The 227,195-nt window shown below is 64.0% G+C and carries 215 protein-coding genes, 1 tRNA gene, 1 other RNA gene and 1 pseudogene (2 of these 218 running past the window's edge); 89 read left to right on the top strand and 129 right to left on the bottom strand.

The genetic code is table 11. The features are described 5' to 3' along the window. The 5 genes in view from trpS to lptD are tightly spaced (at most 51 nt apart) and all read right to left on the bottom strand, a layout consistent with a single transcriptional unit that may run on beyond the window. A protein-coding gene (gene trpS / locus GA566_RS02385) for a tryptophan--tRNA ligase (RefSeq protein ID WP_160471473.1) crosses the window boundary here: on the bottom strand, positions 1 to 506 show its beginning. The gene continues 523 nt to the left of window position 1, outside the view; only the first 506 of its 1,029 coding nucleotides appear in the window; it begins with the start codon at positions 504 to 506; its stop codon lies off the left edge, out of view. 51 nt (positions 507 to 557) lie between these two features. Further along, on the bottom strand, positions 558 to 1,400 hold the full coding sequence (gene rsmA, locus GA566_RS02380; protein WP_160471471.1) for a 16S rRNA (adenine(1518)-N(6)/adenine(1519)-N(6))-dimethyltransferase RsmA: 843 nt from the start codon (positions 1,398 to 1,400) through the stop codon (positions 558 to 560). Positions 1,401 to 1,403: 3 nt separating this feature from the next. Beyond that, positions 1,404 to 2,486 (bottom strand): 4-hydroxythreonine-4-phosphate dehydrogenase PdxA, encoded by a 1,083-nt coding sequence (gene pdxA, locus GA566_RS02375; protein WP_137924954.1) that lies wholly within the window; start codon positions 2,484 to 2,486, stop codon positions 1,404 to 1,406. A gap of 16 nt (positions 2,487 to 2,502) precedes the next feature. Then, positions 2,503 to 3,990: a peptidylprolyl isomerase gene (locus GA566_RS02370; protein ID WP_137924953.1), complete on the bottom strand. Its 1,488-nt coding sequence runs from the start codon at positions 3,988 to 3,990 to the stop codon at positions 2,503 to 2,505. A 9-nt stretch (positions 3,991 to 3,999) separates the two neighbouring features. Further along, on the bottom strand, positions 4,000 to 6,474 hold the full coding sequence (lptD, locus tag GA566_RS02365) for an LPS-assembly protein LptD (protein ID WP_160471469.1): 2,475 nt from the start codon (positions 6,472 to 6,474) through the stop codon (positions 4,000 to 4,002). Positions 6,475 to 6,653: 179 nt separating this feature from the next. Between lptD and GA566_RS02360 the strand changes: the two genes are divergently transcribed. From GA566_RS02360 to GA566_RS02280, 17 genes are all read left to right on the top strand, one after another. Beyond that, positions 6,654 to 7,712, top strand: a complete 1,059-nt coding sequence (locus tag GA566_RS02360; RefSeq protein WP_137924951.1) for an aminoglycoside phosphotransferase family protein — start codon at positions 6,654 to 6,656, stop codon at positions 7,710 to 7,712. Between the two features lie 87 nt (positions 7,713 to 7,799). Next, positions 7,800 to 8,483: an AzlC family ABC transporter permease gene (locus GA566_RS02355; RefSeq protein ID WP_202126727.1), complete on the top strand. Its 684-nt coding sequence runs from the start codon at positions 7,800 to 7,802 to the stop codon at positions 8,481 to 8,483. Then, entirely contained in the window at positions 8,480 to 8,803 is a 324-nt protein-coding gene (locus tag GA566_RS02350) for an AzlD domain-containing protein (protein ID WP_160471465.1), read from the top strand. The genes GA566_RS02355 and GA566_RS02350 overlap by 4 nt, the downstream gene beginning before the upstream one ends. After that, complete coding sequence (gene murU, locus GA566_RS02345; RefSeq protein WP_160471463.1) at positions 8,800 to 9,516, top strand: N-acetylmuramate alpha-1-phosphate uridylyltransferase MurU; 717 nt, start codon at positions 8,800 to 8,802, stop codon at positions 9,514 to 9,516. Before GA566_RS02350 ends, murU begins: the two co-directional genes overlap by 4 nt. A gap of 114 nt (positions 9,517 to 9,630) precedes the next feature. Continuing rightward, a complete protein-coding gene (locus tag GA566_RS02340) occupies positions 9,631 to 11,049 on the top strand; it encodes an aminopeptidase P N-terminal domain-containing protein (RefSeq protein WP_137924947.1) in 1,419 nt (472 codons plus the stop codon). Then, positions 11,046 to 11,519 carry a hypothetical protein gene (locus GA566_RS02335; protein WP_160471461.1) on the top strand — a complete coding sequence of 158 codons (474 nt, stop codon included), beginning with the start codon at positions 11,046 to 11,048 and terminating at the stop codon, positions 11,517 to 11,519. The genes GA566_RS02340 and GA566_RS02335 overlap by 4 nt, the downstream gene beginning before the upstream one ends. Beyond that, positions 11,497 to 12,747, top strand: a complete 1,251-nt coding sequence (locus tag GA566_RS02330) for a UbiH/UbiF/VisC/COQ6 family ubiquinone biosynthesis hydroxylase (protein ID WP_160471460.1) — start codon at positions 11,497 to 11,499, stop codon at positions 12,745 to 12,747. Before GA566_RS02335 ends, GA566_RS02330 begins: the two co-directional genes overlap by 23 nt. Positions 12,748 to 12,936: 189 nt before the next feature. Further along, on the top strand, positions 12,937 to 14,019 hold the full coding sequence (dusB, locus tag GA566_RS02325; protein WP_160471458.1) for a tRNA dihydrouridine synthase DusB: 1,083 nt from the start codon (positions 12,937 to 12,939) through the stop codon (positions 14,017 to 14,019). Further along, on the top strand, positions 14,016 to 14,249 hold the full coding sequence (locus tag GA566_RS02320) for a Fis family transcriptional regulator (protein ID WP_066739474.1): 234 nt from the start codon (positions 14,016 to 14,018) through the stop codon (positions 14,247 to 14,249). The genes dusB and GA566_RS02320 overlap by 4 nt, the downstream gene beginning before the upstream one ends. A gap of 16 nt (positions 14,250 to 14,265) precedes the next feature. Next, entirely contained in the window at positions 14,266 to 15,840 is a 1,575-nt protein-coding gene (gene purH, locus GA566_RS02315) for a bifunctional phosphoribosylaminoimidazolecarboxamide formyltransferase/IMP cyclohydrolase (protein WP_137924943.1), read from the top strand. Positions 15,841 to 15,998: 158 nt separating this feature from the next. After that, the gene (ruvC, locus tag GA566_RS02310; RefSeq protein WP_160471456.1) at positions 15,999 to 16,544 is read left to right on the top strand and encodes a crossover junction endodeoxyribonuclease RuvC; all 546 of its coding nucleotides are present in this window, start codon (positions 15,999 to 16,001) and stop codon (positions 16,542 to 16,544) included. A gap of 62 nt (positions 16,545 to 16,606) precedes the next feature. After that, complete coding sequence (locus GA566_RS02305) at positions 16,607 to 17,779, top strand: glycerophosphodiester phosphodiesterase (protein ID WP_160471455.1); 1,173 nt, start codon at positions 16,607 to 16,609, stop codon at positions 17,777 to 17,779. 63 nt (positions 17,780 to 17,842) lie between these two features. Next, complete coding sequence (ruvA, locus tag GA566_RS02300) at positions 17,843 to 18,424, top strand: Holliday junction branch migration protein RuvA (protein ID WP_160471453.1); 582 nt, start codon at positions 17,843 to 17,845, stop codon at positions 18,422 to 18,424. Positions 18,425 to 18,482: 58 nt separating this feature from the next. Next, positions 18,483 to 19,550: a Holliday junction branch migration DNA helicase RuvB gene (gene ruvB / locus GA566_RS02295; protein ID WP_137924939.1), complete on the top strand. Its 1,068-nt coding sequence runs from the start codon at positions 18,483 to 18,485 to the stop codon at positions 19,548 to 19,550. A 181-nt stretch (positions 19,551 to 19,731) separates the two neighbouring features. Beyond that, a complete protein-coding gene (locus GA566_RS02290) occupies positions 19,732 to 20,334 on the top strand; it encodes a hypothetical protein (protein WP_137924938.1) in 603 nt (200 codons plus the stop codon). Positions 20,335 to 20,398: 64 nt separating this feature from the next. Then, complete coding sequence (locus GA566_RS02285) at positions 20,399 to 20,986, top strand: YSC84-related protein (RefSeq protein ID WP_137924937.1); 588 nt, start codon at positions 20,399 to 20,401, stop codon at positions 20,984 to 20,986. A gap of 150 nt (positions 20,987 to 21,136) precedes the next feature. Beyond that, on the top strand, positions 21,137 to 21,883 hold the full coding sequence (locus GA566_RS02280; RefSeq protein ID WP_160471451.1) for a queuosine precursor transporter: 747 nt from the start codon (positions 21,137 to 21,139) through the stop codon (positions 21,881 to 21,883). Between the two features lie 19 nt (positions 21,884 to 21,902). Here the strand turns inward: GA566_RS02280 and GA566_RS02275 are convergent, their stop codons facing one another. The 4 genes from GA566_RS02275 to tyrS all read right to left on the bottom strand — a co-directional run bounded on the left by GA566_RS02275 (position 21,903) and on the right by tyrS (position 25,065). Beyond that, positions 21,903 to 22,577 (bottom strand): histidine phosphatase family protein, encoded by a 675-nt coding sequence (locus GA566_RS02275; protein WP_137924141.1) that lies wholly within the window; start codon positions 22,575 to 22,577, stop codon positions 21,903 to 21,905. A 39-nt stretch (positions 22,578 to 22,616) separates the two neighbouring features. After that, positions 22,617 to 23,264 carry a YbhB/YbcL family Raf kinase inhibitor-like protein gene (locus tag GA566_RS02270; protein WP_137924140.1) on the bottom strand — a complete coding sequence of 216 codons (648 nt, stop codon included), beginning with the start codon at positions 23,262 to 23,264 and terminating at the stop codon, positions 22,617 to 22,619. Positions 23,265 to 23,344: 80 nt separating this feature from the next. Next, positions 23,345 to 23,815 (bottom strand): D-aminoacyl-tRNA deacylase, encoded by a 471-nt coding sequence (gene dtd, locus GA566_RS02265; RefSeq protein WP_160471449.1) that lies wholly within the window; start codon positions 23,813 to 23,815, stop codon positions 23,345 to 23,347. Positions 23,816 to 23,823: 8 nt separating this feature from the next. After that, positions 23,824 to 25,065, bottom strand: a complete 1,242-nt coding sequence (tyrS, locus tag GA566_RS02260; protein ID WP_160471448.1) for a tyrosine--tRNA ligase — start codon at positions 25,063 to 25,065, stop codon at positions 23,824 to 23,826. 211 nt (positions 25,066 to 25,276) lie between these two features. Here tyrS and GA566_RS02255 point away from each other — a divergent pair, with 211 nt between their 5' ends. After that, the gene (locus tag GA566_RS02255; RefSeq protein ID WP_137924137.1) at positions 25,277 to 26,671 is read left to right on the top strand and encodes a M23 family metallopeptidase; all 1,395 of its coding nucleotides are present in this window, start codon (positions 25,277 to 25,279) and stop codon (positions 26,669 to 26,671) included. Positions 26,672 to 26,693: 22 nt separating this feature from the next. Then, positions 26,694 to 27,827: an anhydro-N-acetylmuramic acid kinase gene (locus tag GA566_RS02250; RefSeq protein ID WP_160471446.1), complete on the top strand. Its 1,134-nt coding sequence runs from the start codon at positions 26,694 to 26,696 to the stop codon at positions 27,825 to 27,827. Positions 27,828 to 27,900: 73 nt separating this feature from the next. Here GA566_RS02250 and erpA read toward each other — a convergent pair whose 3' ends face one another. From erpA to rplM, 4 genes are all read right to left on the bottom strand, one after another. After that, a complete protein-coding gene (gene erpA, locus GA566_RS02245) occupies positions 27,901 to 28,269 on the bottom strand; it encodes an iron-sulfur cluster insertion protein ErpA (RefSeq protein ID WP_137924135.1) in 369 nt (122 codons plus the stop codon). Positions 28,270 to 28,374: 105 nt separating this feature from the next. After that, positions 28,375 to 28,893 carry a polymer-forming cytoskeletal protein gene (locus GA566_RS02240; protein ID WP_137924134.1) on the bottom strand — a complete coding sequence of 173 codons (519 nt, stop codon included), beginning with the start codon at positions 28,891 to 28,893 and terminating at the stop codon, positions 28,375 to 28,377. A gap of 221 nt (positions 28,894 to 29,114) precedes the next feature. Beyond that, on the bottom strand, positions 29,115 to 29,507 hold the full coding sequence (rpsI, locus tag GA566_RS02235; RefSeq protein ID WP_137924133.1) for a 30S ribosomal protein S9: 393 nt from the start codon (positions 29,505 to 29,507) through the stop codon (positions 29,115 to 29,117). 11 nt (positions 29,508 to 29,518) lie between these two features. Further along, the gene (rplM, locus tag GA566_RS02230) at positions 29,519 to 29,947 is read right to left on the bottom strand and encodes a 50S ribosomal protein L13 (protein ID WP_008646003.1); all 429 of its coding nucleotides are present in this window, start codon (positions 29,945 to 29,947) and stop codon (positions 29,519 to 29,521) included. Positions 29,948 to 30,691: 744 nt separating this feature from the next. Here rplM and GA566_RS02225 point away from each other — a divergent pair. After that, positions 30,692 to 31,114, top strand: coding sequence for an OsmC family protein (locus GA566_RS02225; RefSeq protein ID WP_137924132.1), 423 nt, complete (start codon positions 30,692 to 30,694; stop codon positions 31,112 to 31,114). A 68-nt stretch (positions 31,115 to 31,182) separates the two neighbouring features. Here the strand turns inward: GA566_RS02225 and rnpB are convergent. From rnpB to GA566_RS02205, 4 genes are all read right to left on the bottom strand, one after another. Then, an RNA gene (gene rnpB, locus GA566_RS02220) (RNase P RNA component class A) lies at positions 31,183 to 31,526 on the bottom strand. Between the two features lie 15 nt (positions 31,527 to 31,541). Beyond that, positions 31,542 to 32,324, bottom strand: a complete 783-nt coding sequence (locus tag GA566_RS02215; RefSeq protein WP_160471444.1) for a DUF3025 domain-containing protein — start codon at positions 32,322 to 32,324, stop codon at positions 31,542 to 31,544. Further along, the gene (pyrC, locus tag GA566_RS02210) at positions 32,325 to 33,359 is read right to left on the bottom strand and encodes a dihydroorotase (protein ID WP_137924130.1); all 1,035 of its coding nucleotides are present in this window, start codon (positions 33,357 to 33,359) and stop codon (positions 32,325 to 32,327) included. 15 nt (positions 33,360 to 33,374) lie between these two features. Further along, the gene (locus GA566_RS02205; protein ID WP_160471443.1) at positions 33,375 to 34,670 is read right to left on the bottom strand and encodes a glycerate kinase; all 1,296 of its coding nucleotides are present in this window, start codon (positions 34,668 to 34,670) and stop codon (positions 33,375 to 33,377) included. Between the two features lie 196 nt (positions 34,671 to 34,866). Here GA566_RS02205 and GA566_RS02200 point away from each other — a divergent pair, with 196 nt between their 5' ends. Next, positions 34,867 to 35,697 carry a class II glutamine amidotransferase gene (locus tag GA566_RS02200; protein WP_137924128.1) on the top strand — a complete coding sequence of 277 codons (831 nt, stop codon included), beginning with the start codon at positions 34,867 to 34,869 and terminating at the stop codon, positions 35,695 to 35,697. Between the two features lie 118 nt (positions 35,698 to 35,815). On the opposite strand, the gene GA566_RS02195 is transcribed toward GA566_RS02200, so the two are convergent. The 6 genes from GA566_RS02195 to GA566_RS02170 form a co-directional block, all read right to left on the bottom strand. Then, entirely contained in the window at positions 35,816 to 36,550 is a 735-nt protein-coding gene (locus tag GA566_RS02195) for an amino acid ABC transporter ATP-binding protein (RefSeq protein ID WP_137924127.1), read from the bottom strand. Further along, positions 36,547 to 37,230: a glutamate/aspartate ABC transporter permease GltK gene (gene gltK, locus GA566_RS02190; RefSeq protein WP_137924126.1), complete on the bottom strand. Its 684-nt coding sequence runs from the start codon at positions 37,228 to 37,230 to the stop codon at positions 36,547 to 36,549. The genes GA566_RS02195 and gltK overlap by 4 nt, the downstream gene beginning before the upstream one ends. Positions 37,231 to 37,241: 11 nt before the next feature. Further along, positions 37,242 to 37,970 (bottom strand): amino acid ABC transporter permease, encoded by a 729-nt coding sequence (locus GA566_RS02185; protein WP_137924125.1) that lies wholly within the window; start codon positions 37,968 to 37,970, stop codon positions 37,242 to 37,244. Positions 37,971 to 38,035: 65 nt separating this feature from the next. Continuing rightward, positions 38,036 to 38,935, bottom strand: coding sequence for a glutamate/aspartate ABC transporter substrate-binding protein (locus GA566_RS02180; protein WP_137924124.1), 900 nt, complete (start codon positions 38,933 to 38,935; stop codon positions 38,036 to 38,038). A 312-nt stretch (positions 38,936 to 39,247) separates the two neighbouring features. Continuing rightward, positions 39,248 to 40,564, bottom strand: a complete 1,317-nt coding sequence (locus tag GA566_RS02175; protein ID WP_137924123.1) for a Glu/Leu/Phe/Val dehydrogenase — start codon at positions 40,562 to 40,564, stop codon at positions 39,248 to 39,250. A gap of 137 nt (positions 40,565 to 40,701) precedes the next feature. Further along, a complete protein-coding gene (locus GA566_RS02170) occupies positions 40,702 to 41,661 on the bottom strand; it encodes a LysR substrate-binding domain-containing protein (protein ID WP_137924122.1) in 960 nt (319 codons plus the stop codon). A gap of 145 nt (positions 41,662 to 41,806) precedes the next feature. On the opposite strand from GA566_RS02170, the gene GA566_RS02165 reads away from it, so the two are divergent. Then, positions 41,807 to 42,265, top strand: a complete 459-nt coding sequence (locus tag GA566_RS02165; RefSeq protein WP_137924121.1) for an Lrp/AsnC family transcriptional regulator — start codon at positions 41,807 to 41,809, stop codon at positions 42,263 to 42,265. A 10-nt stretch (positions 42,266 to 42,275) separates the two neighbouring features. On the opposite strand, the gene GA566_RS02160 is transcribed toward GA566_RS02165, so the two are convergent. The 4 genes from GA566_RS02160 to GA566_RS02145 all read right to left on the bottom strand — a co-directional run bounded on the left by GA566_RS02160 (position 42,276) and on the right by GA566_RS02145 (position 47,052). Further along, positions 42,276 to 43,049, bottom strand: coding sequence for an ABC transporter permease (locus GA566_RS02160; RefSeq protein WP_137924120.1), 774 nt, complete (start codon positions 43,047 to 43,049; stop codon positions 42,276 to 42,278). A 2-nt stretch (positions 43,050 to 43,051) separates the two neighbouring features. Then, positions 43,052 to 43,909, bottom strand: coding sequence for an ABC transporter ATP-binding protein (locus GA566_RS02155; protein ID WP_137924119.1), 858 nt, complete (start codon positions 43,907 to 43,909; stop codon positions 43,052 to 43,054). Beyond that, the gene (locus GA566_RS02150) at positions 43,906 to 44,964 is read right to left on the bottom strand and encodes an ABC transporter substrate-binding protein (RefSeq protein ID WP_137924118.1); all 1,059 of its coding nucleotides are present in this window, start codon (positions 44,962 to 44,964) and stop codon (positions 43,906 to 43,908) included. The genes GA566_RS02155 and GA566_RS02150 overlap by 4 nt, the downstream gene beginning before the upstream one ends. A 195-nt stretch (positions 44,965 to 45,159) precedes the next feature. Further along, positions 45,160 to 47,052, bottom strand: coding sequence for an ABC transporter ATP-binding protein/permease (locus GA566_RS02145; RefSeq protein WP_160471441.1), 1,893 nt, complete (start codon positions 47,050 to 47,052; stop codon positions 45,160 to 45,162). A 111-nt stretch (positions 47,053 to 47,163) separates the two neighbouring features. On the opposite strand from GA566_RS02145, the gene GA566_RS02140 reads away from it, so the two are divergent. Then, positions 47,164 to 47,568: an acyl-CoA thioesterase gene (locus GA566_RS02140; protein ID WP_160473200.1), complete on the top strand. Its 405-nt coding sequence runs from the start codon at positions 47,164 to 47,166 to the stop codon at positions 47,566 to 47,568. 73 nt (positions 47,569 to 47,641) lie between these two features. On the opposite strand, the gene GA566_RS02135 is transcribed toward GA566_RS02140, so the two are convergent. The 7 genes from GA566_RS02135 to clsB form a co-directional block, all read right to left on the bottom strand. Next, a complete protein-coding gene (locus GA566_RS02135; RefSeq protein ID WP_160471439.1) occupies positions 47,642 to 48,418 on the bottom strand; it encodes an enoyl-CoA hydratase in 777 nt (258 codons plus the stop codon). A 35-nt stretch (positions 48,419 to 48,453) separates the two neighbouring features. After that, positions 48,454 to 49,410, bottom strand: coding sequence for a DegV family protein (locus tag GA566_RS02130; protein ID WP_160471437.1), 957 nt, complete (start codon positions 49,408 to 49,410; stop codon positions 48,454 to 48,456). A gap of 124 nt (positions 49,411 to 49,534) precedes the next feature. Beyond that, the gene (locus tag GA566_RS02125) at positions 49,535 to 50,734 is read right to left on the bottom strand and encodes an acetyl-CoA C-acyltransferase (protein ID WP_137924147.1); all 1,200 of its coding nucleotides are present in this window, start codon (positions 50,732 to 50,734) and stop codon (positions 49,535 to 49,537) included. Between the two features lie 20 nt (positions 50,735 to 50,754). Continuing rightward, positions 50,755 to 53,181: a 3-hydroxyacyl-CoA dehydrogenase/enoyl-CoA hydratase family protein gene (locus GA566_RS02120; RefSeq protein WP_160471435.1), complete on the bottom strand. Its 2,427-nt coding sequence runs from the start codon at positions 53,179 to 53,181 to the stop codon at positions 50,755 to 50,757. A 102-nt stretch (positions 53,182 to 53,283) separates the two neighbouring features. After that, a complete protein-coding gene (locus GA566_RS02115; protein WP_160471433.1) occupies positions 53,284 to 55,071 on the bottom strand; it encodes an acyl-CoA dehydrogenase C-terminal domain-containing protein in 1,788 nt (595 codons plus the stop codon). Between the two features lie 89 nt (positions 55,072 to 55,160). Beyond that, the gene (locus tag GA566_RS02110; RefSeq protein ID WP_130391262.1) at positions 55,161 to 55,751 is read right to left on the bottom strand and encodes a TetR/AcrR family transcriptional regulator; all 591 of its coding nucleotides are present in this window, start codon (positions 55,749 to 55,751) and stop codon (positions 55,161 to 55,163) included. Between the two features lie 366 nt (positions 55,752 to 56,117). After that, positions 56,118 to 57,488 (bottom strand): cardiolipin synthase ClsB, encoded by a 1,371-nt coding sequence (gene clsB, locus GA566_RS02105; protein WP_160471431.1) that lies wholly within the window; start codon positions 57,486 to 57,488, stop codon positions 56,118 to 56,120. Between the two features lie 93 nt (positions 57,489 to 57,581). Here clsB and mobB point away from each other — a divergent pair, with 93 nt between their 5' ends. Beyond that, positions 57,582 to 58,094: a molybdopterin-guanine dinucleotide biosynthesis protein B gene (gene mobB, locus GA566_RS02100; RefSeq protein ID WP_160471430.1), complete on the top strand. Its 513-nt coding sequence runs from the start codon at positions 57,582 to 57,584 to the stop codon at positions 58,092 to 58,094. Positions 58,095 to 58,123: 29 nt separating this feature from the next. On the opposite strand, the gene GA566_RS02095 is transcribed toward mobB, so the two are convergent. The 16 genes from GA566_RS02095 to GA566_RS02020 all read right to left on the bottom strand — a co-directional run bounded on the left by GA566_RS02095 (position 58,124) and on the right by GA566_RS02020 (position 77,533). Continuing rightward, positions 58,124 to 58,879, bottom strand: a complete 756-nt coding sequence (locus GA566_RS02095; protein WP_160471428.1) for an endonuclease/exonuclease/phosphatase family protein — start codon at positions 58,877 to 58,879, stop codon at positions 58,124 to 58,126. Next, positions 58,876 to 59,361: a dihydroneopterin triphosphate diphosphatase gene (gene nudB, locus GA566_RS02090; RefSeq protein WP_160471427.1), complete on the bottom strand. Its 486-nt coding sequence runs from the start codon at positions 59,359 to 59,361 to the stop codon at positions 58,876 to 58,878. Before nudB ends, GA566_RS02095 begins: the two co-directional genes overlap by 4 nt. A 107-nt stretch (positions 59,362 to 59,468) precedes the next feature. Next, positions 59,469 to 60,434, bottom strand: coding sequence for a hypothetical protein (locus GA566_RS02085; protein ID WP_160471425.1), 966 nt, complete (start codon positions 60,432 to 60,434; stop codon positions 59,469 to 59,471). A 200-nt stretch (positions 60,435 to 60,634) separates the two neighbouring features. Continuing rightward, the gene (gene aspS, locus GA566_RS02080; protein ID WP_160471423.1) at positions 60,635 to 62,443 is read right to left on the bottom strand and encodes an aspartate--tRNA ligase; all 1,809 of its coding nucleotides are present in this window, start codon (positions 62,441 to 62,443) and stop codon (positions 60,635 to 60,637) included. A gap of 49 nt (positions 62,444 to 62,492) precedes the next feature. Next, entirely contained in the window at positions 62,493 to 63,188 is a 696-nt protein-coding gene (locus GA566_RS02075) for a DUF502 domain-containing protein (protein ID WP_137924106.1), read from the bottom strand. A gap of 13 nt (positions 63,189 to 63,201) precedes the next feature. Continuing rightward, a complete protein-coding gene (locus tag GA566_RS02070) occupies positions 63,202 to 63,522 on the bottom strand; it encodes an FmdB family zinc ribbon protein (RefSeq protein ID WP_137924105.1) in 321 nt (106 codons plus the stop codon). Positions 63,523 to 63,733: 211 nt separating this feature from the next. Continuing rightward, the gene (locus tag GA566_RS02065; RefSeq protein ID WP_137924104.1) at positions 63,734 to 65,170 is read right to left on the bottom strand and encodes a sodium:solute symporter family protein; all 1,437 of its coding nucleotides are present in this window, start codon (positions 65,168 to 65,170) and stop codon (positions 63,734 to 63,736) included. A gap of 284 nt (positions 65,171 to 65,454) precedes the next feature. Beyond that, complete coding sequence (gene ubiB / locus GA566_RS02060; protein ID WP_137924103.1) at positions 65,455 to 67,032, bottom strand: ubiquinone biosynthesis regulatory protein kinase UbiB; 1,578 nt, start codon at positions 67,030 to 67,032, stop codon at positions 65,455 to 65,457. A 71-nt stretch (positions 67,033 to 67,103) separates the two neighbouring features. After that, positions 67,104 to 67,775 (bottom strand): SCP2 domain-containing protein, encoded by a 672-nt coding sequence (locus tag GA566_RS02055; protein WP_137924102.1) that lies wholly within the window; start codon positions 67,773 to 67,775, stop codon positions 67,104 to 67,106. Positions 67,776 to 67,892: 117 nt separating this feature from the next. Next, positions 67,893 to 68,897: a Tim44 domain-containing protein gene (locus tag GA566_RS02050; protein WP_160471422.1), complete on the bottom strand. Its 1,005-nt coding sequence runs from the start codon at positions 68,895 to 68,897 to the stop codon at positions 67,893 to 67,895. 50 nt (positions 68,898 to 68,947) lie between these two features. Then, entirely contained in the window at positions 68,948 to 69,679 is a 732-nt protein-coding gene (gene ubiE / locus GA566_RS02045) for a bifunctional demethylmenaquinone methyltransferase/2-methoxy-6-polyprenyl-1,4-benzoquinol methylase UbiE (RefSeq protein WP_137924100.1), read from the bottom strand. Between the two features lie 22 nt (positions 69,680 to 69,701). Then, the gene (locus tag GA566_RS02040; protein ID WP_160471420.1) at positions 69,702 to 70,118 is read right to left on the bottom strand and encodes a gamma-butyrobetaine hydroxylase-like domain-containing protein; all 417 of its coding nucleotides are present in this window, start codon (positions 70,116 to 70,118) and stop codon (positions 69,702 to 69,704) included. A gap of 21 nt (positions 70,119 to 70,139) precedes the next feature. Next, complete coding sequence (locus GA566_RS02035) at positions 70,140 to 72,029, bottom strand: ABC transporter ATP-binding protein/permease (protein WP_160471419.1); 1,890 nt, start codon at positions 72,027 to 72,029, stop codon at positions 70,140 to 70,142. Between the two features lie 160 nt (positions 72,030 to 72,189). Continuing rightward, positions 72,190 to 72,624, bottom strand: a complete 435-nt coding sequence (locus tag GA566_RS02030; protein WP_160471417.1) for an HIT family protein — start codon at positions 72,622 to 72,624, stop codon at positions 72,190 to 72,192. 179 nt (positions 72,625 to 72,803) lie between these two features. Beyond that, on the bottom strand, positions 72,804 to 76,778 hold the full coding sequence (locus tag GA566_RS02025; RefSeq protein ID WP_160471415.1) for an FAD/FMN-binding oxidoreductase: 3,975 nt from the start codon (positions 76,776 to 76,778) through the stop codon (positions 72,804 to 72,806). A 176-nt stretch (positions 76,779 to 76,954) separates the two neighbouring features. Next, positions 76,955 to 77,533 (bottom strand): YqaA family protein, encoded by a 579-nt coding sequence (locus GA566_RS02020; RefSeq protein WP_137924095.1) that lies wholly within the window; start codon positions 77,531 to 77,533, stop codon positions 76,955 to 76,957. A 255-nt stretch (positions 77,534 to 77,788) separates the two neighbouring features. Between GA566_RS02020 and GA566_RS02015 the strand changes: the two genes are divergently transcribed. The 8 genes from GA566_RS02015 (at position 77,789) to GA566_RS01980 (ending at position 85,940) form a co-directional block, all read left to right on the top strand. Beyond that, complete coding sequence (locus GA566_RS02015; protein WP_137924094.1) at positions 77,789 to 78,283, top strand: (2Fe-2S)-binding protein; 495 nt, start codon at positions 77,789 to 77,791, stop codon at positions 78,281 to 78,283. Positions 78,284 to 78,293: 10 nt separating this feature from the next. Continuing rightward, entirely contained in the window at positions 78,294 to 80,678 is a 2,385-nt protein-coding gene (locus GA566_RS02010; RefSeq protein ID WP_160471413.1) for a xanthine dehydrogenase family protein molybdopterin-binding subunit, read from the top strand. 11 nt (positions 80,679 to 80,689) lie between these two features. After that, entirely contained in the window at positions 80,690 to 81,490 is an 801-nt protein-coding gene (locus GA566_RS02005; protein ID WP_160471411.1) for a xanthine dehydrogenase family protein subunit M, read from the top strand. Between the two features lie 169 nt (positions 81,491 to 81,659). Further along, positions 81,660 to 82,553: a MoxR family ATPase gene (locus tag GA566_RS02000; RefSeq protein ID WP_160471409.1), complete on the top strand. Its 894-nt coding sequence runs from the start codon at positions 81,660 to 81,662 to the stop codon at positions 82,551 to 82,553. 1 nt (position 82,554) lies between these two features. Further along, on the top strand, positions 82,555 to 83,829 hold the full coding sequence (locus GA566_RS01995) for a VWA domain-containing protein (protein ID WP_160471408.1): 1,275 nt from the start codon (positions 82,555 to 82,557) through the stop codon (positions 83,827 to 83,829). Then, the gene (locus GA566_RS01990) at positions 83,759 to 84,310 is read left to right on the top strand and encodes a CoxG family protein (protein ID WP_160471406.1); all 552 of its coding nucleotides are present in this window, start codon (positions 83,759 to 83,761) and stop codon (positions 84,308 to 84,310) included. Before GA566_RS01995 ends, GA566_RS01990 begins: the two co-directional genes overlap by 71 nt. Next, positions 84,283 to 85,338, top strand: coding sequence for an XdhC family protein (locus GA566_RS01985; RefSeq protein ID WP_160471404.1), 1,056 nt, complete (start codon positions 84,283 to 84,285; stop codon positions 85,336 to 85,338). The genes GA566_RS01990 and GA566_RS01985 overlap by 28 nt, the downstream gene beginning before the upstream one ends. Next, complete coding sequence (locus GA566_RS01980; RefSeq protein ID WP_160471402.1) at positions 85,335 to 85,940, top strand: NTP transferase domain-containing protein; 606 nt, start codon at positions 85,335 to 85,337, stop codon at positions 85,938 to 85,940. The genes GA566_RS01985 and GA566_RS01980 overlap by 4 nt, the downstream gene beginning before the upstream one ends. Positions 85,941 to 86,110: 170 nt before the next feature. Here GA566_RS01980 and otsA read toward each other — a convergent pair whose 3' ends face one another. The 3 genes from otsA to otsB all read right to left on the bottom strand — a co-directional run bounded on the left by otsA (position 86,111) and on the right by otsB (position 90,199). Continuing rightward, positions 86,111 to 87,505 (bottom strand): alpha,alpha-trehalose-phosphate synthase (UDP-forming), encoded by a 1,395-nt coding sequence (gene otsA / locus GA566_RS01975; RefSeq protein ID WP_160471400.1) that lies wholly within the window; start codon positions 87,503 to 87,505, stop codon positions 86,111 to 86,113. Positions 87,506 to 87,536: 31 nt separating this feature from the next. Next, entirely contained in the window at positions 87,537 to 89,294 is a 1,758-nt protein-coding gene (locus GA566_RS01970) for a glycoside hydrolase family 15 protein (RefSeq protein WP_137924146.1), read from the bottom strand. 113 nt (positions 89,295 to 89,407) lie between these two features. Then, a complete protein-coding gene (gene otsB / locus GA566_RS01965) occupies positions 89,408 to 90,199 on the bottom strand; it encodes a trehalose-phosphatase (protein ID WP_137924085.1) in 792 nt (263 codons plus the stop codon). A 187-nt stretch (positions 90,200 to 90,386) separates the two neighbouring features. Here otsB and ilvA point away from each other — a divergent pair, with 187 nt between their 5' ends. Both ilvA and queF read left to right on the top strand, forming a co-directional pair. Continuing rightward, positions 90,387 to 91,922 (top strand): threonine ammonia-lyase, biosynthetic, encoded by a 1,536-nt coding sequence (ilvA, locus tag GA566_RS01960; RefSeq protein ID WP_160471399.1) that lies wholly within the window; start codon positions 90,387 to 90,389, stop codon positions 91,920 to 91,922. 8 nt (positions 91,923 to 91,930) lie between these two features. Further along, a complete protein-coding gene (gene queF, locus GA566_RS01955; RefSeq protein ID WP_137924083.1) occupies positions 91,931 to 92,764 on the top strand; it encodes an NADPH-dependent 7-cyano-7-deazaguanine reductase QueF in 834 nt (277 codons plus the stop codon). A gap of 154 nt (positions 92,765 to 92,918) precedes the next feature. Here the strand turns inward: queF and GA566_RS01950 are convergent, their stop codons facing one another. Next, complete coding sequence (locus GA566_RS01950; RefSeq protein ID WP_370459257.1) at positions 92,919 to 94,220, bottom strand: carbohydrate porin; 1,302 nt, start codon at positions 94,218 to 94,220, stop codon at positions 92,919 to 92,921. A gap of 310 nt (positions 94,221 to 94,530) precedes the next feature. Here GA566_RS01950 and GA566_RS01945 point away from each other — a divergent pair, with 310 nt between their 5' ends. From GA566_RS01945 to GA566_RS01925, 5 genes are read left to right on the top strand one after another with little or no spacing between them, the layout of a single operon-like run. Further along, positions 94,531 to 95,214: a TetR/AcrR family transcriptional regulator gene (locus tag GA566_RS01945; RefSeq protein ID WP_160471395.1), complete on the top strand. Its 684-nt coding sequence runs from the start codon at positions 94,531 to 94,533 to the stop codon at positions 95,212 to 95,214. Between the two features lie 14 nt (positions 95,215 to 95,228). Next, a complete protein-coding gene (locus GA566_RS01940) occupies positions 95,229 to 96,191 on the top strand; it encodes an HlyD family secretion protein (RefSeq protein ID WP_160471393.1) in 963 nt (320 codons plus the stop codon). Beyond that, complete coding sequence (locus tag GA566_RS01935) at positions 96,188 to 97,171, top strand: ABC transporter ATP-binding protein (protein ID WP_137924079.1); 984 nt, start codon at positions 96,188 to 96,190, stop codon at positions 97,169 to 97,171. The genes GA566_RS01940 and GA566_RS01935 overlap by 4 nt, the downstream gene beginning before the upstream one ends. Then, positions 97,168 to 98,331: an ABC transporter permease gene (locus GA566_RS01930; RefSeq protein WP_202126646.1), complete on the top strand. Its 1,164-nt coding sequence runs from the start codon at positions 97,168 to 97,170 to the stop codon at positions 98,329 to 98,331. The genes GA566_RS01935 and GA566_RS01930 overlap by 4 nt, the downstream gene beginning before the upstream one ends. A 13-nt stretch (positions 98,332 to 98,344) precedes the next feature. After that, a complete protein-coding gene (locus GA566_RS01925) occupies positions 98,345 to 99,802 on the top strand; it encodes an efflux transporter outer membrane subunit (protein WP_160471391.1) in 1,458 nt (485 codons plus the stop codon). 14 nt (positions 99,803 to 99,816) lie between these two features. Here GA566_RS01925 and GA566_RS01920 read toward each other — a convergent pair whose 3' ends face one another. Further along, complete coding sequence (locus tag GA566_RS01920) at positions 99,817 to 100,647, bottom strand: 3-keto-5-aminohexanoate cleavage protein (RefSeq protein WP_160473199.1); 831 nt, start codon at positions 100,645 to 100,647, stop codon at positions 99,817 to 99,819. 26 nt (positions 100,648 to 100,673) lie between these two features. Next, positions 100,674 to 101,999 carry an aspartate aminotransferase family protein gene (locus GA566_RS01915; protein WP_160471389.1) on the bottom strand — a complete coding sequence of 442 codons (1,326 nt, stop codon included), beginning with the start codon at positions 101,997 to 101,999 and terminating at the stop codon, positions 100,674 to 100,676. 198 nt (positions 102,000 to 102,197) lie between these two features. Between GA566_RS01915 and GA566_RS01910 the strand changes: the two genes are divergently transcribed. Further along, positions 102,198 to 103,103 (top strand): MurR/RpiR family transcriptional regulator, encoded by a 906-nt coding sequence (locus GA566_RS01910; protein WP_137924075.1) that lies wholly within the window; start codon positions 102,198 to 102,200, stop codon positions 103,101 to 103,103. Positions 103,104 to 103,118: 15 nt separating this feature from the next. On the opposite strand, the gene GA566_RS01905 is transcribed toward GA566_RS01910, so the two are convergent. From GA566_RS01905 to GA566_RS01890, 4 genes are all read right to left on the bottom strand, one after another. After that, entirely contained in the window at positions 103,119 to 103,991 is an 873-nt protein-coding gene (locus tag GA566_RS01905; protein WP_237380246.1) for a glutamate/aspartate ABC transporter substrate-binding protein, read from the bottom strand. Positions 103,992 to 104,201: 210 nt separating this feature from the next. Further along, positions 104,202 to 104,447: a DUF2783 domain-containing protein gene (locus GA566_RS01900; RefSeq protein WP_160471385.1), complete on the bottom strand. Its 246-nt coding sequence runs from the start codon at positions 104,445 to 104,447 to the stop codon at positions 104,202 to 104,204. Between the two features lie 22 nt (positions 104,448 to 104,469). After that, positions 104,470 to 106,206: an FAD-dependent oxidoreductase gene (locus GA566_RS01895; RefSeq protein ID WP_160471383.1), complete on the bottom strand. Its 1,737-nt coding sequence runs from the start codon at positions 106,204 to 106,206 to the stop codon at positions 104,470 to 104,472. Between the two features lie 190 nt (positions 106,207 to 106,396). Further along, positions 106,397 to 107,356 (bottom strand): MBL fold metallo-hydrolase, encoded by a 960-nt coding sequence (locus GA566_RS01890; protein WP_137924071.1) that lies wholly within the window; start codon positions 107,354 to 107,356, stop codon positions 106,397 to 106,399. Between the two features lie 208 nt (positions 107,357 to 107,564). Here GA566_RS01890 and GA566_RS01885 point away from each other — a divergent pair, with 208 nt between their 5' ends. Then, entirely contained in the window at positions 107,565 to 108,344 is a 780-nt protein-coding gene (locus tag GA566_RS01885) for an IclR family transcriptional regulator (RefSeq protein ID WP_160471381.1), read from the top strand. After that, on the top strand, positions 108,341 to 109,147 hold the full coding sequence (locus tag GA566_RS01880) for an IclR family transcriptional regulator (RefSeq protein ID WP_160471380.1): 807 nt from the start codon (positions 108,341 to 108,343) through the stop codon (positions 109,145 to 109,147). The genes GA566_RS01885 and GA566_RS01880 overlap by 4 nt, the downstream gene beginning before the upstream one ends. Here the strand turns inward: GA566_RS01880 and GA566_RS01875 are convergent. Beyond that, entirely contained in the window at positions 109,111 to 110,844 is a 1,734-nt protein-coding gene (locus tag GA566_RS01875) for a SulP family inorganic anion transporter (protein WP_137924068.1), read from the bottom strand. The two genes, GA566_RS01880 and GA566_RS01875, sit on opposite strands and share 37 nt — an antisense overlap. Positions 110,845 to 111,039: 195 nt before the next feature. Here GA566_RS01875 and fliD (GA566_RS01870) point away from each other — a divergent pair, with 195 nt between their 5' ends. The 3 genes from fliD (GA566_RS01870) (at position 111,040) to GA566_RS01860 (ending at position 114,432) form a co-directional block, all read left to right on the top strand. Further along, on the top strand, positions 111,040 to 111,825 hold the full coding sequence (fliD, locus tag GA566_RS01870) for a flagellar filament capping protein FliD (protein ID WP_160471378.1): 786 nt from the start codon (positions 111,040 to 111,042) through the stop codon (positions 111,823 to 111,825). A 33-nt stretch (positions 111,826 to 111,858) separates the two neighbouring features. Then, a complete protein-coding gene (gene fliD, locus GA566_RS01865; protein ID WP_160471376.1) occupies positions 111,859 to 113,274 on the top strand; it encodes a flagellar filament capping protein FliD in 1,416 nt (471 codons plus the stop codon). Positions 113,275 to 113,364: 90 nt separating this feature from the next. Further along, positions 113,365 to 114,432 carry a LysR family transcriptional regulator gene (locus GA566_RS01860; protein ID WP_160471374.1) on the top strand — a complete coding sequence of 356 codons (1,068 nt, stop codon included), beginning with the start codon at positions 113,365 to 113,367 and terminating at the stop codon, positions 114,430 to 114,432. A 73-nt stretch (positions 114,433 to 114,505) separates the two neighbouring features. Here GA566_RS01860 and GA566_RS01855 read toward each other — a convergent pair whose 3' ends face one another. Next, entirely contained in the window at positions 114,506 to 115,072 is a 567-nt protein-coding gene (locus tag GA566_RS01855; RefSeq protein WP_137924064.1) for a single-stranded DNA-binding protein, read from the bottom strand. A 218-nt stretch (positions 115,073 to 115,290) separates the two neighbouring features. Beyond that, a complete protein-coding gene (locus tag GA566_RS01850; RefSeq protein ID WP_160471372.1) occupies positions 115,291 to 116,568 on the bottom strand; it encodes an MFS transporter in 1,278 nt (425 codons plus the stop codon). A gap of 313 nt (positions 116,569 to 116,881) precedes the next feature. On the opposite strand from GA566_RS01850, the gene uvrA reads away from it, so the two are divergent. Continuing rightward, a complete protein-coding gene (uvrA, locus tag GA566_RS01845) occupies positions 116,882 to 119,746 on the top strand; it encodes an excinuclease ABC subunit UvrA (RefSeq protein ID WP_137924062.1) in 2,865 nt (954 codons plus the stop codon). A gap of 95 nt (positions 119,747 to 119,841) precedes the next feature. On the opposite strand, the gene GA566_RS01840 is transcribed toward uvrA, so the two are convergent. The 3 genes from GA566_RS01840 to GA566_RS01830 form a co-directional block, all read right to left on the bottom strand. Further along, a complete protein-coding gene (locus GA566_RS01840; RefSeq protein WP_160471371.1) occupies positions 119,842 to 121,518 on the bottom strand; it encodes a Na/Pi cotransporter family protein in 1,677 nt (558 codons plus the stop codon). A 163-nt stretch (positions 121,519 to 121,681) separates the two neighbouring features. Beyond that, positions 121,682 to 122,254, bottom strand: a complete 573-nt coding sequence (locus tag GA566_RS01835) for an adenine phosphoribosyltransferase (RefSeq protein WP_137924060.1) — start codon at positions 122,252 to 122,254, stop codon at positions 121,682 to 121,684. A gap of 149 nt (positions 122,255 to 122,403) precedes the next feature. Next, the gene (locus GA566_RS01830; protein ID WP_137924059.1) at positions 122,404 to 124,383 is read right to left on the bottom strand and encodes a monovalent cation:proton antiporter family protein; all 1,980 of its coding nucleotides are present in this window, start codon (positions 124,381 to 124,383) and stop codon (positions 122,404 to 122,406) included. A 167-nt stretch (positions 124,384 to 124,550) separates the two neighbouring features. Between GA566_RS01830 and GA566_RS01825 the strand changes: the two genes are divergently transcribed. The 11 genes from GA566_RS01825 (at position 124,551) to GA566_RS01775 (ending at position 134,050) form a co-directional block, all read left to right on the top strand. Continuing rightward, complete coding sequence (locus GA566_RS01825; RefSeq protein ID WP_160471369.1) at positions 124,551 to 125,534, top strand: SIS domain-containing protein; 984 nt, start codon at positions 124,551 to 124,553, stop codon at positions 125,532 to 125,534. A gap of 2 nt (positions 125,535 to 125,536) precedes the next feature. Then, on the top strand, positions 125,537 to 126,166 hold the full coding sequence (lptC, locus tag GA566_RS01820) for an LPS export ABC transporter periplasmic protein LptC (RefSeq protein WP_137924057.1): 630 nt from the start codon (positions 125,537 to 125,539) through the stop codon (positions 126,164 to 126,166). Between the two features lie 67 nt (positions 126,167 to 126,233). Continuing rightward, positions 126,234 to 126,893 carry a lipopolysaccharide transport periplasmic protein LptA gene (gene lptA / locus GA566_RS01815; protein ID WP_137924056.1) on the top strand — a complete coding sequence of 220 codons (660 nt, stop codon included), beginning with the start codon at positions 126,234 to 126,236 and terminating at the stop codon, positions 126,891 to 126,893. Between the two features lie 31 nt (positions 126,894 to 126,924). Further along, positions 126,925 to 127,725 carry an LPS export ABC transporter ATP-binding protein gene (lptB, locus tag GA566_RS01810; RefSeq protein ID WP_137924055.1) on the top strand — a complete coding sequence of 267 codons (801 nt, stop codon included), beginning with the start codon at positions 126,925 to 126,927 and terminating at the stop codon, positions 127,723 to 127,725. A gap of 133 nt (positions 127,726 to 127,858) precedes the next feature. After that, positions 127,859 to 129,340 (top strand): RNA polymerase factor sigma-54, encoded by a 1,482-nt coding sequence (locus tag GA566_RS01805; RefSeq protein WP_137924054.1) that lies wholly within the window; start codon positions 127,859 to 127,861, stop codon positions 129,338 to 129,340. 50 nt (positions 129,341 to 129,390) lie between these two features. After that, complete coding sequence (gene hpf / locus GA566_RS01800; protein ID WP_066739680.1) at positions 129,391 to 129,744, top strand: ribosome hibernation-promoting factor, HPF/YfiA family; 354 nt, start codon at positions 129,391 to 129,393, stop codon at positions 129,742 to 129,744. A 480-nt stretch (positions 129,745 to 130,224) separates the two neighbouring features. After that, entirely contained in the window at positions 130,225 to 130,680 is a 456-nt protein-coding gene (gene ptsN, locus GA566_RS01795; protein WP_130392199.1) for a PTS IIA-like nitrogen regulatory protein PtsN, read from the top strand. 59 nt (positions 130,681 to 130,739) lie between these two features. After that, positions 130,740 to 131,711, top strand: coding sequence for an HPr(Ser) kinase/phosphatase (gene hprK / locus GA566_RS01790; RefSeq protein WP_130392198.1), 972 nt, complete (start codon positions 130,740 to 130,742; stop codon positions 131,709 to 131,711). 181 nt (positions 131,712 to 131,892) lie between these two features. Beyond that, positions 131,893 to 132,228: a PsiF family protein gene (locus GA566_RS01785; protein ID WP_137924052.1), complete on the top strand. Its 336-nt coding sequence runs from the start codon at positions 131,893 to 131,895 to the stop codon at positions 132,226 to 132,228. A gap of 165 nt (positions 132,229 to 132,393) precedes the next feature. Continuing rightward, positions 132,394 to 133,314, top strand: coding sequence for an RNase adapter RapZ (gene rapZ / locus GA566_RS01780; protein WP_160471368.1), 921 nt, complete (start codon positions 132,394 to 132,396; stop codon positions 133,312 to 133,314). Between the two features lie 82 nt (positions 133,315 to 133,396). Beyond that, positions 133,397 to 134,050, top strand: coding sequence for an LON peptidase substrate-binding domain-containing protein (locus tag GA566_RS01775; RefSeq protein WP_137924050.1), 654 nt, complete (start codon positions 133,397 to 133,399; stop codon positions 134,048 to 134,050). A 15-nt stretch (positions 134,051 to 134,065) separates the two neighbouring features. Here GA566_RS01775 and mutY read toward each other — a convergent pair whose 3' ends face one another. Then, complete coding sequence (gene mutY, locus GA566_RS01770; RefSeq protein WP_160471366.1) at positions 134,066 to 135,238, bottom strand: A/G-specific adenine glycosylase; 1,173 nt, start codon at positions 135,236 to 135,238, stop codon at positions 134,066 to 134,068. A 95-nt stretch (positions 135,239 to 135,333) separates the two neighbouring features. Further along, entirely contained in the window at positions 135,334 to 137,277 is a 1,944-nt protein-coding gene (locus GA566_RS01765; protein ID WP_137924048.1) for a dynamin family protein, read from the bottom strand. Between GA566_RS01765 and GA566_RS32845 the strand changes: the two genes are divergently transcribed. After that, positions 137,248 to 137,583, top strand: a complete 336-nt coding sequence (locus GA566_RS32845) for a hypothetical protein (RefSeq protein ID WP_171020335.1) — start codon at positions 137,248 to 137,250, stop codon at positions 137,581 to 137,583. The genes GA566_RS01765 and GA566_RS32845 overlap by 30 nt on opposite strands. On the opposite strand, the gene mutM is transcribed toward GA566_RS32845, so the two are convergent. Continuing rightward, on the bottom strand, positions 137,559 to 138,455 hold the full coding sequence (gene mutM / locus GA566_RS01760) for a bifunctional DNA-formamidopyrimidine glycosylase/DNA-(apurinic or apyrimidinic site) lyase (protein ID WP_160471364.1): 897 nt from the start codon (positions 138,453 to 138,455) through the stop codon (positions 137,559 to 137,561). The genes GA566_RS32845 and mutM overlap by 25 nt on opposite strands. A 232-nt stretch (positions 138,456 to 138,687) precedes the next feature. On the opposite strand from mutM, the gene GA566_RS01755 reads away from it, so the two are divergent. From GA566_RS01755 to pth, 7 genes are all read left to right on the top strand, one after another. Continuing rightward, positions 138,688 to 140,589 (top strand): tetratricopeptide repeat protein, encoded by a 1,902-nt coding sequence (locus GA566_RS01755; RefSeq protein ID WP_137924046.1) that lies wholly within the window; start codon positions 138,688 to 138,690, stop codon positions 140,587 to 140,589. Between the two features lie 104 nt (positions 140,590 to 140,693). Next, positions 140,694 to 141,290: a lipoprotein insertase outer membrane protein LolB gene (gene lolB / locus GA566_RS01750; RefSeq protein ID WP_137924143.1), complete on the top strand. Its 597-nt coding sequence runs from the start codon at positions 140,694 to 140,696 to the stop codon at positions 141,288 to 141,290. Further along, a complete protein-coding gene (gene ispE / locus GA566_RS01745; RefSeq protein WP_160471362.1) occupies positions 141,287 to 142,168 on the top strand; it encodes a 4-(cytidine 5'-diphospho)-2-C-methyl-D-erythritol kinase in 882 nt (293 codons plus the stop codon). Before lolB ends, ispE begins: the two co-directional genes overlap by 4 nt. A 64-nt stretch (positions 142,169 to 142,232) precedes the next feature. After that, positions 142,233 to 142,309: transfer RNA gene (locus tag GA566_RS01740), tRNA-Gln, on the top strand. A gap of 92 nt (positions 142,310 to 142,401) precedes the next feature. Then, a complete protein-coding gene (locus GA566_RS01735) occupies positions 142,402 to 143,355 on the top strand; it encodes a ribose-phosphate pyrophosphokinase (protein ID WP_160471359.1) in 954 nt (317 codons plus the stop codon). A gap of 177 nt (positions 143,356 to 143,532) precedes the next feature. Continuing rightward, positions 143,533 to 144,147, top strand: a complete 615-nt coding sequence (locus GA566_RS01730; RefSeq protein ID WP_137924043.1) for a 50S ribosomal protein L25/general stress protein Ctc — start codon at positions 143,533 to 143,535, stop codon at positions 144,145 to 144,147. 102 nt (positions 144,148 to 144,249) lie between these two features. After that, the gene (gene pth, locus GA566_RS01725; protein ID WP_160471357.1) at positions 144,250 to 144,846 is read left to right on the top strand and encodes an aminoacyl-tRNA hydrolase; all 597 of its coding nucleotides are present in this window, start codon (positions 144,250 to 144,252) and stop codon (positions 144,844 to 144,846) included. Between the two features lie 120 nt (positions 144,847 to 144,966). On the opposite strand, the gene GA566_RS01720 is transcribed toward pth, so the two are convergent. From GA566_RS01720 to GA566_RS01700, 5 genes are all read right to left on the bottom strand, one after another. Continuing rightward, positions 144,967 to 145,227 (bottom strand): YfhL family 4Fe-4S dicluster ferredoxin, encoded by a 261-nt coding sequence (locus tag GA566_RS01720; RefSeq protein ID WP_137924041.1) that lies wholly within the window; start codon positions 145,225 to 145,227, stop codon positions 144,967 to 144,969. Positions 145,228 to 145,293: 66 nt separating this feature from the next. Beyond that, a complete protein-coding gene (coaD, locus tag GA566_RS01715) occupies positions 145,294 to 145,779 on the bottom strand; it encodes a pantetheine-phosphate adenylyltransferase (RefSeq protein ID WP_130392185.1) in 486 nt (161 codons plus the stop codon). Between the two features lie 219 nt (positions 145,780 to 145,998). Then, a complete protein-coding gene (rsmD, locus tag GA566_RS01710) occupies positions 145,999 to 146,640 on the bottom strand; it encodes a 16S rRNA (guanine(966)-N(2))-methyltransferase RsmD (RefSeq protein WP_171020336.1) in 642 nt (213 codons plus the stop codon). Positions 146,641 to 146,702: 62 nt separating this feature from the next. Then, the gene (locus tag GA566_RS01705; protein WP_160473198.1) at positions 146,703 to 148,067 is read right to left on the bottom strand and encodes a pitrilysin family protein; all 1,365 of its coding nucleotides are present in this window, start codon (positions 148,065 to 148,067) and stop codon (positions 146,703 to 146,705) included. Positions 148,068 to 148,082: 15 nt separating this feature from the next. Then, positions 148,083 to 149,633, bottom strand: coding sequence for a pitrilysin family protein (locus GA566_RS01700; RefSeq protein ID WP_137924039.1), 1,551 nt, complete (start codon positions 149,631 to 149,633; stop codon positions 148,083 to 148,085). 60 nt (positions 149,634 to 149,693) lie between these two features. Here GA566_RS01700 and ftsY point away from each other — a divergent pair, with 60 nt between their 5' ends. Beyond that, the gene (ftsY, locus tag GA566_RS01695; protein WP_160471355.1) at positions 149,694 to 150,974 is read left to right on the top strand and encodes a signal recognition particle-docking protein FtsY; all 1,281 of its coding nucleotides are present in this window, start codon (positions 149,694 to 149,696) and stop codon (positions 150,972 to 150,974) included. A 260-nt stretch (positions 150,975 to 151,234) separates the two neighbouring features. Here ftsY and GA566_RS01690 read toward each other — a convergent pair whose 3' ends face one another. The 3 genes from GA566_RS01690 to GA566_RS01680 form a co-directional block, all read right to left on the bottom strand. Then, complete coding sequence (locus tag GA566_RS01690) at positions 151,235 to 151,717, bottom strand: hypothetical protein (RefSeq protein ID WP_160471352.1); 483 nt, start codon at positions 151,715 to 151,717, stop codon at positions 151,235 to 151,237. Between the two features lie 158 nt (positions 151,718 to 151,875). Next, complete coding sequence (gene maiA / locus GA566_RS01685; protein WP_160471350.1) at positions 151,876 to 152,523, bottom strand: maleylacetoacetate isomerase; 648 nt, start codon at positions 152,521 to 152,523, stop codon at positions 151,876 to 151,878. A gap of 4 nt (positions 152,524 to 152,527) precedes the next feature. Further along, positions 152,528 to 153,229, bottom strand: a complete 702-nt coding sequence (locus GA566_RS01680; protein WP_137925983.1) for a fumarylacetoacetate hydrolase family protein — start codon at positions 153,227 to 153,229, stop codon at positions 152,528 to 152,530. 497 nt (positions 153,230 to 153,726) lie between these two features. On the opposite strand from GA566_RS01680, the gene GA566_RS01675 reads away from it, so the two are divergent. The 4 genes from GA566_RS01675 (at position 153,727) to ybiB (ending at position 157,807) form a co-directional block, all read left to right on the top strand. Further along, entirely contained in the window at positions 153,727 to 155,019 is a 1,293-nt protein-coding gene (locus GA566_RS01675; RefSeq protein WP_160471348.1) for a CmpA/NrtA family ABC transporter substrate-binding protein, read from the top strand. Between the two features lie 67 nt (positions 155,020 to 155,086). Beyond that, the gene (gene ntrB, locus GA566_RS01670; RefSeq protein ID WP_202126724.1) at positions 155,087 to 155,929 is read left to right on the top strand and encodes a nitrate ABC transporter permease; all 843 of its coding nucleotides are present in this window, start codon (positions 155,087 to 155,089) and stop codon (positions 155,927 to 155,929) included. A 10-nt stretch (positions 155,930 to 155,939) separates the two neighbouring features. Further along, the gene (locus GA566_RS01665; RefSeq protein WP_160471345.1) at positions 155,940 to 156,743 is read left to right on the top strand and encodes an ABC transporter ATP-binding protein; all 804 of its coding nucleotides are present in this window, start codon (positions 155,940 to 155,942) and stop codon (positions 156,741 to 156,743) included. Between the two features lie 80 nt (positions 156,744 to 156,823). After that, entirely contained in the window at positions 156,824 to 157,807 is a 984-nt protein-coding gene (gene ybiB / locus GA566_RS01660; protein ID WP_160471343.1) for a DNA-binding protein YbiB, read from the top strand. 18 nt (positions 157,808 to 157,825) lie between these two features. Here ybiB and GA566_RS01655 read toward each other — a convergent pair whose 3' ends face one another. Further along, a complete protein-coding gene (locus GA566_RS01655; RefSeq protein WP_137925979.1) occupies positions 157,826 to 158,698 on the bottom strand; it encodes a pirin family protein in 873 nt (290 codons plus the stop codon). 341 nt (positions 158,699 to 159,039) lie between these two features. Here GA566_RS01655 and rpoH point away from each other — a divergent pair, with 341 nt between their 5' ends. Continuing rightward, positions 159,040 to 159,975: an RNA polymerase sigma factor RpoH gene (rpoH, locus tag GA566_RS01650; protein WP_137925978.1), complete on the top strand. Its 936-nt coding sequence runs from the start codon at positions 159,040 to 159,042 to the stop codon at positions 159,973 to 159,975. Positions 159,976 to 160,046: 71 nt separating this feature from the next. Here the strand turns inward: rpoH and GA566_RS01645 are convergent, their stop codons facing one another. The 5 genes from GA566_RS01645 to GA566_RS01625 all read right to left on the bottom strand — a co-directional run bounded on the left by GA566_RS01645 (position 160,047) and on the right by GA566_RS01625 (position 164,299). Beyond that, positions 160,047 to 160,661: an SCO family protein gene (locus GA566_RS01645; RefSeq protein ID WP_137925977.1), complete on the bottom strand. Its 615-nt coding sequence runs from the start codon at positions 160,659 to 160,661 to the stop codon at positions 160,047 to 160,049. Positions 160,662 to 160,756: 95 nt separating this feature from the next. Next, positions 160,757 to 161,701: a heme o synthase gene (gene cyoE / locus GA566_RS01640; protein WP_171020434.1), complete on the bottom strand. Its 945-nt coding sequence runs from the start codon at positions 161,699 to 161,701 to the stop codon at positions 160,757 to 160,759. Further along, positions 161,698 to 162,801, bottom strand: a complete 1,104-nt coding sequence (locus tag GA566_RS01635; RefSeq protein WP_137925976.1) for a heme A synthase — start codon at positions 162,799 to 162,801, stop codon at positions 161,698 to 161,700. Before GA566_RS01635 ends, cyoE begins: the two co-directional genes overlap by 4 nt. Before the next feature lie 44 nt (positions 162,802 to 162,845). Then, positions 162,846 to 163,514, bottom strand: a complete 669-nt coding sequence (locus GA566_RS01630) for a cytochrome C oxidase subunit I (RefSeq protein WP_137925975.1) — start codon at positions 163,512 to 163,514, stop codon at positions 162,846 to 162,848. Next, a complete protein-coding gene (locus GA566_RS01625; protein WP_137925974.1) occupies positions 163,511 to 164,299 on the bottom strand; it encodes an SURF1 family protein in 789 nt (262 codons plus the stop codon). The genes GA566_RS01630 and GA566_RS01625 overlap by 4 nt, the downstream gene beginning before the upstream one ends. 57 nt (positions 164,300 to 164,356) lie before the next feature. Between GA566_RS01625 and GA566_RS01620 the strand changes: the two genes are divergently transcribed. Further along, positions 164,357 to 164,566 (top strand): twin transmembrane helix small protein, encoded by a 210-nt coding sequence (locus GA566_RS01620; RefSeq protein ID WP_160471341.1) that lies wholly within the window; start codon positions 164,357 to 164,359, stop codon positions 164,564 to 164,566. 105 nt (positions 164,567 to 164,671) lie between these two features. Here GA566_RS01620 and GA566_RS01615 read toward each other — a convergent pair whose 3' ends face one another. The 8 genes from GA566_RS01615 to GA566_RS01585 form a co-directional block, all read right to left on the bottom strand. Next, positions 164,672 to 165,532 (bottom strand): cytochrome c oxidase subunit 3, encoded by an 861-nt coding sequence (locus GA566_RS01615; RefSeq protein ID WP_137925973.1) that lies wholly within the window; start codon positions 165,530 to 165,532, stop codon positions 164,672 to 164,674. Positions 165,533 to 165,630: 98 nt separating this feature from the next. Then, entirely contained in the window at positions 165,631 to 165,846 is a 216-nt protein-coding gene (locus GA566_RS01610; protein ID WP_137925972.1) for a DUF2970 domain-containing protein, read from the bottom strand. Between the two features lies 1 nt (position 165,847). Continuing rightward, positions 165,848 to 166,441 carry a cytochrome c oxidase assembly protein gene (locus GA566_RS01605; RefSeq protein ID WP_137925971.1) on the bottom strand — a complete coding sequence of 198 codons (594 nt, stop codon included), beginning with the start codon at positions 166,439 to 166,441 and terminating at the stop codon, positions 165,848 to 165,850. Between the two features lie 36 nt (positions 166,442 to 166,477). After that, positions 166,478 to 166,624: a cytochrome oxidase small assembly protein gene (locus tag GA566_RS32840; RefSeq protein WP_171020433.1), complete on the bottom strand. Its 147-nt coding sequence runs from the start codon at positions 166,622 to 166,624 to the stop codon at positions 166,478 to 166,480. 64 nt (positions 166,625 to 166,688) lie between these two features. Further along, positions 166,689 to 168,329, bottom strand: coding sequence for a cytochrome c oxidase subunit I (gene ctaD / locus GA566_RS01600; protein ID WP_137925970.1), 1,641 nt, complete (start codon positions 168,327 to 168,329; stop codon positions 166,689 to 166,691). A gap of 39 nt (positions 168,330 to 168,368) precedes the next feature. Continuing rightward, positions 168,369 to 169,637, bottom strand: coding sequence for a cytochrome c oxidase subunit II (coxB, locus tag GA566_RS01595; RefSeq protein ID WP_137925969.1), 1,269 nt, complete (start codon positions 169,635 to 169,637; stop codon positions 168,369 to 168,371). A gap of 11 nt (positions 169,638 to 169,648) precedes the next feature. Then, the gene (locus tag GA566_RS01590; RefSeq protein WP_160471338.1) at positions 169,649 to 170,212 is read right to left on the bottom strand and encodes a DUF2244 domain-containing protein; all 564 of its coding nucleotides are present in this window, start codon (positions 170,210 to 170,212) and stop codon (positions 169,649 to 169,651) included. Between the two features lie 265 nt (positions 170,213 to 170,477). Beyond that, positions 170,478 to 171,416: a methyltransferase domain-containing protein gene (locus tag GA566_RS01585; RefSeq protein ID WP_160471335.1), complete on the bottom strand. Its 939-nt coding sequence runs from the start codon at positions 171,414 to 171,416 to the stop codon at positions 170,478 to 170,480. 42 nt (positions 171,417 to 171,458) lie between these two features. On the opposite strand from GA566_RS01585, the gene GA566_RS01580 reads away from it, so the two are divergent. Both GA566_RS01580 and trmL read left to right on the top strand, forming a co-directional pair. Then, a complete protein-coding gene (locus tag GA566_RS01580; RefSeq protein ID WP_237380016.1) occupies positions 171,459 to 172,238 on the top strand; it encodes a ComF family protein in 780 nt (259 codons plus the stop codon). Positions 172,239 to 172,288: 50 nt separating this feature from the next. Further along, complete coding sequence (gene trmL, locus GA566_RS01575) at positions 172,289 to 172,759, top strand: tRNA (uridine(34)/cytosine(34)/5-carboxymethylaminomethyluridine(34)-2'-O)-methyltransferase TrmL (protein ID WP_137925965.1); 471 nt, start codon at positions 172,289 to 172,291, stop codon at positions 172,757 to 172,759. Here trmL and GA566_RS01570 read toward each other — a convergent pair whose 3' ends face one another. From GA566_RS01570 to GA566_RS01545, 6 genes are all read right to left on the bottom strand, one after another. Further along, the gene (locus tag GA566_RS01570; protein ID WP_160471330.1) at positions 172,760 to 173,740 is read right to left on the bottom strand and encodes a tripartite tricarboxylate transporter substrate binding protein; all 981 of its coding nucleotides are present in this window, start codon (positions 173,738 to 173,740) and stop codon (positions 172,760 to 172,762) included. A 167-nt stretch (positions 173,741 to 173,907) separates the two neighbouring features. Beyond that, a complete protein-coding gene (locus tag GA566_RS01565) occupies positions 173,908 to 174,933 on the bottom strand; it encodes an NAD(P)H-dependent glycerol-3-phosphate dehydrogenase (RefSeq protein WP_160471328.1) in 1,026 nt (341 codons plus the stop codon). A gap of 151 nt (positions 174,934 to 175,084) precedes the next feature. Next, positions 175,085 to 175,603 carry a protein-export chaperone SecB gene (secB, locus tag GA566_RS01560; RefSeq protein WP_137925962.1) on the bottom strand — a complete coding sequence of 173 codons (519 nt, stop codon included), beginning with the start codon at positions 175,601 to 175,603 and terminating at the stop codon, positions 175,085 to 175,087. Between the two features lie 159 nt (positions 175,604 to 175,762). Continuing rightward, complete coding sequence (gene ltrA / locus GA566_RS01555; RefSeq protein ID WP_160471326.1) at positions 175,763 to 177,478, bottom strand: group II intron reverse transcriptase/maturase; 1,716 nt, start codon at positions 177,476 to 177,478, stop codon at positions 175,763 to 175,765. 1,254 nt (positions 177,479 to 178,732) lie between these two features. After that, positions 178,733 to 178,990, bottom strand: coding sequence for a glutaredoxin 3 (gene grxC / locus GA566_RS01550; protein WP_137925960.1), 258 nt, complete (start codon positions 178,988 to 178,990; stop codon positions 178,733 to 178,735). Between the two features lie 104 nt (positions 178,991 to 179,094). Continuing rightward, a complete protein-coding gene (locus tag GA566_RS01545) occupies positions 179,095 to 179,508 on the bottom strand; it encodes a rhodanese-like domain-containing protein (protein WP_137925959.1) in 414 nt (137 codons plus the stop codon). A gap of 163 nt (positions 179,509 to 179,671) precedes the next feature. Here GA566_RS01545 and gpmA point away from each other — a divergent pair, with 163 nt between their 5' ends. The 3 genes from gpmA (at position 179,672) to GA566_RS01530 (ending at position 183,081) form a co-directional block, all read left to right on the top strand. Then, positions 179,672 to 180,418, top strand: coding sequence for a 2,3-diphosphoglycerate-dependent phosphoglycerate mutase (gene gpmA / locus GA566_RS01540; protein WP_137925958.1), 747 nt, complete (start codon positions 179,672 to 179,674; stop codon positions 180,416 to 180,418). A gap of 202 nt (positions 180,419 to 180,620) precedes the next feature. Continuing rightward, positions 180,621 to 182,228, top strand: a complete 1,608-nt coding sequence (locus GA566_RS01535; RefSeq protein ID WP_137925957.1) for a S41 family peptidase — start codon at positions 180,621 to 180,623, stop codon at positions 182,226 to 182,228. Positions 182,229 to 182,319: 91 nt separating this feature from the next. Next, positions 182,320 to 183,081 carry a molybdopterin-synthase adenylyltransferase MoeB gene (locus GA566_RS01530; protein ID WP_160471324.1) on the top strand — a complete coding sequence of 254 codons (762 nt, stop codon included), beginning with the start codon at positions 182,320 to 182,322 and terminating at the stop codon, positions 183,079 to 183,081. A 225-nt stretch (positions 183,082 to 183,306) separates the two neighbouring features. Here GA566_RS01530 and bfr read toward each other — a convergent pair whose 3' ends face one another. The 16 genes from bfr to GA566_RS01450 form a co-directional block, all read right to left on the bottom strand. Then, a complete protein-coding gene (gene bfr / locus GA566_RS01525; protein WP_137925955.1) occupies positions 183,307 to 183,786 on the bottom strand; it encodes a bacterioferritin in 480 nt (159 codons plus the stop codon). Between the two features lie 179 nt (positions 183,787 to 183,965). Next, positions 183,966 to 184,208, bottom strand: a complete 243-nt coding sequence (locus GA566_RS33645) for a bacterioferritin-associated ferredoxin (protein WP_370459255.1) — start codon at positions 184,206 to 184,208, stop codon at positions 183,966 to 183,968. A gap of 305 nt (positions 184,209 to 184,513) precedes the next feature. Further along, a complete protein-coding gene (gene ptsP, locus GA566_RS01515; RefSeq protein WP_137925954.1) occupies positions 184,514 to 186,271 on the bottom strand; it encodes a phosphoenolpyruvate--protein phosphotransferase in 1,758 nt (585 codons plus the stop codon). A gap of 47 nt (positions 186,272 to 186,318) precedes the next feature. Beyond that, entirely contained in the window at positions 186,319 to 186,588 is a 270-nt protein-coding gene (locus tag GA566_RS01510) for an HPr family phosphocarrier protein (protein WP_137925953.1), read from the bottom strand. Beyond that, positions 186,557 to 187,012 (bottom strand): PTS sugar transporter subunit IIA, encoded by a 456-nt coding sequence (locus GA566_RS01505; protein WP_137925952.1) that lies wholly within the window; start codon positions 187,010 to 187,012, stop codon positions 186,557 to 186,559. Before GA566_RS01505 ends, GA566_RS01510 begins: the two co-directional genes overlap by 32 nt. A 121-nt stretch (positions 187,013 to 187,133) precedes the next feature. Further along, positions 187,134 to 188,087, bottom strand: a complete 954-nt coding sequence (gshB, locus tag GA566_RS01500; RefSeq protein WP_137925951.1) for a glutathione synthase — start codon at positions 188,085 to 188,087, stop codon at positions 187,134 to 187,136. Between the two features lie 102 nt (positions 188,088 to 188,189). After that, positions 188,190 to 189,485 (bottom strand): glutamate--cysteine ligase, encoded by a 1,296-nt coding sequence (gene gshA / locus GA566_RS01495; protein WP_137925989.1) that lies wholly within the window; start codon positions 189,483 to 189,485, stop codon positions 188,190 to 188,192. A gap of 359 nt (positions 189,486 to 189,844) precedes the next feature. Continuing rightward, positions 189,845 to 190,810: a carbamate kinase gene (gene arcC, locus GA566_RS01490; protein WP_160471322.1), complete on the bottom strand. Its 966-nt coding sequence runs from the start codon at positions 190,808 to 190,810 to the stop codon at positions 189,845 to 189,847. A gap of 10 nt (positions 190,811 to 190,820) precedes the next feature. Continuing rightward, on the bottom strand, positions 190,821 to 192,233 hold the full coding sequence (locus tag GA566_RS01485; RefSeq protein ID WP_137925949.1) for a DUF1116 domain-containing protein: 1,413 nt from the start codon (positions 192,231 to 192,233) through the stop codon (positions 190,821 to 190,823). Then, entirely contained in the window at positions 192,230 to 193,819 is a 1,590-nt protein-coding gene (fdrA, locus tag GA566_RS01480; RefSeq protein WP_160471321.1) for an acyl-CoA synthetase FdrA, read from the bottom strand. Before fdrA ends, GA566_RS01485 begins: the two co-directional genes overlap by 4 nt. After that, complete coding sequence (locus GA566_RS01475; RefSeq protein ID WP_160471319.1) at positions 193,816 to 194,862, bottom strand: isochorismatase family cysteine hydrolase; 1,047 nt, start codon at positions 194,860 to 194,862, stop codon at positions 193,816 to 193,818. The genes fdrA and GA566_RS01475 overlap by 4 nt, the downstream gene beginning before the upstream one ends. A gap of 17 nt (positions 194,863 to 194,879) precedes the next feature. Beyond that, positions 194,880 to 196,508, bottom strand: coding sequence for a hypothetical protein (locus GA566_RS01470; protein WP_202126643.1), 1,629 nt, complete (start codon positions 196,506 to 196,508; stop codon positions 194,880 to 194,882). Between the two features lie 171 nt (positions 196,509 to 196,679). Then, the gene (locus GA566_RS01465) at positions 196,680 to 196,925 is read right to left on the bottom strand and encodes a hypothetical protein (RefSeq protein WP_160471317.1); all 246 of its coding nucleotides are present in this window, start codon (positions 196,923 to 196,925) and stop codon (positions 196,680 to 196,682) included. A 32-nt stretch (positions 196,926 to 196,957) separates the two neighbouring features. Then, positions 196,958 to 198,493: an ammonium transporter gene (locus GA566_RS01460; RefSeq protein ID WP_160471315.1), complete on the bottom strand. Its 1,536-nt coding sequence runs from the start codon at positions 198,491 to 198,493 to the stop codon at positions 196,958 to 196,960. A gap of 32 nt (positions 198,494 to 198,525) precedes the next feature. Then, the gene (locus GA566_RS01455) at positions 198,526 to 198,864 is read right to left on the bottom strand and encodes a P-II family nitrogen regulator (protein ID WP_137925945.1); all 339 of its coding nucleotides are present in this window, start codon (positions 198,862 to 198,864) and stop codon (positions 198,526 to 198,528) included. 57 nt (positions 198,865 to 198,921) lie between these two features. Further along, positions 198,922 to 199,722 (bottom strand): TorF family putative porin, encoded by an 801-nt coding sequence (locus GA566_RS01450; RefSeq protein ID WP_137925944.1) that lies wholly within the window; start codon positions 199,720 to 199,722, stop codon positions 198,922 to 198,924. Positions 199,723 to 200,243: 521 nt separating this feature from the next. Here GA566_RS01450 and GA566_RS01445 point away from each other — a divergent pair. Further along, positions 200,244 to 200,507, top strand: a complete 264-nt coding sequence (locus tag GA566_RS01445; protein WP_137925943.1) for an accessory factor UbiK family protein — start codon at positions 200,244 to 200,246, stop codon at positions 200,505 to 200,507. Positions 200,508 to 200,601: 94 nt separating this feature from the next. Next, positions 200,602 to 202,140 carry a YifB family Mg chelatase-like AAA ATPase gene (locus tag GA566_RS01440; protein WP_160471313.1) on the top strand — a complete coding sequence of 513 codons (1,539 nt, stop codon included), beginning with the start codon at positions 200,602 to 200,604 and terminating at the stop codon, positions 202,138 to 202,140. Positions 202,141 to 202,183: 43 nt separating this feature from the next. Here the strand turns inward: GA566_RS01440 and GA566_RS01435 are convergent, their stop codons facing one another. From GA566_RS01435 to GA566_RS01425, 3 genes are all read right to left on the bottom strand, one after another. Beyond that, entirely contained in the window at positions 202,184 to 202,333 is a 150-nt protein-coding gene (locus GA566_RS01435) for a hypothetical protein (protein ID WP_160471311.1), read from the bottom strand. 79 nt (positions 202,334 to 202,412) lie between these two features. Continuing rightward, a complete protein-coding gene (locus GA566_RS01430; protein WP_137925941.1) occupies positions 202,413 to 203,054 on the bottom strand; it encodes a LysE family transporter in 642 nt (213 codons plus the stop codon). A gap of 36 nt (positions 203,055 to 203,090) precedes the next feature. After that, on the bottom strand, positions 203,091 to 203,681 hold the full coding sequence (locus tag GA566_RS01425; protein ID WP_237380013.1) for a hypothetical protein: 591 nt from the start codon (positions 203,679 to 203,681) through the stop codon (positions 203,091 to 203,093). 136 nt (positions 203,682 to 203,817) lie between these two features. On the opposite strand from GA566_RS01425, the gene GA566_RS01420 reads away from it, so the two are divergent. The 3 genes from GA566_RS01420 to GA566_RS01410 all read left to right on the top strand — a co-directional run bounded on the left by GA566_RS01420 (position 203,818) and on the right by GA566_RS01410 (position 207,455). Then, positions 203,818 to 204,273, top strand: coding sequence for a thioredoxin fold domain-containing protein (locus GA566_RS01420; RefSeq protein ID WP_171020432.1), 456 nt, complete (start codon positions 203,818 to 203,820; stop codon positions 204,271 to 204,273). Positions 204,274 to 204,383: 110 nt separating this feature from the next. After that, a complete protein-coding gene (locus GA566_RS01415) occupies positions 204,384 to 204,911 on the top strand; it encodes a TlpA disulfide reductase family protein (protein ID WP_137925939.1) in 528 nt (175 codons plus the stop codon). 447 nt (positions 204,912 to 205,358) lie between these two features. Beyond that, the gene (locus GA566_RS01410; protein ID WP_137925938.1) at positions 205,359 to 207,455 is read left to right on the top strand and encodes an ATP-dependent helicase; all 2,097 of its coding nucleotides are present in this window, start codon (positions 205,359 to 205,361) and stop codon (positions 207,453 to 207,455) included. 14 nt (positions 207,456 to 207,469) lie between these two features. On the opposite strand, the gene GA566_RS01405 is transcribed toward GA566_RS01410, so the two are convergent. From GA566_RS01405 to GA566_RS01380, 6 genes and pseudogenes are all read right to left on the bottom strand, one after another. Further along, positions 207,470 to 207,931, bottom strand: a complete 462-nt coding sequence (locus GA566_RS01405) for a type VI secretion system amidase immunity protein Tai4 (RefSeq protein ID WP_160471309.1) — start codon at positions 207,929 to 207,931, stop codon at positions 207,470 to 207,472. Next, a complete protein-coding gene (locus tag GA566_RS01400; protein ID WP_160471308.1) occupies positions 207,928 to 208,428 on the bottom strand; it encodes a type VI secretion system amidase effector protein Tae4 in 501 nt (166 codons plus the stop codon). The genes GA566_RS01405 and GA566_RS01400 overlap by 4 nt, the downstream gene beginning before the upstream one ends. A gap of 119 nt (positions 208,429 to 208,547) precedes the next feature. Further along, positions 208,548 to 208,730, bottom strand: a pseudogene (locus GA566_RS01395) (aromatic amino acid lyase); the annotation flags it as partial. A gap of 30 nt (positions 208,731 to 208,760) precedes the next feature. Next, a complete protein-coding gene (locus tag GA566_RS01390; protein WP_160473194.1) occupies positions 208,761 to 210,083 on the bottom strand; it encodes a sigma-54 dependent transcriptional regulator in 1,323 nt (440 codons plus the stop codon). A 39-nt stretch (positions 210,084 to 210,122) separates the two neighbouring features. Then, the gene (locus GA566_RS01385; protein WP_160471306.1) at positions 210,123 to 212,126 is read right to left on the bottom strand and encodes a sensor histidine kinase; all 2,004 of its coding nucleotides are present in this window, start codon (positions 212,124 to 212,126) and stop codon (positions 210,123 to 210,125) included. A gap of 121 nt (positions 212,127 to 212,247) precedes the next feature. Further along, entirely contained in the window at positions 212,248 to 213,534 is a 1,287-nt protein-coding gene (locus GA566_RS01380; RefSeq protein WP_160471304.1) for a dicarboxylate/amino acid:cation symporter, read from the bottom strand. Between the two features lie 457 nt (positions 213,535 to 213,991). On the opposite strand from GA566_RS01380, the gene GA566_RS01375 reads away from it, so the two are divergent. The 7 genes from GA566_RS01375 (at position 213,992) to GA566_RS01345 (ending at position 219,617) form a co-directional block, all read left to right on the top strand. Then, on the top strand, positions 213,992 to 214,312 hold the full coding sequence (locus tag GA566_RS01375) for a ferredoxin (RefSeq protein WP_137925935.1): 321 nt from the start codon (positions 213,992 to 213,994) through the stop codon (positions 214,310 to 214,312). 103 nt (positions 214,313 to 214,415) lie between these two features. Further along, positions 214,416 to 215,060: an alpha/beta hydrolase gene (locus tag GA566_RS01370; RefSeq protein WP_160471303.1), complete on the top strand. Its 645-nt coding sequence runs from the start codon at positions 214,416 to 214,418 to the stop codon at positions 215,058 to 215,060. Positions 215,061 to 215,106: 46 nt separating this feature from the next. Then, complete coding sequence (locus tag GA566_RS01365; RefSeq protein ID WP_160471300.1) at positions 215,107 to 216,312, top strand: D-alanyl-D-alanine carboxypeptidase family protein; 1,206 nt, start codon at positions 215,107 to 215,109, stop codon at positions 216,310 to 216,312. An 11-nt stretch (positions 216,313 to 216,323) separates the two neighbouring features. Continuing rightward, entirely contained in the window at positions 216,324 to 216,632 is a 309-nt protein-coding gene (locus GA566_RS01360) for a YbeD family protein (protein ID WP_137925932.1), read from the top strand. Between the two features lie 4 nt (positions 216,633 to 216,636). Beyond that, positions 216,637 to 217,830, top strand: a complete 1,194-nt coding sequence (locus GA566_RS01355; protein ID WP_160471299.1) for a class I SAM-dependent rRNA methyltransferase — start codon at positions 216,637 to 216,639, stop codon at positions 217,828 to 217,830. Between the two features lie 278 nt (positions 217,831 to 218,108). Then, positions 218,109 to 219,086, top strand: coding sequence for a nitronate monooxygenase family protein (locus tag GA566_RS01350; protein WP_137926954.1), 978 nt, complete (start codon positions 218,109 to 218,111; stop codon positions 219,084 to 219,086). A 36-nt stretch (positions 219,087 to 219,122) separates the two neighbouring features. Continuing rightward, complete coding sequence (locus GA566_RS01345; RefSeq protein ID WP_237380011.1) at positions 219,123 to 219,617, top strand: YbaN family protein; 495 nt, start codon at positions 219,123 to 219,125, stop codon at positions 219,615 to 219,617. Here the strand turns inward: GA566_RS01345 and GA566_RS01340 are convergent. From GA566_RS01340 to GA566_RS01310, 7 genes are all read right to left on the bottom strand, one after another. Further along, positions 219,608 to 220,858 carry a phenylacetate--CoA ligase family protein gene (locus GA566_RS01340; RefSeq protein ID WP_202126642.1) on the bottom strand — a complete coding sequence of 417 codons (1,251 nt, stop codon included), beginning with the start codon at positions 220,856 to 220,858 and terminating at the stop codon, positions 219,608 to 219,610. The two genes, GA566_RS01345 and GA566_RS01340, sit on opposite strands and share 10 nt — an antisense overlap. Before the next feature lie 47 nt (positions 220,859 to 220,905). Further along, positions 220,906 to 221,721, bottom strand: a complete 816-nt coding sequence (locus tag GA566_RS01335) for an ABC transporter ATP-binding protein (protein WP_160471295.1) — start codon at positions 221,719 to 221,721, stop codon at positions 220,906 to 220,908. A 155-nt stretch (positions 221,722 to 221,876) separates the two neighbouring features. Next, positions 221,877 to 223,211: an ABC transporter substrate-binding protein gene (locus GA566_RS01330; RefSeq protein WP_160471293.1), complete on the bottom strand. Its 1,335-nt coding sequence runs from the start codon at positions 223,209 to 223,211 to the stop codon at positions 221,877 to 221,879. 52 nt (positions 223,212 to 223,263) lie between these two features. Then, positions 223,264 to 224,340: a branched-chain amino acid ABC transporter permease gene (locus GA566_RS01325; RefSeq protein WP_137926958.1), complete on the bottom strand. Its 1,077-nt coding sequence runs from the start codon at positions 224,338 to 224,340 to the stop codon at positions 223,264 to 223,266. Between the two features lie 12 nt (positions 224,341 to 224,352). Continuing rightward, positions 224,353 to 225,267: a branched-chain amino acid ABC transporter permease gene (locus tag GA566_RS01320; RefSeq protein ID WP_160471291.1), complete on the bottom strand. Its 915-nt coding sequence runs from the start codon at positions 225,265 to 225,267 to the stop codon at positions 224,353 to 224,355. Between the two features lie 31 nt (positions 225,268 to 225,298). Continuing rightward, the gene (locus GA566_RS01315) at positions 225,299 to 226,246 is read right to left on the bottom strand and encodes an ABC transporter ATP-binding protein (RefSeq protein ID WP_160471290.1); all 948 of its coding nucleotides are present in this window, start codon (positions 226,244 to 226,246) and stop codon (positions 225,299 to 225,301) included. 16 nt (positions 226,247 to 226,262) lie between these two features. Beyond that, positions 226,263 to 227,195, bottom strand: the 3' portion of a protein-coding gene (locus GA566_RS01310) for a long-chain fatty acid--CoA ligase (protein WP_137926961.1). The gene runs 1,032 nt beyond the window's last position; only the last 933 of its 1,965 coding nucleotides appear in the window; the start codon falls outside the window, past its right edge; its stop codon occupies positions 226,263 to 226,265.

Below are 227,195 nucleotides of genomic sequence, written 5' to 3'. Positions count from 1 at the left end.
TCGTTGGTCTGCTCGATCAACGGGGCCTGGTCTTCACCCACCGGCACCAGCACGGCCTTGAAACCCGTGATGTCCGCAGCCTGCGACGCCGGGTAGCACAGGAAACCCGCCGGGATGTCACGGCCAAAGCCGCGCGCCTGGATCTCTTCCTTGATCGTCGGATTGCGTTCGAGACGCGAGACCGTGACGAAGTTGAGATACATCAGGGTCAGTTCGGCCAGTGCCGGCAGGTGCGACTGCACCGTGATCGTGGTCTTGGCCGGGTCGATGCCCACGGCCAGATAATCGAGCGCGACTTCCAGCACGTTGCGGCGCACCTTCTCCGGATCGTGCGCGTTGTCGGTCATCGCCTGCGTGTCGGCCAGCAGCACGTACTGCTTGTGCGTTTCCTGCAACTGCACGCGGCTCTTCAGGGACCCTACGAAGTGACCCAGGTGAAGCGGGCCGGTGGGGCGGTCGCCGGTCAGGATGACGGGACGCGTATCGGTCTTGGTCTGTTCGGTCATGGAGCGTCGCTCAAACTTCAAATTTAGGAAAACGAAAGACGTGGTCCGGCATCAAGCCGTGCCGCTTGCGCGCGGCGCGGCGCCATTGCCGACGATGCGCGCCAGTTCCACATACTCGGATACGGCAACTTCCTCGGCACGGCGGGTCAGGTCGAAGCCCAGCGCGTCGAAGTCCACCTGGTCACGCAGGAAAGACAGCGTGTTACGCAGCACCTTGCGGCGCTGCGAGAAGGCCGCGGTCACCACATCGCCCAGCACGTTGGCGTCGCAGGCCGGATACGGCGAGCGCAGCGTGCCATCCTCGCCGCGTGGCCACGGGATCATGCGCACCACGGCCGAATCGACCTTGGGCGGCGGGTTGAACGATGCCGGCGGCACGTCCAGCACGTGTTCCATGTGGTAGCGCACCTGCAGCATGATCGACAACCGCCCGAACACCTTGCTGCCGGGCTCTGCAACCATGCGCTCGACCACTTCCTTCTGGAGCATGAAATGCTGATCGCGCACGTGATCGGCGAAATCCATCAGGTGGAACAGCAGCGGACTCGAAATGTTGTACGGCAGGTTGCCGACGATACGCAGCGCACGGCCCGGTTCCTGCAGCTTGCCGAAGTCGAAGGCCAGCGCATCGCCGGCATGCACCGTCAGGCGGTCTTCGTAGCGGCGACGGAGCCGTTCCACGAGATCACGATCCAGCTCGACGACCTGCATCGCAGGCAGACGTTCGAGCAGCGGGTCGGTCAGCGCGCCGAGGCCCGGCCCGATCTCGACGACGATGTCGTCCGGTTGCGGATCGATCGCGTTGACGATGCCGTAGATGATGCCGTCGTCGACCAGAAAATTCTGGCCGAACCGTTTGCGGGCCACATGGCCCTGATGCACGTTTGAACGCATAGGTCAGTGCCGGCCGCTGCCGGCGGACGCGCCGTTGCCGTGGCGTCCGCTGGCGTGGCCAGCCATGTTGATGGCACATCGGATGGCTTCGATCATGCTGCCGTGCTCGGCCCGGCCGCTACCGGCCAGGTCGAGTGCGGTGCCATGGTCCACCGAGGTGCGGATGAATGGCAGGCCCAGCGTGACATTGACGCCGTGGCCGAACGTGCCGTATTTCAGGGGCGCAAGGCCCTGGTCGTGGTACATCGCCAGCACGCAGTCGGCATCGCGCAGATGGCGCGGCTGGAACAGCGTGTCGGCGGGATAGGGGCCGCGTGCATCGATATCGGCATCGGCCGCCAGCTGCAGCGCAGGCACGATGACATCGATTTCCTCGCGCCCCATATGGCCCGATTCGCCCGCATGCGGATTCAGGCCCGTCACCAGGATGCGCGGCCGGGCGATGCCGAAATGGCGGCGCAGGTCGTGGTCGACGATGCGCAGCGTATCGATCAGCATCGGCACCGTCAGCGCATCGGGCACGGCGCGCAGCGGCAGGTGGGTAGTGGCGAGCGCTACGCGCAGCATGGCGTTGTCATGCGCCGGCTGCGGACCCGCCAGCATCATCACCACGCGCGGTACGCCCGCCTGCTCGGCCAGGTATTCGGTATGGCCGGTGAACGGCACACCGGCATCGTTGATCGTACTTTTCTGAACAGGCGCCGTGATCATGGCCGCATAGCGGCCGTCGCGCAGTCCGTCGATGGCGGCATCGAGCAGCGCCAGCACGTAGCGTCCGTTGCGCGCATCGAGGTGACCCGGTTCGCAGGCCACGCCAAGCGCGATGTCCTCCACCACGACATGGCCCTCGGCGAGGCGTCGCTGCCAGGCATGGGCCACGCCCAGAGCTTCTGCACGCGCCATGAGCAGGCGTGCATCTCCAAGCACATGAAAGCGGAGGCTGCCTCCGTTGCCGCTCCCCGCCCCGTGACCGTTCCCGGCCAGCTGCAGCAGGGCACCGATGGTGATATCGGGGCCGATGCCGGCGGGCTCGCCGGTGGTGATCGCCAGGGCAGGCGTTGCGGTCAGAGAGGCAGGGTCGGGCATGGCAGGGGCCGGCGCATCAGCGCTGGCGGTTGATCCGGTATTCGACGTAGGCGGCGCTGCGCAGTTGGCGCACCCAGTCATCATAGGCGGCGCGCAGCTTCTGCTCGCGAACTTCCGCACGGGCGAAGTCGCGCTGCTTCTCCGACGATACTTCGGTCTCGCGACGGTTTTCCACCTGAATCAGGTGAACGCCAAACTGCGACACGACCGGCTCGGAAATCTCGCCCGGACGCAGCCGGTTCATCGCTTGCTCGAACTCCGGCACCAGCTCGCCAGGAGAAATCCAGCCCAGTTCGCCGCCCTGCTGGGCCGAGCCATCCTGTGAATAGCGGCGCGCCGCATCGGCAAAGTCGCCGCCGTGCGTGATCCGGTCGCGGATGGTGGACATCTGGCGCTTGGCCTCTGCCTCGGGCATGTTCGGGCCAGTGCGGATCAGGATGTGGCGCACCTGCGTCTGGGTGATGCGGTCGGCCGCGGCCTGCTGCGGCGCCGCGCCCATGCGCTTGGACGCCAGCTTCAGCACATGGAAGCCGTTGGCCGATTCCACTACCTCCGGCACTACGCTGCCCGGTTGCAGGTCGACCACGGCATTCGCGAATTGCGCCGGCAGGCGTCCAATTTCGCGGAAGCCCATCGAGCCGCCCTGCGCCGCTTCCGGCGCGTCCGAGTTGGCGCGGGCCAGCGCCGCGAAGTCGGCATTGCTGGCCTGTGCCTGCTTGAGCAGACCCTCGGCCTTGGCCTTGAGCTGCGCCTTCTGCGCCTCGGATGCGTCCTCGGGCACGCGCACCAGGATCTGCTGCACATCGAACTCCGTCGGGCCGGTCGCCGCGCCCTGGCCGCCGCGCGCAGCGATGAAGTTGTCGATCTCGCCGTCGTACACCTGCACCTTCGAGTCCACCTCACGCTCGCGCAGGCGGATCACCTGCACCTGCTTGCGCAGTTCGTCGCGATACTTGGTCCAGCTCATGCCGCTGGATTCCACACGCATGCGCAAGTCGCCAGCAGACATCTTGTTCTGCTGCGCCACCGATTCGATGGCGCGGTCCACTTCCTGATCCGTCACCTTGATGCCGGCATCCTGGGCAGCCTGCGTCTGCACACGCTCCATCACCAGGCGTTCGAGCACTTCGCCCAGCAGGTCCGCACGCGGCGGAACCTGGCGATTGGCCGTGCGCAACTGGTTCTCGATCTCGTCGGCACGGTCCAGCAGTTCACGGCGCGTGATCACACTGTTGTTGACGATGGCCACGACCTCGTCCACCAATTGCGAGCGTTTCTGGCCGGACTGCGGCTGCGGCACGCCCATCTGCGGCTGGCTCGGGGCAACGGTGTTCTGCGGCGCGGACGGCTGCATGAAGATGCCCTGTGTACGCGATCCGGAGCTGGAGCCCGGGGCACGCAACTGCGCGGCCGCCGGTGCGGCCAGTGTCACGAGGACAGCCGAAACCAGCAGGCGCTGCCAGGGGTTCAGGCGGGACAACACGGAGAAAGCTTGACGTTTCATCTTGGTCCGTCATTCATAGTGATCGTACGGTGTCGTAGGCACCGGCCGCGCGGTGGCAGGCTCGTAGCCCGGCACGTTGAGGCGCAGCATGTTCAGCGGGTTGGAACCCACTTTCGACAGCCCGCGGAATTCCACCTGCACAAAGAACCGGCCGGTGTATCCATTCGTGGTGTTGCGGAAGCGCTGGTAGACGAAACGTCCCACCCAGCAATCGGCCACATATTCCATGCCCGCCAGCGCATCCACAAGCTGGTTGGCAGACTGATCGTAGGCAACCCGGCCAATACCGTAGGTGCGCTGGGTAATCGGCCACTGGGCCGACATTTCCACCTGGTCGATGGCGGTATTGTCCGTGACCGACGTCGGGCGGCGATAGCGGTAGCCCACGTTCACCACCTTGCGCGATTCCGGACGCCACGCGAACGCCACGTTGGAGTAGTTGACGCGATTATCGTCGGGGTTCCACTGGATGCCCGCATCGAGATAGTAGCCACGGAACAACTGGATCGTCGTAGCGGCCAGCAGGTCCGAATAGCTCGGCTTGTTGTCCGTCAGCGTGCCGCCAATCTGCACGCGCTGGCCGGTGAAGTCGATCCGTTGCGCAATCGTGCCGCGGAAGCGCTCCACGCCGGTATCGGCTTCGATCAGGCGCGTGGTCAGGCCCGCCGTCAGCTTGTTGTTGTCCGCGATCCGGTCGTTACCGCTGAACGGGTTCTCGGTGAAAATCTGGCCGTAGCTGAAGTCCGACTGCACGGTGTCGAACAGCGGGAACTGGCTCTGGTCGCGGAACGGCGTGTAGACGTAGAACAGGCGCGGTTCAAGCGTCTGGGTATAGTTCACGCCGAACAACCGGCTGATGCCCGGCGCCTCGCGCTCGAACGTCATGCCGGAGTCCAGGCTGACCGTCGGGATGGCACGGCTCATCGTGTTCGCCGCGCCCGTCGTGTTCGTTCCCACGTCCATGTCGTACTGGGCCGCGTTGAAGATCACCTTCGGCGTCACGTACCAGCCCGGCCGGACGATGGGGTAGCTGATGGTCGGCTGGAAGTACGCGCGCGAACCTTCGGGCTGCTGAATGCCGGTCGACGTCAGCGGTATGCGGAACCGCGTGTAGTCGGTGTCGATCGAGACATCGAAACCGCCAAAATCATAGCGGGTGTACCTCGCGTTGAGCTGCGGTTCGCGTTCGTACGACGGCTCGCTGGGGCGTAGCGTCTGGAACTTCTGCACACGCGCCATGAACGTCCAGTAGTTCCAGCTATAGATCACGCCGCCTTCCTGCGTGTACTGGCGCAGGGTGGATTGCGAGACGGTGCGCGTCAGGTCGTCCGGATACTGGTCGTCCGATACCTTGCTCACGTTGGCGTACGCGGTCAGGCCCGGCAGTATCTGCTGGGAGTGCTGGAACGAATACGCCCAGCGATTCCGGCCTGCCTTCTTGTCGTCGGGCAGGAACTCGGCACGCAACCGGCCACTGTAGCCGTTGCCCAGATACCGGAAATCGCCACCCAGCTGCACGCCTCGCGACGACAGCAGACGCGGATAGATCGTCAGGTCGCGGTTTGGCGCAAGGTTGAAGTAGTACGGCACCGTCAGGTCGAGCCCCGACTTGGAGCTGTAGCCCATCAGCGGCGGCAGCACCCCGCTGCGGCGTTCGTCGTTCAGCGGGAACGAGAACGCCGGGGCACCCGCCACCGGCACGCCAAAGAAATGCAGCACGCCACCATAGGCCGTACCCACCTCGCGGTCGCTGTCGAGATCGAGCTTGGAGGCGCTGAAATACCAGTCCGCGTTGTCGGGCGAACAGGTCGTGTAGGTAGCCTTCTTAAGGGTACTGCGGTCCGGATCCAGGAAATCGATACGCTCGGCACTGCCGGCGCCGCCCGTCTGCTGGAAATAGTAATCCGGCGAGAGCATGTGGCCTTCGTTGGCCTGTATCCGCATCCGCGCCTCGGGGCCCACGGCCAGCGTACCGCTCTGCGACATCCGCACATTGCCCGTGGCATACGCCACGTCGGTGTCCTGGTCGTAGGTCAGCTTGTCGCCCTTGACCACGGCGCCGTCGCGGCGCAGTTCGGCGTTGCCCTCGAGTTCGACGCCTTTCTCGTTGTAGCCCGTCATCCGGTCACCGGAGATGTAGGCCGGCGCATCGGGATTGGCAGGTTTGGAACTCTGTGCCCCACCCAGCGGGCTGTTACCGGAGGTAGCAGCCTTCGGGGCTGGCTCGGCCAGGCGCGGCACCAGTTCACCTGATTCAGGCTGGGGCGCGGAGTCCGGTGCCCGCGTGAACGTCGGCGCGGAAAGATCGATGTCGGGGATCGCCGACGCCGCGCCATACTGGGCGTACGCGTGGACCGATAGGCCGGCCATGGCCAGCACGAGCGGCCGCAGGGCGCTGGCAGGCACGCGGACGCGCCGGGGCATTCCCTCTGGCGCGGGCGGTCGGGTGGCCGGATGATGCGGTGATCGTCGTTGTTCGGTCATGCAAACGGTTGTCGGTCGGCTCGGCAACGGGCGCGGGGCGGGACAGAAACAATGCGGTCCCGTACCCCGCCGGCCCAATGCCTGAGCGGGCTGCGGGGCACAAAGGCCCCTCCCGGGGGCCACCCGGCGCCCGGGTCTGGTCGGGTATTATACGGGGCATCCTATCCTCCCTTTCCGGCATGGCAGCACATATTGACGACCTGGGCCACGACCCACGCATCGAACAACTGAAATCGTGGGTAGCTGGCCTCGGCGACACATGGTCGATCGACCCGGCCTCGTGCGCCCCGGCATCCGCCGACGCGAGCTTCCGCCGCTATTTCCGCGTACGTACCGGAAACCCTGCGCACCCCACCGCCATCGTCATGGATGCGCCGCCGTCCCATGAGGATTGCCGCCCGTTCATCCACGTGGCGAAACTGTTCGGCGACGCCGGCGTGACCGTGCCCACCGTGCTGGCCCAGGACCTGGAACAGGGCTTCCTGCTGCTGGCCGATCTCGGCAACGAGACTTACCTGTCGCGCCTGGACGAGGCATCGGCCCGCCCGCTCTACGGCGACGCGGCCACGGCGCTGGTACGTATCCAGCTGGCGACGCGACCCGGCGAGCTGCCCGTCTACGACCGCGCCCTGCTGCAGCGCGAACTCGACCTGTTCCCCGAGTGGTACGTGGGCAAGCACCTCGGCGTGACACTCGACGCGCGCCAGCAGGCGGACCTGCGCGACGTCTTCGATGCGATCCTGGCCAACAACCTGGCCCAGCCGCAGGTCTACGTGCATCGCGACTACCACTCGCGCAACCTGATGGTGCTGCCAGAAAACGCCAGCGTGGGCGGCAATCCAGGCATCCTCGATTTCCAGGATGCCGTGATCGGCCCCATCACCTATGACGCCGTATCGCTCTGGCGCGACGCCTATATCGAGTGGGACGAAGAGCAGCAGCTCGACTGGTTGATCCGCTACTGGGAGCAGGCACGCCGCGCCGGCCTGCCCGTGGCCGCCGACTTCGGCGACTTCTATCGCGATTACGAGTGGATGGGCCTGCAGCGGCACCTCAAGGTGCTCGGCATATTTGCCCGCCTGTATCACCGCGACGGCAAGGACGGCTACCTGGCCAACCTGCCGCTGGTCCTCAAGTACACGCGCAACGTCGCCGGGCGGTATTCCGAGCTGCGCAAGCTCGTGCGCCTGCTCGATGCCCTGGAAGGCACCGACCGCCCCACCGGCCTGACGTTCTAGGCCGTGGGAAATCCATCTGACTCACCCGGAAACACCGAGATCACGCGCGGCGGCGAGTGGTGGGCCGGCGTACGCGCGCTGGCCCCGATGCTGCTGGGCGTGGTGCCATTCGGCCTGATCTATGGGGTGCTGGCAGTCAACGCTGGCATGCCCGCCTGGCTGGCCTGCGCGATGAGCGCCGTGGTGTTTGGCGGCGCCTCGCAGATGATCCTGACGCAGCTCTGGTCCGCCGGCACGCCGGCGCTGGTGGTCGCCTTCACCGTGGCGATGGTCAACCTGCGCCACGCACTGTACTCGGCCACGATCGCGCCATCGCTGGCACCGCTGCCGCGCCGCTGGAAGGCGCTGATCGCCTACCTGCTCACCGATGAAGCGTTTGCCGCGATGACGCGCCGGCTCGGCGATACCGGCCCGCGCGCGAAGTATCGCCACTGGTTCTATTTCGGCGCGGGCTTCTCGCTGTGGGCAAGCTGGCAGATTTCCACGCTGGCGGGCGTGCTCGTGGGCGCCCAGGTGCCGCGCGACTGGCCGCTCGATTTCTTCCTGCCACTGACGTTTATCGCGATCATCGTGCCGAACCTGAAACACCGCGCACAGGTGGCCGCTGCACTGGTCGCCACGGCGCTGGCCGTGGCCTGCTACGCCATGCCGCACAAGCTCGGCATCATGGCGGCAGCACTGGGCGGCATCGCCGCCGGCATGCTGCTGCTGGGTCGTGACCGCCACGGACGCGGCCAGCCCGCCAGCGCCAACCGGGAGCCTGCCGCATGAGCACGATGACACTGCTGTGGGTATTCATCGGTGCGGGCATGGCCACGTTTCTGATACGCCTGTCGTTCATTGCCGTGGAAGGCCGTGTGCGACTGCCCGCGTGGTTCCGCACTGCGCTGCAGTTCGTGCCAGCCGCGATGCTGTCGGCGCTGATCGCCCCCGACCTGCTGATGCGCGACGGCGCCCTGTACCTCAGCCCGCTGAATGCGCGCCTGGTGGCAGGCCTTGTGGCCATCGTCATTGCCGCGCGCACGCGCAGCGTGAGCTGGACGATCGCCGGCGGCATGGCCGCACTGATCGCCATGGAGACCCTGATTTGAAAGCGATGATTTTTGCCGCCGGACGCGGCGATCGCATGCGTCCGTTGACGGACACCACACCCAAGCCGCTGCTGCCCGTGGGCGGCAAACCCCTGATCGTCTGGCAGATCGAGGCATTGGCCCGCGCCGGCGTGGCCGACATCGTCATCAACCACGCGTGGCTCGGTGCCCAGCTGGAATCCGCGCTGGGCGATGGTGCGCAGTTCGGCGTGCGCATCCACTGGTCCGCCGAAGGCACGGCGCTGGAGACCGCCGGGGGCATCGCACAGGCCCTGCCGTTGCTGGCTGCCGACGAGGGCGATGGCATCTTCCTGGCCGTCTCGGGCGACATCTTCTGCGATTTCGACTACCGCACGCTGCTGTCGCGCGCACGGGACATGACCGGTGCGGAGCGCCCCGGGATGCACCTTGTCATGGTGCCCAATCCGCCCTTTCACCCGCGCGGAGATTTCGTGCTGCGGGCGGATGGCAGGCTGGCGCTGCCCGATGTCGATGGGAAGGCCAATGGCGAGGCACTGACCTTCGGCAATATCGGCCTGTACGACACGCGATTGTTCCGCGATATCTTGCCCGGCCAGAAGGTGGCGATGACACCGTACTACCGCGCAGCGATTGCCGACGGCCGCGCCAGCGGCGAGCGTTTCGACGGCCGCTGGGAAAACGTGGGCACCCCCGAGCAACTGGCCTCGCTCGACCGTGCATTGCGCGCCTGAAGCCCTCCGGGGTGCCGGTTTGCCCACATGCCAGGCACGCACGGCGAGCCGACGGGTTTAGAATCGGCACATTCCCTCAACAGACCTGTTCCGGCCTCCCGCCGGCATTCCTCCATGTCCGCACACGAATCCGCTGATTTCGCAGTTTCCGGCGCGTGCCGCGACCGCCGTGCCCGCGTGCTGCAACACCTGCGCCGCAACGGCGGCGGCGTGGCCATCGTGCCGACCGCGCCGGAAGCCATGCGCAACCGCGACAGCGACTATCCGTACCGGCACGACAGCTATTTCTATTACCTGACCGGCTTCACCGAGCCCGAGGCCGTGCTGGTGCTGGTGGCGGGCGCACCGGGCGACACTGGCGAGCAGGGCCGCGACCGCAGCATCCTGTTCTGCCGCCCCAAGCACGAGGAACGCGAGATCTGGGACGGTTTCCGCTACGGTCCCGAGGGTGCGCTCGCCGCGTTTGGATTCGACGAGGCCTATTCGGTCGAAGAGATCGACAAGCTGCTGCCGCCGCTGCTTGCCAATCGCGCGCAGCTCGCCTATCCGCTGGCCGCGAATACCGAGATCGACATCAACGTGCGCCGCTGGCTCGATGCGGTGCGCATGCAGGGCCGCGCCGGTGTCTCGGCACCTTCGGTCGCCGTCGATGTGCGCACGCTGCTCGACGAGATGCGCCTGTTCAAGGATGCCGGCGAAGTGGCCACCATGCGCCGCGCCGCCGAGATCTCCGCCCAGGCCCACGTGCGCGCCATGCAGACGTCCCGCGCCGGCCTGCGCGAGTACCACCTCGAAGCCGAGCTGCTGTATGAATTTCGTCGTCACGGCGCGCAGAGCGTGGCGTACAACTCGATCGTCGCCACGGGCGCCAATGCCTGCGTGCTGCACTACCGCGCCGGCCCGGCGGAACTGCGCGACGGCGACCTGTGCCTGATCGATGCGGGCTGCGAGTTCGATGGCTACGCATCGGACATCACGCGCACGTTCCCGGTCTCGGGACGCTTCACGCCGGCCCAGCGCGAACTGTACGACCTCGTGCTGGCCGCGCAGGAAGCGGCCATTGCCGAGACGCGCGCCGGCGTGCCGTACAACGTGCCGCACGACGCGGCCGTGAAGGTGCTGGCGCAGGGCATGCTCGATACGGGCCTGCTCGACCGCAACAAGGAAGGCACGCTCGACGACGTGCTGGCCAGCGGCAGCTATCGCCGCTTCTACATGCACCGCACGGGCCACTGGCTCGGCATGGACGTGCACGATGTGGGCGAGTACCGCGTGCCCGGCCCATTGCCTGCCGGCCAGGAAGGCGAGCGCCCGTGGCGCCCGCTGGAGGCCGGCATGGTGTTGACCATCGAGCCGGGCATCTATGTGCGCCCGGCCGAAGACGTGCCCGAGCGCTACTGGCATATCGGCATCCGTATCGAGGATGACGCCGTGGTGACGGCGGGCGAATGTGAACTGATCACGCGCGGGGTGCCTGTGAAGGCAGACGAAATCGAGGCACTGATGCGCGGCAACGGAGGACCGTCGCGATGAAGGCATTGTTGAGCAAACTGTTCGGTGTGGGGACCACGCGGCATCGCAGCACCGTGCAACACGTGGACCCGAACGAACCGTTCGTCGTGAACCTGCATGACGACCGCGTGGTCGTGCATCGCCCCGATGGTCAGCGCGAGGAACTGGCATGGGACGCACTGGAGCGCGTGGTCATCCGCGTCTCGGACCGCGAACCCTGGGCTGGCAAGCCGTGGCTGATCCTGGCCGGCGACGCCGAAAGCCAGCAGGGCTGCGTGGTGCCGATGGCCGCGGCAAACTTTGACGCGCTGCTGCAGCGACTGCGGCAACTGCCCGGTTTCCACGAGCAGAAATTAGAGAACGCGCTGCGCGATGCCGAGGTCGGCAAGAAGCGCACCGACGCAAATCTCTGGAAGCGCGGCGAAGCGGCACAAGCCGAGACCGCGCCGGCACAGGAGGCAGCCAGCCATGACACAGCAGGGCAACCCTGATCTGCAAGGTAGCGCGGCGGCAACAGCGGCGCCGCGCGACATCGTCATCGTCGGCAGTGGCCCCGTGGGGCTGGCCCTGGCCGGGCAACTGCTGCGCTGCACGCCGTTCCGCATCACGCTGATCGATGCCGCCACGCCCGCACGCGCGGCGCGCGATCCGCGTGCCATTGCGCTGTCGCACGGCAGCCGCCAGTTGCTGGAACAGATTGGCGCATGGCCGGTGCCGGCGCAGGCCATCGAACACATCCACGTTTCGCAGCGGGGGCGCTTTGGCCACCTGAAACTGCACCGCGACGACTACGACGTGCCCGCGCTCGGCTACGTGGTCAAGTATGGCGACCTGTGCCAGACGCTGGAACGTGCGCTGGCTCGCGCGGCCGACGCGGCACCGGGTCGTCTGGAACGCGTGTTCGAAACCCGCATCGACAATATCGAACCCGATGGCGACGACGCCGTCACCCTGACCGGCACAGCCCACGCCGATCACGATGGCCTGCCGGTGCGTTACGCCGCCCGGCTGGCGATTCAGGCCGAGGGGGGTCTGTTCCATCAGCAGGCCCAGCGGCTGGCGCGGGGCACCGAAACCACGCGGCGGCGCGACTATGGTCAGACGGCCATCATCGGCCATGTGACGTGTACACAGCCGCAGCCCGGATGGGCCTGGGAGCGATTCACCGAGGAAGGTCCGCTGGCCCTTCTGCCGCATGAGGAACATGGCGCTTCGGGCTACGCGCTGGTGTGGTGTTGCGCGCCGGAAGAGGCACAGCGGCGACTGGCACTGTCAGATGAGGAGTTTGCCGAGGAACTGGGCCGCGCCTTTGGCACACGCATGGGCCGTTTCGCGCTCGCCGGCAAGCGCCACGCCTTCCCGCTCGGCCTGAACGCGGCACCTGTGACGGTCAGTGACCGGGTTGTCGCGGTCGGCAATGCGGCGCAGACGTTGCATCCGGTGGCCGGCCAAGGTCTGAATCTGGGATTGCGCGATGCCTTCGCGCTGGCCGATTCCCTGCGCGCCGGCTGCACGCCCGAAGCTTTGCAGGCGTTTGCCAGCCGTCATCGTGTAGATCGGGCCATGACCATCGGTATCACGGACTTTCTGCCGCGCGTATTCGGCGTGGGCGGGCCGCTTGCTGCGCATGCACGCGGTGCATCGCTGGCCGCTTTGGCCTGTCTGGCGCCGATCAAGCACTCGTTGGCGCGCCACATGATGTTTGGCGCGCGCCGCTAGGCACCGTTCGACGGTCGTTAGACGGCCGCCTCCATGATATTTGCTCATTTATTGAGCAATAGCGCCGGATTAGCGGTAAAATCCCGGCCTCGCACATGACCCCGACTTGGCCGGCCCACAGGGCCGGCAGGGGCATGTTTTCGCTCCCCATTCGCCTGTCACTCAGGTCCAACGCCCCCGCCCGACACCGTGCAGATCGGTCCGCATACCCTTCGAAACAACCTTTTTGTCGCCCCGATGGCCGGGGTGACCGACCGGCCATTCCGGCAGCTGTGCAAGCAGCTCGGGGCGGGTTACGCGGTGTCGGAGATGGTGGCGTCCAATGCACAGCTCTGGAAGAGCGAGAAGACCATGCGCCGCGCCAATCACGCCGGCGAGGTGGAACCGATCTCCGTGCAGATTGCCGGCGCGGAGCCATCGATGATGGCCGAGGCGGCCCGCTACAACGTGGATCGCGGCGCGCAGATCATCGATATCAACATGGGCTGCCCGGCGAAGAAGGTCTGCAACGTGGCGGCCGGTTCCGCGCTGCTGCAGAACGAGCCGCTCGTGGTGCGCATCGTCGAAGCCGTGGTGGGCGCCGTGGGCGACCGCGTGCCGGTTACGCTGAAGATCCGCACCGGCTGGGACCGCGAGCACAAGAATGCCCCGCGCGTGGCACGCATGGCTGAGGATGCCGGTATCAGCATGCTGACGATCCACGGCCGCACGCGCGCCGACCTGTACCACGGCGACGCCGAGTACGAGACCATCGCCGCCGTGAAGGCCGCGCTGAAGATCCCGGTGGTGGCCAACGGCGATATCACGACGCCGCAGAAAGCCAAGCATGTGCTGGCCGTGACCGGCGCCGATGCCATCATGATCGGCCGTGCCGCACAGGGCCGCCCGTGGCTGTTCCGCGAGATCGAGCACTACCTGAAGACGGGCGAACTGCTGCCATCGCCCGAGGTGGCCGAGATCCGCGCGATCATGAACCACCACCTGGAAGATCACTACGCGTTCTACGGCGAATTCACGGGCGTGCGCACCGCGCGCAAGCACATCGCCTGGTACACGCGGGGGCTGAAGGGCGCGAATCTGTTCCGGCACAAGATGAACACGCTGGAAACTACCGTCGCGCAACTGGAAGCGGTCAACGCGTTCTTCGACGAACAGGCGGCGATTTCCGATCGACTGATCTATATCGACGAGAATGCCGGTGATAGCGCGGGCGCGACGGACGAAGAAAAAGAACTGAACAACAACAAGAAACGGGAACTGCTTGCCGCATGAGCCGCAATGCCATCGACCAATGTATCCGGGACAGCCTGGATACGTACTTTCGCGACCTGGACGGCGAAGAGCCGTCCAACATGTACAACATGGTGCTGGAGGCCGTCGAGCGGCCCCTGCTGGAAGCCGTGATGCTGCGCGCCGAGCGCAACCAGTCACTGGCGGCCGCATATCTCGGCATCAACCGCAACACCCTCCGCAAGAAGTTGCAGCAACACGGATTACTTTGAAGCGTCTCCCCCAGCCATGATCAAGCAAGCACTCCTCTCCGTTTCCGACAAGACCGGCATCGTCGAATTCGCGCGTGAACTGAACGCGCTCGGCGTCACGCTGCTTTCCACCGGCGGCACCGCCAAGCTGCTGGCCGATGCCGGCCTGCCGGTCACGGAAGTGGCCGACTACACCGGCTTCCCTGAAATGCTCGACGGCCGCGTGAAGACGCTGCACCCGAAGGTCCACGGCGGCATTCTGGCCCGCCGCGACCTGCCCGAGCACATGGCTGCCCTGGCCGAGCACAAGATCCCGACGATCGACCTGCTGGTGGTGAACCTGTACCCGTTCCAGCAGACCGTGGCCAAGGATGACTGCACGCTGCCGGACGCCATCGAGAACATCGACATCGGCGGCCCGACCATGCTGCGCTCGGCGGCCAAGAACCACCGCGACGTGACCGTGATTGTCGATCCCGTCGACTACGCCGTGGTGCTCGACGAAATGCGCGCCAACGCCAACAGCGTGGGCTACGACACCAACTTCCGCCTGGCCACCAAGGTGTTCGCGCACACGGCCCAGTACGACGGCGCGATCACCAACTACCTGACCAGCCTCGGCGCCGACAAGTCGCACCAGGGCCGCAGCAGCTACCCGCAGACCCTGAACCTGGCCTTCGAGAAGGTGCAGGAAATGCGCTACGGCGAGAACCCGCACCAGTCGGCCGCCTTCTATCGCGACCTCAAGGCTGTGGACGGTGCACTGGCCAACTACGTGCAACTGCAGGGCAAGGAACTGTCGTACAACAACATCGCCGATGCGGACGCCGCATGGGAATGCGTGAAGTCGTTCGAATCCACCGCCGGCGCCGCGTGCGTGATCATCAAGCACGCCAACCCGTGCGGCGTGGCCATTGGCGCCAATGCGCTGGAAGCCTACGACAAGGCGTTCAAGACCGATTCGACTTCGGCCTTCGGCGGCATCATCGCCTTCAACGTGGAACTGGACGAAGCCGCTGCACAAGCCGTGGCGAAGCAGTTCGTGGAAGTGCTGATCGCCCCGTCGTTCAGCACCGCTGCGCGCAACGTGTTTGCGGCCAAGCAGAACGTGCGCCTGCTGGAAATCCCGCTCGGCCGTGGCATGAACCAGTATGACCTGAAGCGCGTGGGCGGTGGCCTGCTGGTGCAGGGTCCGGATGCACGCAACGTGCAGCCGTCCGAACTCCGCGTGGTGACGCGCCGCCATCCGACGCCGAAGGAAATGGACGATCTGATGTTCGCCTGGCGCGTGGCCAAGTTCGTGAAGTCGAACGCCATCGTATTCTGCGGCAACGGCATGACGCTCGGCGTCGGCGCCGGCCAGATGAGCCGCGTGGACTCGGCACGTATTGCCAGCATCAAGGCACAGAACGCCGGCCTGACGCTGGCCGGTTCGGCCGTGGCATCGGATGCGTTCTTCCCGTTCCGTGACGGTCTGGACGTGGTGGTGGATGCGGGCGCCAGCGTGGTGATCCAGCCGGGCGGCTCGATGCGCGACGACGAAGTGATCGCCGCTGCGGACGAGCGCGGGATTGCGATGGTGCTGACTGGCACGCGGCATTTCCGGCATTAAGACGTAGGCAAGGTCCGGCGCGCTGGCGCTGGACACGCCTGCCCTCTCCCCCGGCCCCTCTCCCGCTTGCGGGAGAGGGGAGCAAACCAAAGGGAGAGGGAGCCCCTCTCGCGGCGTAATCCTCTACACTACGCCCATCCTCTTCCCTCCCCCGCTTCATGCGTATCCTCGGTATCGATCCCGGTTTGCGGACCACTGGCTTTGGCGTGCTGGAGAAGCACGGCAACAAGCTGGCCTATGTGGCATCCGGCACGATCCGCAGCAATGGCGATGAAAGCCTGCCGGAGCGTCTGAAGACGCTCTATGACGGGATTGCCGAGGTGGCGCGCACCTATGCGCCGGACTGCGCGGCTATCGAGAAGGTGTTCGTCAACGTCAATCCGCAATCGACACTGATGCTCGGCCAGGCGCGCGGCGCTGCGATCTGCGGACTCGTCGGGCAGGGCCTGCCGGTCTTCGAGTACACCGCACTGCAACTGAAGGTGGCCGTGGTCGGCTATGGGCGCGCCAACAAGGAGCAGGTGCAGGAAATGGTGATGCGCTTGCTGGCGCTGTCGGGACGCCCGAGCAGTGATGCGGCCGATGCGCTCGGCGTGGCAATCTGCCATGCCAACGGCAGCAACACACTCGGCACGCTGGCCGGGATGGCGCCTGAACTGGCCCGCAAGGGCATGCGCGTCAGGCGCGGACGGCTGGTGGGCTGACCGCGGCTCAGGCTGACGGGCGGGGCTACAATCGGGCCCTTGACCATGCAGGAAGCCCCCGGATGTCGTCTCTTTCGTCTCTCTTCTCGCTTCGTCTTTCACTGGCCCTCGCGACTACCGCACTGATTGCCGGTTGCGCCACGGCTCCGCAAGCACCACGCACCGTTGCCCCAGCAGCCCCCACTCCTGTCTCTCCACCTACTGCCGCCGAGCCGGCCCCGAAGCCCCTTGTCATCGGCCATCGTGGCGCCAGTGCGCTGCGGCCCGAGCACACGCTGGCCTCGTACCAGAAGGCCATCGACGATGGTGCCGACATCATCGAGCCCGATCTCGTCGCCACGAAGGATGGGGTACTGGTGGCGCGCCACGAGAACGACATCACGGGCACGACCAACGTGGCCGAACTGCCGCAATTCGCAGACCGCCGCCGCATCAAGGTCATCGACGGCGAACGGATCGACGGCTGGTTCACCGAAGACTTCACCCTTGCCGAGTTGAAGTCGATGCGCGCGCGGGAACGCATCCCGAAGCTGCGCCCCTACAACGCCAAGCTCGACGGCCAGTTCGAAGTCCCCACGTTCGACGAGATCCTCAAACTCGTGGAACAGGCGGCTGCCCGGCGTGGCAGCCCGATTGGCATCTATCCCGAACTGAAACATCCAAGCTACTTCCGCGGCATCGGCCTGCCGCTCGAAGAAAAACTCGCCGCAGCGCTGCAGGGCAATGCCTATGCGAAGACCGCGCCGGTGTACGTGCAATCGTTCGAAGTCGGCCCGCTGCGTACGATGAAGCGATTGCTTGGCACGTCGATGCCGAACCTCAGGGTCGTGCAGTTGATCGGCAATCCGCGCAATCGTCCCGCTGACTGGCGACTGGCGGGCGACAGCCGCACCTATGCGTCGATGCTGACGCCGCTGGGCCTGCGCGAAGTGGCCACATATGCCAACGGCATCGGCCCCGAGAAAAGCCTGGTCATTCCGCGCGACGCACAAGGCAACCTCGCCGCGCCCACGGCGCTGGTCACGCATGCGCACGCGGCCGGGCTTATCGTGCATCCCTACACGTTCCGCCCCGAGAACAGTTTCCTGCCGAAATCCCTGCGCGCGCCCGGCGGCGATGCCACGCGCAACCCGGCCGGCATGGAGCGCGAAGTACAGGCATTCGCGGCAGCCGGGGTGGATGGCTTCTTCACGGATGACCCCGCGCTGGGCCGCAAGGCCATCGACGGACGATAACCCCCGCAAGGCGCGCTACAGATACCAGATACACTTGCGGCCAATCTTTCCTTTGTACCCATCATGATCGGACGCATCGCCGGCACCCTGCTTGAGAAGAACCCCCCGCATCTGCTGGTCGACTGCCACGGCGTCGGCTACGAGATCGATGTGCCGATGAGCACGTTCTACAACCTGCCCGCCGTCGGACAGCCCGTGACGCTGCTCACGCAGCAGATCATCCGCGAGGACGCGCACCTGCTGTTCGGCTTCGGCACGGCTACCGAGCGCAACACCTTCCGCGAACTGATCAAGATCACCGGCATCGGCGCGCGCATGGCGCTGGCCGTGTTGTCAGGTCTGTCAGTGCCGGAATTGGCGCAGGCGATCACGATGCAGGAAACGGGTCGGCTGACCAAGATCCCCGGCATCGGCAAGAAGACAGCCGAACGGCTGCTGCTCGAACTGAAAGGCAAGCTCGGTGCGGAACTGGGCCATGCGCCGGGTGCGACGCCGGTGTCCGACAACGCGTCCGATATCCTCAACGCCCTGCTGGCACTCGGCTACTCCGAGAAAGAGGCGGCACTGGCCGTCAAGCAGGTGCCTGCGGGCACGGGCGTGTCCGAAGGCATCAAGCTCGCGCTCAAGGCACTGTCCAAGGGTTGATGGCCGGAATCCGCCGCGCCCGCAGCGTAGAATGGCGCCATCCCGCATCTGACTTGCCATGATCGAAACCGATAAGCTGACCGGTGACCGCCCGCCCGAGCGCGTCATTGCCGCCACCCCCGCCTCGAAACAGGAAGAGGCGTTCGAGCGCGCCCTGCGTCCGAAGCTGCTCGACGAGTACGTGGGCCAGGAGAAAGTGCGCGGCCAGCTCGACATCTTCATGCACGCGGCCCGCAAGCGCCAGGAGGCGCTGGACCACGTGCTGCTGTTCGGCCCGCCGGGCCTTGGCAAGACCACGCTGGCCCACATCGTCGCCCGCGAAATGGGCGTGAACCTGCGCCAGACCTCCGGCCCGGTGCTGGAGCGTCCGGGTGACCTGGCCGCCCTGCTGACCAACCTCGAAGCCAACGACGTCCTCTTCATCGACGAAATCCATCGCCTGTCCCCGGTGGTGGAGGAAATCCTGTACCCGGCGCTGGAGGACTACCAGATCGACATCATGATCGGAGAAGGCCCTGCGGCCCGCTCCGTGAAGCTCGACCTGCAGCCGTTCACGCTGGTGGGCGCCACCACCCGCGCGGGCATGCTGACCAATCCGCTGCGCGATCGCTTTGGTATCGTGGCGCGGCTGGAGTTCTACACGCCCGAAGAACTGTCGCGCATCGTGACGCGCTCGGCGCATCTGCTCAACGCCGTGATCGAACCGGCCGGCGCACTGGAAATCGCGCGCCGCGCCCGGGGCACGCCCCGTATCGCCAACCGCCTGCTGCGCCGCGTGCGCGACTACGCCGAGGTGAAAAGCGACGGCACCATCACGCGCGAACTGGCCGATGCCGCGCTGGCGATGCTCGACGTGGACACGGTCGGTTTCGACCTGATGGACCGCAAGCTGCTGGAAGCCGTGCTGCACAAGTTCGATGGTGGCCCGGTGGGCGTGGACAACCTGGCCGCCGCCATCGGCGAGGCCCGCGACACCATCGAGGATGTGCTGGAGCCGTACATGATCCAGCAGGGATACCTGCAGCGCACGCCGCGCGGACGGGTGGCCACGGCGGCGGCCTATCGCCACTTCGGGCTGCCCTCGCCCCAGTCGTCACGCGACGGCGAGATTTTCGACGCCCCCTGAGGCGGTCTTGCATGCTGCCGGGTGGGCCGGCAGCCTACTGCTGCGCGCGCAGAATCCCCCATTTAAACGTTTTCGGGAACCATTAGAAATTTTTTCGAAGTGGATTGCCCCGCTATGCCCGCTTGTCCACAATGACTGCACCCGTTTTTACAAAAACGCGCCATGCGCGATAAGGACAGTCATGAAACAGCGAGCCAGCCGTAGTCTCTCCATGCTTTCCGCCGCAGCCTGCCTGGCCTTCACCATGGCCGGTGCTGCCCACGCGCAAAAACCGTCGACGACACCCGCGCCAATCGGCATCGCCGAAGAGGCCGTAGTCAGCGGCAAGGTCGTGGAAGTCGATCCGGACGCCAAGGGCATCCTCGTGCAGGGTCCGCGCGGCAACCTGGTGGCGCTGGTGGCGGGCGACGAAGCCAAGAACATCGGCAATGTCAAGAAGGGCGATATCGTCACGCTGACACGTGCTGCCGCCGTGGTCGCCGGGGTGGAGCCAGTGGGCAGCAAGGACACGGCCCTCATGGAACAGGTGGAGCGCACCTCCCGCGCCGCCGAAGGCGGCAAACCCGGCGTGATGCGCGAGATCACCACCACGGTGACCGCCGAGATCACCAACGTGGACGCTGCCAAGCGCACCATCACCTTCCGTGGCCCGCGCGAGACCCTGCGCACCGTCAAGGTCAGGGACCCCAATATCGATCTGGCCGGCATCAAGAAGGGCCAGATGGCCAAGATCGTCGTGAAGGAAGTCGTGGCCATCACCGTCAAGTCACCGAACGCCAGCTGATCCGCATGACGTGGCGGCCGGTTGCCGCCGACGCAGCACTTGTCCCACAGAGGAGAACAGGAAAATGGATCGACGTCAGTTTGTGACCCGCGTCGCCGGGTCGGGCCTGCTTGTGGCCACCGCCGGCTTTGCCGCCGGCTGCACGACCACGGGTCCCAGCACACCCACGGATGTAGCGGCGCGGCGCAAGGAGATCGATGAAGGCGCCGACGGCGCGCTGAACCGCCTCTACGCTTCGACGAGCAGTGCGAGGGATCTCGGCAACCGGGCACAGGGCATTCTGGTATTCCCGCGCGTGCTGGCAGGTGGCCTCGTGATCGGAGGCGAGTATGGCGATGGCGCGTTGCGCAGCAAGGGCGCGACGCAGGGCTACTACCGCACGATCTCGGGCACCATCGGCCTGACGGCTGGCGGCCAGTCGCGCTCGGTCATCATCATGTTCATGACACCGGAGGCGTACAACAAGTTCGTGCAGTCCAAGGGCTGGACCATTGGCGCAGATGCCAGCGTGGCCCTGGCCAAGATCGGTGCCAATGGCACCATCGACACCGTCACCATGCAGCAGCCGGTCATCGCCTTCGTGCAGACCAACGCGGGCCTGATGTTCGATGTGTCGCTGAACGGCTCGAAGATCAGCAAGCTCGATCTCTAGTCCCGTCGCCCTGCGGGGCAGCCTTGTGCAAGCGAAATCGCCCGGCTCCGGCCGGGCGTTCTGTTTTGGGCACGACCGTGGCGACGCGCTCGTGGCGCCACTGGCATAATCGCCCGACACAACCGCCAGACACACGCCCCGCTCCCGCCCATGCCCCCATCCCCCGCCGCTCCACAGCCCGGCCCGCACACTGCCCCACATATCGGCCGGACCTATCGCTACTACGACCTCGTCATGGTGGCCTTCGTGACGGTGCTGCTGTGTTCGAACCTGATCGGGGCGGCCAAGGCCGCGCAGGTCACGCTGCCGGTGATCGGCCCCGTGACGTTCGGCGCTGGCGTGCTGTTCTTTCCCGTCTCGTACATCTTTGGCGACGTGCTGACCGAGGTGTATGGCTATGGCCGCGACCGGCGCGTGGTGTGGGCCGGCTTTGCCGCCCTGGCGTTTGCCACGTTCATGGCGTTCGTGGTGCTGCGCATGCCGGTGGCGCCATTCATGATCGACTACCAGAAGAGCCTGGAGGATGTGTTCGGCAATACCTGGCGCATCGCCCTCGGCTCGCTGATCGCCTTCTGCTGCGGCAGCTTCACCAACAGCTATGTGCTGGCCAAGATGAAGTTGTGGTCGGGCGGGCGCTGGCTGTGGACGCGCACCATCGGATCGACACTGGCCGGTGAACTGGTCGACTCCTCGCTGTTCTACGTGATTGCCTTCTACGGCATCTGGCCGCTGGAGAAAGTCATCCAGGTGGCCGTGGCGCAGTACGTGCTGAAGACGGGCTGGGAGGTGGTCATGACGCCCGTGACCTACAAGGTGGTGGCGTTCCTGAAGCGTGCCGAGAACGAGGACTGGTACGACAGGAATACCAACTTCACCCCGTTCCGCCTGAAGGTCTGAGCCCGCGTTGCCCTGAGTTTCAGGGCACGCGCCGGTCTACCTCGTCGAGTGTCAGCGCTTCCAGATGGCTGACATCGGCCCATTGCAGCACCGTCAGTGTGGCGCTGTCGCAGCGCATGCGGTTGATGCTGGCATTGAGCAGCTCATGCTCGCGCGGCGCTTCGATCGTCATGCCCGTGGCTTCGCGATAGAGGCAGTCGAGCACGCCGCCGTGCGCCACCATCGCAATCCGCTCGCCGGGGTGCCGACGGGCCAGGGCCAGCGCGATTTCCACCGCCCGATCCTGGAACTCCCGTAGCGATTCACCACCCGGCGGCGCATAGTCGGGCACGCGCGCCTGCCAGTTCGCGAAATCCTCGGGCCGCTTCTCGGCGACCTCGGCGTAGGTCATCGTCTGCAAGTCGCCGTAGTGACGTTCCCGCAGCCGCGGCTCCGTGCGCACGGTCAGTCCGAGTGCCTGCGCCAGCGGCGCCGCGGTTTCCATCGCCCGGCCCAGGTCGCTCGAATACACGGCATCGATCGGCTCGCCCGACAACGCGCCGGCCAGCGCCAGCGCCTGAGCGCGGCCCGTGTCGTTGAGCGGAATATCGACCTGGCCCTGCAAACGGCGTTCGCGGTTCCAGGCCGTCTCGCCATGGCGGATGACGATCAGGTGGGTGTAGGCCAGCGTTTGCGGGCCAGAGCTTTGCGACATGCCGATTCCTTGGGGGGCGACGGACGGCGGTCCTGAGAATTATTTGATGAGACGCGGGTTGAGCGTGTACGTGCCGGTATAGCTGGCCTCGGCCAGCACGTGACCCTGGATAGCCTCGCGCACATCGGCGCCAGTGAACTTGCCTTCCACGGGCACGCTGTCGATATCGAGCGCATACACCGTGAACACGTAGCGATGGACGATCGCGTCGTTCCACGGCGGGCACGGGCCGTCGTAGCCGAAGTAGTCGCCCTTCATGTCGTCGTGGTTGGCAAACCAGCCCGTGTAGTCGTTCGTACCGTGGCGCAGGCCGCCAGCAGTGGCCGTACCGACCAGTGCCTCGGGTCCGGGCTTGCCGCGCGCGATCACGCCGTCGCTATGCGTACCAGCCGAGATCGTGGTCAGGCCCGGGGGGATATCGACCAGCACCCAGTGGAAGAAATCCAGGCGCGGCAACGATTCCGGCACCTCGCGGTCTTCCTGGTTCACATCGTCGCCACGGCTCGGCACGTCGGGATCGTGGGCGAGCAACACGAAAGAGCGCGTGCCTGCGGGTACGTCATCCCAATGCAAATCGGGGTTGCGGTTGGTCGACAGCGTCACGTGATTGGCCGCGTCGGGCACGCAGAACGCGAACTCGCCCGGAATGGGCGCGTTGTCGGCAAAAGCCTTGCTCCAGAGTTTCATGTGGATCTCCTTCGACTTGGATTCGTTTGGCGATCAGGTTGCAGCGGGTCAGGCACTTGCGTCCTGGCGCGTCCGCAATCTCACGCCGTAGCGGCAGGGGGTGCGCGCAGCCAGAACGTCACCGGGCCGTCATTAGTCAGGCTGACCTGCATCATCGCGCCGAATTCCCCGGTCTGGACATCGGGATGTGCGGCACGGGCGCGGGCCACGAAATGATCGTACAGGCGACGACCGTCTTCGGGCGAGGCCGCCGGCGTAAAACTCGGCCGCGTCCCACTGTTCGTGTCAGCGGCCAGCGTGAACTGGGACACCACGAGCAGTCCGCCCGCCTTGCCCTGCCCGTCAATGTTCTGCACCGGCAGGTTCATCTTGCCGGCTGCGTCGGAAAACACGCGATAGCCCAGCATCTTGGCCAACAGGCGCTCGGCCTGCGCCTCGGTGTCGCCACGCTCGGCGCACACCAGGGCCAGCAGGCCCGCACCGATCTCGCCGGTCGTCCGGCCTTCCACGGTCACGCGCGCCTGCGTCACACGCTGGATCAGGGCGATCATCGCGCCCCTCAGGCCAGAGTCACACGTGCAAAGCGGCGCTTGCCGACCTGCACCACATACGTCCCCGCCGCCACCTTGACGGATTTGTCCGCAACGGTGGCGCCGTCGATCTTCACGCCGCCCTGCTCGATATTGCGGTTTGCCTCGGAGGTAGACGGCACAAGGTTGGCCTGCTTGAGCAACTGGGCGATGGCTATCGGCGCACCTTCCAGGCTCACGGCCGGAATGTCGTCCGGAATACCGCCACGGGCGCGATGGTTGAATGCTTCCAGCGCGCTCTCGGCATCAGCCTGGCTGTGGAAACGCGCCACGATCTCTTGCGCCAGCAGCACCTTGCAATCGCGCGGATTGCGGCCCGCGGCGATTTCCTGCTTCATCAGGTCGATCTCGGCCAGCGGGCGGAACGACAGCAACGTGAAGTATTGCCACATCAAGTCGTCCGAGATGCTCATGAGCTTGCCGAACATCTCGTTCGGCGCTTCGGTCACGCCGATGTAGTTGTTCTTGGACTTCGACATCTTCTCGACGCCGTCCAGTCCTACCAGCAGCGGCATGGTCAGGATGCACTGCGATTCCTGCCCGTACTCCTTCTGCAATTCGCGACCTACCAGCAGGTTGAACTTCTGGTCCGTGCCGCCCATCTCCAGGTCCGCCTTCAGTGCCACCGAGTCGTAGCCCTGCATCAGCGGATACAGGAACTCGTGGACCGAAATCGGCACACCGGAACGGAAACGCTTGGTGAAATCGTCGCGCTCCATCATGCGCGCCACGGTGTACTTGGCAGCGAGCTGGATCATGCCGCGTGCGCCCAGCGGATCACACCACTCGCTGTTGTAGCGGATTTCCGTTTTCGCGGGATCGAGTACCAGGCTGGCCTGCTTGTAGTAGGTGGTGGCGTTGGCCTCGATCTGCTCGCGGGTCAGCGGCGGCCGCGTGGAATTGCGCCCCGAGGGATCGCCAATCGTCGACGTGAAATCACCGATGAGAAAGATCACCTGGTGCCCCAGGTCCTGCAACTGGCGCAGCTTGTTCAGCACCACGGTATGGCCCAGGTGGATGTCGGGCGCGGTGGGGTCGAGTCCCAGCTTGATGCGCAGCGGCACACCAGTGGCCTCGCTCCGGGCCAGCTTCTGGAGCCATTCGGCCTCGACCAGAAGCTCGTCGCAGCCGCGCTTGGTGATCTCCAGTGCGCGCATCACGGACGGCGTAAGTGGATAGTTGGCCACGGCGGCCGGCTTCACTTCAGTCATGGGTAAGTCTTTGAAATCTTTAGGAAAAAGGCTACGGATGACAGATTTTCATCTGATATACTTCGCAGCTTCTCGTCCGACAACAGTCGTCGGCGGTCACCCGGAAGGGTGGCAAACAGACAATACCCGCACCGCACCTCGGGGGAGGATGGCAGACGAAACAAATCGTCGCGGTAGGGCCTGCCAATTCGGAAAGCTTGAATTCTACGTGATGTGGTCTAATCTCCGCGATGTTTTCGCGCGGCAACTGGTAGTCCTGGTTGATCCGACGAATCCCCAGCATACGCGCCGCCGCAAGCAGTTGACCGTCGCCGTCGGCACGGTTTTTACGCTTGGCATGGCGGCGGCGATGGGCGTTGCCCCCCGCAACGCATTCGATGATCCGCTCGCCCCGCGAGTCGAACATACCCTGCGCATGCCCGACGTGCATGAGCAACTCGAACAGCTGACCGAGGCGAGCGACGCGGGCGTCTACGTACAGCAGGAACGCATGCAGCGCGGCGATACCATCGGCTCCCTGCTGCGCCGGCTCGGCGTGGACGATCCCGATGCGCAAGCGTTTATCGTCAAGAACCCTACCGCCCGCAGCCTGTTCGACCTGAACCCCGGCCAGGCGGTGCAGGCCGAGATCGACAGCAGCAATCTGCTGGTTTCGCTGCAAGCCAACCTCGGCGGCGACGCAGGCAGTTCGCGCGAACTCGTGATCGAGCGCGTGGCGCCTAAAAAGGAAGGCGGCGATTTCACGTACAAGGCGCGCATCGAGGCAGTCGACAACGACCTGCACTACGAAATGGCGTCCGGCGCAATCGACGCCACCGGTTTCTTCAAGTCGATGGACAGCGCGAGCGTGCCTGACGAAGTGGTCAACCAGATGATCTCGATCTTCTCGGGTGTCATCGACTTCCACCACGACATCGCCCGTGGCGACCGTTTCCGCATCGTCTACGAAGCCGGCTTTCGCGATGGCGCATTCGTTCGCAATGGCCGTGTCGTGGCCATCGAACTGATCAACCGCAACACGCTGTACCAGGCACTCTGGTACGCACCGAAGGACGGTACGCCGGGCGCCTACTACACGTTCGATGGGCGCAGCATGAAGCGTCCGTTCCTGCGTTCGCCAGTAGAGTTCTCGCGCGTATCGTCAGGGTTCGGCGGGCGCGACCACCCGCTTCACCATCAGTGGAAGCAGCACAAGGGCGTGGATTTCGCCGCGCCGCAGGGCACCAAGGTGATCGCCACGGCCGATGCCACGGTGGAGTTCGCCGGGCAGCAGAACGGCTACGGCAACATCGTCGTGCTCAAGCATGCCAACGGCTACTCGACCTTTTATGCGCACCTGTCGCGCTTTGCCGGACTACGCGAAGGCCAGCATGTGTCGCAAGGCCAACTGATCGGCTATGTCGGTTCGACGGGCTGGGCCACTGGGCCGCACCTGCACTATGAGTTCCGCTACAACGACGTTCCGCAGAATCCGCTGACGACGACGTTGATGGAAGCGCCGACCCTGACCGGCAAGTCGCGCGCGGACTTCCTGACCTACACCAGTGCCACGCTGAGCCGCATCAACATGCTCCGCACCTACAATGTACTGACCGCCAGCAACTGAGCTTCGACCGAAACCGATATCCATGCCCCCGGTGCCTACTGATTGTTTCATTGGCCTGATGTCAGGCACCAGCATGGACGGCGCGGACGGCGTCCTCGTCGATTTCACGGCGGCGCAGCCGGTGGTGCTGGCTGCGGCTCACCTGCCATTCCCGGACAGCCTGCGTGAAGCCTTCGCAGCGCTGCAACAACCTGGCGAAGACGAGATTCATCGTGAAGCCATGGCCGCCAATGGTCTGGCGCGCGTCTACGCTGCGTGCGTGGAAGCCTTGTTGCGTGAGTCCGATATCAACGCCAGCCAGGTGGTTGCGATCGGCGCACACGGCCAGACCATCCGGCATCGTCCCGGACTCTATGACGGAACGGGCTACACCCGACAGACCCAACATCCTGCCCTGCTGGCGGAACTGACCGACATCGATGTCGTCGCGGACTTCCGCAGTCGCGATATCGCCGCAGGAGGACAAGGTGCACCGCTCGTTCCCGCCGTCCACGCGGCGCTATTTGGCGCGCGCGATGAGACCCGCGTGGTCTGCAATATCGGGGGCATCTCGAATATCAGCATCCTGCCCGCCGCGAATACCGGCCGGCCTGTGACCGGCTTCGACTGCGGACCGGGCAATGCACTGCTCGATGACTGGGTGCAACGTCATCGCGGCGAGCCATTCGACGATCGCGGCGCCTGGGGTGCCACAGGCAGCGTCGACGAGGCGCTGCTGACGCGACTGCTGACCGAACCCTATTTCCACGCCCCGCCACCCAAGAGTACCGGCCGCGACCTGTTCCACCCGGGCTGGCTGCAGGCGGTGCTGGAAAGCCTGCCAAGCCCGCTGCCGGCGGCCGATGTGCAAGCCACGCTGGCCACGCTGACGGCTACGGCTATTGCGCGTGACGTGCAGACTTGCGCGCCAGATGCCCAACGGCTGATTGTTTGTGGTGGCGGTGCGTACAACGAGGCGTTGCTCGGCAATCTTGGACAGTTACTGCCGGGCGTGACGGTGGAGACTTCGGACGCGTATGGCGTGCCGGTTTCCCAGGTGGAAGCGCTGGCGTTTGCATGGTTCGCCCGCCAGTGCGTGCACCGTGCGCCCGGCAATGTACCGACCGTGACGGGGGCAGCCGGACCGCGCGTGCTGGGCGCGATCTATCCGCGCTGAGCGCGTCAGGGGTTCTGCGGAAGAAAAAAGCGCACCGTAGGGTGCGCTTTTTTTTATGGCGAGACGTCTGGCGTCAGACCGAGAACGACGAGCCGCAACCACAGGTGGTCGAGGCATTCGGGTTCTTGATCACGAACTGGGCGCCGTTGATGTCTTCCTTGTAGTCGATCTCGGCGCCAATCAGGTACTGGTAGCTCATCGAGTCGATCAACAGGGTGACACCGTTCTTGTTCATCTGGGTGTCGTCTTCATTCACGTCTTCGTCGAACGTGAAGCCATACTGGAAGCCGGAGCAACCGCCGCCCTGCACGAACACGCGCAGCTTCAATTCGGCGTTGCCCTCTTCCTCGATCAATTGCTTGACCTTGTCGGCCGCGCTGTCAGTAAAGACGAACGGTGCCGGCACATCTTCGGTAACGGGTGCCTCTGCGACTGCGTTCATGGGGAATTCTCCTGGTTAGGTACGCCCGTATTCTAAGCGCTACTCTGAAATCGTGCCGAAACCCCTTGATTTCAAGGGCCTCTGCGTCGGGATTGCCGGGCCGCGTCAGGCCACTTTCTCAACCTTTTCCAGCTTTTCACCGGTTTCGGAAGCCTCTTCCGTCACGTTTTCCACGGTTGGGACATCTGCCACGATCTCCACGACAGTGGCTTCGACATCCACATCGGTCTCTGCGGGCGGGACGTGATTGGGCAATGCACGCACTTCTGTCTGCACCAGCGGGATCAGACGCCCTTCGACGAGCGCCCCCTGCTGCATCTCAAGCGCCGCATAGCGCACCTCGCCATGGACCCGGGCCTGCGCTTGCAGTTCGAGCAGTTCCGTCGCATGGACCGGCCCGTTCACTGTGCCGTTCAGGACCAGATGCTCGACGCGGATTTCGCCCTCGACCACACCTTTCTCGGTGATCACGAGCATGCTGGACTTGCCTTCCACAGCGATGATGTTGCCGCGCACGCGGCCATCCAGACGCAAACCGCCGGAGAACGCCACATCGCCCTCGATGGTGGTGTCCGGCCCGATCAATGTATCGATGGACAGGCCCTTCTTCTTGGAAAACAGCATGTATCTACTCCCTTTTCATGCAGCGTCTGGATGCAAGCCCGTGATTGTATCGCCGCATGAACGGCATGCGGATGAAATGCTTTAAGCACGGATATGCGCAACGCTGAATGTGACAAGTCCTTGATCTGAAATGTCATGGCAAAAAAAAAAACCGCACGATGAACCGTGCGGTCTTTTTCGGGCCTTGCCAGATCCGGCGGGCCGGACCAGGCAGAAGCACATTAACGCTTCGAGAATTGCTTCCGACGACGCGCCTTGTGCAGACCAACCTTCTTACGCTCGACTTCACGTGCGTCACGCGTAACGTAGCCAGCCTTCGACAGGGCCGACTTCAGCGTGGCGTCGTAATCGATCAGCGCGCGGGTGATGCCGTGGCGAACAGCACCGGCCTGGCCGGTTTCACCACCACCGGTCACGTTGACCTTGATGTCGAACGTTTCGGCGTGAGCCGTCAGTTCCAGCGGCTGGCGCACGATCATCAGCGAGGTTTCGCGAGCGAAATACTCGTTGATGGGCTTGCCGTTGACGACAATAGCGCCCTTGCCCGACTTGATGAAGACACGTGCCACGGCGCTCTTGCGGCGGCCAGTACCGTAATTCCAATTACCGATCATGGATGGCCCCCTTAGATTTCCAGCACCTTGGGCTGCTGTGCGCTATGCGGATGCTCGGCTTCGGCGTAAACCTTCAGCTTCTTGATCATCGCGTAGCCCAGCGGACCCTTCGGCAGCATGCCCTTGACAGCCTTTTCCAGGGCACGGCCCGGGAAACGCTGCTGCATCTTGCCGAACGTCGTTTCGTAGATACCGCCCGGGTAACCCGAATGGCGATAGTACTTCTTGTCCTGTTCCTTGGTACCCGTCACGCGCAGTTTGGCTGCATTGACGATGATGATGAAATCACCGGTGTCGACGTGAGGAGTAAATTCTGGCTTGTGCTTGCCGCGCAGTCGGCGTGCCACTTCGCTGGCAACACGGCCGAGGACTTTGTCCGTCGCGTCAATCACGTACCAGTCGCGCTTTACCTCTGCAGGCTTGGCGGAAAAGGTCTTCATGATTTTTCCTGATTAGAAAATCTGCCCGGTATGACGGTCGCCGTTTTAGCGTCCTGTCGTCGGTCGGCCCTTGGGACCTGACCTTCCTGCTTGTTCTCTGCAGGCTCTCCCTGATTTTTTCCGGGGGCAATGACCGGAAAGCCGACGATTATAAGCGGCTACGGCGCCATCGCACAAGCAAAGTTGCCGGATTTCGTCAAGTCTTTGCCGGCTGGCAGCATGACAAGCGCCGAGTTGTTCACTGGCGCACCGTGGCGGCCCTTGCAAAGGGCGAAAAAAAACCCAAGTCTATCGGACTTGGGTTTGAATCCACCAAAGGAGGAGGGTGGAGGAGACACCGGGCGATCGACGGGGCCGGTCATTGCGGTGGTGCGGCGAGCGATCCGGGCCGGAACCTCTTTCGCTTTCGCACTCTGCGCGCTCTTCGTGCGCCGTCGTTCGATGGATTGGATTATACATATGGCCCCTTGCAAGGCAAGAAAATTTACACTACGAAATTCAATTCCATAATATGGAATGTACAATACGTCTCTTTAAAAGAACGTTATTTCTTTTAAATCAATAACTTATCCATACAAAGCGAGTCTTTGATCGACACCACACTAGAGGAAACCCTCGGATTTTTAGGGGAAATCCCGTAGGGAAAGGCGCCCGCGGAGTTGGCCTATACTCGCGAAATGCAAGTCATGAGATGCCCTGCGTGCGAGCGAAATCAGGACATCAACGAATCGAGGAACGAAAAAAATGGAATGCAAAGTGACATGGTCGGGCCCGGAGGGCATGAGCTTCATCGCCCAGACCGGCAGCGGCCATCTGGTGGCCATGGACGGCGCACCGGACGGTGGCGGCAACAACCTGGCGCCGCGTCCAATGGAGATGGTGCTGCTGGGCACTGGCGGCTGCACCGCCTATGACGTGGTGCTGATCCTGAAGCGTGGCCGCCAGGATATTCGCGGCTGCTCGGTCAAGCTGGAAGCCGAGCGCGCCGATACCGATCCGAAGGTGTTCACGAAGATCAACTTCCACTTCACGGTAACCGGCAAGGGCCTGGACCCCGCCAAGGTGGAGCGTGCCATCGAGCTGTCGCACGAGAAGTACTGCTCGGCATCGATCATGCTGGCGAAGACTGCCGAGATCACGCATACCACCGAGATCGTCGAAGGCTGACGTTTCCACGCTCACGCCAAAGCAAAACGCCCGGCGGTGCAGAAGCACGCCGGGCGTTCTCAAATCCGAAGCAAAGCAGGCCGATAAGCCGGATTCTGTGCATGCCGACCGCCCTTGCGGGCACTCTGCATGTGACAACCATTCCTCTAGACCGGCCGTTACCGGACGGTTCCAGCTCCCTACCCGCAGACTCAGCGGGCCGCCTCAACGTCTGCCTATTTGGGATTGCTCCAGGTGGAGGTTACCGCGTTTCACCCTTCCCGCCGACCGAAGCCAGCGGCAAGACTCGTCTCTGTGGCCCTATTCCGCACGTTACCGTGGATGGCTGTTAGCCAACACCCTGCCCTGTGGAGTCCGGACTTTCCTCCCCTTGCCCCTTGCGGGAACAAGCAGCGATTGTCTGGCCTGCTTTGCGGGCCGCAGTCTATCACCGAATGGACGGCTGGGGCGGCCGGCGTCCCGGACGAAACACCGTGACATCCTCATAGAACGCTGGATCAGCGTTGCCGTCGCACCAGCCCGGGATACCCATGACGGGCAACGGCGAAAAGCTGCGGCCACCGGCGAAGCGGCCTGCTTCTGCCGCTTCGGCGAGATCCGCTGCAAGCATGGCGTCGAGTTCGTGCATCGGCATCGACGGCGGCGCAATGACACGCCAGGCGTGGGCGGTGACGGCCTTGTAGGGATGGACGAGCTTTTCGAGCAATGCGTGCCCGAACGGCATCACGCCACAGACGCCCCGCCACGAAACGCGCCGGGTGATGAACAATTCGCGCCAGTCAAACCCTTTCAGGGCATCGAACAGCGTGTCGTCTTCGGTGAGGAAAAGGATCGCGTTCTCGTCGAACAGCGTGGCGGCATCGCGCAGACCGCCTCGCATCTGTTGCACGCCGTCGCGCGCAATGGCCTCGGCCTGCAGCCGGTTCAGCAAACGTTTGGTTTCGGGGAAGTGCAGCCAGATCAACGCGTTGAAGGCGTCGTGGAGGTTGTCGCGCGTCGGCACCTGCCCGCTGGCGTGGATGTGGGATTCGTACGCCGTGCCATCGGGCAACGATGACTGCGGCACGAAGCGTAGCGGCTGCCCGCGCGCATTGCGCAGGGCACCGGCGACTGCATTGAGTCCTTCGCGCAGATCCTCGTGCGAAAGGACCGATGCGGACGCGGCGAATGGTTGGTACCAGGGCCGCGTCCAGTCAATCGCCGGAAGCAATCAGCTTGCCTTCCAGCGCAGCGTTTCGCCTGCGCGCAGCGGCACCAGCGTGGTGTCGCCGTACGGCAGTTCCGTCGGCAGCTCCCAATCCTCGCGCGTCAGCGTCAACGTGCCCGTGTTGCGCGGCAGGTTGTAGAACGCCGGGCCGTTGAAGCTGGCGAACGCCTCCAGCTTGTCCAGCGCGCCGACTGCATCGAATGCTTCGGCGTAAAGCTCCATCGCATGCAGCGCCGTGTAGCAACCCGCGCAACCGCACGCGTGCTCCTTGAGGCCCTTGGCATGCGGCGCGCTGTCCGTGCCGAGGAAGAAACGGTCGCTGCCCGACGTAGCGGCCTTTACCAGCGCCTCACGATGGGTCTCGCGCTTGAGTACCGGCAGGCAGTAGTAATGCGGACGGATGCCGCCGATGAAGATCGCGTTGCGGTTGTAGAGCAGATGGTGCGCGGTGATCGTCGCAGCGATCGGGCCTTCGGCTTCGGCCACGTACTGGGCGGCCTCGGACGTGGTGATGTGCTCGAACACCACCTTCAGTTCCGGGAAATCGCGGCGCAGCGGTTTCATCACGCGCTCGATGAATACGGCTTCGCGGTCGAACAGGTCAATGTCGCCATTGGTGACTTCGCCGTGCACCAGCAGCGGCATGCCTGCACGCTGCATGGCTTCCAGCGTAGGGGCGCATCGCTTGATATCGGTCACGCCAGCATCGCTGTTGGTCGTGGCGCCGGCCGGGTACAGCTTCACCGCGTGGACAAAACCGCTGGCCTTGGCTGCGACGATTTCCTCGGGCGGCAGGTTGTCGGTCAGGTACAGCGTCATCAGCGGCTCGAACGTCATCCCGGCCGGCAGTGCGGCCAGGATGCGGTCGCGGTAGGCAGCGGCTTGCGCCACCGTGGTGACCGGCGGCTTGAGGTTCGGCATGACGATGGCGCGCGCGAACTGGCGTGCGGTATCGGGCAGGACAGCGGTCAGCGCCGCGCCATCGCGCAGGTGCAGGTGCCAGTCGTCCGGGCGGGTAATCGTGATCTTTTGGGTCATGGGGACAAGCAACAACTAGAGAATCAGGATGGCGCGGAAATCGTTCACGTTGGTCCGCGTGGGGCCGGTCACGACGAGGTCATCCACCGCATGGAAGAACCCCCACGCGTCGTGGGCATCCAGGCTGTGCCGGGCCGAGACGCCGGCTGCATCAGCGCGCGCCAGCGAATCGGGGCCCAGCAACGCACCGGCGTTGTCCTCGGAACCATCGATGCCGTCGGTGTCGGCGGCAATCGCGTGGATGTTTTCCGCACCGGCCAGCTCGATGGCCAGCGACAGCAGGAATTCCGAGCACCGCCCGCCACGCGCGTTTGTCGCACCACTCGGCAATGTGACCGTGCATTCACCGCCCGAGATCAGCACCACCGGCGCGGAGAACGGCGCATTGTACTTGCGAATCTCGCGGACGAGCGCGGCATAGACGCGTGCCACCTCCTGCGCCTCGCCGGTAACCGTATCGCCGAGCACCACGGGTTCGATGCCTTGACGGCGGAACAGCGCGGCGGCAGCTTCCAGGCTGCCATGTGCCGTGGCGATCATGCGGTTGTCGACGCGCTTGAACAGCGGATCGCCCGGCTTCGGCGTTTCATCGATCTCGCCGCGCGCGCCGCGTTCCAGATGGGATTGCACGCTCGCCGGCACCGTGGCGCCGAAGCGTTTCAGGATGCCGAGGGCATCGGCATAGGTGCTGGGATCGGGAACCGTAGGACCGGAGGCGATGGCACTCGGATCGTCGCCCGCCACATCGGACACGATCAGCGTGGTCACGGGTGCCCGGCTCGCCTGCGCGAGCCTTCCGCCCTGGATGCGCGAAATATGCTTGCGCACGACGTTCATGTCCGTGATCGGTGCGCCACAACGCAGCAACTCGCGCGTGGTGGCTTTCAGGTCGGCCATGGGGATGCCATCGGCCGGCAGCGACAGCAGGCTGGAGCCGCCGCCCGAGACCAGCACGATCAGCCGATCCTCGGGTCCGAGCGATTGCACACGCGCCAGGATATCGGCGGCGGCCTGCTCGCCCGCTTCGTCGGGCACCGGATGGCCGGCCTCGATCACGCGGATATGGTCGGTGGGCATGCCATGCGCATAGCGCGTGACGACGATGCCTTCGAGCGTGGCCTTGCCCTGGTAGGCGCGCTCGACCGCTGCCGCCATCGACGCGGCAGCCTTGCCTGCGCCCACCACGAGCGTGCGCCCTCCGGCATGCGGCGGCGGCAGGTGATCGGCAACGATTTGCAATGGATCGGCGGCAGCAACAGCGGCGTGGAAACTCTCGAGCAGCAAGGTGCGCGGACAGCCCTGGAAATTCATGATGCCTCCGCGATGGCGCCCTGGGGCATGGGTTCCGTTCCGATTCCGTCTCCGGGAATGGCAGCGATCTTGTCTCGATTCATGGCTGGGAAGGGATGAGGGCGTCGGCGCCGTGCTTGGCAGCGTCCGGTACGCGAAGGATAATGGCCCCATTCTATTGCAAAGCGGCAGCCCCCTGCCGCACGGTGCCCTCGCCATGTGCCAGCTGCTAGGCATGAACTGCGCCACGCCAACCGACGTGACGTTCTCCTTCACCGGCTTTGCCGCGCGCGGCGGTGTGACGGACCACCACTCCGATGGTTTCGGCGTGGCCTTCTTCGAGGACAAGGCGTGCCGCCTGTTCATCGATAACCAATCGGCGGGTTCGTCGCCGGTGGCAGACCTGATCAAGCGCTACCCCATCAAGTCGAAGAACGTGATCTCGCATATCCGCAAGGCCACGCAAGGCACGGTCCGGCTGGAGAACTGCCATCCGTTCATGCGTGAGCTCTGGGGCCGGCACTGGATCTTCGCGCATAACGGCGACCTGCACGGATTCGCCCCTTTCCTGTCCGGCGTCTACCAGCCTGTGGGCGACACCGACAGCGAACTGGCGTTCTGCACGCTGATGCAGGGGCTGCGCAAACGCTTTCCGGGATCGCAGCCGCCGCTGAATGAGCTGGGACATGCGCTGGCCGACATCACGCGAGACATCACGCTGCATGGGGTATTCAACTTCCTGCTGTGCAACGGTCAGGCGCTGTTTGCGCACTGCTCCACGCGGCTGTACTACATCGTGCGGCAGTGGCCGTTCTCCAAGGCACATCTGATCGATGCCGACCTGTCGATCGATTTCGCACAGGTCACCACGCCGGACGATCGCGTGGCCGTTATCGCCACCGCACCGTTGACGGACAACGAGACGTGGACGCAGTTTGCGCCTGGCGAGCTGATCATGTTCGAGAATGGAAAGCCCGTCATGACGTGGACGGTGCCGATACCGCCTGAAGTGCAGGCGAAGAATGCCGCGAATACGGCTTGTACTTGAGGGGGATTTGACTGCCAGCACCGTCAGACACGCCCAAGCGGTGACAGGTGGCGAGGTCTTGGGTCCCTCTCCCGCAAGGCGGGAGAGGGGAGCAAACACGCGAGGTTCGCGCGCTCGCTTAGTGCTGCAGGATCTTCGACAGGAACTGACGGGCGCGCTCGGAGCGGGCTTCGATATTGCCGAAGAACTCCTCCTTGGCGCAGTCTTCCACGATCTTGCCGGCGTCCATGAAGATCACGCGGTTGGCCACCTTGCGGGCGAAGCCCATTTCGTGGGTCACGCACATCATGGTCATGCCTTCGTTGGCCAGTTGCACCATTACGTCGAGCACTTCGTTGACCATTTCCGGGTCAAGCGCCGAAGTCGGTTCGTCGAACAGCATGCAGATCGGATCCATCGACAGCGCGCGCGCAATGGCCACGCGCTGCTGCTGGCCACCTGACAGCTGACCCGGATACTTGTCGGCCTGGCTCTTCAGACCCACGCGCTCCAGGTACTTCATGCCCTTGGCGTTGGCTTCGTCCTTCGAGCGGCCCAGCACCTTCATCTGCGCGATGGTCAGGTTCTCGGTGATCGACAGGTGCGGGAACAGTTCGAAGTTCTGGAACACCATGCCCACGCGCGAGCGCAGCTTGGGCAGGTTCGTCTTCGGGTTGCCCACCGACGTGCCATCCACGAGGATGTCGCCCTTCTGGAACGGCTCCAGCGCGTTCACGGTCTTGATCAGCGTCGACTTGCCCGAGCCCGACGGACCGCACACCACCACCACTTCGCCCTTGGCCACCTTGGTGGTGCAATCGGTCAGCACCTGGAAGGCGCCGTACCACTTGGAAACGTTATTAATTTCGATCATACGGCCACCTTTTTCTGATAACGCTTGACCAGCAGCGAAGCGGAAAAACAAATGATGAAGTACACGAGACCAGCAAACAACAGCATCTCCACGATGCGGCCGTCACGCTCGCCAATACCGTAAGCCTGGCCGAAGAAGTCTGCCAGCGCGCTCACGTAGACCAGCGACGTATCCTGGAACAGGATGATGCCTTGCGTCAGCAGCAGCGGCACCATGTTGCGGAACGCCTGCGGCAGGATCACCAGCCGCATGGTCTGACCATAGGTCATGCCCAGTGCCTGGGCCGCGAACATCTGGCCGCGCGACACGCTCTGGATACCGGCGCGGATGATTTCCGAGTAGTACGCGGCCTCGAACAGCGAGAACGCGATCAGCGCGGAGGTCATGCGCAGGTCGGATGCCGCCGAGAGGTTGAACACCTTCTGCAGCAACTGCGGAATGATCAGGAAGAACCACAGCAGCACCATCACCAGCGGGATGGACCGAAACAGCGTCACGTACCCCTGTGCAAACCAGTTCAGTGCCTTGATCGACGACAAACGCATCATCGCCAGGATCGTGCCCCAGACGATGCCGACGATCACCGCCGTCACCGTGATCTTGAGCGAAACGGCCATACCCTCGCCCAGCACATGCAGCGTGGAGTAATTGATGGAGCTGAAATCGAATTCGTATGCCATGTTGCAGCTCCTTACTTCGTGCCGATGAAGCCCGGCACGCGGGTACGGCGTTCCACCCAGCGCATCAGGAACATCACCGTGAAGTTGATCAGCGCGTACAGCAGCGTGACCGCGATGAACGATTCATACGGACGCGCGGTGTAGTCCACCAGCTGGCGGCCCTGTGCGGCCAGTTCCAGCAGGCCGATCGTCGATGCCACGGCCGAGTTCTTGAAGATGTTCAGGAACTCGGAGGTGATCGGCGGCACGATGACGCGGAAGGCCATCGGCAGCAGCACGTGGCGGTACGTCTGCGCCAGCGTGAAACCCATGGCCAGGCCGGCGTTCTTCTGGCCGCGCGGCAGCGAATTGATCCCCGAGCGCACCTGTTCGCAAACCCGGGCGGCCGTGAAGGTGCCCAGGCAGATCATGGCTGCCAGGAACTGCTGGGTGAACGGGTTCATCTGCTTGATGGCTTCGCCGCCCGGCAGCAGCTCGGGTCCGACGAAGTACCAGATGAACAGCTGCACCAGCAGCGGAATATTTCGGAAGATTTCGACGTAAGTGGCGGCAAACCCCGACAGCCACTTGTTCGGGACCGTGCGCAGCACGCCCAGCACCGAGCCGAGAACAAGGGCGATCACCCACGACGACAGGCCCAGCGCGATCGTGACCTTGAGACCGGAAATCATCCAGTCCAGGTACGTCTCGTTGGAAGCGGCCTGCTCGAGGAAGACTCCCCAGTGAAAAGCGTAATCCATAGTGCGTCCTCAAAAAGAAACGGAAGGACTGCTCCTTCCGTTTCGCACTGCGCCAATCGCAACGATCAGTCGAGTGCCTTGTCGTTCGGGGTCTTGAAGAGCGCCTTCATATCTTCGGACAGCGGGAAGTCCAGGTTCAGGCCCTTGGGCGGGACCGGTTGCTGGAACCACTTCGCGTACATCGTGTTGATCGAACCATCCTTCATCAGGCCGGCGATCACGGTGTCGGAGATCTTCTTGAACGGTGCGTCATCCTTGCGGATCATGCAGCCGTACGATTCACGCGACTGCGGCTTGCCCACGACGATCCAGTCTGCCGGGTTCTTGGCCTTGGCGCGTTCGCCGAACAGCAGCGCGTCGTCCATCATGAACGCCACGGCACGGCCCGATTCCAGCGTCAGGAACGACTGGCCATGGTCCTTGGTGCTGATGATATTCATGCCCAGCTTCTGGTCATCGTTCATCTTGCGCAGCAGGCGCTCGGACGTGGTGCCAGCGGTGGTCACCACGTTCTTGCCCTTCAGGTCGGCCCAGTCCTTGATGCCGCCGTCCTTCTTCACCATGATGCGCGTGCCGATGATGAAGATGCTGTTCGTGAACGATGCCTGCTTCTGGCGTTCCAGGTTGTTCGTGGTCGAGCCGCACTCGATATCGATCGTGCCGTTCTGCAGCAGCGTGATGCGGTTCTGCGACGTGATCGGAATTTCCTTGACCTGCAGGTTCGGCAGCTTCAACTGATCCTTGATGGCTTCCACGATCTTCATATTGATATCGTAGGAATACCCAACCTGACGGACACCGCCGAGGTTGTAGTTGAAGGGAATCGAGGAGTCCCGCACGCCCAGCGTGATGACACCCGTTTCCTTGATCTTCTGCAGCGTACCCGTCAGCGGCTCAGCTGCTTGCGCGCTTGCGCACAACACCCCTGCCGCAATCATCAGGCCTGCCAACTTGGCAACATTCATAACATCTCCTTGACCATGAAGAGAAAGGCGGGACTGTAACAGACTGCCCCACCGGCGAAACAGTATTGCTTAGCTCGTCACTCAAGACAACGGGTTTTTCCCCTAACTGGTGCCAATTCAGCGATGGTTTAGCTGCGTTGCGCCAAAATGAGACACAAGTGCGCACTGATTGTTGCCGCCGCTTCAAACCGTTGATGACAAAAAAACGCGGCAACCGGAGTCATCCGATCGCCGCGTTGCGGGCTTCACCGAAGCGGGGAATTTTGCTGCATTGCAGCAGCGTCAAATCCCGGCTTCATGAATCGTCCTCCATCAAGGATAGAGGCCGCGCATCTCGCGCGCCTGCAGGATCCGCGTGCAAGCGACGATGAACGCGGCCGTCCGCAGCGTGACCTTGTTGTCCTGGGCAACCTGCCAGATCGCCCGGAAAGCCTCTTGCATGATTCGTACCAGCCGGTCATTGATCTCCTCTTCGGTCCAGAAGAAGCTGGAGAAATCCTGCACCCATTCAAAATAGGACACGGTCACGCCGCCTGCATTGGCAATCACGTCCGGGCAAACCAGAATATTGCGCTCGCGCAGGATGTCGTCGGCCTGCGGGGTGGTCGGGCCGTTGGCGCCCTCGATCACCAGCTTGGCCGTGATGCGCGGTGCGTTCTCGGCGGTGATCTGGCCTTCCAGCGCGGCCGGGATCAGGATGTCGCACTCCACATCCCAGAACTGGTCACCCTTGAGGACTTCGGCCTGGAAGCCGTCGATCGTGCCGCTGTGCGATGCGTATTCCATCATTGCCGGCACGTCCAGACCCGCCGGGTTGAACAGCGTGGTGCGGTGATCCTGCACCGCCACCACCTTGGCGCCGGCTTCATGGAACAGCTTGGCGGCCACAGCGCCCACATTGCCGAAGCCCTGCACGGCCACGCGCGCACCCTTGACGTCCATGCCCAGGTTGCGGGCGGCTTCCGAACCCACCACGAACACGCCACGGCCGGTGGCTTCATGGCGGCCCAGCGAGCCACCCAGCGAGATCGGCTTGCCGGTCACCACGCCGGTGGCCGTGCTGCCCGAATTCATCGAATAGGTGTCCATCATCCAGGCCATGACCTGGGCGTTGGTATTCACGTCAGGCGCCGGAATGTCCTTGTTCGGACCGATGATGATGTTGATTTCACTGGTGTAGCGACGGGTCAGGCGTTCCAGCTCGCCGTGCGACAGCGTGCGCGGATCCACGCGGATGCCACCCTTGGCACCGCCGTAGGGCACGTTCACCGCCGCGTTCTTCACCGACATCCATGCCGACAGCGCCATCACCTCGGACAGCGTCACGTCCTGGTGGAAACGCACGCCGCCCTTGCCCGGGCCGCGCGACAGGTTGTGCTGCACCCGGTAACCCTCGTAGTGGGCGATGGTGCCGTTGTCCAGTTCGATGGGTACGTCGACGATCAGCGCGCGCTTGGGGCGCTTCAGCGTTTCCACCCAGCGCGCCAGCGAGCCCAGGTAGGGCGTGACACGATCGACTTGCTGCAGGTAGATGCCCCACGGGCCGAGGTCGTCGGCTTTCAGGTAGGAAGGCAGGGCGTGGGCATGCGAGACATTCGAGACGTTTTGCGTCGGTGCTGCGGAAGACATCGTTGAGTTCCGAGTGAAGGTGACACGGAGGATATCGGCGCTGCCCTGCCCCAATCCAATGCCGTTTCATCATCCCGCCTCGGCAGGTTATGCAAGCCTCGCATAACCTTGGCGCCCCTTCCTGGCACCTTGCGGTTTCACGCGTCCGACGCCGGCGCCGTCAGTGCGGCCCAGATGCGGTCCACGAACTGGCGTTTGCGGCGCGACTGGCCGCCGCGCCGTTCGGTCCCGTTATCGGAAGGTCGCTCGCGATAGAGCCGGATTTCCATATCGATCGATTGCGGCAGCCCGCGCGCCGCCTCGGCCCGCACCAGACGGCCGGCGGCCACGTCTTCACGCACCGTGCTTTCCGGCAAGAATGCCATGCCGTGTCCGGCCAGCGCCATCGCCTTGAGCGCCTCGGCCATATCGGTTTCGTAGCATTTGTCGAGCTTGAGCGTATCGGCGGACTCCGCCAGCAGCATGTCCACCATCCGGCCCAGAAACGCATTGGGCGTGTAACTCAGGAATGGCACTGGCTTCTTGTCCGTACCCGGCAGCCGGAACAGCGGGCGACCCGTGGCATCGGGCACGCTGTAAGGCGACAGCCGTTCGGTGCCGAGCACGAGCATGTCGTAGTGCGCCGGATCGAGCTGGATGGCCTGGCGCGGATGGTGATAGACCATGACGAGGTCGCAGCCGCCTTCCACCAGCATCAGCACCGCATCGTGGACATTGAGCGCGCGCAGGCGGCATGGCAGTGTGCCGACCTTGCGCTCCACGCCCTTGAGCCATTCGGGGAAGAACGTCAGCGACAACGTGTGCGGGACGGCGAATTCCAGCACCTGCGCATTGGCCGACCGCTGCCCGCGCATCAGCGCACGGGTCTCGCTGACCTGCGCCAGCATCGCCAGTGCCTGCTCGTAGAACACCTTGCCCGCCGAGGTCAGGCTCGTGGGGTAACTGGACCGGTCGATCAGCTCGGTGCCCACCCACGCCTCCAATGACTGGATGCGGCGCGAGAACGCCGGCTGCGTGACATGCCGCAGTTCCGCCGAGCGCGAGAAGCTGTGCGTCTCGGCCAGGCTGACGAAGTCTTCAAGCCATTTGATTTCCATGGCGCGGATTATCGCCTGCGTCCACGTCCCGCGCAGCACGGACGCCGCCATCGACAATATTTTTCTGCCTCCGCCCCCTCCGTTGGAACAGGATTACAATCTGCGCGGGTTTTGGATCGAAATTTTCAGGTTTGCAGGAAATCCCATGGACCGCTATGACCGCCAGATCCTGGAGATCCTCCAGGAAGATGCCGCTGTGCCTGTTGCCGAGATCGGCGAACGCGTGGGGCTGACGTCGACGCCATGCTGGCGCCGCATCCAGAAGCTCGAAGAATCCGGCGTCGTGCGAAAGCGCGTGGCGCTGCTCGATGCGGCCAAGCTCAATGTTGGCGTGACGGTTTTTGTCTCGATCCGCACCAACCAGCACAACGTGAAATGGCTCAAGGCGTTTCACGGACTCGTGGCATCGATTCCGGAAGTGACCGAGTTCTACCGCATGGCGGGCGATACCGACTACCTGTTGCGCGTGGTGGTGCCGGATATCGCCGCTTATGACACCGTGTACAAGAAACTGATCCAGGGCGTAGAACTGGCCGATGTCAGTTCGAGCTTCGCGATGGAACAGATCAAGTACACGACGGCGTTGCCGCTGGATTACGCCTGATCAACCACGGCTATCCACGATGGGCCCAGCTCGTCATGCGCTTTTCGAGCACGGCGAACAGTTCGTACATCAGCATCGCCATCACCGCGATCACGACGAGGCCGGCAAACGCCAGTGGCATTTTCATCGCGGAGCCGGCCGATACCAGCAGGTAGCCGATGCCTTCGTTCGCCGCGCTCATTTCCGAAACGGTCGTGCCGACGAAGGCCAGCGTGATCGCCACCTTGAGCGAGGCGAAGAAGAACGGCATCGCGCGGGGCAGACCCACCTTGATCAGCACATCGCGACGCTTGGCACCCAGCACGCGCAGCACGTCTTCAAGTTCCGGTTCGAGCGTAGCGAGCCCCGTGGCGATATTCACCATGATCGGGAAGAACGAGATCAGGAACGCCGTGATGATCGCGGGACCGGCACCGAGGCCGAGCCACACCACGAGGATCGGCACGAATGCGGCTTTCGGCAATGCATTGAACGCCGTCATCAGCGGATACGTGGCCGCGTAAGCGAGCCGCGACGATCCGAGCAGCATGCCCAGCAGTACGCCTACGACGATGGCGAGGCCGAAGCCCACCATGGTCGTCCAGAACGTGCGCCATGCATGCGTGGCGATCACTCCGCCGTACTCGCCCAGCGAAGCCACGATGGCCGACGGACTCGGCAGGATGAAGTCCGAGACGTTGAAGATGAGGCATGCCCCCTGCCACAACAGCAGGAACGTACCCAGCAGAATCCACGGGGCCACGCGCTGCACGCGCCTGGCCTGAAGAGAGGACATCGTCGCCATAATCAGTGTTGTCCCCGGTTATGCCCGATCTTCTCGCGCAGTTCATGCACGCGTTCGGCAAAGGGTTCGGTGTAGGTGATGTCGAGCGGACGCGGACGCGGCAGGTCGATCTCGCGGCGCAGCAGAATACGGCCCGGACGCGGGCTCATCACGTAGACGGTATCGGCCAGGAACACGGCCTCGCGCAGATCGTGTGTGACCAGAATCACGTTGAAGCGTTGCGCTTGCCAGAGATCGCGCAGCACGCACCATAGTTCTTCTCGCGTGAACGCGTCGAGTGCACCGAACGGTTCATCGAGCAGCAGCATGCGCGGCTCGTGAATCAGCGCACGGCAGATCGATGCGCGCTGCTGCATGCCACCTGACAGTTGCCACGGATACTTGTCCTCGTAGCCGGACAGGCCCACGGTCTTCAGCAGCATGCGCGCACGTTCCACGTACTCGTCGCGCTTCTTGCGCATGGTGGATCGATACGGCTCGACGATCTCCAGCGGCAGCATCACGTTGTCGAGCGTGGTACGCCACGGTAGCAACGTGGGCGCCTGGAACGCCATGCCCACCTGCTTGAGCGGGCCAGTGACCTTGGTGCCATTGATGCTGACCACGCCGCGCGTAGGCTGGCGCAAGCCAGTGGCCAGCTTCATGAACGTGGACTTGCCGCAGCCCGAGGGTCCCACGATGGCGATGAATTCACCTTCTGCAGCCTGCAGCGAAATATCCTCGACTGCGAACTCGCCGCGACGCGCGAGTTCATCGTCATAGGCCAGCCATACGCGATTGAAATCGACGAATGGCTGGCCGCCACCCGCATCGGCCGGTGACCCGCCCGAGGCGGGCATCAGTGCTTCTCTTGCCATCATCGCAGCACGTCCAGTTCGGCGGCAGACGGCAGATAGGCGTCGGTCCACAGCGTATCGGGATTGATACGGCCCTTGGTGCCGAAGGCATCGGCCACCTGCGAAGCCATCAGCGACAGGCGCGGCTTGTTCACGCGGCCAAAGCCCTCGGCCTTGGCATCCGGCGACTTCACCACGCTGTCGAGCGCCAACTTCAGGCGCTTGACCTCCAGCTTCTCGTCGATGATGCCGTCACGCGCCTTCACGGCCTTGATGCCTTCTTCCGGATGTGCGATCACGTCCTTGGCCGATTTCGCAAAGGCGCGCAGGAATGCCTTGACCGCTTCGGGGTTGCTCTTCAGGAACTGTTCCGATGCGATGATCGCGTTGCCGTAGAGCTTCACGCCGAACTGCGGATACGGCAGCACCACGATGTCCTCATCCTTCACGCCACGCGCGTTCAGGTTCAGGATCGACGTGAACGAGAAACCGGTGATGGCATCGAGATCGCCACGCGTCAGCATCGTTTCGCGCAGCGTGGGGTCCATCGCCTGCCAGTTGAACGATGCCGCCTGCAGGCCGTTGGCCTTGGCGAAGATCGGGAAGGCACGACGGCCCGCGTCGAACACCGGCGCGCCCAGCTTCTTGCCCGTCAGGTCCTTGGGCGCCTTGATGCCCGACTTCTTCAGCGCTAGCACGGCGGCGGGCGTGTTGTTGTAGACCATCATCACGGCCACTGGCTTGTTCTTGGCATCGGGGTTGTTGCCGTAGAACTCCATCACCGAAGCCAGGTCGGCAAAGCCCATGTCATACGTGCCCGATGCCACGCGGTTGACCACATTGCCCGAGCCGTTGCCCGCGTCGATCGACACATCGAGCTTCTCGTTCTTGAAGTAGCCCTTCTGCTCGCCGAGCAGGAACAGCGCCGCCGGGCCTTCGAAACGCCAGTCGAGCTGAAAGCGGACTTTCGTCGCGGCTTGCGCCTGCGCGGTGCCCACGCAGAGTGTCGACAGCACCATCGCGGTGCCTGCCGTGGTGCACAGTTTCAGAAATTGGCGACGCAGAGCGAATTGCAGCATGGACCTTCTCCAGTTTTTATCTATCTGGAGGGTGCTTTTTGCAAGGGTCGTGCCAGCCTTTGCAGGGGGCATGCCGCACCGGCGCGATGCATGGGCGCGGTGCATTGACGACCCATGATTGTGCGCACGCATCTGTACGCGCAGGTTGCCGTCATCGATTGTCGACAATCGATGACGGCGCGCTTCAGAGAAGCGTCAGGCGTCCTGCGTCTCGTCGCCTGCGTCGATGGCGAGCGCATCGGCATCGGGCACACCCTGCGCGGCATTACGCGCCTGGATCTGCCACATGCCTGCATAGCGGCCATTGGCGCGCATCAGTTCGGCGTGCGTGCCGCGCTCGACGATGCGGCCATGATCCATCACCAGGATCTGATCGGCATGCACCACCGTCGACAACCGGTGCGCGATCAGCAGCGTGGTGCGGTTCTGCGCCAGGCGCATCAGTTCGGACTGGATGGCCTGTTCGGTGCGCGAATCCAGCGCCGAGGTGGCTTCGTCGAACACCAGGATCGGCGGATTCTTGAGCAGCGTGCGCGCGATGGCCACGCGTTGCTTCTCGCCACCGGACAGCTTGAGCCCACGCTCGCCCACAGGTGTGTCGTACCCCTGCGGCAACTCGCTGATGAAATGATCGATCTGCGCGGCGCGCGCGGCCTCGATTACCTCGTCGCGCGTGGCTTCGGGCCGGCCATAGGCAATGTTGTAGTAGATGCTGTCGTTGAACAGCACGGTGTCTTGCGGCACGATGCCGATCGATGCGCGCAGGCTCGCTTGCGTGACCTTGCGGGTATCCTGCCCATCGATCTCGATCCCACCCCGACTCACGTCATAGAAGCGGAACAGCAGCCGCGCCAGCGTGGACTTGCCCGAGCCACTGTGGCCGACCACCGCCGTGGTGGTGCCCGCAGCGATCGTGAAATCCACATCGTCGAGAATCGTACGGTTCGACTCGTAGCCGAACCCCACATGGCGGAAGCGCACTTCCGCACCGTTCACGCGCAGCGGCGCAGCGCCGGCGGCATCGGCCACTTCCTGGTTCGTACCCAGCAGCACGAACATGCGATCCATGTCGGTGGTGGCCTGCTTGATTTCGCGATAGATCACACCAAGGAAATTCAGCGGGATATAAAGCTGGATCATCAACGTGTTGACCAGCACGAGGTCGCCCAGCGTCAGCTTGCCCGCCGCCACGCCCACCGTGGCACGCCACAGGATCAGGATCAGCCCGACGGCGATGATCGTCTGCTGACCGAAATTCAGCAGCGACAGCGAGTTCTGCGAGCGGATGGCGGCCGTGCGATACGTGCGCAGGTTTTCGTCGTAGCGGCGCGCCTCGTATTCCTCGTTACCGAAGTATTTGACGGTTTCAAAGTTCAGCAGCGAATCGATGGCCTTCTGGTTGGCGCGCGAGTCCAGCTCGTTCATCTTGCGGCGGAAGTGCGTGCGCCACTCGGTCACGATGATCGTGAACGCGATATACGCCACCAGCGCGCACAGCGTAATCGCCGCGAACCAGATGTCGTAGTGCAGCAGCAGAAAGCCGATGACCAGCGACATCTCCACCAGCGTGGGCAGGATGCTGTACAGCGAGTACGAGATCAGCGACTGGATGCCGCGCGTGCCGCGCTCGATATCGCGGCTCATGCCGCCCGTCTGCCGGTCCAGGTGGAATCGCAGCGACAGCGCATGCAGATGGCGGAACACCTGCAACGCGATTTCGCGCACCGCGCTCTGCGTGACCTTGGCAAAGAGGATCTCGCGCAACTCGGTGAACAACGTGCCGGAGAGACGCAGCATGCCGTACGCGACGATCAGCCCGGCGGGCACCACGAGTAGCGCCGTGGCGTTGCCCGGCGCGATGTTCATCGTATCGACGAGCTTCTTCATCAACACGGGCACGCCGAGGTTGGCAACCTTGGCGGCAACCAGGCAGGTCAGCGCCAGGATCACTCGCCACTTGTAGTGCCAGACGTAAGGCAGCAGGTTGCGAACGGTCTGCCAGTCGCTGCGGGGCGCGCCAGCGCCCTTGAACAGGGAGTTTGCCGGCTCGGCGGGGGCGGGCTCGGCGGTCGTGGAATAGCGGCGCATACGTTAGAATTCAGGCCAATGCCGCGATTGTCGCAGAGATCGTCAGGTCCGGCAGTTCATCGTCACTGCCTCATGAATTCGCCGTACTTCCCGCTTTCCGCCATCGCCGACATGTCCACATCCGCCCCCATCTCCGAATTGCCCGCCGGCAAGAACCCCGCCCTGCGCGTCGTCCCCATGCCCGCCGATGCCAATGTGCACGGCGACGTGTTCGGCGGCTGGATCATGGCGCAGGTCGATATCGCCGGCTCGATTCCCGCCGTCGAACGTGCCCAGGGCCGCGTGGCCACGGTGGCCGTCAACTCGTTCCTGTTCAAGCACCCCGTGTTCGTGGGCGATCTGGTCAGCTTCTACGCCGACGTGGTCAAGACCGGCCGCACGTCGATCACGGTGGAAGTGGCCGTCTACGCGCAACGCATGCGCCACAGCCATGAGATCGTCAAGGTGACGGAAGCCACGCTGACGTATGTGGCAACGGATGAGAGCCGGATGCCGCGGGTGTTGCCTACGGTTTGAGGTGGGATTGATTTGTTCCCCTCTCCCGCAAGGCGGGAGAGGGGCGAACGCCGAGCGGTAGTTTCAAACCGCCTCAATCAAACTTCGAAAAATCCGGCTTCCTCTTCTCGAAGAATGCCGTGAATGCTTCCTTGGCTTCCGGTGCCAGCAGCATGCGGCGGAACACTTCGCCTTCCTCGTTCATCTTCTTTTCCACGGCCGGTACATCGTCGCCCTTCATCAGTCGCTTGGTCTCACGCAGCGACGATGCAGGCAGCGCCGCGAGTTTGCCCGCTTGCTGGCGCACATAATCCGACAGCTCGGCAACCGGCAACACCTTCGTGACGAGTCCGATGGCATGCGCTTCCTGCGCGCTGAATGCCTCGCCCAGCAGCAGCTTTTCGGCGGCGCGCTGGTAACCCATCAGGCGCGGCAGCAGCAGGCTCGATGCGGCTTCCGGGCACAGGCCCAGTTGCGCGAACGGCAGCGACAGCTTGGCCGTCTCCGATGCATAGACCAGATCGCAATGCAGCAGCAGCGTGGTGCCGATGCCCACTGCCGCGCCGCTGACCGATGCCACCACCGGCTTGGTGGCGTGGCTGATGGCGTGCAGGAACTGGAACACCGGTGCGGGTGCGCCGCCTTCGCCGTGGGTCGGCGGGCGTTTCATGAAGTCTTCGAGGTCGTTGCCGGCCGTGAAGATCTCCGGCTTGCCTTCGATCACGATCACGCGCACGGCGTTGTCGGTCTCGGCGGCGCGCAGCGCGTCGGCCATGGTCTGGTACATCGCGGCCGTGATCGCGTTCTTCTTGTCGATGCGGTCGAAACCAATGGTCAGGACGCCCTGTTCGATGCGGGTGGCAATGCTCATGTCTTCCTCGTCTCGTCGGTATCAGGTTTGGCCGCTCACACAAACGGTGGCGGCATGTCGGAAAGATAACTGAGTCCGAACGCGCCGGCGCCCACATTGAGCGCAACGGTCAGACTCATCGGCGCGAGCATCAGCTCCACGCCATGTCGTGCGGCAGCATTGGCCAGCGATTGCCACGCGGGCCACGACTCCACCTCGTCGATATCGCCCGCATACGCGGCACCTACCGCCGGCGTCAGCAAGGCACCGGCGCGGATGCAGGCCTCCACATGGCCCAGCAGGCGGCGAATGCCATCCTCGGAGCCGCGCACCTTGGCAATGGCATCGGTCTCGCCGCGATGCATATGGATCACGGGCCGGATATTGAACGCGCTGCCGAGCATGTAGCGGCCCCACGTGATGCTGTTCTCGCCCTTCAGCTTGGCGCGCGTGTACATGTACAGCAGTTCGTTCGGGATCAGGAACATGTGCGCGGCATCGCGCAATCGATTCTCCACCGCATCCACCACGGCGGCGGCACTCGCGCCCTCGGCCAGCATGCGCGCGGCCTCGCGCACGATCAGCGCCTGTCCCGGCCCGATGGCGCCGGTATCGATCACGGTCAGGTCGAACAGCCCGCTGCGGCCCGCGTCCTTGCGCAGCTTGAAACTGCGCGCCACAGTACCCACCACGGCGCCATTGGCGTTTGCGTAAAACTTGCTGCGGCTGCTCGCAATCGTCAGCAGGATCGCGCGATCGCAACCGGCCACCACATTGCGCAGCAAATGGTCTTCAAGCTCGCGTTCGAGCAGCGGAATGGATTCGGCATAGTGGTCCTGCTTGCCGACCAGATACTGCCGATACAGATCGGGCAGTGCAACTTCATCGCGCGTATCGGCGATGAACTGATCCCCCGCGCGGATGCGAAAGGGAATGGTGCGGACGCCAAGCGCGTCCATCATCGCGCGCGGCATGTCGCATGCCGCGTCGGCCAGAATGGCTGTCTCCTGCATATTGTTATGTTCCTCCGGGTCAGTGCGTCAACGTGTTGGCATCTTCGTGTCCATACATTTCTTCATCTGATCGAAGGTAGGGGCGAATCTCATCACTGCCTTGAGATTCGCCCCACTGGCGCGTTTAAACGCGCTCGAAGATTCCGGCTGCGCCCATGCCCGTACCGACGCACATGGTCACCATGCCGTACTTGAGGTTGTGGCGACGCAGCGCGTGCACTACGGTGGCCGAACGGATTGCACCGGTGGCACCCAGCGGATGGCCCAACGCAATCGCACCGCCCATACGGTTCACGCGCGACGGATCGAGTTCCAGGTCACGCATCACTGCCAGCGACTGCGCAGCGAATGCCTCGTTCAGTTCGATCCACTCGATCTGGTCCTGCGTCAGGCCACCGGCCTTCAGTGCCGCAGGAATCGCAGCCTTCGGACCAATCCCCATGATCTCCGGCGGCACACCACGCACCGCGAACGATACGAAGCGGGCCAGCGGCACGAGGTTGAACTGCTTGAGGATCTTCTCGGAAACCAGGATCAGCGCGCCAGCACCATCCGATGTCTGCGAGCTGTTGCCAGCCGTGACGCTGCCCTTGTTGGCGAACACCGCACGCAGCTTGCCCAGTCCTTCCACCGACGTGTCGGGACGCGGACCTTCGTCGAGCGATACCGTGCGTGTCTTCACACCCACCTGGCCCGAAGCCAGATCCGGGAATTTCTCGACGACTTCGATCGGCGTGATCTCGTCGTTGAACTCGCCAGCCTGTTGCGCGGCGATGGCTTTCTGGTGCGACGCCAGCGAGAACGCGTCCTGATCTTCGCGGCTCACCTTCCACTGCGTGGCAACCTTCTCGGCGGTCAGGCCCATGCCGTAGGCAATGCCCACGTTCTCGTCGCGCTCGAAGATCGACGGCGACATCGACGGCGAGTTGCCCATCATCGGCACCATGCTCATCGATTCCACGCCTGCGGCGATCATCACATCGGACTCGCCCACGCGGATGCGGTCAGCCGCCATTGCCACAGCCGACAGGCCCGAGGCGCAGAAACGGTTCACGGTGATGCCGCCCACCGTATTCGGCAGGCCAGCCAGCAGCGCGCCGATACGCGCCACGTTCAGGCCCTGCTGCGCTTCAGGAATCGCGCAGCCAACAATGGCGTCTTCGATCAGCGCCGGGTCCAGGTTTGGCACCTGTGCCACGGCAGCCTTCAGGATGGTGGCAAGCAGGTCGTCGGGACGGGTGTTGCGGAAGGCGCCCTTGGGAGCCTTGCCAATCGGCGAACGGGTAGCCGCAACGATATACGCGTCTTGCAGTTGTTTCATGATGTCGGTTCCTCGTTGGCGGATTAGTTGCGCACTGGCTTGCCGGTCTGCAGCATGCCCATGACGCGCTCCTGCGTCTTGCCCGTGCCCAGCAGGTCGATGAAGGCCTTGCGTTCCAGCGCCAGCAGCCACTCTTCGCTCACCAGCGAGCCCGCCTCCACATCACCGCCGCACACCACTTCCGCGATGCGCGAGGCGATCGTGAAATCGTGCGCCGAGATGAAGTTGCCATCGCGCATGTTCACCAGCGATGCCTTGATCGTGGCGATGCCCGAACGGCCCGCCACCGGAATCAACTGGCCCGGCAGCGGCGCACGATAACCGGCGTTAGCCATTGCGCGCACTTCGCTCTGTGCCACGTACAGCAGTTCGTGCACGTTGTAGACGATGGTGTCCGTGGGCTGCACGTAGCCGATCTTCTGCGCGTCCAGCGCCGAGGTCGAGACCTTGGCCATCGCCGCCGCCTGGAAGCGGTTGGTCAGGAAGTTCAGGTAGTTCGTGCTGCCAGCTGCCTGCGCAGCCTTGGCCGCGGCAATCGCGGCTTCCTTGAGGCCACCACCGGCCGGCACCAGACCCACGCCCACTTCCACGAGGCCGATATAGCTTTCCAGCGCCACCACGCGCTTGGCCGAATGCAGCATCAGTTCGCAGCCGCCGCCGAGCGCGATGCCCGACACCGCCGGAATCACCGGCACTGCCGCGTACTTCACGCGCATCAGCGTGTCCTGGAATTTCTTCACGAACGGTTCGATGCCCTTGGCACCGCCCATCATGAATTGCGGCATGGCCGATTCCAGATTGGCACCGGCCGAGAACGGACCACCGGGTGCGCCGAGCTGCAGCGACGTGGGCTGCCACACGACCAGACCCTTGTATTCGGCTTCGGCCAGTTCCACGGCGCGCACGAGCGAGTCGAGCACATCCGGGCCAATCGTGTTCATCTTGCTCTTGAACGAGATGATCAGCACATCGTCGGCACCATCGCTGGTCCAGATACGCGCACCGTCGTTCTCTTCGATCGTCTTGCCCGACTTGCGCGGATCCGCGGCGTCCGTGCCCTTGAGCGCGGCACGGAACACCTGGCGCTCGTACACGGGCAGCGCGGCGCGCTTGACGAAGATGCTCGTCGCCGGCGACCACGAACCTTGCGCACCGTGCACACCGCCGTTGTCGGCGACGGCACCATCGAATACCCATGCGGGCAGCGGCACGTTAGCGAGTGCCTTGCCGGCTTCGATATCTTCCTTGACCCACTGCGCCACCTGCTTCCAGCCGGCAGCCTGCCAGTCTTCGAACGGACCCGAGTTCCAGCCGAAGCCCCAGCGAATCGCCAAGTCCACATCGGCGGCCGAACCGGCGATCTGTTCGAGGTAGACGGCGATGTACTGGAACACATCGCGGAACACGCTCCACAGGAACTGCGCCTGCGGATTGGTGGATTCGCGAAGCAGCTTGATGCGCTCGGCCGGTTCCTTCTTGAGCATGCGCACGACGATCTCGTCGGCCTTCTTGCCCGATTCCACATACTGGCCGGTCTTGGCGTCGAGCACCTTGATGGCCTTGCCTTCCTTCTTGTAGAAACCCGCGCCAGTCTTCTGGCCCAGCGCGCCCGCATCGACCAGCCCCTTCAGCACGGCCGGCGTCTTGTACACGGAGGCAAACGGATCGCCGCCCAGGCCATCCTGCATCGTCTTGATGACGTGCGCCATCGTGTCCAGGCCCACCACGTCGGCGGTGCGGAACGTGGCGGACTTGGCACGGCCCAGCTTGGTGCCGGTCAGGTCATCGACGATATCGAACGGAATGCCGAATTTTTCGGCTTCGGCAAACACGGCCAGGATCGAGAAGATCCCCACGCGGTTGGCGATGAAGTTGGGCGTGTCCTTGGCACGCACCACACCCTTGCCGAGCGTGGTGGTCAGGAACGATTCCAGGCGGTCCAGGATCGCGGGCTGCGTCGTCGCAGTCGGGATCAGTTCCACCAGATGCATGTAGCGCGGCGGGTTGAAGAAGTGCACACCGCAGAAGCGCGACTTCAGCTCCGCATCGAAGCCATCGGACAGCGACGTGATCGACAAACCCGACGTATTGGTCGCGAAGATCGCGTGCGGTGCCAGATGCGGCGCTACCTTCTTGTAGAGGTCGTGCTTCCAGTCCATGCGCTCGGCGATCGCTTCGATCACCACATCGCATTCCTTGAGCAGTTCGACGTCGTCTTCGTAGTTGGCCGCGCGGATCAGACCCGCTTCGTCCTTGATGCCGAGCGGTGCCGGCGACAGCTTCTTGAGATTCTCGATGGCGCGAAGGGCAATGCCACTCTTCGGGCCTTCCTTCGCGGGCAGGTCGAACAGCACCACGGGCACGCGGGCGTTGACGAGGTGGGCCGCAATCTGTGCACCCATGACGCCGGCGCCGAGTACGGCAACCTTTTTGACGATGAAATTGGACATGCGCGCTCCTTGGGTATCGTGAGCGTTTTGAGGAGAGAGTCGCGTTATTCCCCTCTCCCGCCTTGCGGGAGAGGGGAGCAAACCGTCAGGAGAAGAAACGTCTTAGAACAAATCCGCGTCCAGCGCCATCAGCGTGGCCGAACCGGCGCGGGCCTTGCGGATTTCGCCGGCGGTTTCGGGCAGCAGCTTGGCAAAGTAGAAGCGTGCCGTGGCCAGCTTGGTCACGTAGAACTTGTCGCCGCTGTCCTGCTTTTCCAGCGCGATCTTGGCCATGCGGGCCCAGAAGTAGGCAAAGACCAGGTGACCCACCACGCGCAGGTACGGCACGGCTGCGGCGCCCACTTCGTCAGGGTTGCCCATGGCCTTCATGCCGATTTCCATGGTCAGCTTCTGCACCTTGTCGCCGATGTCGGCCAGCGGATTCACAAACTCCTGCATGGCTTCATTCGTGCCTTCCTCTTCCACGAACTGCTGCACGATCTTGCCGAAGATCTTCATCTTGGCGCCCATGTCGCCCAGGATCTTGCGGCCCAGCAGATCCAGTGCCTGGATCGTGTTGGTGCCCTCGTAGATCATGTTGATGCGGGCATCACGCACGTACTGCTCCATGCCCCATTCGGAGATGTAGCCGTGGCCGCCGAAAATCTGCATGCCTTCGTTGGTCGACGTGAATGCGTTGTCGGTCAGGAATGCCTTGATGACCGGGGTCAGCAGCGCCACGAGGTCGCCGGCTTCCTTGCGCACGGCGGCATCGGGGTGCGACAGTTCGCGGTCGATCTGCAGCGCGGTCCAGTAGCTGAACGCGCGGCCACCTTCGGCATACGCCTTCTGCGTCAGCAGCATGCGACGCACGTCCGGGTGGACGATGATCGGGTCAGCGGCCTTGTCCGGCGCCTTCGGGCCGGTCAGCGCGCGCATCTGCAGGCGGTCCTTCGCGTAGGCCAGCGAGTTCTGGTAGGCCACTTCGGTCAGGCCCAGACCCTGCGCACCCACGCCCAGACGAGCGGCGTTCATCATCACGAACATCGCGTTCAGGCCCTTGTTGGCCTCGCCCACCAGCCAGCCACGTGCGCCGTCCAGGTTCATCACGCAGGTGGCGTTGCCGTGGATGCCCATCTTGTGTTCGATCGAGCCGCACTTGATACCGTTGCGCTCGCCCGGATTGCCGCTGGCATCGGGGATGAACTTCGGCACGACGAACAGCGAGATGCCCTTGGTGCCTTGCGGCGCGTCCGGCAGACGGGCCAGCACCAGGTGAATGATGTTCTCGGCCAGGTCGTGTTCGCCTGCCGAGATGAAGATCTTGGTGCCCGAGATGGCGTACGAGCCATCGGCCTGCGGCTCGGCCTTCGAGCGCAACATGCCGAGGTCCGTGCCGCAATGCGGTTCGGTCAGGCACATCGTGCCCGTCCACACACCGGATACCAGCTTGGTCAGGTAGGTCTGCTTGAGTTCCGGCGTGCCGTGCGCATGCAGCGCTTCATACGCGCCGTGCGAGAGACCCGGGTACATCGTCCACGCCTGGCCTGCCGAGTTCAGCATCTCGTACAGCGCGTTGTTGATGATGATGGGCAGGCCCTGGCCGCCGTATTCCGGATCGCAGGCCAGTGCGGGCCAGCCGGCTTCCACGTACTGCTGGTAGGCTTCCTTGAAGCCCTTGGGCGCGCGCACCACGCCATCGCCCACGTACGTGCAACCTTCGCGGTCGCCCGGCTGGTTCAGCGGGAACACCACGTCGGCGCAGAACTTGCCGGCTTCCTCGATGACCTGGTTGATGGTGTCCGCGTCGATGTCCGCGTGTTGCGGCATCGCCTTGAGTTCGGCTTCGGCGCCGAGCATTTCGTGGAGCACGAACTGCATGTCGCGCAACGGTGCGGTGTACTGGCCCATCAAAGACTCCTTGGAGGTTTTCAATGCCGCCACACGCGCATGCCGCACGCCCCTTGAAGAGGCGGTTGCGACCGTTGCCCGGGGGCGGCTCAGGTTCGGTAGGACTGAATCAGTTTATTGAGCGCGACCATGGCAAGCTCGGCACTGTCCGGCAGGCGCAGGAAACGAGCGTCGTGATGCAAGCCTAGTTCAAGGCTGTACATCTCGAACAGCATCAGTCGCGGATCGCAATCCGCGCGCAGGTGCCCCTCTTCCCTTGCCTGGTCGATCGCACGCATCAGCGCGGCCCGCCAGATCGTGACGCTCTTGACGAGCTCGTCACGTACCGGGCTTTCCGCGCGATCGTCGTACTCGACCGCCCCGCTGATGTAGATGCAACCCGTGGTCACTTCCTGGATGCGCTTTTCCATCCAGCGACGCACCATCGACCACAGGCGAGGCAAACCACGCGGCTCCAGCAGCGAGGGATAGAACACCTCCTGCTCGAACCGGCGGTGATACTCGCGCACCACTTCCACCTGCAGGTCTTCGCGCGAACCAAAATGCGCGAACACGCCGCTCTTGCTCATCTGCATGCGTTCCGCGAGCAGGCCGATGGTCAGCCCTTCCAGCCCGTCGCGGGACGACAGTTCCAGTGCGGCATCGAGAATCGCCACGCGCGTCATCTCGCCCTTGCGCAAGGGCGCGGGCGCGGCGGCGGATTCAAGACGAACTGACTGGTGTCGCATGGTTATCTCTCCGTTCTCGACAACACCCACCTGGGTGCTGCCTTTTTCAGCCCAACTCTGCCTGAGGCAGGCATCACGACAGCGTCGAGCCATCGCAATTGCACGAAGTCTAAGCCAAAAAAGAACGGTCGTTCAGATTATTCTGGCGGGGCCGACTGGCATCAAGCTTTTAATTAGATCGGGGTTTCTAAACGCCCGGCATCGCGCGCTTAATTTGCGGCGCAATGCAGCAATTGCTGAAAACCCCGTGGATTCAGGGCCGGCACGCCGACGTTTTCTTCGCGGTGTGCGGCAGGGCAGCATGTTACCGCGATGCCTTCAATAACGCCCCGTGACCCCGGCAATCACGACGCCCAGACGCAACACGTAGTAGGCCGCCCAATTGGCAAATCGCCGCACACGCGGCAGCCTGGCGTGTACCTCGGGCACCACACGCGCACTGCGTTGCGCCATGGCCCGCTCCAGCCGCTCGCGCAGTTCGTTCGCAAACCCCGCGTCATAAACGGCCACGTTGGCCTCGCGCGCCAGCAGCAGGCTGAAGGGGTCCATGTTGCTGGATCCGACCGTCGCCCAGATATCGTCCACCACGGCCACCTTGGCGTGCAGGAAACTCTCTTCGTACTCGTAGATTTCCACACCGGCTTCCAGCAGCGTGGCGTAGAGCGCGTGCGTGGCGTAGTGCTGCAGCTTGTACTCGACCATGCCCTGCAACAGCAGCCGCACGCGCACACCGCGCTTGCGGCAGGCCAGGAGCGCACGGCGCATCTTGTGGCCGGGCAGGAAATACGCGTTGGCCAGAATCACGTCATGGCGTGCGGCACCCAGCGCATAGAGGTATTCGCGCTCGATGGTGCGTCGGTTGCGCAGGTTGTCGCGCATCAGCAGCGATGCCGCCACCCCATCCGGCTGGATATCGCCGCGCGCGTGCCGAGCCGCGCGGGCCAGTGTCTCGACCTCGGAAAACGCGCTAGCGGTCTCGCGCAGCCCCCTGCGCTGTGCGATGCGGAACCAGAGCCGCGCCGCCGCCAGTGCGATCTGCGACACCAGCGGGCCGCGCACGCGCACTGCAAAGTCGAAGCGTGGCCCCAGGTCCGGGAGATGGATCGGGCCGTGGTTGTGATCGTCGATGACGTTGATGCCGCCGACGAAGGCCATCTTGCCGTCGATGATGGCCAGCTTGCGATGCAGCCGGCGCAGATGCCGCCGCGCCAGTTTGAAACCGCGCAGCGGTCCGTACACTTCCAGCTTCACGCCGCCGTCGCGCAAGCGCTGAACGAGCGCGACGGGCATGTCTCCGGCGCCGAAGCCATCGACGATCAACCGCGTATCCACGCCTCGCTGCGCCGCCGCAACCAGCGCGTCGGTCACCCGGGCACCGATGTCGTCATCGGCATAGATATAGGTTTCGATCACGACGTGGACCTGCGCGGCTTCGATGGCCTCGATCAGTGCGGGGAAGAAGTCTGTCCCGTTGCAGAGCAGGTCCACCCGGTTGCCCGGTACGGGGCTGCCGCGCCGCCGCATCCAGTGCATGAGCCGGGCCTTGGCCCGGGCGCCAGCGGCGCCGATCTCGTGAACGGATGTGGGAATGCCTGCCGGCGATGGGGCATGCGGCCCTGGCGCGTCCGGAATTTCGGACGGGGGCGTCTTCGGCGAATCGGATTCGGCGCGATCGTAGATCCGTGACATGGCTCGATTATCGACCAACGGGCGGCTCCTGCACATGGCCCGTGCCAACTCTGCTATTGTCAGTGCATTTTGACGCCCAAAAGAGAACGCATTGTGAAGGTATTCGGTATCACGGGTTCATCGGGCAGCGGCAAGACCACGCTGCTGGACCAGCTGATTCCCCGTTTCGTGGCGGATGGCCTGCGCGTGGCGGGCATCAAGCATACGCACCATGGTTTCGATCCCGACACGCCGGGCAAGGATTCGTGGCGCATGCGCCAGGGCGGTTGCGAGAACGTGGTACTGGTAGGCGCGCGGCACCTGACGTTGATGCGGCACTACCCCGAAGACAAACCCTCGCCAGAGATTGGCGAGGCGCTGGCCGTGCTCCCGCCAGACACCGATCTCGTCGTGGTCGAAGGCTACAAGTGGAGCGATTTCCCCAAGCTCGAAATCTATCGGCCCGCCAACGGCAAGGCGCCCCTGTGGACCGAAGTGCCCGGCGTGGTGGCCGTTGCCACCGATGTGCAAGCCGAGGTCGAAACACAGACCACGCTACCCGTGATCGACCTGAGCGACGTGGACGCGATCTATCACTGGATTCGCGACTACCTGGCGTCGCACTAAGCTCGCACCAGGCTCGCACTGACGGGGCGCTACGCCTCGGGTATCGCCATGCGATGGGCCAGTTCCGCCATCAACGGCACATGGTCCGAGCGCTCCGCCCATTCGCGGCCGGTCAGCGCCTGCGTTCGCTCGATCGCAAACCCGCGCACGTAGATGCGGTCGAGTTGCCACCACGGCATATGGCTCGGGAACGTGTGGATGCGTCCGTTCTTGGCGTGCGCGGACTCCACGGCATTGAGCGTATCGCAGATCTTGGCGTCGAGCCGGTGATTCCAGTCGTTGAAGTCGCCCGCGATCACCAGCGGCGCGGTGTCCGGCACCACGGCACGCACGCGCTCGACCAATGCACTGGCCTGCCTTACGCGGCTACGCGCGAACAGTCCGAAATGGACGCAGATCAGGTGCGCCTCCACCCCGTTGATATCCGCCACCGCATGCAGTAGCCCGCGCTGCTCGAAGCGATGGTCCGAGATATCGAGGTTCTCCGACATCAGGATCGGATGGCGCGACAGGATCGCATTGCCATGATGGCCGTGCTCATACACTGCGTTGCGTCCATAGACCGAGTGCGGGTAGGCATCCGTGGCAAGGTAGTTGAGCTGGGTGTGGTCGGGATCGAATAGTTCGGCTGCAATCAACCGGTCATTGCGGTCCTGCACTTCCTGCAGGAAGACGATGTCGGCGTCCATGGCCTGCAGCCCAGTGCGCACGCTCTGGATGCGTGGCTTGCCGGAGAAGCCCTTCACGCCCTTGTGGATGTTGTAGGTGACGACGCGCAGCTTCATCGCGCCACCCCGCCGTCCAGCATGCGGTCAAGCTTGCCGGCCTGCGTGCGCCACGCCAGTTGCCGCACCGCCTCTGCATTGCTGCTCGAAAAACAGCGCTCGGCAGCGGTTTGCCAGGGCAGCCACTCATACCGGGTATGTTCGCGCGGCGCCAGTGTTACCGGCACCGGTGCCGGCACGCACAAGCCAAACCAGTGCTCGGTATTGCGCACAATGCCGGGGGCGTAGCGATGGCGCCACTGCGGATAGATTTCGTAGTCGATCGTGTGGTGCCAGTCGGTCAGTTCGAAGCTCGCGGCCACGATGCCGGTTTCCTCGGCCACCTCGCGAGCGGCCGTGACAGCCAGCGGTTCGTCGTCGGCATCAAGGCTGCCCGTGACCGATTGCCAGAAACCAGGCCGGTCGGCACGCTCGATCAACAGGACTTGCAGGTCTGGCGTATGAATGACGACCAGTACCGATTCGGGAATCTTGTAGCGCATGGGGCGGCGGAAGAGACAGACCCCAAGCATAGCGCAGCGGCGCTGGGTTGGTGTGTAGGCGCCTGTCCGATTACTGTCTAGTTACCGCGATGTGGAATGGCGACGCCTCAGGCCGCAGTCTGTTCGCCCGGCTGGCGCGGCGACAGATAGTGGGTATCAGACGCCGCAGGCGGTTGACGCGGCACTTCGCTCTCGGTGCCCGCCCCCTCATGCAGCCAGGTATCAAAGACCTGGGGTGAATCGCCATGGCCCCATGCCGCCCGCAGTTGCTGCATCAGCGGTGCCAGCGTCCGGGTATAGCGCTGGGACGCCACGTGCGCATGCTGGGCCAGCGCATCCGTGCTTTCGCGCACCTGCGCGGCGAGTTCCGCACGTTCCTGGGCGATTTCCTTTTCGCGCACGCCAAGCTGGTTGTACTTCTGGATCAGGAAGCGCTGGTAGTCGCCCGCCTCCACACCCTGTGCGGCCTGGGCGTTGACCTGCTCGAACCGCATCACGATGCTGGCCGTTTCCTGTTCGACATGCGCGGCCTCGGCAATCCGCTCCTGCAATGCGTCCTGCAGACGCAGGGCTTCGCGGCGATGGGTCTGCAGACGCGTGGCTTCGTCGTCGAACGTGCGCTGTGCGCCCAGGTAAGCCTGCACCACGGGCTGCGGCGCCACCACCAGCAGCGGATCGGCACCGCCGGCGCGGCGTCCCGAAAGCAGTGCATCCTCAGGCAGGCGCAGGTTGCCGACATCTTCCAGCCACCGGCCGCGCGCCATCACCGTGGCAACGGTGTCCAGCGCCAGCTTGCGCAGTGCCTCGGCACGCTGTGCCTCCACCGGTTCGCCGTCCCGATCTGCATCGGCGGCCACGGCATGCGCCCCCTGCACGGCATGGGCGATGTCAGGCACACATGCGGCCACGGTGGTGGCCACCGATTCCGACATGGCCTGTGCGGACCTGCGCACCGCGCGGCGCAGTTCGAAGCGCGCCACCAACATTACCAGCAGGCCGGCCACGAGCCAGGTCAGAATGGTCTCGGCATGGGCCAGAAGAAAGGCCCGGATCAGTTCGGTATCGAGTTGCATTGGTCTTGTCCTCCCACGTCGCGGCTGGCCTTTCGGGTGGGCCGGCTTCGCGCGTATCCGGGGAGAAGACATTCACCGTCGCAGCTTCGTTCCTGCTGGTAACAAATGGAAACGCATCCTTGCGCGGAAAACAAAAAAGCCGCGCAGTAGCGCGGCTTTCCTGTCAGCGGATGAAACACAGGGCCGATACCCGATTCGCCTTAGGCCGTGGTCTTCGGCTCCTGCGCGCGCAGGCGGATATGCAGCTCGCGCAGTTGCTTCTCGTCGACCGAGCTCGGGGCCTGCGTCAGCAGATCCTGGGCGCGCTGCGTCTTCGGGAAGGCGATCACGTCGCGGATCGAATCGGCGCCAGCCATCATCGTCACGATACGGTCCAGGCCGAAGGCCAGGCCACCGTGCGGCGGCGCGCCATATTGCAGCGCGTCGAGCAGGTAGCCAAACTTGGCGCGGGCTTCCTCGGCACCGATCTTCAGTGCGCGGAACACCTTGCTCTGCACGTCTTCACGGTAGATACGGACCGAACCGCCGCCCATTTCCCAACCGTTCAGCACCATGTCGTAAGCCTTGGCGATGCACTTGCCCGGATCGGTTTCCAGGTATTGCATGTGCTCGTCCTTCGGGCTTGTGAACGGGTGGTGCATCGCCACCCAGCGTGCGTCTTCCTCGTCGTACTCGAACATCGGGAAATCGATCACCCACAGCGGCTTCCAGGTGTCCTCGAACAGGCCCGTGCTCTTGCCGAATTCCGAATGGCCGATCTTCAGGCGCAGCGCGCCGATGGCGTCGTTCACCACCTTGGCCTTGTCTGCGCCAAAGAAGATGATGTCGCCGTCCTGGGCGCCGGTGCGCTTCAGGATTTCGGCAATCGCCGCATCGTGCAGGTTCTTCACGATCGGCGATTGCAGGCCGTCGCGGCCCTTGGCCACTTCGTTCACCTTGATCCACGCCAGGCCCTTGGCGCCATAGATCGCCACGAACTGCGTGTAGGCATCGATTTCACCGCGCGAGATGGCGTGGCCACCCGGCACGCGCAGACCCACCACGCGACCGTTATCGCTGTTGGCCGGACCCGAGAACACCTTGAAGTCGACGTCCTTCATCACTTCGGTCAGCTCGGTGAATTCCAGCTTCACGCGCAGGTCCGGCTTGTCCGAACCGAAGCGGGCCATGGCTTCGCGGAACTCCATCACCGGGAACTTGGAAACCAGGTCCACGTCGATGGTGTTCTTGAACACCGTGCGCATCATATCCTCGAACAGGTCGCGAATCTCCTGCTCGGTCAGGAACGACGTTTCGCAGTCGATCTGCGTGAATTCAGGCTGGCGGTCGGCGCGCAGGTCTTCGTCGCGGAAGCACTTGGTGATCTGGTAGTAGCGGTCGAAGCCCGAGACCATCAGCATCTGCTTGAAGATCTGCGGCGACTGCGGCAGCGCGAAGAAGTGGCCCGGGTTCACGCGCGACGGCACCAGGTAGTCACGGGCGCCTTCCGGCGTGCTCTTGCCGAGCATCGGCGTTTCGATATCGATGAAGCCCTGGGCGTCCAGGTACTTGCGCACTTCCATCGCCACCTTGTAGCGCAGGCGCAGGTTGTATTGCATCTGCGGACGGCGCAGATCCAGCACGCGGTGCGTGAGGCGCGTCGTCTCCGACAGGTTGTCGTCGTCCAGCTGGAACGGCGGCGTGACCGACGGGTTCAGCACCGACAGCTCATGGCACAGCACTTCGATCTTGCCCGAGGTCAGGTTGCTGTTCTCGGTGCCGGCCGGACGCGGACGCACCTTGCCCACCACGCGGATGCAGAACTCGTTGCGGATCTCTTCGGCGGCCTTGAACATTTCCGGACGGTCCGGATCGCACACCACCTGCACCAGGCCCTCGCGATCGCGCAGGTCGACGAAGATCACGCCACCGTGATCGCGGCGGCGCTGCACCCAGCCGGTCAGGGCCACTTCCTGGCCGATCAGTTGTTCGGTCACCAGACCGCAGTAGTGAGTACGCATGGAGGACATAGGAGGAATTCCCTGTAAAGCGCGGCCGCAAGGCGCGGGCCGCGCGCAATCAATTGGTTTGCGTGTCGGCGACTTCGTCGCGGGCCAGTTCGGCGTGTCCCTCGCGGGTATCGTCGTTCGGCTTGCGGGGCAGGTCCGTCGGGGCCACCACGCCCATCGACACGATGTACTTGAGGGCCGCGTCGACCGTCATGTCGAGCTCGATCGTATCGGCCTTCGGCATCATCAGGAAGAAGCCCGAGGTCGGGTTCGGCGTCGTCGGGACATAGACGCTGACGTACTCGCCCTGGAGGTGATTCTGCACATCGCCGCCCGGCCGGCCCGTCAGGAACGCGATGGTCCACGACCCCTCGCGCGGATACTGCACCAGCAACGCCTTGCGGAATGCATTGCCCGACGAGGACAGCAGCGTGTCAGATACCTGCTTCACGCTGGTGTAGATCGGACCCACCACCGGGATATGGCCCAGCAGCGCTTCCCACCAGCGCACCAGCCGCTGGCCGATGAAGTTGTGGGTCAGCACCCCGACCAGCAGGATGAACAGCAGCGTGAGGATCGCGCCCAGACCGGGAATGCGGCGCCCGAACAGGTTCTCGGGCTGCCATGCCACGGGCAGCAGCGCCATGCTCTGGTCCATCGTGCCGATGATCAGGTTGAGCACCCACAGCGTGATGCCCAGCGGCACGAGGACGAGCAGGCCGGTCAGGAACCAGGTCTTGACGGCGGAAGTTTTCTTGGCGACCACGTCGTGCCCGCGCTTATTGGCTGGCCGACGAGCCAGCGGCGGGCGCAGCCGCTGCCGGGGTCGAAGCCGATGCGTCGGAAGTGGCCGCCGGCGCAGCCGCTGCGGCCGCGCTGTCGCCCGACTTGGCCGGTGCGCTGGTGCCGCCGCTGCCGCCGCGGAAGTCCGTGACGTACCAGCCCGAGCCCTTGAGCTGGAAGCCGGCTGCGGTCAGTTGCTTCTTGTAGGTGCCGGTGGCACCGCAGGATGGGCAGTCCGTGAGCGGGGCATCGCTCATTTTCTGCAGCACATCGCGCCCTTGGCCGCAGGCGTCGCAACGGTAGGCATAGATCGGCATGGTTATTTCGTGAAAATCGGAACGTAAAGCGGGTAGATGGCACCGTCGCCGGAAACCACAAGGGCGACCATCATGTCGACGGGCATACAGATGTGCCGGACGCGTGACGATGCAAAGCCTCGGATTATAAACCGTCGTCAACCCGTATACCGGCAGGAATTGCGGTCATTCGGAGCCCCATTCGTCACGAACGGGCCAATTTCTCCAAATGTTACGCGATATGCACTTCTTGCGTAGGAGGCCGGTCACTGATCAGTTGTGGCAGCAGCGATCCGAACACCATGCCGCCAATCGAGAACAGCAGCCCCACCATTTGCGGCGGCACTGCAGCATCGGCATAGCCCACCTCGCAGATCAGCCAGGAGGACAGGCCCAGGACGATGGCCAGCAATCCGCCCTGGCGTGTTGCCGGCTTCCAGAACAGGCCAAAGGCCAGCGGCACGAACGACGACACCAGCGTCACCTTGTAGGCGTTCTCGACCATATGGAAGATCGACAGGTGCGAATTCAGCGCGAACAGCGTGACCAGCACCGTGAAGACCAGCACCACTGCCTGCATCACGCGCAGGAACTGCTTGTCGGTCAGATGGCGAAAGTACGGGCGCAGGATGTTCTCGGCAAACGTCACCGACGGCGCCAGCAGCGTGGCCGACGCGCAGCTCTTGATGGCCGAAAGCAGTGCGCCGAAGAACATCACCTGCGCGAACATCGGCGCGTGCGTCAGGATCAGTTGCGGCAGGATCAGTTGCGAATCCGTGTCGATGTATTTCTGCACCATCTGCGGATCGATCATCGTGGCCGAGTACGCCAGGAACATCGGGATGAATGCGAAGAAGAAGTAGAGCACGCCGCCCAGCACCGAGGCGCGGCCCGCGATCTGTTCGGTCTTCGAAGATGTCACGCGCTGGAACACGTCCTGCTGCGGAATCGACCCGAGCATCATCGTGAACAGCGCCGCCGCGAACCCGATGATCTGCACCAGGTCCAGCGATGGCCAGAATTCGAACTTGCCCGCCGCCGCCGCATGCGAGACCACGGCCGAGACGCCACCCGCCTGGCCGCCCACCTCGTACCCGATATAGACCAGGCCGATCACGATGATGATCATCTGGATGAAGTCGGTAATCGCCACCGACCACATGCCGCCGAACAGCGTATAGACCAGCACGCTGGCCGCGCCGATCATCATGCCGGCGTCCTGTGACAGCGCACCATCGGACACGGTGTAGAACACCAGTCCCAGCGCCTTGATCTGCGCCGCCACCCAGCCCAGGTACGACACCACGATGCAAAGCGTGGTCAGCACCTCGGCCAGCCGGCCATAACGGTTGTGATAGTAGTCGCCGATGGTGAGCAGGTTCATCCGGTACAGCGGCCGGGCGAAGAACAAACCCACGAGGATCAGGCAGAGGGAGGAGCCGAAGGGGTCGGACACCACGCCCGACAGGCCCTCCTTGAGGAACACGGCCGGGATGCCGAGCACGGTTTCGGAGCCGAACCATGTGGCAAAGACTGTCGCGGTGACGATATGGAATGGCAGGCTGCGGCCCGCCACGGCAAAGTCTGCGGTGCCCTTGACGCGCAGCGCCGCCCACAGGCCGATACCGACCGAAATGACCCAATAAGCGATGACGAACCAGATCAGCATGCCGCTGCCCTATCCCAAAATGCCAGAAATGCCCTGGTGGCGAGAAACCGAATGCCGGCGAGCGCTGCATCGTGGCAACGCCCTGCCGGTGTCCAATTCATCGGTCGGGGCCGCGGGCGCCCGGCGGGGGGCATGAGCGGTCGTAGCCGAATCAAAACGCGGATTATAGCGATGGAGACTGGCGGGGTCGAAAAAAAATCCCGCCACCCGGAGAAATGCCCGTATTGGGGCACTTCGTGTTGTTTTGCTGACGTTGGCGGATAGTCCGCCGGACGCTGTGCCGCTTACCAGTACCCTGCCCAGGCCATCGCCTGGACGATCACGATGCCAGCAAGGAAGCCGCCCATCAGCATCAGCGCCGTAGACAGGCGCCGGTTGGTACGGCGCTGTTCGTGGACCAACTGCGCCAGCAGCCGCTCCTGATCGCCGTTGTGGACCATGGCACGGCGCTCCAGGAACTGGTGCGCCAGGCGCGGAAAGTCAGGCAGCATCTTGGCCCATTGCGGCGCCTCGACCTTGACGCGTTCCCAGGCGCCCTGCCAGCCAACCTGCTCGTACATCCACTTCTCCAGGAAGGGCTTGGCCGTCTTCCAGAGGTCGAGGTCCGGATCGAGCTGGCGCCCGAGCCCTTCAATATTGAGCAGCGTCTTCTGCAGCAGCACCAGTTGTGGCTGAATCTCCACATTGAAGCGTCGCGACGTCTGGAAGAGTCGCATCAGCACCATGCCCAGCGAAATCTCGCGGAGCGGCTTGTCGAAGTACGGCTCGCAGCAGGCTCGGACGGCGGACTCCAGTTCCTCGACACGCGTCGAGGCCGGCACCCAGCCCGACTCCACGTGCAATAGCGCCACGCGGTGGTAGTCCCGTCGGAAGAAGGCGATGAAGTTCTGCGCCAGATAGTTCTTGTCGAATTCAGACAGCGCCCCGACGATGCCGAAGTCCAGCGCGATATACCGCCCAAAGGTCTCCGGCTGGACCGACACCAGGATGTTGCCCGGGTGCATGTCCGCATGGAAGAACCCGTCGCGGAACACCTGCGTGAAGAAGATTTCCACGCCCTCCTCGGCCAGCTTGTGCATGTCAACGCCAGCCGCCTTGAGCGATTCGGTGCGCGAGATCGGGATGCCATGCATCCGCTCCATCGTGAACACCGAACTCGTACACCAGTCCCAGAACACCTCGGGCACGCACAGCAGTTCGCTGTCGGCAAAGTTGCGGCGCAACTGGCTGGCGTTGGCTGCCTCGATCATCAAGTCGAGTTCGTCATGCAGGTACTTGTCGAACTCGGCGACCACCTCGCGCGGCTTGAGGCGCCGGCCGTCCACCCAGACTCGCTCCAGCCACGTGGCCATGTCGGCCATCAGCGCCAGATCGCTGTCGATCACCGGCAGCATGCCGGGCCGCAGCACCTTCACCGCCACCTCGCGGCCATGGTTCGGGCCGCCGCGCAGCGTGGCGAAGTGCACCTGCGCAATCGACGCGCTGGCCACCGGCTGGTGCTCGAAGTTGTCGAACAGATCGTCCACCCGCCTGCCGAGCGATTTCTCGATGATGCGCACGGCCAGTGCCGAGTCGAACGGCGGCACCTGGTCCTGGAGCATGGCCAGTTCGTCGGCAATATCCGGCGGCATCAGGTCGCGTCGCGTGGATAGCACCTGCCCGAACTTGACGAAGATCGGGCCCAGGGTGGTCAGCGCCAGCCGCAGCCGGACACCGCGCGGCTGTTCGAGCTTGCGCCCAATGGTGATCACGCGCACCAGGAACTTGATCCGGCGGCTCTTGAAGCCCGACAGCACGAGTTCGTCGAGCCCGTAATACAGGATGACAAAAATAATCTTGCAGAGACGCAGCAGGCGGGTCATGCGAAATCTTCAGGGTGTGCGCCGCTCTGGGCGGCGACGGGAGGCAACATGGCGGAAAGCATCTGCCAGGATCAGCGGTGGGCCGAAGGCAGCGGGGCTGGGGCTCCTCCATCGGCCGACCGCTCGAGGCGGTCCAGCTTCTTTTCGAGGCGTGCCAGGTCGTCGCGCAGGCGCGCCACATCAGTACTGAAACCGTCGAGCGCGGCATGGCGGACCAGCGTTGGCTGCTCGTCGAGCAGGTATTCGGTCACGTTATCGAGCAGCGCCCGACCCACGCGCGTGGCCCCCTCATGCACTTGCCGCGCGCCATCGACCATGCGCTGCGCCACGCTGTCACTGACCGGGCCGCCCATCACGCCCCGCAATGCGCGCGACAGGTCTTCGGCCGCATCCCAACGGAGGTTACGCGCCAACGTGGACACGGCATTGGCAAACTCTGCGTCACCCTCGATCCGCACGTGGCGCATGGCAGCGGCTTGACCGCCCTCGGCCACATCGGCCACCACGAGCGGCCATTGCTGCAGCGGCACCAGCAGCGTTACCGCCGGCGTCTCCGTGGCAGGCGCCTGCTCGATGCAGCCCTGCCCCGTCACGCGCAGCGACAAGGCGAACGCCGCGGCGTCAAAGACGATCACGCGGCCAGCGAACGGCGCCAGCAGGCTGCATGCCCAGGGTTCCTGTTCGATCAGGTGATTCAACGCGGCGACGATCGGTGCAGCCAGCGGGGTCGGCAAAGCGTTCATGGCGTCCGGGAGTTCGGGCTTGGCCCAACAAAAAAGGCCCACGCGTACGTGGGCCTCCATTCTAAGCTACTCGCCCGCCGCTTCATGTCATCGTCGCGGCCAGGAGCGTGTCAGCGATCAGGACTCCTGCTGGATACCAGCCAGTTGCCAGCCGCCGGTGCCGGAAGTCGCCTTCGCCAGATTCCAGACCTCGCCAAACGGCTGGGCGGCCTCGTCGGCCTTCTCGCGGATCATGCCGGAGAAGCGCACGCTCGCGATGTACTGGGTGGCGGTGGTCTCGATACCCAGCAGTTGGGCGTCGAGCGTGACCACATCGGTCTTGTTGACTTCGCCGGCCGGACGTTCGGCCAGATCCATCTTTAGTTCGGCAAACATTTCCGGCGTCGAGAACTCGCGGATATCGTCGAGATTGCCCGCGTCCCAGGCAGCCTGCAGGCGCACATAGTGAACCTTGGCATTGCGCACGAAGGACTCGACATCGAAGTCCGCCGGCACGCCCCACGGTTGCTGCACTGCCGCAGCACCCGCGACACCCGCCGCTGCACCACCCATCACCGGATTGGCAGCCGCACCGCCGAAACTCGGCGAGGCATCCTGCTGACGCAGCGTCGGTTCTGCCTCACGGTTCATGCCGCCGAACGGGTTGTTGCTACCGTTGCTGGCGTTGCCCATGCCGGCGAAGGCCGGTTGCTGTCCCGAAGTCTTCGAGCCACGGAACTTGCGGAACAGCCAGACGGCGACCAGTGCGATCAGGCCGAACAGGATGATGTTGCTCAGGATGCTGGCCGCTGCGCCACCGAGACCGAAGTGCGACAGCAGGTAGCCGATACCCAGGCCCGCCGCGAGGCCGCCGAGCATGCCGCCCCAGTTACGCTTCGGTGCCGCAGCTGCTGCACCACCCGCCGCACCCGCTGCTGCCGGTGCCGCCGCGTTCTGGGCCGGCTGGCCCGGAGCGGTGTTCTGCTGCGGAGGCGTGGCCTGGCGTTGCTGCGTCACGTTCGACGATTGCTTGCCGACGCTGCGCGAACCGCCCATGCGCTTGGCTTCGGCATCCATTGCCGCCCCGAACGCCACCGTCGCAATCAGCGCGAGGGCGAGGAATTTTCCACGAAAAGAAGTCATATGCAGTGATCCCCTGTCATTTCCGGCCTTTTTTATCCGGATATGGCGAATTAGTACTTTCTACCGACGTGGAGCGCCACGACTCCGGCCGTCAGATTGAAGTATTCGACCTTTTCGAGGCCCACTTGTTCCATCAAGCGTACAAGTGAACCCTGGTCTGGATGCATTCTGATCGATTCCGCGAGATAGCGATAGCTAGGGGCATCCCCGGCCACGCGTTCGCCCAGCCATGGAAGCACCTTGAACGAGTAAACATCGTAGGCTTTTTCGAGCGGCTTCCAGACCTTGGAGAACTCCAGCACCATGACCTTGCCACCCGGCTTGGTCACCCGGCGCATCTCGGCGAGGGCTTTATCCTTGTGCGTCATGTTGCGCAGGCCGAACGCCACCGTCACCAGATCGAAATAGTTGTCCGGGAACGGAATCTTCTCGGCATCGCACAGCGCCACCGGCGTGACCACTCCCTTGTCCAGCAGACGGTCGCGGCCTACGCGGAGCATCGACTCGTTGATGTCGGTCAGCCAGACTTCGCCGGTTGGGCCGGCGCGCTTGGCGAACGCCTTGGCCAGGTCGCCCGTGCCGCCGGCGATATCCAGCACCTTCTGGCCGGGCCGCACATTGGCCTGGGCGATGGTGAACACCTTCCAGAGCCGGTGCATGCCACCGGACATCAGGTCGTTCATCACGTCGTACTTGCTTGCCACCGAATGGAAAACGCCGGCTACCTTGCCGGCCTTTTCCCGTTCGTCGACTTTCTCGAACCCGAAGTGGGTTTCGCTCATTCTCTGACTCCAGGTACTGAATTCAATGATGGTGGCCGCAACCGTGACCACCCGGGCCGGCCATCGGCGTATCGCGATTGGCGCCGGCGGCTTCGAGCCGCTTCAGGTAGTCCGCCCAGAGTGCGTCCTGATCGTCGCCCAGCCGGTACAGCAGGTCCCACGTATAGATGCCGGTGTCGTGGCCGTCATCGAAACGGATCAGGATCGCGTAGTTGCCCACCGGCTCCACCGCCGCGATACCGACGCCGCGCTTGCCGGTCTGCAGCGTTTCCTGCCCGGGTCCGTGGCCCTTGACCTCGGCGGAAGGCGAGTACACGCGCAGCAGTTCGAAAGGCAGCCGCCAGGTGCGGCCATTGTCGAAACCGACTTCAAGCACGCGCGACTGCGTGTGAACGGTCAGCGCGGTGGGGTGCGGGGTGTCTTTGTCCAGGCCAGCCATGTTAGGGGCGCGACGTCGCCGTCACGCATCTTGTATGACCCGATAGCTTACTCCACCGCCCTCGCCTTGCCCATCCGCCCCCACCGGTACGTATTTCAGGCGCCGGCCGTGGAACGCCGCCACGGTGCTGCGGTGGGCGATGCTGACGATGGTCGCGTCCGGGAGGGAATCGACCATCAACTGGTACATCGCCGCTTCGGTTTCCTCGTCGAGCGCGCTGGTGGCCTCGTCCAGGAACAGGAAATCGGGCTTCTGGAGCAATGCCCGCGCAAAGGCCAGCCGCTGTTGCTCGCCCGGCGACAGCCGCAGCGACCAGTTGGTAGACACATCCAGATGCGGAACCAGCATGCCGAGCCGTGCCTGCTGCAAGACTTCGATGAGCGCCTCGCGCGTATGCGCCGTGCCGACGTCGGGATACGACAGCGCGTCGGCCAGCGTGCCCATCGGCAGGTAGCTGCGCTGCGGCAGGAACAGCGACCGCGCGCGCGGCATGGCGATGCGCCCGCTGCCATACGGCCAGATTCCGGCCAGGGCGCGGAACAGCACGCTCTTGCCGCATCCCGACGGACCGTTCACCAGCCAGCGTTCGCCGGGGCCGATTGACAGCGAGAACGGCGCCACGAGGGGTCGCAGGCCGGGATGACCCAGCGGATCGATCCCCACGTCGTCGGCATCCAGGCCACTGCGCACCGGCAGGGCGAGCGCCAGGTCCGAGATCGCGATATGCCGATCCGTCGCGCTGGCCGACTCCACCACCTCGATGTCGCCGGGGCCCTCGTGGGTCAGGTCCTCGCGCTCGGCCAGGCGAATGGCTTCCTGAAAATCGATCAGACGGTTCGCGGCGGCTTTCCAGCCCACCAGCGTGGAGTAGCTGTCGACGAACCACGACAACGCGCCCTGCACCTGGCCGAACGCCGAGTTGATCTGCATGAGTCCGCCCAGCGTGAGCTTGCCCGAGAAGTAGCGCGGCGCGGCCACGAGGAACGGGAAGATGATCGCGAACTGGCCATAGCCCGAACTCACGAACGTGAGCCGCCGCGTGTAGCGCATCAGTTGGCTCCAGTTGGCGCGAATCCGTTCGAAGCGTCCGCGCAGCCCGGCCTGCTCGGTGGGTTCGCCCCGGTATAGCGCCACCGGCTCGCTGTTTTCGCGCAAGCGCACAAGCATGAAACGGAAATTTGCCTCGTACTGTTCCTGCTGGAACGACAGCCCGATCAGCGGCCGCCCGACGAAGTGAATGATGATGGAGCCGACGATCGCATAGCCAATGGCGAACCACACCATGTAGCCGGGAATCGTCACGTCTACGCCGCCCAGCACGAAACTGATCGGACCGGACACGACCCACAGGATGCCAATGAACGAGACCAGCGTGACCACCGAGTTCAGCAGCCCCATCGACAACGTCAGCGCACCGTCGGTGAACTGGCGGAGATCGTCGGCCAGCCGTTGGTCGGGGTTGTCGGTGGAGTGGGTCTGCTCGATGCGGTAGTACGCCTGATGCCCGAGCCAGCGCTGCATGAATTTTCCAGTCATCCACGTCCGCCAGCGCATCTGCAGCATCAACTGGTAATACTGCCGGAAGATCGCGAGGACGATGAAGGCCGCGGCGATCCACGAAAACCGCAGCAGCAGCGCCTTGAACGAGACGTAGTCGTGCTGCTCGATAGCGTTGTAGAACACGCGGTTCCACTCGTTGAGCAGCACGTTGATGTAGACGATGCCGAGGTTGAGCGCCACCACCAGCAGCAGGAGTCCGAGCCCGGCCTTGCGGTCCTCGGATTTCCAGTATGGCTTGATCAGTGCCCAGGTGGCCGCCAGCCGAAGCTGGCTTTGCGCCTTGAGTGCCTGGATCGGGACAGCCGGACCGGGCACGGTGACAGACGACGGGGTGGACGGGGTGGATGACATGGCGCCAGCGGGTTGGCCTGCCGGGGCCGCAGCCAGGCAGGCATGTTGTTGTTCGACCGGAGTCAGACGTCCCGCCGCGCGGGAGGGTTCCGTACCAGACGGTTACGGCACTTTACCAAGCTGTGGAAAACCGTGCGGCGACGAAATCCGTCGGCGCTTCTCAGTCCGCACGCTCCAGCGCAGACAGCGCGGCGCGCAGGGTTGGCAGCCGGCTGGCAAGCTCGGCAATCCGCGCCGGCTCGGCATTGCGCTGCGGGGCGGCCCAGATGGCCTCGGGGAAATGCGTGTCCCAGCGATAGCGCGGGATGATGTGCCAGTGCAGGTGCGGCACCATGTTGCCAAACGCCGCCAGGTTGACCTTGTCTGGCGTCATCACTTCACGCACCACCCGCTCGATCCGCGCCACGAGCCGCATCAGCCAGGCCTGGTCGGCCTCGTCGAGATCGGTCAGTTCCGATGCATGGTCGTTCCAGACCACGCGGCAGAAACCCGGAAAGCGATCGTGCTCGACCAGGATCACGCGCGCGCGATCCCCCATCCAGACCAGTTCGCCGCCATCGGCTTCGCAAAGGGGGCAGTTGGGGTGTCGGTGCATAGAAGAAAGCGTTATCGGTGGATATGCGCTCCCCTCTCCCGCGTTAGTGGGAGAGGGGTGGGGGAGAGGGTTGGCAGTTCTGCTTGCCGACTTGTGGCAGTTTGCACCGCTTTACCCTCTCCCCCAACCCCTCTCCCGCAAGCGGGAGAGGGGAGTAAAACAGGAGCGGTGAGAATCGATTAAACCAGCACCCGCTCGATCCCGCCCGAATTCGCCTTGGCCACGTACTCCGGCATCCAGTTTTCACCGAGCAGGTGTTTGGCCATTTCGACGACGATGTAATCGGCGGTGACCGTCGCATCTTCGTTGTAACGCGACAGCCCCTGCAGGCACGACGGGCAGCTCGTCAGAATCTTCACGTCGCCGTTGAATTCGTCGGTACGCAGCTTGTCGGCGCCGCGGCGCATTTCTTCTTCCTTGCGGAAGCGGATCTGCGTGGAGATATCCGGACGCGTCACGGCCAGCGTGCCCGATTCACCGCAGCAGCGCTCGTTCTTCTCGATCTTGCCGCCACCCTGGTTGCCGCCCATCAGGTCGTTCACCAGCTTGGTCGGGTCCATCGTCTTGATCGGCGTATGGCAGGGGTCGTGGTACATGTAGCGCGTACCGGTGACGCCCTCCAGCTTCACGCCCTTTTCGAGCAGGTACTCGTGGATGTCGATGATGCGGCAGCCGGGGAAGATCTTGTCGAATTCGTAGCCTGCGAGCTGGTCATAGCACGTGCCGCAACTGACCACCACGGTCTTGATGTCGAGGTAGTTCAGCGTGTTGGCCACGCGGTGGAACAGCACGCGGTTGTCGCTGACCATCTTCTCGGCCTTGTCGTACTGGCCGGCGCCGCGTTGCGGATAACCGCAGCACAGGTAGCCCGGCGGCAGCACGGTTTGCACGCCCACGTGCCACAGCATCGCTTGCGTCGCCAGTCCCACCTGCGAGAACAGCCGCTCCGAGCCGCAGCCCGGGAAGTAGAACACGGCTTCGGTCTCGGCCGTGGTCGTCTTCGGGTTGCGGATGATCGGCACGATCTCGTTGTCTTCGATATCGAGCAACGCGCGCGCGGTCTTCTTGGGCAGGTTGCCCGGCATCTTCTTGTTGATGAAGTGGATCACCTGCTCCTGCACCGGCGGCTTGCCAACCGTTGCAGGCGGATGCTGGGTCTGCTTCTTCGCGAACTTCTTGAGCACCTCGTTGCCGAGGCGCTGCGCCTTGTAGCCCACGCCCATCATCGCGGTACGCGCGAGGTTGATGGTCTGCGGATTGGTCGCGTTCAGGAAGAACATCGACGCGGCGGCGCCCGGGTTGAATTTCTTCTGACCCATCTTGCGCAGCAGGTTGCGCATGTTCATCGACACGTCGCCGAAGTCGATCTTGACCGGGCATGGCGTCACGCACTTGTGGCAGACCGTGCAGTGGTCGGCCACATCCGAGAACTCGTCCCAGTGCTTGATCGATACGCCACGGCGCGTCTGCTCTTCGTACAGGAACGCTTCCACCAGCAGCGACGTTGCCAGGATCTTGTTGCGCGGGCTGTACAGCAGGTTGGCGCGCGGTACGTGCGTGGCGCACACTGGCTTGCACTTGCCGCAGCGCAGGCAGTCCTTCACGCTGTCGGCAATCGCGCCAATATCGCTCTGCTGCATGATGATGGACTCGTGTCCCATCAGGCCGAACGATGGCGTGTACGCATTGCGCAGGTCCGCGCCGGGCAGCAGCTTGCCCTTGTTGAAGCGGCCCTGCGGGTCCACACGCTGCTTGTACGCGCGGAACTCGCCGATCTCGTCTTCGGTCAGGAATTCCAGCTTGGTGATGCCGATGCCGTGCTCGCCCGAGATCACGCCGTCCAGCGAACGCGCGAGATCCATGATGCGGGCCACCGCGACGTGCGCGTCCTGCAGCATCGCGTAGTCATCGGAATTGACCGGCAGGTTCGTGTGCACGTTGCCGTCGCCGGCGTGCATGTGCAGCGCCACGAAAACGCGGCCGCGCAGCACCTGCTTGTGGATCTTCTGCGCCTCGTCGAGGATGGGCTTGAACTCGCCGCCGTTGAAGATCTTGCGCAGTTCGGCGCGCAGCTCCTGCTTCCAGCTCACGCGGATCGTGCGGTCCTGCAGCAGATGAAATACGTTGGCGTCCGGCTGCGCCTGCAGGCGCTGCTCGAATGCCGGACCCAGCAGGCCCAGGCCGTGACCGATCAGCGAATCCTTGGCCATCTGCAGCGGCGTATCGAGATGCCCCTGCAGGTAGAGCCAGCGCGAGCGCACTTCGCGCAGCAGCGTCAGCGCATGCTGCACGCGGTCTTCGAGCAGTTCGGCGCTGGGAATCTCGTTGGCGTCGTCGCTGCGGCCCAGCGGCAGGTTGCCGCGCGCGAAGAACGCTTCGAGTTCGTCGGTCAGCTTGAGCTTGTTCTTGATCGACAGCTCGATGTTAATGCGCTCGATGCCGTCGGTGTACTCGCCCATGCGCGGCAGCGGAATCACCACGTCTTCGTTGATCTTGAAGGCGTTGGTGTGGCGCGCGATGGCAGCGGTACGCGAACGGTCGAGCCAGAACTTCTTGCGCGCTTCCGGGCTCACGGCGATGAAACCTTCACCGCTCTTGCCGTTGGCCATGCGGATCACTTCCGAGGTGGCGCGTGCCACGGCGTCCTCATCGTCACCGACGATATCGCCGATCAGCACCATCTTCGGGAACGCGTTGCGCTTGCTCTTGGTGGCATAGCCCACCGCGCGCAGATATCGTTCGTCGAGGTGTTCCAGGCCAGCGAGAATCGCACCGCCTTCGCGCTTCGACTCGCCGTCCAGGAAGTCCTTGATTTCGACGATGCTCGGAATCGCATCGCGCGGCTGGCCGAAGAACTCCAGGCAGACCGTGCGGATGTGCTTGGGCATGCGATGCAGAATCCAGCGTGCGCTCGTGATGATGCCGTCGCAACCTTCCTTCTGCACGCCGGGCAGACCGGCCAGGAACTTGTCGGTAACGTCCTTGCCCAGACCTTCCTTGCGGAACTTGCGGCCTTCGATGGCCAGCGTCTCGGTGCGCAGCACCTTTTCGCCCGGGCGGCGATCGCCATCGGACCATTTCAGTTCGAACGTGGCCACCGGCACATCGTGGATCTTGCCGAGGTTGTGGTCCATGCGCGTGATCTCGAGCCAGTTGCCCTCGGGATCGACCATGCGCCACCACGCCAGGTTATCCAGCGCCGTACCCCACAGCACGGCCTTCTTGCCGCCCGCGTTCATCGCCACGTTGCCGCCGATGCACGAGGCATCGATCGACGTCGGGTCCACGGCAAAGACCAGACCCGCCTTGTCGGCGGCATCGGCCACGCGGCGCGTGACCACGCCGGCGCCCGAGAAGATCGTCGCCACCTTGTGCGGCACGTTCGGCAGGTCGGTCATTTCGACCGCATCGAGCCGTTCGAGCTTTTCGGTATTGATGACGGCCGAGAACGGCGTCAGCGGCACGGCGCCGCCGGTGTAGCCAGTGCCACCTCCGCGCGGGATGATCGTCAGGCCCAGTTCGAAGCAGCCCTTCACCATGCCGGCGATTTCTTCCTCGGTGTCGGGCGTCAGCACGACAAACGGGTATTCCACGCGCCAGTCGGTGGCGTCGGTTACGTGCGAGACGCGCGACAGGCCATCGAACTTGATGTTGTCCTTCTGCGTGATGCGGCCCAGCACGCGCTGGGTGCGCTTGCGCAGCGCATAGGCATCGGCAAATTCCTGCTTGAACGATTCGATCGCCTGCTTGGCGAAGACCACCAATTGCTCCACGCGATGCGAGCGATCCTCGGCGGCCGGTTCGGCATGCTCGGCACGGTCAGCGGCGCGGCGCTTCTCGATTTCGGCAAGGCGGTGATGCAGCGCATCCACCAGCATCTGGCGGCGCTTGGGATTTTCGAGCAGGTCGTCCTGCAGGTAGGGATTGCGTCGGACCACCCAGATATCGCCGAGCACCTCGTAGAGCATGCGGGCGGAGCGGCCGGTGCGGCGTTCGCCGCGCAGTTCGTCCAGGATGCGCCAGGCTTCCTCGCCGAGCAGACGGATAACAATCTCGCGATCTGAAAACGACGTGTAGTTATAGGGGATCTCGCGCAGGCGCGGCGGGGCGTCCTGCGCTGCGAGTTTGGCGTCGAGCACGAGTGGGGCGTTCATGGGCGGGACCGCTTTGAAGCAGCGCACGGGGACGGTGCGCAATTTATCGTCAGTTAAGACGCGATTGTACTGCAACGCCCCGTTTTGCCGCGCCGCAACATAATCACTTGACGACAATAACCGCCAAAAACATCAGGAAATTCCCCGGGTTTCGGCATTTTCGTGCGGATTGAGAATCAGAACCACTGCCGGATAGCGTCACCCACGCCATGCCAGAACGAATCGGGAATCCATAGCAGGCTCGCCGTCATCACCAGATAGCGCAGGAACTTGCCGATCCCCATATAGAAGACGCTCTGCCAGAACGGCAGCCGCAGCCAACCGCCCAATGTGCACAGTGGATCACCGATAACCGGTAGCCACGACACCAGCATCGTGGGCGGGCCCCAGCGTTTCATCCACCTGAAGTACTTGGCGTCGAGCTTCGGCTTGTGCTGCTTGCGCGGGTGGGGCCGATGCTGGGCGTGCTCCACCTCATGCTCATGGTGCTGGCGGCGCTGGCGATAGCGCACCACGGCCAGCTTGGCCGCGTAGCCGAGCCACCAGTCGATGGCACCGCCCACGGTGTTGCCCGCCGTGGCCACGAGGATGGCCGGCCAGAACATCCCGGGATTGAGCTTGATGTAGCCGAATACGGCCGGCTCCGATCCCAGCGGCAGCAGCGTGGCACTGATCAGGCTGACCACGAAGATGGCGGGCAGCCCCACCTTGGGCAAGGCAACCGTATCGAACAGCCAGTCGGTAAAAGCTTCCATTGGGCAGGCAGGGGCGGGGTCGCACGCGGCAGGGGAAACCGCATGGCGAGTCCGGGGGATTTGTGATTAACTGTTAGAGCCTGTCGCGGCGATTCGTTCACTGCGCCGACATTACCGGCAAACCCGCAGCACCAATATCACGAAATAGCCGTCCCAACCAAGCGGCAGTACCGCGTCGTGGCCCGTCCCGCGCAGTGTCATTCGGGATTGTCGTCGGAGCTGGCCATGCGCGTTCCACCCACAATGGAGACAAGCATGGCGATTTCCCTCCGCCTGACGGTCAATGGCAAGCCCGTTGACGTCCAGGTCGAACCCCACACCCTTTTGGTCCAGCTTCTGCGCGAGCAGTTGCGACTCACCGGCACGCACGTGGGCTGCGATACCGCGCAGTGCGGCGCCTGCACCGTCCACATGGACGGCCGCGCCGTGAAGTCCTGCAACATGCTGGCCCTCCAGGCGGACGGCGCCAGCGTCACCACCATCGAAGGACTGGCGACCAACGGCGAGATGCATCCGATGCAGCAGGCGTTCCGTGAATGCCACGGCCTGCAATGCGGCTTCTGCACGCCCGGCATGGTGATGGCCGCCACGTCCCTGCTGGCCCAGCAGCCCAACGCCGATGCCCACGCCATCCGCGAGCAGCTCGACGGCAACCTCTGCCGCTGCACTGGCTATCACAACATCGTGCGTGCAGTGCAGCAAGGGCAGGCCGCGATGCAGGGCAACGTGGCCACGGCCAGCGCCGAATAAGGAGGCCACCATGAACGCACCCGAGAAACACTCGCTGATTGGCGCGCCGGTCAAGCGCAAGGAAGACTATCGCTTTCTCACCGGCAACGGCCAGTACACCGACGACGTCACGCTGCCGCACCAGAGCTACGGCTACTTCGTGCGCTCGCCGCATGCGCATGCACGCATTCGCTCGATCGATACCGCGCAGGCACTGGCCGCGCCCGGCGTGATCGCCGTGCTGACCGGCGACGACATGGCCGGCGACAACGTGGGCGGCCTGCCGTGCGGCTGGCTGATCCACAGCATCGACGGCTCGCCGATGAAGGAGCCGCCCCACCCTGCCCTGGCGCACGGCAAGGCCCGGCACGTGGGCGACCAGGTGGCACTGGTCGTCGCGGAGTCGCTGCAGCAGGCGCGCGATGCCGCCGAACTTGTGGATGTCGATTACGAGGAACTGCCTGCCGTGGTCAGCCCGGCCGATGCCGCTGCGGCCTCCACGCTGGTGCATGACGATGTGCCCGGCAACACCTGCTACACCTGGGGCCACGGCGACAAGGCCGCCACCGATGCCGCGTTCGCCCGCGCCGCGCACGTGACCACGCTGGATATCGTCAACAACCGGCTGATCCCCAACGCGATCGAACCGCGCGCGGTCAACGCCAGCTATACGCGGCAGGACGATGGCTACACGGTCTACGTCTCGAACCAGAACCCGCACGTCGAACGGCTGCTGATGGGCGCCTTCGTGCTCGGACTGCCCGAATCGCGGCTGCGCATTATCGCGCCCGATGTCGGCGGCGGCTTCGGCTCGAAGATCTTCCTGTATCCCGAGGATGTGGCGCTGACCTGGGCATCGAAGAAGGTAGGCCGCCCGATCAAGTGGACCGCCGAGCGTTCCGAATCCTTCCTCACCGATGCGCATGGCCGCGACCACGTGACCCGCGCCGAACTGGCGATGGATGCCGATGGCAAGTTCCTCGCCATGCGCGTGCACACGGTGGCCAACATGGGCGCGTACCTGTCCACGTTCGCCAGCAGCGTGCCGACGATTCTCTACGCCACGCTGCTCGCCGGCCAGTACGCCACGCCTGCGATCTATGCCGAGGTGAAAGCCGTGTTCACGAATACGGCACCCGTCGATGCGTATCGCGGTGCGGGGCGTCCGGAAGCCACCTATGTCGTCGAGCGTCTGGTCGAAGCTGCCGCACGTGAACTGGGCACCGACCCCGCCGCGCTGCGACGCAAGAACTTCATCCGCAGCTTCCCGTATGCCACGCCTGTTGGCCTGACCTATGACACCGGCGACTACGAACCATGCCTCGCACGCGCGCAGGAACTGGCCGATGTAGCAGGCTTTCCCGCGCGTCGTGAAGCGGCGAAGCAGCAAGGCAAGTTGCGCGGACTCGGCTACTCCTGCTACATCGAAGCATGCGGGCTGGCGCCATCGAACATCGCGGGCGCGCTCGGTGCTCGGGCTGGACTGTTCGAAGTAGGCGAGGTGCGCGTGCATCCCACCGGCACCGTCACCGTGTTCACCGGATCGCACAGCCACGGGCAAGGCCACGAAACCACGTTCGCGCAGATCGTGGCGCAGCGGCTCGGCATTGCGCTGGACGCCGTGGAGATCGTGCACGGCGACACCGGACGCGTACCGTTCGGCATGGGCACCTATGGCTCGCGTTCGCTGGCGGTCGGTGGATCGGCCATCATGAAGGCGCTCGACAAGATCGAAACCAAGGCCAAGAAGATCGCCGCGCACTTGCTGGAAGCCTCGGACGCGGACATCGAGTTCAGCGACGGCGTGTTCCGCGTGGCCGGCACCGATCGCACGAAGACGTTCGGGGAGGTGGCGCTGACCGCCTACGTGCCGCACAACTATCCGCTCGACAGACTCGAACCGGGCCTCAACGAAAACGCGTTCTACGATCCCACGAACTTCACGTATCCATCCGGCACCTATATCTGCGAGGTCGAGGTCGATCCCGACACCGGCGCGTCGCAGGTCGTCAAGTTCACGGCCGTGGACGATTTCGGCAACGTGATCAATCCGATGATCGTCGAAGGACAGGTGCATGGCGGTATCGGACAGGGCCTGGGTCAGGCCATGTTCGAACAGTGCATCTACGATCCCGACAGCGGCCAGTTGCTGACCGGCTCCTACATGGACTACGCGATGCCACGCGCTGGCGACTTGCCGGACTACACGGTGGAAACGTCATCAGGCACGCCATGCACGCACAATCCGCTCGGCGTGAAGGGTTGCGGCGAAGCGGGCGCCATTGGCTCGCCACCTGCATTCATCAACGCACTGGTCGATGCGCTCGCACCACTCGGCGTGCGCGACATGCAGATGCCCGCCACGCCGCACCGCGTGTGGCAGGCGATTCAGGCCGCGCAAGCTACCAAGGCATAAGGGGACACGACATGTACGCATTCCAGTTCGAACGCGCCACCGATGCCCAGGCAGCCGTGGCGAAACTCAAGGCCGATGGCGACGCCAAGTTTCTAGCCGGCGGACAAAGCCTGCTTGCCGCGATGAAGCTGCGGCTGGCTTCGCCATCGATGCTTGTCGATGTGGCGCGCATTCCCGGCATGGCTGATATCAACGTGCAGGGCGATGCCGTGGTCATCGGTGCCGCAGCACGCCATGCCGATGTGGCGGCCAACGCGGAAGTCATGCGCCGCATTCCGGGGCTGGCGTCGCTGGCACTCGGCATCGGCGACCGTCAGGTGCGCGCGATGGGCACGCTCGGCGGCTCGCTCGCCAACGATGATCCTGCTGCGGACTATCCCGCTGCGGTGCTCGCGCTGAACGCTACGGTCGTGACGGATCGTCGCGAGATTCCTGCCGACAGCTTCTTCAAGGGCTTGTACGAAACCGCGCTCGCACCCGACGAGCTGATCACCGCCGTGCGCTTTCCCGTACCCGATCAGTCGGGGTATGTGAAGTTCCGCAATCCGGCATCGCGCTTTGCGCTGGTGGGGGTGATGGTGGCGCGCAGTGGCAAGACAGTGCGAGTTGCCGTGACCGGTGCCGCCGATAGCGTGTTTCGCGCGCCTGCGCTGGAACAGGCACTGACGGCGAGCTTTACGCCGGCTGCGGCGAGAGCGGTGAAGGTGGATGCGTCGGGTCTCAATGCGGATCTGCATGCATCGCCGGAGTATCGGGCGCATTTGATTCCGGTGCTGACAGCAAGAGCGGTGGAGGCGGCGTTGAAGGGGTGACGCGGTCTTGCTCACCCCTGGTTTGCTCCCCTCTCCCGCATTGCGGGTGAGGGGTTGGGGGGTGCAATCACCAACAAGCCTCAATTTGAACGTCGAGCCCTCTCCCCCACCCCTCTCCCACTGACATGGGAGAGGGGAGCGCATAGCAAAAGGCTTCGCCGATATCTACATGCTCCCAACCTCCATCGACACCACCCTCACCCAACTCGCCGCGCAGCAATACTTCGCCGATCGCGAGACCGCTACGGTGCTCTACCTTGCACTGCGCATGCAGCGGCCGTTGTTTCTCGAAGGCGAGCCCGGTGTCGGCAAGACCGCGCTTGCACATGCGATGGCCGCGATGCTCGGCACGCGCCTGTTGCGGCTGCAATGCTACGAAGGACTCGACGCGGCCAGTGCGCTCTATGAGTGGGACTATCCGCGCCAGATCATGGCGTTGCGTCTGGCCGAAGCGCGTGGGGAACGTCCCGAGCAGCAGTCGCTCTATCGCGACGAATTCCTGCTCAAGCGGCCCTTGCTCGAATCGCTGCTGCCCGATCCCGCCGCGCCCGGTGTGCCGCGTGTGCTGCTGATCGACGAGATCGATCGGGCCGACGAGCCGTTCGAAGCATTTCTGCTCGAAGTGCTTTCCGAATATCAGGTATCGATTCCCGAAATCGGCGTGCTGCGCGCGGAGACGCCGCCACTGATCATCATCACGTCGAACCGTACGCGCGAAGTGCATGACGCGCTCAAGCGTCGCTGTCTGTATCAATGGATGGGTTATCCATCGCGCGACCGCGAATTGCAGATCGTGGCTGCGCGCGCACCCGAAGCGGCCGAAGCATTGCAGCGGCAGGCCGTCGATTTCATCCATCGGCTGCGTGGCATCGACTTGTTCAAGGCGCCGGGCATTGCCGAAGCCATCGACTGGAGCCGCGCACTCGCGGCGCTCGGTGTGACAGAACTCGATCCGCAATCCGTGCGCGATACGTTGGGCGTGCTGCTCAAGTACCAGGACGACCTGGCGCGCGCCGATGGTCCGACCATCGCCGAGTTACTCGCCGGCACCACGCCCGCCTGATATGTCATCCCGTCCGCTGCCGATGCTGGCGCGCAACGTCACTCACTTCATGCGGCTGCTGCGCGATGCGGGCTTCGGCCTCTCGCCTGCGCATGCCGTGGATGCACTGACCGCGCTGCGCCATGTGAACATCGGTGCGCGCGATGAGGTGCGCGCCGCGCTGGCCGCACTGGTCCTCTCCGGTCCTGACCAGCGCCCACTGTTCGATGCGGCATTCGACCTGTTCTGGCGCGATCCCGATTGGGAAGGCAAATTGCGCGCGATGCTGTTGCCGCGCGTCGATGCCGGTGCGCCGCCACCGAAACGCAGCAACCGTCTGGCCGATGCGCTCGCCGCGCGCCAGCCGCCATCGACACCGAAAGGCCCGATGCGCGAGGAACGCTTCACCGCGCCGCTGACCTTCTCCGATCAGGAGCGCCTGGCCAGCCGCGACTTTGAAACACTCTCCGCCGAGGAGTGGCGCGCGCTCCAGCATCTGGTTCGCACGCGGCGCGCGCATCTTGCATTGCAGCGTACGCGCCGTCTGAAACCTGCGGCCACGGGCACGCATGCCGATATGCGCGCGAGTGCCCGGCTTGCGGTCCGCCAGCATGGCGAATGGATGCAATGGAAATACCGCCGCCATGCGCAGCGCAAGCCGCCCGTGGTGTTGCTGCTCGATATCTCCGGATCGATGAGCCAGTATTCGCGCGCGGTGCTCTACTTCTGCCACGCGCTGATGCAGGGCCGCGAGCGCATGCATGTGTTCCTGTTCGGCACGCGGCTCACCAACGTGACGCGCGCACTGCGCGAACGCGATCCCGATGAGGCCGTGACGCTGATCACCGAACAGGTGCGCGACTGGGCAGGCGGCACGCGCATCGGCACGGCACTGGCCACGTTCAACCGCCAATGGGCGCGCCGCACGCTGTCGGGCCGCGCCACGGTGCTGTTCGTCAGTGACGGCATCGACCTCGAACAGATCGACCTGCTGGCCGACGAGATGGCGCGCCTGCGCCGCTTCGCGCATCGCATCGTCTGGCTGAACCCGCTGCTGCGCTATGCGGGCTTTTCACCGCAGGCGCGTGGCATGCAGGCCATCCTGCCGCATGTCGATGCCCTGCACCCTGCACATAACCTGGACAGCCTGTTCGCGCTCGAAGCGCTGCTGGCCGATACGCAAACCACCACGGTTTCACCTATAAAACAATTCGGAGGACGCCCCCATGGAAATGACCCAGACCCAGCGCCTGCCCGTGCCGCAGCAGGTAGCGTGGGACGCGCTGAACGACGTTGAGCTGCTCAAGCAATGTATTCCCGGATGTGAGAGCATCGAGCCCGATGGCGAAAACGCCTACCTGCTCGCACTGACTGCGGCGGTCGGTCCGGTCAAGGCGCGCTTCAAGGGCCGCATGGCCTTGCTCGATATCGCGGCGCCCGACAGTTACACGATCCAGTTCGACGGACAGGGTGGCGCGGCGGGTTTCGGCAAGGGATCGGCAAAGGTCACGCTGGCAGCCGAGGGCGACGAAACACTGCTGACGTATGCGGTGCAGGCGCAGGTAGGCGGCAAGATCGCGCAGATCGGCTCGCGGCTGGTGGATGCCGCCGCGCGCAAGATGGCCGATGCGTTTTTCGCACGATTCACCGAGGCCGTGAGCGGCCCGGACGAGCAGGACAATAACGATACCCAGAGCGATGAGGCCGCCGGCGACACGGGCGGCGATGTAGACAAGAAGCGGAAACGATCATGGACAGCGTGGATCTCGAAGTCCTGAAGAGCAGCGTCAAGTGGCAGCAGGAAGGTCACGGCGTGTTGCTGGTGACGGTGGTACGGACGTGGGGCTCGTCGCCCCGTCCTGAAGGTGCGATGCTGGCGGTGCGCGACGACGGTCTCGTCGCCGGCTCCGTATCCGGCGGATGCATCGAGGACGACATCATTTATCGCGTGCATCGCGAAGGCATCAAGTCGAAGGTGCCCGAGGGCATGAAGTACGGCATCAGTGCCGAGGAAGCGCATCGCTTCGGGCTGCCCTGCGGCGGCACCATCGAACTGGTGGCGGAACCGCTGGCACCGCATAGCGGCATCGTCGAATTGCTGCAGGCCGTGGAGAACGGCAGACTGGTGACGCGCACACTCGACATGGCGACGGGCCGCGCATCGCTCGGCCATGCGGAGGCTGCCGATGGATTGTCGTTCGATGGCGCCACGCTGCGGACCATCCATGGTCCCCGCTATCGCATGCTCGTCATCGGCGCGGGGCAGTTGTCGAAATACCTGTGCCAGATTGCCGTGGGGCTGGGCTTCCAGGTCACGGTCTGCGATCCGCGTGAGGAATACACGGAGACGTGGGACATTCCCGGCGTGACGATGGTGCGCACGATGCCTGACGACACCGTGGAAGCCATGAAGCTCGACGAGCGCTGCGCCGTGATCGCGCTCACGCACGACCCCAAGCTCGACGATCTCGCATTGATGGAGGCGCTACGCACGCCCGCGTTCTATGTGGGCGCGCTCGGCTCGCGCCGCAACAACCAGGCGCGCCGCGAGCGGCTCAAGGAGTTCGATCTCACCGATCAACAACTGGCCCGCCTGCATGGTCCGGTAGGTATCTATATCGGCAGCCGCACGCCACCGGAGATTGCGATTTCGGTACTGGCCGAAGTGATCGCTGCGAAGAACCATGTCTCGCTGCCCGACATCCTCCAGGTGGAAGGCGCCAAGGCCGCGCGCGAAATCGCAGCCGGCGAGGCCGAGTGTCCGATTTTGCCTGCTGGTCAGGCTATCACCGCCGCACAGCCATGACGAAGCCCTCACGCGCCCCGCTTACGCAGACCGATCTGCCCACCGGCATCCTGCTGGCTGCCGGCTTCGGCCGCCGCTTCGATCCGGCCGGCCTGCGCAACAAGCTCATGGAGAAGATGGCCGATGGCCGCACTGTGGCGTGGCGCAGCGCGCGCACGCTGGCGGCGGGCCTGCCGCATTCGATTGCCGTGGTGCGTCCTGGGCATCCCGAACTCGCCGAGGAATTGCGGCGCGGTGGGTGCAAGGTGATCGAGTCCGTTGAAGCGGAAGCCGGAATGGGCGCGGCGTTGCGCGCGGGTGTGGCCGCGAGTCCCGATGCACGCGGCTGGGTGGTGGCGCTTGCGGACATGCCGTGGCTGTCAATGGAACTGGTACGCGCGGTCGCGCTGACGATCACGGCGCGCAACACGATTGCCGCCCCGTGGCGCGATGGCAAGCGTGGGCATCCTGTGGGATTCGGTGCGGCGTGGCGCGATGAATTGCTGAAGCTCGATGGCGATGAAGGCGCGCGCGAGTTGCTGAAGTCGCAGCCGGTGACGCGGATTCTGACCGAGGACGATGGACCGTTCAGGGATGTGGATTTGCCGGGGGATCTGGTTTGAGCGCGCTCGGGATTTGATGCGCCAGCCCTCTCCCCCGGCCCCTCTCCCGCTTTGCGGGAGAGGGGAGCAAACCAGCAGCGGTCGATATCCCGTCGGTGTTCTCCCCTCTCCCGCGAGCGGGAGAGGGGCGGGGGAGAGGGCCAGCCTCTCAACATCGACCACGTTGGAATTTACCCCCCCTCCAACTCCGTCAACGTCCGCAAATACTCGCTACTCCACCAATGCACATCCTGCTGGCGTATCCGCTCCAGCAGCTTCTGGTGCCGCGTGCGTCGTTCGGCCAGCGGCATGTGCAGCGCCTGCTGCACGGCCTGCGCCGTGGCGCGTGTGTCGTACGGATTGACCAGCAGCGCCTCCTTCAACTGTTCCGCAGCGCCAGCAAAACGCGACAACACCAGCACACCCGGATCGTCAGGATCTTGCGCGGCGATGTATTCCTTCGCCACGAGATTCATCCCGTCGCGCAGCGGCGTCACCAGTGCCACACTGCTCGCTCGGCACAGGCCCGGCAATCGCTTGCGTGAAGTCGAGCGATGGATGTATCGCACAGGCATCCAGTCGAGTTCACCGTACTCGCTGTTGATCGCACCCGTAATGCCTTCCATCTCGCGCCGCAGGTCTGCATAGGCATCCACCGATTCGCGGGATGGTGCGGCAATCTGGATCAACGTGGCGCTCGATCGATTTTCGGGATACTCGGCCAGCAGCGTCTGGAACGATTTGAGCCGCTGCGGCAGCCCCTTCGAATAGTCGAGCCGGTCGATGCCCAGCAGCAGCCGGCGCCGCGCGTACTGGTGACGCATCATCTCGTAGGTCTCGCGCGCCTCGTCCTGTTGGCCAAGGCCGATGAATTCATCGACATCGATGCCAATCGGAAACGCCTGCGCGCGCACGGTGCGATGGAACGCGCGGAAGCGGTACTCGCCCATCGGCTCTGCACCGGCTTCGCCCTGCACGTAGCGCGAGAAGTGGTCGAGATCGGCCTGACTCTGAAAGCCGATCAGGTCGTACGCGAACATCGCACGCATCAGCCATTCGTGCTGAGGAATGGCCGCGAGGATCAGCGGCGGCGGCAGCGGGATATGCAGGAAGAAGCCGATCTTCTGTCCGCAGCCAATGGCGCGCAGTTCCGCCGCGAGCGGGATCAGGTGATAGTCGTGAATCCAGATCACGTCATCCGGCTTCAACAGCGGCGCCAGCTTGCGCGCGAACAACTGGTTCACGCGCCGATAGGCATTGAGGTTGCCGCCTGCATCGAAATCCGCCAGGTCCACACGATAGTGGAACACGGGCCAGAGCACGCCGTTGCTGTAGCCGAGGTAGTACGCGTCGTAGTCATCCTGGCTCAGATCCACTGTGGCCAGCGTGACGTTGCCGGCCTGGGTCTGGTGGAACTCGCCCTCGCCCGGTGTGCCGCCGTGGGCCGCGTCCACCACCTTGCCGCTCCAGCCGAACCACAGGCCGCCCGTCTTGTTCAGCGCTTCCGAAAGCGCCACGGCAAGGCCGCCCGCCGCGTGGTTGCGGGGGTCCGCAACCCGGTTCGATACCGCTACTAGTCTGCCCATATATCGCTTGTTGTTGTGGCCAATCCTTTCCTCAGATCACGGTGTCCCAGGGTGCCGACAAACGCATGGCACCGTTGATCAGGCCGACCATCGAATAGGTCTGCGGGAAATTGCCCCACATCTCTCCGGTGATCGGGTGGGTGTCTTCCGACAGCAGCCCCAGCGGGTTGCGCGCGGCAAGCATCGACTCGAAGATCTCGCGCGCTTCCTCGCGGCGGCCGATGCGCGCCAGCGCGTCGATGCGCCAGAACGTGCAGATGTTGAACGCAGTCTCGGGCTTGCCGAAATCGTCGGGCGCTTCGTAGCGCCGCATGTAGGGACCATCGCAGAGCGTCTCTTCCAGCGCCTTCACCGTGGACACGAAGCGCGGGTCCTTGGGATCGATGAAGTTGACCTCCGCCATCAGCAACACGCTGGCGTCGAGTTCCTTGCCGCCAAAGCTCTCGGCAAACGCCTGCCGCTGCTCGTTCCACGACTCGTCCAGAATGCGCTGCTTCATGCGATGCGCATGGTCGTGCCAGTATGCGGCCCGCGCGGGTTGTTCGAGTTTCTCGGCGATCTTGGCCAGACGGTCGCACGCCACCCAGCTCATCAGCGCCGATGACGTGTGGATGCGTGCACGCGTGCGCAACTCCCACATGCCCGCGTCGGGCGTACCGAATACGCGCACGGCCTGCTCGCCCACATCTTCGAGCTTGGCAAATTCCGCCGGGCCACCGCGATGCAGCAGCCGGTGATCGTGGAATGCCTGCGCGGCGGCCAGCACCACGTTGCCGTACACATCGTGCTGGAAATGCTCCTGCGCCTGGTTGCCCACACGCACCGGACCCATGCCGCGATAGCCGCTCAGATGATCGAGCATGCTTTCCGGCAGCTCGCGCTCCAGCCCGATACCGTACAGCGGCTGGATGTGCCCGTCCTGCGATTGCATCACCACGTTCGACAGCCAGCGCAGATAGTCCTCCATCGTGCCAACTTCCGACAGGCTATTCAGTGCGCGCACCACGAAGAACGCGTCGCGCAGCCAGCAGTAGCGGTAGTCCCAGTTGCGCTGGCTGCCCGGCGCTTCAGGAATACTCGTGGTCATCGCCGCCACGATGGCGCCGGTTTCCTCGTACAGCGACAGCTTCAACGTAATGGCCGCGCGAATCACGGCGTCCTGCCACTCGCGCGGCACGGCCAGGCGGCGGCTCCAGAGTTTCCAGTACGCGGTGGTTTCCTGCTCGAAGTCGCGCGCGATATCTTCCACGCCGGCCGAGAGCGTTTCATCGGGACCGAGGATGAAGTTGTAGCCGCGCGTGACCAGGAACGGTGTGTGCGACAACACATAGGCCAGCGGCGCATCGGTGGTCAGGCGCAGTGTTTGATCCTCGCCCACATAGCGCGCATGGCTGCTGCCGCGCGTGATTTTCGGCTCCGTGCGGCCCCAGTTGAAACGCGGCGCCAGCGTGACACGCACGCGCGGTGCGCCACTGACTGGCTTGATCCGTCGCACCAGTGTCAGTGGTCGGAAGTAACGACCCAGGCGGAAGAAGCGCGGGCAGAAATCGGTGATCTCCAGGATGCTGCCGTGCTTGTCGATCAGATGCGTGCGCAGGATGGCCGTGTTTGGCTCGTACCACTGCGTGGCTTCGTGAAAATCCTCGATCTCGATATTGAAATGGCCGGCGTTGTCGTTCGGCTCCAGCAATGCGTTGAAGACCGGATCGCCATCGAAGCGCGGCATGCAGCACCAGACGATGCGGCCGCGGCCATCCACCAGTGCAGAGAAGCTGCAATTGCCGATCATGCCGAGTGCCAGCGATGGGTTGGCGTGGCGGCTGGCAGCGTTCGAATCCGTATTGACGGCGGGCGCTTCGCGCGCGATTTCTGGCGACACCTGGGCAGAGGTGGCAGGTTCACTCACAGCGGGTCCTCCCTTTGTGGCGATGGATGTTGGGCAGCGGCATCGCGCTGCGCGATGAAATGGGTCAGCGCGCGCGCCGATTCGTGCAGCCAGTCGCGCAACGCGGCGGGCGCAGGCACGCTGACGGTGGCCGCCGTGGCGCGATTGCCAACCAGCACGCCCACGCCGCCGAGTTCGCGCACCACCGAGAAGCCGGCTTCGTCGGTCACATCGTCACCGGCGAACAGCGGCAGGCGGCCCGCGAATGGCGACGAACGCATGAACGCGGCAATCGCATCGCCCTTGTCCACACCCGCAGGCTTGATCTCGACCACCATCTTGCCGGGCAACGCGTCGAGCCCCACGGCATCGCGCAACACATCTGCTACCGCAGCGCGCACCAGCGGCTCCAGCTCCGGTGCCTGCCGATAGTGGATGGCCACGGCCACCGACTTGCGTTCCAGCATCAGGCCCGGATGCCGCGCCACGAGCGCTTCCAGTTGCGGCAGCAAGGGACCGATACCCGGCGCGGGCGGCGTGACGATGCGCGCCGCACCATTGCGGAATTCGGCGCCATGCACGCCCGCGGAAGGCAGGCGCAACGGTTGCAGGAAATGATCGAGTTCGGCCACGGGCCGGCCCGAGACAATGGCGAGCGCGCCGTCCAGACAGGTATGCAACGCACGCAGCGTGCCAACCAGTTCGGGCTCGACCTGCACCAGCTCGGGGCTCGGTGCCAGATCGGCCAGCGTGCCGTCGAAGTCCAGGAACAGCGCGGTGTGGGGTTCGATGAGAGGTAGGAGAGGCATCGCGTAAAACCGTAACACGTGGTTTTGACAGGCGTCCACCGGGCGCTGTCCTACAACAGTGGCTTTTCCTGCACCCAGACGCCGCGACGACCGTAGCAGGGTCCGTGTGGGCGCCATCCATTATCATTGGCGGTTTCCGCCGATTTTTCCGGCTTTTTTTGCCACGGCTGCGTGGCAACCGCAGACAATGACCCGCACCCCCGCCAAGCCCGACTACCTGAAGAAGATCCTGACCGCCAAGGTGTACGACGTGGCCCAGGAGACCGAGCTGACCTACGCCGCAGCGCTCTCGGCCCGCACGAACAATGCCGTGTGGTTCAAGCGCGAGGACACCCAGCCCGTGTTCTCGTTCAAGCTGCGCGGCGCCTACAACAAGATGGCGTCGCTCTCTCCGGAAGAACTCAAGCGCGGCGTGATCGCCGCATCGGCTGGCAACCACGCACAGGGCGTGGCCCTCTCCGCTGCACGGTTGCAGTGCAAGGCCATCATCTGCATGCCCACCACCACGCCGCAGGTCAAGATCGATGCCGTGCGCGAACGCGGTGGCGAGTGGGTCAAGATCGTGCTGCATGGTGATTCCTACAGCGATGCCTACGTGCATGCCGCCGAGCTGGAAGCCAAGCAGAAGCTGACGTTCATCCATCCGTTCGACGATCCCGAAGTCATCGCCGGGCAGGGCACCATCGCCATGGAAATCCTGCGCCAGCACCCCGGTCCGATCCACGCGATCTTCGTGGCCATCGGTGGTGGTGGCCTGATCTCGGGCATCGCGTCCTACGTCAAGGCCGTGCGTCCCGACATCAAGGTGATCGGCGTGCAGACGCTGGATTCCGATGCGATGAAGCGCTCGGTGGATGCCGGCAAGCGCGTGGAACTCAAGGATGTGGGCCTGTTCTCGGACGGCACTGCGGTGAAGCTCGTCGGCAAGGAGACGTTCCGCATCACGCGCGAACTCGTCGACGAAATCATCCTGGTCGATACGGATGCCATCTGTGCCGGCCTGAAGGATGTGTTCCAGGACACGCGCAGCATTCTCGAACCGGCGGGTGCACTGGCCGTGGCGGGTCTCAAGGCATATGCCGAGCGCGAGAAGCTCAAGGGCCAGCACCTCGTGGCGATTGCCTGCGGCGCGAACATGAATTTCGACCGCCTGCGCTTTGTGGCCGAGCGTGCCGAAGTGGGCGAGGCGCGCGAAGCCGTGTTCGCCGTGACCATCCCCGAGGAGCGCGGCAGCTTCAAGCGTTTCTGCGAACAGGTGGGCACACGCAGCGTGACGGAGTTCAACTACCGCATCGCCGACAAGGGCGTGGCGCATATCTTTGTGGGCCTGCAGATTGCGTCGCGCAGCGAGAACGACAAGATCGCCGCGAACTTCCGCCGCCATGGGTTCGACACGCTGGACCTGTCCAACGACGAACTGGCCAAGCAACATATCCGCTACATGGTGGGCGGCCATTCGCCGCTGGCGCACGACGAACTGCTGTATCGCTTTGAATTCCCGGAGCGTCCGGGCGCGCTGATGAAGTTCCTCTCCAGCATGAGCCCGAACTGGAATATCAGCCTGTTCCACTACCGGAACCAGGGCGCCGATACGTCGAACATCCTCGTAGGGATTCAGGTGCCGAAGAACGAGAAGCGCGATTTCCGCACCTTCCTTTCCACGCTCGGTTACGTAAACTGGGATGAAACCGACAATCCCGTCTACAAGCTGTTCCTGGCCTGAATCTCACTATGACGCTTCCTGAGCACTCGCCGCTGGGCAAGCCCTCGGCCTACAAGACCGAGTACGACCCGTCGCTGCTGTTCCCCATTCCGCGCCAGCCCAAGCGCACCGAGATCGGACTCGCCGAAGGCAAGGCCCTGCCCTTCTTTGGCGTGGATATCTGGAATGCCTACGAACTTTCGTGGCTGAACCTCAAGGGCAAACCGCAGGTGGCGCTGGCCGCGTTCGTGATTCCCGCCGATACGCCGAACATCGTCGAATCGAAATCGTTCAAGCTGTACCTGAACTCGTTCAACCAGAGCCGCATCGCATCGCCCGAGGCTGTGCAGCAGTTGCTGCATCACGACCTGTCCGAAGCGACGGGCGGCACCGTGCAGGTACGTCTGGTGCCGGAAGCGGATCTCGGCACGCAGAAGATGGGCGAGCTGGATGGCATGCTGCTGGACCGGCTCGATATCGAAACCGATATCTACGAACCCGATCCGTCGCTGCTGAAGGCCGATCAGGATCAGTCACCGGTGGAGGAATCGCTGGTGTCGCACCTGCTGAAGTCGAACTGCCTCGTCACCGGTCAGCCCGACTGGGGCAGCGTGCAGATCCGCTACGTCGGCGCGCCCATCGATCAGGAGGGGCTGCTCAAGTACCTGATCTCGTTCCGCAATCACAACGAGTTCCACGAGCAATGCGTGGAGCGGATCTTCACGGACGTGATGCGCATGTGCAAACCGGTGAAGCTGGCGGTGTACGCGCGATATACGCGGCGCGGCGGGCTGGATATCAATCCGTTCCGCACGAACTACAACACGCCGTGGCCGGATAATCGGCGGAATGCGCGGCAGTGATGAGTTTTCTCCCCTCTCCCTTTGGGAGAGGGGCGGGGGAGAGGGCAAGCCGTTCAAATTGCGGCACGGTCGGCAAGCAGAGCCTCCGGCCCTCTCCCCTAACCCCTCTCCCGCAAGGCGGGAGAGGGGCACAAACAAGCAGGAAGCGGAAGAATCAAAACTCCGCGTGCGCCCTCACCCCGATAAACTTCGCCGGACCTCGATCGCGGTTATACCCAGGGTTCCGGATGTACTGAAAATCCGGGCTCAGACTCAGCGTCTTCCACACCGCAAAGCGGTAATACACCTCGAACACCTGCTCCGGCCCATAACGTAGCGCGCCATCGCCAAGGAAGGCGCCGAGGCCGCCAGCGGCCAGATAGTTGCGATGCCCGGAGCCGAGCATGTTCACGGCCACGGCCATCCCGAGTTCATCGTTTGGACGTCCCCACGCGCGGCCCTTGATCGTGCCGCCACCTGCTACCTGCCTGCCGATTTCGGTGAACGCGTAGGTCTCGGTCTTGTCATCGGACCAGTTCGCACGGAAGAACACGCCCGCGTCGTTGGTCACTTCCTGCATGAACGCGAGTCCCACGCCGACCTTGCTGTGCTCGCGCTGTACGTCGCCAACGCTCGGCGTTACGCCATTGGCCTGCCCGAACGCGATGGCGTCGTTGAATGCGCCCATCTTCGCCTTGTTCCGCCACAGCAGCAGCCGCGCCTGACCGGGTCGTCCGCCAATCGCATAGCGCTTCTCAAGCTCCAGCATCCGCCCGTAGTGCTCGAACAATCGCGTATCGAGTTCGCGCCCGTTCGATTCCAGCGGCTGCAGGAAATGGCCGAAGCGTGCGGACCAACCATCGCCGATGTACTCCAGCGCCAGGCCCCAGTTGTAGCCGCGCGAATCTGCCGGATAGTCCCACGAGCCATGCGTCAGAAACGACCAGTTCATGAACTGCGTGCGCGGATCGGAGCCGTAGGGGTTCTGGTCGAACACGTCGAGCACGCCGAAGTTGCCGGCGGTCAGCACCACACGCTGCTTGTCGAGCGTGCGCGCGAACTGGTTGAAATCGGATTCGAGCGTTTCTTCGCCGCCGCCCAGACCCCAGTATTGCCGGATGAATGCGCGTGCGCGATAGAACTTGGGACTCGTGCTGGCCGTCTTCGCCAGTTCGCCATTCGACAAACCGCCCAGCCCGTGCAGATCCGAAAACGGCACACCCTGCGCCACTTCCGGATTGAAGTGGAACTCCGCGCCACGCCACAAGCGCAGGCCGAGATCGAGCGTACTGGTGAACGAGTAACTCTTCGCGCGTTCCAGCGTCAGGCTGTTCTCGCCCGAATACGCCGCGCCGAACGATGGCTTGCGTTGCCATACCCAGGTGGCCTGGCCGTGAATCGCGAACGGGCTTTCGGTGCCGGGTTCCTGCTGTGGCGTCTCGGAAGTCTGCGCCATCAAAGCGGCGGACAAACTCATGCTTCCCACACCTAGCAGCGTGGCAAGACGATGGGCCAAACGCGGGCGCAGCCGCTTCGGAGCAGCCGGAGAGCAGAAACGCAGCATAGGAAAAACCGGAGGGAACCGATGCGCAGGACGCGCACCTGTCATTTGTGCGCGAAGCATAGCCAAGCCCACATGACATGTCTACCGGGTCTTGTTGCGACGCACCAATTCCATTTGCCGCCCATGTGTCGCCCATGTGCCGGTAAGGCGACGTTGTAACACTCGTTGATTTAATTAATTAAAAAATTAATATAGCCATGGTGTCAACGAAGCGTTTTTTCCCATGCCGACCCGATCGTCCGATGACTCGAAGCGCCGTCCCGGCCGCCCTGCCGCGCAGGCCGATGATGCGGGGCAACGCGATCGCCTGATCGACGCCGCGGTCACATTGTTCGCCCAGCACGGCATCGCCGCCACCTCCACCAAGGCCATTGCCGCCGAGGCCGGTGTCACGCCCGCGCTGGTGCATTACTACTTCCGCGACCGCGAAGCGTTGCTCGACGCCGTGTTCGACGAACGCCTGCAGCCGCTGATCGGCCACGTATTCGGCACGCTCCAGTCCGGCCCGTCCGATCCCGTGGCGCGCATCCAGTCTCTGGCCGAGCAACTGATTCGCACGGCTTCGGCCACGCCGTGGTTTCCGGGCTTGTGGATTCGCGAGATCGTCGGCACCGATGGCCAGTTGCGTGAGCGCCTGCTCCAGCGTGTGGCCGTGCAGCGCGCCGAACTGATCGCCGGCCCCATTGCCGCGGCGCATGCGCGCGGCCTGCTCAATCCGGGGCTGGAGCCAGCGCTGATCCTCGTGTCGCTGATCGGTCTCACGTTGTTGCCGCTGGCCACCACACATATCTGGCGGCAACTGCCGGGCGCCGCCGACATCGACACGGACACGCTGGTGCGCCACGTCACCGCACTGCTTGGCCACGGCCTCTCCGGTCCTTCCTCCACCCCATCCACCCCATCGTGATGCACGGAGTCGTCATGACACTCTCCTCTTCCACCCAACTTCGTCTGGCACTCGTCGCAGCCCTCACGCTGGCTGGTTGCAGCAACGACCGCGCCACCTCATGGCAAGGCTATGTCGAAGGCGAATTCGTCGCCGTGGCGTCACCGTTTGCCGGACGTCTCGACAAGCTTTCCGTCGAGCGCGGCCAGCAGGTCACCCCTGGCGCACCGCTGTTCGTGCTGGAATCCGACGATGAACGCGCCGCACGTCAGCAAGCCGCCGAGCAGGTGCGCGTGGCCGAGGCGCAGCTTGCCGATATCCAGACCGGCAAGCGTCCCGTGGAAGTGGCCGTGAATCAGGCGCAACTGGTGCAGGCGCAAGCGCAGGCCGTGCGCAGTGCGGCACAGCGCAAACGCGACGACGCGCAGTTCGAGATCGGCGGCATCTCGCGTGCGCAGCTCGACGAAAGCCGTGCCACTGCCGAGGCCGATGCGGCACGCGTGCGCGAGTTGCAGCGCGATATCGACGTGGCGCGACTGCCGGGTCGCAAGGACCAGCTTGCCGCGCAGACCGCGCAGATCGATGCCGCACGCGCGGCACTGGCGCAGGCCGAGTGGAAGCTCTCGCGCAAGGCCGTCAGCGCCACGGTGCCCGGTCTCGTCTACGACGTGCCGTTCCGTCCGGGCGAATGGGTGCCTGCTGGCAGCGCCGTGGTACGCATGCTGCCGCCGGGCAATGTGAAGGTGCGCTTCTACGTGCCCGAGGCCGTGGTCGGATCGCTGAAGAACGGCCAGGCCATCACCATCCGCTGCGATGGCTGCGCGGCGCCGGTATCGGCAAAGATCACGTATGTGTCGAACGAGGCCGAGTTCACGCCGCCCGTGATCTACAGCAACGAGACACGCAACAAACTGGTGTTCCTGATCGAAGCACGCCCCAGCACCGACGATGCGTCGAAGCTGCGTCCCGGCCAGCCCGTGGAGGTGGTGCAATCATGAGTGGCACGGCAAACGGGAACGGCGAACTCGTCATCGACGTGCATGGCCTGAACAAACGCTTCGGCAACAAGCATGTGGTCAACGATCTGACCATGCAGGTAGCACGCGGCGAAATCTTCGGCTTCCTCGGCCCCAACGGCAGCGGCAAGACTACGTCGATCCGCATGATGTGCGGCCTGCTGACGCCCGACTCCGGCACGGGCACTTGCCTGGGCTACGACATCCTCACCGAGTCCGCCGAGATCAAGCGCAACGTCGGCTACATGACGCAGCGCTTCTCGTACTGGGAAGACCTGTCGATTCGCGAGAACCTCGACTTCGTCGCACGCGTCTACGACATGCCCAATCGTCGCGACGTGGTGGACCGCGCGCTCGAAGACCTCGGCCTGCAATCGCGCGCCGAGCAACTGGCGGGTTCCCTCTCTGGCGGTTGGAAGCAACGTCTGGCACTCGCTGCGTGTCTGCTGCATGAACCGCGTCTGCTGCTGCTCGATGAACCCACTGCAGGCGTCGATCCGAAGGCACGCCGCGATTTCTGGGAGCAGCTGCATCAACTCGCCGCGCGCGGTATCTCGGTACTCGTCAGCACGCACTACATGGACGAGGCCGAGCGTTGCCACAAGCTCGCGTATATCGCCTACGGCAAGCTGCTCGCACAAGGCACTGCCGATGAAGTGGTGGCGAGCCAGCATTTGAGTACGTGGAGCATCGAAGGTGGCAATCTTGCCGAACTGTCCGCACGATTGCAGGGCAAGCCCGGCGTCGATCAGACCGTGGCATTCGGCACCGCACTGCATGTGACCGGCCGCGATGCGCAGCAACTCGAACAGACGTTGAAGCAAGCCGCCACGGCCGATCAGCACGTCACCGAAACGCAGACCAGTCTGGAAGATGTGTTCATCCACATGATGGGCGGCGCGCAGGACAACATGGCCGCTGCGGCATCGGGCAAGACCGCGAAGCGCAAGGAAGGGACATGAGCACTGTGCGCAAACTCAACGGTATGCGTCGGTCGTTCTCGGTGCAACGCTGGTGGAGCATCGTACTGAAGGAGTTCCTGCAGCTTCGGCGTGACCGCATCACGTTCGGCATGATCGTCGGCCTGCCCATCGTGCAGTTGCTGCTGTTCGGCTTCGCCATCAACAGCGATCCGCGCCACATGCCCACTGCCGTGATCGTGGCCGAGCACAGCGATTTCTCTCGCACGTTCCTTTCCGCACTGGAAAACACCACGTACTTCAAGATCGTCCGCACATTGCCCGATGAAGCCGCAGGACGCGAAGCACTGCTGCGCGGCGATGTGCAGTTCGTGGTCAGCATCCCCGCCGATTTCTCGCGCAAGCTGCTGCATGGCGACCGGCCAGCGATTCTCGTCGAGGCGGACGCGACCGATCCCTCGGCGACGGGCCCCGCCATCGGTGCGCTGGCCCAACTGCCGGTGAGCGTCGCACGCATCGACCTCAAAGGCGCACTCGCGCCACTGGCTGGTGGCAAGACCGCGTTCGACGTCAACGTGCAGCGCCTTTACAACCCGGAAGGCATCACGCAATACAACATCGTGCCGGGGTTGATGGGTGTAATCCTGACGATGACGATGGTGATGATGACGGGCCTCGCCATGACACGCGAGCGCGAGCGAGGCACGATGGAGAATCTGCTGGCGACGCCGGTGCAGCCTATCGAGGTGATCTCCGGAAAGATCGTGCCGTATATCTTCATCGGTCTGATCCAGGCAACGATCATCGTGCTGGCCGCGCACTTCGTGTTCGCCGTGCCGTTCCTCGGCTCCGTGGTGGCGGTGTACCTCGCGGCGCTGCTGTTCATCGCCGCCAACCTGACAGTGGGCATCACCCTGTCGTCACTGGCGAGCAATCAGTTGCAGGCGGTGCAACTCACATTCTTCTACTTCCTGCCCAACATCCTGCTGTCCGGCTTCATGTTCCCGTTCGCGGGCATGCCGACGTGGGCGCAGTGGATCGGCAACGTACTGCCGATGACGTACTTCAACCGCATGATCCGCAGCATCATGCTCAAGGGCAGCGGCTGGATCGAACTCTGGCCCAACGTCTGGCCGGTGCTGCTGTTCACGGTCATCGTGATGACTATCGCCGTGCGCTTCTACAAGCGCACGCTGGACTGAAGGAATCCACGCCATGTCCAACGCTCACAAGCGGATTGTTGTCGTCGCCGCGCTGCTGGCTGCAGGCTGCACGGTCGGTCCCGATTTCCGCACGCCCGATGGTGTGCCCGATGCGCGCTACACGACAGGTCCGCAGCCCACGCAACTGGCTTCGACCGGCTATCCCACGCAGACACTTGCACCCGGCGACGTGCCGGCGCAATGGTGGACGCTGTTCCGCAATCCGCAGCTCGACGAGACCATCCGCATCGCGCTTGCGAACAGCCCGACGCTGACGCAGGCCAGTGCACGATTGCGCGAGGCGCAGGAGAATCTCGCCTCGCGCACGGGCGCCACGCAGTTTCCGCAGATCGATGCGAAGTTCGATGCCACGCGCCAGCAGGTGAACCTGCAATCGGTGGGGATCACGCAGTTGCCGAGTCCGGGGCCGTTCACGCTCTACAACGCCAGCGTGCAGGTTTCGTACGCACTCGACCTGTTCGGTGGACAGCGCCGCGAACTGGAAGGACTGCAAGCCGCTGTGGACTATCAGCGCTACGAACTCGAAGCCGCGCGTCTCTCGCTGGCCGCGAACGTCGCGACGACTGCGATCCGCGAAGCCGGTCTGCGCGCGCAGTTGGGCGACACGGTTGCCATCGCCGATGCACAACGGCGTCAACTCGGCATCATGCAACAACGATTGAATCTGGGCGGCGTGGCGCGCGTGGATGTGCAGCGCCAGCAATCGGAACTTGCACAGACCGAGGCATTGATTCCGGGACTCTCGCAGCAGATCGACGCCACGCGCCATCAGCTTGCGGTCTACACGGGGCAGACACCGGCCAGCGCGCAGCTTCCCGAATTCAGGCTCGAAGACTTGCAGTTGCCCGAATCGCTGCCCGTCAGCCTGCCCTCGGAACTCGCGCGCCGGCGTCCGGACATTCGCGCGGCGGAAGCGCTGCTGCATCAGGCATCGGCCAACATCGGCGTGGCCACCGCAAACCTCTATCCGCAGATCACGCTGACCGCGAGCGGCGGCACGCAGGAGATGCGCATGCGCGACCTGTTCAGCAGTTTCAATATCTGGAGCCTCGCGGCGGGTGTCGTGCAACCGGTCTTCCACGGCGGAGAACTACGCGCACAGAAGCGCGCAAAGGAAGCGGCGTACGAACAATCGCTCGGCGCCTATCGGCAAGCCGTGCTGCAAGGACTGCAGAACGTAGCCGATGCACTACGCGCGCTCGACGCCGATGCCGGCACACTGCAGGCCCGCGCCGACAATGCGAAGCAAACGCGCGACACGCTCGCCATCGTCAACGAGCAATACCGGCTCGGTGGCGTCAGCCAGTTCACGGTGATCGATGCAGAGCGCCAGGCACGGCAGGCAACACTGGACCTGGCGCAGGCCCGCGCGACGCGACTGGCAGATTCGGCGGCGTTGATGCAGGCGCTGGGGGGTGGATGGTGGACGGAGGAGGTAGCGGCGCGGTAGTGCGCGCCCTCCCACTACCCCACCAACGCCCGCAACCCATCCGCCGTCAGCGCCTGATACCCCAGCCCCACCAGCGGTGTACGCACTGCGTTGAGCAACGCTGCGTTGTCCGGAGCCGTCGCGCCATCGGGCAGCGTCATGTTGTTTTCGAATCCGATCCGTGCGTGGCCGCCGAGCATGACGGCGGCGGCGGCGCAGTCGGCTTCCTGCTTGCCGAAGGCGCACACGGCCCATTCGACGCCGGACTGGGCGAGGCCCATCTCGTCCCATGCGGCGAGGAATGGCAACAGATCGAGCGGGGACGATTTCTGGCCGGCGGAATAGCGGCCCAGCACGAACAGCACCCAGTGGCGACCTTCGGGAATCACGCCGCTGGCGCGCAGCGAGGCGTAGCGGCGTACGTCGGCGGCATCGTAGAGGATGTACTGGGCCACCACGTGCTCGCGGTGCATCCAGTGGAAAAATTCGTGTGCAACGGGCAAGGCGTCTGCATCCGGCGCGAGTTCGCGCACAGCAATCGACGCCGCTTCGGGACGCAGCGCGCGCACAGTGGCGATCTGCTGCGCCGGCTGGTAGATGCCGACTGCCTCGGTGGTCAGTTGCAGCACCAGCGCGTTGCCCACGGCCTTGCGCACAGCGGCGATCGCGGGTTCGTAGTCGGCCACTTCAAGGCTGTGCGTGGCATCGGCGCGTCGCACATGCAGATGGATCATCGCCGCGCCGGCATCGACGCACTCGCGCGCGCACTGCGCCAGTTCATCCGGAGAGATCGGCAGGCGGGCGTGATCGGTGTGGGTCTTGCGCGCACCGTTCGGTGCCACGGCCAGCGAGAAAGGGCGGCGCATCGTATCGTTTGTCATCTCTGTGCGTCTCAAACCGGCAGTACCGCGTGAACGGCCTGCGTGAATCGATCGACGATATTGTCGATGTCGGCTGCCGTGCAGATGAATGGCGGCGCGAATAGTACATGGTCGCCATGCGCGCCATCGACGGTGCCGCCCATCGGATAGACCAGCAACCCGTGTTCCATGCAGGTGCGTTTTAGCACGGCATGCGTCTTGCGCGCAGGATCGAGCGTGGCCTTGGTGCCGCGATCCGCAACAAACTCGACACCGACGAACAATCCACGTCCGCGCACATCGCCAAGATTCGGATGATTGCCGAGGGACTCCCGCAGCCGGCTGCGCAGTTGCTCGCCGCGTGCCAGTACGTTGTCCAGCAGCTTGTCTTCGGCAATCGTCTGTTGCACAGCCAGTGCCGCCGCACATGCCGTAGCATGGCCGATGTAGGTGTGCCCGTGCTGGAAGAAGCCGCTTCCGGCGAGGATCGCGTCGTAGATGCGCGCCGTCGACAGCATCGCGCCGATCGGCTGGTAGCCCGCGCCGAGGCCCTTGGCAATCGTGACAATATCGGGCACCACGCCGTCTTCCTCGCACGCGAACAGGTAACCCGTGCGACCCATGCCGGACATCACTTCATCGAGAATCAGCAGCACGCCGTATTTGTCGCAGACCGCGCGGATGCGCTTGAGGTAGTCCGCGACCGGGGGCACTGCGCCGGCTGTGGCACCCACCACGGTTTCCGCCACGAAACCCGCCACCGACTCGGGTCCCAGTTCGAGGATCTTGGCTTCGAGTTCATCGGCCAGACGCTGCGCGTATTGCACATCGGTTTCGCCAGCCGCCTGATCGCGATAGGCATAGCAAGGGGCGACGTGATACGCCGGCACCAGCAACGGCAGGAACGGCTCGCGACGCCATGCGTTGCCGCCAATCGCCAGCGCACCCAGCGTGTTGCCGTGATAGCTCTGGCGACGCGCGATGAAGTGGCGGCGCGCTGGCTGCCCCACCTCGACGAAATACTGGCGCGCGAGCTTCAGCGCAGCTTCCACGGCCTCCGACCCACCCGATACGAAGTAGACGTGGTTCAGGTCGCCGGGCGCGGCATCGGCCAATGTTTGCGCCAGGGTCTCGGACACTTCGGTCGTGAAGAACGACGTGTGCGCATAGGCCAGCGTATCCACCTGCGACTTGATCGCCTCGATCACGCGAGGATGGCCGTGTCCCAGGCACGAGACCGCTGCACCACCCGAGGCATCAAGGTAACGTCGGCCTTCGCTGTCGAACAACTCGATACCCCGGCCGCCGACGGCAACGGGCAGTTTCTGCTTGGGATGGCGATGGAATACGTGCGTCATGTCAGGGGCTTCGAGTGATGACTACAGGGGACTGCGCTTTTCAGGTGCCCAGTATAGGAACATCGGATGTTGTTTGCAACGTTTGTTTCATTCAACAACAAACGAGAAACATACAAATCCAAGGCATCCTCACGGCGTTCCAGTGACTTCGGCCCAACCTGTGCAACAATCGTTGCATTTCATTCCATTCCTGCGCCGATGTCCGTCATCCCCAATCCGCCGCAAACGCTCGATGCGCTGCTCACGCAATTGCGTGGCGAGTTTCCGAATCTCAGTGTGCAGTTCCAGGGCGGCGCCCGATATCTGCTCGACCATCCGCGCGACATCGCCATCCAGTCGATGCGAAAAGTGGCTGCCAATGCGGGCGTGCAACCGGCCACGCTGGTACGGCTGTCGCAATCGCTGGGATTCGAGGGATGGCAGGGGCTGCGCGAACTGTTTGTGGATGCGGTGCGCGAGGACGGCCGCCAGCCGTATGCGCGGCGCGCGCGCAAGGTGGTGCAGGCATCGGACAAGAGCAGCGGACCTGGCCGCAGGCTGGCGGAGATGGTGGAGGTACAGCATCACAACCTCGACGCGCTGCTCGCGAACAACACCGAGACGTTGCCACTCGCAGCGGATCTGCTGGCCGCAGCGCCCACCGTACACGTGGCGGGTTTTCGGTCGTGTTTTCCGATCGCCTTCACGTTCCACTACATCTATGGACTGTTCCGCAGTTCGGTGCGCCTGATTCGCGGCGATGCCGGCACGCTCGAAATGGAACTGCGTGCACTTGGCGCGAAGGACGCGGTGCTCGTGGCCGGGTTCGCGCCGTACTCGCAGGAAAGTCTGCGCGTGGCCACGGCCGCACGCGAGGCGGGCTGCAAGGTGATTGCGCTGACCGACAGCACCGTGGCGCCCATCGCGCTCGATGCAGACGTGACGCTGCTGTTTGCCGTCGACAGCCCGTCGTTCTTCCCGTCGATCACGTCAGGCGTGACGATGGTCGAGGCACTCGTCGAGCAATTGCTGGCCCGCAAGGGCAAGGGCGCCATCCGCGCGCTGGAGCAGACCGAAGGCCAACTCCAGCGCACCGGCGCCTACCTGCCCGAACGTGGGCGCTGATCTGCGGCGTCAGGCTTACTCGAACGCCTCGTCGCTCGGGCTCGCGTAAGCCTTCTTGATCTGCTCGTTCTGCGGCAGGTCGAACGACAGGTTCTTCGGCGGCACCGGCTTCTGAAACCACTTCGTATAGAGCGTGTTGATCTCGCCGCTGCGCATCAGGCCGGTCATCGCGCCATCCACTACCTGCTTGAAGCCCGGATCGTCGCGGCGCATCATGAAGCCGTAAGCCTCGAACGATTGCGGCGTGCCGACCACGGCCCAGTCATCCGGCCGGGGCGACAACGTGCGCGCACCGGATAGCAGCACATCGTCCATCATGAACGCCGCGGCACGACCCGATTGCAGGATCAGGAACGATTCGCCGTAATCCTTGGCGCTCTGAATCGTCATGTTCGCGCCCTTCTCGTCGTTGAGTTTGCGCAGGATGCGTTCCGACGTGGTGCCGGCATTGGTCACCACGCTCTTGCCCGAGAGATCGGCGAAATCGCGCACCGGACTGCCCTTCTTCACCAGTAGCCGCGTGCCGGCCACGAAATACGTGGTCGAGAACGACACCTGCTGCTGACGTGCCTTCAGGTTGGTGGTCACGCCGCACTCGATGTCGACGGTGCCGTTCTGCACCAGCGACATCCGGTTCTGTGACGTCACCGGCACCATGCGTACCTGCAGGTTCGGCGTACCGGTTTCCTTCTTCACGGCTTCCACCACGCGGTCGCAGATGTCCTGCGCGAAGCCCACCACCTTCTGGTTGCTGTCGTAATAGGAAAACGGAATCGAGGAAGTGCGATGCCCGATCGATATCGCGCCGGCCTGCTTGATCTTGGAAAGCGTGGGGCTGGCCGCCACGGCAGCAGCATCGGCAGCCAGTGCCGGCGCGGCGACTGACATGGCACCCGAAGCTGCGGCCAGCACGACAGCGGCACGGATTGCGGATGGGGTCATGGAATCACTCCTCTCGATGGGATGCGTCAGGATGCGTCGACGAAGCATCAACTGTTGCAATGTTAGACATTGAGCAACAAGTGTTCCATCATGGATTACCATGAAACAACCGTTCTCCGACTCCGGATGCACCGGAGCCGGGCGCCGGCTCTACCTTCACGCCCGATTTTGGGGATGGCTGCGCGATTCAGCGCTGGGTATGGCCTGTGGATCTGCGGCCTCGCGCGCCAGGTGCAGCGCATCGAGCAAGACGTCGTGATCGCCAATATGGTTGGCCAGCAGCAGGATCAGCCGTGCGTTGGCGGCCTGGCTTTGCGCGTCATCGAGATCGCGATGCATCTCGATCAGCGCCTCGTAGAAATCATCGGCGCGCGCGAGGTTGGGGGCGGTATTGATCGGCATCGGCCTGTCTCCGGGATCGATATCAGGCCATGGCCGGCGAATTCACCGGCGCTGACTGCGAGGTCGTGATCGACGATATAGCGGCGCATGTGGCGCGGGCCATGGCCTCGGCGATGCGCGTGGCATCCACCTGGCGCCAGCGCGCGCAGACGTGCTGGTCCGGTCGTACGAGGTAGCAAGTGCCCGCATTCGCATCGTAGCGACGCGCGGCCAACCCCAGCGCATCGCGCAGCACGGTGGCACCCGGCCACGCTTGCGCGGACATGCCCGCATCGGTGACGAACACCACACGAAGCGGAACCTCGCCATGCTGGAGTTGCCGCAACGCCCCGGCGTTCGCGGCATCGAGTCCGGCCGGTGCACCGAAGATCAGCGCCACGAATGCGTCGCCCAGATGCGGCAGCAACCACGGCGTGCCTGCAGCTTCGGCCACGGGCGCATCAACGCACACCGCGCCGGGCATCAGACCACCAGTGAATTCATCGACATCGGCTGTATTGAGCGACGATTCGCGCAACACGGCAGGCACCGACAGGCGCCCGCTGTTGACGAGTTGCCGCGCAAACGCGTGATCGCGCGCCAGCGTCAGCGCGGCATCGCGGAAGACGCGGCTCATCGCGCTCTTTGGCGTGATGAAATCCGTAGAACGTGTGGAGTGGCGGATGTTCTCGTCGGCGGCGTATTCGCGTTCGCGGGCGTAGGTGTCGAGCAGGCGGTCGGGCGCCCTGCCCTGCAGCACATACGCAAGCTTCCACGCGAGGTTCTCGGCATCCTGCACGCCGCTGTTCGCACCGCGCGCGCCGAATGGCGACACGCCGTGCGCGGCGTCACCCGTGAACAGCACGCGACCATGCCGGAAGCTGTCCATGCGCACACACGAAAACGTGTAGACGCTGACCCATTCGATCTCGAATTTCGCATCGGCGCCGAGCAGCGCCTGCACGCGCGGAATGACCCGCTCGGGCGCTTTCTCTGCCACGGGATCGGCGTCCCAGCCGAGTTGAAAGTCGATGCGCCACACGTTGTCCGGCTGACGATGCAACAGCACCGACTGGTTCGGATGGAACGGCGGATCGAACCAGAACCAGCGCTCGGGCGGGAACGGCGCATCCATCTTCACATCGGCAATCAGGAAGCGGTCACGGAAGGTGTGGCCGTGGCTCTCCTGTCCGATCATCTTGCGCAGCGCGCTGCGCGAACCATCGGCCGCCACCACGTAGCGCGCGCCGAGCGCATAGCAGCCATCCGGAGTCTCGATGGTTAGCACCGCGTGGTCGTCGTGCTGCGCAATGCCCACGGCGCGGCTCTTCCAGCGGATGTCGATGTTCGGCATCGTCAGCGCGCGTTCGAGCAGATAGCCTTCCACGTAGTACTGCTGCAGGTTGATGAACGCCGGACGCTGATGACCGGACTCGGGCAGCAGATCGAACTCGTACACCTTCTGGTCGCGCAGGAACACCTTGCCGACGTTCCAGCGCACACCCTTCTTCACCATGCGGTCGCCGCAGCCGAGCCGATCGAAAATCTCCAGCGTGCGCTTGGCAAAACAGATGGCACGCGAGCCCGTGGACAGTGAGCAGTCATCGTCAATGAGCACGACCGGCACACCGTGACGCGCGAGGTCGATGGCAGTGGCAAGACCCACCGGCCCCGCACCCACGATCACCACGGGACGCGGCCCCTCGGCAACATGCCCCGCCTGCTGCTCATCGCATGGCGAATAGGCGTAGGTCTGCCGCTGGTAGTCGATGTCGGTCATGGTGTCTCCGTGCGAATTTCTTTTTTGTTTTCGTGTTTGCTCCCCTCTCCCATGCAATGGGAGAGGGGTTGGGGGAGAGGGCTGGAAGTTCTGCTTGCCGACTGATCGCAATTTGCACCGCTGGCCCTCTCCCCCAGCCCCTCTCCCGCAACGCGGGAGAGGGGAGAAAACCATCAGGCTTGCGTGCGCCTCACCCCTGCAGCGCCGCCCACATCTCCTGATCCCGTTGCGCGGTCCAGATGCGCGGATGCTTGATCCCCGCCGCTTCATCGAACGCGCGCGAGACATCGAATGGCAGGCAGTGCTCGTAGATAAACACCTGGCCGAACTTCGGGTCCATCGATTTGCGCGTATGCGCCATCGCCGCCTTGAGATCCATCTGCCCAGCCACGGCCTCGCGGCCCGCCTGCAGCAGCGTGGATACGAAATCCTTCGTATAGGCGAGCCCCTTTGCCACTTCGTCGCGGTTGGTCAGTGCGGGGCCACGACCCGGCACGAGTTTCTCGGGCTGCAGCGCGGCCAGTGCATCGAGCGTGGCGGGCCATTGCTCCAACTGCGCGTCGCCGCAATAACAGGCCGCGTCGTACTCCACCAGATCGCCCGAGAACAGCACCTTCTGCTGCGGCAGCCACACGACCGTATCGCCCTTGGTGTGCCCCGCGCCCAGATGCGCGATGCGCACTTCGAGCTTGCCCATGAACAGCGTGATTTCTTTCTCGAAGACAAGCGTGGGCCACGTCAGGCCCGGCACCGTTTCCACACCGGCGAACAGGCGCGGAAAGCGCTCGATCTCGGACTTCATGTCGGCCTCGCCACGCTCGACGATCATCTCGTACGTGCCACGGCTGGCGATGATCTGCTCCGCACCCTCCGCAAAATAGGCCGAGGCACCCAGCACGCGCACCGCGTGGTAGTGCGACAGCACCACGTACTTGATCGGCTTGTCAGTGACCGAGCGGATCTTCGCAATCAGGTCCTGCGCCATGGCCGGGGTGGCCGTGGTGTCGATGATCATCACGCCATCGTCGCCAATGATCACGCCCGAGTTCGGGTCGCCCTCGGCCGTGTAGGCATAGGCGTTGTCCGAGAGTTTCGTGAAAGTGATCTGCTTGGCTTCCAGGTCTGCCTGCGATGCAAATGCCTTTGCCATTGTCTGCCTCGTATTTTTTTCGATGTGGGGGGAGCGGTATACGCCGCTGGTAGTCGAAGCTTAGGAAAACGACTATGCTTAGTCAATGACAAATACGATTGCTATTCACTAAGTAATGGCAAACCCCTACGTGGCGGAGATGCCAATGCGCTTGCCGCGCCGCCTCGCGCTACCATGTGGACCTTTCGCTAACCCGCCTTCCGAACGTATGGCACGCTCCCCGGCCGAACCTGCTGGAAAGACTCAACGCGGCATCCAGAGCGTGGAAGTTGGCGGCCGCCTGCTGCAAGCGCTGGCCGATGCACGACGCCCCTTGTCGCTGGCCGAACTGGCTGCTGCCGCGCAAATGGCACCGGCGCAGGCGCATACCTACCTCGTCAGCCTGACTCGGCTCGGTCTGATCAAGCGCGATCATCTCGATGGCAGCTACGAGCCGGGCCCGTTGTCGCTGCGCCTGGGCATGCTTCATCTCGATCACGATCCCGCCTATCGCGCCGCCGTGCCGCGCGTCCAGACGCTGGCGGCAACCATCGGCTGCAACGTGGCAATCAGCCTGCCAACCGCGCAAGGGCCGACCATCGTCCATTACGCACCGGCCGGCATGTCATTGCACGTGAACCTTCATGTGGGAACAGTCATGGCACTGGCCGCCACGGCGACGGGCCGCGTCTACTGCGCGTTCCAACCGGCATCGCACTGGCAGCCGATCTGGCGCAGCCAGCAGCCATCCGCATTGACGGATGCACTGCACGACTTCGCCGCGTCGCTCGACATCATCCGCGAGCGCGGGATGGAATACAGCATCGATGCGCCCAGCCCGGCTGTGAGCAGCCTGGCGATGCCGCTGATCGGCGCGGATGGCACATTGCGGCTGGTGCTAACCGCGATTGGCTCTACCGGCACCATCGATGTGGACGCGCAAGGTCCCGTGGCGCGCGCCATGCGTGCGGCGCGCGAAGAGATGATGCAAACGCTGGAGCCCGCATGAGCGATCACGCCGATCACAAACCGCAGCGCGGCATCCAGTCGCTCGACAACACCGGCCAGTTGCTCGATGCACTGGCAGACGCAGGCCGACCGCTCTCGCTGGGCGAACTCGCACGCGCCGCCGACATGGCACCAGCGAAGGCCTTCCCGCATCTGGTGAGCCTGCAGAAGATCGGCCTGCTCTGCCGCAATGCCGATGGCGATTTCGAGGCTGGCGTGCTCGCGCTCGAACTCGGACTCGTCGCGCTGCAGCGTCTCTCGCCAACACGCGAAGCCGAACCGGAAATCATCGCCCTTGCACAAGCCACCGGGCTATCTGTAGCCATGGCCGTCTTCGGCCCCCTCGGTCCCACCGTGATCCGCCTCGAGGAATCGTCACGTCCGCAGCACGTCAGCCTGCGCGTCGGCACGGTGCTGTCAATGGTTCACACTGCCATCGGCCGCACTTTCGCTGCACACCTTCCCGACGATGTCCGCGACGATGCGCTGAAGCTGGACGCGATCCGCATGGCCAGTGCTTCCGTACCGGCACGTGCCGATCTCGTTTCGCGCTGGCAAGCCATCCGCAAGTCAGGCATCGACCACGCCATCAGCCGCCCCGTACCCGGCATCGACACCCTTGCCGCGCCGGTCTTCGATCACACCGGCGCGCTGGCACTCGTCATTGCAGTGATGGGCAGCAGCGGCAGCTTTGACAGCGCGCTGGACAGCGATGTGGCAGAGGTGGTGATGCAGGCGGCGGCAAGATTGTCGTGGCGGTTTGGGGCCTACTCCTCCAGCACCACCCCCAGACTCGTCAAGTAATCATCCACCGCACTGCCGATCGTTGGATGGAAGCGGTCGTTGCCGAAGATTTCAGTCAGTTCGAAGCGTCGCAGCTTGTCGCGCACGGGGTCTTTCATTTCGGCGAAGTGCAGTGCGATGCCTTGTGCCTGTAGCGCGTGGCTCAGTTCGCGCAGCATGTCCGCCGATGTGACATCGACGCTCGTGACCGGCTCCGCTGCCACCACCACGCGGCGCACCGGCGAAGGTGCTGCCTCCACCGCCTCGGTCAGCCGTTGCTGGAACAGTTCGGCATTGGCGAAGAACAGCGGCGCATCCCATCGAAACAGTACGAGTCCATCGATCAGCGCAGCTTGCGGATAGCGCTTCAAATCGTGATAGCCGCGCAGACCGGGGACGCGGCCCAGCACCGCGAAGTGCGGGCGCCAGCCGTCCCACAGGAATTCGATGATGGCGAGTACTACGGCGAGGCAGATGCCCGGAATCGCACCGAAGACCGCCACCGCCACGAAGCACAGCATCGACAGCCAGAACTCCCATTGCTGGATGCGATAGATGCGCTTGAGGTCCTTGAATTCGAACAGGCCCAGCGCGGCGGCGATCACCACGGCGGCCAGCGCGCTGTTGGGCAGGTTGCGCAGCAGGTTCGGTGCGAACAGCAACAGTGCGGCCACGGCGATGGCGCCGACCACGCCGGTCAATTGCGTCCGCGCCCCGGCTGCCTCGGCCACCGGCGTGCGCGATGCGCTGCTGCTGATCGGAAAGCCCTGAAAGAATCCCGCTGCAAGATTTGCCACGCCGAGTCCGACCATTTCCTGGTTCGGATCGACGCGCGTATGCGAGCGCGCCGCAAAGGTGCGCGACAGTACGCTGGTATCCGCAAAGGCAATCATCGCCACGGCGCAGCCGCCCAGCACGATGCGCACGTAATCCGCACTGCCCAGCCACGGAATCGCGAACCCCGGCAAACCCTGCGGAATCTCGCCCAGCACCTTCACACCCGCATCGTCGAGCCGCAAGACCGTCACCGCCACCGTGGCGACAATGACGGCGATCAGGATGCCCGGCACGCGCTCGTATCGCTTGAGCAACAGAATCAGCAGCAACGTGCCGAGACCGACCAGCAGGCTGTAGGCGTGCGTCTCGCCATCGGCAATCGCCTGCCCGAGTTGCCACAGTTCGCGCAATGGCCCCGCATCGTCAATCGAAATGGCGAACAGCTTGGGCAACTGGCTGACCAGCACGGTCAGCGCAATGCCGTTCATGTAGCCGTAGCGAATCGGCTTCGACAGCAGCTCGGTGATAAAGCCGAGCCGCAGCAGGCCAAGCACGACACAGAACAGCCCCGCCACAATCGCCATCAGGCTCGCCGTGGCCACGGCACGCGCCGGATCTCCTGCCGATGACGCGATGACCACCGCCAGGATTGGCGCCGCCAATGCGGAGTCGGGACCGAGCACCAGAATGCGGCTCGGACCGAACATCGCGTACGCCAGCAGCGGAATGATCGTGGCATAGAGCCCGTACACGCCGGGTACGCCCGATGCCTCGGCATAGGCAATGCCCACCGGCACCAGCATCGTGGTCAGCACGAGTCCGGCGGCGATGTCCCTGGGCAGCCAGCCCGGCTCGTATTGCCTGAGCGTGGCAAGGCCCGGAAGCCACCGCAGCCATTGCGAAGCGGGCGCATCGCGAGTGGTGGAAGGGTTCGATGCCATAAATCGGTGGAAGCCGGAAGAAAGCGCTGATTACAGCATAGGACCCAAGGCGCGGGAATGGCATTGGCCTTACGGCCCAGTAGATTTCGCTTCCTGCTTTTTCGGATTTACGCAAAAGTCATTTTTCTCTTCTCGAATAATTAACCATCGCCCGCCAGTCGTTAGCCTCCGTATCTACTTCTCGGACTAACAGCGATGAGTTCTGTCACCACACTGGGTTACGCCGCCGGCATCGACCTGAATCAAGCTTTCGCGGCAAAGGGCAGAAGCGTTACGTCACGACTGAGCCTCTACGATCAGCAGGCGAACTCCTACAACAGCAAGCTGTCGGCCTACGCAAAGGTCCGAGGCCGCCTGGACGATCTGGCCGGTGCAGCCAATGCCATCGCAAAGCTCAGCGATATCAAGGCACCGGCGGACGGAGAAGATCCCTCCGCCCTGGCTGCGGTAAAGAAGCTCGTTGAAACCTTCAACGCCGTACGTAGCGAGATTGGCAACCAGACTGGCATCGGACCGGGCGCGACACCGGGCGCCCTCACGGGTGACGCCGCGCTCAGGGCGATATCGACTTCGCTGCAGGGGGCGTTCCGCGATGTCGATGCCAGCAGCATCGGCCTGTCCTTCGACAGCAACGGCGACTTGAAGCTCGATAGCGCAAAGTTCGAGCAGGCACTGAAGGATGATCCGAAGGCCGTCAAAGACCTGCTGCAAGGCGACGGCAAGGACAACGAAGGTCTTGCCAAGGCGGTCTCCGATGCGGTGACGGCACTGACCAAGCCCGGTGGCGCCCTCAGCAAGGCAACTGGGCAGATCGGGGCCGATCTTCGAGACCTTGCAGGACGCCAGTCCGACGAGGTGACCAGGGCAGCCGCAGTGATGGAGACCTATCGCATTCAGTACACCCGGCTCGACATGCTGATCAACGGAAGCAACGCGGCGAACAGTTTCTTCTCCGATCAACTGGCATTGCTGGGCGGCTGATCGCCGATCGCAGTCTTAACAACACATAAGAACATGGCAATCTCCTCCATTGGCATCGGCTCCAATCTCCAGTTGGCAGACCTGCTCGACAAGATCGAGGCCAACGAAAAAATCCAGCTCACCGCAATCAACAACCAGGCCAAGAGTTTCCAGGCCAGGCTGTCCGGCTACGGCACGATCAAGAGCGTGCTCGACGCCTACTCAGCCGCCGCCAAGACGCTGGCCAGCGCCTCGACGTTTGCCGCCGTAAAGCCGTACGTGGCGAGCGAGAGCGTGCTGACCGCCGCCGCCAATTCCAGCGCCGTCGCTGGCAGCTACAACATCAACGTCACCTCCGTCGCTGCCGCCCAGACGCTGGTGACGAAGGCGGTCACCAGCCAGTCGAGCGCCATCGGCGGCGGCACCATCACCTTTGATTTCGGCGCGGATCTTGCCTCGGGCGGCACGCCGTCGTCCACCAAGACCGTGACGCTCGGCTCGGACACGTCCCTGCAAGGCATCCGCGACTCGATCAACAAGGCCGGCGTAGGCGTCACCGCGAGTATCGTCAACGACGGCAGCGGCACGCCATATCGACTGGTGCTGACGTCGGAGAAGACCGGCACGACATCGCAGATGAAGGTCAGCGCCAGCGATGCGGCGGTGGGCGACATCGTCAACTTCGACCCCACTCAGGCCACGCAGCCCAATGGCGTCAAGGAGACGGTCAAGGCTTCCGACGCCAGGATGACCATCAACGGCATCGAGGTCATCAGCCAGAGCAACACTGTGGAAGAAGCCGCGCAGGGCATCACGATGACGATCAAGTCAGTCGGCACCACGACAATGGCCGTGACCCGCGACGACAGCGCAATCACCGCCGCCGTGAAAGGCTTTGTTACCGCCTACAACAACGTGCTGTCCGCCGCCAAGACGCTGACTGCGTACGACACGGAGTCCGGCACCAAGGCCGCACTCAATGGCGACAACACGCTGCGCAACATCATGGCAAGCATGCGTTCGATGTTGAACACGGCCCTGCCCGATGGCGCCGGCGGCATGAACACGCTGTCGAAGTTCGGCATCGAGTTCAACGTCGGCACCGACAACGCTGGCAAGCTTGAAGTCAACGACGACAAGCTCAAGACGGCCCTGTCGACCAACTTCAAGGCCCTGACCTCGTTTTTTACGGGCGTGGACGGCACCAGCGGCATGGGCAAGACCATCACGGACTATGTGGATGGCCTGAACAACAAGGGCGGCGCACTCGATGCGGCCACCAGCGGCATCACCGACACGCTGAAGGGCCTGGAAGACAAGTACGCCGCCACTGCGGATCGCATCGACGTGGTGATGGATCGCTATCGCGCGCAGTTCACGCAACTGGACCTGCTGGTGTCGCGGCTGGACAAGACCAAGACCTACCTGACGGAACAGTTCGCGGCGCTGAACGGCAATCGCGGCAAGTAGCGCAAATGGCTCCACGCACCCGGGACGATGGAGTGCACGCACTGTTTCCTTTTGCGTGATGCACTGCGTCCCGGCTGCGGCTTGTGCACGGTGGCGCAAGAACGTAATTTCGCGGCTCATATCGCGACATCGCGCGCGCCGCCACGAGAGGAGTACTTCTGCATGGATCGACTCCGTGCCATGTCTGTCTTCACACGGATCGTGGACGCCGGCAGCTTCGGCCGAGCAGCCGATTCCCTGGGCCTGTCTCGTGGCGCCGTGACCCGCATCATGCAGGAGCTCGAAGCACATTTCGCCGTCCAGCTCATCCATCGTTCCACCCGAAGCCTCCGCCTGACGAGCATCGGTGCCACCTACTACGGCCACTGCACCAGCATTCTCGATGCTGTCGACACGGCCGAAGCGGGCTTCCGTCATCCGGCACGGGGACCACAAGGAAGGCTGCGGATCGTCATGCCGGACTCCGTCGGACGTTGCGTCATCCTTCCTGCACTGGATGGATTCCACGCGCAGCATCCCGACATCGAGCTCGTTGTGCGTTTCGACGAAGACCGCGTGGACATGGTGCAGGACGGTATCGACTGCGCATTTCGCATCGGCGAACTCGAAGACTCGTCCCTCATCGCACGTCGCCTGGGTGCTTACCCGTACATCACGGTGGCAAGCCCCGCATATCTCGCCCGCTACGGTCTGCCCAAGAATCCAGACAGCCTGCAAGAACACATTGCGGTGAACTGGGCGAACAGCGAATCGATGCCGCAGTTTGGGCTGACCTTCACCGTCGACGGCAGCCCCCGTTTGGTTCGCGTGCCATCCCGGCTGACCACCAACTTCAGCGATGCGCATCTGCACAGTGCACTGCTCGGCCTCGGCATCGTTCAGATTCCAGCCATCCAGGCCGCCCCTCATATCGAAAGCGGCGAACTGCGCGAAATCCTCCCCGATTTCCGTCCCCCGCCCCCCCTCCTGTCAGTGATCTTCTCGCGGCAGAAACTGACCCCGGCGTTGCGGGCTTTTGTGGATTGGGTGGGTACGGTGTGCCATCTGGATGGGCCGCTCGACAACGTAAAGCCGTCGAGCCGCCATGCGCTTGCACTGGTCGCCCAATCAGAGCCGCAGCCGCTAGCAGTACAGCCGACCAGGGACACCGCCAGCTAGCCAGAAAAACAAAAGGCCCTCCGTGAAGAGGGCCTTGGCTTTCTTTTACTCTCTACTGTCAGAGAGGTGCATCTCAGAACGGAATGTCGTCATCCATATCCTCGAAACCGTTCGAGGGTGCCTGCTGCTGGCGGCGCTGACCGCCCTGCTGGCCGCCTTGACCACCCTGGCCGCCGCCCTGGGCACGGCCACCGCCGTAGCCGCCACCGCCGCCTTGCGATTCGCGGCTGTAGCCACCGCCGCCACCGCCCGCGCCGGCACCACCACCGTAGCCGCCGCCACCTTCTTCACCGCCGCCACCCTGGCCGCGGCCACCCAGCATCTGCATCTGGTCGGCGACGATTTCGGTGCTGTATTTGTCCTGGCCCGACTGGTCCTGCCACTTGCGCGTGCGGATGCGGCCTTCGATATAGACCGACGAACCCTTGCGCAGGTACTGGCCCGCGATTTCGGCCAGCTTGCCGAAGAACGCGATGCGGTGCCACTCGGTGGCTTCCTTGAACTCGTTGCTCTGCTTGTCCTTGTAGCGATCGGTCGTCGCCAGCCGGATATTGGTCACGGCATCGCCGCTGGGCATGTAACGCGTTTCAGGGTCGGCGCCGAGGTTGCCGACGAGGATCACTTTGTTGACCGATGCCATGTGAATTTCTCCAGGGACCGCGCCCTTTCAGCGCGGCGTTAAACGTAAAGCGAAAGTGTGGTTCGCGAAAAATATCCGCCAGACCGTAAACGACATCACGCGCCGTTCGGAAGCTCCGTCGGGCGCGTGTCGAATGCTACAGCCGATACTACGGAAAAACGTGTCGGCGTGATGCGGAAACGTCAAATGTTGTGTCCGAGCCGCAACGCCAGGGGATTTCAGACCGTGGCGCTCGCGGCATCGCCGGCCTTGTCCGCGCCTGCGCGGGCGGGTGGCGCCTTCATGCTCCACGCGATTATAAGCCAGACCAAAAGTACCGCGGCGCAGCCGACGAACACCGCCGGACGGCCTTCGTGCTGGAGCAGCCAGCCACCGGCTACCCCGCCCAGGGCCAGGCCCAGCGCCTGCGTGGTGTTGTAGACGCCGAGCGCGGCGCCCCGGCTGGCGGCGGCATAGCGCGACACCAGCGAAGGCTGCATCGCCTCCAGTACGTTGAATGCGACAAAGAACAGCAGCAGCACGCCGCTGATCGCCCAGAGACCGTGCACCGTGGCGAACAGCAACTGCACGGCCGTCATCAGTGCGACGGATGCCAGCAGTACCGGCCGGATCTTGCCGTAGCGTTCGGCGGCCATCATCGGCCCGAGCATCAGCAGGAACGAAACCAGCACCACGGGCAGGTAGATCTTCCAGTGCTGGTCCAGCGGCATGCCTGCGTCGCTGAGCATGGCCGGCACCACCATGAACATCGCCACCTGGCTCGCATGCAGCGCCAGCACGCCAACATTCATGCGGATCAGGTCGGGATTGAGCAACACGGTGCGGAACGGCAGCCGCACCGGATGCGGCGCCGGAGGCGTCGGCACGATGAAGAGCGTGACCAGGATTGCCAGCACACCGAGCACGGCCATCAACCCGAAGATGCCCGACATCCCGATGCTGTGCAGCAGCGGCGACGCAATGACCAGCGACAGCGCAAAGGTCAGGCCGATGCTGCCGCCCACCATCGCCATGGCCTTGGTGCGATGCCTCTCGCGTGTGAGGTCGGCGATGCATGCGGTGATCGCCGCCGAGATGGCGCCCATGCCCTGCATGGCACGGCCAATGGTGATACCGGTCAGCGTATCGGACATCGCAGCTACCACGGCGCCAGCCACGAACAGCAGCAGGCCCGCCACCATCACGGGCTTGCGGCCGATGCGGTCGGACAGCCAGCCCAGCGGGATATGCAGGAACGCCTGCATCAGCCCATAGATGCCCATGGCGATCCCCACGCGCTGGGCGTCATGGCCGTCCGGCAGCGTGCGTGCAAATTCGGCAAAGACAGGCAGGATCAGGAACAGGCCCAGCATGCGCAAGGCAAATATGCTGGCCAGCGAGAGACTGGCACGCAACTCGCTGCGCGTCATGCGGTCGCGCACGGGCGCCACGGGTTCCGTATGGGCGGACGCGTCGGCGAGGGTTGCGGCTTGAGAGGAAGGCGGGATCGACGGCATTGCGGTCGTTTGTGGAATTCTGACTCGGTCGGTGGCGCCGCTTCGACAAGCGCCCGCGCAGGGAAGTTGCCTCGGCCGGACGTCTGGCGCCGGGCAACCCCGGAAACCGAAGTTCGGTATATTAGCAGGTTTGCTTCCCCGGGCTTTTCCGGTCACGTGCACTGACAGCATGGTCCGAACGGTCCCGAAGCGGCACACATCCCACGCGGTGACTAACGCGGGCGCCAGGTGTTGCGCAAGGCACTTTGATGTTTCCGTGAGACCGGGACCTGCATGCAGCAGGCTGCGGCCCCAGCGGGCGAACCAACGGTATATGGAAGAAATCAAGATCCGTGGGGCGCGTACCCACAACCTGAAGAACATCAACCTCGACCTTCCCCGCAACAAGCTCGTGGTGATCACGGGCCTGTCGGGCTCGGGCAAGTCGTCGCTGGCGTTCGACACGCTTTATGCCGAAGGTCAGCGCCGCTATGTGGAGTCGCTGTCTGCCTATGCCCGCCAGTTCCTGCAACTGATGGAAAAGCCCGACGTCGACCTGATCGAGGGCCTGTCCCCGGCCATCTCGATCGAGCAGAAGGCCACCAGCCACAATCCGCGCTCCACGGTGGGCACTGTCACCGAGATCCACGATTACCTGCGCCTGCTGTACGCCCGTGCCGGCACGCCCTACTGCCCCGACCACAATATCGCGCTGCAGGCCCAGAGCGTGTCGCAGATGGTGGACGCCGCCCTGGCGCTGCCCGAAGACACCCGGCTGATGATCCTGGCGCCGGTGGTGGCGGACCGCAAGGGCGAGCATTCCGACCTGTTCGATACGATGCAGGCGCAGGGTTTCGTGCGATTCCGCATCCGTTCGGGCGGCGGCACCGCGCACGAGGCCGAGGCGAAGGTCTACGAGGTCGATGCGCTGCCCAAGCTCAAGAAGACCGAGAAGCACAGCATCGACGTGGTGGTGGATCGCGTCAAGGTGAAGGCCGACATCAAGCAACGGCTGGCCGAATCGTTCGAGACTGCGCTGCGCCTGGCCGATGGCCGCGCCCTCGCGCTGGAGATGGATACCGGTCGCGAGCACATGTTCAGCTCGCGCTTTGCCTGCCCCATCTGTTCGTACTCGTTGCAGGAACTGGAACCGCGCCTGTTCTCGTTCAACAATCCGATGGGGGCGTGCCCAAGCTGCGATGGCCTGGGCCAGATCACGTTCTTCGATCCAAAGCGCGTGGTGGCATTCCCGAACCTGTCGCTGGCGTCTGGCGCCATCAAGGGCTGGGATCGCCGCAACCAGTTCTACTTCCAGATGCTGCAAAGCCTGGCGGCCTACTACGACTTCGATACGGAAACCGCCTTCGAGGACCTGCCGGCCGAGGTGCAGCAGGTGGTGCTGCAGGGATCGGGCGAGCAGGAAATCCCGTTCACGTATATCAACGAGCGTGGCCGCACCACGGTGCGCGAGCATGCGTTCGAAGGGATCATCCCGAATCTCGAACGCCGCTATCGCGAAACGGATTCGGTGGCCGTGCGCGAGGAACTGGCCAAGTACCAGAACAACCAGGCCTGCCCGGCCTGCCATGGCACGCGGCTGCGCACCGAGGCGCGGCACGTCAAGATTGGCGAGGACGAACAGGCACGCGCGATCTACGAGATCAACGGTCTGCCGCTGCGCGATGCGCTGACGTGGTTCCTGACGCTGAACCTGCATGGCGCCAAGCGCGAGATCGCCGACAAGATCGTCAAGGAGATCTCGGCACGGCTGAACTTCCTCAACAACGTTGGGCTCGATTACCTGTCGCTCGAACGTAGCGCCGACACGCTCTCCGGCGGCGAAGCGCAGCGCATTCGTCTCGCGTCGCAGATCGGCTCGGGGCTGACGGGTGTGATGTACGTGCTCGACGAGCCGTCGATCGGCCTGCACCAGCGCGACAACGATCGCCTGATCGGCACGCTCAAGCATCTGCGCGATATCGGCAACTCCGTGCTGGTGGTGGAGCACGATGAAGACATGATTCGCGCATGCGACTACGTGGTGGATATCGGCCCCGGTGCCGGTGTCCACGGCGGGATGATCGTGGCCGAAGGAACGCCGCAGCAGATCGAGCAGTCTCCCGGCTCGCTGACGGGCCAGTACCTGTCCGGCCAGCGCAGTATCGAAGTGCCGAAGCAGCGCGCCGCACCGGACGAGGAACGCATGCTGCGCATCGTCGATGCCACGGGTAACAACCTGCGCAATGTCTCGGCGGAGATTCCCGTTGGCCTGCTGACCTGCATCACCGGTGTTTCGGGATCGGGCAAATCCACGCTGATCAACGACACCCTCTACAACGCGGTGGCGCGCCACCTGTATGGCAGCACGGCGGAACCGGCACCGCACGCGCAGATCGAGGGACTTGAACATTTCGACAAGGTCATCAACGTCGATCAGAGTCCCATCGGCCGCACGCCGCGCTCGAATCCCGCCACGTACACGGGCCTGTTCACGCCAATCCGCGAACTGTTTGCGGGCGTGCCGTCGGCCAAGGAACGTGGTTACGATCCGGGCCGGTTCTCGTTCAATGTGAAGGGCGGGCGCTGCGAATCTTGCCAGGGCGATGGCGTGATCAAGGTGGAGATGCACTTCCTGCCTGACGTCTACGTGCCGTGCGATGTCTGCCACGGCCAGCGCTACAACCGCGAGACGCTCGAGGTGCTGTACAAGGGCCGCAATATCTCCGAAGTGCTGGACCTGACCGTGGAGCAGGCGCACGAATTCTTCAGCGCCGTGCCCGTGGTGCGCCGCAAGCTGCAGACGCTGCTCGACGTGGGCCTCGGCTATATCCGCCTCGGCCAGTCGGCCACCACGCTATCGGGCGGCGAGGCGCAGCGCGTGAAACTTTCGCTGGAACTGTCGAAGCGCGACACGGGCCGCACGCTCTACATCCTGGACGAGCCGACCACCGGCCTGCACTTCCACGATATCGAACTGCTGCTCAAGGTCATCCAGAAACTGCGCGACCACGGCAACACGGTTGTGATCATCGAACACAACCTCGACGTCATCAAGACCGCCGACTGGCTGATCGACATGGGCCCCGAAGGTGGCGCCGGCGGCGGACTGGTGATTGCGAAGGGCACGCCGGAAGCCGTGGCGGCCAGCAAGGCAAGTTTTACGGGGAAGTATTTGAAGCCGTTGTTGAAGCGGGCGTGATTGTTTCCTGCTGCTGAGTGTTTGCTCCCTTGCTGGTTTTCTCCCCTCTCCCACTTTGTGGGAGAGGGGAGCATAAAAGCAGGGAAGTCAGCGCTCTACCGCGCCTCCACGACCTCCCCCACCTTCTCCGGCCCCTCGTCCTTCATCCGGCTCCGATTCATCAACCCGGCCTGTTCCAGCACCGGATACGCCGTCGCGCAGAACAGCGAGTTCAGGCGCTTGAGTTCGCTGATGATGTCCAGATGCAGCGAACTGGTCTCGATGCTCTCGGCGGTCTGCACCGCCACGCGCTGCAGGTGCGAGCGTGCGTATTTGCGCTCCAGGTCGCGGAAGTTGGCCTTCTCGGCCATCAGTTGCTGGGCGCTGCGGATATCGCCGGTCAGGAACACTGACAGCCCAAGCCGCAGATTTGCCACCACGCGGCTGTGCATTTCCGCGATTTCCTGCATGCCGGCCTCGGAAAACTGCAGGTTGTGCGCGATCTTCTTTTCCTTGGCGTCGACGATCACCCGCTCGATCAGATCCCCCGCGTGCTCGAGATTGATGGTCAGCGAGATGATTTCAGTCCAGCGCTGGCCGTCGCGCTCGTCCAGCGCCTCGGTGCTGATCTGCGTGAGGTAAAGCTTGATGGCCGTGTAGAGATCGTCCACCTCGTTGTCGATGCGGCATGTCGCGTTGGCCAGCTTCACATCGTTGGTGCGCAACACGCGCAGCATGTTGCCGAGCATCTGCTCGACGCGATCGCCGATGCGCAGCACTTCGCGGGCGGCGTTGGACAGCGCCAGCGTGGGCGTGGACAGCGCCGCGGCATCGAGGTGGCGCGGCGTCACCTGGCTGTCGCCGGTATTGCGCCCGGGCAGGATCGCCTCGCAAAGGCGAGCCAGCGGCGCCGTGGCGCCAATCAGCAATACGGCCAGCGCCACGTTGAACAGCAGGTGGAAATTCACGACCAGTCGTTGCGGATCGGCATCGAGATGCGACAGGATGGTCTCGGCCTGCCCGAGCACTGGCAGCGCGATCACGCAGCCGAGCAGCCGCGACAGCAAGTTGCCGAGCGTCACGCGCTTGCCCGGCTGGTTGTTGCCCGAGGTAGTCAGCAATGCCGACACACCCGAGCCCAGGTTTGCGCCAAGTACCAGCGCCAGCGCCACATGGATCGACACCACGCCCGCCGAGGCCAGCGCGCCGCAGAACAGCACCACGGCCAGGCTGGAATAGCAGAGGATGGTCAGGAACGCGCCCACCAGCATGTCCAGCGCCGCGTCGCCGGTCAGCGAGCTGAACAGCACCTTCACACCGGCCGCCTGCACCACGGGGCGCGTGGCAATCGAAATCAGTTCCAGCGCCAGCGTGATCAGACCCAGCCCGATCAGCACGCGACCCACGTGGCCCGGCTTGTTGCCCTTCCACGTCAGGTGCAGGATGACGCCAACGAAGATCAGCAACGGCGACAACCAGGAAAGGTCGAGCGAGAAGACCTGCACCATCAGCGCCGTGCCCACGTTGGCGCCCAGCATGATGGCCAGTGCTGGCGCCACGGCGATCAAACCCTGGCCCACGAAGGAACTGACGATGACGGCGGTGGCATTGCTGCTCTGCACGAGCCCGGTCACACCGAGACCGGCCAGGAATGCCTTGAAGCGGTTGGAGACGCTGACCGACAGCACGTGGCGCAGGTTGGCGCCGTACACGCGCAGGATGCCGACCTTGACGATGTTGGTACCCCAGACGAGCAACGCCACGCCGGAGAGAAGATGAAGCAAAACGCCCATGGTGCGTCCCTTTCGTGACCGGTGCCGGCTGGGCAGAAGCGAGGGCGCGCCGCCCGGTCATCGCCATTGTTATATCAATGGGGCATTATGCGCCCCGCATGGGCACGGGGCAAATGGACGACGGCAACCCTGCAACGGGCCGCAAGGGCCTGGAAACGCCGACTCAGTGACCGGAGAAATCGCACACCGTGAACAGCGGCAGGCCGCTGGCATGCAGTAGCTTCGAGCCGCCCAGTTCGGGCAGGTCGACAATGGCGGCACCCTCCACGACCGTGGCACCCAGGCGCTCCAGCAGCTTGCGGCCAGCCATCATCGTGCCGCCCGTGGCAATCAGGTCGTCCACCAGCAACACGCGGTCGCCGGACTTGCAGGCGTCGGCATGGATTTCCACGGTGGCGCTGCCATATTCGAGTTCGTACTCTTCGGCCACGGTCTGGAAGGGCAGCTTGCCCTTCTTGCGGATCGGCACGAAACCAAGATTCAATTCGTACGCGATGATCGAGCCGAGAATGAAGCCGCGTGCGTCGATACCGGCCACGAGGTCCAACTGCTGGTCCATGTAGCGATGCACGAACACGTCGATCAGCACGCGCAACGTCTTGGGGTTCTGCAGCAGCGGCGTGATGTCGCGGAACATCACGCCTGGCTGGGGCCAGTCCGGCACGGTGCGGATGCGGTCACGGAGGTAGCCGGTGACATTGCCGAGGTCGGGGGACTGGATGAGGGAATCGGGCATGGGGAATCTGTCTGGGTTGGATCTGGTGCGGCCGGCCGCGTCGCTTTTGTCCGCCGCCTGTTTCGGCCAGCCGTAACCATACAGCAGTGCGATGCCACGAAGAAGCTTCCGCATGCAGCCGGCGGCACACGGCGCGGCGGCCCCGCCCGCTACTGGCGGGTCAGCCGGTCCTCGGCCGATTCCAGCGCTTCCGGTGTGCCGCGCAGCACGACGATGTCGCCAGGCTCCAGCACCGTTTCGGGTTGCGGATCGAATGCGCGGATGCCACGTCGGCGCACCGCCGTCACCTCCACGCCAATCCGCTCCAGCCCCAGCGTGCCAAGCCGGCGGCCCACCGCGGTGTGCTCGGGGCCGAGCGAAACCGAGTGCAGCCGCACCGTATCGCGTTCGACCATGTCTTCTTCGTCGTCGCGCCCGTGGAAGTAGCCGCGCAGCAGGCTGTAGCGCGCGTCGCGCGCCTGCTGCACCCCACGCACCACGCGGCGCATCGGCACGCCCAGCAGCACCAGCGCATGCGAGGCCAGCATCAGGCTGCCCTCGATGATCTCCGGCACCACCTCGGTGGCACCGGCCTTCTGCAGCGTATCGAGTTCGGAATCGTCCACCGTCCGCACGATGACGGGCAAGGCCGGCTCCAGCTCCTGCACATGGTGCAGCACCTTCACCGCCGATTGCGTGTTGGCATAGGTGATCACCACCAGCGCCGCACGATGGATACCCGCCGCGATCAGCGATTCCCTGCGGCCCGCGTCGCCATAGACCACGGTGTCGCCCGCCGCCGCAGCCTCGCGCACGCGGTCAGGGTCGAGGTCCAGCGCCACATAGGTAATGCCTTCCCGCTCCAGCATATGCGCCAGGTTCTGCCCGCTGCGCCCGTAGCCGCAGATGATGGCGTGCTTCTCGGTCTGCAGGCTCTGCGCGGCAATGCGGGTCATGTTCAGCGACTGCATCAGCCATTCGTTGGCGGCAAAGCGCAGCACAATCTTGTCGCTGTACTGGATCAGGAACGGCGCGGCCAGCATCGACAGCAGCATTGAGGCCAGGATCACCTGGATCAGCACCGGGTCCACCAACCCCATGCCGTCGATCTGGTTCAGCAGCACGAATCCGAATTCACCGGCCTGTGCGAGACCCAGCCCGGTACGGATGGCCACACCGGGCCGCGAACCGAACAGCCGCGCCAGCCCGGTGATCAGCAGCAGCTTGAACAGGATCGGCACCACCAGCAGGGCCAGCACCAGCCAGATATGGTCGATGACCACCCGGATGTTCAGCAGCATGCCGATCGTGACGAAGAACAGCCCCAGCAGCACATCGCGGAAGGGCTTGATGTCTTCCTCCACCTGGTGGCGATACGGCGTCTCGGAAATCAGCATCCCCGCCATGAACGCGCCGAGCGCCATCGACAGGCCCAGCCGCTCGGTCAGCGCGGCCATGCCCAGCGTGACCAGCAGCAGGTTCAGCATGAACAGTTCCTGCGACCGGCGCGCCGCCACGATGTGGAACCAGCGGCTCATCAGCCGCTGCCCCAGGAAAAAGATCACGCCCAGGGCCACGACGATCTTGACCGTGGCCAGCCCCAGCGCCCAGGCCAGGTCGCCGGGGTCCCGGGACAGCGCCGGGATGATGATCAGCAGCGGCACCACGGCCAGATCCTGGAACAGCAGCACGCTGATGATGTTGCGGCCGTGCTCGCTCTCCAGCTCCATCCGCTCGGACATCATCTTCACGACAATGGCCGTGGAAGACATCGCCAGCGCGCCGCCCAGCGCCACCGATGCCTGCCAGGACAGCGGAAACAGCCAGTTGAACATCCAGCTGGCTGGAATCACCGCAAGCAATGAAAGCATCACTTGAGAGCCGCCCAGCCCGAATACCAGCCGCTTCATCGCGTGAAGCTTGCTCAGGCTGAACTCCAGCCCAATCGAAAACATCAGGAAGACGACGCCAAATTCCGCCAGATATTTGGTCTGGGCCGTGTCGCTGGCCAGCCCTAGCGCATGGGGGCCGATGAGGATGCCCACTGCCAGATAGCCCAGCATGGGCGGCAGTTGCAGCATGCGGAAGGCCACCACGCCGAGGACGGCGGCGGCCAGCAGCACGAGGGTCAGTTCCAGCGGAGAATGCATTCGGCGGGCTTGAAGGGCTTCAGCTATCCGGCCGGGCACGCGCCACGACCGGCTCTGCACCCCGCCGGCAAAAGACGGCAAACGACGGCAAGTGCGGCGGTCGTCTCAGCTGGAGGGCAGGAAAGCCGGGCCAGACGCCATCGCATTCGTTGGTATACTCCAGCGCCATGATAGCCAATTTCGATGCGAATCGAGCACTCGCGCTCGCTCGCCACACTCTCCAGATCGAGGCAGACGCCGTTTCGGCGCTGGCCGGACGCCTGACGCCCGCCTTCGCGAAGGCCGTCGAGATCATTCTCGGCTGCACGGGCCGCGTGGTCGTCTCCGGTATCGGCAAGTCCGGCCACATCGGCCGCAAGGTGGCGGCCACGCTGGCTTCCACCGGCACGCCGTCGTTCTTCGTACATCCTGCCGAGGCCAGCCATGGCGACCTCGGCATGATCACGCGGGACGACGTCCTGATCGCATTCTCCAATTCCGGCGAGACCGCCGAACTGCTGTCGATCATCCCGATCGTCAAGCGGATTGGCGCCAGCCTGATCTCTATTACCGGCAACCCGGAATCGAACCTGGCCAAGCTCTCCGACGCCCATCTCGATGGCGCCGTGGCACAGGAAGCCTGCCCGCTGAACCTGGCGCCGACGGCCAGCACCACCGCCGCACTGGCGCTGGGCGACGCGCTGGCCGTGGCCGTGCTCGACGCGCGCGGCTTCGGCGAGGAAGATTTTGCCCGCTCGCACCCGGGCGGCGCGCTCGGCCGCAAGCTGCTGACTCATGTGCGCGACGTCATGCGCTCGGGCAACGCCGTGCCGGAAGTCCGCGAGACCACGCCGCTGGCCCAGGCACTGATGGAAATCACGCGCAAGGGCATGGCCATGACGGCGGTCGTCGACCCCGAGGGCCGCGCCGTGGGCGTGTTCACCGACGGCGACCTGCGCCGCCTGCTGGAGACCTCGACCGACTGGAAGACCGTGCCCATCGGCGAGGTCATGCACCGCAACCCGCGCATGGTCAACCAGGACCAGCTCGCGGTGGAAGCGGTGCAGGTCATGGAAGCAAACCGCATCAACCAGTTGCTCGTCGTCGACCACGACGGCCGCCTGGTCGGTGCCTTGCACATCCATGACCTCACGCGTGCCAAGGTCATCTGAACATGCCGGACTTCCTGTCCAGACTCACGGGCGTGATCATGCGGCTGTTGCCGCTGCTGCTGATGGCCATCGTCGCCGGCAGCACGTTCTGGCTCGTCCAACTGAACTCGCCGAGCACCGGCACAGACCAGTCACGCACCAAGCGCCACGAACCGGACTACTGGATGGAACGGTTCTCGGCCACGGAACTGGCTGCGGATGGCACGACCAAGATCCGCTTCACCGGAGTGAAGATGGTCCACTTCGAGGATGACCAGACCTACGACGTGACCAAGCCGGCCATGCGTGCCTTCCAGCCGGACCGCCCGCCCGTGACCGCCAACGCCAATCGCGGCGTCATGAACGCCGAGGGCACGATCATCGACCTTTACGGCAACGCCGTGATCGTGCGGCAGGCCGGCGTGGATCCGTCGAAGGATCCGCGCATGACCGCCACGTCGCAATACTTCCAGCTGCTCGTCAATGACGACATCGTCAAGACAGACAAGAACGTGGAGCTGACGCGCGGACCTTCGGTCATGACGGCCAACGGGCTGATCTTCAACAACGTCACCCGCGAAGTACAATTGCTGGGCAACGTACGCGGCACGATCGTCATGAACCCGCCGCAGGGGCAGGCCAGGACCCAGTGACACCCGGCTGGCAGGCTCGTCCTGCCGCATCGCCTGGCCGCCTTCCCTATCTCATCATTTGCCAAACATGACTGCATCCCTGTCGACATCGTCCTGTCGCCGCCCGGCGCCCGCCCGATTGACGGCCCTAGCCGCCCTCGGACTCGCGCTCGCCATGAGCATGGTCCAGCCCGCTTTTGCCGAGCGCGCGGACCAGGCCAAGCCCCTCGTGCTCGAAGCGGACAATGCCAGCTACGATGACGTCAAGCAGATCTACACCCTCACCGGCAACGTGGTGCTGACCAAGGGCACGATGGTGCTGAAATCCGACGCTGCCGAACTGCGCACGGACCCCGAGGGCTACCAGTACGCCATTGCCACGTCCAAGCCGGGCCGCCAGGCGTACATCCGCCAGAAGCGCGACGGCGTGGACGAATACATCGACGGCTGGGGCGACCGCATCGAATACGATGGCAAGACCGAGGTCAACAAGCTGATCGGCCATGCCCGCGCGGCACGTGTCTCGGGCGTCGGCGCCAAGATCCTCGACGAAATCCGCGGCGCCGTGATCACCTATGACAGCCGCAACGAGTACTACACCGCCACCGGCGGCGACAACAACACCACCGCGGGCAACCCGTCGGGCCGCGTACGCGCCGTGCTGTCGCCGCGCGCCGATGCCAGCGCCCCCGCCGCGAGCGGCGCCCCGCTGGACCTGAAGCCGTCCACGGCCCCGGCCAAGCCCTGAAACACAGCCCCTTCTATCGCCTCCGTATCCGATGAACGACTCCGCCACCCTCGCCTCCCCTGCCGCCTCTTCCGCTGCGAGCGTCCGCACCGACAGCAGCACGCTGGTCGTCCGCCATCTGAAGAAACGCTACGGCACGCGCACGGTGGTCAAGGATGTGTCGCTCGACGTCAAGAGCGGTGAAGTGGTGGGCCTGCTGGGTCCGAACGGCGCGGGCAAGACCACATCGTTCTACATGATCGTGGGGCTGGTGGCACTCGACGAAGGCGACATCGTGCTGGACGACAAGCACATCAGCGGCCTTGCGATCCACGAGCGCGCGCGCATGGGCCTGTCCTATCTGCCGCAGGAAGCGTCGGTCTTCCGCAAGCTCAATGTCGAGGAAAACATCCGCGCCGTGCTGGAGCTGCAGGTGGAAAACGGCAAGTCGCTGACCAAGGCCGAGATCGACCGCCGGCTCGACTCCCTGCTGGACGACCTGCAGATCGCGCACCTGCGCAACAACCCGGCACTGTCGTTGTCGGGCGGTGAGCGCCGCCGGGTGGAAATTGCCCGCGCGCTCGCGTCGTCGCCGCGTTTCATCCTGCTGGACGAACCGTTTGCCGGTGTGGACCCTATCGCCGTGGGCGAAATCCAGCGGATCGTGAGTTTCCTGAAGGCCCGCAACATTGGCGTGCTGATTACCGACCACAATGTTCGCGAGACGCTGGGCATCTGCGACCACGCGTACATCATCAGCGAAGGTACGGTGCTGGCATCCGGCCTGCCAGAGGAAATCATCGCCAACGAATCTGTGCGCCGCGTCTATCTGGGCGAGAATTTCCGCATGTGATGCGTGCGGTGCGGCAATTTCTGCCCACGCTGCACACCGTTTTTCCAAAGCCGTTTCCGATCACGCAAGGTTGGGCGATAGGTTCTAGCAAATTCCGTTCCAACAACGGAAAGATGCGCATAGAATAGGTCGCATGAAACCTTCGCTTCAGCTCCGCCTCTCCCAGCATCTGGCCCTGACCCCGCAGCTGCAACAGTCGATCCGGCTGTTGCAGCTTTCCACGCTGGAACTGCAGCAGGAAGTGGAGCAGGCGCTGACGGAAAATCCGTTGCTCGAGCGCGAGAACGACTGGCTGGATAGTCCGCTGCGCGTGGCCGCGGACGGCTCGGTCAACCTCCAGACCGCACCGGCACCCGCACCGGCCGAACCCCAGGCCAACGGCACCGAACGTGCCGATGGCGCGGCGGGTGGCGAAGAGGAAAACTACAACGATACCGGCAGCGAGGACTACGGCAACGACTGGAGCCTCGACGACTTCGCGCGACGCCCGCAAGGCGACGAAGACGAGAAGACGCCGATGCAACTGCGCGACGCCGATCCGACGCTGCGCGAGTTCCTCATGGAGCAGCTCACGCCACTCAAGATCTCGGTGCGCGACAAGGGCCTGGCCATTTTCCTGATCGAGTCGCTCGACGACGACGGTTACCTGAGCGCCTCGCTCGAGGAAATTTGTTCGGAACTCCCGGAAGAACTCGAGTTCGAAGTGGATGAGGTGCAGGCGATACTTACGCTGCTGCAGAGCTTCGATCCACCCGGTGTCGGGGCACGCAACGCTGCGGAGTGCCTGAGTTTGCAGTTGAAGCGGTTGAAGCACCCGCAGCGCGAACTGGCGCTGACTATCGTCAATCATCATCTGGAACTGCTGGCCGTACGGGATTACACCCGGCTCAAGAAAGCCCTGCAGGTGGACGAAATAGCATTGAAGGCTGCGCACGAATTGATCCGCTCCCTCGCACCGTATCCAGGACACGCGTACAGCCGTCCGGAAGCGGACTTCGTGGTGCCGGATGTGTTTGTGCGCAAGAGCGGCAGCGGATGGATCGCGCAGCTCAATCCGGACGTGATGCCGCGCCTGCGCATCAACGATATGTACGCGCAGATTCTGCGCGGTGCGAAGGGCGAGGCAGGGGCTGCCGGACTGCAGCAAAAGCTGCAGGAAGCGCGGTGGCTCATCAAGAACATCCAGCAACGATTCGATACGATCCTGCGGGTGTCGCAGGCGATTGTGGAGCGTCAAAAGAACTTTTTCTCGCACGGGGAAATCGCGATGCGCCCCTTGGTTTTGCGTGAAATTGCCGATACACTGGGTTTACACGAGTCGACCATTTCCCGGGTCACAACGAACAAGTACATGGCCACGCCGATGGGTACTTTCGAGTTGAAGTACTTCTTCGGAAGCCACGTCTCCACGGAGACGGGTGGCGCGGCCTCATCCACGGCTATACGCGCGCTGATCAAGCAACTGATAGGAGCCGAAGACCCCAGGAATCCTCTTTCCGACAGCCGCATCGCCGAACTGCTGGGCGAACAGGGCTTTGTGGTCGCACGCCGCACGGTGGCGAAATATCGCGAAGCATTGAAAATCCCCGCAGTGAATCTCCGCAAGTCTTTGTAGCCGAGCCGTAACCGCCTGCCTGGTGCGGCTCTTTCAGAAGGAGAAGCGCTATGAACTTCAAGATCAGTGGACACCACCTCGACATCACGCCCCCGCTGCGTGAGTATGTGGAAACGAAACTGGAGCGAATTGTCAGACATTTCGATCAGGTCATTGGCGTAAGCGTGCTGCTATCAGTCGACAATCACAAGGAAAAGGACAAGCGTCAGTACGCGGAAATCAATCTGCACCTCAAAGGCAAGGACATCTTCGTCGAAGCCCATCATGAAGACCTGTACGCGGCGATCGACTGTCTGGTCGACAAGCTCGACCGCCAGGTGATCCGCTACAAGGATCGCGTGCAAGGGCATGACCGCGAGGCGGTCAAGTACCAGATGGCCGAAGCGCAGCTACAGCAACAATAACCAGCGCAACGAAACGACAGTTTCAGTTGTCCTGAGAGGACTGACAGTAAGAGAGCAAAGCCGCGCATCTGCGCGGCTTTTTTGATGGGGCGTCCGGTTGCCGCACAACTTTCCATTCCTCACGCGTTACCTCGACACCACTAAGCGACGAATTGATACACCGAAGGTGTTCGCATCTCTCGCATGTCGGTGTATGCTGCACCACAAATCACAGGCAGAACGGTCCCGTCATGCGGAACCGGCGGTGCGCCCTGAAGGCGCACGGGTCGGGCAGTATTTCGGGTGGGCAAACCGGTCGACGACCTCGCGGCGGAAGTCCGCAGGCGCGACGCTGCAGCGCACAAGTGCGTGGCAGCCCTGCTCTATAATGGCCGGACGCTCCAATGCGGGCGACTGGCACCTCAATATCCTGATTGCCCCCAACTCGGCGGGCCGGTCCATGCGCGCCGGCTTGTCACTCGGACTTCTCGTGCATCGCCCATGAATCGTTTGGCCAAACTGCTGCCACCTGGCAACATCCATCTCGACGTCACCGTCACCAGCAAGAAGCGGGTCTTCGAGCAAGCCGGGCTCCTGTTCGAGAACAACCATGGCGTGGCGCGGGCCACTGTTACCGACAACCTCTTTGCGCGCGAGTCCCTGGGTTCCACCGGGCTTGGCGCTGGAGTTGCCATTCCGCACGGCCGCATCAAGGGCCTGAAGCAGCCGCTGGCGGGCTTCATGCGCCTGGCGGAACCCATCCCGTTCGAATCGCCCGATGGCAAGCCGGTCTCGCTGTTGATCTTCCTGCTGGTGCCCGAGCAGGCCACGCAGCAGCATCTGGAAATTCTTTCCGAAATTGCCCAGTTGCTGTCGGACCGCGAAATGCGCGAAGGGCTGGCGACGCTGCCCACGCCGGAAGCCGTCCACCAGTTGCTATCGGACTGGCATCCCTAACGCCGGAATCGCCCGCCGCAGCCCACTGTCCTACCGCCCCCTCCTGAAAGTCATCCCGCATGGAACTCACCGGCGTCACCTCGCAGTCGATCTTCGACGACAACGCAGCAGACATCAAACTGTCGTGGGTCGCCGGCCTTGAAGGTGCGGACCGCGCCTTCGATGTCGAGTTCGCGCGTGAAGCCACCTCCGCGGCGGACCTCGTGGGCCACTTGAACCTGATCCACCCGAACCGGATCCAGGTGCTCGGCAAACCCGAAATCCTTTATTACCAGCGTCTCGACGACGAGCCGCGCAAGCGTCAGATGGGCGAGCTGATCCTGCTCGAGCCGCCCTTCCTGGTCATCGCCGACGGCATGGAGCCGCCGCCCGACCTCGAACTGCGCTGCACGCGTTCGTCCACGCCGCTGTTCACCACGCCGGTATCGTCGGCGGCCGTGATCGATCACCTGCGCCTGTACCTGTCGCGTATCTCGGCACCGCGCGTGACGATGCACGGCGTGTTCCTCGACATCCTCGGCATGGGCGTGCTGATCATGGGCGAATCGGGCCTGGGCAAGAGCGAACTGGGCCTCGAACTGATTTCGCGCGGCCATGGCCTCGTGGCCGACGATGCCGTGGATTTCGTGCGGCTGGGTCCAGACTTCATCGAGGGCCGCTGCCCGCCGCTGCTGCAGAACCTGCTCGAAGTGCGCGGCCTTGGCCTGCTCGATATCAAGACGATCTTCGGTGAAACGGCCGTACGCCGGAAAATGAAGATCAAGCTCGTGGTTCAACTCGTCCGCCGCAACGATGGCGAGTTCGAGCGCCTGCCGCTGGATTCGCAATACCTCGACGTGCTCGGCCTGCCCATCCACATGGTGAAGATCCAGGTGGCAGCCGGTCGAAATCTCGCCGTGCTGGTGGAAGCCGCCGTGCGCAACACGATACTGCGCCTGCGCGGCATCGACACGCTGCGCGACTTCATGGACCGGCAGCGCGCGGCCATGCAAGCCGATGTGGTGTCACGCGGACAGGGCCGGTTGCTCTAGGCATTTTCCGAACATCGCTTTCCCGCAAACGCCCGCTTCATTCAGCGGGCGTTTTCATTTCCTTACAAGCTGGCCTGCCGCTGCGTCAACGGCAGCCGCACACGCGCCGTTTTGTGCTGTAATGGCCGCCATCCCGTTCGGATTGCCCATGAAAGTGTTTTTCCACAGCCAGGAGAGAAGCATGAAGAAACTGATCGCGATGTGTGTGCTGGTGACCCCGCTGTTCGCCACGGCAGCGTTTGCCCAAGGCGCATCGGCTCCGGCTGCGGCCGAGAAATCGGGCAAGACGGCACAACAGGAAAAGATGGCAGCCTGCGCCAAGGCTAACAAGGGCAAGAAGGGCGACGAGTACAAGAAGGCCCAGAGCGAATGCCTGTCCGGCTCTGGCCCGGCCGCCGCAGCCGAGCCGAAAACCCAGCAGGAAAAAATGGCTGCCTGCGCCAAGGCCAACAAGGGCAAGAAGGGCGACGAATACAAGAAGGCGCAGAGCGAGTGCCTGTCGGCCAAACCGGCCTGATCCTGATCCGCCCTGTGGCGGTTCCAGGCGATAAATGGCGAATCGGATGCGGTTCGCCATTTTTCTTAGCATCTGGCGCGTTCTGTCGTTAAATGCCCGCCGCAACCTCCAATCGAGAAGCGCTGTCATGACGCGGCCATCATGCGGTGCTATCCTTGCGTCGCTATGCGGATCATTCTTATCACCGGGATCTCCGGCTCGGGTAAGTCGGTTGCCCTGAACGTTCTGGAAGACGCGGGCTACTACTGCGTCGACAACCTGCCAGCCCAGTTCATCCCCGAACTCGCCACCTATCTGGCCGACCAGGGCTACTCGCACCTGGGCGTGGCCACCGACATTCGCAGCCGCGAATCGCTGGCACGCCTGCCCGATACCGTGCGTGAACTGTCGGCCCAGCATCAGGTGCAGGTGCTGTTCCTGACTGCCAACACCGATGCGCTGGTGCAGCGCTATTCCGAAACACGACGCCGCCATCCGCTCTCGACGCGTGTCGGCAGCGCAAATGGCGGAACAGGGCCGGACAAGGCAGAGGCGGAGGCGGAAGCCGCAACCAGCGATACTTCGCTGATCGAAGCCATCGAGATGGAGCGGGAGCTGTTGAGTCCGCTATCCGAATCGGCCCATCGCATCGATACCAGCAACGTCCGCACCAATACGCTGCGCAGTTGGATCAAGGAACTGATCAGCAGCAACGGTGGCACCGAGAGCGAACCGCTCACGCTGCTGTTCGAATCGTTCGGCTTCAAGCATGGCGTGCCCAGCGATGCCGACATGGTGTTCGATGTCCGCTCGCTGCCCAATCCCTACTACGACCTGGCGCTGCGCCCGCTGACGGGCCGCGATGCACCGGTCGTGGATTTCCTGCAGAGCCAGCCGATGGTGCTGGCGATGGCCGAGGACATCCGCGCCTATGTGGAGAAGTGGCTACCGAGTTTCATTGCCGATAACCGTAGCTACCTGACCGTCGCCATCGGCTGTACGGGCGGGCAGCACCGCTCGGTGTTCATCGCGGAAAGACTCGCCAACTATTTCCGGGCGCATGGTAATGTGCTGGTCAGACACCGCGAAATGGCCTCTGGCGGCTGAGATGCGGTCTTGAGCGGACGGCGCGCCGGGCGTCGTCACGTCACCGTCGCGTTTCTGTCGCGTCATTGGAGCGGCCCTTCGCATGTCGACATCCTCTACCGACACCGCATCCCCACTTCCCATCCTGGATGCGTTGCCACTGTTTCCCCTCAACACGGTCCTGTTCCCCGATGGCCGCCTGCCGCTGCGCGTCTTCGAAAAGCGCTACGTGGACATGGTGCGCAACTGCATGCGGGACGGCACACCGTTCGGCGTCTGCCTGATTGCCAGCGGCGAAGAGGTTGCGCGTCCCGGCCACGCCACCACGCCCGAAGAGATCGGCTGCCTGGCCGAGATCGTCGACTGCAACGTGGAGCAACTTGGTGTGCTGCTCATCGAGACACGCGGGCGGCAACGCTTCCGTGTGCTGTCCCACACCACGCGTGACGACGGACTGGTAGTGGCCGAGGCCGAAGTGCTCCCCGCCGATGTCATCGACTGCAAGCTCGAACTGCTGGGCGAATGCCTGTCGGCACTACGCAGAATCGTGTCCTCGCTGCACACCGAGCAGCCCGATAAGTCGAAGCTGCCTTTCTCCGAACCGTATCTGTGGGATGACCCGAGCTGGGTCGCGAACCGTCTATGCGAACTGCTGCCGGTGCCCCTCAAGGCCAAGCAGATGCTGATGGCGCTGCCCGACGCGGGCATACGCATCGAGATCGTGCATCGCTATATGCGGCAGCATCACATCGTCTGACTCCGAGGGCAGTGCTCAGAACAGTCCGATACGCGCCTGATCGTCGAGCAGCTTTCGCACTGGCGCCGGCGTGCCCAGCGCGTCCAGATCGTCGAGCGACAGCCAGCGGCTACTGGCATCGCCCTTCCAGTCCGTTCCTTCCATATCGATGCGAATCGCGCGAATCAGCAATCGAAAGTGCGTGAAGACGTGCGTGAGCTCGCCTCCGAGCCAGGCACGCTCCGGTTTTCCATACTGGCGCGCCATGTCGAGTGCGGCGTCTTCGGCGGCTTCGGCATCGAAAGGCACGGACTCCACGGCCATCTCCGGCAGGCTCCACAGGCCGCCCCAGATGCCACTGTCGGGGCGCAGTGTCACCAGCACGTCGCGCCCATTTCGCACGATCAGCATGACAGTGCTGCGCTCTGGAATCGCCGCACGCGGTTTGGGCGTAGGCAGCACGGCCGTCAGGTTATCGCGGCGCGCCACGCAGTCCGCAGCCAACGGGCATGCCGAGGCATCGGTCACGCAGGCGGGCTTACCGCGCGAGCACAGTGTGGCACCGAGATCCATCACGCCTTGCGTGTAGGCCACCATGTCCTCGGCCTGCTGCGGACCAGCCGGCGGCAAGGCCTGTTCTGCCAGCGCCCACATGCGCGTCTCGATGGCGCGCTCGCCCGGATAGCCGTGGATACCGAACACGCGCGCAAAGACGCGCTTCACATTGCCGTCGAGAATCGGCGAACGAACACCCGCGCTGAACGCAGCAATTGCCGCCGCAGTGGAGCGTCCGATGCCCGGCAACGTGACGAGCACGGCCGGATCGGTCGGGAAGACACCACCATGCTCGTCGACCACAGCCTTCGCGCAACGATGCAGGTTGCGCGCGCGCGAGTAGTAGCCCAGGCCAGCCCATAACGCCATCACCTGATCCGCCGGTGCCGAAGCCAGATCGGCCACGGTAGGCAGTGCGGCGAGGAAGCGCTGGAAATACTCGATCACGGCCGCCACCTGCGTCTGCTGCAGCATGATCTCGGACAGCCAGATGCGATAGGGGTCGCGGGTGTTCTGCCACGGCAGGTCGTGTCGCCCATGCTGGCGCTGCCAGTTCACCACACGCATGCCGAAATCCGGCGGAACGGTGATGTCCCGGACAACGGCTTCAGGAGCGGGGACGGAGGCGCGAGCAGCGGCGGACTTGCGGGGCATTGCGGGGTATCTTGGAATGAAAAAAGCGCCGCTCCGAGGCGGCGCCACATGATACATCGGGGGCAGCGCGCCCCCTGTCGATTCGACTGCAAGCCCTACGCCGCTTTCACTTCTGCTTCAAGCTGCGGTGTGATCATCTTGCGCGCATACAATTCGATCTTCCCGCTGCGCTCGTCCAGGCCATTGAGCACTTCCTCGAGTTCCGCGATGCGGCTTTCGAGCGTGTCGGTGGCTTCGTGAATCCGTTCGATCGAATCCACGCGGCGGCGCAGTTGCTTCTGGTGCTCGCGCACCTGCGCTTCGAGCGGCGTCATTACGGACTTGAGCCAGATCTCGATATCGCGGTTCAGATCGCGGAAATTCTCCAGCACGCGGCTGGCCATCGTCGCGAACGCGTTCTGCACCAGTTGCGGCCGCGAACGCGTGAGCATGCTGACCGTGCCGAAGTGCGCATTGACCAGCGCCAGCGTTTCCTGCAGCTCGTTGGTGTAGCGCGAGGTCACGAATTGCATCGGCGAAGGCAGCGTGAAGCCATGCTCGGCGTTGAAGCGCCGGTACATGCTCTCCACGAGTTGATGCAGCCCCGCAATCTTCTGGTCGGCATCTTCGATCAGGCCGATCAACTGGCCGAACAGCCCTTCCATGTCTTCGCGCAGGCCGCGCGAGAAGAAGCGCTCCTTCATCTGTTCGCGCTTGTCGCGCATCGTGCGGCGCACGTCGCGCAGTTGCAGGCTCTTGATGATGTCCGCGCTATGGCGGCCGAACACCAGACGCAGCGCCTGGAACTTGGCGATGCTCTGCTCGAATTCTTCCTTCTCGCCCTGCACGCGCAGCAGCATGTGCTTGACCATCGCGTGGTTCTTGCCACGCAGCCCGCGCAGTTCGAACAACTGCTCGACGATATCGCGGCGGCGACTTTGCAGCAGTTGCTGCGCACCGCGCGACATATCTTGCACCAGCCGGTGCACCTGGTCCGAAACAATCTCCCGGCGTTGCGGAATGAGCTGGTCGCTCAGCACGCTTTCGAACTGCATCAGGTTGCTGCGTACGAGCATGGCCGGGTCGTTCGTGACCTTGGCCACCAGCCCCTTCTGGGCGGACACCGGATACACGCGGCGTTCCTCGATCCCCAGCGTCTGCGCCGTGGACCGAACCTGTCGCGCGATTTCGCCAGCGATTTCCGGCGACGACTTCAGCGGGTCCCACAGCCCGTCGATCTTGTTGAGCACGGCCAGGCAGCCGCGACGATGGCCAGCCCCCACATGCGAACGCCACAGGGCAAGGTCGCTCTTGGTCACGCCGGCATCGGCGGCCAGCACGAACACCACGACGTGGGCATCGGGAATCAGCCGCAGCGTCAGTTCCGGCTCGGTGCCGATCGCGTTCAGACCCGGTGTGTCGAGGATGACCAGACCCTGGCGCAGCAGCGGATGCGGAAAATTGATCACCGCGTGGCGCCAGCGCGAGACCTCGACCATGCCATCGGCATCCACCGCATACGCGGCGTCGGGATCGTTCTCGTTGTAAAGGCCCAGCGATTCCGCCATGGCCGGCGTCACGCGCGTGGTTTCCACCACGTGCTGGAACGCGGCGAGCATGCCTTCCGGCGACGACGGATCGAGCGGCACCGAGGTCCAGTGCGAATTCGCCGAGCCCGGCTCCATGAAGTCGGCCGTGGAAGCGTCCTGCAGGCGCGTCTCGATGGGCAGCAGGCGGATGCATGGCTGCTCGTTCTCGTCGTAGCGCAACTCGGTCGGGCACATCGTCGTGCGCCCGGCCGAAGACGGCAAGATGCGGCGGCCGTAGTCGGCAAAGAAGATCGCGTTGATCAGTTCGCTCTTGCCGCGCGAAAACTCGGCAATGAACGCGACCTTGAGCCGGTCGCTCTTGAGCACGCTCTGGATGCGCTGCGCACGGTCTTCCGTGGTGGCGTCGTGCAGATCGTATTGCTGCAACCAGGACTGGAATTCCGCGAGTGACTGAAGGACCCCGGTTCTCCAGGCGCCGTATTGTTCGAATTGATGGGCGAGGCTCGTCATGGAGTGATCGCTGTTCGGCTGGATTATGGTTTTGGGCGCTACCTGTTCACGCCTGGGACCGGGCTGCCCGCTGACCCTGCGGACCCGATGTCAGGCGCCGCGCCTATCCCCCACGAGGTGGGGATAACGGCGCTTTTTGTAACTTTTTATGTCTGCGCACACGATACAGGGTTCTTATCGAAATTTGTTGAATTCGAGTCTCTTCCAGCCTTCCTGTTACGCGAAGTGTTGCGCCGGCCCATCGGCACGCCGACGATGCCTTATCTGGCCTCAGACGCCACTCAACGCTGGCACGTCGGACAATAGAACGAGGACCGCTGTCCCTGCACGATCTGGCGGATCGGGGTGCCGCAAACTCGACATGGCTCCCCTGCCCTGTCGTAGACAAAACAATCGAGCTGGAAGTAGCCGGTGCTGCCGTCGCTATGCACGAAATCGCGCAGCGTACTGCCGCCGCGCGCGATGGCTTCCGTCAAGGTTTCGCGGACGGCCACGGCAAGCTTTTCGTAGCGCGCCAGACTGATCCGGCCGGCCGGCGTGGTGGGACGAATGCCCGCGCGGAACAGGCTCTCCGAGCAATAGATGTTGCCCACCCCAACCACGATCTCGCCGGCAAGCAGTGCCTGTTTGATCGCCACGCTACGGCCACGCGTGAGCCGGTACATCCAGGCGCCATCGAAACGCGGATCGAACGGTTCGATACCCAGCCGGCGCAGCAAGGGATGTTCGGAAAGGGCGGATTCGGCAAGCGGCGTCCAGATGATGGCGCCGAATCGTCGGGGATCTCGGAAGCGAAGGACGACATCGGCCTCGGCGCCTGGACTGGCACCGGGCGACGCGGACAGCACCAGATCGAGGTGGTCATGCGCACCGGCTGCCGGCGGATCGGTATAGACACGCAGCGTGCCGGTCATGCCCAGATGCACCAGCAGCCAACCCGCGACGTCCGTGTCAGTCGTGTCGACCGGTTCAGGCGTTTCGGGCACACACTCCAGCAGCAGGTATTTGCCCCGGCGTTCGATACGGCGCACCACGCGTCCGGTCAGCCGGCTTTCGAGTTCGGGTTCCACCGGCCAGCGCAAGCCGCGATGGCGCACTGTTACCTCGGTGATGCGACGGCCCACCACATGGGGTAGCAACCCCTGCCGCGTGACCTCGACTTCTGGCAATTCTGGCATCTCGCCCGTGTCTCCCAACCGGCATCCCGAGCGGCTTTCGAGCGGACATCCGCAGATCCGTCGAACCTCCGCCCCGGTTTCGCGCTCCAAGCACGCAGGGAGTTTCCTGCATGACTGCACGTTTGTGCGGGTTCCCATACGCAGCGACCATTGGCCGCCAGCAGCGCATTGTACCGGCAGGCTACAATGCCTCCATCCATCCCTACGCCCCCGTGCGCCGGAGCTTTGTTTCATGCCGGACCAAATCTTGTCCACTCAGGCCATGCGCCCGGAATCCTCGACGATGAACGCTTCTGCCGCCCTCGGTCCGACGGGTTCGCCCGCGGGCCGCTTCCGTCGCCATGCTCGCGCCCTGGGCGTAGCCGCGTGTCTGGCGTTCGCATCGCTTGCTCATGCCGCACCGGCCACGCTGGCTCAGAACGACGACGAGGCGATCGACATCCCCGCGCCGGCCACCGCACGGTCTGCCCGCACGCCGCTGCCCAATGTGCCGCTGACAGCGGATATTCTCTATCGCGTGCTGGCTGCCGAGATTTCGCTGCAGCGCGGGCTGGTGGGTCCGTCGTACCGCACGTACATGGATCTCGCACGTGAAACGCGCGATCCGCGCCTGGCGCAGCGCGCCACGGAAATTGCCTTTAATGCACGGGCTTCTCAACAGGCCCTTGACGCCGCGCGGCTCTGGACCGAACTCGCGCCGAAGTCACCTGCAGCGCGGCAGGTTCTGTCCACGCTGCTCGTGCTCAGTGCCCGTTGGGAAGAAGCCGAGCCGCTGCTAAGCCAGCAACTGGCACTCGCACCTGCCAACCATCGCGGCGAAGCCATCCTGCTGCTGCAGCAGCAGATGTCGCGCACGAGCGATCCCGCCGGCGCCGTGGGCGTGCTCCAGCGCATCACCGCCAGCGATACCAAGCTCGCCGAGACGCATCTGGCGTTGGCACGGGCGCGTGAAGCCGCGGGCGACAGCCCGGGCGCGCTGACCGAACTCGACCAGGCGCTGCGCATCAAGCCAGACCTCGAAGCCGCGGCACTGATGTCCGCAGAACTGCAGGCGGAGGCCGCGACCGACAAGTCCATCGAGGTGCTGAAGCGCTTCCTGGCCAAGTCTCCGTCGTCGGTCAACGGTCACATCACGCTGGCGCGCCTCTATCTGCAGAAGAACGACATGGAGGCCGCGCGCACCCAGTTCGAGGTCTTGCGCAAGGTAGCGCCGAACGATCCCCGTGTACCGCTGGCACTCGGCCTGACCAGCCTGCAGGCGCGCAGTTATGACGAAGCCGAGCGCTATCTGAAGGAATACCTGCAGATGGCCGAGAAGTCGCCGGCGGCCAACCCGGACGTCGCGTACCAGTACCTGGCCCAGATCGCAGAGGAAAAGAAGGACTACGCCACCGCCATCACCTGGCTGGACCGCATCGACGACAGCCGCCTGGCCACGGCAGCGCAGGCCAAGCGCGGCCAGTTGCTCTCGCGCATGGGCCGGTTCGACGATTCCCAGGCCGTTTTCGGCGAACTGCTGGCCGATGCCGAGGACATCCCGGACCCGGCCCAGCGCGCCCAGCGCATCACGGCCATCCGCCAGGCGGAAGTGGCCGCCATGCTCGACGGCAAGGCATACGACCGCGCGCGCAAGGTGCTCGACGAACGCGTCAAGGCCGAGCCGGACAATGCCGACTGGATTTATGAACTGGCCATGCTCGACGAGCGCGAGAAACGCTACGACCACATGGAAGCCCGCCTGCGCCGCGTGATCGCGCTGCAGCCGGAACAGAAGCAGGGCTACAACGCGCTGGGCTACTCGCTGGCCGATCGCAACGAGCGCCTGCCCGAGGCGCGCAAGCTGCTGGAACGTGCGACCGAACTCGGCCCCGACGATCCCTACATCATGGACAGCCTCGGCTGGGTCAAGTACCGACAGGGCGAATTGCAACCCGCGGCCGATCTGCTGCGCACCGCGTATGCCAAGGCACCCGAGGCGGAGATCGGCGCGCATCTGGGCGAGGTGCTCTGGCACCTGGGCCAGCACGAAGAAGCGCGCAAGACCTGGAACGAGGCGGCCAAGGTGGAGCCTGACAACCAGACGCTGATCGAGACGCTGCGCCGGTACAACCAGAACATGCTGCTATCCCGTTGATCCGCATTGCGTATCATGCCAACGCCCGGGCCCCGCGCCCGGGCGCTGCATTCTGAAGCTGCCACGCGCTGCGCCTTTCATCGCCAACCGTTTCTTCCATGAAGATCTTCCGATCCCGACGCCTGGCCCTGCTCGGCCTGGCTGCTCCGCTATTCCTGGCTGCATGCGCCAGCGTCACGCCTACGCGAGGCTTCGACACCGGCGAGACCGCCAGTGCCCAGCAGTACACGGGCCGATTTGCCGCCAACTACACGCGCTATGGCCGCGAAGAAGGCGTGCAGGGCAGCTTCCGCTGGGAAGAACAGGGGCGCAACGTGCGGCTCGACCTGATTTCGCCACTCGGCCAGACCCTGGCCGTGGTCACGAGCACGCCGTCCGGCGCCACGCTCGACCTGCCCAATGAAAAGCCGCGCAACGCCCCGGAAGTGGACACCCTGATGGAACAGGCACTGGGCTTCTCCTTGCCCGTGGCCGGCATGCGTGACTGGCTGCACGGCCGGCCCGCCCCGGGCTCGACATCGAACATCACGCGCGATGCCGGCGGCCGCCCTGACACCCTGAAGCAGAACGGCTGGACCGTGCGCTACCTGGCATGGCAGGAAGCCGCCGCCACGCAGCCGCGCCGTATCGACATGGCGCGCGACAGCAACGAATCGCCGCTGTCGGTGCGGCTCGTGATCGACCCGGAGGCAAAGCAATGAGCACCATCACCACTACCCTGCCCCTGGCAGACCTGCGCGACTGCCCTGCGCCCGCCAAGCTCAACCTGTTCCTGCATGTCACGGGACGCCGCCCAGACGGCTATCACACGCTGCAGACGGTGTTCCAGTTGATCGACTGGTCGGACACCCTGCATTTTCACCGCCGCGACGATGGCGCGATTGTTCGTACCACGGACATTCCCGGCGTGCCAGCCGACACTGACCTGGTGGTCCGTGCAGCCCGCGCACTCCAGCAGGCCACTGGCACGCAATTCGGTGCCGATATCGCCATCGACAAGATCCTGCCGATGGGCGGCGGCATTGGCGGCGGCTCGTCCGACGCGGCCACCACGCTGCTGGCGCTGGACCACCTCTGGGGCACGCGCGTACCGCGCGAGGAACTGATGCGCATTGGCCTGGGGCTGGGCGCGGACGTGCCCGTCTTCGTATTCGGTCAGAACGCCTTTGCCGAGGGCGTGGGCGAGGAACTGACTCCGGTCGACCTGCCCGAGAGTTGGTTCGTGGTCATCCATCCGCGCCAGCACGTACCCACTGCAGCAATATTTTCGGACGAACGCTTGACAAGGAATTCTCCGATCTCTATAGTTGCGGACTTCGCTGCTTGCACAAACAAATTCGCTTTCGGTCGCAACGACTTGCAAGCGATAGCAACAGCGAAGTTCGGCGAAGTTGCCCGAGCCCTTGAATGGCTGAGACACTACAGTCCGCATGCAAGGATGACCGGTTCCGGAGCCTGCGTATTTGCCCGTTTCGAAGACGAGCAAGCAGCGCAGAGAGTGATGGAAAGGTTGCCGTCCGAATGGGATGGCAGGGTTGTGAAAAGTTTGTCACAGCACCCGCTCGCAAGGTTCGTCTAGCGGTTTTTGCTTGGCGCAGTACGGAACTAAAGTTTTGTGCAGCGACAGGCGATAAAGGTTGTGTAGGGGAGTCGCCAAGTCGGTTAAGGCACCGGATTTTGATTCCGGCATACGAGGGTTCGAATCCTTCCTCCCCTGCCATTACTTCCTATAGTGTTTGCGACTAGCAAACATTCGCTATCGGAAATTTCTGATAGCGCAAAGCTCCCCCAGCAGCAAGACAGGTGCCCCGAATGAGCGTCGAAGGCTTGATGGTATTTACCGGCAACGCCAACCCCAAACTCGCGGAGGCTGTTGTACAGCACCTCGGCATTCCTCTGGGCAAGGCGCTGGTCGGCCGTTTCTCCGACGGTGAAGTCCAGTGCGAAATCCAGGAAAACGTTCGCGGCAAGCACGTCATCGTGCTGCAGTCCACCTGCGCGCCGACCAACGACAATCTCATGGAACTGATGGTGATGGTCGATGCGCTCAAGCGCGCGTCGGCACGTAGCATCACTGCAGCGATGCCCTATTTTGGTTACGCACGCCAGGACCGCCGTCCGCGTTCGGCACGCGTCGCCATCTCGGCCAAGATCGTGGCCAACATGCTGGAAGTGGCGGGTGTGGAACGGGTTCTGACGATGGACCTGCACGCCGACCAGATCCAGGGCTTCTTCGATATTCCCGTCGACAACATCTACGCTTCGCCGGTCCTGCTGGGCGACCTGCGCGAGAAGGACTACGGCGACCTGCTGGTTGTCTCGCCCGACGTCGGCGGTGTGGTGCGCGCTCGCGCGCTGGCCAAGCAGCTCGACTGCGACCTGGCCATCATCGACAAGCGCCGCCCCAAGGCCAACGTTTCCGAGGTGATGAACATCATCGGTGAAGTGGCTGGCCGCAACTGCGTGATCATGGACGACATGATCGATACCGGTGGCACGCTGTGCAAGGCCGCGCAGGTGCTCAAGGAACGTGGTGCACTGAAGGTTTTTGCGTATTGCACGCACCCGGTGCTGTCCGGCGGCGCTGCTGCCCGCATCGCCGCGTCGGAACTCGACGAAGTGGTGGTATGCGACACGATTCCGCTGTCCGACGAAGCCCGCCAGTCCGGCAAGATCCGCCAGGTATCGACTGCCCCGCTGCTGGCCGAGACCTTCACGCGTATCGTCAAGGGCGACTCGATCATGTCGCTGTTCGCGGATCACTGATCTGGCGAGCCAGCGTCGGTCCGGCGCGATGTCGCCGGATTCCTGCTAGAATTTTGGGCTTTACCGCATTGGCTGCCTTCAGGCGGCCAATGTGATTCAAACGGTACGGTATTTTCATCGTGCCGTCAGTCGAGGCTGTCTGGTCGCGGACAGCCTTCTTCACATCTGGAGTTGAACATGAAAGTAGTAGCTTTCGATCGTAGCGTACAGGGTACGGGTGCGAGCCGCCGCCTGCGCAATTCGGGCAAGACGCCCGGCATCATCTACGGCGGCGCCGCCGAACCGAAGATGATCGAACTGGACCACAACGCCCTGTGGCACGCCCTGAAGAAGGAAGCGTTCCACTCGTCGATCCTGGACCTGGAAGTGGCTGGCAAGACCGAAAAGGCCCTGCTGCGCGCATTCCAGATGCACCCGTTCAAGCCGATGGTCCTGCACGTTGACTTCCAGCGCGTGTCGGCTTCGGAAAAGATCCACGTCAAGGTGCCCCTGCACTTCATGAACCAGGAAACCGCTCCTGGCGTGAAGCTGGGCCACGGCATCGTGAACCACATCATCAATGACCTGGAAGTGTCGTGCCTGCCGGCCGACCTGCCCGAGTTCATCGAAGTGGACCTGGCCGCAGTGGAACTGAACCAGACGCTGCACCTGTCGGACCTGAAGCTGCCGAAGGGCGTGACCGCCATCACCCACGGTGATGACAACCCGGCCGTGGCAAGCATCTCGCTGCCGGCTGGTGCACAGTCCGCCGAAGCTGGCGACGCTGCCGCAGGCGACACCCCGGCTGCCTAAGCTGCCTGTGTTTCCGAAGGAAACCGCCGGTTCGCCGGCGGTTTTTTTTCGTGCGCAGTTTTCGCGTATCCTTTCACGCCTGCTTTCCGCTTTCTTGCACGCATGATCAAGCTCATCGTCGGCCTCGGTAATCCCGGGGCGGAATACGAAGCCACCCGCCACAACGCGGGCTTCTGGTTCGTGGACCAGCTCGCCCGCATGGGCAGCACCACCCTGCGCGTGGAAGGCCGTTTCCACGGCCTGGCGGGCCGCGCCCGGCTCTGGGACCAGGACGTCTGGCTGCTCAAGCCATCCACGTTCATGAACCGCTCCGGCCAGTCCGTGGTGGCACTCGCTCGCTTCTACAAGATCCTGCCCGACGAGATCCTGGTCGCCCATGACGAGATGGACCTGCCAGCCGGCTCGGTCAAGCTCAAGAAGGGTGGTGGATCCGGCGGCCATAACGGGCTGAAGGACATTTCGGCCCATCTGACCACGCAGCACTACTGGCGTCTGCGCATCGGCGTGGGACACCCGCGCAATGCGCCGGGTGGCAACGCTGGCGGTCGCGAGGATGTGGTCAACTTTGTGCTCAAGCCGCCGCGCAAGGAAGAGCAGCAAGATATCGACGAAGCGATCGACCGCTGCATTGGACCTATCGGCATTCTCGCGAAGGGCGAGCCAGAAAAGGCGATGATGGAACTGCATACCGGCCGATAGCACCTCGCTCCCGAGGTCCGGACGTAAAAAACCCCGCCAGCCTTGCGGCTGTGCGGGGTTTTTCATTTTCTGCTTTGTGGGGTGGGGGCCGGAACGAAGTGGCCGGATGTGTCTCCGGCTTCAGGTGACGTGCTTGGCGGCGGTCAGCAGCCGGTAGCGTTGCATCAGCACCTCTTGTGACTCGATGCGGTTCGGGTCCTTCGGAATGCAAGCCACAGGGCAGACCTGCTGGCACTGCGGTTCATCGAAATGGCCGACGCACTCGGTACACTTGTTGGGGTCGATCTCATAGATTTCGGGCCCCATCGAGATGGCTTCGTTCGGGCACTCCGGTTCACAAACGTCGCAATTGATGCAGTCGTCGGTGATCAGTAGCGCCATGATGATTCCTTCCAGCGACCCCGCCCATGCCCGACTGGCCACGTCGGCGGGACCGAAGGCGGTATTTTATTCCTCTTTGCCGATTTTCTCGTTAAGCCACCGCTCGACGGAGGGGAAGACGAATTTGCTGACGTCGCCACCGAGCACGGCAATCTCTCGCACGAAGGTGCCGGAGATGAACTGGTACTGGTCCGAAGGCGTCAGGAACATGGTCTCGACGTCCGGCAACAGATAGCGGTTCATGCCGGCCATCTGGAATTCGTACTCGAAGTCCGAGACGGCGCGCAAGCCGCGCACGATCACGCGCGCGTTGTTCTTGCGCACGAAATCCTTGAGCAGGCCCGAGAAGCCCTCGACCCTGACGTTCGGATAATGGCCCAGCACTTCGCGTGCAATGCCGATGCGCTCTTCGAGCGAAAAGAACGGGCGCTTGTTGGGGCTGTGCGCCACGCCGACCACGAGTTCGTCGAAGATATTCGACGCACGACGGACGAGATCCTCGTGTCCCCGGGTCATGGGATCAAAAGTACCGGGATAGACGGCGACGACCATGTTTCCTCCTTGGGGGGTGCCCGTTGGCGGCCTGCCATTGGCGATGGGCCGCTTCTAATACTGTCTAGGCGACGAGCGTTGGACAATCAACAGCGGCGTAGTGTAACCCCAAAATCCAGCAATGGAAGTCCGCCCGACGCGATTTTGCGGCATCGCAGCACACCCGCAAACGCTTGCCCGGCGCGGGAAACCGCCAGGCAGTCATCATACGTCCCGGACTTAGCCAGCGCCGTTGGCGGTGCGATGCTGAAGAAGGTGGAAATGCACGGCGCCCGCCCTGGCATGGCGCACGATCTCCAGCGACGCCGGGATCGGTGCGTCGGCACCAACCAGCGCCTGGTCCGACTCCACATAGACCACTCCACCGGGACGCGTCAGCCGCGCCGCATGTTCCAGCGCGGGGCCGATCCAGTCTTCTGCGAAAGGCGGGTCCAGGAACACCACGTCGAAGCTGGCGGCGGGCATCTGTGCCGCGGCGGTGAACGCATCGCTCTGCACGATCCTGACCTGCGAAGCATCGAGCTTGTACTGGTTGTCACGCAGTTGCTTCGCCACGCGCGGGTTGGATTCGACCAGCGTCACGGCGGCGGCGCCGCGCGATGCCGCCTCGAAACCCAGCGCGCCAGATCCCGCGAACAGATCGAGGCAGGTCACACCGGAGAGATCCTGGCCAAGCCAGTTGAAGAGCGTCTCGCGCACGCGATCAGGTGTCGGGCGCAGTCCTTCGGCTTCGAGTACCGGCAGCAGGGAGCGTTTCCAGCGACCACCGATGATGCGCACCTGGGCAGGTGCCTGGCGGGGAGGCCGGGGGGCAGAAGTTCGCCCGCGCGGTGCGGGCGAAGGTCGGGATGGCGAATTCATGCCGTGATTGTAGAGCCTGCCCGCGCCGAACACCGTGGATCCGCGCTGAGCAGGCGCCTACATCACTTTTCCGGGCCGCCGACGATCACCGTGGCCATTGCGTCCGGATGCACATGGCGCTGGAACGCCGCACGCACCTGTTCGCGCGTGACCTTGTTGATCTGCGCCGTCCAGGTATCGAGATAGTCGAGCGGCAACCCATACCAGCCGATATTCGCCACGTTCGTCAGCAGCTTGCGGTTGCTGTCGATGCGCAGGGGGAAGCCATTGACGAGGTTGTCCTTGGCCGCCTTCAACTCGGCATCGGTCGGTCCCTCTGCCACGTACTTCGCCACGATCTGACGCACCAGCGCCAGTGCCTCGTTCGTGTTTTCCTTCTTGGTCTGCAGCGAGATGCCGAACGGGCCCGGCTGGCGCGACGGCGCGAAATAACTGTCCACGCCGTAGGTGAGTCCGCGCTTCTCGCGCACCTGGTCAGTCAGGCGCGAACTGAAACCGCCGCCGCCGAGCACATAGTTACCGACCAGCAGCGCGAAGTAGTCAGGGTCGCCACGCGCGATGGACGGCTGGCCGAGCACCACGCTGGCTTGCTGGGCCGGGTGCGGAATCCGCTTCTCGCTGGCCGGGATCGTCATCTGCACGTCCGGCATCTTCGGCGGCGTGGCGCCTTCCGGCAGGCCACGCGTCAGGGCCTCGGCAATCTGCTCGGCCTGCTTGCGGTCGATGGCGCCGATCAGCGTCACGACGGCCCGCTTGGCCGTGTAATTGTCGCGCCAGAACTTCAGCAGATCCTCGCGCGTGATCGAGCCGACCGACTCCACCGTCGCCGACACCCCATACGGATGCGCAGGATAGATGGCCTTCGACAGCGTCTTGTCGGCAATCACGCCCGGCCGGCTATCGCCTTCGCGGATCGCCGTGATCAGCCGCTGCTTCTCGCGTGCCACCACGGCATCGGGATAGGTCGGCGCCTTGATCAACTGCCCTGCCAGCCGAAGTGACTGCTCGCGTTCCTGCGTCGCAGTCAGCGTGCGCAGGCCGATGCCGCCACGGTCGCTGCCGGCCGCACCACCAAAATCGGCGCCGGTATCGGCAAAGGCGTCGGCGATCTGCGCCTCGTTCCGGGCGGGCTGGCCGTCCTGGGCATTGCTGCCCTTGTCGAGCAGCGCGGCAGTCAACGTGGCCACACCAGACTTGCCGGGCGGATCATAGCGGCTGCCCGCATCGAAATCGATATTGACGTCGAGCATCGGGATCGACGGACTCGGCACGAAGAACACCTTCGCGCCTGTGGAAGCCGTCCAGTTCTCGATGGGAATGGCCGCCTGGGCAGCCGTACCAGCCAGCAGCGCGGCCGTACCGCATACGGCCGCGGCCATCCGGCGCACCAGACGCGGAGACGCCAGGGTCATGACGGAGAGAGACATCGTCATCGCAATTCCTCAGTGACGCAGGCCCTCGGGGGCAGCGGTCTTGGGCTTGTTGGGATCGATTGGCTGCGGCAGCAGCGTGGCTACCGTCAGGTTGTCGTCATTGAAGTATTTCGCGGCAACGGCCTGCACCTGGGCCGGCGTGACTTCCTTGATCTTGTCGAGCATGCGGTCGATCTGGCGCCAGGAAATGCCGGCGATCTCGGACACGCCGATTTCCATGCCCTGCCCGAACACGGAGTCGCGCTTGTAGATCTGGCCGGCCACCACCTGCGTCTTGACGCGCTTGAGTTCTTCCTCGGACACGCCATTCTTCGCGATCCGCTCGATTTCCTCGCGCAGCGCCTTTTCGATTTCGTCGGTGGTATGGCCGCTGGCCGGTGTGCCGTCCAGGACGAACAGCGACTCGCCCCGGTTGATGCTGTCGTAGCCGACGTTCACGTCATCGGCCAGACGCTTCTCGCGCACCAGTTCGCGCGTCAGCCGCGCGTTGTCGTAGCCGTTCAGTACGGCCGACAGGACTTCCAGCGCGTACGGATCGACATCCTTTTCGACGTCATGCAGGCGCGGCACCTTGTAGGCCATGACCATGTACGGGTTCTCGGCTGGCGCCTTGACCCAGATCCGCTTGATGCCCTTCTGCGGCGCCTCGAGCTGCGTCTTGCGCAGGGGTAGCTCGCGCGGCTTGAGCTTGCCGTAGTAGCGTTCGGCCATCGCCCGCACCTCGGCGGGCTTCACGTCGCCCGTGACCACCAGCAGCGCGTTGTTCGGCACGTACCAGGTCTTGTACCAGTCCTTCACGTCCTCGACGCGCATGTTGACCAGGTCGTCCATCCAGCCGATCACCGGATGCCGGTATGGCATCGACGTATAGACCGTAGCCAGCAGTTGCTCGTACACAGTGCCACGCGGGGAGTCGTCAGTACGCAGCCGGCGCTCCTCCATCACCACCTTCATCTCGCGCTCGAACTCGCTCTTGCTGAAGATGACGTTGGCCATGCGGTCGGCCTCCAGCTCCATCATCTTCGGCAGGTACTGCTTGGCGATCTGCTGGTAATAGAGCGTGAAATCGCGGTTGGTCAGCGCGTTCTCGCGGCCCCCCAGCAGCGCGATCTGCCGCGAGAATTCGCCGATCGGCACCTTGGGCGTGCCCTTGAACATCATGTGTTCGAGCATGTGGGCCACGCCCGTGGTGCCGCTGACCTCGTCGTAGCCGCCCGTGCGGTAGTAGATCTGATGGGCAACCGTCGGCGCGCGATGGTCTTCCTTGACGATGACCCGCATGCCGTTAGACAGCCGGAACTCGGTCGTACCCGCTTCCGACTGACCGACCTGCCCAGCCGTGGCCATGCCCGATGGCGGCCCCTGCGGCGTGGTGGCCCGGGCGGTTTCCCCCTTGGCTTGTGCCCATGCGCCGCCAGCCAGCGGTCCGGCAAGGGCGAAAGCGATCAGCGTGGATAGAATGGGCCGCGAAAACCTGGGCCGGGAAGGCCGGGCGGCGTGGGAAGGCAGCGACTGGATTCGGGCGGCGCCCGGTCCGGACAAGTCAGCGCAATGGTTCATGCGACCCCGTCTGCTAGAATTTTGGCGATTGATTCTACCGGGGTATTGACCCCTTTCCCAATGTTTAGTTTCTGGAAAAAGCGCAAGGCCGAGCCGGCTCCCACGCCTGCCGAGCCGCCGGTGGCGGCGCCTGTCGCCCCTGCGCCTGTCCCCGCCCCCACGCCGGTCCCCGCGCCCGCCCCAATTCCTGCACCGGCCCCCGTGCCGGCGCCAGTGCCCATCCCCGTTCCCGTACCGGTTCCAGTTCCGGTTCCCGCACCTGTACCGTCGCCCGTCCCGGCTCCGGCTCCGGCTCCGGCTCCGGCTCCGGCTCCGGTTCCCGTACCCGTTCCGGTCCCGGTGCCTGCGCAGGTGCCGCCGCCCCCGCCTGCCCCGGTCGCCTACGAGCCCCCCGTGGTCGAAGAACTGGAACTGGTGCCGCCACCAGCGCCCACGGCCGAGGCCAAGCGCGGCTGGATGACGCGCCTGAAGGCCGGACTGTCGAAGACGAGCCGCAACATCGGCGTGCTGTTCGTCGGCGTGAAGGTCGACGAGGCGCTGTTCGAGGAACTGGAAACCGCGCTGCTGATGTCCGATGCCGGCGTGGAAGCCACCGAGTACCTGCTCGACCAACTGCGCCGCCGCATCAAGAATGACCGCATCGAGACCGCCGAGGGCGTCAAGTCGGCGCTCAAGGACCTGCTCGTCCAGGTGCTCAAGCCGCTCGAGAAGACCATGGAGCTGGGCCGCGAGCAGCCGCTGGTGATGATGATTGCCGGCGTCAACGGCGCGGGCAAGACCACCAGCATCGGCAAGCTCTGCAAGCACTTCCAGTCGTACCACCAGTCCGTGCTGCTGGCCGCCGGCGACACGTTCCGCGCCGCTGCGCGCGAGCAACTGACGATCTGGGGCGAGCGCAACAACGTCACCGTGGTGGCGCAGGAAAGCGGCGACCCCGCCGCCGTGATCTTCGACGCCGTGAACGCCGCCCGCGCCCGCAAGATCGACATCGTGATGGCCGACACCGCCGGCCGCCTGCCCACGCAGCTCCACCTGATGGAAGAACTCAAGAAGGTCAAGCGCGTGGTCGGCAAGGCAATGCCCACGGCCCCGCACGAATGCCTGCTCGTGATCGATGCCAACACCGGGCAGAACGCCCTCGCCCAGACCCGCGCCTTCGACGACGCCCTGGGCCTGACCGGCCTGATCGTCACCAAGCTCGACGGCACCGCCAAGGGCGGCATCCTGGTAGCCATCGCCCGCCAGCGCCCCGTGCCGGTGTACTTCATCGGCGTGGGCGAAAAGGTCGAGGATCTGCAGCCGTTCCGCGCGGAGGAATTTGCGGAGGCGTTGCTGGGGTAAGCCAGTTGTATCTTCGCTCCCGCTTCAGACGAGACAAAGCCCCGCGATTGCGGGGCTTTGTCGTTTGCGGTGCTGGTTCCCCTCTCCCATGTAGTGGGAGAGGGGTTGGGGGAGAGGGGTTGGGGGAGAGGGCAGGAGGCTCCGCTTGCCAACCACATCGCAATTTGAACCGCTTGCCCTCACCCCCGCCCCTCTCCCGCCCGCGGGAGAGGGGAGAAAACCGGGAGTTTTCGATTTAGCGCCAACAATCGCCGCTTCTGCTACTGCACTATCGAATTCATATCCACCGGCGGATCGAACGCCGCCGTGTCGTCCGTCCATCCGACCACGCTTCCGCCGCACCAGATGCGGAAATTGATCAAAATTTTCATACCAATCTGGAAAGCGCGGCATCTGGTGTTTTCGGCAACCACGTGCAATGGCTGGTCATCAGCCAGCATGCCTTCGAACCGCTCATAGAGAAGCACCGGCTTTGTCGTGACGCGGCCACCAATGTCGATAACAAATCCGCCGACATAGATACAGATTCCGGCAATGGCGATCACGCCGACGCCCCATTTCGCAAACCTACCAATTACCGGACGCGCCACCTTGATATCTTTGCAGGCAGGGCAAGTGGCAATATTTCCTTCCACCGCGACCTGCTTGCCATGGTGCAAGTCCGGCAGCTCACAAACGGCAATCAGAATGCCGCCTGTGGAGGTCATATCACCATCAAGGAGCGGATATCGGATGTCGCGCACATGTCCTCCTGAGAAACATCGATCGCCCGCAGCATATCGGTGAGCCGAGATAGTGGATTTGTCTTCCCGCAAGACCGAACGCATGCAACAGAACCAACAAAAAAGGCCCGACATTGCGTCAGGCCTTGGAGGATCGGAAGAATCCTAAATCAGCGTCCCTACTCACTATCCGGCTGCACGCCCGGTGTCGCCTTCTGAAACGCATCGAGCGCCATGCACGCGGCATGGATCTTTGCGATCGTCGGGAACGGGGTCAGGTCTACGTTGAACCGTTGCGCGTTGAATACCTGGGGCACCAGACAGAGGTCGACCAGCGTCGGAGAATCGCCAAACGCGTAGCGGCCGACGTGGCCGAGTTGCGAAAGGTTGATTTCCAGCGAAGCAAAGCCCTGTTCGATCCAGTGGCGATACCAGGCGTCCTTGGCTTCCTCTGTCACCTTCAGTTCGTGCTTGAGATACTTCAGCACGCGCAGGTTGTTGAGCGGATGGATTTCGCAGGCGATCTCCTGCGCCAGGCCGCGTACGACCGCGCGGTCGTACGGGTCCTTCGGCAACAGGGCCGGTTCCGGATGGATCTCGTCGAGATACTCGATGATCGCCATCGACTGGATCAGCGGGCGGCCGTCCGCCACGAGTGTCGGCACCACGCCGTCGGCGTTGAGTGCGCGATACTCGGGCTTCAGTTGCATGCCGCCTTCCTTGAGCAGATGCACGCCCTTGTAGTCATAGGGCAGCCCTTTCAGGTTCAGGGCGATGCGCACGCGAAACGAAGCCGAGCTACGGAAGTAGCTGTATAGCTCGAGCATGGCGTCAGACGACCTTGACGGTCATGTCGCCCACGCCTGCGATGTGGCACTGCATGACATCGCCCTTGACCACGGGACCCACGCCTTCGGGCGTGCCGCTGTAGATCAGGTCGCCGGGCTGCAGTTCGAACAGCTTCGACAGGTACGACACCATTTCAGGCACCGACCAGATCAGGTCCGACAAGTCGCCGCGCTGCTTCTCCACACCGTTCACGGACAGCGTGACTTCACCCTTCTCCGGGTGGCCGATGGCCGAAACCGGCACGATCGGGCCGATGGGCGCCGACTTGTCGAACGCCTTGCCCGTTTCCCAGGGACGGCCGGTCTTCTTCGATTCGTTCTGCAGGTCGCGGCGCGTCATGTCCAGACCCAGCGCGTAGCCATACACATGGCTGGCGGCCTGTTCGACGGAGATGTCGCGGCCACCCTTGCCGATTGCCACAACCAGTTCCACTTCGTAGTGGCAGTTGCCGGTGCCCGGCGGATACGGGAACGTACCCTCGGTGCCATCGGCGACGTAGCTGACTGCGTCCGACGGCTTGCAGAAGAAGAACGGCGGTTCGCGATCGGGGTCCGAGCCCATCTCGCGGGCGTGCGCGGCGTAGTTGCGGCCCACGCAATAGACACGGCGCACGGGAAAGCTTGCGTTGCTGCCGCGCACGGGCACACCGACGGGGGCTTGCGGGGCAAATACGAACTCGGTCATCCAGATCTCCAGCTTGTTTCTCTTTTGATGGAACGCCGCGCCGGCGTTTTCGGTGGACACGGCCAGTGTGGCCTCGGCGCGGCAGGGGGAAAGCATACACCCAAGGTGGGACCGCACGCTGCCGGTGCGTTGCACGATTCTGGCGCGGCCATGGCGTGCAGCCACGCGCCGGCGTCGCGCATGGCGATGCACGATTTTTTCCCATTCGCACGATTCGATGGCGACGCACCGCACCGGCCCGGCGCGCCGCGCCTCCGCTCGGTGAAAAGCGCGCGAGGCGCTACCCGTTTGTGCACCGCAACGAGCATGGCACACCGCTTGCGTAGTGCCATGCAACGGCCAACGACGGCCGGGCAGCAAACAGAACATCCACAACTTGCGTGTGTGCGCCTTTCAGATTTCAGCGCGCCACCGGACAACGGCGTCCTGCATTGCAATCCGTTTTTTGCGAGACGGCTGCAGTGGGGACGCTTTTTTTTTCTTTCGGAGCCATCGCGATGCCACCCCGCCCTGAAGCTGCCGCACCTGTCTTGCTCGATCTTCCTTCCAGCCCCACGCGCCGTCGCGTACTGGCTGGCATCGCCGGCGCCAGCGTGATGACGCTGGTAGACCCGCTGGTGCGCAGCGGCGCATGGGCCGCCGGCTCCGATGCCCCGGAGAAGGCCGAGGTGAAAATCGGCTTCATTCCGCTGACGGATTGCGCGTCGGTAGTCATGGCCTCGACGCTGGGCCTCGACAAGAAATACGGCATCAAGATCACGCCGAGCAAGGAAGCCAACTGGGCCAGCGTGCGCGACAAGCTCGTCAACGGCGAGCTCGATGCCGCGCACGTGCTGTACGGACTCATCTACGGCGTGCAACTCGGCATCGGCGGGCCGAAGAAAGACATGGCGGTGCTGATGAACCTGAACCACAACGGACAGGCCATCACGCTCTCGCAAAAGCTGGCCGAGAAGGGCGTGAAGGATGGCGCGAGCCTGAAGGCATTGATGATGAAGGAGAAGCGCGAGTATGTGTTCGCGCAGACCTTCCCCACCGGCACGCACGCGATGTGGCTCTACTACTGGCTGGCCGCCAACGGCATCCATCCGATGCAGGACGCCAAAGCCATCACCGTGCCGCCACCGCAGATGGTGGCCAACATGCGCGTGGGCAACATGGACGGATACTGCGTGGGCGAGCCGTGGGGCGCGCGCGCCATCGCCGACAAGATCGGCTTCACGGCAGAAACCACGCAGGCCATCTGGAAGGATCACCCCGAGAAGGTGCTCGGCACCACGTCGGATTTCGTGCAGAAGCATCCGAACACGGCGCGCGCCATGGTGGCGGCGATTCTCGAAGCGTCGAAGTACATCGATGCCTCCACGTCGAACCGCCGCAAGACCGCCGAGACCATCGCCGCGAAGTCTTACGTCAACACCGACATGGATATCATCCTGGACCGCATGCTGGGCCGCTACAGCAACGGGCTGGGCAAGACGTGGGATGACCCGGATTCGATGAAGTTCTACTCGGATGGCGCCGCGAATTATCCGTTCCTGTCCGATGGCATGTGGTTCCTGACGCAGCACAAGCGCTGGGGCCTGCTCAAGGACCATCCGGACTACCTGGCCGTGGCGAAGAAGGTGAACCGCATCGACATCTACAAGCAAGGCGCAGCCGCCGCGCAGGTGCCGCTGCCGAAGAGCGATTTCCGTACCGCCAAGCTGATCGATGGCGTGACGTGGGACGCCACCAAGGACCCGAAGGCGTATGCCGACGGCTTCAAGATCAAGGCGTCGGCGCTCTGACCGCTCTGACGCCTCTGCCCGGGAGATTGCCGTGAATACCATCGTTCAGACCGCTGCGGAATCCGACATGAAAGAGCACACGCGCCGCCGTGCGCTGGAGATCGCCGCGCAGGAGAAGGAGGCCGCGCGGCGCGAGGCGATCTCCGCATTGACGCTCAAGTGTGTGCCGCCGCTGGTGGGCTTCGTGCTGTTCGTGCTCGTCTGGCACGGCATCGCCACGATGATTCCGTCGCTGCCCACGCCGGGTGCCACATGGAATGCAGCCGTGCCGCTGTTCTCCGATCCGTTCTATCGCAATGGCCCGAACGACCAGGGCATCGGCTGGAACATCCTGGCATCGCTGGCACGCGTGGCAACGGGCTTCGGGCTCGCCGCGGTCATCGGCATTCCGGCTGGCTTCCTGCTCGGACGATTCGCGTTTCTCAATGCGATGGCAGCGCCCGTGATCAGCCTGCTGCGGCCGGTGTCGCCGCTGGCGTGGCTGCCCATCGGACTGCTGCTGTTCAAGGCAGCCAACCCCGCAGCCATCTGGGCGATCTTCATCTGCTCGATCTGGCCGATGATCATCAACACGGCAGTGGGCGTGACGCGCGTGCCGCAGGATTACCTGAACGTGGCGCGTGTGCTCGATCTTTCCGAATGGACGATCTTCCGCCGCGTGCTGTTTCCGGCCGTGCTGCCTTACATGCTCACGGGCGTGCGGCTTTCCATCGGCACCGCGTGGCTCGTGATCGTGGCCGCCGAGATGCTGACGGGCGGCACCGGCATCGGCTTCTGGCTGTGGGACGAGTGGAACAACCTCAAGGTCGAACACATCGTCATCGCCATCTTCATCATCGGCGTGGTGGGCCTGGTGCTGGAGCACCTGCTGCTGGCCCTGGCGCGCCGCTTCAGCTACGGCAATACCTAGGAGCGACGTCATGGAAAAATTCGTCAGCATCGAAGGCGTGGGACAGACCTTCAAGACGCGCAAGGGACCTTTCGTGGCGCTGCGCGATATCGACCTGTCGATTGCCGAAGGCGAGTTCATCACGCTGATCGGCCACTCGGGTTGCGGCAAGTCCACGCTACTGAACCTGATTGCCGGCCTGACCACGCCCACGACCGGCGCACTGATCTGCGCGGGGCGCGAGATCGCGGGGCCCGGCCCGGAGCGCGGCGTGGTATTTCAGAACCACTCGCTGCTGCCCTGGCTGACGTGCTTCGAGAATGTGCTGCTCGGCGTGGACCGCGTGTTCGGGGCCACGGAGAACGCCGCACAACGCAAGGCGCGCACGCACGAGACGCTGGCGCTTGTGGGACTCACTCACGCCGAGGCAAAGTATCCGCATGAAATCTCGGGCGGCATGAAGCAGCGCGTAGGCATTGCCCGCGCGCTCGCCATCCAGCCCAAGGTGTTGCTGATGGACGAGCCGTTCGGTGCGCTCGATGCGCTGACGCGTGCCCATCTGCAGGACGAGTTGATCAAGATCGTCGAACGGACGAAGAGCACTGTGGTCATGGTCACGCACGACGTGGACGAATCCGTGCTGCTGGCCGACCGCATCGTCATGATGACCAACGGCCCGGCAGCGACGATTGGCGAAATCCTGCATGTCGATATCCCGCGCCCGCGCGATCGCGTGGCGCTGGCTGACGACCGCACCTATCACGCCTGCCGTACCGCCGTGCTCGACTTCCTGTACCGCAAGCAGCGCAATCCGGCGCTGCAACAGGCTGCCTGAGCAAACCGTGACGTCATGGTGCAGATCGAGCAGGAATCGTGGGCTATCATGAACGCCACCCCCACGATTCCGCAGTCATCATGACTTCTGCATCTCCGTTTTCTGCCGCCCGCTACATCAAGGAGATCGGCCGAGGCGTCAATGGCGCCCGTGCCCTGCCGCGCGAAGACGCGCAGGCACTCTTCGATGCCATGCTGGCCGGCCGTGTTTCCGATATCGAGCTGGGCGCGGTGCTCATGGCCTACCGCATCAAGGGCGAGGCCCCGCACGAACTGGCCGGCATGCTCGAAGCCGCGCACGCGCACTGCCAGCCACTGGCAGCGCCCGCCGACAAACCCGTCGTGGTCATCCCCAGTTACAACGGCGCGCGCAAGCAACCGAACCTGGTGCCGCTGCTGGCCCTTCTGCTGGCGCGCGATGGCGTGCCGACGCTGGTGCATGGCGTGCGCGCATTTGCAGGCCGGGTGACCAGCCTCGAACTGTTCGAAGCACTGGGCGTGCCGCTGGCTTCCAGCACGCAGGCCGCACAGGATCAGTTGGCCGCATCATCGCATCCGCTGGCGGTGTTGCCCATCGACGTGCTGTCGCCCGCAATCTCGACGCTGCTCGACAAGCGTTCGATCATCGGCCTGCGCAATTCGTCGCACACCATCGTCAAGATGCTGCAGCCGGTGGGCCAGCACACACCGGGCGAGGCGCTGCGACTCTACAGCTACACCCACCCCGAGTACCGCGAGACGCTGACCGACTACTTCTCGCACGAACCGGCCAATGTATTGCTGGGACGCGGGACGGAAGGCGAGGTGGTGGCCGACGCGCGGCGCAGTACGCGCATCGACTGGATGCACGACGGCCATCAGCAGACGATGATCGATCCGGTTACAGGCTCGATTGGCGACGTACCCGAACTGCCACCGGGCACCGATGTGGCGGCCACCGCTGCGTGGATCCGGCAGGTGCTCGACGGTGCGGCACCCGTGCCGGCCCCGATCGCCACCCAGGTCGAGACGATCAAGGAATGCCTGAAGCAGGCCACCCGGGTGGCCTGGGCCAGCCCGGTCTGACGAACAGGTAAAGGGCGCCTAGCGCCGTGTCGGCAGCGGGATGCGTTCGGTCTCGCCCGGCACGTGCGGGAACTGGTCGTCCTGCCAGCGCTGGCTGGCTTCCTCGATGGCGTCCTTGCTGCTGGCCACGAAGTTCCAGAAGATGAAGCGCCGGCCGTCAGTGGGATCGCCGCCCAGCAGCATCAGGCGCGACGGGATTGTGGCGGTCACCGTGACAGGCTCGCCCGGCGTCAGCGTCACCAGGTGCTCGGCCGGCAGCGTCTCGCCATCCAGTTCCACATTGCCGTCCACCGGATAGATCCCGCGCTGTACGTGCTCCGCCGGAATCACGAGACTGGCGCCCGCTTCCATTTCGATTGCCACGTACAAGGTGCGGCTATAGACACGCACGGGCGACTCGGCGCCGAACGCATCGCCAGCGATCACGGTCATGCGCACGCCAGGCAGTTCCAGCTTGGGCAGCGTGGCGCCGGGGTGATGGTGGAACGAGGGCGGATCGTTCTCGTGCGCCTTCGGCAGCGCCACCCAGGTCTGGATGCCATGCAGGCGCGGCCCGGCCTCGCGCGCGGCGTCCGGCGACCGTTCTGAGTGTGCGATCCCGCGTCCGGCCGTCATCCAGTTCACGTCGCCAGGGCGGATGACCTGTTCACTGCCCAGGCTATCGCGATGCATGATCTCGCCCTCGAACAAGTAAGTCACGGTGGCGAGCCCGATATGCGGATGCGGACGCACATCCATGCCCTGGCCGGGCGCCATCTCCACAGGCCCCATGTGATCGAAGAAGATGAAAGGTCCGACAGTCTGGGTGGTAGCGGCCGGCAGCAGGCGGCGCACTGTGAACTCGCCGATGTCCCGGACGTGGGGTTTCAGCAAGTGTTCGATAGCAGACATGGATGGCTCCGGAAAGGGGCTGAAAAACAACTTCCAGTGTAGCGAATCCAGCAATAGACCATCCCAGAATTCCTCAGAATTCGTAGGAAACCGATGGACAATAACGCCCTCTAACATTCCTGTTGAGGAAGCGCGGCCGTCAAACCCTTGCCAGTCGCGGATCCGGGGCACCGGAGCAAAGTTTTGTGCCTATTTGAAAATAGCTTCTGATCGTCTGGAACTATCATTCCCATAAGACCTCAAACTTAGCACTCGTCCGGTTCGAGTGCTAATATGCGTTGCAATGCGGTGTCCCACCGGGACACACCGGCAACTGCCAGCCGGATGCGAAAGGAGTCAAAGTGAACGCAGTCCTGTCTGCCGATCAAAACCAAGTTTCCCGCCGTCTGCCGACGGCGCCCCAGAACGCTGCTGCGAACGCTTTCGCGCTGACGTTCCCGGGCACGCTGGGCAATCTGGAAAGCTATATCCAGGCCGTCCACCGTATTCCGATGCTCACCCCCGAGGAAGAGCTTCGGCTGGCGCGCGATCTGCGCGACAACGAATCTGTCGACGCCGCGCGTCGCATGGTCATGTCGCACCTGCGCCTGGTGGTGTCCATTGCCCGCCAGTACCTGGGCTATGGCCTGCCCCACGCCGACCTGATCCAGGAAGGCAACATCGGTCTGATGAAGGCCGTGAAGCGCTACGACCCCGAGCAGGGTGTGCGGCTGGTGTCGTATGCGATGCACTGGATCAAGGCCGAGATCCACGAATACGTGCTGAAGAACTGGCGCATGGTCAAGGTGGCGACCACCAAGGCCCAGCGCAAGCTGTTCTTCAACCTGCGCAGCCACAAGACCGGCCTGCACACCTTCACGCCCGAACAGGTGGAAGCCGTTGCGCGCGAGCTCAACGTGAAGCCCGAGGAAGTGATGGAGATGGAAACCCGCATGGCAGGCGGTGATCTGGCGCTGGAAGGCCAGGTCGACGATGGCGAAGAAGACTTCGCGCCCATCGCCTACCTCGCGGACAACCACAACGAGCCGACCAAGGTGCTGGAAGCCAAGCGTCAGGACCGTCTGCAGGTCGAGGGTCTGGAAGAAGCCCTGACCAAGCTCGATCCGCGCAGCCGCCGCATCATCGAGGCGCGCTGGCTCGACGTGAACGATGACGGCTCGGGCGGCTCCACGCTGCACGAACTGGCTGACGAGTTCGGTGTATCGGCCGAGCGTATCCGCCAGATCGAATCGGCGGCGATGAAGAAGATGAAGGGTGCGCTGGCGGCTTTCGCCTGACTCTCGCTCCCCGAAAGTACGAAAGGCCGGTCAACTGACCGGCCTTTTTGTTTTCATGCCCCGTGGAACGCTCAGGAGGCCATCAGCGCCTTCAAATCATGCGCGATGGGTTCCGGGCCCTGTCCATGCCGGATGAACAGGCGCAGCTGGCCGTTCTGGTCGAACACGTAGCTGCCGGCCGAGTGGTCCATCGTGTAGTTCAGGGGTGACGTCCCCGGCACCTTGGCGTAGTAGACCTTGAAGTCCTTCGCCACCTTCTTCAGCGCGACTTCGTCAGCGGGACGCAGGCCGATGAACCGCGAGTCGAAGGCCGGCACGTACTGCCCCATCAACTGCGCCGTGTCGCGCTCCGGGTCCACGGTGATGAACAGCACCTGCACCTTGTCGGCATCGGCGCCCATCTGTTCCATGACCTGCTTGAGTTCGACCATGGTGGTCGGGCACACGTCGGGGCAGTGGGTGTAGCCGAAGAACATCAGCACGACCTTGCCCTTGAAGTCCGCCATCGTGCGCGTCTTGCCCGTGGGGTCCTGGAGCGCGAAGTCCTTGCCGAAATCGGACGCGCCCGAGATATCGACATTCTTGAACGAAGGCTTCGGCTGGCCGCACGCGGCGAGGAACAGCGTGCAGAGCGCGAGCAGGCAGAGGCGGCGCAACAGGGAGAAACTCGTGGAGAAATTCGGCATGCGGCAGTGGGAGGAAGGGGGAGAGACGCCCGAAAGTATCGCCGATCACATCGGCGCTGGCTCCCGGGCGCGTCAAGATGCCGCAGGCAGGTGCGTCAGATCTGCGGCACGAACTTGAAGTAGTGATCCACCAGCAGCGCCGCGAACAGCAGCGAGAGGTACAGGATCGAGTAGCGGAAGGTCTTCTGCGCCAGCTGGTCCGAATAGTTGCGGAACAGCGCCCAGGCGTAGCCCAGGAAAACCAGCCCCAACCCCAGCGCGGCGGCCAGATAGATGTAGCCGCTCATGCCGTAGACGAACGGCAGCAGCGTGGCGGCGATCATCACCAGCGTATAGAGCAGGATGTGGAGCAGCGTGTAGCGCTCGCCATGGGTGATTGGCAGCATCGGCAGGCCGGACTTCTCGTAGTCGGCCCGGCGATAGAGCGCCAGCGCCCAGAAGTGCGGCGGCGTCCACGTAAAGATGATCAGCACCAGGAACCAGCCCTCGGCTGGCACGGTGCCTGCCACGGCGGCCCAGCCCAGCGCAGGCGGCATGGCGCCCGACAGCCCGCCGATGACGATGTTCTGCGGCGTGGCCGGCTTCAGCAGGATCGTGTAGATGACCGCGTAACCGAGGAATGTGGCGAAGGTCAGCCACATCGTCAGGTCATTGGCGTACGCGTGCAGCAACCACATGCCCGCGCCGCCCAGCACGGCCGAGAAGATCAGCGTCTGGACGGTGGTGATCTCGCCGGTGGCCGAGGGGCGCCACGCCGTACGGCGCATCCGCGCGTCGATCTTCTGTTCCACCAGGCAGTTGATGGCGAATGCCGCGCCGGCCAGCAGCCAGATACCCGCTGCGCCGCCGATCAGCACCGGCCACGGCACCATGCCCGGCGTGGCCAGGAACATGCCGATGACGGCGCAGAACACGGCCAGTTGCGTCACGCGCGGCTTGGTCAGCGCGGCGTACTGGCGGGCCAGGTGGACGAATCGGCCCACCGGGGAACGGGGATGGGCAGCGGTGGCGGAAACGGCGGGGGGCATCTTGTCCTTCATGTGACGCGCGCGGCTATCCGGGTAGGAGCGGCGGCGCCTGCGGAGCGGGTCGCGAGGCCGATATTGTAGTTGAGACGGAGTAACAGTATCAAAAGCAGGGCTGCTCCACCATTGTGTAACACCGCCGCGCCGAGCGGCCAGTCGAACACGATGTTCGACAAACCCGTCGCCAATTGCAGCGCCAGCACCGCCAGCAACCATTTGCCGTGGCGCGCCAGACCCTCCAGCCGCATCGTCCGCAGGCCGAACCAGAGCAGGTAGCCGAGCACCACGAATGCGAAGCCGCGATGCACCCAGTGAATGGCCACCAGCGCCGCGTGCGGGATGTAGTCGCCATCCGCCGTCATCCCGAGTTGTCGCCACAGCGTGAAGCCGTGCCGGAAGTCCATCTCGGGCACCAACTGGCCGTTGCAGAGCGGGAAATCGGTACAGGCCAGCACCGCGTAGTTGGTGCTCACCCATCCGCCCAGGAAGATCTGGATGACGAGCAGCACCACGGCCAGCACGCCGGCCCGGCGCAGCGACGCCGCCTGCGGCGCCACCGGATGCGGCGGATCGTTGCGCGAACCGAGCCAGATCAGCGACGCGAGCAGCAGCATCGCCAGCATCAGGTGCGTGACCACGATGATCGGCTGCAGCTTCATCGTCACGGTCAGCGCGCCGAACAGCCCCTGCACGCAGACCAGCACGAATACGCCCGTGGAGAACCACGGCGATTGCCGCAGTTCGCGCCGCTTGACCCAGGCCAGCACCATCAGCGAGATGATCAGCACGCCCACCGCCATGGCGAAGTAGCGATGGATCATTTCGATCCACGCCTTCATGAGCGTGACCGGGCCGCTGGGCAGCGCGGTCTCGGCAGCGCGGATCGGCTCCATTGCCGAATGGGGATTGGAGTGGCCGTAGCAGCCGGGCCAGTCCGGGCAACCCAGCCCGGAATCGGTCAGCCGCGTGAAACTGCCGAACATGATCAGGTCCAGCGTCAGGAACGCCGTGATCCACACGAGCTTGCGGTATTTGTCACGGCTGCCGCGCACCATCACATAGGACAGTGGCAGCAGGGCGATCAGGATGCCAATGATGGCGAGCTGGAGCAGCATTGCGATACAACCGGTGAAATCGTAAAAACCTTAGAAGCCGACCATTATCCGATACGCGAGTACTTGAGCAGCTTCTTGAGGTCGCTGCTGACCTTGGCCGGATCGGGATCGGCGGGCCAGCGCATCATCAGGTTGCCGAGCGGGTCCACCAGGAAGATCGTGTCCTCGACGCGGCCACCCTCGCGGGCCGGCAGCCATTTTGCGATGGCCCCGGCGTCCATGCGCAGGAATCGCACCCCCGCATAGGGTTCGTTGTAGGCGGCGGCGAGCCGTCCGTCCACCTCGCCCGCATCCTGGATCAGCCAGACCGGCACGATCCGCTCGCGGTTCTCGCCTTGCCCCGCCCGGATCTGACGCATCGTGAACAGCTTGCGCGCGCAGGCTTCGCCGCAGGCCGACGGATCGGTCATCAGCATCACCCACTTGCCGCGCAGTTGCGCCAGCGGCATTGGCTGGCCGCGCTCGTCGGTCAGCGTGACGGCCGGCATGGGACGTTGCGGATCGATCAGGGCGCCGTAGTTGGTGCTGCCGCCCTCGGGCTTGATCACGTAGTACGTGAAGTACGAGAACAGCACCGGCGAGGCGCAGACCAGCAGCAGCATGAGCATCTGCAGGCGGCCACGGCGTGTGCGTGCATCGATGCGGGCGTCGGCAGGTGGCTGGGGCGTGGCCGAAGGATCTTGCTGCGACATGGGTTCGGTCTGTACGTTCATCGTTCGGTTAGGTTCTGTGCCGATGCGGCCTGCGGCCCCTCCCGGCGTTCGAGTCGGGCGCGGCGCCAGCCGAGCACGGCCAGCAGCACCAGCGTCAGGGCGGCCAGCCCGAACCACTGCGCGGCGTAGCCATAGTGACGATCGGCGCCGAGGTCGGCCGGCGCCCAGTCGCGCGCCAGGCCGTCGGCGTTATCGCTGGATTGCTCCAGTACCAAAGGCAGCAGTGGTGCGCCGATCTCGCGCGACAACGCGGCGAGGTCCACATTCTGGCGGATCTTCTGCCCGGCTTCTGCCGCCGGGTCACGGCCCATGCTGTAGACACGCGGCACACCGGCAAGTGCCGTGCCGTCGATCTGCACCTCATCGGATGGCGTCGAAAAAGGCGCGATCCGCGTGCGGTCCTGTACATTGCGCGGCAGCCAGCCCCGCAGCACCAGCACCGCGGCACCATCGGCCAGACGCAACGGCGTCAGAACCAGAAATCCCGCGCGCGTGTCCGTGCCGTTGCCATGCGGACGGTTGTCGAGCAGCACGGTATGCGCCGCGTCGAACGTGCCCCATGCGCGGACCTTGCGATCGACGAGTTGCGCGTCGCTGCCTGCAGCAAGTTCCACCGGCGGCTGTGCCGCCAGCGATGTCAGCCGCTCCGCGCGATCGATCTTCTCGTGCGCGCGACGCAGTTGCCAGTTGCCGAGCGCACAGGTCACGGCAATCACCACCAGCGCCGCGATGATCGGCACCGCACCGGGTGAGCGCCACAACACGCGCTTCGTACGGGTCGTCACGGGTTTTCCCGCTGCGATGCGATGCCATAATGGGCGCTTCCCAGAACAGGCCCCGCCATGCGCTTTGTCATCATTGTTGCCCTCATCCTGATCATCGGCAGCCTGGCCTCCGCGCTGTTCTTCATGATGCGCGACCGGGGCCGCACGCCCAACATGATGCGCTCGCTGATGCTGCGCGTGGGCTTCTCGGTGGCGCTGTTCCTGTTCATCCTGTTTGCCAACTGGATGGGCTGGATTCACAGCACCGGCATCCTGATGTCGCCCTGAGCGAGCGACCTTCCCCGACAAAAACAGAAGCGCCGCCGGACCCCTGGCCCTCGCGGCGCTTCGACTCTGCATCGGTACGGCAAGCCGCCACGCGGGCGGCCGCGCTTACAGCCAGTACACCACCACGTAGAGACCCAGCCACACCACGTCCACGAAGTGCCAGTACCAGGCGGCGCCTTCGAACGCGAAGTGGTGATCCGGCGTGAAGTGGCCCTTGAGCACGCGGCCCAGCACCACCGCCAGCATGATCGCGCCCATCGTCACGTGGAAGCCGTGGAAGCCGGTCAGCAGGAAGAACGTCGAACCATAGACACCCGAGGTCAGCTTCAGGTTCAGGTCGCGGTAAGCGTGGATGTACTCGTACGCCTGTAGCCCCATGAAGATCGCACCCAGCAGCACCGTCAGCGCCAGGCCCTGGATCACCTGGCTACGCTTGCCGGCCAGCAGTGCGTGGTGCGCCCAGGTCAGCGTCACGCCCGATGTCAGCAGCAGTGCCGTGTTGATCGTGGGGATCGGCCACGGACCCATCGTGCGGAAGTCTTCCACCACGCCCGCCGGGCCGGTGTTGGGCCACACGGCGGCAAAGTCCGGCCAGATGATCTTGTTGTTCAGGTCACCGAGCCACGGCATGGCGATGGTCCGCGCGTAGAACAGTGCGCCGAAGAACGCCGCGAAAAACATCACCTCGGAGAAGATGAACCAGCCCATCGACCAGCGGAACGACACGTCGATGTTCTTGCCGTACAGCCCGCCTTCGGATTCGCCGATGGCGTCGCCGAACCAGCTCTTGAGCACGAACAGGAACCAGATCAGCCCGAAGCCGCAAACATAGGGCGCCCAGGGCTGCCCGTTGACCCAGCCGGCCGCGCCGGCACCGGTCAGCAGCAGGCCAAAAGCCGCCGTGATCGGATGGCGCGACGGGCCCGGCACGAAGTAGTACGGGGCGTTTGCGCGATTCGCACTCATTCTTCTATCTCCAGCTCAAAGTCTCGATTTCATGGTTTTCCGCCCATCCGGCCCCAGACGTCTGCCGGTGGCGTGCTCGCTTTGTATCTGCTGCCCTGCTATGCCTGGCTGACTACGATCTTCACGATGACGATCAGGATCGCCACGAATGCCGCCGCCGCAATCAGCCCTGCGATGATCACGTGGATCGGATTGAGCCGCGCCATATCAGACTCGTGCTCCGATCCCTTGCGCAACCCGATGAACGACCACAGCACCGCGCGTATCGTCTGCCCGAAAGACAGCTTGCGATTGACGGGATCGTTCGTCGGCATCTCAACTCCCCTTCTGCTCGGTGGCCGGTTCCGCCGGGGCCTGTGCCACCGGCGTGCCAACCTCGAAGAACGTGTACGACAGCGTGATGTTCTTCACATCCTTCGGCAGCTTCGGATCGATCACGAACACCACCGGCATCTCGCGCGCCTCGTTCGCCTTCAGCGTCTGCTGCTTGAAGCAGAAACACTCCACCTTCCTGAAATACTCGGTCGCCTGCTTCGGCGCGTAGCTCGGAATGGCCTGCGCCGAGATATCGCGCGTCTGGCCGTTCGCCACTTCGTACACGATCGTCGTCAGCTCGCCCGGATGCACTTCCATCGAGTGCTTCACCGGCCGGAACGCAAACGGTCCACGCGCGTTGGAATCGAACTCCACGGTAATCGTGCGGCTCTTGTCCACCTGCGTATTCTTCAGCGATCCGGCGCCGTGCAGGTCGCGCGTGGTGACCACGTTCAACCCGGTGATATCGCAGATCGCCTTGTACAGCGGCACAAGCGCGTAGCCAAAGCCGAACATGAGCGTCACCAGCACCAGCAGCCGCATCAGCATGCCGCGGTTGAAACGCTTTTCTAGGGCTTTGTCCTGCGCATCCACGCCTGTCTCCTGCTATGTCATTTTTCTTTTCTGGGTTCAGCCGCCAAGGAAAACCATCTTGGCGAAGAACCCCAGGAAGAAGACCGCCACGATCGACAGCAGGATCAGGCCCAGGCGCCGGTTGGCGGCTTTCTGGCTGGCTTGTCTTTCGGTGTGCGACGGGCTTTTTGCTGGGGTCTGCATGATTCTCGTGTTTTCAACTGAGTGGCCGGATGCGCGAGGCATCCGGCCCTGCTGCAAATACCTGTTACCGAACGTGCGGCGGTTCTTCGAAGGTGTGGAACGGTGCCGGCGACGGCACGGTCCACTCCAGACCTTCGGCGCCATCCCACGGCTTGTCACCAGCGGGTTCGCCGCCACGGTACGACGGCAGCACCACGGCGAAGAAGAAGTACACCTGCATCAGACCGAAGCCCAGCGCACCCAGCGAGGCCACGGCGTTGAAGTCCGTGAACTGCGTCGGGTAGTCCGCGTAGCGGCGCGGCATGCCGGCCAGGCCCAGGAAGTGCATCGGGAAGAAGGTCACGTTGAAGAAGATCAGCGAGCCCCAGAAATGGATCTTGCCGCGCATCTCGTCGTACATGAACCCGCTCCACTTCGGCCCCCAGTAGTAGAAGCCGGCGAACAGCGCGAACAGCGAGCCCGCCACCAGCACATAGTGGAAGTGGGCCACGATGAAGTATGTGTCCTGCAACTGGATGTCGATCGGTGCCACGGCCGGCATCAGGCCCGTGAAGCCGCCAATCGTGAACACGAAGATGAAGCCGATGGCGAACAGCATCGGCGTCTCGAACGTCATCGAGCCGCGCCACATCGTGGCAATCCAGTTGAAGATCTTCACGGCCGTAGGCACCGCGATCAGCATCGTCGCGTACATGAAGAACAGCTGGCCCGTCACCGGCATGCCCGTGGTGAACATGTGGTGCGCCCAGACGATGAACGACAGGATCGCGATCGACGCCGTGGCGTACACCATCGAGCTATAGCCGAACAGACGCTTGCGCGCGAAGGCCGGCACCACGTGCGACACGATGCCGAACGCGGGCAAGATCATGATGTAGACCTCGGGGTGCCCGAAGAACCAGAAGATGTGCTGGTACATCACGGGGTCACCACCACCGGCTGCCGAGAAGAAGCTCGTGCCGAAGTGGCGATCGGTCAGCACCATCGTGATGGCGCCAGCCAGCACCGGCATCACGGCGATCAGCAGGTAGGCGGTGATCAGCCACGTCCAGCAGAACATCGGCATCTTCATCAGCGTCATGCCGGGGGCGCGCATGTTGAGGATGGTGACGATGATGTTGATCGAGCCCATGATCGACGACGCGCCCATGATGTGCATGGCGAAGATCGCCATGTCCATGCCGGGGCCCATCTGCACCGACAGCGGCGCGTAGAGCGTCCAGCCCGCGGCGGTGGCGCCGCCCGGCACGAAGAACGAACCCACCAGCAGCAGCGCGGCCGGCGGCATCAGCCAGAAGCTGAAGTTGTTCATGCGCGCGAACGCCATGTCCGATGCGCCGATCTGCAGCGGGATCATCCAGTTCGCGAAGCCCACGAACGCAGGCATGATCGCGCCGAACACCATGATCAGGCCGTGCATCGTGGTGAACTGGTTGAACAGTTCGGGGCGGAAGAACTGCAGGCCCGGCTCGAACAGCTCCAGGCGGATCAGCAGTGCCAGCGCGCCGCCTGACAGCAGCATCGTGAACGAGAACAGCAGGTACAGCGTGCCGATGTCCTTGTGGTTGGTGGCAAACAGCCACCGGCGCCAGCCATGCGGATGATCGTGCGCGTGGTCGTGATCGTGGTCATGGCCGTGGCCATGCCCTTGATCGTGCGCGTGGTCGTGCGGATGGCCCAGTGTCTCCGGGGTAACGGTACTCATCGCAATGACTCCAATTGCTGAATGCGGGGCAGCCGCGGGTCAGCCTGCGACGCGGTTGCCCGCGAGGCTGGCCTGCTTGTCTTTGGACTCGGTCGGCGTTGCGGCCTTGGGGGCTGCATCGCCAGCGCCGGCTTGTGCGCCGCCGCCTTCCGGGAACTTGCCCGCACGGGCGTTCACGAAGTCCGCCGGCTGAATCACTTCGCCGGTCTTGTTGCTCCAGCTGTTGCGCGTGTACGTCATCACGGCAGCCAGCTCGGTATCGGACAGTTGCTTCCACGACGGCATGCCCGCCTTGCCTTCCAGCAGGATGTGCATCTGGCCGGCCTTCGGGCCGGTGACCACCTTCGAGCCGTCCAGCGCCGGGAATGCGCCGGCGCCCTTGCCGTTGGGCTGGTGGCAGACCGCGCAGTTGGCGGCGTAGACCTTCTCGCCGCGCACCTTGATCTCGTCCATCGTCCACGTCTTGTTGGGATCGTCGGCGGCAGCGGCCATGGCCTTCTTGCGATCGTCGACCCACTTCGTGTACTCGGCGTCGGACACCACGCGCACCACGATGGGCATGAACGCGTGTTCCTTGCCGCACAGCTCGGCGCACTGGCCACGGTACACGCCGGTCTTCTCGGCGCGGAACCACGTGTCGCGCACGAAGCCGGGGATCGCGTCCTGCTTGACGCCGAAGGCCGGCACCATCCAGGCGTGGATCACGTCATTGGCCGTCGTGACGATACGGACCTTCTTGTTGACCGGGACCACCAGCTCGTTGTCCACCTCCATCAGGTAGGTGTTCGATTTTTCCTGCTGGTTGTTGATCTGCTCGCGCGGCGTGGTCAGCGTGGACACGAACGAGATGCCCTCGCCCGGCCCCTTGAGGTAGTCGTACCCCCACTTCCACTGGTAGCCGGTGGCTTTGATCGTGATGTCCGAGTTGGTGGTGTCCTTCATGGCCACCACGGTCTTGGTGGCAGGCAGCGCCATTGCGATCACGATCAGGAACGGGATGACGGTCCAGACCACTTCCACGGTGATGCTTTCGTGGAACGAGGCTGACTTGGCGCCCTTGCTCTTCCGGTGCTTGAAGATGGAATAGAACATCACGCCGAACACGGCGATGAAGATCACCGTGCACATGATGAGCATCATCCAGTTCAGCCAGTGAATCTGTTCGGCGATTTTTGTAACGGGTTCGGTCAGGTTCAGCTGCCGTACGGCGGGACCGCCTGGCATGTCGCTGACAGCAGAGGCCGCCTGGCTGACGAGCAGGGATGCCCCCGCCAGACATGCTGCGGATGCCTTCTTCCACATTTTCATTGTTTATCTACCTAATCTGCAGATTCAAATCTGTCCCCGCCCTGCCCTGCGTCGCATCCGGTCCGGATGCCATGCAGGGCCGCCACGAGTTCCTGCGCGAACTTGCGCCGCCGATACGGGTCCAGATACGACCCCACCCGTACCGTGCGCTTGTCCGACCGCAAGACCACCAGCGCCCGGAACGATTCACCCAGTTCAACCCGCACCCAGTGCGGATTGAAGACTTCCCGCGTGATCCGGCTGGCGCTGGCTGTCTCCACGACCAGCATGCCGTCGGTTACACACACGCGTTCATAATCCGTCGCATGGCGCGCATACGCCAGCAGGGCAATCCCCAGCCCCGCGAGTTCCAGGCCCGCAAACGGCAACACGAGCCAGGCCCCATGCCACACGGTGACAAACGCCGCGACGGCAATCGAGAAACATGCGATGGAGAAGTAGAACCAGGCAACCTGGCGGGGAGAGAGCGAGCAATTCCGCTTCATCAGCCAGTTGCTCGGCAAGGGGGTGCGTCCGTCGAGATTTCCGCCGGAGTCACCTACTGCCGTCTGGAATGCGATACCCAAGTCTTGCATCGCCAACCACTCTGCATCGGATGCACACCCGGGACGAAAGGCGCCACAAGGAGAGCACGTGCGAAGTGCATTCCAGAAGCGTTCTTGTGCCAGGGGACCACTGCGACAAACCGGGCCATTATATGACCCTTCGCATACTCGAACAACTTAGGATTTGACCGAAGTGCTTGCCTCGTGCGCATTTTTGTGCATGACACCACAGGCCCCGATAGGCAACACAAACGATGCGGTCCGATTGTCGGGCAACCGTGGTGCCCCCCGCGCGTCAGCGGGGGCGAGGTGCGCGGCCGATCTTGTCGACCGGGATGATGGCACGCCCCTGATCGTCAGTCGCCTGTTTGCCACGCGGGGGAATTTTCCATGCGTGGCCGTAGACAATCTCGAATGTCAGCGGTATCACGCCATCCGCGTTACGTTGCCGATCGAGCGCGGCCAGCACGGCGCGATGCCAGCGGCGGCCCCGTAGCCCGGGGTTGCCCGGACGACGGAGGCCACCGAACGCCTGCACTTCCTGCAACAGCTTCTCCGGGGATTCGTAGGTGACGGTCAGCGTCTCCATGTCCATCACGGGTGTGGACCAGCCGCTGTGCACGAGCATGTCGCCGATATCGTGCATATCGACGAAACGCAGCGTGTGCGCGTCCAGATCGACATCGGCAAACGCGTTGCGCAGTTCTTTCAGCGTATCGGGCCCGAACAGCGAAAACATGACAAGGCCCTCGTCGGCCGTCACGCGGTGCCACTCGGGCATGACGCGATGCGGCTCCGGGTGCCAGTGCAGCGCGAGGTTCGACCACAGCAGGTCGAAGCTGGCGGCGCCGAAGGGCAATGTGGCAAGATCGCCCTGCACCAGATCGAACATCGGCCGCTTGCCCAGCATGCGGCCGATCCAGCCGGGCCGGCGCTGCGGATCGCGCTGCCCGGCCTGTTGCAACATCGCGCCGGAGATATCGAGCCCGGCAATCTGCGCGTCGGGAAAGCGTGCACGCAAACCCGCCAGACCCTGCCCGTGGCCGCAGCCGATATCGAGCGCGCGGCGCGGTTGCAGCTTGACCACCTCCATCCGCTCCTGCATGCGCTGGCCAATCTCGCCAAGCAGGAAATCGAGCTGGCCGAAGCGCGGGCTGCGGCGGTCGAAGGCAAGCCGGGTCAGCCGCGCGGGCGGCAACCAGGCATCGGGGGATTCAGAAGCATGCAGGGACACGGACGGACAGGGCAGCAAGAAACGGATGGGGATCAGCGGGCGATGCGACAAACTGTCGCACCTTCCATGGACGAGGCCGCGCGAGGCGGCCGGGCAGGCCCCGAAGTATACGCGCGCGGATGGAAGGCTGCCGGAGCGGCCCTCGTCGATCACGTGACAAGCCTGTGGCCAGATCTGCTGCCGTCGGCGTGCCTGATCTGCGAGCAGGTCCAGCGTGAAGTGGTCTGCACCGCTTGCGCGGACGCGCTGCTGCGGCCCGTGCCACGCTGCCCCCGATGCGCCATGCCCGATAGTGTGGGCCTGTGTGGCACTTGTGCCGACGACGATCCGATCGACGCCACGCTGACGCTTGGCGACTACGCCGCTCCATTCGACCGATTGATCCTGCGGCTCAAGTTCGGCGCCCGGCTGCCCGCCGCCGGGTGGATCGCTGTGCAACTGGCCAGCCAGCTTCGCGCGACGCCCCTCCCCGACCTGCTGCTGCCCATCCCGCTTTCATCACACCGCCTGGCAGAACGCGGATTCAATCAGGCATGGGAGATCACCCGGCCGCTGGCCCGGCAGCTCGGCATCGCCAGTTCTGCAACCCAGCTGGTCCGCGACCGCGACACGCCAAGCCAGCGTGCACTCGATCTCGCGTCCCGGCATGCCAACCTGCGCGATGCGTTTGGGCTGAGCGATGCCGGGGCCGTATCTGGCACCCATGTCGGCCTGATTGACGATGTGATGACAACCGGCGCCACGCTGCGCGAAGCCGCCAGAGTGCTGAAAGCGCACGGCGCGGCGCGCGTCACGGCCATCGCGGCACTGCGCACGCCGTGACACCCGCGCCGGTAAGCGGTAAGCTGCGCCCCGTTTCCCGAGTCCATCCCATGTTCAACGTCGTCCTGGTCGAACCCGAAATCCCGCCGAACACCGGCAATGTGATCCGCCTGTGCGCCAATACCGGCGCGCAGCTGCATCTGGTCAAGCCATTGGGATTCCCGCTGGAAGATGCGCGCATGCGCCGCGCCGGACTCGACTATCACGAGTTCGCGCCGATGCGCGTGCATGAGAACTGGGAGGCGCTGATGGCTACCGAGCAACCCGACCCGTCGCGCATGTTCGCGCTGACCACGCATGGCTCCACGCCTTTCGCGCAGATGAGCTTCCAGCCGGGCGACTGGTTCGTGTTCGGTTCGGAAACACGCGGCCTGGCGCCGGAACGCCGCGAGTGGTTTCCTGCTGCGCAGCGCATCCGCCTGCCGATGCGCCCCGACAACCGCAGCCTGAACCTGTCGAACACGGTGGCCGTGGTGGTCTTCGAAGCCTGGCGCCAGAACGGCTACGCAGGCGGCGCCTGATCAGTTCTCGGGCGTGACGCCCGCCGCGCGGATCACGCGCTCCCAGCGCGCTTTCTCCAGCGCCATCATCTGTCGCAATGACGCAGGCGCCGTGCCGGCTGGCGAGAAGTACTGCGCCCGCATCCGCTCGCGCACGTCCTCGCTGCCGATGATCTTCACCAGTTCCCGATAGAGCCGATCCACGATCGATACCGGCGTACCCGCTGGCGCAAGAATGGCCTGCCACGAGATCGCTTCGAATCCCGGATAGCCCGATTCCGCAACCGTGGGCACCGAGGGCAGCAGCGCTGTGCGCCCAGTCGTCGTCACGGCCAGCAGCCGCAACTTTCCGGCGTTGACCATCGGCATCGCAATCGCCGGCACCATGAAACCCGCCTGCACCTGCCCGCCCACGATGGCCGTGGTGATCTGCGGAAAGCCGGGATACGGTACATGCGCCAGATCGATCCCGGCCATGGCCTTCAACTGCTCCATCGCCAGATGCGCGGCGCTGCCATTGCCGACCGACCCATAGTTCAGCGCGCCCGGCTTCGACTTCGCCAGCGCCACGAACTCGCGCAGGTTATGCACCGGCAGCTTTGCATCCACCACCAACACATTGGGTGACGTGGCCACCAGTGTGATCGGCGCCAGCTGCTTCATCGGGTCGTAGCTCAGGTTCCGGTACAGCGACGGCGCGGTGACCAGCGGCCCATTGATCGTGAACAGCAGCGTGTAGCCATCGGGGGCTGCCTTGGCGACGAGTCCCGTGCCGATATTGCCGCCCGCCCCGGGCCGATTCTCCACGACGACCGGCTGGCCCAGCACATGGGCCAGTTTCTCCGTGACGATGCGTGCAATCAGGTCGGGGGAAGACCCGGCAGGAAACGGCACGATCATGCGGATCGGACGGCTGGGCCAGGTATCGTTGGCGAAGGCGGGGAAAGCGCTCGCGGTGGTGACGGCGAGCAGGGCTTGAAGGGATTGGCGGCGGGTTGGCATGTTTTCGAAAGAGATGCGCCTGCCCTCTCCCCCAGCCCCTCTCCCGCGTCGCGGGAGAGGGGAGAAACCACGGGCATATCGGACCCAATCGGTTTGCTCCCCTCTCCCGCCTGCGGGAGAGGGGCGGGGGAGAGGGCTAGCAGTTCAACAGAGACAGCGCAGGGATTTCACTCATCCCGCGCATCCCGCTGCAACAACCTCGCCACGGCATCCGCCACAGGCAATCCCTCAAACAGCACCGCACACACAGCCCGCGTGATCGGCATCTCCACACCCAATCGTCCCGCCAGCGCGGCCACGGCCTGCGCGCAACGCACGCCTTCGGCCACATGACCAAGATCCGCCAGAATCTGCTCAAGCGTCTTGCCGCCCGCCAGTTGCTGGCCGACCTTGCGATTGCGCGAAAGGTCGCCCGTGGCGGTCAGGATCAGGTCGCCCATGCCGGCGAGACCCATGAAGGTTTCCGTACGCCCACCGAGCGCCAACCCCAGGCGCGTCATTTCGGCGAGTCCACGCGTGACCAGCGCCGCGCGGGCATTGAGTCCGAGACCCAGGCCATCGCTTGCGCCCGTGGCAATTGCCAGCACGTTCTTGACCGCGCCGCCAACTTCGACGCCGGTCAGATCGTCGCTGCCATAGATGCGCATCGCGTGATGGTGGAAGGCCGCCTGCGCGCGATCCGTCAGCGCGTGCGTGGTGCCAGCCACGGTCAGCGCGCACGGCAGTCCCTGCGCCACTTCGCGGGCAAAGCTCGGACCGGTCAGCACGCCGTACTCGATCTCGCCAGGTGCCACGCCAAGCGCATCCAGTTCCTCGCGGACCATCTGGTGCGGCAACGCGTGTGTCTCCGCTTCAAACCCCTTGCAGAGCCAGAGCATGGCCAACGGCCCCTTGCGGCGCGCAGCCAGTCGCCGCGTCATCTCGCGCAGGCCCGACACGGGCGTGGCGACGATCAACAGGCCATTGGCATCCGACACCGCATGGTCTACGGCGCGGTCGAAATCGGGATCGTAAGCAAGACGTCCGGACAGTGGTACGCCTGGCAGGTAGGCCGCGTTGATGCCGGTGGCGAAGATGGCGGCCAACTGGTCCGCGTCGCGGCCCCAGAGCACCACATCGTGGCGGGTATCGGCAGCGGCGTGGCTGGCCAGCGCGGTGCCCCAGGCGCCTGCACCGAGTATCGTGATTTTCATGGCTGTTCCGCGAGATTGGCGGTGAGCAGTGTCATGGCGACAGTATGGACGCCAACGGATCGATCAGCGCCCGACAAAGCAAAACGGGGCCGAAGCCCCGTTTGCCGAAATCCGAATGCGATTCGGATCACGCGTCTGATCAGTGACGCAATCAGTGGCGAGCCTGGCTGCCGTCCGGCAGCACGATGCCCGACTCTGCGCCCTGGCCTTGTGCTTCTTCCATCGCGGCTTGCAGGCGTTGCTCGTACAGTGCCTGGAAGTTGATTTCCGACAGGTGGATGGCCTGGAAGCCGGCACGCGTGATCACGTCGGCGATGTTGCCGCGCAGGTACGGGTACAGGATGGTCGGGCAGGCGATGCCCAGCAGCGGGTCGAGCTGCTCGGCGGGCACGTTGCGGATATCGAAGATACCGGCCTGGTGTGCTTCCACGAGGAAGGCAACCTTGTCCTGCACCTTGGTCGTCACGGTGCCGGTCACCACGACTTCGAAAATGCCTTCCTGCAGCTGGGCGGCACCCACATTGACCTGCACCTCGACGGACGGCGCTTCCGATTCGAGGAAGATGCCCGGCGAGTTCGGCTGCTCGAGCGACATGTCCTTCAGGTACACGCGCTGGATGTTGAAGAAGGGCTGGTCGTCCTGCTGGGTAGCTTGTTGCTGGTCGCTCATGAAAGGCTTCCGGATGGATCGGTTTGGGCGCGCTGCGCCATGCGCTGCCGGCGGTCTAGATCCGCCGGCCGGCGGTTGGGAGGGTAGGAGCATACCATTGCTGGTTTGCTCCCCCCTAAGAACCGTACGTGCGAGTTTCCCCGCATACGGCTCAAGCCCTTACAAAATGCTGGACATCTCCAGCACCGGTTTCACAACGGTTCGACCATGATGGTGCACTTGGACGTGGCAGTTGGGATGCAGCAATACTCGATTTCCTAGAGCGTCTGAACCTCCGTGGGTTCTGTAGACGATGTGATGGTCATCCCACCCGGTCTCTTTGGTTATCTTGCACTGACACACTGCGCATAAGCCCCGCTGATCGACATATAGCCTGATCCACTGTTTCCGGTGAGACATGCTTTCCAGCATGCGGTCCCGGCGTAGATTTTCGCCATACATCTCTTGCGCTGGATCGAAAGGATTGAAGTCCCCCCGAATCTTCTTGTGCCGTCTGATGGCCGTGCTAGCAAGCGAATACAACTCCTGCCAGCGCCGTTCCCCATCGTCTTCCACAAACTCAGTCCCGAACACCCAGTTTCGATCACCAAACGAAGCGAAGTATTTCTTCCGCACCCATTCGGCGTTCTTCCCTCTGTGTCGCCGTTTTGTCCACCAGAGCAGCGCCCGGAAAACTCGGCTCTGCATCTTGCTGAACGCTTCTTTTGCCACTACCGGGCTGTGATACTGCGCCCAGCCTCTCAGCATCGGGTTCAGCAGGCGAATGATGACCTCCTGCTTTACCGTCTTGTTAGCACTGATAACCTCCTTAACCTTGCGATAGAACGCTTGCGCGTTTTTCCTGCTTGGCTTAATGAGCAGCGTTCCGGAATACTTCCGGAAATTCCACCCAAGGAAGTCAAAACCCTCGTCAATGCTCACGATCCGCGTTTTCTCCGTGGACAGGGACAACCCTCGAATTGCGAGGAACTGTTCCACCCACGGCTTCACCTCGTGTTCCAAAACTTCCGGCGTGCTGCCGGTGATCACGAAATCGTCCGCATAGCGCACAACATTTACTTTGAGCTTCCGGGTCTGGTTGACACCCAGCGTGGTTTCGAGAAACCGAGCTAGCTGTTGTTCCAGTCCGTTCAGCGCCACATTGGCTAAGGTCGGGGAGATGATGCCCCCCTGTGGCGTACCGGCTTCGGTCGCCTGAAACTGGCCCTGAAATACCACGCCAGCTTTCAACCACTTCCGAAGGATCGCTTTGTCCATAGGGACATTGCGCTCCAGCCAGTCGTGACTGATATGGTCAAAACACCCGCGGATGTCCGCCTCCAATATCCATGAGGCCGAGACCTTTCTGGATAAGTTGACGAATAGCTGGGACATAGCATCCGCCGTAGAACGATTGGACCTGAACCCATAAGAGTTCGGATCGCTCGTCCCCTCGGACACCGGTTCCAGCGCCAGCAGATATAGCGCCTGCATGGCCCGGTCCAACATGGTCGGGATACCCAGTGGGCGTTCCTTTCCGTTGGCTTTGGGGATGAAGACCCTCCGTAATGGCATGGGCCGATATCCCCGGCGTCTCAACCGTCCGATGGCTACCCATCGAACTTCAGGCGAGTCCCAGAGTTCGCGGTCGACACCTGCCGTCCGTTTACCTTGGTTCTCCGTCACTCGTCGCACCGCCGATGCCTTGGCGGAAAACGAGCGGGTCAGAGACCGTTGCAGAGCTTTCACCCTGCGCCAGTCCCGTTCCTGTGTCGCCTTCGCAATTCGAATCTGCATTGCTCGAACATTCTGTTCGACGCGGCGCCAATTGATGTCGCCCCATCGCTGCGGAATGCCGGAGGGCGCAGATTCATCCTCTCGGATCAATGCTTCCATGCTGCTCTCCTATCTTGAGGACTTCCCAAACTAGCAGAGACAACATGCCCCTTGCGGGGTATGTCACCCCCCAAGGGAAGAAAATTAAACAAGCGAGTTCAGTCAGCCGTCTTGCGACGAAAGACCAGTTGGAAGTCTGCCCGCTTTCGCGTGGGATGATGTTTCAACCCCTATCCGGACCATTACAGCCCGACGTTCGCTTTCTCCAACCTCCCATACCCGCACAGCCAACGGCGTTCCTTGCGGTTCGCTTGCCAGAGCCATACAGCGCCCCGGCAGCCATACGGGCTTACCACGTTCCCTGCACGTTACAAGACCGGGTTAGGGCCTGCCTCTTCGCCGGTGGTCTTACAGCGACGTATTCCGAGCTTCCAGCGGAATATCCGACCACGTACCTTTTGGTTAGTGCCACGCAGCAGCTTAGGCACCGTCATATTCACGGCGTTTATCAGCAGTTCACTTACATTACCCATACCAGCCAGCCTGGCTCCTTGACCCCATTGCTGCTCGGAGTCTCTGCGCCCTTATCTCACGATAAGGACGCACCCTTGCGGGGGCTACGTTGTCAGGAAAGCTTCACACCCCACCGTTGCCAGTGACGCATGTCTCCCTAGGCTACTGTCAGTCGCATGACAGGTTCTCTATCGAGGCACCCTCGCGGGCGTGTTCGACCGAACCATAACGCGCAGAGCTATACGCTCCGGGAAACCTCACTTCATTACTTCAGTGCCTTAGTACTAACAGGCGCTTGACGGAAGAGGAGCCCTTGCGGGCGCGTTCCGTCCCATAGGCGTAGCGCCGATCCTGCTGGATCGGTTTGAAAGCTATGTGGCGTTTGCGCAACAAACGGCTGTTGCGAGTTAGCCCGCGCCCTCCTGAGAGGGGCGTTTATAGGGAATCTGCCCAAAGGCAAGCGTCCCCGCCTTTGGGCAATGGCTGGACATCCATCCAGCAAATAGCAAGCTGCGAGTTAGCCGATAAGCTGGCCTTCCCGCAACACATGGACTCGCTCCAACCTTGCGGCCGGGCTTGTCAAAGCAAGAAATGGTTGAGATTGGACGGTTCAGGCCGAAGCCTTCACCTTGTCTCAACAGAGGTCGATGCTCTTAACGTAGAGCTGCCGGACACGAAGTGCGTGTCGCACGAAAGCGCATATGGTACATGACGCCGATGTCGAATTCACCGTACGGCGGCAGAATCAGAATCGTCTATTGATTTGCCGCCGCACGGCATGCCGCGTGGGTCGGAGCAACCTCAGGCCGCGAGCAGGGGCACGAGTCCGCCCTGGCGGTCGAGCGCCGACAGGTCGTCGAAGCCGCCCACATGGGTATCGTCGATGTAGATCTGCGGTACGGTGCGCCGGCCGGTGCGGGTCATCATTTCCTCGCGGCGGCCGGGTTCACGGTCGATCAGCACTTTCTCGATCTCTTGCACGCCACGCTGCTTGAGCAGGCGCTCGGCCATCTGGCAATACGGGCACACAACCGTGCTGTACATGACGACGCGGGCCATGCGGGTTCTCCTTTGACTAAAAAAACAACGGCGCGGACCACCCAGGGCACCCCGGGCAATACCGCGCCGCGACTGCGTTCGAAAATGGGGCTTTGCTTTCGTGCTTACTTGACGACCGGCAGGCCGGCCTGCTGCCAGGCAGCCAGGCCGCCCTCCAGCGCGTAGACCTCACTGTAACCGGCTTCCTTCAACGCTGCTTGGGCCTTGCTCGAGCGCTGGCCCGTCTGGCACACCACGATGATGGGGACCGCCTTGTCCTTTGCAAGGCCGGCAGCGCGGCCAGGCAGGTCGGCAAGTGGCGCGCTCTTGGCCTGGGGCAGGTGACCCTTGGCAAAATCGGCGGCGTCGCGGATATCCACGACCACCGCATTGCGACGGTTGATCAGCTGCGTCGCGGCAGCCGTATTCAGACGCTTGCCGCCCGTACCGGCCTTGATTTGCGGCCAGGCCAGCAGGCCGCCCGAGACCACGGCGATCGCGATCAGGGCCAGGTTGTTGTAATCGGCGAAGAAATTCACGTTGGCATTCCGTTGGGTTGGGTCGGCGGCATTATAAAATACGCGGTTTCGCGCCAGCGCCGATATTTGCAGGTCGTGTTTCGCGCACCCGCGCCGACCCGCCGGCCCAGAGCCTCGATAGCCTCGATGGCGCCACAGGTTACCTACTACCCTGGAAGCTGCAATGTACAAGCTCGTCCTCATCCGCCACGGCGAATCCACGTGGAACCTCGAAAACCGCTTTACCGGCTGGGTCGACGTCGACCTGACCGATACCGGCGTGGCCCAGGCCAAGCAGGGCGGCCAACTCCTCAAGGAAGCCGGTTTCGGCTTCGATGTGGCCTATACGTCGGTGCTCAAGCGCGCCATCCGCACGCTGTGGCACGTCCAGGACGAAATGGACCAGATGTGGATTCCGGTGCGCAATGAATGGCGCCTGAACGAGCGCCACTACGGCGCCCTGTCCGGACTCAACAAGGCGGAAACCGCCAAGCAATACGGCGACGACCAGGTGCTGGTGTGGCGCCGCAGCTACGACACCCCGCCGCCTGCGCTGGAGCCGACCGACGAGCGCGCCTCGTTCGACGATCCCCGCTATGCCAATGTGCCGCGCGAGCAGATCCCGCTGACGGAATGCCTGAAGGACACCGTGGCCCGCGTGATGCCGTTGTGGAACGAATCCATCGCTCCGGACATCAAAGCGGGCAAGCGCGTGGTGATTGCCGCCCATGGCAACAGCATCCGCGCGCTGGTGAAATACCTCGATCAGATTTCGGATGACGACATCGTCGGCCTCAATATTCCCAACGGTACCCCGCTCGTGTACGAGCTGGACGCCGACCTGCGCCCCCTGCGCCATTACTACCTGGGTGACCAGGCGGCCATCGCCGCGTCGCTGGCCGCCGTGGCCAACCAGGGCAAGGCCCGCTGACAACCGGTGCGCCGCAGCGCCGGCCCGGACTGCGTCCGGGTAGGCGCTGCACCCGTTGTGTGGCCACCCCCACCGTGGTCTGGTGGCCCGCAGGCCTTTTTCTGCGCACGCTCTTATACTGTCGGTCAAATCCGCGCCGGTCGCCCTCCGCCTTCGGCTGGATTTCACCTTGCAAAAATCCTCACACGTTCAGGCTGCCCTCATGCGTAAGACGCTCAAGAACATTAGCCTCGTCTCGGTCGGCGTCGTTGCCGGCGTGCTGGCCACGCTGCAAATCTCGGCCACGGCCCAGAATTCCTCCGGGCCACTGCCACTCGACCAGTTGCGGCTGATGTCCGACATCTTCGGGCAAATCAAACGCGAATATGTGGAGCCCGTGGACGACAAGAAGCTGCTGACCGAAGCCATCAAGGGCATGGTCGCCAGCCTCGATCCGCATTCGGCCTATCTCGACGAGAAGGATTTCAAGGAACTGCAGGAAGGCACGCGCGGCCGCTTTGCTGGCCTCGGTATCGAGATTTCGCAGGAAGAGGGCCTGGTCAAGGTCATCAACCCGATCGAGGACACGCCGGCCTTCCGCGCTGGCATCCAGCCGGGCGACCTGATTACCCGTATCGACGACAAGCCGGTGCGCGGCCTGCCGCTGGAGCAAGCGGTCAAGCGCATGCGGGGCGAGCCGGGCACCAAGGTTACGCTGACCATCTATCGCAAGAGCGAGGAACGCACGTTCCCGGTCTCGATCACGCGCGCCGAGATCCGCGTGCAGTCGGTCAAGACCAAGATGCTCGACAACAACACCATCGGCTGGGTACGCCTGACGAGCTTCCAGGAGCGCACCGTGGCCGACCTGGGCCGCCGCCTCAAGGAAATGGCGGAGAAGAACCCGAACCTGAAGGGCATCATCCTGGACCTGCGCAATAACGGTGGCGGCGTGCTGCAGGGCGCGGTCGGCGTGGCCGCGGCGTTCCTGCCCGACGATTCCACGGTGGTGTCCACCAACGGCCAGGTGCCCGACGCCAAGCGCGTCTACAAGGCAACGTTCAACAACTATCGCCTCTCGTCGCTCGAGGATGATCCGCTCAAGGATCTGCCGCCGCAGTTCAAGAAGCTGCCGATGGTGGTGCTGACCAACGCCTACTCGGCATCGGCTTCGGAAATCGTGGCCGGCGCGCTGCAGGATCACAAGCGCGCGCTGATCATGGGCAAGACCACGTTCGGCAAGGGCTCGGTCCAGACCGTGCGTCCGCTGACCAACGACACCGGCATCAAGCTGACGATCGCGTACTACTACACGCCGTCGGGCAAGTCGATCCAGGCCAAGGGCATCCGTCCTGACATCCCGGTCGACCAGAATCCCGAAGGCGATCCGGATGACGCACTGATCACGCGCGAGATCGACACCGAGCGCCACCTGCACAACAAGCAGGAATCGGAAGAGCCGGAAATGAACGAACGCGAGCGTCGCCGCGTGGACGAACTGCGTCGCCTGGAAGAAGAAAACTCGAAGAAGACGGCTGAAGAGCGCGAAAAGGAACGCAAGAAGAAGCCGGTGGAGTTCGGCTCGCCGGAGGACTTCATGTTGCAGCAGGCCATCGCGCAGCTCGACGGCAAGCCCGTGCAACGCTCGAAGTCACGCCTGGAAGCCACTGGCACCGCCGGCAAGCCGGACACCAAGGAAGAAAAGCAGGACGGCAAGGCCGCGAAGCCCGCTGCCAAGCCGGCGCCCGCCAAGCCTGCGGCACCGGCCAGCCAGCCGCCTGCCAGCGCGCCGATCGGCCAGCCGCTGGGCACGCCTACCGGCAAGAAGTAAGCAGAAGGCGCGCGGCTGCGGCGGCGCGTTTTCGCCCATATTCACGGCCCACGGTATCGCACCGTCGGGCCGTTTTCATTGGTATCGAGCCATGAATGACGATCAGTTGCTGCGCTACTCGCGCCACATCCTGCTGGACGAACTGGGCATCGAAGGCCAGCAACGGCTGCTGGCCGGCCACGCGCTGGTCATCGGCGCGGGAGGCCTGGGCGCTGCGGCACTACCCTTCCTGGCCTCGGCTGGCGTGGGACGGATCACCATCGTCGATGATGACGAGGTGGACCTGACCAACCTCCAGCGCCAGATCCTGCACACCACGGCCAACGTCGGCCGCCCCAAGGTAGAGTCAGCGCGTGAGGGCCTGCTGCGGATCAATCCCGATATCGACATCCGCCTGGTGCCGCAACGCGTGGGCGATGCCGAACTGGACGCCCTTGTGGCGCAGGCCGATGTCGTGCTGGACTGCTGTGACAATTTTGCAACGCGACAGGCTGTGAACCGCGCCTGCCTGACACATCGAAAACCGCTGGTGTCCGGCGCCGCGTTGCGGTTCGATGGCCAGGTCAGTGTGTACGACCTGCGCCAGCCCGACGCGCCCTGCTACGCCTGCCTGTTCCCGCCATCGGAACCCGCTCCCGAAGCCGCGTGCGCCACGATGGGCGTCTTCGCGCCGCTGGTCGGCATGGTCGGTACGGTCCAGGCCGCCGAGGCTTTGAAGCTGCTGACCGGCGTCGGTCAGACCCTCTCGGGCCGGCTGCTGATGGTCAATGCACTGTCGATGGAATGGACCACGATGCGGCTCGCACGCACCCCCGGCTGCGAAGTCTGTGGCGGAAAAACCGAGGGGAACTGAGAGGGTCGGCGCCGGTGCTGCCGGCGACCCGTCGGTGGAGCCCCCTCCCCGTTGGGTCGCCGTGACTGGCGCGATGCGTCGCAAAAGACGAACGACTGGATGAAGACAAGAATCCGAATGAGAAAGGTTATTGCACCGCTTCACACTCGGGCGCGGCGCCATCCTGCGCCACGCGCCTGACCCGCCACCCCGTTTCCGGAGGCGGCCGGCCGTGGACCGGCGCGCTTATTGCGCGCCCGGCTCCATCTGGGACTGCAGGTAGTTCTGCAGTCCAACTTTGTCGATCAGGTCCAGTTGCGTTTCCAGGTATTCGATATGTTCCTCGGTGTCCGTGAGGATATCGACCAGGAGTTCGCGGCTGACGTAGTCACCGACCGACTCGCAATACGCAATACCTTCCTTGACCGTGCCGTGCGCAGTCTGCTCGAGCTTCAGATCGCACTTGAGGATCTCGGGCGTGTCTTCGCCGATCATCACCTTGTGCAGGTCCTGCAGGTTCGGCAGGCCGTCGAGCATCAGGATGCGGTCGATCAGGCGGTCGGCGTGCTTCATTTCGCCGATCGATTCCTTGTACTCGACATCACCGAGCTTCTTCAGGCCCCAGTGGCGATAGATACGTGCGTGGAGGAAATACTGGTTGATCGCGGTCAGCTCGTTCTTGAGCTGGGCGTTCAGATGCTGGATGACCTTCTTGTCACCTTTCATGGGGGCTCCTGTTGGATTGCAGACAACAATGAACCCGGCTTCCACGAAGGCCAGCACGACAAAACACGCAAGCAACAAAGCGCGCCGCGGATATCCTCCGTGGGCGCGCCTCTCAATTCACGCTTTGTTCTGTGAACAGTCTCGCTGTGCTAAGTGAGCTAACTCAGCCAAAAAAGGCTTCAGGCAACCAGCGCCGTGCGCTGATCGTTCGCAACTGCCGGGTCACGAGCCTCGATTATGGCATGTGACGAAGCAGTCGAACAAACGGAAATTTCCACGACCTTGATGGCCGAGAGGCTGGAGACCTTCATATCCTGTACGGCGGCCACGCCTTCGCACAGCACTTGCTTCGCGCAATCGCGGCAACGGCCACAGCAGGTTCCTACGCCAAGCGTTTCGGCAAGCTCGTCCATCGTGGTCACGCCAAGATGCACAGCGCCGTGAATCTCACGGTCGGTAACCTGGTTGCAAATGCAAACGTACACAAAAGCCTCCTGCGGAGCAGCGTCGGCACCGGCATGCCGAACGCGATGAGAGGCAGAATAACAGAGAACCAAAATGATAACAATTCCCATTAAACGAATGAGAACTGCCGTGCACGCGACGCATTGTCTGGACAATTTCAAGGATCGATTGCCGCACTTTCACTGATGAAAAGTGGCGCAATCGGTAAAACGCCAACGTAAAAAAACCCTTCACAAGGAAGGGTTGGTTGGCTCGGCCGCCTTCACGCTGCCAGCTGCTTCAGGGCGCTGGCCAGTTCGTCGGGTTCGTAGCAGTTCAGGATCTGATCCACGACCTTGCACAGGCGCTCGCAGTCGGCGTGGATGATCTCTTGCTTCACGCGGAGCAATTGCGCCGGGTGCATCGAGAACTCGCGCAGACCCATGCCCAGCAGCAGTCGCGTCATGACAGGGTCTCCTGCCATTTCGCCGCAGACCGCCACAGGCACGCCGGCGTGGTTGGCTTCGCGGATGGTGCGGGCGATCAGTTGCAGCACGGCCGGATGCAGCGGGTCATAGAGATGCGCCACGGCGTTGTCGGCGCGATCAATGGCCAGCGTGTACTGGATCAGGTCGTTTGTGCCGATCGACAGGAAATCCATGCGCTTGAGGAACAGCGGCAGCATCAGCACGGCGGCCGGAATCTCGATCATGGCGCCGATCTTGATGCCAGGGTCGTACGGCAGGCCGCGCTGGTCCAACTGGCGCTTGGCCTGCGCAATCAGGTCCAGGGTCTGATCGATCTCACTGGCATGGGCCAGCATCGGAATCAGCAGGCGAACCGGTCCGAAGGCCGACGCCCGCAGCAGCGCGCGCAACTGCGTCAGGAACATCCCGGGCTCCGACAGCGACCAGCGGATGGCGCGCAGTCCCAGAGCCGGGTTCAGTGCCGTCTCGAAATCATCGCTCAGTCCGTCCAGCGGCTTGTCGGCGCCCACGTCGATGGTGCGGATCGTCACCGGCAAGCCGTGCATCGCCTCCACGGCGTTGCGATAGGCCAGGAACTGCTCTTCCTCGTCCGGCATCTCGCTGCGCCGGTTCATGAACAGGAATTCGGAACGGAACAGACCCACGCCCACGGCACCGGCGGACAGCGCTGCGCCGGCGTCCTCCGCCAGTTCGATATTGGCCAGCAGTTCGATTTCCAGCCCGTCCAGCGTCACCGCCGGCATATGGCGCAGGCGCTGCAGCCGCTTCTTCTCCAGCGCGCGTTCGCTCTGGCGGTGGCGGTATTCCTCAAGGATGATGGCCGACGGATCCACGATCACCAGGCCGGCATCGCCGTCGATGATCACCCAGTCGTCCTGCCGGATCAGCTCGCTGGCGCTCTTGACGCCGACAGCGGCCGGGATATCCAGGCTCCGCGCGACGATGGCCGTGTGCGAGGTGCGCCCGCCCAGGTCGGTCACGAAGCCGTGGAACATCGTGTGCTTGAACTGGAGCATGTCGGCGGGGCCGATATCGTGGGCCACGACGATCACGCCCGGTGCCGCCTCGCCATCGGGCGCCAGCGCCGGTACAGGCGCCGGGGCCAGCACAGGCGCGCCGGCCAGCACCTTCAGAATCCGCTCCACCACCTGCTGGATGTCGGCCTTGCGCTCGCGCAGGTATTCGTCCTCGATTTCGTCGAACTGGCGCATCAGCTCTTCGAGCCGCGTGGTCAGCGCCCACTCCGCGTTGTAGCGGCGAGTCAGGATCAACTGTTCGGGTTCGCGCGACAGGGCCTCGTCGTCGAGGATCATCGCGTGGACATCCAGGAACGCGCCCATCTCCTCGGGCGCATCGCGCGGCAGGTCGCGCTTCAACGTGACAAGCTCGGCGCGCACGGCGGCACGCGCCGCGCGCAATCGCTCTACTTCCGCATCGAGCCGATCCTCATCGACCAGGTAATGCGAAACATCGAGCGCCGCGGGCGCCAGGATGTGGGCGCGCCCGATGGCGACCCCACGCGAAACCGGAATGCCGTGCAAGGCAAAGGGCATGACCCGCTCCGTCAGGAACGTTTAAGAAATTTTTATTGTGGCGACACTCACTCGCCCTCGCCGAACCGGTTGGCGATCAGCGCCAGCAGCGCATCCATCGCTTCCTGCTCGTCGGGGCCATCGGTCTCGATAGAAACCGTCGAGCCGATGCCGGCGGCCAGCATCATGACGCCCATGATGCTCTTGGCGTCAACCTGGCGACCGTTTCGCGACATTTTGACCTGGCTTGTAAACTTTCCGGCGAGCTGTGTCAGCTTGGCGGACGCACGGGCATGCAGCCCGAGCTTATTGATGATGGTTGTGTCCCTCTGCAGCATATTTGTCGGGATGATTTGCGGTTTGGTTCTGGACTGAGGTGGTACCCACCTGCAGCACCCCCTGGGCGCCACCGGCGAGGGCCTTGGTGGCCAGCTGGTCGAGTTTTTCGGTGCGATAGCAGATCGCGCGCACGAGCATCGGCAGATTCACGCCTGCCAATACCTTGACCCGGCCTGACTCGGCCAGCTTGGCGGCGATGTTGGCGGGCGTGGCACCGAAGATGTCGGTCAACACCAGCGCGCCGTTTTCTTCGCAGACGGCTTCCAGGCCGCGGCGCGCCTCGGCCAGCACGGCTGCCGGGTCGGCGTCGGCGGCCACGTCGATGGCTGCGAGCCGGGGTGGCTGGCCGCAGTACACGTGGGCAGCACAATCGCGCAGCGCCGAGGCTAGCGGCGCATGCGCGATGATCAGAATTCCGGCCATGATGTGAATCCGTTGGACTGCTGCGAATTGTAGCAGGCAGCCTTACGGCCCCTTCCCGTCTTTATGGCTGAGATCCCCACTGTGGCACTTCCGCATCGGATTGCCAAATTTCGTGGATAACTCAGCGCCGCTCGGCTGCCACCGCGGCTTCCAGCGCATCCACGAACATCCCCGCCACATTGAAACCGGTCTGCTGCGCGATTTCCTGGAAACACGTTGGACTCGTCACATTGACTTCGGTGAGGTAGTCGCCGATCACATCCAGTCCCACCAGCAGCAAGCCCTGCTTCCACAGGCCCGGCGCCAGGGTTTCGGCAATCTCCAGGTCACGCGCGCTCAGTTCCTGCGCACGGCCCAGGCCGCCTGCGGCCAGGTTGCCCCGGATCTCGCTGCCCTGCGGAATACGAGCCAGCGAATACGGCACCGGCTTGCCGCCGATCAGCAGGATGCGCTTGTCGCCCGCCTTGATCTCGGGGATGTAGCGCTGGATCATCAGCGTCCGCGCCCCGTTGTCGCCCAGCGTCTCGACGATGGCACCCAGGTTCAGCGCGTCCGGGCCCACCCGGAAGATGCCCATGCCGCCCATCCCATCGAGCGGTTTGACGATGATGTCCTGATGCTCGGCGTGGAAGGCGCGAATCCGGTCGGCATCGCGCGTGACCAGCGTCGGCGTGATGAACTGCGGAAACTGGCCGATCGCCAGCTTCTCGGAATGGTCGCGGATCGCCTGCGGCTTGTTGAACACGCGCGCGCCCTGCTTCTCGGCCAGTTCCAGCAGCCAGGTGCTGGTCACGTATTCCATGTCGAACGGCGGGTCCTTGCGCATCAGCACGGCGTCGAACGTGGCCAGGGGCGTCAGGGCGGCATCGCCCAGGCGGAACCAGTCGTGCGCGTCGTCGGTCAGGTCCAGCGGACGCGTCACGGCCTCGACTACGCCTGCCGACAGCGAGAGTTGCGACTGCAGGCAGAACGCCAGTTCGTGGCCGCGCGCCGCGGCCTCCTTCATCATGGCGTAGGTCGAATCCTTGTAAGTCTTGAAGGATTCCAGCGGATCGGTAATGAAGAGGATGCGCATGATGGGGTGTCGCGTTCGCGTCAGGAAATGAACGTCCGGCTCAGCCGAGCCGGACCGGGGGCGGACAGGGAGGCGGGCGGCCCGCGGAGACCGCGCCGCGCATCAAAGGATCGGATTCGGGTCGGTCTTCTCGAGTTCCACCGAAGCGGCCAGCAATGCCAGCCGCGCCACCACGCCGTACATATAGAAACGGTTCGGCACGGCCGCGCCCGGCTTGGCGTGGCTGTCCGGAATGCCGTTCGGCGCAAACGCCAGCGGCACGAAATGCATGCCCGGCGCATTCAGGTTCTCGTCGTTGCCCCGGCCCGTGTGCACGCGATAGAAGCCACCCACCACGTAACGGTCGATCATGTAGACCACGGGTTCCGCCACGGCCTCGTTGACCTTCTCGAACGTGTGAACGCCTTCCTGGATGATGACGTCGGAGACTTCCAGCCCCTCCTTCACCACGCTCATCTTGTTGCGTTCCTTGCGGTTCAGGCCCTTGATCTCGGACGGATCGCGCACGGTCATGATGCCCATGCCGTAGGTGCCCGCATCGGCCTTGACCACCACGTAGGGGGTCTCCTTGATGCCGTATTCGCGGTACTTCTTGGCAATCTTCTTGAGCACGCCTTCCACGGAATCGGCCAGTTCTTCCTCGCCGATGCGCTCATGGAAGTTCACGCCAGTGGCGCGGGCAAAGTAAGGGTTCACCATCCACGGATCGACGTCGATCAGCTTGGCGAACTTCTTGGCCACCTCGTCATAGGCTGCGAAGTGGCTGCTCTTGCGGCGCGTGGACCAGCCCGCATGCAGCGGCGGCAGCAGGTATTGCTCGTTGATATTCTCCAGGATCGGCGGGATGCCGGCCGAGAGGTCGTTATTCAGCAGGATCGAGCAGGGATCGAAGTCCTTGAGCCCCAGGCGGCGGCCCTTCGAACCCAGGCGCGCCAACGGCTCCACGACCAGTGTCTGGCCGTCGGGCAGTTCGATCGGGGTGGGCTCGGTGATTTCCTCGGACAGCGAACCCAGGCGCACGTTGAGGCCGGCCTGGCGCATGATCAGCGACAGTCGCGCCACGTTCTGCAGGTAGAACATGTTGCGAGTGTGGCGTTCGGGGATCAGCAGCAGGTTCTTGGCATCCGGGCAGATCTTCTCGATCGCGGCCATGGCGGCCTGCACGGCCAGCGGCAGCATTTCGGGCGCCAGGTTGTTGAAACCGCCCGGGAACAGGTTCGTGTCCACCGGGGCCAGCTTGAAGCCGGCATTGCGCAGATCGACGGAACAATAGAACGGCGGGGTATGTTCCTGCCATTCCAGCCTGAACCAGCGCTCGATGGACGGTGTGGCGTCCAGGATCTTCTTTTCCAGCTCGAGCAGTGGACCGTTCAGCGCGGTGATGAGGTGCGGGACCATATCCATCCTAAATTTTCAGCTTTATTGTCCGCCCCGATTGTAAGGGAACGGCCAAGGGGCTGCTGGCCCACAACAAATAACCTTATGCGGAGCCAGCTTGAGGGAGGAAGATATTGGGCCGATCCGCCTATTTCAAACCCCGCGGCGGCGGGCGGCTCGCCCGCCAGGGGCAGGGGAAAAAGCGGACAAAAAAAAGCGCGGCTGGCGCCGCGCTTTCAAATGGCCTGACAGATACGGGGAGCGTTCTGCAGGTGGAGGAAACTGCCTCACTGGCACTCTATGCCCGCGCTCACCTAAAGACAATTGAGACTTTTTAAGATCCGATTTAAGCACTCTGCGAATACTGCATCCACGCCCATTCAGCCGCTGATTCGCGTGCCGCCAGCGCCAGCCAGTGCGGCGCCCATGTTGGAAATGTCGGTCACGATCCCCTCCCCCTGCGGGTTGGCGCGCACATAGTCGAGCACTGCCTCGATCTTCGGCCCCATCGATCCCTTGCCGAAATGCCCCTCCTGCATGTACCGCTCGGCCTCCGCCACAGTCAGGTGATCCAGCCAGCGCTGTTCGGGCTTGCCGAAATTGATCGCCACCTTGGGCACCGCCGTGACGATCAGCAGGCGCTGCGCCCCCAACTGGCGTGCCAGCAGCGCGGACGCCAGGTCCTTGTCGATCACCGCCTCGCGATTGCATAGCGTGCCGTCCTCGGCCATCGTGACCGGAATCCCGCCGCCGCCGCAGGCGATGACGATGTGGTTCTGCGCCAGCAACGTCTGGATCGTGTCCGTTTCCACCACGGTTTTGGGCTGTGGCGACGCCACGCACCGGCGCCAGCCGCGACCGGCTTCCTCCATGATGCTCCAGCCATTGGCCTGTGCCCGCTGGCGCGCCGTGGCCTCGTCCATGACCGATCCGATTGGCTTGGTCGGGTTCAGGAAGGCCGGGTCATGTTCATCGACCACCACCTGGGTCACCACCGTCACCACGCGCGTGGAAACCCCCCGGCGGTGCAAGGTGTTGTAGAGGCTGCGCTGGAACATGTCGCCGATCGCGCCCTGCGTATCGGCGGTGGCATAGTCCATGGGCACCGGGGGCACCTCCCCCATCGCCAGTTCCGACCGGCGCAGGATGTAGCCCACCTGCGGCCCGTTGCCATGCGTCAGCACGATGCGCCAGCCCTGCTCCGCCACATCGACGATATGGCTGGCCGCGTCGGCCGCCGCGCGCGCCTGGTCGTGCAGGCTCGTGCCGCCGCCCTCGGGGGCCAGTGCATTGCCGCCGACCGCAATCACCGCGATGGGCGCGTCCTTGTCCGCAACGTTATGCATGCTCGACTCCTTACTGGGGGGCCGGCAGCGTGGCTGCCAGAGCCTCGATTGCCTGGCTGAAGCACGCCAGTGGCGCATGCGTGATCCCCGCGCCGATCTGGCCGACCCCTGCATCCTTGTGTGCGATACCCGTATTGATGACGGGCTGGATGCCGGTATCGAGCACGCGCCGGGCATCGATGCCCGCCGGCGTGCCGGTGAAATCAAGCGCCGGCAGCGTGAACGCGCCGTTCTGTCCCAGCGTGATATGGAGCATGCGGCGCGTGTTGGCCACCGCATCGCGCGGCGTGCCGCCAATGAACTGCACGATGGCCGGGGACGCCGCCATGGCGAAGCCGCCTACCCCAGCCGTCTCCGTGATGGCACTGTCGCCCAGATCCCGTGCGGCATCTTCCGTGCCGAAGCCGGGAAAGAACAACCCGTCGATGATCGCGGCAGGTGCCACGAACCATTGATCAAGTCCGGACAGCCGGATACCGAAGTCGACGCCATTGCGCGCCATGACGGTCACCATCGACGCATGCGGTACGCCGTGCGCGGCGTCGAGCATGACCTTGCAGGCTGCCATCGACAGGTTCAGGAAGAAATGGTCGTTGCTGGCGATGAACGCCAGTGACTCGGACACCGCCCGCGCATCGAGCCGGGTGGATGCGAGCGCCGCCACGGTCAGCTTGCGGAACAGCAGCGCGCTGGCCGCCGCATTGCGGTTGTGGACTTCATCGCCCATATGCAGCGCCTGCGCCATCAACGGCTTCAGTTCGATGCCGCCAATCTCCTCGACCAGCGTGGCGAGTGTCGGCCCCAGCGTCTGCGCCATCCAGCGCAGCCGCTGGACCACTTCCTCGCTGTTGGCGCCGAATCGCAGCACCTTGCCCAGGCCCTCGTTCAGGTTGCAGTAGGCCACGTTCTCCCCGGCCGCATTCCGCACGATCCAGACCGGCATCGACGGGCTGATGATGCCGGCCATCGGCCCGACCGCACCATGGTGATGGCACGGCGACAACTCGACCGCGCCCGCTTCCACCAGCTTGCGCGCATCCTCCAGCGACGGCGCCCAACCTTCGAACAGGATCGCGCCTAGCACCGCGCCCTGCTGCGGTCCGCACATGCGCGCCCATTCGATCGGCGGGCCGGAATGCAGGATGCGCTTTTCCGTCATGCCGGGGAGCACCTGCGCGGCAGTCGACACGCCGCTCAGCACAGGCTGCGCGGCAAGGTAGCGGGAATAGGCGATCCGGTTGGCTTCCTCGACGCGGGGATGGGCCAGCAGTTGCGCCAGGGCCCAGCCAGCGGTCACATCGCCTTCGGCAGGCGGCTGCCATTGCAGTGTCTGTACTTCGCCGCCGCATTGGCGCAGGTTGTCGGCAAAGGCTGCCAGGCCGACGTTGATGACCACGGGTTTCTGCTTGATCAACGGTGTCATGCCTGGGCTCCCTTGTCCGTAGCCTTGGAAGCCTTGCCAGCCTCCAGTACTGCGCGGCACAGCCGGATCGCCTGCGCATTGCTCTCTGCCAATTCCACACCGGCGCCCACCAGCGTGGCGCGCTGTGCGTCCAGTTGTTGCGGATCGTTGCGCGTGCCACAGACGTGGCCGATGAAGAGCACTTCATGGCCCGCGGCGGCGGCTGCTTCGCGCGCCGCCTGGATCGACGGCACGATGTCTCCCGCCGGGTCTTCATGCGCGCCATAACCCAGCACAAAATCGAGCAGGATGATGCCAATGCCGGGGACCGCCGCCTCGGTCACGATCCGTTCGTTGCGCAATCCGGGATCGATCATCGGGTGTGGCCGACCGCGCGTGAAATCGTCGTCACCAAGATCGAGAATCGTGTTGCCGACGCTGTTCCACAGGTCTTCGACGCGCGCGACCTTGCCGGTAGGCGTGTTCGATCGAAGGTCTGGCAGAACGTCCTGCAGCATCAGCAACGCTTCATAGCAGAACGTACCGCCGCAGTAGAGGCCGCGCAGCATCGTCTGCTCCGGCTTCAACCGCGCGGCCAGTGCGGCAGCGCGTTCCTGCAATGCTTCTGCGCCATCATCCTGCCGCGATGGCTTCCCGGTAGATAGCTCGGTGGCTCGTTGCGCGGCTTCCTCCAGCGTGTTGGCCGGCACCACGCCGGCCGCGCGCAGCGTATCCGGATTGGCACCGAGGAAGCACACCACCACCGGCTTGCCAGTCTCGCGCGCGGCGGCCAGCACCTTGTCGGCCACCGTTGCGGCTGGCGGTTTGGAAATCAGCACGATGACGCGTGTCGCAGGGTCTTCCGCGAGTTGCTGCAACGCAGTCAGCATGGTGATGCCGCCCACTGCTTCGGACAGGTCATGTCCGCCCGTGCCGATGGCATGCGTGATACCGCAACCGTACTGATCGATCAGGCAGGTCACCTGTTGCAGTCCCGTGCCCGATGCGGCAATGACGCCGATATCGCCCCGCGCCACCACGTTGGCAAAGGCCAGCGGCAAGCCGTCGATGATGGCGGTACCACAGTCAGGTCCCATGACGAGCAGGTTGCGGGACTGTGCGTAGCGCTTCAGCGCGATCTCGGACGCCACGCTGACGTTGTCCGAAAACAGCATGACATTCATGCCGAGTCGCAGCGCCTTCATGGCTTCCGCAGCGGCGTAGTCGCCCGGCGTAGAGATCAGCACGAGATTCGCGTGTCCGTCGCTGGCGTCGTGCGCCATCTGCACGCTGCGCAGCGGCTCGCGTTGCGTGTCCTCGGACGAACCAGATGCGGCTTTCTCGTCGAGCAGTGCGGCGGCCTGTTCCAACGCGCCTTCCAATGCAGCGGCATCGCCGCGCAGCACGAGCAGGATGTCGTTCGGGCGTGGCTCGGGCACCGCATCGAGCAAGCCCGCGCCGGCCATCTGTTCGAGATTGGCGCGAGTCGCCATTTGCGCCGATGCCGTCGCCACGCCCGGCAACTTGCCGAGCCGCGCGGACAACTGCATCAACGCCACGGAATCGCGATACAGATTCGGGAAATACTGGCAGGTCGTGGTGCTCATGCCGGCCTCCCCTCCAGCGCGGCCACGACGGCGGCGGATGACGCTACCCAGCCAAAGATGCCTCCTTGTGCCTTGATCATCTCAAGGCCCATGCGTTGGAACTCCGGAAAATACGATCCGGTGGCATCGGACACTACAAGGCATTCGAAGCCCCGGTCATTGGCTTCGCGCACCGTCGTGTTGACGCACACCTCGGTGGTCACGCCGCACACGATCAGCGTCTTGATGCCGCGATTGCGCAACCGAGCTTCGAAATCGGTCGCGTAGAAGGCGCCCTTGCCCGGCTTGTCGATCACCGGCTCGCCCGCGATGGGATACAGCTCGGGAATGATGTCGTGTCCAGCCTGCCCGCGGACCAGGATACGGCCCATCGGGCCGACATCGCCGATGCCTGTCTGCAATTGTCCGCGCGCCAGCTTGGTCGGCGGACAGTCGCCCAGGTCAGGGCTGTGGCCTTCCCGCGTGTGCACCACCAGCATTCCCCGCGCGCGGGCAGCTTCCAGCAACGCCTTGCACGGGGCAATCGCGCCACGCAGCAGCGACACGTCGTTGCCAAGCATCTCACCGAATCCGCCGGGTTCCAGGAAATCCCGCTGCATGTCGATGATGACCAGCGCGGTCGTCGCCGGCGTGAAGGACAACGCGTACGGCTCCGCTTCGATCGTCTTCGTCCGCGATGCCATGTAGGCGCGCCAGTCGCCGAAGCCCGAGATATCGGTGTGCGCCGCCGTGATTTCCTTCTGGGGGTAGAGGATGCCGTCCACCACGCGGCCATCCTCAAGCTCCACCGGGCCGCAATACAAGTGCGGCGGCTCTCCCGCCTCCACACGCGCCCAGGTTTCATCGCTCATGCAATACATCTCGCCGGCCACCGCCACGCCGCCTTGCTCCACCCGGTACATGCCAGGATGGATGTCGTGGATCGAGTGAATGCGGTACACCGGCTTGGTGCGGAACTCACCCAGGAATTCGGCACCGGCAAGGTTGCCGTGCAGCGCCAGGCCGCGCATGAGAGTACCGTTCACGAATAGCGTTTTCGCCATGATGGATCTGCTCCTGTTCAAACGTGTGAGGGTTCTTCCTCGTCATCATTGGATGGTGCCCAGCTGATGCGCTCGCCGTTTCGCTGCTGCTGCCAGGCCAGCCCCACGAAGATCAGCGTTGCCACGCCGTAACCGAACGACACACTGGGCGATGCGTTGATCGCCAGTTGCGAACCGTGGATGAAGCCGAAGAATGAGAGAACGGTGGCGGCGCTGGCATAGACCGCCGCCCAGTTGAAGCGCTTGTCGATCACGAACACCGCAATGGCGCCGATCATCAGCCCGGCCAGCACGGCGCCACCGCCGGTCAGTTCCATACCGTGGTAGAGCACGCCAGATTTCGCCATGCTGGCCATGATCGCATCGGGAATCGCCTCGGTTTTGATACCCGCTGCTTCAAGCGCTCCGTTTACTTGCGTCTTCGCCCATTCGGCAATGTTCGGCACGAGCGCCAGCACGATGGCCGGGGCATGGCGCTTGGGCGATGCCTGGAATGCCTGCGCGCCGATCACGAGTCCGATGAACAGCAGGATGGGCACGATCGACACCAGCGGAATCACAGACAGCAGCAATGCGGTCAACCCGAGGAAACAGAGCAGCCCGACACCGATGCCGGTGGCAAGCGAGTAGCCGATGCGGCCGCCCATCGCTTTCCAGCCCGGATGCCCGATATAGACCGCTGGAGGGAAGGGGGAGCCGAGGAAGGCGCCCACGATGGCGCCCAGGCCATCGGCCGTCAGGATGGCGCGCAGGTTGTAGTTGTCACCACCGACGCTGGCCGATTCGACGTTGTTGATGCCTTCTGTGAAGTTGTAGATGCCGAGCGGAATCGCCGTGACCAGCAACGGCCAAATCTGCTTGAGCGGTATCGACAGGACATCGCCGCTGACCACCGGCAGATACAGAGAGAAGTGCTGCATGGCCTCGCCGACGGCTGTGGGCTGCATCATGTCGCTCCAGCCCAGTGCCGTGGCAATCCACGCCATCGCCGAGCCCACCACCACGACAGCCAGCCCACCCGGTATGTTGAATGGCAGCCGGACGTTGCCGATCCATGCGAGCAGGATGATCATGAAGCAGACCAGCCCGATCCACGCACCGTCGAACATCTGGTACGCCGGGCGCATCGAGATGAACGCGATCGAGATACCGGCCAGTGTGCCGAGCATGGCGGCGCGCGGCGTGTACTTGCGGATGGTGGGGCCCACGAAGGCGCCGAGCAGCACGATGATGCCGACGATCAGTGCCCACACGAGGCCGAGCTTCCAGGCCAGGATCGGATCCTTCGTCGACAGGTACGTCGGGAGCATGACCACGAACACCACGATGAACATGTGCGGCACGCTGGGCCCATAAGGCATGGCGGTGACGTTGTTGCGCCCTTCCTTCTTTGCGAGTTGCCACGCCAGGTAGGCATAGAACAGGTTGCCGAGCGGCAACGCGATGCCGAGCGCCGGAAGGATGCGTCCATAGACCGTATCGTTCGGCATCTGCACCACGTACAACGCGAGGCTCGACAACACCAGCACGTTCAGCAGCACGTTTGTGAACAGGCCGAAAAAGGCGTTGAGGTCCCCTGCCACCCACAATCGCGGATGCATCTCGGTAGACGGCGACGACTGCGCTTCCGAAGAAGTCTGGCTCACGATAGCACTCCTTTCACATCAGAATTTGTCGATCCGGAAAAGACGTTGTTATCGCGCCGGATACTGGGCGGGACGGCCTGGTGTCCCGATTGGGACGCCTTAGGAAATCTAGTTCAGAAATGGCGAAACGGTGGCGCGCATCGCGTTTGCAAATTCTGAGTCCGCCAGGCATCAAACCCCTCTCTGCCCCGACGCATCCGTGGCTGCGTCAGCGTCAAAACCAATCCGGCGATAGTAAAGACCGGCAACTGCCATCGCGCTGCCCGAAATCAAAGGCGGGAACGACTCCCATGCCAACGACAGGGGATCGTTCCAGTAACGTGGCAATGCACCCAGCCTTGCGACGCTTCGGGAAAAATGGGCATAAAAAAACCCCGGCGCAAGGCCGGGGTCAAACTCCTGAGAGAAGATTCCCAATCAGCTCTCCAGCACAACTCTGTTGTCGGGCATCAGCCTTCGTAGGCGGTCTCGCCGTGCGAGGTGATGTCCAGGCCTTCGCGCTCTTCCTCCTCCGGCACGCGCAGGCCAATCAGCATGTCCACCAGCTTGAAGGCCACCAGGGCCACCACGCCGGACCACACGATCGTGGTCAGTACGCCTTCGAACTGGATCCACAGTTGACCGGCGATCGAGTAGTCGTCGGCAACCTTGTTCGCCACATAGTCGTAGATGCCCACGCCGCCCAGGCTCGGGGCTGCGAACACGCCGGTCAGCAACGCGCCGACGATACCGCCCACGCCGTGCACGCCGAACACGTCCAGCGAGTCATCCACGCCAAGCATGCGCTTCAGGCCACTCACGCCCCACAGGCACACCAGGCCGGCCACCAGGCCCATCACGATCGAACCCATCGGACCGACGAAACCGGCTGCCGGGGTGATGGCCACCAGGCCAGCCACCGCACCCGAGGCACCGCCCAGCATCGACGGCTTGCCCTTGCCGATCCACTCACCGAACGTCCACGACAGCACTGCTGCGCAAGTTGCTAGCAGCGTGTTGACGAAGGCCAGTGCAGCGCCGCCGTTGGCTTCCAGGCCCGAACCGGCGTTAAAGCCAAACCAGCCGAACCACAGCAGCGACGCACCCACCATCGTGAAGGTCAGGCTGTGCGGACGGATCGCTTCGCGGCCGAAGCCGATACGCTTGCCCATCATGAACGCACCGACCAGACCCGCCACAGCGGCGTTGATGTGCACCACGGTGCCGCCTGCGTAGTCGAGCGCGCCCTTCTGGAACAGCCAGCCGGACTTGGCCGTGGCAGCCGTAGCGGCAGCGGCGTCGGTGTACGCATCCGGACCCGGCCAGAACCAGACCATGTGGGCCATGGGGATGTAGGCGAACGTGAACCACAGCACCACGAAGACCAGCACGGCCGAGAACTTGGCGCGCTCGGCGAAGGCGCCGATGATCAGGCCGCAGGTGATGCAGGCAAAGGCGCACTGGAAGGCGAAGAAGCCCAGTTCCGGAATCACCACGCCCTTGCTGAACGTGGCCGTCACCGCATCGGGCGTCAGGCCCTTCATGAACAGCCGATCCACGCCGCCGAAGAATGCGTTGCCCTCGGTGAACGCGAAGCTGTAGCCGTAGATGGCCCACAGCAGCGCCACGACCGAGAAGATCACCAGGCACTGCATCAGCACCGACAGCATGTTCTTCGAGCGGACCAGGCCGCCGTAGAACAGCGCCAGGCCCGGCAGCGTCATCAGGATCACGAAGGCCGTGGCCACCAGCAGCCAGGCGGTGTCACCCTTGTTGGGAACCGGTGCGGGGGCAGCGGCCGGTGCGGCTTCGGCTGCCGGCGCTGCGGCGGGCGCGGCAGGGGCTGCTGCGGCAGCGGCCGGAGCGGCGGCTGCCGCAGCAGGTGCCGAGGCTTCGGCGGCGGGCTTGTCCTGTGCCACCGCGTGGGTGGACAGGCCAAGGCCGGCTGTGCCGAGTGCCAGCGTCACCGCGCCGGCCGTCAGGAATCGCTTGATCCAGGTTTTCATTTCCGTTGCCTCTGTCTCTTGTCTCTCTGGTGTCACAGCGCGTCGCCGCCGGTCTCGCCGGTACGAATGCGGATGACCTGTTCGATCGGCGCGATGAAGATCTTGCCGTCGCCGATCTTGCCGGTGCGGGCGGCTTTCTCCACGGCTTCGATGGCACGCTCCACCACCTCGTCGGGCACTGCCACCTCGATCTTCACCTTGGGCAGGAAGTCGACGATGTATTCCGCGCCGCGATACAGCTCGGTGTGGCCTTTCTGCCGGCCAAAGCCCTTGACCTCGGTCACGGTGATGCCGGACACGCCTACGTCCGAGAGCGCTTCGCGCACCTCGTCGAGCTTGAACGGCTTGATGACTGCAATGATGAGTTTCATCGGGTTTCTCCTCGGGGCGGCCCGGTCAGGCGGGCCGCCATGCCTCAGGGGTGTGGTTTAGAAAGTCTTGGTGATCGATGCCCAGGCGGCGGCCTTGCCGAGATAGCGACCACGGTTGGCGCTCGTGTAGAACGACTCGCGGGCGTTGGTATCCACATAGGCCACGGCCAGCGAGAAGCCCTTGCCCAGATCCTTGGTCAGGCCCACCTTCCAGTCCGTGTACGAGGCATCGCTGTTGCCGTCCACACGCTGGTAGCCCACGTGGGCATTGAAGGTCAGGTCCCAGAAGTTCAGCGGCACGTTGGCGGTCAGGTCCACGTAGTAGCTGTTCTTGCTGTCCGGAATGCCGAAGAGGTTCGTGACCGAGTGCGAGTACTTCAGGAACACGGGGCCATAGCCAATGCCGGCGTAGAGTTCGGTCGTGTACGGACGGGTGGTCGTGTAGCCGCCCGGGTAGAAGTACTGGAGCACGCCCAGGTCGTAGTTGAACTCGAGTTCGGAGACCTTGAACGTGTTCTTGAAACCGCCGTAGAAGTCCATCTCGACCGGTGCGGACACCGAACCGTCCGAATCCTCGAGCCAGCTGATGCTCGAGTTCCAGTTGCCGAGGTAGAAGCCACTTTCGTGCGCGTAGTCGAACCCGCCCTGGATGGCCGGACGCAGGTTGGTCTGGCTGATACCGCGATAGCGGTAGTCGGACACCAGCGACACGTTGGCCGTGAACGTGTGGGGCGATGCCGGCTCGGCGGCGGGTGCGGCGGGCGTAGCGGCGTCCGGGGCGGTCTGCGCGAACGCGACCGGAGCGGCCAGGCTGAACAGTACCGCAGCGGCGCTGGCTGCAAGGCTCGACGTCTTCATCGGGTTTCCTCCATTTCCTAAAGTCTTAGCGGGCTCGTTTTGAGGGATCTGCTGCTTTATTGCTTTTAGGGTGACGCTCCTGGCCACCATTACTGCAACTGCCATGCCAGCCATGCCGGGCGGGGTCGCCCTGCTTAAGAAACGTCCGAAACAATGTGTCGAAGATATGCAAGAGGCACATATGACGCGCCAGCAACGGGCTACGAAATGTCCTGGATCTGGCAAAAAATCGGGGGCAAGCCTTGCTGGAGCTTTCATGGCGGGCGCTGAAGCGCCATAATCCGCGTCATGAAGGGTCAAGTGCTGCGCGCTTGGCGTCCGGACGTGGAGAACGCATGCCCGGGATCGCCCAAGCAAGCGCGCGCCCCAAGGCGGTGCATCGGAAGGCGAAAAGCGAGGGCGTGATGCCCGGGTTGGCTTCCCCATTTCGGTGCGAACGTGGCCGATGCGCCATGGCATGCACGCCTCGGGGCCACGCGGCACGGGCCTTATCCGAATCGGGTCACCTAAGGAGCGTTACCATGAAACCGACCGATCTGTTCAACGACCTGCAGAGCAAGGTCAGCGAAGCGCTGCGCAACTCGCCGGCCAAGGACATCGAGAAAAATGTCCGCAGCATGATGACCCAGGGCTTTGCGCGGCTGGACCTCGTCACGCGCGAGGAATTCGACGTCCAGTCGCAGGTGCTGGCCCGTACGCGCGCGCGACTGGAAGAACTGGAGGCACGGGTCGCGGCGCTGGAGGCCCGCGCTGGCGCCGGCACGCCGCCGACACCGGGGGTATGAGCCCGAGCGCTCTCCTCTCCCTGCTTCGCCAGAAAGGCCACCGGATTCCGGTGGCCTTTTTCTTTAACACTTCCGAAAAGGTATTCGCCACGGTATGAGTCTCGCCGTCCTCCGCAGCCGCGCGCTGACCGGCATCGAAGCGCCACCGGTATCCGTCGAAATCCACCTCGCCAACGGGTTGCCCGCGTTCAACATCGTCGGGCTGGCCGACACCGAGGTACGCGAAAGCCGGGAGCGCGTACGCGCCGCCCTGCTCAACAGCGATTTCGAATTCCCCAATCGCCGCATCACAGTCAATCTGGCGCCCGCCGACCTGCCCAAGGAATCGGGCCGATTCGATCTCGCCATCGCCATGGGCATCCTGGCCGCCAGTGGCCAGTTGCCGGTCGATGCCCTCGACCGCTTCGAATTCGCGGGCGAGTTGTCACTGGCCGGCGACCTTCGCCCGGTGCGTGGCGCGCTGGCCATGGCGATGGGACTGGCGCGCGACAACCAGGCGCGCGCGGCCAACGACCTGCCGCCGCGCGATTTCCTCGTGGCCGCCGAGAATGGCGCGGAGGCAGCGCTGGTAGAGGGCCTGGCGGTGTACGCGGGCAAGACGCTGCGCGCGGTGTGCCATCACGCCGGGCTGCTGCCGGAATGCCGGCTGCCCCGCGCGCGGCCCCCCTTGCGCAGCGAGGTACCGGCCGATGTCCCCGACCTGCGAGACGTGCGCGGACAGATACAGGCCCGGCGGGCCATGGAGGTTGCGGCGGCGGGTCAGCATTCGGTGCTGCTGGTCGGCCCGCCGGGCACGGGCAAGTCGATGCTGGCGCAGCGCTTTCCCGGGCTGCTACCGCCGATGACCGAGGCCGAAGCGCTCGAAGCCGCCGCCGTGCTGAGTCTGACCCCGGGCGGCTTTCATCCTGCGCGATGGGGCCAGCGGCCGTTTCGCAGCCCGCACCACACCGCCAGCGGACCGGCGATGGTCGGCGGCGGCGGCAATCCTCGTCCCGGCGAAATCTCGCTGGCACATCTCGGCGTGCTATTCCTCGACGAGCTTCCTGAATTCGAGCGCCGCGTGCTGGAGGTCCTGCGCGAACCGCTGGAGACCGGCCACATCACGATCTCGCGCGCCGCCGCGCAGACAGACTTCCCCGCCCGGTTCCAGTTCGTGGCCGCGATGAACCCGTGCCCGTGCGGCTACCTTGGTCATCCCACCCGAATGTGTCGCTGCACGCCAGATCAGATCCAGCGCTACCAGTCGCGCATCTCGGGCCCGCTGCTCGACCGCGTGGACCTGCAGATCGAAGTCCCCGCACAGAATCAGCGCGACATGCTCGACGGCCCACCCGGCGAACCGAGCGAAACGGTGCGTGCCCGCGCCGTCATCGCACGCGACCGCCAACTGGCCCGCCAGGGCATGCCGAACAGCGACCTGTCGGGCCGTGCCATCGACACGCACTGTCCGCTGAACACCGAAGCGCAATCGCTGCTGCGCGGCGCGATGGAAAAACTGGGCTGGTCTGCCCGCGCGTACTTCCGCGTCCTGAAAGTAGCCCGCACGATCGCGGACCTGGACGGCGCGGAAGTTCTCAATGCGAAGCATGTGGCCGAGGCGATCCAGTATCGAAGGGTGTTGCGAACGGGTTAGCGCCAACGAAAAAGCCCGCCAACATTCGGCGGGCCTTCTCGCTTCAGACCGGCGGCTCCAGCGGCGGCGGCGGCGGTTCCTCGATCGGATCCTGGTCGGGTGGGAAGCCGGGTGGCGGCGGATCGCCGGGGCCGGGTTCGCGGTGCGCATGGTAGCGGCCCATCGGAATGGTCTGGGCGCGGGCGATGAGCATCGGGGTCTCCATGGTGAACGGGGTCACTCCCATTGAAGCAAACCCGGACGCGATGTGCCACCCCGGGCAAGGTGGCCGCTCAGGCGTGATGGCGGCGGACGAAGAACAGTGCGGCGCCCACGGCCATCAGCACGCTGCCGAAGAAGCGGTTCTGCCAGCGCACGGCGCGCGCGTTGCGGAACAGGCCCTGCATCCGCGACGCCAGCAGCGCGTAGCCATGCATCACGATCAGATCGACAAAGCACATCGTGGCGGCCAGGATCGCGAGTTGCGGCCCCAGCGCGTGGGCCGGGTCGATGAACTGCGGCAGCACTGCCACCATGAAGATGATGCCCTTGGGGTTGGTCACGTTCGTCAGCAGGCCCGTGGCAAAGCGGCGACGACGGCTCATCACGGCCACGCGCACCGCGCCCGGCGCTGCCTCGGCATCGGTCTCCACCTTCGAGCGCCACTGCTGCACGCCCAGATAGATCAAGTACATCGCGCCAATCGTCTTCACGACGAGGAATGCATCTTCCGATGCCAGCAGCAGCGCGCCGAGTCCGCCCCCGGCAATCAGCAGGATGATGACCAGCCCGGTCTGCAGACCGAGGATCGTGGTCGACGTCTTGCGCAGTCCGTAGGACAGACCATGGCTCATCGACAGTACGGCACCGGAACCCGGCGACACAGCGATCACCCAGCACGCCGCAAAATAGGCCAACCAAACTTCCCAACGCATACTGCACTCCCTGATGGATACGACGACGAAACGAATCTAGAACGGATGAAAGCCCGTGAGGAACTGTTCGACCTGCTCGGCCTGGCGCGTATCGCGCGCGGCATCGCCGGCTTCGAGCACCACGGCCTGATAAGCGTGTATTCCGGTTGCCACGAGCCGCGCGGTCAGCCGGCGCGGCGACTGGTCCTGCGGCGAGACGCCGGCCACTGAAACCTCGATGCCCTCCAGCGCCACTGGCGGTTGCGTAGCCGACATGACGGTCACCTGCCTCGCGCGCGCTGGCGTATCGGGATGCGCGCCGAGGTTGGCTACCAGTCCCGCCTGCATGGCATCGATGGCCTCGCGCCGCAATGCCGGATCGTCAACCGGCAGCGTCACCACGCCAACGGCAAACAGTGTGCCGCCGATATTCGCGGCTTCCATCGTCATGGGCAGCTTGCGCCCCGCGATGGAGACATCACGTGCGGCGTTGGTCGGCTTGGCGGGATACATCGCGGCGTACTTGCCATCGTTGGACACAATCGTGCGCCAGTCGTAACGCGGCGAGCAGCCCGCCAGCACAAGCCAGAGCAGGGTGAACAACAGCAGGAAGGACTTCCGGGGGCGGATGTGTGCGGGTGCGGGCATTGGGGGGCGGCGCATTCTGGCGCAAGCCGCTATTATCCGGGAAGCCGCGCGGCCACGCATCCCCTGCCTGTCGCCGGCGTCGCATTTTGTGAGGCCCCCTATGCCAGTTCGCCCCCTGCTCCCCGCCGTCCGGTCCATGCTTGGCACTATGCTGCTGGCTGGTGGTATCGGCGTGGCTAGCGCTGCGGCCCATCTGCCGCCCGTCACCGATATCGCGGCCCAATCGGCCGCCGCAGCCAGGGACGGAGAACCTCTCGTCGTGCTGGTCACGCTGCCGGGCTGCTCCTATTGCGAGACTGTGCGCCGCAACTACCTCGGCCCCCAGCTTGCCGCCGGGGAAATCGCCGCGCGGGAAATCGACATGACAGCCGATACGCCGATTCGCGATGTCGACGGCACGATGACCACGGCCAAGCGTTGGGCGCAGGCCCGCAATATTTCGATGGCCCCGACTGTATTGTTCCTCGACCGCCAGGGCCGCAATCTGGCCAATCCGCTGCGCGGCATGCAGGCCGATTTCTACGGCGCATACCTGGAGCAAGCGCTCGACGAGGCACGCGCGCGCGTATCGGCGCGGTCCGCAGCGCGATGAGGTCGCCTGATGCCGATTCAGGCCAGTTGAGGCGCCGCAGCCCCCACATCCGCGCGCGGCAGTAGAATAGCCGCAGTCCGCCGCGTGCTGATTTCCAAAAGGCTGTATCCATGTCCGCCACTACACCCGCAACTTCCCGCAAGCGCTGGCCCATCGCCGCCGCCGTCATCGTCATCGCACTGCTCGGCTTCTTCGGCTATCGCGCCATGACGCCCACCAGCAGCGTGCCCGACGCCACGTTCACGCTGCTGTCCGGTCAGAAGGTCAGCACCGGAGACCTCAAGGGCAAGGTGTACCTGGTCAATTTCTGGGCCACGAGCTGCGTCACCTGCGTCAAGGAAATGCCGCAGATGATCGATACCTACAAGCAGTTCAAGGACAAGGGACTCGACTTCGTGGCCGTCGCCATGAACTATGACCCACCCATGTACGTAGCGAACTACGCCAAGACGCGGGAGCTGCCGTTCAAGGTGGCAATGGATTCCGATGGCACCAACGCCAAGGCATTCGGCGACGTGCAACTGACACCTACCACCTTTGTCGTGGACAAGAACGGCAAGATCCTCAAGCGCTATGTCGGCGAGCCGGAGTGGGATGCGCTGCACAAGCTGCTGGAGGGGGCGCTGGGGGCGGCGTAGTTCTTCAGATGTTCAATATTCTGGACAGAATCGCTTGTTTTGCATGGAATACTGGACGGCCTCACCAAGTTAAAGGTGCCCATGTGGCACCTTTTTTGTTCTGTGCTTCGACCGCATTTGGTACAACTTGTCTGAATTTGTACCGCTGGCCCTCTCCCCCGGCCCCTCTCCCGCAAGCGGGAGAGGGGAGCAAACCGGCGTGTGAGACAGGACTAACGCCACTAGCTATGCGCTCCCCTCGCCCACTTTTGTGGGAGAGGGGTGGGGGTGAGGGCATGGCGTCCAAATTGCGACGTGTGGTGATTGCACCGCTTACCCTCTCCCCGGCCCCTCTCCCGCAGGCGGGAGAGGGGAGCAGACTGCCGTTTGCGATCACGAGCCTTGCCATCCCAAGCTGTATGGATATACAGTGGGCGCCAGATTTTTTTATTCCTGCCCTCATCCCCCGTGCTGCCGGATCTTGCCCCCGACGCCGATGTTGCCGATCCGGCATCTGACGCCCCCGCCTATCTCGCCCGATTGAATCCGGAGCAGCGTGCTGCCGTGGAGTACGACGGTGATGCGCCGTTGCTGATCATTGCTGGCGCCGGATCGGGCAAGACCAATACGCTGGCGCATCGCGTGGCGCATCTGGTGGTGGGCGGTGCCGATCCGCGTCGCATCCTGCTGCTGACGTTCTCGCGGCGGGCCGCCGCCGAGATGGGGCGACGGGTCGAACGGATTGTCGATCAGGCGCTGGGCACACAGACGGGTGCGGGGCGCGCCGCGTTGCAGTGGTCGGGCACGTTCCACGCCATCGGCGCACGGCTGTTGCGCGAATATGCCGAGACACTCGGGCTGGCCCCAACGTTCACGATCAGCGACCGCGGCGATGCGGCCGATCTGATGCATGTGGTGCGGCACGACCTCGGTATGTCCGAGCAGACGTCGCGCTTTCCGCGCAAGGAAACTTGCCTCGCGATCTACTCGCGCGTGGTCAACACGCAGTTGCCGCTCGAAGTGGTGCTGAAAACGCAGTTTCCGCGCTATGCAATGTGGGCCGATGCGCTGAAGACGCTCTTCGCCGGCTACGTGGAGGCCAAGCAGAAGCAGCAGGTGCTCGACTACGACGATCTGCTGCTCTATTGGGCGCAGGCTTTGACTGAGCCCAGCATCGCGCAAGACATGGGCGCGCGTTTCGATCACGTGCTCGTCGACGAGTACCAGGACACCAACGCGCTGCAGGCGTCGATCCTGCTGGCACTCAAGCCGCAGGGGCGTGGCTTGACCGTCGTCGGCGACGACGCGCAATCGATCTACGCATTCCGTGGCGCCACCGTGCGGAACATCCTCGACTTCCCCGCGCAGTTCACGCCCGCCGCGCAGCAGGTCACGCTGTCGCAAAACTATCGATCCACGCAGCCGATCCTGCACGCCGCGAATGCGGTGATTGGTCTCGCTGCCGAACGCTTCACCAAGGACCTCTGGTCGCTGCGCGAATCGGCGGAGAAGCCCGGCGTGGTGGTGGTCAATGACGAGGCCGATCAGGCGCGCTTCGTCGTGGAACAGGTGCTGGCACGGCGCGAGTCGGGGCTCGCACTGATGCAGCAGGCCGTGCTGTTCCGCGCGGCCGATCACAGTGCGCAAGTCGAGATCGAACTCGCACGTCGCAACATTCCGTTCGTGAAATTCGGCGGGCTGAAGTTTCTGGAATCGACGCACGTCAAGGATGTGATGGCTGTGGTGCGCTGGCTCGAAAATCCGCGCGATCGCATGGCCGGCTTCCGCACGCTGCAGTTGCTGCCCGGCGTCGGGCCGAAGACCGCTGCGCGCGTGCTCGAAGGACTGGAGGCCGCCACCGAGCCGCTGCTCGCACTCGAAGCGTTCGAAGCACCGCCCGCCGCCGCGCCTGCATGGGATGACCTGCTCTCGCTGGCGCGCACGTTGATGGCGCCCACCTCGCCGTGGCCTTCGGAATTCGAGCAGGTGGTGGCGTGGTATCTGCCGCATCTGGAACGCATGCATGACGATGCGCCCGCGCGGCAGGCCGACCTGCAGCAGATCGAGCGCATCGCAGCCACGTATGGCTCGCGCGAACGTTTTCTGACTGAATTGACGCTCGATCCCCCGAGCGCATCGAGCGACGAATCCGGCGTGCCGTCACGCGACGAGGACTACCTGATCCTCTCGACGATCCACTCGGCCAAAGGGCAGGAGTGGAAGGCGGTCTACGTGCTCAACGCCGTGGACGGCTGCATGCCATCGGACCTCGCCACGGGCACCACCGAGGAAATCGAGGAAGAGCGCCGCCTGCTCTACGTGGCGATGACCCGCGCTCGCGATCACCTCGACGTCATCGTGCCGCAGCGCTTCTACGTGCATAACCAGGTGGGCTTTGGTGACCGCCACGTCTATGCATCGCGCACGCGCTTCCTGCCCAACCGCGTGATGCCGAATTTCTACAGCCGCTCGTGGCCGCCCCCACCCATGCCCGGCGACGCACCGCCCAAGCCCGCACTGCCGCAGGTGGATCTGGCGGGACGGATGCGGAATATGTGGAAGTAGGCGGCGTCGCAGAGTTACCTTGACTTGGCTGGTGGCGGATTGTCTTGTCTGTAGGTGCGCTTGGGATGGATGACCAGACGTTTGACCTGTGCGTCCAGTTCCGCGCTGTGATAGAGATCCATGCACTTCAGCAAGTCGAAGCGGACGCCCTTGATTTCAGCGTCAACGAGCGGGTTGTGATAATCGCGCGCCAGGTAACGATCCACCAGTGACTTGATTTCGTCTGGAGCTTTCTCCAGATCGTAAGCAGTCCAGTCTCGCAATGCGCTGACGCTGCTTCCCGCGTCAATGGCGGCATCCTTGTCGTGCCTGTAAGCGTTCGCGATGCAGGTCGCCAGCACCATGTCCTTGTAGTTCTGCGCGTATGTACGAGTTCCCGATTGTGGAGACGCGCGTCGTTCGTCCTTGGCATAGACCACCGACGCGCAGGAAACGAAAGCTGAAGCGGTCAGGATACCGACCCAAAACTTCTTCATGGAAGACTCCAGAAGTTCGCACGGTCAGTGCGATATCTTGCCTCTGGCTCGTTGAAGTAACAGTTGTCGTAGCAGACATTACCGTTGAACAGCGTTGCGTGGCCTTGTGCATCCGACCAACCTGAAACTTCGAAAAGAATCAGCCCCTTCTTACCGGCAAGCGAACCTCCGTCAGACGGTGGATACTCAACAACCTCCGGCTGCCCCCATTTCTGCCGAAGAAAGGCAATGAGGTTCCTGACACGGAAAAAATACTGACGTCTATCCGCTCCCGATACGGTCTGTCCGGGAATGCTCGGAATAGTCAATCCCGAATGACTCAGGATATAGCTCATCCGTACCGCACAGGTATTAGTCCAGCGCTGTCGAGGATCAGGGTTGTTAATGTTCTTCTCAACATACCCTCCAATGATTTTTGCTACCTTGACGCTTGAGTTTGCGGGAGCATAAATTCGCTGCGAAGCGGCCCACGCAGCAGTGAAACCAGGTCGGGTCATCTTCCATCCTTGATCTCGGGATTCGGCGATGATTTTCCGAATCCCGTTCAACAGTCGGTCGAATATCGGTATAGCGGCCGAACATCGACGGCGCGTTGTCACTAGTCAAAGATCACCAGAATCAACCCAGATGGGGGTGCCGTGCCGCCGTCGGCAGTCAACACCGTGCCTTCACCGATCAACGTGATGGCCACGTGCGAGAGCGGTGCAAGGTCGCCACTGGCGTCAAGCGACCTCACTTGCGGAACAGCCGGTGTGATACCTATGTCCAGATACTTCAGCAGTTGCCCGCAGGCCACGGGCGATGGTGGCAACGGTGTCGGGGGCTGAACTCAGAGTCCGTAGCGCTTGATCTTGTCGTACAGCGTGGCCTTGCCTACTTGCAGCAGATCGGCCGCCTGGCTCACGGCCCCACCGGTGCGCGCGAGCGTGTCCGCGATCACGGCGCGTTCGTAGCGTTCCATGCGCTCGCGCAGCGGTGTGGTGTCATCGACGGATTCCGCCTTCGCTGCGGATCCGCCCTCGGGCACGCCCAGCACGAAGCGATCGGCGGCATTGCGCAGCTCGCGCACATTGCCCGGCCAGGGTCGCTGCATCAGTTGCTGGCGTTGCGATTCTGAGAGGATCGGCGCGGGGCGCTGGTAGCGCACGGCGGCCACCAGCGTGAAATGCTCGAACAGCGGCACGATGTCTTCGCGGCGGTCACGTAGCGGCGGCAGCGGAATCGTCACCACGTTGAGGCGGTACAGCAGATCCTGCCGGAACGCGCCTTGCGCCACCAGCGATTCCATATCGCCCTTGGCAGCGGCCACGATGCGCACGTCGATCGGCACCGATGCATTCGATCCCAGCCGCTCCAGCGTGCCCTCCTGCAACACGCGCAACAGCTTGACCTGCAATGCCAGCGGCATGCTCTCGATCTCGTCGAGGAACAGCGTACCGCCCGATGCATGTTCGAGCTTGCCGATGCGGCGCTTGCCCGCGCCCGTGAAGGCGCCCGGCTCGTGGCCGAACATCTCGGACTCGAAAATCGCTTCGGGCACCGCGCCGCAATTCAGCGCGATGAACGGTGCATCGCGGCGCGTTGACAACGCGTGCAGGCTGCGTGCCACCAGTTCCTTGCCCGTACCAGTCTCGCCGTTGATCATCACCGGCACATCGGTGGCTGCCACGTTGGCAATCAGGTCACGCACCTGCCCCATGGCGGGGGAGCGGCCGATGATGCGCGTGCCGGCGGCCTGGCCTGCCAGTTCGCGGCGCAGGGCGAGGTTTTCGAGTTCCAGCGCGCGGCGCTCCAGTGCGCGGCGTACCGTCTCGGTCAACCGGTCGGCGCCGAATGGCTTCTCGATGAAGTCGTAGGCGCCTTCGCGCATGGCCTGCACGGCCATCGTGATATCGCCATGGCCGGTGACGAGGATCACGGGCACACCGGGCGCCACGTTGCGGCTGTGCTGGAGCAAGTCGAGTCCCGATGCGCCACCGAGCCGCACATCGGTCACCAGGACGCCGGGGAAATCCGCACTCAGATGCGGCATGGCCGCTTCCGCCGATGGCAGCGCCAATACCGCAAACCCGGCCAGTTCCAGGCTCTGCGCCGTGGCCTGGCGCACCAGGGGTTCGTCTTCCACGAACAGCACGCGCAGTCCGTCTTGCATCGCCATCATGTCCCTGTCCTCGTCATGCGCATGTCGATCTCATGCGGCCACCGGCTGCCGCGCCCGCCGCAGCGTCACTACGAACTCCGCCCCGCCCTCTGCCAGGTTGCCGGCCGTCAATTGACCGCTGAACTCCCGCACGATCGACGACGAGATGGCGAGTCCAAGACCCAGCCCCTGGCCGATCTCCTTGGTCGTGAAGAACGGCTCGAACAGGCGCGGCAAGGCTTCCGGTGCGATGCCCGGGCCGTTGTCGCGCACGGCAATGCGCACGCGCTCTTCCGCCGCTTCCACGGTCACGTCGATGTGACCATCGGGCCGGCCTTCGCCAGCAATGGCGTCGAGCGCGTTGCCAACGAGGTTGAGCAGTACTTGTTCGAGCTTCAATTCATCGGCCCAGACGCCGAGGTCCGGGCAGTCTTCCAGACCATGCACGGCCAGCGTGGTGGTGCCGAGCCGGGGCGCAATCAGTTGCAGCACATGATCGATGGCCGCGCGGACCTGCACCGCATTGCGCCGCTGCCGTGCCTTGCCTGCGAACAGCTTGAGCTGGCTGGTGATCTTGCCCATGCGCTCGGTGAGTCCGGCGATGGCCGTGAGATTGCCTGTGGCCGCGTCGAGCTGCCCGCGCTCCAGCAGCACGCGCGTGTTATCCGAGAACGTGCGCAGCGCCGCCAGCGGCTGGTTCAGTTCATGCGTGATGCCGGCCGCCATCTGTCCCAGTGCCGCGAGCTTGCTGGCCTGTACGAGTTCGTCCTGCGTGGCGCGCAGTTCGCTCTCGGCGCGCGTGCGTTCGGCCACTTCGCCTTCGAGTTGTTCGTTGATGGCCATGAGGTCGGCGGTACGCGCCTCCACGCGACGCTCCAGTTCGTCATAGGCCGCTTCGAGCAGGCGTCGGCTGTACTGCATGTCCCGCGCGCGCTGGCGGCGCTGGCGCAGGTTCACCAGCAGCAGGCACACGCACGCATAGGCAAGCGCCGCGCCGATGGTGGCGCCACGCGCACTGGCCAGCACCGGGTCGAGCGGCGCCATGACCTGCATGTTCCAGCCGGCCGGCCCCACCGAGCGGTTGATTTCGAGATAGCGGTCCGCGCCGTCCGCAGAGAGTCCGAAGCGCATGTCGGCCCCGTCGATGCCATCGGGCACGTCGGGCGCGCCGCGCTCGGCATTGCCCACGCGCACCAGGCGCTCGCCGTCACTCAGCGTGGCATTGGCCAGCCAGCGCGTGACCGGCGAATCGAGCGGCTGCAGCGGCAAAGGGCGCACATCCACATCGTGATACTGGCGGCTGTTGACGATTTCCGCCTGCAGGTCGCGTGGCAGCGGACGCAGCGTGCGGTACTGCCATCCGGGCACCGATGAGAGGAAGATCACGCCGTGATCGTCGGAGACCAGCAGCGGCTCGCCACGTCCCGATCCGGCCCGCTGGAACCACTCCAGGTTCAGCTTCACGACCGTGACGCCGATGAACTTGCCACCTGCCTCGATCGGCTGGGCGATGTAGTAGCCCGGTTCGTCGCTGGTGATGCCGATGGCGTAGAAGCGCCCGATCTCGCCACGCGCGGCGCGCTGGAAGTACGGACGGAAGCGATAGTCGGTGCCCACGAAACTGCCGGGCTCCCCGTGATTGCTGGCGGCCAGCGCGATGCCATTGGCGGCGATCACATAGGTGGCCGAGGCGCGTGCGCGCCGATTGACATCGACAAGGTAGTCGTTGACCGCGGCAATGCGCGCGGGGTCCTGCGGCGAGGCCAGCAATGCGCGCACCGAGGGGTGCAGCGACACCAGCGCTGGCAGGAATTCGTAGCGGTCGAGCGTGGATTCGAGCGTGGCGGCGTAGCGATCCGCGCGCATGGCGGTGGACTGTTGCAGCGCCGCAATGCCACGCTGCACCGACAGCAGCCACGTCAGCGAGCAGAGGATCAGCAGCCCCGCCAGCAGCGCGACGGCGAATCCCCACCAGCGCGAGCCGTTCTCCGGCGCGTGCAGTGCGTCGGGGGCGGTGGGGTCGTGCACGGCGAGGAAGTCGTCGGAATGGGGCATCGATGGGCGCGGAAGCTCTCGCGCCGATGATACCCGCTGGCCGGACTGACCGCCGCCCGGCCCGGCTTCCCCGCTGCCCGCGGGAGAGGCCGCCTCCCCGGGGGGCGCGGCCAGCGTCACGTCAGCGGGCGTCGGCGAGCGCGACGCTGTCATCGTCGCCACCCTGCAGCACGCGGTTCAGGCGCGCACGGTCGAGTTCGCGTTCCCAGGCAGACACCACCACGGTGGCCACGCCGTTGCCGACGATGTTGGTCAGCGCGCGGCACTCGCTCATGAAGCGGTCGATACCAAGGATCAGCACCATGCCCGCCACCGGAATCGTCGGCACCACGGCCAGCGTGGCCGCCAGCGTGATGAAGCCCGAGCCGGTCACGCCGCTGGCGCCCTTGGACGTGATCATGGCCACACCGAGGATCGTCAGTTGCTGCAGCAGCGTCAGCTCGATATTGGTGGCCTGCGCGATGAAGATCACCGCCATCGTCATGTAGATGTTGGTGCCGTCGAGATTGAACGAGTAACCGGTCGGCACAACCAGGCCCACCACGGACTTCGAGCAGCCCAGCTTCTCCATCTTCTCCATCAGGTGCGGCAGCGCGGCTTCGGACGAGCTCGTGCCCAGCACGATCAGCAGCTCTTCCTTGATGTACGCGATGAAGCGGATGATCGAGAAGCCCGTCAGGCGCGCCACGGTGCCCAGCACCACCAGCACGAACACGATGGCCGTGAAGTAGAACGTGCCGATCAGCTTCAGCAGCGGCACCAGCGAGCCCAGGCCGTACTTGCCGATGGTGAATGCCATGGCACCGAAAGCACCGATCGGTGCCACCTTGGTGATCACATGGACGATGTGGAAGAACACCTTCGACACCTGATCCACCATCTCGTGGATCACGCGCGCGCGGTCACCCACGATGGCCAGCGCCGAACCGAAGAACAGCGAGACCAGCAGGATCTGCAGGATGTCGCCGTTGGCGAACGCGCTGAAGATCGTGTCGGGGATGATGTGCATGAAGAACTCGACCGTGCTCTGGCCGTGCGCCTTCGACACGTATTGCGAGATCGACTTGGTGTCCAGCGTGGCCGGATCGATGTTGAAGCCGACGCCGGGCTTCAACACATGCGATGCGATCAGACCGATCAGCAGCGCGAACGTGGAGACGATTTCGAAGTAGAGCAGCGCCTTGCCCCCTACGCGTCCCACCTTCTTCATGTCGCGCATGCCGGCAATGCCGGACACCACGGTACAGAAAATGATCGGGCCGATGATCATCTTGATCAGCTTGATGAAGGCATCGCCGAGCGGCTTCATTTCCACGCCGGTCTGCGGCGCGAAATGGCCGAGCATGATGCCCACGGCAATCGCGAACAGAACCTGGACGTACAGGATCTTGTAGAAGGGTTTCCTCATGGTGTCTTCCTCGGTGTGTTTGACCGGTGCCGGGCGCTCGGAAGGCGCCCACGTCGCGCGCCTCGGGCGCGTCTGCTGTAACTAATTGCAACGGCCATGCCAACGCCCGGCGAATCCACAAGCCCTTGATTTCAAAGGAAAACCCTTTTCAACGCCGGCGCAGCCTCTCCGGCGTTCCGGAATTCCGGAATCGGGGCTTCCGGAGATTCGGACAGTGACAATGCTGTCGATGCCCCCCAAAAGTGGCGCATCGAGCATGAAATCGCCATGAAAGCCAGGTTTCCGCACGCAAATGCCGGTCCCGGGTGCCATGCGCACATCGTCGATTCCGGAATTCCGGTCGCCGTCCGCATGCGGATGCGCCGGCACGAACACGTATAATTCCGACCTTTCCCGATTCCGCCGCGCGCGGCTGCCAGCCTCATGCCGCTGGTGCCTCGATTGCCGGCTCGCCGTCATGAGCAGCTACTACAAACACCACGTCTTCTTCTGCCTGAACGAGCGCGACGACGGCAAGGCCTGCTGTGCCGACCACAATGCCAAGGCCATGCAGGAGTACGCCAAGAAGCGCTGCAAGCAACTGGGCATTGCCGGGGCCGAAGGCCGCGTGCGCATCAACAAGGCGGGTTGCCTGAACCGTTGTGAACTCGGCCCGGTGCTGGTGGTCTACCCCGAGGCCGTCTGGTACACGTTCGTCGACGAGCAGGACATCGACGAGATCATCGACAGCCATCTGGTCAACGGCGTCCCCGTCGAACGACTGATGGTGGATCACTGATCCGCACCACGCGCCCGCGCCGGGTCCAAAGCCCGGTTTTTTGTTGTGCCGCTGCCTGTCGTCCAGTCGTTCCGTAGATCCGTAGCCCCCTGCCCCTGCCACCATGAACGCGCATACCCAGGTCACCACCATCGCCGGCCCCGTCGGCGCCATCGATATCTCGATCGATCTGCCGCAGAACGAACCCGTGCGCGGGCTGGCGCTCGTGGCGCATCCGCATCCGCTGTTTGCCGGCACCAAGGACAACAAGGTGGCGCAGACGCTGGCGCGCACCTTCGTCGCGCTCGGCTATGCCACGGTGCGTCCGAACTTCCGTGGCGTGGGCAATACCGAGGGCGAGCATGACAAGGGCATCGGCGAGCAGGACGACCTGTTGGCCGTGATCGACTGGATGCGCACGCAGACCGCGTGGTCCGCAGACGCAGCTTCGCTGCCGCTGGCGCTGGGCGGTTTCTCCTTCGGCAGCTTCGTGCAGACGCACGTGGGGCGCCGCCTGGCCGAGGCGGGTACGCCCGCGCAGCGGCTGGTGCTGGTGGGCACGGCCACGAGCCGCTGGGAGGTGGCTACCGTGCCGGCCGACACCATCGTGATCCATGGCGAGCAGGACGAGACCGTGGCACTGGCCAGCGTGCTGGACTGGGCGCGGCCACAGGAACTGCCGGTCATCGTCATTCCCGGCGCCGACCATTTCTTTCATCGCAAGCTGCACCTGATCAAGCAGCTCGTTGTCAACGCGTGGGTACGGTGATTCGTCCCGTCCGCGCAGCCACCTTTTTTTCGTTGGATATCCGCACATGCTGAACAGAGCCACGCCGCACTTTGCATCCGCCTTTGCCCCGGTCGCCGTTGCCGCGACGATTGCCACCGCGCTTGCCGCCGCCCCTGCCGCCGTAATGGCGCAAGGCGTGCCGATGCCGCAGGTTGCCGCCAAGTCCTGGATGCTGTTCGACGTGACCAGTGGCCAGGCCCTGGCGTCGCAAAACGCCGATCTGCGCATCGAGCCCGCGTCGCTGACCAAGATCATGACCGCCTACCTGGCGTTCGAGGCGCTCAAGGAAAAGCGCCTGACGCTGGACCAGATCGTCACCCCCACGGACATCGTGCGGAAGGTGAAAAGCGATGAGTCGCGCATGTTCATCGAGGCTGGCAAGCCGGTGAAGGTGCAGGACCTGCTGATGGGCCTGATCGTCCAGTCGGGCAACGACGCCGCGCTGGCGCTGGCCGAGGCCGTGGGCGGCTCCGAGGAAGGCTTCGTGGCGATGATGAATCGCGAAGCGCAGCGCATGGGCATGAAGAACACGCACTTCACGAACACCGATGGCGTGCCCGACCCGGAGCACTACACCACGGCAGTGGACCTGGCCACGCTGACCACGCGCCTGATCAAGGACTTCCCCGAGTACTACGCGATGTACTCGCAGAAGGAGTTCACCTATAACAAGATCAAGCAGCCGAACCGCAACCGCCTGCTGTACATCGACCCGACCGTCGATGGCGTGAAGACCGGCCACACCAAGTCTGCCGGCTACTGCCTGATCTCGTCGGCCCAGCGTCCGCTGGCCAATGTGCCGAACGGCCAGCGCCGCCTGATCTCGATCATGATCGGCACGGCGTCCGACCAGGTGCGTACGCAGGAAAGCCTGAAGGTGCTGAACTACGGCTTCCAGTTCTTCGACACGCTGCGCCTGTACGACAAGGGCCAGGTCCTGGCCACGCCCGAGATCTACAAGGGCAAGTCCGGCACGGTCAAGATCGGCGTGGCCAACGAGACGTTCGTCACGGTGCCCAAGGGCACGGGCGGCCGCCTGAAGCCGGTGCTGGAGCGCCAGGAACTGCTGCTCGCGCCGATCTCGGCCGGCCAGCAGGTAGGCACGGTCAAGCTGATGGACGGCAACAACAAGGTGGGCGAGTTCCCGGTAGTGGCGCTGGAAGAAGTGCCGGAAGCCGGCTTCTTCGGCCGCCTGTGGGATACGATCCGCCTCTGGTTCAAGCGCAAGTAAGAAGGCTCTCAATGACGACAGATCCGAAAGACGGTCCGCTGATCCCGGGCGATATCCCGCCCGAGCAGTCGCTGATCGAATACCCGAGCGATTTCCCGATCAAGGTGATGGGCGCGATGCAGGACGGCTTTGCCGAAGCCATCGTGACGCTGATCCAGGAATTCGACCCGAACTTCCACGCCGGCAAGATGGAGATGCGTCCGTCGCGCAACGGCAACTACCTGGGCCTGACCGTGACCGTGTGGGTCACCAGCCGCGAACAGCTCGACGAGCTGTATCGCACGCTGACCTCACACCCGATGGTCAAGGTGGTGCTGTAACCGCATGAACGTCATCACCCTCAAGCCGGGCAAGGAAAAGTCCCTGCTGCGCCGCCATCCGTGGGTATACGCCACGGGTATCGCCTCGACCGAAGGCCGCTGCGAGTCGGGATCGACCGTGGTCGTCCGGGCCGCCGATGGCCGCTTCCTGGCGCGCGGCGCCTACAGTCCCGAATCGCAGATCCGCGTGCGCGTGTGGACGTTCGACGAGAACGAGCCCGTGGACCACGCACTCTTCAAGCGCCGCGTGGCCGCTGCCGTGGCCCATCGCAAGCAGTGGGTGCGCGACACCAGTGCCGTGCGCCTGATCTTTGGCGAAGCCGACCGCATTCCCGGACTCGTTGTGGACTACTACGGCGAAGGCGAGCGCGGCCAACTGGTCTGCCAGTTCAACTCGGCGGGTGTGGAGCAGTGGAAGGACGCGCTCGTGCAGGCGCTGATCCGCGAAACCGGCTGCCCGAACGTCTACGAACGATCGGACGCAGCAGTGCGCCAGCGCGAGGGCCTGGAACTCGTGACCGGCGTGCTGGCCGGTGCCGAGCCCGATCCGGAACTGTCGGTGACCGAGCACGGCGTGAAGTACTACGTGGACGTGCGCAACGGCCACAAGACCGGTTTCTATGTCGATCAGCGCGACAACCGCAAGCTCGTCGGCGATCTGGCCGAAGGCCGCGAGGTGCTGAACTGCTTCTGCTACACGGGTGGCTTCTCGCTGGCCGCGCTGCGCGGCGGTGCCACATCGGTGACGTCGATCGATTCGTCGGGCGAAGCCCTCAAGACCGCCGCGAACAACGTAACGCTGAACGGCTTCGATGCCGACCGCGCTACGTGGCTCGACGCCGACGTGTTCAAGACGCTGCGCGAGTTCCGCGCCGAAGGCCGCCAGTTCGACCTGATCGTGCTGGACCCGCCCAAGTTCGCACCGTCCGCTGCGCATATCGACCGCGCCGCACGTGCCTACAAGGAAATCAACCTGGTCGGCATGCAACTGCTGCGCCCGGGCGGCCTGCTGTTCACGTATTCGTGTTCCGGCGCCATCGGCATGGAGCTGTTCCACAAGATCGTGGCCGGCGCCGTCACCGATGCCCGCGCCGACGCCCGCATCCTGCGTCGTCTCTCGGCCGGCACCGACCATCCGATGTCGGCGGCATTCCCCGAAGGCGAATACCTCAAGGGCCTGCTGCTCGAAAAAGTCTGAGTCCGAAACTGCCTCGGAACTGACTTCTGGAGGTCATATTGACCACCTAAGATTCGTCTCACGGTTGGGCATTGGCAGGTGTCTGACCGTCTCTTCTTATCAGTCTTCGTGGTAATGGCCCCGTCTCTCACGAGCGGGGCGTTTTTTTGGGCGCTCGATGCCCTCGGACACGTAGACCCCACCCTCTACCCGCCCCCGCCGCCACGCCATCCGAAACTCCCTATAATCGAACGATCGTTCAGTTCACCGACAACGTACCCATCATTCGAGGAGACTTCATGCCCGGCGCCAAACATATTCCAGCCGCATTGCAGAACCTGGCTCTGCCTGTCATCGCATCGCCGATGTTCATCGTCAGTTACCCGGAGCTGGTGCTGGCACAGTGCAAGGCCGGTATCGTCGGTTCGTTTCCGGCGCTCAATGCGCGGCCGGCCGAGTTGCTGGGCGAGTGGCTGACGCAGATCGAGGAAGAACTGGACGCATTCAAGGCGGCCAATCCGGGCAAGCCGGTGGGGCCGGTGGCGGTGAACCAGATCGTGCATGCATCGAACGCGCGGCTGGAGCAGGATGTGCGGCTGTGCGTGGAGCACAAGGTGCCGGTTTTCATCACGTCGCTGCGTGCGCCGGTAAAGGAAATGATCGACGCGGTACACAGCTATGGCGGCATCGTGCTGCATGACGTGATCAGCATCCGCCATGCCGAGAAGGCCATCGAAGCTGGCGTGGATGGGCTGATCCTGGTGGCAGCGGGTGCCGGGGGTCACGCGGGTACGCTGTCGCCGTTTGCGCTGGTGGGCGAAGTGCGCAAGATCTTCGACGGCCCCATCGCGCTGTCGGGTTCCATCGCTACCGGTGACGCCGTGCTGGCCGCGCAGGCCATGGGCGCCGATTTCGCCTACGTGGGCACGCGTTTCATCGCCTCGCAGGAAGGCCATGCGAGTGCCGAGTACAAGCAGTCGATCATCGGCTCCGCCGCCTCGGACATCGTCTACACGAACCTGTTCACGGGCGTGCATGGCAACTACATCCGCGAGAGCATCCTGAATTCCGGCCTCGATCCAGAAAACCTGCCCGTCGCCGACAAGACCAAGATGGATTTTTCGAGCGGTGCGTCGAAGGCCAAGGCTTGGAAAGACATCTGGGGTGCCGGTCAGGGCGTGGGCCAGATCAGCGATATCCCCACCGCTGGCGAGATCGTGGCGCGCATGAAGGCCGAGTACGATGCGGCACGTGCCCGGCTGGGGCTGGTAGCATAAGGGCGTTTCGCGCCCTGCGCCCCTCGCCATCCAACGTTGCCTTCCACCGACCCAGACCAACCGATCGGCCCCGCCGACCTGCCCGGTACGCTTTCGCACCGGGAGCGCGTGATTCGCGCGTTCTGGGTCACGCTCGGTGTCATCAGCCTTGTGCTTGGCTTCATCGGCATTTTCCTGCCGCTGCTGCCGACCACACCCTTCGTGCTGCTGGCGGCCGCGTGCTTTGCGCGCGGTTCCGAGAAATTTCACAACTGGCTGATCACGCACGAACGGTTCGGGCCGCTCGTGCGCGACTGGCAGGCCCATCGCAGCATTCCGCTGCGCGCCAAGTGCCTGGCACTCTCGATGATGTGGCTGTCGATGGGCACCACGGCGTATCTGCTGCGCGCACGGCCCGTGTCATCGCTCACGCTGCTGGCGATCGGCGCTGCGGTCTCGATCTGGATGATCCGCCTGCCCACACGGCCACGCGGCGGGTATCCGCAACCGGATGTCCCCGCCAGCGTTGGCGATCAGTCCTCTCAGTCGTAGCGACGCGCATCCTCGATCGTCTTGCCGTCCTGCGGCAGCGATCCCTCCGCAACAAAATTCACCTCGCCGCGTAGCCGCAAGACGTCGCGCATCGATTCCGCCACGGCCCGTGCGAGGGCTTCGTCGTGACGCGTGGCATCGCAATGCAGTGTCATCGTGTCCGCGCCGACCGTCCCCGTGACGACGAGTCGTGCAGCGCGAATCTCGGGATGGCGCCGCACGACGTCTGCGACCTGACCCGGATGCACGAACATGCCCTTGACCTTGGTGGTCTGGTCGGCGCGGCCCAGCCATCCCTTGAGGCGGATATTGGTGCGGCCACACGGACTCGCTTGCGCCCACGAATCGGCGACGATGGCGGAGAGATCGCCCGTGCCGAAGCGGATCAGCGGATAGTCGCCGTTGCCGAGCACCGTCACCACCACCTCGCCCACCTCGCCCTCCGGCATCGGCTGCGTGCCGCCCGGCTCGACGATTTCCACGAGCACGCCTTCATCGACTACCCAGCCATCGCCGCCTTCGGTTTCGTACGCGATCAGCCCCACGTCCGCCGTGCCGTACATCTGCCGCGCCGTGACGCCGTGATCGCGCAACCACGCGCGCAGCGTCGGCGGGCAGGCTTCGCCCGATACCAGCGCCTTGGAAAGGCTCGCACACGGTTGCCCCATCTCCTCGCCGCGTTCGATCAGCAGTTTCAGGAACGATGGCGTCCCCGCATAGGCCGAGGGCTGCAGACTGGCCAGCGCCTGGACCTGCGATTCGGTCTGGCCGACGCCTGCCGGGAACACACAGCAACCGAGCCGATGCGCACCCGATTCCATCATCATGCCGGCGGGCGTGAAGTGATACGAGAACGTGTTGTAGACGAGTTCGCCCGCGCGGAATCCCGCTGCGAACATCGCGCGCGCGGTTCGCCACCAGTCCGCGGAGAAACCATCGGGTTCGTGGATCGGACCCGGCGACTGGAACACATGCTTCAACGCGCCAATCGGCGTGGCATTGAGTCCGCCCAGCGGCGGCGCACCACGCTGTCGCGCAGTGAGTTCGGATTTGCGCGTGACCGGCAGGCCAGCCAATGCACTGCGCGAGCTGATCTCGCGCGCATCGATATCGCAGAGGATCTCGGCAAAGTACGGCGCGTGCGATTGCGCATGCGCCACCTGTCGCGAGACCGCTGCGAGCAGCGATGCCTCGCGCTCCGCAGGCGCACGCGTTTCCAGCGAATCGAAATAGTCACCCATGATGGCAGCCATCCCTGGCGAAATTGGATGTGGAGCGGTAAGCGGTATCAGGCCAGCCAGCGCTTGCGCCGGCGATAGCTCTTGACGTCGCAGAACGATTTGCGCGCGCTGCCTTCGGCATCGTTGGCAGCCACGCCGAGGTAGAACTCCTTGACGTCCTCGTTGGTGCGCAGCGATTCCGCGTCGCCATCCATCACCACGCGGCCGTTCTCAAGGATGTAGCCATAGTCCGCATGGCGCAGCGCCACCATCGTGTTCTGTTCGGCCAGCAGGAAGCTGACGCCTTCGCGCGTGTTCAGGTCGCGCACGATCTCGAAGATCTCCTCGACGATCTGCGGCGCCAGGCCCATCGACGGCTCATCGAGCAGGATCATCGACGGCTTGGCCATCATCGCGCGGCCAATCGCACACATCTGCTGTTCGCCGCCCGAGGTGTATCCCGCCTGCGACTTGCGTCGCGTCTTCAGGCGCGGAAAGTAGCCGTAGATCCTCTCCAGCTCGTCGCGCGTCTCGCCACGCGAGAGACCCCGCGTGTAGGCACCCGTCAGCAGGTTTTCCTCGATGCTGAGGTGCGCGAAGCAGTGGCGCCCTTCCATCACCTGGATCACGCCACGCTTGACGAGGTCATTCGGCGTGAGCTGGTCCACGCGCTGGCCCTTGTACTCGATCGATCCCTTGGTGACGTCGCCGCGCTCCGCATGCAGCAGGTTCGAGATCGCCTTGAGCGTGGTGGTCTTGCCCGCGCCGTTGGCACCCAGCAGCGCGACGATGCGTCCCTCGGGCACATCGAGCGACACACCCTTGAGCACCAGGATCACGTGATCGTAGATGACTTCGATGTTGTTGACGGAGAGGAGGGTCATTTTCCTTGTCCCGATGCGTGTGTTTGCTCCCCTCTCCCGCAAGGCGGGAGAGGGGCGGGGGAGAGGGCGGGCGGTGCAATCACAGAGAGTTCGCAATTTGAACCGCTGGCCCTCTCCCCTAACCCCTCTCCCGCGTGCGGGAGAGGGGAACTTACTTACGACTTCACACAAGCGGGCGTGATCCCCTTCTCCTTCGCGTACTGCGCGGCGTTGGCCTTGAACAGCGGGTGGATCAGGCTCTTGTTGCCTTCGATCCAGTCGGAGACCACCACCCACTTCGCGCCGTCCCACTGCTGGATCTTCACCTTGCCCGATCCTTCATGGTTGTCGCAGCTCGTCTTGATTTCCGGCAGCAGGCCCGTGGCGCCGAGCTGTTGCAGACGTGCATTCGTGACGTTGAGGTTCTCGAAGGCCCAGCGCATCTGGTCGCCGGTCATCACCTTGCCCTTGCCAAATTTCTCCTGCGCCACGCGCACGGCTTCCACGGTGACCACGGCAGCAGACACGCCACGGTTGTAGAGGATCGAGCCCACCTTGTTCTTGTCCTGCATGTTGCCCTTGCCGGCGCCATACACGACCTTCTCGATATCGCCGATCAGCGGCACATTCTTGCCGGCCACGTTCCAGGTCGCGCTCATGTAGCCCTTGGCGGCATCACCGGCCGGCACGGTGTCTTCCTCCGAGCCCGCCCACCACGAACCGATTATCTTGTCGCGCGGATACCCCACCTTCTGCGCGGCCTTCAGCGCGGTCTGGTTCATCACGCCCCAGCCCCAGAACACCACATAGTCCGGATTTTCCTGACGGATCTTCAACCACTGCGCGCCCTGCTCGTTGCCGGGGTGCGCCACCGGAATTTCCACGAGGTTGAACTTGTTGAGGCGCGCTTCGGCCTGCATCGCGACGATCGGCTCCTTGCCATAGGCCGAGTCGTGATAGAGATAGACGATCTTCTTGCCAGCCAGCGATCCATTGTTCTTCGACGCCAGGAACTTGACGATGGCCGATGCCTGCATCTGGTACGTCGTCACCAGCGGGAATGCATACGGGAAGACCGAGCCATCCACGGCGTCGGTGCGGCCGTAGCCCATCATCACGAGCGGCACCTTGTCTGCAGCGGTCTTGTCGACCAGCGCGTAAGAGATGCCCGTGGACATCGTGTGATACGCCGTGCCCTTGCTCGTGGCGTTCTTGGCCTTGAGCCGCTCGTAGCACTCCACGCCCTTGGCGTTGTTGTACTCGGTCTCGCACTCTTCCCAAGACAGCTTCACGCCATTCACCCCGTTGTCCTTGAGGTTGACGTAGTTCAGGTAGTCCACAAAGCCGCCGTAGAACGATTGCCCGTTGGCACCATACGGCCCGACGCGATAGCTAGGCAGCGCCACGAACTGATCGTTGGCCTGCGCAAGTGCCGGCAGCGAAGGCGCCAGCAGGGCAGCCGCGACGCTGACCACCAGGGCGGCGCGCTGCACGTTTTGAAATACGGTCATGACAGTCTCCTTCACCTCGGTCGGGTGTAGTTATCGGTACGACGGTTATGGGCTAGTGCGGGAACGGCCAGAGTCTGAGTTTCTCCTTCGCGATCTGCCACAAACGCGCCAGCCCATGCGGCTCCACGATCAGGAAGAAGATGATCAACCCGCCGAACACCATGAGCTGGATATGCGACACCGTGGCATTCGTGAACGGCAGGTGCAGCAGCGCCGCCAGCCCGGGGAGCGTGTTGTCGAGAAAGATCGGCAGCAGCAGGATGAACGCAGCACCCAGGAACGAGCCAAGAATGCTGCCCACGCCGCCGATGATGATCATGAACAGGATGCGGAACGACAGGTCCAGCGAGAAGCCATCCGGCTCCACCGATCCGAGATAGCAGAACGCATAGAGCGCACCGGCCACGCCGCAATAGAACGAGCTGACCGCGAACGCCAGCAGCTTGGTGCGCATCAGCGGAATGCCGATGACCTCCGCCGCCACATCCATATCGCGCACGGCCATCCATGCACGGCCCGTTGCCGAGCGCACGAGGTTCTTCGCCAGCAGCGCGAGCACCGTCACCAGCGCGAGCACGAACAGGTACTTCTTCACCGGCGTATCGATCTGCATGCCGAACAGGTCCAGCCGCTGCGCCGTGATCACGCCCGACGAACTGTTGTTCGAGAACCAGGGAAACTTGGTCAGCGCCCACACCACGAAGAACTGTGCGGCCAGCGTGGCCACGGCAAGATAGAAACCTTTGATCCGCAGCGACGGTAGCCCGAAGGCCACACCCACCAAAGCTGCAGAGAGTCCTGCGAGGATGAACGTCAGCAGCACCGGAATGCCTTCGATGCGTAGCTGAAAGTTATAGGCCGCGTACGCACCCACAGCCATGAACGCCGCAGTGCCGAGCGAGAGTTGCCCCGCATACCCGGTCAGGATGTTGAGTCCCAGCGCTGCCAGCGAAAAGATCAGGAATGGAATCAGGATGGCACTGAGCCAGTATTCGGTGCCGACGAACGGGATGACGACAAACGCCACCACCATCAGCAATCCGAAGATGATGCGATCCTGCCGGATCGGGAAGATCTGGCTATCGGCAACGTAGCTCGTCTTGAACTGGCCGGACTCGCGATAGAGCATGATGGGCCTCCGTCAGACGCGATCGATATGCTTCTCCCCGAAAAGCCCCTCAGGCCTGACGAGCAGAAACAGCAACGCAAACACATAAGGGAACCATCCCTCGATCCCACCGAAGTTCCCGCCGAACATCGACTGGAACACGGGCGGAATGTAGATCTCGGCCAGCTTCTCCGACGCGCCGATGATCAGGCCGCCCACGATGGCGCCGGGCACCGACGTGAAGCCACCGAGGATCAGCACCGGCAACGCCTTCAACGCGGTCAGCGTCAGCGCAAACTGCACGCCGTTGCGCGAGCCCCAGAGCATGCCCGCCACCAGTGCGACAAAGCCGGCCACGCCCCACACAATCGCCCAGATGTTCTGCAGCGGAATGCCCAGCGACAGCGCGGCCTGGTGATCGTCGGCCACGGCGCGCAGCGCGCGGCCCACCTTGGTGTACTGGAAGAACAGTGCGAGCCCGGCCACCAGCACAGCGGCAATCCCCGCAGCGGCCAGATCGAACTTGGACAGCACGATGTTGAAGTTCGTCAGGATCGATTCGATGGGTTCGTCGACGATGCCGAGCTGGATCGGGCGCACTTCGTTGCCGAACAGCAGCGGTCCCAATCCTTCGAGAAAGAACGACAGCCCAATGGTCGCCATGAACAGCGTGATCGGTGGTTGATTCACCAGCTTGCGCAGCACGAAGCGCTCGGTGGTCATGCCCACGATGATCATGACCACGAACGCGCCAATCACCGCCGCCCACATCGGCAGGCCCTTGTCCATGAGGCCCACCACGGCCAGTGCGGCGAAGTACACCATCGCGCCCTGCGCGAAGTTGAACACGCCGGACGCCTTGTAGATCAGCACGAAGCCCAGCGCCACGAGCGAGTACATCAGCCCGGAGAGCAGCCCGCCAATCAGGATTTCGAAGAAGAACGTCATCGTCAGTTCCTGCGTGTTAGCGGCGTCGCGCTCAGTGCGACGTGCCGAGGTAGGCGCGGATCACGTCGGGATTCGACTTGACCTCTTCCGGCGTGCCATCGCCGATCTTCTTGCCGTAGTCGAGCACGACCACGCGATCGGAGATATCCATGACCACGCCCATGTCGTGTTCGATCAGCACGATGGTAGTGCCGAACTGCTGGTTCACGTCGAGGATGAAGCGGCACATGTCCTGCTTCTCTTCCACGTTCATGCCGGCCATCGGCTCGTCCAGGAGCAGCATCGACGGCTCGGCCGCCAGCGCGCGCGCCAGTTCCACGCGCTTCTGCAAGCCGTAAGGCAATCGTCCCACCGGCGTCTTGCGGATGGCCTGGATTTCAAGGAAGTCGATTACCTCTTCAACCTTGCGGCGATGCTGCATTTCCTCTGCGCGCGCCGGTCCCCACCACAGCGCATGCGCGAACACGCCCGTGCGGAACTGCGTGTTGCGGCCCGTCATGATGTTGTCGAGCACGGTCATGCCCTTGAACAGCGCGATGTTCTGGAACGTGCGCGCAATGCCTTGCCGCGCCGCCGCCGTGGGATGCATCTGCCGCCGCTCCTGTCCGCGAAACACGATGCGGCCCTGTTGCGGGTGATACACGCCGTTGATCACGTTCAGCATCGAACTCTTGCCCGCACCGTTCGGCCCGATGATGGCGCGGATCTCGTGCTCGCAGACATCGAACGAGATATCGGTCAGCGCCTTCACGCCGCCGAACGACAGCGAGATGTTCTGCAGATCCAGGATCACGTCGCCACGCGTATGCGTATGCGCGGTGCCATCGGGGCCATGCGAATCCCCGGTGCGCGGCGCGTAGTGCGCAGCGGTGCCAGTCTCGGGATGCGCGGGATGGGCCAGCCCGCCGGGCGCCACCATCGTGCCCGTGGCATCCACGCGCGCCATGCCACCCTGCCACGCTGTAGGGGTTGCGGTCATGCTTTGCCTCCGTCCATCACGCCGCGCGCGCGCCGCCGGCTGGCGGGAAACGCTTGGCATCCATCAGCTTCAGCGTGGCCGACACACTGCCCTCGCGGCCATCCTCGAACTTCACACGCGTATCGATAAACTGTTCGGCGCGTCCGGCGAACAGCGCATCCACCAGCACGCCGTATTTCTCCGCGATAAAGCCGCGCCGCACCTTGCGCGTACGCGTCAGTTCGTCGTCATCGGGGTCCAGTTCCTTGTGCAGGATCAGGAAGCGCGCCACCTGCGAACCCGCCAGCATCGCATCGTTCGCCAGGTCGGCATTCACCTGCTCCACGCATTCGGCAATCATCGCGATCACATCGGGCTGACTAGCCAGATCGACATAGCCCGCATAGGCCAGGTGCCGGCGCTCGGCCCAGTTGCCTACCGCATCGAAATCGATATTGATGAACGCGCACACACGGTCGCGATCCGTACCGAAGGCCACGGCCTCCTTGATGTACGGAAAGAACTTGAGCTTGTTCTCGATGTACTTGGGCGCGAACATCGAGCCATCGGCCAGCTTGCCCACATCCTTGGCGCGATCGATGATTTTCAGGTGCCCATCGGCATCGATCACGCCAGCGTCGCCAGTCATGAAATAGCCGTCGTCGTTGATGGCCTCGCGCGTGGCGTCGTCGCGCTTGTAGTAGGACTTGAGCAGGCCCACGCCACGCACCAGCACCTCGCCGTTATCGGCAATGCGGATCTCCATGCCCGGCGCGGCCGGACCTACGGAATCGAACTTCACATTGCCATCGGGCTGTAAGCACACATACGCGCAGGTCTCGGTCTGGCCGTAGAACTGCTTCAGGTTGATGCCGATGGAGCGATAGAAGCGGAACAGGTCAGGGCCAATCGCCTCGCCTGCCGTGTAGCCCACGCGGATGCGGCTCATGCCGAGCACGTTGCGCAGCGG

The organism is Cupriavidus sp. SW-Y-13, assembly GCF_009793345.1.
In the GTDB taxonomy this organism is placed as follows: Bacteria; Pseudomonadota; Gammaproteobacteria; order Burkholderiales; family Burkholderiaceae; genus Cupriavidus.
Note: the sequence above shows the minus strand (reverse complement) of the source record. Positions and strands in the feature narration are given on the sequence as shown.

Bases quoted from the DNA above. Each gene is read 5' to 3' on its own strand.
- GA566_RS01570 (WP_160471330.1), bottom strand. From the start codon at position 173,740: ATGCCAACCCGCCGCCAATCCCTTCAAGCCCTGCTCGCCGTCACCACC.
- ybiB (WP_160471343.1), top strand. From the start codon at position 156,824: ATGACTTCTGCATCTCCGTTTTCTGCCGCCCGCTACATCAAGGAGATC.
- GA566_RS01765 (WP_137924048.1), bottom strand. From the start codon at position 137,277: ATGACGAGCCTCGCCCATCAATTCGAACAATACGGCGCCTGGAGAACC.
- GA566_RS01990 (WP_160471406.1), top strand. From the start codon at position 83,759: ATGGAAATGACCCAGACCCAGCGCCTGCCCGTGCCGCAGCAGGTAGCG.
- gpmA (WP_137925958.1), top strand. From the start codon at position 179,672: ATGTACAAGCTCGTCCTCATCCGCCACGGCGAATCCACGTGGAACCTC.
- GA566_RS02270 (WP_137924140.1), bottom strand. From the start codon at position 23,264: ATGAAACTCTGGAGCAAGGCTTTTGCCGACAACGCGCCCATTCCGGGC.
- GA566_RS01910 (WP_137924075.1), top strand. From the start codon at position 102,198: ATGTCCGTCATCCCCAATCCGCCGCAAACGCTCGATGCGCTGCTCACG.
- GA566_RS02335 (WP_160471461.1), top strand. From the start codon at position 11,046: ATGAAGGCATTGTTGAGCAAACTGTTCGGTGTGGGGACCACGCGGCAT.
- clsB (WP_160471431.1), bottom strand. From the start codon at position 57,488: ATGTCACGGATCTACGATCGCGCCGAATCCGATTCGCCGAAGACGCCC.
- GA566_RS02050 (WP_160471422.1), bottom strand. From the start codon at position 68,897: ATGACTTCTTTTCGTGGAAAATTCCTCGCCCTCGCGCTGATTGCGACG.
- GA566_RS01385 (WP_160471306.1), bottom strand. From the start codon at position 212,126: ATGCCCCATTCCGACGACTTCCTCGCCGTGCACGACCCCACCGCCCCC.
- purH (WP_137924943.1), top strand. From the start codon at position 14,266: ATGATCAAGCAAGCACTCCTCTCCGTTTCCGACAAGACCGGCATCGTC.
- GA566_RS02185 (WP_137924125.1), bottom strand. From the start codon at position 37,970: ATGGATTACGCTTTTCACTGGGGAGTCTTCCTCGAGCAGGCCGCTTCC.
- lptD (WP_160471469.1), bottom strand. From the start codon at position 6,474: ATGACCGAACAACGACGATCACCGCATCATCCGGCCACCCGACCGCCC.
- GA566_RS02055 (WP_137924102.1), bottom strand. From the start codon at position 67,775: ATGAACGCTTTGCCGACCCCGCTGGCTGCACCGATCGTCGCCGCGTTG.
- fliD (WP_160471378.1), top strand. From the start codon at position 111,040: ATGAGTTCTGTCACCACACTGGGTTACGCCGCCGGCATCGACCTGAAT.
- GA566_RS01830 (WP_137924059.1), bottom strand. From the start codon at position 124,383: ATGCATTCTCCGCTGGAACTGACCCTCGTGCTGCTGGCCGCCGCCGTC.
- GA566_RS01380 (WP_160471304.1), bottom strand. From the start codon at position 213,534: ATGAGGAAACCCTTCTACAAGATCCTGTACGTCCAGGTTCTGTTCGCG.
- GA566_RS02350 (WP_160471465.1), top strand. From the start codon at position 8,480: ATGAGCACGATGACACTGCTGTGGGTATTCATCGGTGCGGGCATGGCC.
- GA566_RS02285 (WP_137924937.1), top strand. From the start codon at position 20,399: ATGGATCGACGTCAGTTTGTGACCCGCGTCGCCGGGTCGGGCCTGCTT.
- maiA (WP_160471350.1), bottom strand. From the start codon at position 152,523: ATGCTCGAGCTATACAGCTACTTCCGTAGCTCGGCTTCGTTTCGCGTG.
- grxC (WP_137925960.1), bottom strand. From the start codon at position 178,990: ATGGCCCGCGTCGTCATGTACAGCACGGTTGTGTGCCCGTATTGCCAG.
- GA566_RS02160 (WP_137924120.1), bottom strand. From the start codon at position 43,049: ATGGCGACGATGTCCTCTCTTCAGGCCAGGCGCGTGCAGCGCGTGGCC.
- GA566_RS32840 (WP_171020433.1), bottom strand. From the start codon at position 166,624: ATGCAGACCCCAGCAAAAAGCCCGTCGCACACCGAAAGACAAGCCAGC.
- GA566_RS01425 (WP_237380013.1), bottom strand. From the start codon at position 203,681: ATGCCCGCACCCGCACACATCCGCCCCCGGAAGTCCTTCCTGCTGTTG.
- ftsY (WP_160471355.1), top strand. From the start codon at position 149,694: ATGTTTAGTTTCTGGAAAAAGCGCAAGGCCGAGCCGGCTCCCACGCCT.
- fdrA (WP_160471321.1), bottom strand. From the start codon at position 193,819: ATGAGCACCACGACCTGCCAGTATTTCCCGAATCTGTATCGCGATTCC.
- bfr (WP_137925955.1), bottom strand. From the start codon at position 183,786: ATGAAAGGTGACAAGAAGGTCATCCAGCATCTGAACGCCCAGCTCAAG.
- erpA (WP_137924135.1), bottom strand. From the start codon at position 28,269: ATGAACGCAGTCGCAGAGGCACCCGTTACCGAAGATGTGCCGGCACCG.
- GA566_RS01415 (WP_137925939.1), top strand. From the start codon at position 204,384: ATGTCCGCCACTACACCCGCAACTTCCCGCAAGCGCTGGCCCATCGCC.
- GA566_RS01360 (WP_137925932.1), top strand. From the start codon at position 216,324: ATGACGACAGATCCGAAAGACGGTCCGCTGATCCCGGGCGATATCCCG.
- GA566_RS02175 (WP_137924123.1), bottom strand. From the start codon at position 40,564: ATGTCTTCCGCAGCACCGACGCAAAACGTCTCGAATGTCTCGCATGCC.
- GA566_RS01700 (WP_137924039.1), bottom strand. From the start codon at position 149,633: ATGAACCATTGCGCTGACTTGTCCGGACCGGGCGCCGCCCGAATCCAG.
- GA566_RS02225 (WP_137924132.1), top strand. From the start codon at position 30,692: ATGGAATGCAAAGTGACATGGTCGGGCCCGGAGGGCATGAGCTTCATC.
- GA566_RS01840 (WP_160471371.1), bottom strand. From the start codon at position 121,518: ATGGGCGTTTTGCTTCATCTTCTCTCCGGCGTGGCGTTGCTCGTCTGG.
- otsA (WP_160471400.1), bottom strand. From the start codon at position 87,505: ATGGGCAGACTAGTAGCGGTATCGAACCGGGTTGCGGACCCCCGCAAC.
- GA566_RS01995 (WP_160471408.1), top strand. From the start codon at position 82,555: ATGTCATCCCGTCCGCTGCCGATGCTGGCGCGCAACGTCACTCACTTC.
- ubiE (WP_137924100.1), bottom strand. From the start codon at position 69,679: ATGAGCGAAACCCACTTCGGGTTCGAGAAAGTCGACGAACGGGAAAAG.
- ltrA (WP_160471326.1), bottom strand. From the start codon at position 177,478: ATGGAAGCATTGATCCGAGAGGATGAATCTGCGCCCTCCGGCATTCCG.
- rsmA (WP_160471471.1), bottom strand. From the start codon at position 1,400: ATGCGTTCAAACGTGCATCAGGGCCATGTGGCCCGCAAACGGTTCGGC.
- hprK (WP_130392198.1), top strand. From the start codon at position 130,740: ATGGAACTCACCGGCGTCACCTCGCAGTCGATCTTCGACGACAACGCA.
- cyoE (WP_171020434.1), bottom strand. From the start codon at position 161,701: ATGAAGGACAAGATGCCCCCCGCCGTTTCCGCCACCGCTGCCCATCCC.
- GA566_RS02360 (WP_137924951.1), top strand. From the start codon at position 6,654: ATGGCAGCACATATTGACGACCTGGGCCACGACCCACGCATCGAACAA.
- GA566_RS01645 (WP_137925977.1), bottom strand. From the start codon at position 160,661: ATGCCGAATTTCTCCACGAGTTTCTCCCTGTTGCGCCGCCTCTGCCTG.
- GA566_RS01330 (WP_160471293.1), bottom strand. From the start codon at position 223,211: ATGACCGTATTTCAAAACGTGCAGCGCGCCGCCCTGGTGGTCAGCGTC.
- GA566_RS02010 (WP_160471413.1), top strand. From the start codon at position 78,294: ATGAACGCACCCGAGAAACACTCGCTGATTGGCGCGCCGGTCAAGCGC.
- GA566_RS01450 (WP_137925944.1), bottom strand. From the start codon at position 199,722: ATGAAGACGTCGAGCCTTGCAGCCAGCGCCGCTGCGGTACTGTTCAGC.
- GA566_RS02005 (WP_160471411.1), top strand. From the start codon at position 80,690: ATGTACGCATTCCAGTTCGAACGCGCCACCGATGCCCAGGCAGCCGTG.
- GA566_RS01805 (WP_137924054.1), top strand. From the start codon at position 127,859: ATGAAACCTTCGCTTCAGCTCCGCCTCTCCCAGCATCTGGCCCTGACC.
- GA566_RS01375 (WP_137925935.1), top strand. From the start codon at position 213,992: ATGAGCAGCTACTACAAACACCACGTCTTCTTCTGCCTGAACGAGCGC.
- GA566_RS01895 (WP_160471383.1), bottom strand. From the start codon at position 106,206: ATGACCGACATCGACTACCAGCGGCAGACCTACGCCTATTCGCCATGC.
- GA566_RS01705 (WP_160473198.1), bottom strand. From the start codon at position 148,067: ATGTCTCTCTCCGTCATGACCCTGGCGTCTCCGCGTCTGGTGCGCCGG.
- ptsP (WP_137925954.1), bottom strand. From the start codon at position 186,271: ATGCCCTTTGCCTTGCACGGCATTCCGGTTTCGCGTGGGGTCGCCATC.
- GA566_RS01720 (WP_137924041.1), bottom strand. From the start codon at position 145,227: ATGGCGCTACTGATCACCGACGACTGCATCAATTGCGACGTTTGTGAA.
- GA566_RS01775 (WP_137924050.1), top strand. From the start codon at position 133,397: ATGTCGACATCCTCTACCGACACCGCATCCCCACTTCCCATCCTGGAT.
- GA566_RS01365 (WP_160471300.1), top strand. From the start codon at position 215,107: ATGCTGAACAGAGCCACGCCGCACTTTGCATCCGCCTTTGCCCCGGTC.
- GA566_RS02240 (WP_137924134.1), bottom strand. From the start codon at position 28,893: ATGCTGTTTTCCAAGAAGAAGGGCCTGTCCATCGATACATTGATCGGG.
- GA566_RS01835 (WP_137924060.1), bottom strand. From the start codon at position 122,254: ATGCCCGATTCCCTCATCCAGTCCCCCGACCTCGGCAATGTCACCGGC.
- GA566_RS02290 (WP_137924938.1), top strand. From the start codon at position 19,732: ATGAAACAGCGAGCCAGCCGTAGTCTCTCCATGCTTTCCGCCGCAGCC.
- GA566_RS02195 (WP_137924127.1), bottom strand. From the start codon at position 36,550: ATGATCGAAATTAATAACGTTTCCAAGTGGTACGGCGCCTTCCAGGTG.
- GA566_RS01325 (WP_137926958.1), bottom strand. From the start codon at position 224,340: ATGCTCTATCGCGAGTCCGGCCAGTTCAAGACGAGCTACGTTGCCGAT.
- ptsN (WP_130392199.1), top strand. From the start codon at position 130,225: ATGAATCGTTTGGCCAAACTGCTGCCACCTGGCAACATCCATCTCGAC.
- GA566_RS01655 (WP_137925979.1), bottom strand. From the start codon at position 158,698: ATGTCTGCTATCGAACACTTGCTGAAACCCCACGTCCGGGACATCGGC.
- GA566_RS01730 (WP_137924043.1), top strand. From the start codon at position 143,533: ATGAAAGTAGTAGCTTTCGATCGTAGCGTACAGGGTACGGGTGCGAGC.
- ubiB (WP_137924103.1), bottom strand. From the start codon at position 67,032: ATGACCCGCCTGCTGCGTCTCTGCAAGATTATTTTTGTCATCCTGTAT.
- GA566_RS02180 (WP_137924124.1), bottom strand. From the start codon at position 38,935: ATGAATGTTGCCAAGTTGGCAGGCCTGATGATTGCGGCAGGGGTGTTG.
- ntrB (WP_202126724.1), top strand. From the start codon at position 155,087: ATGAAAGAGCACACGCGCCGCCGTGCGCTGGAGATCGCCGCGCAGGAG.
- GA566_RS01635 (WP_137925976.1), bottom strand. From the start codon at position 162,801: ATGCTGCTCCAGCTCGCCATCATTGGCATCCTGATCGCCCTGCTGCCA.
- GA566_RS01630 (WP_137925975.1), bottom strand. From the start codon at position 163,514: ATGAACGTACAGACCGAACCCATGTCGCAGCAAGATCCTTCGGCCACG.
- GA566_RS01335 (WP_160471295.1), bottom strand. From the start codon at position 221,721: ATGACCCTCCTCTCCGTCAACAACATCGAAGTCATCTACGATCACGTG.
- GA566_RS01945 (WP_160471395.1), top strand. From the start codon at position 94,531: ATGCCGACCCGATCGTCCGATGACTCGAAGCGCCGTCCCGGCCGCCCT.
- GA566_RS01445 (WP_137925943.1), top strand. From the start codon at position 200,244: ATGAAACCGACCGATCTGTTCAACGACCTGCAGAGCAAGGTCAGCGAA.
- ctaD (WP_137925970.1), bottom strand. From the start codon at position 168,329: ATGAGTACCGTTACCCCGGAGACACTGGGCCATCCGCACGACCACGCG.
- ruvB (WP_137924939.1), top strand. From the start codon at position 18,483: ATGATCGAAACCGATAAGCTGACCGGTGACCGCCCGCCCGAGCGCGTC.
- GA566_RS02120 (WP_160471435.1), bottom strand. From the start codon at position 53,181: ATGTCCAATTTCATCGTCAAAAAGGTTGCCGTACTCGGCGCCGGCGTC.
- GA566_RS02070 (WP_137924105.1), bottom strand. From the start codon at position 63,522: ATGCCGATCTATGCCTACCGTTGCGACGCCTGCGGCCAAGGGCGCGAT.
- mutM (WP_160471364.1), bottom strand. From the start codon at position 138,455: ATGCCAGAATTGCCAGAAGTCGAGGTCACGCGGCAGGGGTTGCTACCC.
- GA566_RS02065 (WP_137924104.1), bottom strand. From the start codon at position 65,170: ATGCTGATCTGGTTCGTCATCGCTTATTGGGTCATTTCGGTCGGTATC.
- ispE (WP_160471362.1), top strand. From the start codon at position 141,287: ATGAGCACCATCACCACTACCCTGCCCCTGGCAGACCTGCGCGACTGC.
- GA566_RS01355 (WP_160471299.1), top strand. From the start codon at position 216,637: ATGAACGTCATCACCCTCAAGCCGGGCAAGGAAAAGTCCCTGCTGCGC.
- GA566_RS02150 (WP_137924118.1), bottom strand. From the start codon at position 44,964: ATGCTGCAATTCGCTCTGCGTCGCCAATTTCTGAAACTGTGCACCACG.
- GA566_RS02165 (WP_137924121.1), top strand. From the start codon at position 41,807: ATGGACCGCTATGACCGCCAGATCCTGGAGATCCTCCAGGAAGATGCC.
- rsmD (WP_171020336.1), bottom strand. From the start codon at position 146,640: ATGAATTCGCCATCCCGACCTTCGCCCGCACCGCGCGGGCGAACTTCT.
- GA566_RS02340 (WP_137924947.1), top strand. From the start codon at position 9,631: ATGTCCGCACACGAATCCGCTGATTTCGCAGTTTCCGGCGCGTGCCGC.
- GA566_RS01460 (WP_160471315.1), bottom strand. From the start codon at position 198,493: ATGAAAACCTGGATCAAGCGATTCCTGACGGCCGGCGCGGTGACGCTG.
- GA566_RS01590 (WP_160471338.1), bottom strand. From the start codon at position 170,212: ATGCAAGACTTGGGTATCGCATTCCAGACGGCAGTAGGTGACTCCGGC.
- lptC (WP_137924057.1), top strand. From the start codon at position 125,537: ATGCCGGACTTCCTGTCCAGACTCACGGGCGTGATCATGCGGCTGTTG.
- GA566_RS02370 (WP_137924953.1), bottom strand. From the start codon at position 3,990: ATGAAACGTCAAGCTTTCTCCGTGTTGTCCCGCCTGAACCCCTGGCAG.
- gshB (WP_137925951.1), bottom strand. From the start codon at position 188,087: ATGCGCATCCTCTTCATTACCGATCCGCTGGAATCCTTCAAGACTTAC.
- GA566_RS01920 (WP_160473199.1), bottom strand. From the start codon at position 100,647: ATGCGCCGCCCTTTCTCGCTGGCCGTGGCACCGAACGGTGCGCGCAAG.
- GA566_RS01855 (WP_137924064.1), bottom strand. From the start codon at position 115,072: ATGGCATCGGTCAACAAAGTGATCCTCGTCGGCAACCTCGGCGCCGAC.
- GA566_RS02170 (WP_137924122.1), bottom strand. From the start codon at position 41,661: ATGGAAATCAAATGGCTTGAAGACTTCGTCAGCCTGGCCGAGACGCAC.
- GA566_RS01535 (WP_137925957.1), top strand. From the start codon at position 180,621: ATGCGTAAGACGCTCAAGAACATTAGCCTCGTCTCGGTCGGCGTCGTT.
- GA566_RS01370 (WP_160471303.1), top strand. From the start codon at position 214,416: ATGAACGCGCATACCCAGGTCACCACCATCGCCGGCCCCGTCGGCGCC.
- GA566_RS01440 (WP_160471313.1), top strand. From the start codon at position 200,602: ATGAGTCTCGCCGTCCTCCGCAGCCGCGCGCTGACCGGCATCGAAGCG.
- GA566_RS01485 (WP_137925949.1), bottom strand. From the start codon at position 192,233: ATGACACCGTTGATCAAGCAGAAACCCGTGGTCATCAACGTCGGCCTG.
- GA566_RS01980 (WP_160471402.1), top strand. From the start codon at position 85,335: ATGACGAAGCCCTCACGCGCCCCGCTTACGCAGACCGATCTGCCCACC.
- GA566_RS01475 (WP_160471319.1), bottom strand. From the start codon at position 194,862: ATGGCGAAAACGCTATTCGTGAACGGTACTCTCATGCGCGGCCTGGCG.
- coxB (WP_137925969.1), bottom strand. From the start codon at position 169,637: ATGAAAATGTGGAAGAAGGCATCCGCAGCATGTCTGGCGGGGGCATCC.
- queF (WP_137924083.1), top strand. From the start codon at position 91,931: ATGACGCTTCCTGAGCACTCGCCGCTGGGCAAGCCCTCGGCCTACAAG.
- GA566_RS02155 (WP_137924119.1), bottom strand. From the start codon at position 43,909: ATGATGGCAAGAGAAGCACTGATGCCCGCCTCGGGCGGGTCACCGGCC.
- GA566_RS01735 (WP_160471359.1), top strand. From the start codon at position 142,402: ATGAGCGTCGAAGGCTTGATGGTATTTACCGGCAACGCCAACCCCAAA.
- GA566_RS02000 (WP_160471409.1), top strand. From the start codon at position 81,660: ATGCTCCCAACCTCCATCGACACCACCCTCACCCAACTCGCCGCGCAG.
- fliD (WP_160471376.1), top strand. From the start codon at position 111,859: ATGGCAATCTCCTCCATTGGCATCGGCTCCAATCTCCAGTTGGCAGAC.
- GA566_RS02275 (WP_137924141.1), bottom strand. From the start codon at position 22,577: ATGTCGCAAAGCTCTGGCCCGCAAACGCTGGCCTACACCCACCTGATC.
- GA566_RS01435 (WP_160471311.1), bottom strand. From the start codon at position 202,333: ATGCTCATCGCCCGCGCCCAGACCATTCCGATGGGCCGCTACCATGCG.
- GA566_RS02015 (WP_137924094.1), top strand. From the start codon at position 77,789: ATGGCGATTTCCCTCCGCCTGACGGTCAATGGCAAGCCCGTTGACGTC.
- GA566_RS01915 (WP_160471389.1), bottom strand. From the start codon at position 101,999: ATGACGCACGTATTCCATCGCCATCCCAAGCAGAAACTGCCCGTTGCC.
- GA566_RS02255 (WP_137924137.1), top strand. From the start codon at position 25,277: ATGTGGTCTAATCTCCGCGATGTTTTCGCGCGGCAACTGGTAGTCCTG.
- GA566_RS01985 (WP_160471404.1), top strand. From the start codon at position 84,283: ATGGACAGCGTGGATCTCGAAGTCCTGAAGAGCAGCGTCAAGTGGCAG.
- GA566_RS01510 (WP_137925953.1), bottom strand. From the start codon at position 186,588: ATGCTGCAGAGGGACACAACCATCATCAATAAGCTCGGGCTGCATGCC.
- GA566_RS01420 (WP_171020432.1), top strand. From the start codon at position 203,818: ATGCTTGGCACTATGCTGCTGGCTGGTGGTATCGGCGTGGCTAGCGCT.
- gshA (WP_137925989.1), bottom strand. From the start codon at position 189,485: ATGGTCCCGCACCTCATCACCGCGCTGAACGGTCCACTGCTCGAGCTG.
- ilvA (WP_160471399.1), top strand. From the start codon at position 90,387: ATGACCCGCACCCCCGCCAAGCCCGACTACCTGAAGAAGATCCTGACC.
- GA566_RS01885 (WP_160471381.1), top strand. From the start codon at position 107,565: ATGGCACGCTCCCCGGCCGAACCTGCTGGAAAGACTCAACGCGGCATC.
- GA566_RS01940 (WP_160471393.1), top strand. From the start codon at position 95,229: ATGACACTCTCCTCTTCCACCCAACTTCGTCTGGCACTCGTCGCAGCC.
- trmL (WP_137925965.1), top strand. From the start codon at position 172,289: ATGTTCAACGTCGTCCTGGTCGAACCCGAAATCCCGCCGAACACCGGC.
- GA566_RS02250 (WP_160471446.1), top strand. From the start codon at position 26,694: ATGCCCCCGGTGCCTACTGATTGTTTCATTGGCCTGATGTCAGGCACC.
- GA566_RS02305 (WP_160471455.1), top strand. From the start codon at position 16,607: ATGTCGTCTCTTTCGTCTCTCTTCTCGCTTCGTCTTTCACTGGCCCTC.
- otsB (WP_137924085.1), bottom strand. From the start codon at position 90,199: ATGCCTCTCCTACCTCTCATCGAACCCCACACCGCGCTGTTCCTGGAC.
- rapZ (WP_160471368.1), top strand. From the start codon at position 132,394: ATGCGGATCATTCTTATCACCGGGATCTCCGGCTCGGGTAAGTCGGTT.
- GA566_RS02020 (WP_137924095.1), bottom strand. From the start codon at position 77,533: ATGGAAGCTTTTACCGACTGGCTGTTCGATACGGTTGCCTTGCCCAAG.
- GA566_RS01890 (WP_137924071.1), bottom strand. From the start codon at position 107,356: ATGGCAAAGGCATTTGCATCGCAGGCAGACCTGGAAGCCAAGCAGATC.
- GA566_RS02115 (WP_160471433.1), bottom strand. From the start codon at position 55,071: ATGGGCCAGTACACCGCACCGTTGCGCGACATGCAGTTCGTGCTCCAC.
- GA566_RS01930 (WP_202126646.1), top strand. From the start codon at position 97,168: ATGAGCACTGTGCGCAAACTCAACGGTATGCGTCGGTCGTTCTCGGTG.
- tyrS (WP_160471448.1), bottom strand. From the start codon at position 25,065: ATGACTGAAGTGAAGCCGGCCGCCGTGGCCAACTATCCACTTACGCCG.
- GA566_RS01680 (WP_137925983.1), bottom strand. From the start codon at position 153,229: ATGACCGAGTTCGTATTTGCCCCGCAAGCCCCCGTCGGTGTGCCCGTG.
- GA566_RS01610 (WP_137925972.1), bottom strand. From the start codon at position 165,846: ATGCCGACGAACGATCCCGTCAATCGCAAGCTGTCTTTCGGGCAGACG.
- GA566_RS02355 (WP_202126727.1), top strand. From the start codon at position 7,800: ATGCTGCTGGGCGTGGTGCCATTCGGCCTGATCTATGGGGTGCTGGCA.
- GA566_RS02095 (WP_160471428.1), bottom strand. From the start codon at position 58,879: ATGAAGCTGCGCGTCGTCACCTACAACATCCACAAGGGCGTGAAGGGC.
- GA566_RS01505 (WP_137925952.1), bottom strand. From the start codon at position 187,012: ATGGCCGGAATTCTGATCATCGCGCATGCGCCGCTAGCCTCGGCGCTG.
- pyrC (WP_137924130.1), bottom strand. From the start codon at position 33,359: ATGACCCAAAAGATCACGATTACCCGCCCGGACGACTGGCACCTGCAC.
- GA566_RS02140 (WP_160473200.1), top strand. From the start codon at position 47,164: ATGTCCACATCCGCCCCCATCTCCGAATTGCCCGCCGGCAAGAACCCC.
- secB (WP_137925962.1), bottom strand. From the start codon at position 175,603: ATGAGCGACCAGCAACAAGCTACCCAGCAGGACGACCAGCCCTTCTTC.
- GA566_RS01825 (WP_160471369.1), top strand. From the start codon at position 124,551: ATGATAGCCAATTTCGATGCGAATCGAGCACTCGCGCTCGCTCGCCAC.
- GA566_RS02025 (WP_160471415.1), bottom strand. From the start codon at position 76,778: ATGAACGCCCCACTCGTGCTCGACGCCAAACTCGCAGCGCAGGACGCC.
- GA566_RS01970 (WP_137924146.1), bottom strand. From the start codon at position 89,294: ATGATCGGCAATTGCAGCTTCTCTGCACTGGTGGATGGCCGCGGCCGC.
- GA566_RS02130 (WP_160471437.1), bottom strand. From the start codon at position 49,410: ATGCAGGAGACAGCCATTCTGGCCGACGCGGCATGCGACATGCCGCGC.
- lptB (WP_137924055.1), top strand. From the start codon at position 126,925: ATGAACGACTCCGCCACCCTCGCCTCCCCTGCCGCCTCTTCCGCTGCG.
- GA566_RS01925 (WP_160471391.1), top strand. From the start codon at position 98,345: ATGTCCAACGCTCACAAGCGGATTGTTGTCGTCGCCGCGCTGCTGGCT.
- GA566_RS01390 (WP_160473194.1), bottom strand. From the start codon at position 210,083: ATGCAAGACGGACTGCGCGTGCTGTTCGTGGAAGACGAACCCCTGGTG.
- GA566_RS01320 (WP_160471291.1), bottom strand. From the start codon at position 225,267: ATGACGTTCTTCTTCGAAATCCTGATTGGCGGGCTGCTCTCCGGGCTG.
- GA566_RS02280 (WP_160471451.1), top strand. From the start codon at position 21,137: ATGCCCCCATCCCCCGCCGCTCCACAGCCCGGCCCGCACACTGCCCCA.
- nudB (WP_160471427.1), bottom strand. From the start codon at position 59,361: ATGCGCTACAAGATTCCCGAATCGGTACTGGTCGTCATTCATACGCCA.
- GA566_RS02135 (WP_160471439.1), bottom strand. From the start codon at position 48,418: ATGAGCATTGCCACCCGCATCGAACAGGGCGTCCTGACCATTGGTTTC.
- ruvA (WP_160471453.1), top strand. From the start codon at position 17,843: ATGATCGGACGCATCGCCGGCACCCTGCTTGAGAAGAACCCCCCGCAT.
- coaD (WP_130392185.1), bottom strand. From the start codon at position 145,779: ATGGTCGTCGCCGTCTATCCCGGTACTTTTGATCCCATGACCCGGGGA.
- GA566_RS02085 (WP_160471425.1), bottom strand. From the start codon at position 60,434: ATGCAACTCGATACCGAACTGATCCGGGCCTTTCTTCTGGCCCATGCC.
- GA566_RS01950 (WP_370459257.1), bottom strand. From the start codon at position 94,220: ATGAGTTTGTCCGCCGCTTTGATGGCGCAGACTTCCGAGACGCCACAG.
- GA566_RS01530 (WP_160471324.1), top strand. From the start codon at position 182,320: ATGAATGACGATCAGTTGCTGCGCTACTCGCGCCACATCCTGCTGGAC.
- GA566_RS01875 (WP_137924068.1), bottom strand. From the start codon at position 110,844: ATGGCATCGAACCCTTCCACCACTCGCGATGCGCCCGCTTCGCAATGG.
- GA566_RS01880 (WP_160471380.1), top strand. From the start codon at position 108,341: ATGAGCGATCACGCCGATCACAAACCGCAGCGCGGCATCCAGTCGCTC.
- mutY (WP_160471366.1), bottom strand. From the start codon at position 135,238: ATGCCCCGCAAGTCCGCCGCTGCTCGCGCCTCCGTCCCCGCTCCTGAA.
- pdxA (WP_137924954.1), bottom strand. From the start codon at position 2,486: ATGCCCGACCCTGCCTCTCTGACCGCAACGCCTGCCCTGGCGATCACC.
- GA566_RS01900 (WP_160471385.1), bottom strand. From the start codon at position 104,447: ATGCCGATCAATACCGCCCCCAACCTCGCGCGCGCCGATGATTTCTAC.
- GA566_RS01580 (WP_237380016.1), top strand. From the start codon at position 171,459: ATGCGACAAACTGTCGCACCTTCCATGGACGAGGCCGCGCGAGGCGGC.
- GA566_RS01755 (WP_137924046.1), top strand. From the start codon at position 138,688: ATGCCGGACCAAATCTTGTCCACTCAGGCCATGCGCCCGGAATCCTCG.
- GA566_RS02035 (WP_160471419.1), bottom strand. From the start codon at position 72,029: ATGTCATCCACCCCGTCCACCCCGTCGTCTGTCACCGTGCCCGGTCCG.
- pth (WP_160471357.1), top strand. From the start codon at position 144,250: ATGATCAAGCTCATCGTCGGCCTCGGTAATCCCGGGGCGGAATACGAA.
- lptA (WP_137924056.1), top strand. From the start codon at position 126,234: ATGACTGCATCCCTGTCGACATCGTCCTGTCGCCGCCCGGCGCCCGCC.
- GA566_RS01935 (WP_137924079.1), top strand. From the start codon at position 96,188: ATGAGTGGCACGGCAAACGGGAACGGCGAACTCGTCATCGACGTGCAT.
- GA566_RS01565 (WP_160471328.1), bottom strand. From the start codon at position 174,933: ATGAAAATCACGATACTCGGTGCAGGCGCCTGGGGCACCGCGCTGGCC.
- ruvC (WP_160471456.1), top strand. From the start codon at position 15,999: ATGCGTATCCTCGGTATCGATCCCGGTTTGCGGACCACTGGCTTTGGC.
- GA566_RS01850 (WP_160471372.1), bottom strand. From the start codon at position 116,568: ATGCCGTCGATCCCGCCTTCCTCTCAAGCCGCAACCCTCGCCGACGCG.
- GA566_RS01905 (WP_237380246.1), bottom strand. From the start codon at position 103,991: ATGTCAGTCGCCGCGCCGGCACTGGCTGCCGATGCTGCTGCCGTGGCG.
- GA566_RS02030 (WP_160471417.1), bottom strand. From the start codon at position 72,624: ATGCACCGACACCCCAACTGCCCCCTTTGCGAAGCCGATGGCGGCGAA.
- gltK (WP_137924126.1), bottom strand. From the start codon at position 37,230: ATGGCATACGAATTCGATTTCAGCTCCATCAATTACTCCACGCTGCAT.
- GA566_RS01340 (WP_202126642.1), bottom strand. From the start codon at position 220,858: ATGGGTGACTATTTCGATTCGCTGGAAACGCGTGCGCCTGCGGAGCGC.
- GA566_RS01785 (WP_137924052.1), top strand. From the start codon at position 131,893: ATGAAGAAACTGATCGCGATGTGTGTGCTGGTGACCCCGCTGTTCGCC.
- GA566_RS01615 (WP_137925973.1), bottom strand. From the start codon at position 165,532: ATGAGTGCGAATCGCGCAAACGCCCCGTACTACTTCGTGCCGGGCCCG.
- GA566_RS01675 (WP_160471348.1), top strand. From the start codon at position 153,727: ATGCCACCCCGCCCTGAAGCTGCCGCACCTGTCTTGCTCGATCTTCCT.
- arcC (WP_160471322.1), bottom strand. From the start codon at position 190,810: ATGCATAACGTTGCGGACAAGGACGCGCCCATCGCGGTGATTGCGGTC.
- rplM (WP_008646003.1), bottom strand. From the start codon at position 29,947: ATGAAGACCTTTTCCGCCAAGCCTGCAGAGGTAAAGCGCGACTGGTAC.
- uvrA (WP_137924062.1), top strand. From the start codon at position 116,882: ATGGAAGAAATCAAGATCCGTGGGGCGCGTACCCACAACCTGAAGAAC.
- rpsI (WP_137924133.1), bottom strand. From the start codon at position 29,507: ATGATCGGTAATTGGAATTACGGTACTGGCCGCCGCAAGAGCGCCGTG.
- GA566_RS02145 (WP_160471441.1), bottom strand. From the start codon at position 47,052: ATGCGCCGCTATTCCACGACCGCCGAGCCCGCCCCCGCCGAGCCGGCA.
- hpf (WP_066739680.1), top strand. From the start codon at position 129,391: ATGAACTTCAAGATCAGTGGACACCACCTCGACATCACGCCCCCGCTG.
- GA566_RS01400 (WP_160471308.1), bottom strand. From the start codon at position 208,428: ATGACCCGACCTGGTTTCACTGCTGCGTGGGCCGCTTCGCAGCGAATT.
- GA566_RS01405 (WP_160471309.1), bottom strand. From the start codon at position 207,931: ATGAAGAAGTTTTGGGTCGGTATCCTGACCGCTTCAGCTTTCGTTTCC.
- GA566_RS02320 (WP_066739474.1), top strand. From the start codon at position 14,016: ATGAGCCGCAATGCCATCGACCAATGTATCCGGGACAGCCTGGATACG.
- GA566_RS01350 (WP_137926954.1), top strand. From the start codon at position 218,109: ATGCCCGGCGCCAAACATATTCCAGCCGCATTGCAGAACCTGGCTCTG.
- GA566_RS01455 (WP_137925945.1), bottom strand. From the start codon at position 198,864: ATGAAACTCATCATTGCAGTCATCAAGCCGTTCAAGCTCGACGAGGTG.
- GA566_RS02205 (WP_160471443.1), bottom strand. From the start codon at position 34,670: ATGAATTTCCAGGGCTGTCCGCGCACCTTGCTGCTCGAGAGTTTCCAC.
- GA566_RS01315 (WP_160471290.1), bottom strand. From the start codon at position 226,246: ATGACCGCAACCCCTACAGCGTGGCAGGGTGGCATGGCGCGCGTGGAT.
- dtd (WP_160471449.1), bottom strand. From the start codon at position 23,815: ATGATCGCCCTGATCCAGCGTGTGACGCAGGCGCGCGTGACCGTGGAA.
- GA566_RS02200 (WP_137924128.1), top strand. From the start codon at position 34,867: ATGTGCCAGCTGCTAGGCATGAACTGCGCCACGCCAACCGACGTGACG.
- GA566_RS01620 (WP_160471341.1), top strand. From the start codon at position 164,357: ATGCGCTTTGTCATCATTGTTGCCCTCATCCTGATCATCGGCAGCCTG.
- GA566_RS02040 (WP_160471420.1), bottom strand. From the start codon at position 70,118: ATGGCTGGCCTGGACAAAGACACCCCGCACCCCACCGCGCTGACCGTT.
- GA566_RS01430 (WP_137925941.1), bottom strand. From the start codon at position 203,054: ATGCGTTGGGAAGTTTGGTTGGCCTATTTTGCGGCGTGCTGGGTGATC.
- aspS (WP_160471423.1), bottom strand. From the start codon at position 62,443: ATGTCCTCCATGCGTACTCACTACTGCGGTCTGGTGACCGAACAACTG.
- GA566_RS01665 (WP_160471345.1), top strand. From the start codon at position 155,940: ATGGAAAAATTCGTCAGCATCGAAGGCGTGGGACAGACCTTCAAGACG.
- GA566_RS02330 (WP_160471460.1), top strand. From the start codon at position 11,497: ATGACACAGCAGGGCAACCCTGATCTGCAAGGTAGCGCGGCGGCAACA.